This is a genomic window from Planococcus sp. RAB007_Raresut (genome assembly GCF_057369535.1).
The window spans coordinates 225,823-455,863 of record NZ_JBXYIF010000002.1 but is presented as its reverse complement, the minus strand read 5'-3'; the positions used below and the strand labels follow the sequence as shown (position 1 = coordinate 455,863).

Sequence of the window (230,041 nt, the reverse complement as noted above, 5' to 3'; positions counted from 1 at the left end):
TATAGGGTCCCACATACGGCGTCGACATGATGCCGGCCATCGATGACATGAAAATGATTTTGCCTTTTCCTTTTTCAACAAATTTCCGGGCAGCAATCTGCGCAGTTTCCAGAGTGCTGAAGACATTGACTTCAAAGAGTTCACGGAAGTTCATCATCGGCACTTCCCCGAGCGGTCCGCCTTCATTGACTGCCGCATTGGCTACAAAGATATCAAAATCATAGTCATGCATCTGCGCAAGGTCCTGTGGATTTTTTATATCCATTTTAAAGATTTCCAAATTCACATTTTCAGCTTCTGCCGCTTCCATTAATGACGTAACTTGCGGCGCTGTTTCTACCGGTGCGATAACCCGGTAGCCTTTCTTCGCCAGACCGAGCGCTGTGCCTTTAGCCAGTCCACTTCCTGCACCTGTAATAAAAATCGTTTTCGGCATGCAAAATCCCTCCTGAGTTTTTCTTTTCCTATTGGATATCTTCCCCTCAGAAATCGCATTAAACAAATAAATCCGGCGAAATGCCCTATCAGCATCTTGCCGGATTTATGGGTGGAATTCATTTACCCCAATTTTTATTATCAAATTCAGCTGCATACTTCGCATATTTCGCTAATGCATTACGCAGATCTTTTTCATTTTTGGCCAGCATCCGCTCTCTGGTCTTTTTTCGTTTAAAGCGCATGCCGTATGCCATTTGCGCTTCTTCATTAGCTTCATTCAATGCCCTGAACTCCCATGCCACATCGCTGTCGGGATCTTTTAACAGCGAAGCGAGCAAGGACGTTTTCCGGTAAAGCTCCTCAGTCGTATATCTGTCCTGATCCCTATGTAATAAGCCCACAATGATACTGGCAGGAAGCTCATCATCCACTCCCTCTGAAAGATCGGTCAGGAGCTGGAGCATTGTGCGCCGGTCACTCGCAAGCGACAGAACATAAAATACGTGGGGGATATCTTCAGTTGGGGTATCTTCAATAAATTCGTCCAGCTCTTCTATCAATTCTTTGGTCTTAAAATGGTCGATGAGGATGCCAAGTCTGTATGTTTGGTATAAAGTATAACGCTCCATGGATTAATCGCCTGCTTTTCAAAAAATTAGCTGATTCATCTAAGCATTCCAAGCAGTAATCCACTCAATTGAAATGCTTATATCCTACTTTGACTTTATCACAAATTAAAACGATTCTAACAGCGTTAAGACGCAAGATGTTAATCCAAGGCAATAAAAAAACCCATTCCATACACCGGAATGAGTAGCCGTGACAAAAGCCGCCAGTTATGAAGTTGCCATACCAAAGCTTCCCATGCGCCGTTTCACTTTAATGTAAGATGCCGCTTCCGCTATTTCATCGTGATTCAACGGCTTATTGTCGAGCAACAGATTATAATCTGCAAAATTCGTCCAATTTTGCAAATCCAAATCGATTCTCCGTTCTTCTCGATCCAGTAAATTGTCCACCGAAACTTCGAAATAATCCGCTAGACGCGCCAGGTGGCTGACAGAAATCTGTTTCTTGCCGCTTTCATATGCCCAGACTGTGCTTTTTGCAAATCCAATATCATCTGCCAGTTTCTCTGGGGATACCCCTTTTTCTTCGCGCAATGTTTTTATCTTTTTGCTTAAATCTTCCATTTTACTAATGCTCCTTCTTTGTTAAAATTCTAACTATTTAAAATATACTGTACATTAGCTATATTTACAATATCTTTATATAATATTTTTTAATGTTTTTGAATATTGTGTGAACTTTTTGGACATATATTATTCCTTGAATCCTAATAACTACAACTAAAGGTTTAAAGTTTTAAATACACACTAGTTAATACTGTTCACTTTAAAATTATATTAATAAAAAATAGTATTTAAATGATAAAATCAAACTAAATTAATAAATGTTTAATATATCCAAAATAAAAAGAAAAAAACAGCAGCTTTCGCCACTGTTTGGAATAAATGAAACTTATTAATCGTCTTTTATTTGCATGCCAAGCTGACGCGCAAACGCCAGCGCCTGGTTCGGCGAAACTGTACATCCTGCTAATTTTTCAATTGTCACCTGTATATTTTCGAACCGGTTCGTGCTGAGATCGACGCCTTTAAGATCTGTTTCAGCAAAATTAATCTCATTCATGTCGCACGACGTAAATTCCGTCTCTTTCAATTCGGCTTCATAGAAGTCCGCCTGCCGCATTGAGGAAGTGTCGAATTTCGAGAAAGTGCACAGGGAAAATCCAAAAGCTGCGTAATTGAGGACGCACTCAGTGAAAAGCGTATGCCGAACTCCCGCTTCCGCAAAATTCGTTCCCATCAGTTTGGAATTCCGGAATTCGGTGCGATGAAAGACACACCGGCTGAAGTCGGCATTGGATAGGTCGCAATTGATAAAAACAACGTCTACAAATTCGCTTCTGGGCCAGACAATATCAACAAAATTCACATTCTCGAATACTACTGTATCGATATGCAACGCGCGCTCCGCTTCAAAATCAATGGTCTCCTGGGAAATACGGCAATTTGTTATGTAATGATCGTCCATCGCTTCTTCGAACAGACTATCAGGCAGTTCCACTGGAAGCTTGGGTTCAGCTCTTTTCATTTTGCCCATTTTTTATCCTCCTAAGTTTTGGCTCTCTTTTCAATTTTAACTTCTATTGCAAATAAACCATATTTTTGTTAAGTTTACAGCAAAATTGCATAGGGAATAGCAGGAAAAAGTGAAAAAGGAGAGACAGGATGAATAATGTTAAGAATACCTTCAAGGAAGTTGTTGCAGCCATTATGCCTGTTACCATTGTAGTCATCTTTTTACAGATTGCAATTATTCGTCTGCCGATGGAGGCTTTGCTTCAATTCCTCGTTGGCGTTTTCTTTGTCAGCATCGGCTTTTTCCTGTTTTTATTGGGAGTAAACGCAGGGCTTCTCCCAATTGGAGAAATGATCGGCAAACAATTGCCTAGAACTAAGAGTGCCTGGCTGATCATCGGTACCGGTTTTCTCCTGGGGATCGTTGTAACTGTCGCAGAACCGGATTTGCGTGTGTTGGCCACTCAAATCGATGAAGTGTCCGAAGGGGCCATCAGCTCGACGATATTGATTCTTTCAGTGTCATTGGGATTGGCGATTTTCGTTGCGCTGGCCATGATCAGGACACTTTTTAATATTCCATTGCACTTCATCCTGATTGGCGGATATATCGCCGTTTTTCTATTATCTTTTTTCGTCCCCAAGGCTTTTGTGCCAATTTCGTTTGATGCCGGTGGAGTCACCACCGGGCCGATGGCAGTCCCTTTCATCCTGGCACTCGGCGTTGGTATTGCATCTTCTCTAAGACCCCGTGATTCAAAAGATGAAACAGAAGGGTTCGGCTTGATCGGTCTTGCTTCAATCGGGCCGATATTGGCAGTCATGATTCTGGGGGTGATTTTCTGATGGAAATCCATGTTTTCGAAGGATTCGGAAGTGTGCTGCAGGAAGTCGCATTCGCTCTGGTGCCCTTACTTATTTTCTTCGGAATCTTTCAGATTTTCATGTTGAAATTGCCGTTACAAAGACTCCAGCAGGTTGGCATCGGATTTATATTGACCTTTCTCGGCCTCTCATTTTTTCTGCAAGGGGTCCATGTTGGGTTTATGCCAGTCGGTGAATTGATGGGACAGTCTCTCGGCGAAGGAAATACAAAATGGTTTCTTATTCCCATCGGCTTTGTCCTTGGCTTTGCTGCGACTTTTGCGGAACCGGCTGTCAGCATTATGAATGATGAAGTCGATGAAGTCACCGGCGGTTACATTTCCGCAAGGTTAATGCTCTATACATTATCCATCGGGGTGGGCTTTTCCATAGCGTTATCGATGCTCAGGATATTGACCGGCATTTCACTTTGGTATTTTTTAATTCCCGGGTACCTGATCGTCTTAATATTGATTTTCTTATCACGCGATATTTTTATTGCCATCGCTTTCGACTCAGGCGGTGTAGCTACGGGGCCAATGACGGTCACTTTCATATCTTCCCTGGCCGTCGGAGTCGCATCTGTAACAGCCGGACGGGATCCGCTCGCTGATGGATTCGGGTTGATCGCGCTTGTGGCATTGACCCCGATCATCTCTGTGCTTATTCTGGGGCTAATCTTCAATAGGAAAGGCGGGAACAGAACCGATGAATCTTAACCATAAACTGATGATTGCGATTGTCAAAAGAGGTTATTCGCGGCCGGTCATTGCCGAAGCGAAAAAAGCCGGGGCAGACGGAGCCACCATTGTTTACGGAGAAGGAATCGGAAGAAATGAAAAGCCGACTTTCCTTGGAATGCCCGTTACTCATGAAAAAGATGTAATCTTCATCGCTGTCGATGGAGAAATTGAAGCACCTGTCGCTGAAGCTGTAAGCCGTGAAGGCAAGTTGGGGAAATCGGGGTACGGGCTTGGATTTACAGTTCATCTGAGCAAGCTGCTTGGAGTCCCCCATTTAACACATCGACCTGACGACCGGAGAAAAAAGAAAGGGGAGGAAATCATGGAAAATGCGCTGCATGAATTTCAATTGATCGTTACCATCGTCAATACTGGAGATTCCCAGAAAGTCATTAAGGCGGCAGCGGATGCCGGAGCGGAAGGCGGAACAATTTTAAGCGGCCGTGGCACCGGTGTCAATGAGCGACAGAGTTTCATGAATTTCACTATCGATCCGGAAAAAGATGTTATTTTGACTTTGGTTCCTTCCAGTTATACGGATAAAGTGGTCAATAGCATCGAACAGGCAGTCGACCTTAACGCGCCAGGCCGGGGCATCGCTTTTCTGATCGACGTGGAGAATGTATTCGGCGTCAATCACTCGTCGTTGGATTTTAAGTGAGAAAAGCGACTGTGCCCGTTAAGCTCTGAAAGGCATAAGACTGACCAGCGAAGTGGCGATTAGCCGTGCAGACTTGAAAAGCAGAAACGCCCATAATAATAAGAAAAGCGCCGCAATCTTCCTTGCGGCGCTTTTCTTATTATTTTCTGAACAAAGTAATCAGAACGATCCAGATGGGATTGCGATCCGGCTTCACGTCTTTCCGGCGGCTTTTCGTACGGCATGCTTCCACTTCCGAGCGAATGTCTTCCATTCTTTGTCTAACTGCCATTTCATCTGTACGAAACATCAGTTTTCCTCCTCATTATCAGGACTCGCAGCGCCGTTCAGAAATTGTGCCGGTTTTCCGGTCACCAGATTCGCCGGCAGCGAAATCCTGTTTTATTTTTTATTGTTTCCTTGGTATTTTCATCACCACATAAATTCTCATACAGTTCGATACACCAGGTTTTCATTGCTGCTGCGACTTCCTCTTCATAGAGCATTCTGGCTCCCCTCCTACAGTGACAATTCTCCGATATTATTGGATTCCTTAGGCTTGCTCTCTTCCTGTTTCTCTTGCTTCAGTGAAATCCTTCCCGTATTTGCCCGGACTTTCCCTTGCAGCGCGCCTTTTATTCCTGCTGAAGCCGCCTGCACCTCTCCGAAAATATCCAGTGTTTCTATCTTAGAGAGTAACGTGTCGGCAGCTACATCTTCATCGATTGCCAGAATGCCGTCGACTATCAGGTTTACCGGCTCCTGCAGAGATTCAAACTGGCTGTTGGACCAGTGCTCTTCTCCTTCAATCAAGATAAAACGATTGCTGTAAGACAGCACTTCCGTTTCCAGCCGCGCCAATTTTTCATAGATCAGATCTTCAATTTCTTCGCTGCAGACGATGAACGATTTCGAGTCGATGCGGTCGATTGAATTTTCAAGCGCCGCTCTCGGAACATCCGCTTCGAAAATAATCGGTTTTTTCGTCAGCAATTTTTCATTGCGGAAGCTCTTGATCGAACGTGAATTAATGCGGAGCACTTTCTTCAAGATCCGGTAACCGGCTGGAATCACTTCGATGACGCCATTTGGAGCAGAATCCATTTTTCGGTGAAGCAGCGCTTCCTGCTCTTCATGGACGGACACCATGCCGTTGACGGCGATTTTCTTGATTTTTGATTCGAATAAAGCCGCGTCAATATCTGTAGGTATAGTCAGCATGCCGTTGACCACCAGATGCACCGGCTCGTCCGCCGCTTCCAGAAAAGCATTGCTCAAGGTGATGCTGCCGTTTTCAAGCCGGGGCGGCGCGCCTTCATAAACTTCTATCATACGGCTGCCCTGTGAAAATTGCTGGTTCACTTGTCCAGCTAATTTAGACGGTGTATAGATTTCACCATTTACAATAATGTCGAGCAGCCCTTTCTTCAACTGGTCCGGTTGAACGTCGTGCGCGATGATCAGCATGCCGTTCAGCACCATCTTCATCGGCTGATCGATTGAATCGAGGTAGTCCTTATTGATTTCAAGCGTACCATTGTAGTAATTGAAGTCGTCCGGCACTTCGACCGTCTTTCCGATATTGCCGACATTCAGCGCCGCCAAAAGATGCGATTGGCCGCTTCTGTACAGCACCAGGCCAACGTTTCCGATCTTTTCATAAGCCTGGACACTTTGTTCTGTTGCATTCAATAAATTCAATACGCCTACATTGCCGACTGTCTGTTTCATCCTTATTCCTCCTAAAGTATGTCTCTCAATTTTTTAATCGCAAAATGCAGCTTGTACCTGACGGTCGCTGCCGGGACTTGAAGCTGGTCACCGATTTCCTTGCTGGTCATACCCAGCCAATAACGCTTGAACACGAGATCAGCCATCTCCGGAGTCAAATGCGACAGCAATTCAGTCATCTCCAGCCGGTTGACCGCCAATGCCTGCTCCGGAAAATCCATTTCTTCTTCCCATTCCGAGATTCTATGGTCTTTCCGCCTGTCATCAATCAGCCGATTCTTCATCACCCGGAAAAACCAAGCCCGCTGCTTATAGTTCGGCAGATTCACCAGCTCTTTTTCCTTGAGCGATTTTTCGAGAGCGTCCTGGATCAGATCATCAGCTTCCTGCTCGTGCCGGGAAATGGAACGGGCGAAACGGATCAGATCAGTTTTCAAGTTTTCGTACATCGTTTCAGTATCCATTCCATTCCCCGCTTTCTCATTTATTGCCTCTCTCATTAAGATAACGGATGAACAAGCGAAAGTGTTTGAAGAAATTTTAGAAAAGCGGAAACGGCCGTTAAGCTCCGACAAGCGTAAGCCACTTTGGCGAAATGGCGTCTTTCCAGCCATACAGCCAAAGTGGCTTACGACTCGAGGAGCTGGCCGTTGGAGTCTGGACAACACTCCGCTCCTTTTAAAGCTTTATCAAACTTTGAACATTTATATTTTTTAAACCTAAAAAAAAATCCGGCAAACCGTCGGAACGGCTTGCCGGACTTTCATCTGTTATTAATATTTTTCAGCCTCGTGCCCTTTTTTAGCTGCACCCTGCGCCAATTTATTTGAAGCAGGCTGCCCCATCAATTTCGGTTCAGAATCTTTCATCTGTTTCATCGCTTCCAGTTTTTCCTCAAGATTCTCACGTACACGGCGGCCATAATCTTCATCCGCCTGTGTGAAGTGCTCAATCATTTCATCCTGGATGCGAGGGTCGCAGACAGAAAGTGCATCCCCAAGGTTATTGATCAGCTCATCGCGTTCCCAGTCTTCGAAGCTGCGGTATGTTTCACCCGCTTGCCCGTAGTTATTGGTACGGTCGATCGGCGCTTTCATAAGTCTGTCGTTGTACATCGGTTCGTGATCCGGTGTATTTTCCTTATCCGCTTCCTTGAAGCCGCCCAGTACGGATGGTTCATAGTTAATGGAAGGATTCGACGGATTTTCATGCGGATTCTTGACATCCATCATGCCGCGCTGCTGGTTCGTCGCTACCCGTTTCTTCGGTGAGTTGACCGGAAGCTTTAGGTAATTTGCGCCCAAACGGTAACGCTGCGTATCTGAATAAGAGAACGTACGGCCCTGCAGCATTTTGTCGTCCGAGAAATCCAGTCCGTCGACAAGGACGCCCGTACCGAATGCCGCCTGCTCAATTTCAGCATGGAAATCAACCGGATTTCGGTTCAATACCATTTTACCGACAGGAAGGAACGGGAATTTATCCTGCGGCCATAATTTTGTATCATCCAGTGGATCGAAGTCGAGTTCCGGATGCTCATCATCGCTCATGATCTGAACGAACAGTTCCCATTCCGGATAGTCCCCTCTTTCGATTGCTTCGTATAGATCCTGTGTTGCGTGACCTACGTTCTGCGCCTGGATTTCACTGGCTTCTTTCTGTGTCAGATTGCGGATACCCTGTTTTGGTTCCCAATGATATTTGACAAGTACCGCTTCCCCTTTGTCATTGACCCATTTATAGGTATTGACGCCGGAACCTTGCATATGGCGGTAGGTTGCCGGTATACCCCAAGGCGAGAACAGGATTGTAATCATATGCGTCGCTTCAGGTGAACGCGCCACGAAATCGAACATCCGCTGTGGATCCGGAATATTCGATGCCGGGTCTGTTTTAAAAGCATGGATCATATCCGGGAATTTCATCGCATCACGGATAAAGAAGATTTTCAGGTTGTTGCCGACCAAATCCCAGTTTCCATCTTCTGTATACATCTTAACCGCAAAACCACGCGGGTCACGGTCAGTTTCCGGGGAGTGGCGCGATCCTGCCACTGTTGAAAAGCGGACCATCAACGGTGTTTGCTTGCCTTTGCCTGAAAATACTTTAGCTCTTGTATATTTTTCCACCGGCTCGTCGCCGACTGTACCATATGTTTCGAAATAACCGAAAGCTCCTGTACCTCTGGCGTGGACAATGCGTTCAGGAATTTCTTCACGGTCGAAGTGGGAAATTTTTTCTATGAAATGATAGTTTTCCAATGTAGCCGGACCACGGTTTCCGACAGTCCGTATATTCTGATTGTCTTTAACTGGATGGCCTTGACGGGTCGTCAGAGTTTCTTCGTTCTCTCCGGTTCCCATTTTCCGATGTTTCTCTTCATTGTTTTCCTTCATAATAGAATCCTCCTTCGCATACTTGTATCACCTTATATTCTTCCCATTATTAAAATTATTAAACCTCACTTTGAATGAAAAATGATTATTTGCCTGCAGATGGACAAAGAGCCGAGGATATGAAAAAATTAGGAATAGAACAACCATATGAAAGCAGGGCTGAACATGAGCATCGAGTTGAAAGAAAGAGGGAGATTTGATCCCCTGAAAGTTTTTTTGAAAGTTACGGCAGCTTATTTACTTTCTTTCTTCCCCACCTTCAAAGGTGATAAGAAAATAGTTTTGGTCGGTGGTAACCTTGGAGAGAAGTACGAGGACAATGCGGCCGTCTTCCATAAATACCTGATCGCAAATCATCAGGATAAAGTCACGGCATACTGGATGTATGATCCGAAAAAATCCTACGCACAAGACAAGCAGCTCGCCAACGCTGTCCCGCTCGGAAGTTTCCGGAACTACCGCCTTTTTTTCAAAGCCGATTATTCATTCCATGGCCATTCGCTGATGTATGACATTGCGCCATCCGTCGATAAATTCCTGTTCCTTAACCGGAAAACGATCATCACCCATGTCAGCCACGGAATCGAAGGATTCAAGAAAATATTGATCCAAAAAGAAGATGTTCCTTTATTGGCGCGGACGGATTACTTTAACTGCGCTTCAGAATATGAAAAAGATCTGAAGCTCAATCAATGGAAGATTCCGGAGAATAAACTGATCGTCACCGGATTTCCGCGTTTCGACCGTTTTCAGACAAATCAACCTGCGCCGCAAGTCCGCAAGATTTTAATGATGATGACTTGGCGTGAATGGCTCTTTGATTTGACTGAAGAGGAATTCGTCGAAAGCGATTATTTCAATAACACGCTTGGACTTGTTAGCCACGAAGGCATACGCCGACTGATTTCCGAAAACGATCTGCATATGCGCGTCGCACTGCATCCGTTCATGCGAAAATTCGAAAAGCACTTTACCGGCCTGGACCATCGGGAGAGCGGCATCGAATTCCAGGATTTCAACCATGCCTCCATTGAAAAAGCCATTGTCGAAAACGACATGCTGCTCACCGATATCACAAGCGTTTCCTGGGATTTCCTTTACCTCAATAAACCCATCATCTTCAACATGTTCGATAAAGAGGAATACCTGGCGCGCCGCGGCACTTATTTGAGCCTTGATAGGGACCTCTATGGCTACAAAGCTGATTCGCTCGAGGAAGTTTATCAATATCTCAAGAAAATTGTCGAAGAAAACATCACGACAAACGAGTGGTATCCGAAAGCACCGCTCTACATCGACTATTTCGACCAGAACAATTGCGAGCGGTTGGCGAAGCATGTAATGGGGATCTAAGAAAAGCGACGGCGCCCGTTAAGCCCCGACAAGCAAGAGATGGACCAAATGTAATTTGGGACATCTCTTTGCGACGAAGCTAGCGCAGCGATGCAGGAGCAGCATTTGTGCCACAGAGCTTGGCCGTTGGAGTCTAGACATAGAAAAGAGCGTCCGGAAAATTCTCCGGACGCTCTTTTCATTTCAATTCAAGTTCAATCGGGCAATGGTCGGATCCTAAAATATCTTTATGGATTTTCGCCTGTTTCATTTCCGGTGCCAAGCGGTCGGAAACGATGAAATAATCGATGCGCCATCCGATGTTCCGTGGCCGGCAATTGGTGCGGTACGACCACCAAGTATAAGCACCGCTCAAATCGGGATTGAAATAGCGGAACGAATCAGTGAAGCCGTTCGCCAGAAATTCGGTCATTTTCCCGCGTTCTTCCGGTGTGAATCCGGAATTTTTCAGATTCGCCTTAGGGTTCTTCAAGTCGATTTCCTGATGTGCCACATTCAAGTCACCGCACAGGATGACCGGCTTCCGGCTGTCGAGTTCCTTCACGTAATCGAGCACCGCTTCTTCCCATTCGAGACGGAAATCGAGACGCAGCAATCCGTGCTGGGAGTTCGGCGTATAGACATTCACCAAGTAAAAGTCCTCAAATTCCAGAGTGATTGCGCGCCCTTCACTTTCGTGGTTCGCATGGTTGATGCCGTACTTCACAGAAAGCGGTTCGTATTTTGAAAAAATCGCCGTCCCCGAATATCCTTTTTTCTCCGCGTAATTCCAGTAAAGATGGTAACCGGGAAGATCCATCTCAATTTGCCCTTCCTGCAATTTAATCTCCTGCAGGCAGAATATATCTGCGTCCACTGCCTCGAAAAACTCCATAAAGCCTTTTTTCACGACAGCCCGCAAACCGTTTACGTTCCACGAAATCATTTTCAATAGCCATTCTCCTCATTTCGCAATCTTTTACAAGTGTAACGGAATCATAGAGGCGGCTCAAATAATGATGTTTTATTAACCTTACGACCGAAATTATGTAAAATTTCAGTAAATATTTTCAAAAGTGATTCTTTTCCCCTGCAGTTCTTGTACAATGAAATTATCATTTACTAAGGGGAATCAGGAGATGAAAAAGTTCACGAAGACAGAGAAAAGCTGGGCGCTGTATGACTGGGGAAGTTCAGCTTATTCAATTATCATCACTACGGCCGTCTTTCCGCTCTATTATAAAGCTGCCGCGACGGACGCGGGGGTCAGTTTATCCGATTCCACCGCCTATCTCGGCTACACGATTGCCATCTTCACATTTATCCTTGCGATGATCGGTCCGATTCTTGGGACAATCGCAGATTATGAAGGAATGAAGAAGAAATTTTTCACCGCTTTCTTCCTGTTGGGTACATTTTCGACCGCGATGCTGGCGTTTGTGCCAAGCGATAACTGGCTGTTGATGCTGGTCTGCTATATCTTCGCAGCACTCGGCGCGACGGGATCCAACCTTTTCTACGATGCTTTTATCGTGGATGTCGCAACGGAAAAACGCATGAACCGTGTGTCTTCATTCGGCTACGGTCTCGGTTACATCGGTTCCACTATTCCATTTATCATCTCAATTGCCATTATTCTTTTAGCGCAAAACGGAGTGCTGCCTTTATCAGTCACCAACGCGAGCCGCGTCGCCTTTTTGATCACAGCTGTCTGGTGGGTCTGCTTCTCGATTCCGATGTTCAAAAACGTCCATCAGCGTTATTTCATCAAACGGGAGCCGAATCCGGTCGGGCAAAGTTTCAAGCGCCTCGGCAAGACATTGAAGGAAATCCGCCAATACCGCGCCATCGTGCTGTTCCTGATCGCTTACTTCTTCTATATTGACGGCGTCGGCACGATCATTGCAATGTCGACTGCATACGGAACGGATCTGGGCCTCACTTCGACCAGTCTGCTGATTGTTCTTTTCGCCACACAAGTCGTCGCTGCGCCGTTCGCGCTACTGTATGGACGGCTCGCTGACCGCTTTACCGGCAAAAAGATGCTGTATGTCGGCATCTGCGTCTACATCGTCGTCTGTATCTACGCCATGTTCATGGAAACGATCGGCGACTTCTGGGTTCTCGCAATGCTGGTCGCTTCCAGCCAGGGCGGCATCCAGGCATTGAGCCGCTCTTACTTCGGCAAGCTCGTGCCGAAAGAGAATTCCAATGAGTTCTTCGGTTTCTATAACGTCTTCGGTAAATTCGCAGCCATTATGGGACCAATCTTAGTAGCTGTCACCGCGCAATTGACCGGCGACTCCCGCTTCGGCGTCTTCAGTCTCGTCATCCTTTTCATCATCGGATTGATTGTCCTGTCGCGCGTGCCGGAACCGGAACCGCACGACTCCGTTGATGAAGTTGCTTTGGATTCTTAAATTTATTATGCACCTGCCCGTTATGGGCGGTGTATTTTTTGTGGCGTAAATTCTATTTTTGGTGCCTATACGGCGATCAAATTTTTATTTTAAATGAAAGGATGGGCACGGATCTGGTTAAGTGCTATGGTCAAAGTAAAAAGCGATATTTCTTTGCGACGAAACAGCGCTGCTATGCAAAATCAGGAGCACTATAGTGGCTTATGACCCGAAGAGCTTGGCTACTCGAATCTGGGCCACAATTCACACATTTAAAACCTTCTGTACTTTTAAAGTTCTATAATTTTTTATTCAAACCAAAAAAAGAGGGATGCCGGTGATTCGGAAAGAGCGCGAGGGATCGCGAACCAAAGAAGAGTTGGAAGTATTGCTGCGGCGTTTGCCGAAACGGCATGCCCATTACGGACAAGCCGAAAAGGATCATTACGCGGAAGTTGCCGGGCAAGCCGGCGAAGAGCGTTTTGACCATTATTACGCGGCGAGCCGGGTGACGTTTCCGCATCTGATGCTGCATAACATCAGATTGAAATCGTTCCGTATATTTCAGATGGATTCAGTGATGATTACCCGGTGGGGCGTAATTGTTTTTGAAGTGAAGAATATGAATGGCCGTATGCTTTTTAACAGCCACCCTGTCCAGATGCTGCAGATGAAAGACGACGGAACTGTCATTGGACGGAAATCGCCACTCGAACAGATGGCTGACAATGAATGGCTGCTGGAAGAGTGGCTGAGAGAGCGGGAGATGTTGTTTCCGGCGCGCTCTGTACTGGTCTTATCCTATTCCAAACAAATTGCTGAAAATGTACCGGCTTCGCAGCCCATCATTTTCTCGCACCAGCTGCCCCGGTTTCTTTACACGCTGCCGGTAGAGAAAGCCATCTTCAGTCTGGATGAAATGAAGGAGCTCGCGGACATGATGATTGCGGCGCTGGTCCATTTCGTTTCGAAGCCACTTTGTGACGATGCAAGATATCCTATCGAGGCGATGCGCCGCGGCGTCTGGTGTGCCGCATGTGACCGGATCGGCATGGTGCGGCGCTATGGAGCTTGGGTGTGCCCAGGCTGCGGCGTTTTGGATAAAAATGCTCACATCCATACGATCCGCGATTGGTTCCTGCTGACCGGCGAGCCCATGACGAACCGGCTGGGGCGGGAGATTTTGTGTGTGGATGATCATCGGCTTGTCAGCAGGCTATTAAACAGTATGGATTTGAAGAAAGAAGGGAAATTTAAAGATGCAAAATATTCACTTTGAGCGAGTTGGGAGTATTTCGGTCGAAGTTGGGAGTATTTGAAGCAAAGTTGGGAGTAAAACGGGGAAAGTTGGGAGTAAATGCACTAAAGTTGGGAGTAAATTTTATTTTCGGACATTCGCCCTGCGAATCCGAGTTTTCGCTGCACTATCTTAAAATAAAAACGAAAAAAAACAGCGCCCCCATCCGGAGGCGCCGGTTTCATCATTACTTCTTATCTTTGCCGGCAGGGTGGATGTTTACATCACCGCTGTCATTTTTTTCGACAGCTGAGCTGCCGAACTCGACGACTTCGATGCCGCCGCTTTCTTTCTTCTCTTCTTTTTCAGCTTTCTTTTCTTCTTTTTCTGCTTGCTTCACAGCTTTTTCATGTTCTTTTTTAGCTTTTTCTTCTTCTTTCGCTTCTTTTTCAACAGCTTTTTGCTGCTTCTTCAATTCTTTTTCTTCTTTCTTTTCTTCGCGCTTCGCTTTCAGCTCATCCGCTTTGCCTTTTGCTTTTTCAGTGACGCCGCTAGTTTTTTCTTTAACCTGGCCAAACTTATCTTTCACTTGATCCATTTTGCCTGGGCCAGAATCGTCTTTCGATTCAGCTTTCGCCTCTTTTTTCTCTTTCATTTCAGCGGCTTTATCTTTCACGGTTTGCTGCATATCCTTGCCGCTCTTCGGTGCCAGCATTAAACCAGCAGCTGCGCCAATCAATGCACCCGTTGCTGCTCCGGCGATAAATCCGCCGCCGCCACCTGACTTATTGTCCGATGTGATTGGAGATGGAGGCATAATTTTACCGCTGCGCACCAGACGTTCTTCGACCTCTTCAACGATTTCGAAAAGCGTGCGGCCTTTCGCTTCCACCAATGGAGCATTCATATGGAAATCAGCAAAATCCTCTTTGTCGCGAACAACGACACAATCATAGCTTGTAGCCTCGGTTTTATCCTCCAGCATTACTGCTTTATACCCCTTTTTCACTAATGCTTGCTGTACGGATGTAAACGGTTCTTCAACTGCGATTTTTACCATCAAGATCACCACTCCTTTTCCAAAAATGTCTATTACTTTATTTTCCCTAAAGAATAAAATCTAAACACGCCCCTACCCTATTGTTTGAAAATTCTTTTAAAAATGGTTGAATTTTTCTCTGAAATGAATAAAAGCCATTCCTGTAAAAGGAATGGCTTGACCGAAAATAATTATACTGTTTCTCCAGCCGCTTGCAGTTCTGCGGCTTTCAAACGTTCTCCTGTTTCAATATCAAAGAAATGGACATGCGACATATCGAAAGCCAGTGTTGCGGTGTGGCCCGCTTCAATTGTTGTGTCCGCATCAACGCGCGCGATGAATTCCTGGTTGGCATATACGGCGTAAAGGATGGTTTCCGCTCCGGTCAATTCAGACACAGTGATTTCAGCTTCGAACTCACTTGCCGGCACACCGCTGAGGTCTTCATTGTTTACATGAATATGTTCCGGACGAATTCCCAGCGCAATCGGCTTGCCGTCGTAACCAAGGTCTTTCAACAGTGCTGCCGTTTCAGGCGGAATCGCCACTGTTTTATCGTCGACGAGAAAGTTCCCGTTAGAGATTGTTCCTTCGAAGAAGTTCATGGCCGGGGATCCGATAAATCCGCCTACGAAGCGATTGGCCGGAAAATCGTAAACTTCTTTCGGCGTGCCCACCTGTTGAATGACGCCGTCTTTCATAATGACAATCCGAGTCGCCATTGTCATCGCTTCTGTCTGGTCGTGGGTTACATAAATTGTCGTCGTTTTTAGGCGCTGGTGCAATTTAGCGATTTCCGCGCGCATCTGCACACGCAATTTGGCATCCAGGTTTGATAAAGGCTCATCCATTAAGAATACTTTTGCATCCCGTACAATCGCGCGGCCGAGAGCGACACGCTGACGCTGGCCGCCTGATAATGCTTTCGGTTTCCGGTTTAGATAATCTTCAAGGCCAAGAATCTTGGCTGCCTCTTCAACACGGCGTTTGATTTCAGGCTTCTTAAACTTTCTTAATTTTAGTCCAAAAGCCATGTTTTCATAGACGGTCATATGGGGATATAAAGCATAGTTCTGAAAAACCATCGCAATATCCCGTTCTTTTGGTTCAACATCATTCATACGTTTGCCATCAATGAAGAATTCGCCTTCCGTAATTTCTTCCAATCCCGCAATCATCCGCAATGTCGTTGACTTACCGCAGCCGGATGGCCCGACAAATACGATGAACTCTTCGTCTTTTATATGAAGATTAAAATCGGTCACAGCTAAAGCGCCTTTATCATATCTTTTACCCAGATTATTGATTTTTATCTCAGCCATTTACGACTCCCCTTAACTCATTTTATTTTAATTATAGAGAGTTATTTGTAAATTACAAATCTGGGTTGGAATTGGAAGGAGAAGTGCTGTATACTTCTATTCAATAAGTAAATTGAATTTTTAGTTAATTTATTATATTTACTGACAGCGACACGGAATTTTTCAAAAAGGAACAAACATACCTATAACTTCGGAAGTCGAAGTTTTTTAGGAATTTATTTTTTATTAAATAAAAGGAGTGTTGAGCTGATGAAAAAATTGCGTATGCCCTTATTGGTACTGACAAGCACCACGTTAATGCTAAGTGCCTGTGCCGGTTTCCAGACAAATAACAGCAGCGAAGGAGAAACAAATGAAGACGGCAAAACAGTCGTCGACTTCTGGTCATTCTGGGGGTCGGAACTTAGACGGCCAGTGATAGATAAGATTGTGGCAGACTTCAACGCTTCCCAGGATGAAATCGAAGTGAAGCATACTTACAGCCCGTGGGGGGATATCTGGACTAAAGAGCTTGCGGCAATTGCTGCAGGAAATCCGCCGGATGTCGTCATCAATGATATTAACGCTACCGCAATCCGCGGACAGGAAAATCAGGCGATGAATCTTTCGGAATTCATGGATGACGATTTCTCGGATAAATTCTATCCGGAACTTTGGAATGCCACTCTTTACGAAGGGGATTCCTTTGGCATTCCGTTCAACACCGACACTCGGGTTCTCTTCTACAATAAAGATGCTTTTGAAGAAGTCGGCCTCGATCCTGAAGATCCACCGGCAACTTGGGAAGAGCTTGAAGAATACGCTGCTAAGCTCGATGTGAAAAACGGCGACGATTATGACCGACTCGGTTTTTATCCATTATGGGGCGTCGGTTATGATGTATGGCTGCTTAACGCAAATGGCGAAAACTATTTCGGCGAAGATAATAACGTCGATAATGTAAACATCAATACGGAAACAAATGTGGAAGTGCTTAATTGGCTCAATTCCTGGAGAGATCGGATTGGCGAAGATGTCGTCAATTCGTACCAGGCACAAATTGACAGCCAGCAAGGGAATCCATTCTTCAGCGGTGACCTGGCGATGCTCGTACAGCAGCCAACTTTCTATACACAAATCAGCGAGTATGCCGAAGATCTGAACTTCGGTGTCGCGCCACTGCCTGAGTACGAGCCTGGAAGCGGCCACACCAGCTGGGGCGGCGGGTTTGTCGCTGAAATACCGGAAGGATCAAGTGATCCTGAAGCGGCATGGGCATTCATAGAATATCTGACTGGCGCTGAAGCACAGGAATATTGGGCAGTTGAAAACTTTGATAATGTAGCCAATATTGAAGCCGCGGAAGCTGCAGCAGAATCCGGCGAACTGTCTGAAGAAGGACAGATGGTCTATCAGATGGCCGTCGAAAGTATGGAAAATACTTTGCTGACCCCTGCCCCCGTCGAAGCGCCAGGATTTTATAATTACATCAATCCGCATGTAGATGAATTCTTCCTTGGTTCGATGACCGCTGAAGAAGCGCTTGCACAGGCACAAGCGGATGTTGAAGATCTTATCCAGAAAAACCAGTAAACGGGGGGAAGTCCTTTGGGAAAAAAGAGATTGACCATCAGGCGTAAGGAAAGTATCTACGGCTATATTTTCATCATGCCGTTCATTGTCGGCTTCTTCGCTTTCACCGCTGGGCCATTATTGTTCTCTTTAGCCGGAAGTTTTACAGATTATAATATTACATCGAGAATGGATTTTGTCGGAGTGGAAAACTATCAATCGCTCATCGTTGATGATGGTCTTTTCAGGACTTCCCTTTGGAACACAATTTATTATGTCGCTTTTTCAGTTCCTTTGACGACACTGGGCGCCATCTTCATTTCAGCGTTATTAAACCAGGATGTGCCGGGCATCCGTGTTTTTCGGACATTGTATTATCTGCCTGCCGTGCTTTCGGGCGTTGGCGTCTATCTTCTATGGATGCAATTGCTTGAACCGGGAACGGGGATGGTGAACCTGCTCCTTGGCTGGGTCGGCATCGACGGACCCAATTGGCTCTACGATCCCGATTGGACCAAACCTTCACTTATCTTAATGAAACTTTGGAGTGTCGGCGGTTCTATGCTTCTTTACCTGGCGAGCATGCAGGGAGTATCCAAATCCCTTTACGAAGCGGCGGAAATTGACGGTGCCAGCCGGTGGCGCCAATTTGTTCATATCACCATCCCGATGATTACGCCTGTTATCTTCTTTGATGTCGTAACAAGCCTCATCGGCGGTTTCCAGATTTTCCAGGAAGCGTATATCATGTCGGGCAACGGTGAAGGCGGACCGGCCAATTCACTGCTTTTCTATAACCTCTATATGTGGAATCAGGCATTCGAAAACTTTGATATGGGATACGCCATGGCCATGTCGTGGATTCTATTCGTCATCGTTTTTGTCCTGACCCTCATCAATCTGAAACTCGCTCCCCGCTGGGTGCATTATGAAGGGGAGGAGAAATAAATGGCTAAAACAGATGACCGGACAGATTATGTAACTGACGCGGAAAAAGCTGAAAGCAAATCTGCTATAAATACGAAGCCGCGTTACTGGGAACATCGCGGCAACCGCAATAATATGTGGCGTTTGTTTAATTTCGTTCTACTCGCAGCCGGCAGCTTGTTGATCTTGTCACCGCTCTGGTGGATGTTTGCGACTTCGCTTAAAACAATGGCGGAAGTCATGTCTTATCCCCCTTCCTTCTTTCCAGAATCATGGGAATGGGCCAATTACATCAGAGCATGGCAGGCTGCGCCATTCACCACCTATACAATTAACACAATCACCATCACGACTTTTGTTGTAATCGGCAGTGTGCTTGCCAATTCCTTCATCGCTTATGGATTTGCGAAGATTCCTTTCCGCGGCAAAGGGGTCTGGTTCGCCATTGTGTTGTCGACGATGATGATTCCGGGATTTGTAACGCTTATTCCACAATACGTGCTGTTTGCAAATTTGGGCTGGGTCAATACGTACTATCCGCTGATTGTTCCGCATTTCTTCGGAAGCGCTTTTTATATTTTCCTGCTGCGGCAATTTTATATGACGATACCTACCGAATTGATTGAAGCCGCGAAAATCGAAGGCGCAAGCCATTTCTATATCTGGTGGAAGATCGGCCTTCCGTTGACGAAGCCGGCGCTTGCCACTGTAGCAATTTTTTCATTCAACGGCGCATGGAACGATTTTCTCGGTCCCCTGCTCTACTTGAATGATGAGAATCTTTATACGCTGCAACTTGGGCTTGCCGTATTCAAAGGGCAGCTCAGTACACAATGGAATTACCTGATGGCCGGATCGCTGCTTGTGCTCCTGCCCGTCATCCTGCTGTTCTTCTTCTTTCAGAAATACTTTATCCAGGGAATTAACTTGTCGTCTGGTGGGAAGTAACGAAAAGCGGTTCTTATTTTGCCTATCAAATAAAAACAGCCCCCGAAAAAATTCGGGGGCTGTTTCTTTTCGTTATGAAACTGTAGCTGGTTTTTTCTCTTTTTTGATTTGTTTGCTTCGTAATTGGCCACAAGCAGCGTCGATATCTGCGCCTTGTTCATGGCGTACGCCACAGTTGATGCCCTTTTTCTTCAATGCATCGTAGAAAGCCGCAATCGCTTCCGGTGTGCTTTGCTGATATTGATCGTGTTCGCTGACCGCGTTATACGGAATCAGGTTAACGTATGAAAGATGGCGCTTGTCTTCAAGCAGTTTCGCCAGTTGATTCGCTTCTTCCACATGGTCGTTAACGTCACGCAGCATAATGTATTCGAACGTGATGCGTCGGTTGGATTTTTCCAGGTAATAATCGATAGCCGCCATCAATTTCTCGATTGGATAGGCTTTGTTGATTTTCATGATGCGCGTACGCAATTCATTTGTTGGTGCATGGATTGAAATAGCCAAGTTGACTTGCAGGCCTTCATCCGCGTAATCATAGATTTTCGGAACGATACCACTTGTTGAAACAGTGATATGGCGAGCTCCGATGGCAAGGCCTTTTTGGGAGTTGACCACATGCAGGAAGTCCATCAAATTCGTGTAGTTATCGAACGGTTCGCCGATACCCATAACAACGATGTGGCTTACGCGCTCTTCTTTTTGCTGAGCATCGAAATGCGCCTGCACTTGCATGATCTGTTCAACGATTTCGCCCGCGTTTAAATCGCGGCTCTTTTTCAATAGTCCGCTGGCGCAGAAACTGCAGCCGATATTACAGCCGACCTGTGTCGTAACACAGACCGAGTTTCCATATTTAAAGCGCATTAGAACCGTTTCAATCAAGTTGCCATCCTGGAGACGGAAAAGGAATTTGATTGTGCCGTCTGCAGATTCCTGTTTTACCGCTTGTTCCAATGTACGGATAGCGAAATTGTCTTCCAGCAGCTGAATAACTTCCTTGCTCAGGTTGTTCATTTCAGAAAACTGCGCTACACGTTTGATATATAACCAGTCCCATACCTGTTCAGCACGGTACTTTTTCTGGCCATTTTCCAGGAACCATTCTTTTAGTTGATCTATCGTCAATCCATATATGGAATTTTTCATTATTAGAACCCTCATTTCGAATTTCACAATTGCTTATTATAATACTAAAGATCACGGTTTACAACAACTATTTTCGTTTAAACAGAAAACTCTGCTTTTTAGAAGGCTTAAAAGCCTATTCTTGCGGGTATCAGAAATTATAGAGGAGGTTTTACATATGACTTCAGTAGTCACTCATATCGGCCTGGCGGTGCCTGACCTGGACCGCGCCATCGACTGGTACAGCAAGGTATTCGGCTTCTATATACTGGCCGGCCCTTTCGAATTCGATGAAAAGAATGAAGAACTCTTCACCATGACACAGGATCTCCAGGGACCTGAAGTGAAGAAGATGCGAAATGTCCACCTGATGACCAACAGCGGTGTCGGGCTGGAGTTATTTGAGTTTCAGCAACCCGAATTCGCCGACGAAAAGCCATCGCCACACGCCGGCTTTTTCCATATTTGCCTCATTGTCGAAGATATTGTGGAAACGATTGAAAAAGTTGTGTTAAATGGCGGCAAGCAGCGCAGCAAAATCTGGAACATCAATAAAGGCAAGCCGCATTATCTCGTATATGCCGAAGATCCTTTCGGCCATATCATTGAGCTGTATACCCGCAGCACGGCCGAAGTGTATGGAAATAACTGATCAAAAGAGCCAGCTTCCTTCTATATAAAAGGGAGCTGGCTCTTTTTAAATTTAATATGAAATTAAACGAAGCCGCTCTTTTATACCAATTGCTCTTTTTCCTGCAGCATCGAACCTTTTTCAGCAAGTGCAGTATGCCAAGAGAATGCTTTCTCAAGAACATGCGGGGTTTGGCCGCCGCGTGTCAATGCTTCTTCGTAATACTCACGCATCTGCGCTTTGTAATCGGGATGGATGCAGTTTTCGATAATCACTTCGACGCGCTGGCGAGGTGCCAGGCCGCGAAGATCTGCATAGCCCTGTTCAGTTACAAGCACATCGACATCATGTTCTGTGTGGTCAACGTGCGAAACGAACGGTACGACACTCGAAATCTTGCCGCCTTTGGCGATGGACTTCGTAACGAAAATAGCTAGACGCGCATTGCGGGCAAAGTCTCCAGAACCTCCGATGCCGTTCATCATTTTTGTTCCAGACACGTGCGTCGAGTTGACGTTGCCGTAAATATCGAATTCAAGTGCCGTATTGATGGAGATCAGACCGAGGCGACGGATCAGCTCTGGATGGTTCGAAATTTCCTGTGGGCGCATGACGATTTTATCACGGTAATTTTCAAATTCACTAAAGACCTGTTTCATTTTCGGTTCGGATAATGTAATCGAACAGCAGGAAGCGAAGTCCACTTTGCCTGCGTCGATCAAGTCGAATACCGCATCCTGCAGCACTTCGGAATAGACTTCGAGGTTTTCAAATTCAGAGTCGATCATGCCGTGCAGCACGGCATTCGCAACAGAACCGATGCCGGACTGCAGCGGCGCCAGTTTTTCAGTCAGGCGGCCGGCGCGGATTTCCGAACGGAAAAATTCCAACAGATGATCAGCCATGATCTTCGTTTCCGCATCCGGCGGCACGATATTCGACGGGGAATCCTTCTGTTCCGTAAAGACGATGCCGCGGATCCTCTCCATGTCCACCGGAATGCCGATTGTTCCGATGCGGTCTTCAACAGACGTCAACGGGATCGGATCACGTTCACCTTGTTTGCCGGTATCGTAGATGTCATGCAATCCTTCGAATAATTCCGGCTGTGCCATATTGATCTCCACGATAATATTGCGCGCGTGTTTCGCGAAAACAGCCGAGTTGCCGACAGAAGTGGTCGGAATGATCATGCCGTCAGCAGTAATGGACAGTGCTTCAATGATGGCGAAATCGATCGGTTCAATAACATTGGAGCGCACCCATTCAGCTGTATGGGAAAGATGATGATCGACAAAGAACATTTCCCCCGAATTGATTTTACTGCGCATGGCAGGTTCAGCCTGGAACGGCAAACGCTTGCCAACGATTCCCGATTCCGCAAACAGGCGGTCGATATCCGAACCGAGTGAAGCACCTGTGAATACATTCACTTTAAAAGTTTCAAACTCCGCCCGCTCCACTAATGCGAAAGGCACCGCTTTCACGTCACCAGCGCGCGTAAAGCCACTAAGCCCAAGTGTCATGCCATCCTGTATCCAAGAAGCCGCTTCCTGTGGTGAAACCACACGCTCCTGAAGTTCTGCTGCTTTGATCCGGTTATTTTTATTTGTCATACCAATCACTCTCTTTCTGGAAGGTTTTTAAGGTTTAAAAATCCGTCTGCCATAAAAATAAAGCGTTTTCATTGTGATGATGGGGAATAAAGGCAGATTCCGGCGTTAATTATTAGATAATTTTAAACTATTCAGAGAGCGTCTTGAGTGATTGGTGTGCGGATTAGCAGTTATTGCGTTAAAGCAGAAAATCCCTTGCTTTAAGCAAGGGATTTTCACAGATTTATTATAATTTAAAACCCCAGCAGCTTCCTGAAATAACTCGAATAGGATTGGCTGACCGGAATGCGGCTGCCGTTGTCCATCGCGAGCACGAAGGTCGAATGGGTATCCGGATAGATTTCTTCTATATGATGGACGTTTACGATGAAAGAACGGTGGCAGCGGATGAACGTTTCCCGCGGCAGCGTATATTCGAATTCCTGGAGTGAGTTTTTATTCGTGCCCGAAAAGCCCGCCGCGTGGATATGCGTTTTCCGGTCCTTCACTTCAAGGCAGACGACGTCATCGAAAGGCACTGGCTTCCAGCCATCGGGACTTTTCACAGTCACCACTGATTTTCCTTCAGTGTATGAAGGATAGATCGCCATGACACAGCCTTGCAGCTCCCCGTTTTCTTCAAACGGCACAGCCATACCATGATAAGGAACACCGAACACTTCGCGGTCGATGAACTCGGATGCTTTCTGATTGGTCATCAGCGCTTTGTGTGCGATGGTGCCTTCTTTTACCGGGTCACCAGGTTTTATTTTTAAATCGATGCGCTTACTCGGCCTGTAATAGATATATTGTTCCGTGTCCGCCACTGCAATGGAAATCTCATCGGAGAACAATTCCCCCATGACGTCCAGCAGCGAACCAAATGTGAATTTTTCCATACAAATCCTCCTGTTCAAACTGATTGCTTCATTATAATGCATTTTGTCAATCAATGGTGCAGAAGGATGCCGGGATTATTTTTCGAGCATGCTTCCTGTCTCGGCGAGGCGCTGATACCAGGAAAAAGCTTTTTCAAGAACATGCGGGGTCTGGCCGCCGCGAGTCAGCGCTTCTTCGTAATAACTGCGCAATTGATCCCGGTACATCGGATCCGCGCAGTTTTCGATGATTAAGCCTGCGCGTTCTCTCGGAGCAAGCCCGCGAAGATCCGCGTAGCCATGCTCGGTAATCAGTACATCCACGTCATGTTCCGTATGGTCGACATGCGGAACAAAAGGTACAACACTTGAGATATTGCCCCCTTTGGCTGTCGCCTTGCTGACGAAAATCGACAGTCGTGAGTTGCGGGCAAAGTCACCGGATCCGCCGATGCCATTCATCATTTTTGTTCCGGAAACATGGGTCGAGTTAACGTTGCCGTAAATATCAAATTCCAGAGCCGTATTTACCGCAATCAAACCGAGCCGGCGGATGAGTCCCGGATGGTTGGTGATTTCCTGTGGCCTTAAAACAATTTTATCTTCATATTTTTTAAAATCCGAATAGACCTGAGCCATCTTCTCTTTGGACAGTGTAATGGCCGAACCCGAAGCGAAACGCAGTTTGTCCGCGTCGATCAAGTCAAACACCGCATCCTGTAAAACTTCCGAATACATTTCAAGGTCATGGAACTCGGAATCGATCAAACCCCGGAGAGCGGAATTGGCAACAGAGCCAACTCCCGACTGTATCGGTGCCAGCTTTTCCGTCAGCCGCCCTGCCTTGATTTCCGAACGCAGCAATGCGAGCAGATGGCTGGCGATCGCTTCTGTCTCGCTGTCCGGCGGCACGATTGTCGACGGCGAATCAATATGGTCCGTAAAGACGATCCCCCTGATTTTCTCCATGTCCACCGGTATTCCCGTCGTGCCGATGCGGTCCGCAACGTGAGTCAGCGGAATCGGATTTCGTCCTTCATGTGTGCCTGGATCATAAATATCATGCAGACGGTATAGACGCTCCGGCTGTTCTGTATTAATTTCCACGATTACATTCTTCGCATGCTGGGCAAAAATCGCCGAGTTTCCGACAGATGTCGTCGGAATGATCATTCCGTCTTTGGTAATCGAAATCGCTTCGATGATGGCAAAATCCACTGAAGGGATAACGCCGTCCCGAATCCATTCAGCTGTATGTGATAAATGGTGGTCCGTATAAAGCATTGCGCCTTCATTAATCTTTCTGCGCATCACTGGATCTGACTGAAATGGCAGCCTTTTGTTGACGATGCCGGATTGTGCAAATACAGTATCGATATTCGAACCGAGCGAAGCCCCCGTATAAACGTTCACCTTGAAGGTTTCGGAGTCCGCGCGTTTTGCCAGCGCCAACGGCACCGCTTTGGCATCCCCCGCTTGCGTGAATCCACTCAATCCAAGTGTCATGCCGTCTTGAATCCACGAAGCCGCCTCTTTGGCACTGACAACCCGTTCCTGTAATTTTGGCGCTTTGATACGATCGAATCGCTTGTCCATTTCTCCATCCCCTTTGTTCACTAAAATAAATAGCGTTAGACGGTTTACCTATACCCTAAATATCGTTGTATTAATAAATACTTCGTCAGCCCTTTTCAATTCACCTGTCCATTCACAAAATTGAAACATATTTTAAGTATTTCCCTATAACTTAGAGACACGAATTAATTCGAAATGCCTTGAAATCAAGCTTTCAGAAATTATTAGAAAATTCCTTTTATACAATAATATAATACGCTAAATTTATGATAAAAATATGAGTTTATCTCGTTGACTTTAGGGGTTATCTATCATAATATATGAAAAGTTGTCAAAACGATTAGCGTTTGTACAATAATTTTAAAGTGAAAGAAGGCTATTTTAATTGTCTAACAGCCAACGTAAAAAAATGTCCATTTTGATGATCAATATGTTTATTGCTATAGCAAGTTTTGGAATTGTTGTTCCTATTCTCCCCGCTTATCTGGTATCCATCGGACAAGGCGGCACAGCAGCCGGCCTGATGATCGCGATTTTCGCAGGTGCACAGCTTTTGTTCTCCCCACTCGGCGGCAGCTGGGCCGATAAATACGGTCCCCGCAAAGTGATTATCCTTGGTCTTGCATTACTGACGATCTCGATGCTTATGTTCTACTCGACTGATTCGATCTGGGTCATCTACGCTTCCCGCGTAGTCGGCGGTATCGGTGACGCTTTCCTTATACCGGGAGTGTTCACATATGTAGCCGGCATCACCACTGCAGCTCAGCGCGCGAAAGGGACCGGCCTTGTGACGGCATCCATGTCGCTCGGACTTGTCATTGGACCTGGATTCGGCGGATTCCTGGCCGACATCAGCTTGAAATTGCCGTTTTTGATCGCTGCAGGGGTGACATTCAGCGCGATGATTTTCTCTTTGATCATGCTGAAAGAAATTGTTCCTAACGCAGAAAGCAAAAAGCAGGCGGAAGAATTTTCAAAAGACGAGTCAATGCTTGAACAAATCGGCCGCTCCACCCGGATGCCTTACTTCATCCCATTGGTGATCATTTTCATCATGAGCTTCGGCCTCGTTGCTTATGAATCTGTCATCGGCATGTATTTGACGACGCAATACGGTTCAACTTCAGCGGATATCGCCATGATGATTACGGCTACCGGAATTGTCAGCGTAACGGTTCAATTCTTTGTGGTCGACCGTCTCGTCCGCCGTTTCGGCGAAGTGAAAACGATGATCGCTTTCTTGGGTCTCGCCACTGTCGGATTCCTGATTTCCCTGACAGCTGGAAGCTATGGCGCTTTCTTCGGCGTCTCGCTTGTGATTTTCCTGGCGATGGCTATCCTTCGTCCGGTGCTTAACATTCTAGTATCGAAAATGGCTGCCGGCGAAATCGGCTTTGCCATGGGTATGGCAACTGCATACATGAGCCTTGGCAACGTCCTCGGCCCGATTTCTGCAGGCATGCTGTTTGATGTCAACATCAACTATCCGTTCATCCTTGGCCTTGGTCTTTTGGTGGTCACTCTGTCGATTGCCATGGCTTGGCGCAAAACGAATAATGCAAAATCTGTGGCTTATACCAACGCCAATGAAACACCCGAAGCTGAACCTTTAACATAAAGGTTCAGTTTTTCATTTGAACGAGGTTCAACTAATTGACAACATCATGGAGCCGGCATAATATGTAAAATTGAGCGTGAAAAATTTATAGGTAATGAATGACAATTGAGCTTTCTCCGCTTCCTTTCCTACATATGAAATTCATGTGAAAAATAAAGCTTCAACCCGATTCTCCGTATTTAATGTTGTTGCCTGGCTATATATAGTAGAAACTCCAAACGGCAACTTCCCACAAAATAAGAAAAGAGGCACACCATGTCAGCAGATCAACGCAAAAAAATCATCATTCTCATGATCAATATGTTCATCGCCATCGCAAGTTTCGGGATCATCATCCCGATTCTCCCTTCATATCTTGAATCGATCAACCAGGGAGGAACGGCCGCCGGTCTTATGATCGCCATCTTCGCCGCTGCCCAGTTCTTTTTCTCGCCAATTGCCGGAAAATGGGCGGACCAATACGGCCGCCGGAAAATGATCATCTACGGCCTTGCCGGATTGACTCTGTCAATGTTCGTTTTCTATGCTTCCGATCTTATTTGGGTGCTTTACTTCTCCCGCATCATTGGCGGGATCGGCGCAGCAATGCTCGTGCCGGCCATTTTCGCCTATATCGCTGACATCACGACTTTCGACCAGCGCGCGAAAGGCACAAGCCTGGTTTCGGCCGCAATGTCACTCGGTATTGTTGTCGGTCCGGGAATCGGCGGGTTCCTGGCTGATTACAGCCTGAAACTTCCGTTTCTTGTATCCGCGCTTGTGTCACTTGGCGCCGTCGTCTTTTCACTTGTCCTGTTGAAAGACAGTGACGCTGAAACAGCCGACCCTGAACTTGCCATCGACATGACGCAAACGGAATCGATGCTGTCCAAGATCGCATCTTCCACGAAGAAACAGTATTTCATTCCTTTGATAATCACGCTCGTAATGAGTTTCGGTTTACTTGCCTATGAATCTGTTGTCGGCCTTTATCTGGACAATCAATTCGCTTCGACTGCCAAAGATATCGCATTCATGATTACGGCAACCGGTATTGTCAGTGTCATCGTGCAATTGTTCATCGTCGACCGTATTGTACGCCGCTTTGGTGAAGTCGCGATTCTCGTGTCTTTCCTCGGTGTTGCCGCATTAGGCTTCCTGCTGTCGCTATTCGCGAGCAGCTACGCGATGTTCTTCGGTGTTTCGCTTGTCATCTTCCTTGCGACATCGATTCTGCGTCCTGTTTTGAATACATTGATCTCCAAAATGGCTGACGGTGAAGTCGGCTTCGCAATGGGCATGAACAACGCCTATATGAGTATCGGCAATGTCGCCGGTCCACTGCTTGCGGGCATGTTGTATGACGTCAATATCATCTTCCCGTTCATCCTGGGTTTGATCATGCTGATAATCACCATCTTCATCACGCTGGCATGGCAGCGTTCACGCGCTGTCAAAACTGCAGATGTGTGAGATCTTAATAGAATAAATTGAAAGGAGAAAGAGCTTAGCCTCTTTCTCTTTTTTATTACGAAAACCCTTGACCCCTAAAGCTTTACGCATTGTATAAGTACTTGTATAATAAATATACAACTAACTTATAGAAATGTGGGTCATGCCATGTACAATATAAAAGCTGCTGCAAAGATCCTTGATATGCCTAAGGTGACGATCCGTTCATGGGAAACAAGGTATAATGCGATCACTCCAGCCCGCACAGAGTCTGGCCACCGCCTGTATTCTGACCAGAATCTGGAGGATTTGAAGTGGCTTAAAATCCAAGTTCAGGAGAACGGCATCAAAATCAGTGAAGCAGTGAAACAATTGCATGCTTCGCGCAAGAAGTTTGTGAAGACTGCCGCTGAACTGCCTCCTACCCCTGAAGCTTCCAATCAATATGATAAGCAAATCGAAGAACTTTATAATGCCGGCGCGGAAATGGATAGTGAACGATTCCAGTATTTATTGGATTTGAATTTCTCGATGTTCCATTACCGCACTGTGTTCTTTTCGATTTTGGCGCCGCTGATGGTGCGCATCGGGGAAGAATGGGAAAACGGCACGCTTACCGTGGCGCACGAACATATGCTGAGCCACATGGTACTGCAACGCTTCACTCAATTTTTCCGTATTTTCCCGACTTCCGACACCTTGCCGAAAACTTTGGCATTCTGTCCGAGCGGCGAACATCATCAGCTCGGCTTGCTCCTTTTCACTTTATTCCTCCGGGAACGGGGTTACCCAGTGGCCTACATCGGCCCCGATACGCCTCTTGAAGGCCTGCCGGAACTGGTTGGAAAACAGGATTTCAGATTGGCCTGCATGTCCATTGGCCATGAACGGCTTCTGCCTGTGGCCCACGAATATATAGACGCATTGACAGCCGTCAAACCCGAACTGCAATTTGTCATCGGCGGACGCGGTCTTGGACATCTTGAAAATACAGCAAACCAATACTATATCGGCACGACGTATGAAGACTGGGAGCAATGGCTTGAAGATGCGCAGACTTCCAGAAACTAAAACGGCCTTTTCAGACTGCCCGGTCTGAAAAGGTTTTTTATTTATTTGATATTTTTCCGTTTAGTCTTATGGTAAAATTTAGTTATCAGAATTTTCCGTATCAGGAAGGGGCTATTATGAAAAAAATCCTGAACATGAATGCCTTATATATAACCGCTGTCATTATTGCGGTCAGCGCATTTATGCTGCCGCGCGTGATTGAAGCCGTCAGCCTCCATATTCACGGCATTTCTCATATTGCCGAGCAGACTGAGGATTATTACCATATCACAGAACCCATCGAAGACGAATATTCCGTCGAACTCGATTTAACAGATCCGGAAAGCAATAAAGGAAAGGTCCTCTTTGATGACGGCGACAATACGGTATCCGTGCTGGAAGTCGTGCCGCGAGGCGAATCAGGCTTTGAAGTGATTTTCCGGTCGCGTGGATCTGAGCGCGCTGACGGGGCTGCGCTGATTTCAGGCGTAGAGCATGGATACACGGAAGACGGCTTTACGCATTCGCTTAAAGCGGAAGCTGTGGCGGCCTTCGACAACGGGGAGCCTGTCGAGTTGTCTTCCGCAAATTCCACCAGCCTCATCCACCGGGACGGAGACCAATTCAGTTTTTTAATGGATACACCTTCCGATTCTGAGGCTGCCAGTATCACTTTGAGCAATCTGCAGCTGAATTTATGGGGAGAGATTTGGTGGCATTAGGATTGCCCGGCCGTATATGAGCATAAAAAAAGACCTGCCCTTTTAGAGCAAGTCAAGGTCCTGATACGCGGACTGATAAGGTCCGTTGTCTGTCACTTCTGAATGGTAGAGTGCTTTCAAAGCGAAATTCTTTTCTAGATCCATATCCTTCATAAGTGTTTTCAGGCGCTTTTTCAGTTCCGGATTTTCACTGACAAGGGTTTCCATCTTCGATTTCGTGTATTTCATAATGCGGCCGCTCCTTTCTGTTGCTGTTGGTTTTATCCCGTATTAACGGTCAGTAAGACTCCCACCTTTCCGGGTGGGAGGCCGACTGACCGTAAAAACCCGATTGGATCAACTAACATTCATTGGGAAGCTCCCACTGAATGAATGAAGTTTCTCTTTATTGTATCACCTATAGCTCCATTTAATAAAAAAACGCACTTGCTTATCCGGCAAGTGCGTTTGTTTTTATTGGACTACATTACCCAATGACCTGGAAAATATAATTCGCGAGGAACAATGCGGCGATCACATAAAGCGCCGGTGTGACTTCGCGCCATTTGCCGAGACCGACCTTCAATAACGGATACATGATAAAGCCGATGGCGATGCCGTCAGCGATACTGTACGTAAACGGAATAAGGACGATGATCAGAAACGCCGGGATGCTCTCGCTCATATCTTTCATATCAAGGTCCTTGATGTTCTGCAGCATCAATGCGCCAATGATGATCAGGATCGGTGCAATCGCACTGTCCGGGATCAATTTGATGACGGGAATGAAAAATGCGGCGCCAAGAAACAGCAAGCCGGTCGTAATCGCCGTCAGACCTGTGCGTCCGCCAGCCGCCATGCCCGCTAAAGTTTCGACGCTGGCAACTGTCGGACTGGTCCCGAAAACCCCTGAAGCCATCGAGCCGATCGATGTCGCCTGGAATGCGCGCTTGTATTTCTCCGGACGTTCGATGAAATTGACCTGTCCGTGGACAAGGCCGATGTTCTCAAACACCAGGACCATTGTCAGCGAGAAAACCGCTACCCAGAATCCCATGGTCAGGAAACTGGTGAAACTTAAAGCACCAAATCCAGCAAATGCTTCTGAAGCGCTCATCGCCGGTTCATTCAGCCCACTAAGATCGATCATGCCAAATAAAAAGGCAATCACTGTCCCAGCCACTATCGTGATTAGGAAATTCCCCGGCACGTTGCGGATGAACAGGATGATGGCGATGACGAATGTCAAAGCTGTCGACAGCACCAGCGGGTCTGAAACCGATCCGAGTGCCAAAATCGCCCCTTCGCCATTGATGACGATTCCGCCTTTTTCAAGGCCCAGCAGCATCAGGAATAAACCAAGACCCACTGTTATCGCCTCTTTCAGCGAATGCGGCACGGCAGCGCTCAGCACTTTGGCAAAACGCGTAAACGCCACAGCGACAAAAATAGCGCCGGAAACGAACACGACCGCGAGCGCTTCCTGCCAGGTAAGGCCCATCGCCTGCACCAGCGTATACGAAAACAGCGCGTTGATGCCCATGCCCGGAATCAGCAGGATCGGAACATTGCCCCAGAATCCCATGACGAGCGCACCAAAAACAGATGCCCCGATCGTCGCGATGATGGCCGCTTCGATCGGCATGCCGGATTCCGACAGGATCAGCGAATTGACCGCGATAATATACACCACTGTGAAAAAGCCGATCAGCCCTGCCAGCAACTCGGTTTTAACCGATGTGCCATTTTCTTTAAGACCGAAAAAACGATCCATCCAATTATACATATTGAAAACCTTCTATTAAATTAGCCCTCTCCCTACCCGCTCTGCCTGAATAAATTCAGGTAAGCCAAGATAGAAGTGTAATCCAAAAACGCTGTTGCGTCAAGGGTTTGGGATTGGGGTTTGGATGGCACACGGGGTGTTGGCGAAGGCGAAATGTAATAGTCGAATTTCGGTTTCATCGCTTTTCGCGAAGGCGAAATGCGGGGTGATTGATGGTTTTGATCTAAGCGCATTTCGCGCCGCGAAATGCTATGCATTCAGTGGTTTGGGGTGGTTTTGAATTATATTTTTTTAGGAACGATTCATTCTTTCTGACAAATGCTATACTTCAATTAATAGTTGGAAAAGAGGTGTTATATGGAAAAAGAACCATTGGAATTACTCTGCACGGAAGATGCGCTCGGCTCCTTGCTTAGCCGCTTGCCGTCCACCCATTCACAGCGAAATTATCTCGAAGGGGAATTGTACCGGACTGTTGCCGGCATCAGCGGAGAAGACCGGATGCGGAAACGCTTCGTCGAATTTCTGCCGGATGAAGAATTTCATGTGCTGTGGGACGTCAGTTTGGCTATCGGTTCCTGGAAAACACAATTTGACGGCCTGCTTTTAACCGAGCGATGTGCCATCATCATCGATTCGAAGAACATCAGCGGCAGGATCCATTTTGACGAGCAGACCGGTGAATTCTATCGCTTGGACGACAGCGACGTGAAAAAAGTGATGGATGATCCCCGTATCCAGTTGAACAAGAATATCCGCTTCCTGGCGTCATGGTTCGGATTGAAAAAAATTAAACTGCCTGTCAGCGGACTTATCGTTTTCACGCCAAAAACCTGTGAATTTATTGCCAGACCCAAAAGTAAACACCTCTGTAAAGTCTATCAGATGCCTGAATATTTATTTCAAATCCTAAAGGCTTTCCCCCTTGAAGCCGAACCGCCGAAACTGCCGAAAATCAAAAAGCAGATCATCAGCGCCCATTCCCCTTATCTGAGAACCCCATTATGCGGTAAATATTATATCGAAGCGAGTGAAATCCGCCGCGGCATTCAATGTACAGAGTGCCAGAAGTACGGCATGAAACGAATAAAGAAAAGCTGGCAATGCCCCGGCTGCGGACACCGGGACCGGCAAGCGCATAAGTTTGCGCTGCGTGAATATTTTTCGCTGGTTGACACCCATATTACGAATCAGGCGTTTCGTGAGTGGTGTGGTGTGGAATCGAGTTCCGTCGCTAAGAGACTCTTGGCTCAATTTGATTTAGAAACTTCTGGAGAAAGTAAAGCTTGGAAATATAGTTTAAAAAAGAAGGAAAAGTGACACACTTTTCCTTTTTTTATGGAGATTTACGCGGAACGCCCGCAAACTTTTTTAATCGCCCGTATTTTTTTCTAATCGCCCGCATTTCCTTTTAATCGCCTGCAAAAATTTTTAATCGCCCGCAAAGTAAATTAATCGCCCGTATCCTAATTCCACCAACCTATCTCATCTCCTACCCACCCCAATAACCTAAAAAAAGAAGCTTTTCGCCGAGCGAAAAGCCTCCCATTTCCGCTTCCAGCGTCACCTAATGCAAAAAAGTCGTTTTCTGCCACCATTCCCCCATGAAATCCCACTCTTCCATCATCATTCCGCTCTTCATCGCATTTCGCCCAGCGAAATGAAAATCCATTCAACGGTTTTTGATCTGCCGCACGCTGAAATTCCCTCTCTCTCCTTCCTTTCCCGCACACAACCCCAAAAACCCTTGAACGGATGCTTTCCGCCACGGCGAAAAGCGAAAAACCGACAAACCCACTAACCCACTAACTTACGAAACCACAATTCCTACTATTCCTAACCCCAAATTCTCCCCACAAAAAAAACCACACGCAAATTGCGTGTGGCACCGTACTTTATTGATTAGAAGAACATACCAGCGATAGAGGCGCTCAGAAGTGAAGCGAGTGCTCCGGCTGCTACTGCCTTCATACCAAGTTTTGCGATTTGTGGACGACGGCTTGGCGCCATAGCACCAAGTCCCCCCAACAAAATTGCCAACGAGCTTAAGTTTGCGAATCCGCAAAGTGCAAAGCTGACAATAAGGACTGTTTTAGGCGAAAGGTCCGCCATTTCAGCAGTAAACGATACATAAGCGACAAACTCGTTCAGTACGAGTTTCTGGCCGATGAAGCTGCCTGCTTGAACAGCTTCTGCCCATGGCACACCGATTGCAAAAGCAAGCGGCGCGAAGATGAATCCAAGAATTTGCTGGATTGTCAGACCTTCAAATCCGACAATACCTCCGACAAAGCCAAGCAAACCGTTCAGCAAAGCGATAAGTGCGATGAACGCAAGAAGCATTGCTCCGACGTTCAATGCCAATTGCAAACCGTCAGACGCACCGCGTGCAGCGGCGTCAACTACGTTGGCTGATTCTTGGTCTTTTTCAAGCTTGAATTCTTTTTCTTCAATTTCCTCTTGTTCCGGAATCATGATTTTCGCCATGATCAAACCGGCCGGAGCCGCCATGAAACTTGCAGCAAGCAAATATTCAAGTGGAACGCCAAGAAGGGCGTAACCCGCAAGTGTAGAACCTGCGACCGAGGCAAGTCCGCCGGTCATAACCGCGAACAATTCGGATTTCGTCATTCCAGCAAGGAACGGACGGACAACAAGCGGTGCTTCTGTCTGGCCAACGAAAATATTCGCTGATGCGGAAATCGATTCCGCTTTACTTGTTCCAAGCAGTTTAGAGATTGCACCACCAAGGATGCGGATGATGAACTGCATGATGCCCAAATAATATAGGACTGAAATTAAAGAAGAGAAGAAGATGATGATTGTCAGCACTTGGAAAGCGAAGACAAAACCGAATCCTTCTGTGTCGGCTGCAGGACCGAATACGAAAGCGATCCCTTCACCCGCGTAACCGATTACATTATTGACTACTTCAGATAGTTTGAGTAGCGCTTGGCGGCCAAGTTCCCATTCAAGTACAATGAACGCGAAGCCGATTTGAATCGCCAGTCCACCTAAAATTGTCCGTGGCTTAATGGATTTTTTCCCGTCAGATAGAAGGAAGGCTAATCCCAGAACGACGAAAATGCCGAAGATGCCCCATAATATATTCACAACTTCACCTCATAAATAGTATTTTATCAGAAAATTAGGCTAATAAATGTCTAACTCATCCGTCGTCTGACATCTTACCAAAGCAAATCGAATAAGTAAATGTACATTGTGTTACAAAAATCGATTTCGATTATATTCCCAATCGGATGAAAATTCGCAATTGAATTGATATTTCCCGGGAAATGATTCCACTGCCGTCATCCCCGGTTTTATTCACCTTCAGTTGACGGCGCTGCTTTCTTAAGGAAAAAGGACAAGAAGACGCCGACGAGACTCAGCACTCCGGCTACGATAAAGGAGATATTCACTCCCCGGATAAGCCCTTGAACACCGTACTGTTCCGGGTCGAGCGCAGTGCTCGTCATGATTGTTACAAGCAAAGCGGTTCCGATTGAACCTGAAACCTGGCGCATCGTATTGCTCATAGCCGTGCCATGCGGAATCAGTCTTTCCGGCAGCTGGTTGAGTCCAGCGGTCGTTACCGGCATCATCACCATGGCGACGCCGAACATCCGAATGGCATGCATGATGGTTAAATAAGTAAACGAAGTTTCAGCGGTCAGTACGGTAAATTGAAATGTGCTGACCGTAACGATCAAGAGACCGATAATGGCCAGCCATTTGCCGCCGAACGCGTCGAAAATCCGGCCGGTGATCGGGTTCATGATTCCCATAATGATGGCACCCGGCAAAAGCATCAAGCCGGATTCGAGCGCCGTGAAGCCATGCATATCCTGCATATAGATCGGCAGAATTGTAGCACTTCCGATCATGGAAATAAAAACGATGACGCTCAGAATCGTTGATAAAGTGAAAATCTTGTACTTAAAAACCCGGAATTCGAGCAGCGGTTCTTTCAGACGGCCCTGCCGCTGTATGAAAAGGAACAGCGAAACCGCCCCAATGGCGATGGATAAAAGAACCGGCAAACTGCCCCAGCCGGTCGTGCCGGCACTTGAAAAGCCATAAAGGATACCGCCGAAACCGAATGTCGACAGGATAACCGAAGTGATATCCAGTTTCGGGAAAGTCTGTTTTGTGACATTCTTCAGGAAGAAATATGCAAAGATCAAATCGATCAAGGCAATCGGAATAACAATATAGAACAAGGCCCGCCACGGATATTGACCGACAATCCATCCCGATAACGTCGGTCCGATCGCCGGCGCGAAAGAAATGACAAGACCGAACAAGCCCATCGCCTGCCCTCTTTTCTCAATTGGGAAAATGACGAAGAAGATGGTTTGGGTAAGCGGCATCATGATGCCTGCTCCCGAAGCCTGTATGATTCGGCCGATCATCAAAATGGAGAATCCTGGCGCAAACGCCGCTACGATGGTTCCGATGGTGAACAGCCCCATCGCCGTCAGGAATAAAGCCCGGGTTGAAAATTTGCCGATTAAAAAAGCGGTTACCGGAATCATGACGCCGTTGACGAGCATGAAAACGGTAGTCAGCCATTGCGCCGTATTCGCGGTAATGCTCAAATCATCCATAATATGAGGCAATGCCGTGGCCAGCAAAGTCTGATTCAAGATAGCGACAAAAACGCCAGCCATCAGCACCGCAAGCAGCGGTCCTATTTTTATGTCTTTTTTATCGTGGACATCGTGCTTACTCGCCAATAGCTTCACCTCTTTTTATCAAAAATCCGCTTTTTTCAGGTTAATCCGCGTTCTATTATCCTAGTTACCCTTATCGCTTTCAACTAATCGGCATTCTAGAATTTAAAAACAGCACAGCCACTAACCGGCTGTGCTGCTGAAAGTTAGGCTTTCGCGTTTTCTTTACGGTGGCTGATGCGGTAGAACACCAAGTAAAGAGCTGGAATCATCACTAAAGTGAACAAGCTCGAGAATGCCAGTCCGGCGATGATTGTAACCGCAAGCGGTTCGAATAACGGATCGCCTGACAAAGCAACCGGAATCAACGCGACAATTGAAGTGATCGTTGTCAAAATGATCGGTTTGATGCGCGCGTAACCGGATTCCAGAATCGCTTCTTTAATGGAGAAATCGCCTGACAAACGGCGCGCTTCCACAAAGTCAATCAGCACAACCGCGTTCCGGACCACAATACCCGTCAAGGAGACAATCCCCATAACACCAAGGAAGCTTAGCGGTGTCTGTGTCAGGAACAAGCCGAGAATGGCGCCTGAAATTCCCAGATAAACTGCAATCAGTACCAGGAACGGCAAGCTGAACGATTTGAACTGGAAGGCAATGACCAGATAAACCAGCAATAACACGACTAGGAACAGAATGCCGATTTCAGCAAAGAATGCTTCCTGGTCAGAGTTTTCACCGCCTGTAGAAATTTCATACCCTTCCGTTAGGTCAGCCCTTTGAGCATCGACCACTTCCAGCATGGAAGCTTCGAAATCATCCGCACTGCCGAATGCGCGCAATGTAATCGCGCGTTCGCCATCTTCGTGCGGCACTTGTGCAATGGCTGTTGTTTCCTCTTCATCCAATAATTCATCCAGTGGAATCAGTTGCGGCGGACCTTGCTGGCCGCCTTGTCCGCTCGTTGCAGGCACGGCGAATTCCGAAAGGTCAATTTCTTCCCCTTCTTCAATCCCCGCCTGTTTCAAGACGACATTATAGAATTCATTGTCTTCATAGATTGAATAAAGCGGAATCCCCTGTGTCAAAAGCTGCAGCTGGTTCGTCACTGTGCTCAGCGCAATGCTGTTGCTTTCAAGGACGTCCGTGTTCGGCTGATATTCAATAGCCGGAACCGGATCTCCAAGGTTATCCGTAACAATATCCGCTCCATTATCAAGCATTTCTTCTTTTAATGCATCGCGCAAACTTTCAAGCTCCGCAATGTCTTCACCCATAACTGTTACTGTCACCGGTGCTCCGACTGGAGGTCCCTGGACAATCGTATCAAGGAAGATTTCAGCATCCGGATAACGCTCGCGCAATTCCGGCTCCCATTTATCGATGAAAGCGGAAGCGGAAGTATTGTCGCGATCTACGCGGATTGCTGCCTGCCCAGTATTGGAGCCTGTATTATCCATTGATGAAGCAAACAGATTCGGCAAGCCATCACCAGTGAAGATCGCTAATTCTTTAACATTTTCATCTTCTTCCACAAGTTCTTCGGTAACGTCCCTGATAAATGCGTCGGTTTCTTCAATCGGTGTACCTTCCGCTAAACGGACGTTCATCGTCACTTCTTCGCGGTCAGCTTCCGGGAAGAATTCGAACGGCGTGAACAATGCGAGCGACAATAAACCTGTCGCTATCAAGAGACCGCCAATTCCGACCCATAACGGACGTTTTAAAACGCCGCGCAATACTTTTTCCGAATAAAATACAGCCAGTTTTTCAAGCGGCTTCCCAAGGAATCCAGGTGTATCAGAAATTTTCTTCGCTTTGCGTTTTGTTTTCAAATATTGCATCATCGGCACCAATGTAATCGACAGCACAGTCGATGCGATGATTGTCGTAATCAGAATACTTGGCAGCGCCTTGATGAACGCGCCGTTTCCGCCTGACAGCAGCAATAACGGTGAAAATGTCACAACAATCGCCAAACTGGACGAGATGATGGACGGATAAACTTCACGGACGCCGTTGATTGCACCTGCACGCGGCGAATCGCCCAGTTTATAGCGCCGCTGGATATTATCGTTGACGACGATGCTGTCATCCACCAATATCCCGATGGCGATGATGAGGCCGATGACCGAAATCTGGTTCAAATCGACGCCCATATAAGGAATAGGAATCAACCCGATCAATACAGAGGCAAGCACCGTCAACGCAACGGCGAATGCGCCGAATAATGTAAGTCCCGCTGTTGTCGTAACCAGTACGGCCAACACAGCGATCAATAATGAAATATAGAGCCCGCTGAAGATTTCATTGACATTATCAGCCTGGGACTCGTATTTATCCGCCTCTACACCAGCAGGCAGGTTTTCGTTGAATTCTTCAATCACTTCTGTCACACGTTCATCAACAGACGGCACGTCCTGGCCAGTCTGGAGGAACACTGTATAGGAAATGGCTTCTGCGCCGTCATAAGTGACAATATCGGAAGTTTCCTGATCCACAGTTTCGATCGTCGCGACGTCACTTAACGGCACTGCCGCCTGGCCGACCTGCAATTGCTCCAGCTTTTCGATGCCTTCTTCCTGGCTGACCGTCAATACAAGACGCTCATTGCCATTATCATGCGTACCAAGCGACAGCGGCTGATTAGCCTGCTGCAGCGATTCAAGCACGGCAAATGGCTGAAGATTATTTTCTGCGAGCGCTTCGCTGTCCAGTTCAATCAGGATCTGCTGATCGTTGAGACCTTTGACCGTAGTGCCGGCAACGCCTGACACAGCTTCAACGTCTTCAGATAAATCGGCCAGCGCTTGCTTCATGCCATCCAGTTCCGCTCGGTCGCCGTAGAACATATATGACACCAGCGGGAAAGTCAGATCAAGTTTTTCGACGGATGTTTCCTGGGCCTGCTCCGGGAATTCGGCTGATGCGCTTTGCGCTTCCTGCTGAATCGAGTTGATCAGGGCATCCGGTTCTACACCGTCTTCGATTTCCAACGTAATAATGGAAGCAGAATTGGAAGAAATGGATTGAATGGAAGAAATGCCATCCACTTTCTGAATTTCACTTTCCAACGGTGTCGTGATTGAGCGCTCCACTTCCTCCGGTCCTGCTCCCGGCAGAATTGTCGACACCAGCACGAGGCCAGGCGGCGTTTCCGGAATTTCACGCTGGGGCAATGTCAGAAATGTATAGACGCCCACCAGCATAAAGATGAAAATCAGGAAAATAAACAATTTACTCCGCTCTAATATGTAATTCATCATATAACCTTCCTTCTGTTTTTGTATAAGTATTGTATAACTTCATCGTTCGGACTGTCCACTCCGGCTACTTGCAAAAGCTGTAAATTTTTCGAGGCGGTTATTTTCATTAACTATGTACATTAATCGTGTATACCCTCTTTATTTTAAATCAGCTGCTTTTTTCGATGAAATTGGTAAATTTGGAAATCTATTTACAAGTTTTCGATTCCATAATAAAAACCTGCCCAGCGTTGACCCTGGACAGGCTGCATAATTCAGATATTCTCGAAAAACAGGCGGATGACATCCGCACCGCCGATGAATGTTCCAAGGGAACTGCCGAGATTCGTCAAAACGACGACCAATAGGACACGCGTGACTTTATTGTCCCAGAAACCTTTGACTGTGAAAACGTCTTTGGACAGCGTTTCGAAATCACCGATATTCGGCTTTCGGATCGATGCCTGGGTCAGTCCCGAGAACCAGCCCGCCGCTACAAGCGGATTAAGCGAAGAAATCGGCGCGGCAACGAACGCCGTCAGAATGGCCAGTGGATGGCCGAATGCAATAGTGGCTCCAATTGCGGCCAATGTACCGTTCCACAGAATCCAGCTGATCGTCTGATCGATGCCGGCTGCAGGATTAGAGATAAAGGTGTAAGCGATAATTCCGATGATGATCAACGGAATTGCCCAGCCGATGATTTTCGGCCATTTGGATTTAGGCGGAACTTCCGAAAGTTTTTCAAGATCATGTTCGTTATGGATTTCTTTCGTGATTCCCGGTATATGCGCCGCACCGAGTACAGCAACGACTTTCTTGCCCGGCGCTTCTTTGATCTTCTGTGCGAGGTATTGATCGCGTTCATCGATCAACGGTGTCTTCAGACGCGGGAAGGCTTTGGTAAAATCGTCCATGACCGCGCTCAGCGTATCCTGGGATTTCATCTTCTCGAGGTCTTCTTCAGAAATTGTTTCTTTTGAGAAGATGCTGAAAAATACCGAAGACAGCAATTGAACTTTGCCCCATAGACCGATATTGCCCCAAATACGTGAAAACGTCACTTGGATATTGCGGTCGGCAAGCACCAGTTCAGCGCCAGTTTCTTTTGCCGATTCGATGCCTTGGATCATTTCCTGCCCCGGCTTGATACCGAATTGATCGGCCAAGCGGTTTTGGAAAGAAGAGATTGCCAGATTCATCAATAGGAGACTCGATTTCTTCTCTTTGATCACTTTGAAGATATCGGTTTCCTTCCATTTACTGTTTTCCGTGACCGATTGGTAGCGCTGCGCATCCAATTCGATGCAGATGGAATCCGGCTGCTCAGCGTCAACCACTTCTTTGACTTGTTCCGCGCTGCGTTTGGAAACATGGGCTGTGCCGATCAGGATCAATTCTTTATCGCCATATTGCAGGCGTGTGATATTTTCTTCTTGCATGGATTTACTTCCTTCATAGAATTTATTTCTTTTCATGAAATGCATGAAAAGACTGTCTATTCTATATAATGGATTACTGGGCGGAAAATATCAATCCTGCGCATCCGTTTTCCGTATGTTTCACAAAAGCTTCTTATAATCCGTCCGCGCTGAAGGTATCCCCTTCATCCAAGTTGCCTGCTTCAAAGCCTTTATAGAACCACTCTCGGCGCTGTTCACTCGTGCCGTGGGTGAAACTTTCCGGTACGACATAACCGCGCGATCGCATTTGGATGGTGTCGTCGCCGACTGCTGCTGCAGCCGTCAGCGCTTCTTCAAGATCGCCTTCTTCCAGATACCCCATCTCCTGGGCATGATGCGCCCAGACGCCAGATAAATAATCCGCTTGCAGTTCAAGGCGGACCTGTACTTTATTGTATTCTTCTTCGCTTAATTGATTGCGCAGCGGCTGCACTTCCTGCATCACACCGAGCAGATTCTGGACATGGTGTCCGACTTCGTGGGCGATGACATAAGCCATCGCAAAATCACCAGGTGCATTGAACTGACGCTGCAATTCACCGTAAAAATCCAAATCGATGTAGAGCTTGTAATCCGCCGGACAATAAAACGGTCCGACCGACGCGCCGGCAGTGCCGCAGGCAGACTGAACACTGTCAGTAAACAGGACCAATGTCGGCTCCTCGTATTGCATGCCTTCTTCAGCAAAGACTTCCGTCCATACTTCTTCGGTATCCGCGAGCACGACCGATACGAAATCAGCCAGTTCCTCTTCCTGTTCGGTCGCCTGGTAAGGTTCTCCTGAGCTGCTGCCGCCGGACCCATTTCCGCCCATGCCATCGAGCAGCACGCCCGGATCTCCTCCGAGAAACGTAACGATCAGGATCAGCACTATTCCGCCAAGCCCGCCGCCGACCGCCAGTCCTTTACCGCCCCCGCTGCCTCTTCTGTCTTCTACATTCGCACTGCCTCTCCGGCCTTTCCATTTCATAGGACCACACCCGTTTCTGTCTCATTTCAATTGCTTATACCCTTTTCATCAAATTGTTAAATCACCTGAGGGTTGTATCTATAAACTAAAAATTGCTCCGCAGGATCTTTATTGATTGCTGGCAGGTTGATTTCATCCAGCAATTCGAAAAGTGTATTGCGTTCCAGAAAATCCATGTATTCGCTGGAAGGATAGTAAAGAATGAGATCCATTTGCCGCGGAAAATCTTCCGCAGAACGTAAAATATTATCCACGACTTTCATAAATATTTTGACAGAAAACGGATTAAAGAAATAAAACACCGTGTCTTCCGGATGCACATCGTAATCCTGCGCCATCTTACAATGAAACCTGATGCTGTCATCGGCAAGCCGGTGCCTGCCGGCGCGGCTGTAATTTCTAAGATTCTCCTGGGCTTCTCCGCAAAAACTGGTGTTCAGTTCAATCCCAGTCGCGCGGCAGCCGAAACGGTCATGCGCATAAAAATTCAGCCGCCCTTTGCCGCAGCCGAAATCCACCAGGCCATCCTCGCTTTTTAAGGGATGGCGATTGAATAATTCCTTCAAATGCATATAGGGGGTTGGTTCGTAGCGGTTATGGTGGAGTGTAGCTTCGGATATCCACTGTGTGCCTTCGGTCGCGATATTCAAATACTGGTCGCCTTCATATTCCTGCATATCGTTCTCCCCGTTTCCGTTTGCCATAATTGCTATTCTTGCCTATCAATACCCGATTCCACTTGCAAATAACAGCGTATTTTGATAAAGTCGAGCTAATTCAATAGTTCTTGCTTCCTTTACAGCGAAGTGAGGATAGAGGCGCAATTACCATCAGTAAGCAGAACGAGGAGCACGGGCTCCCCCGACTTCTGCCGGAAGGGGTATTTGCCGAAGCGGCTGGAAGCCCCTGATTCCTGTTGCTGGTCCTGCATTTAAAAGATGTCGGACTGTCATGCGGAATTTTTCGCATGGAGGGCTATCTGACGCACAGCAACACATATGGATTGTGTTTGTGCAGCAGCAGCGGCCCTTCGCTGCTGCTTTTTTTATTGGCTCAGACAGAATGCCGCTGGATCTATTTTTAATAGCGAATGAAACTTTTAAAAAAATTGAAAAGGATGGGATACTATGAACTTCGGAAAAATCATCACGGCAATGGTCACCCCTTTTGACACAAACGGCGATATTGACTTTCCAGCCACAGAAAATCTGATCGAGCACCTGATCGCCAATGGTTCCGACGGACTCGTCGTTGCCGGCACTACCGGTGAATCGCCCACATTGACGGCAGCTGAAAAATTGGCGCTGTTTAAATTTACCGCTGAGAAAGTGAATGGCCGTATTCCCGTCATTGCCGGAACCGGTTCGAACGATACGCGTTCATCAATCACATTGACCAAGCAAGCAGAAGAATCGGGTGTCGACGGCATCATGCTGGTCACGCCTTATTACAATAAACCCGCGCAAGAAGGCTTGTTCCAGCATTTTAAAGCTATCGCTGAAGCAACCCGCCTGCCGATCATGCTTTATAACATCCCTGGCCGCAGCGCTGTCAATATGGCGCCGGAAACAATCATTCGCTTATCCGCTGTCGACAACATCGTCTCTGTCAAAGAAGCGAGCGGCAACCTTGACGCTGCGTCATTGATCATCGATGGCACCCCGGATGACTTCACTGTGTACAGCGGTGATGACGGTTTGACCCTTCCGTTGATGGCAATTGGCGCGGACGGCATTGTTTCGGTCGCTTCCCATATCATCGGCAATGAAATGCAGGAGATGGTAACAAGCTTTACGGCCGGCAACATTAAAGAAGCAGCCGCACAGCATCGCAGACTTCTGCCGATCATGAACGCCCTTTTCGCAGCGCCGAACCCTGTGCCGGTTAAAACCGCATTACAATTACTCGGTATCGAGACAGGCAAAGTGCGTTTGCCGATGATTCCGTTGAACGAAGAAGAAACTGCCACCTTACGTCAGCTTCTCGAAGCCGGCAATATTAAGGTGTCTGTATAAAACACAATAAAAAAACGCTGAAGTAATGCGCTTCAGCGTTTTTTTATGACTCTTATAGTTTTGTGAAATCAAGCTTCTCTAGCGTCTGCTTCAAGCTGCCGCCCGTTACGAGTGAACGTGTATCGACACCCAGTTGAGATAATGTGATGGCAATTTCGGAACGGATGCCTGTCAGAATCGCTTTAACACCTACCATATTGAGTGCCTGAACAATCTTGATGATTTGCTCAGCCACCATTGAATCGACTTTCACTACACCTGAAAGGTCGATAACCAATGTGGAAATCCGGAGTTTATTGGCCGCTGTCAATGTTTTTTCAAGGATGAACTGAGCACGGTCAATTTCAAGATCGCCGACCAGCGGCAAAATCGCTACTTTATCGGCAATTGGCACAACTGGGGCGGAAAGTTCGAAAAATTCCTTTCGCGCTGCAGTGAGTCTTTCCTGATATGCATCGATATAGGCGCTGCTGTAAGAATACATAGCGTGATCCAAAAGTGTATGGAAAAATTCCATCGCATCGAACAGAGTCTCCATAGGGATGTTTTGAAGTTTCCCTTCACTCCTGATCAATTTCGCCAAATGTTTACGGTATAACGAAGATTCAGCAAGAGCGGCGTCCAGCATCATATTCGCTTCAAGGAAATAGCGGCCGGTTGAAAATCCCCAGGAGTCAATGGCTTCGTAAACCTTCTTCTCATCACAGGAATTTATCAAAGAATTGCCAAGCAGTTCCACAAATCCGGCGCGGGCTTCGATGACTTGCTTGATGAATTGTTCATCCCGAATAAAATCATTTTTATCCGCATCTTTCATCACTTCTTCGTTAATCAGTTCTGCAATCAGGTATTTATCATCTATGACGCGCTGTCCCAAAACTTCATAATGTTTATCCATCAGTACCTCCATGAGCTAACATTCTATGTTATTTGAATTCATTATACCTGTAGAGTGAAGTCCCGTGTACTGCTTTCTGTATTAACTTTCAGAAGATTTTAAAGTAAAATATTGAAAGTTCAGGAAACGGATAGATATTCTGCAATTTTGCTGATGGTTTCTTCCGCATCGCTGACGTGCGGACTGTGGCCTTCAGCATCCATCAATTTGTACTCGCTGTTCTCAATCCGGCTATGTACATATTCACCGACTGATTCAGGTGCTACTGCATCATTACGGGTCTGCAAAATCAAAGTTGGCACTTTTACTTTTTCCAGGTCTTCACGGACGTCTGCCAGAAATGTGGCTTTCGCAAAATCACTCATAACTTCAGGATCGTTTGAGCAAAGCAGTTTTTCGAACTCTGCGGCAAGATTCGGACGGGAAGAATTCTGCATAACTATTGGAGACAGGAACTTAGCGAACTCATTATAATCGCCTTTGATCATCTGCAGCATGCCTTCAATATCCGCTCTTTCAAATCCCCCGTTATACCCGGGCTCATTCAAGAAGTGTGGAGACGGGCCGATCATCACCAGGTTCTTCATCAGTTCCGGACGTTCAACTGCCGCGAGAGCCCCGATCATACTGCTGACTGAATGGCCGATAAACACTATGTTTTCAAGTGATAAGGCATCGCATAATTCAAGAAGATCCTGTTTATAGCCATGCAATGTCTGGTATCTTTCTTTATCATAGGCCGATTTGTCACTCTTACCGGAACCGACATAGTCGAAAAGTACAACTCTATATTTCGTTTCGAATGCTGGCGCAATTTTATCCCATACGTATTGGTCACAGCCGAAGCCATGTGCAAACACCAGAACTTTCTGGCCCTGCCCCCCAATTTTAACGTTGTTTCTTCTAATCAATTGGGCAGCGGCTTCTTTCGTTTCAGCCATTTACGTCATCCCCCTTGCAATAAAATCACGATTTTTTATATTCAATGCTCTTTTCATACTAACAAACTTAAGACCAATCTCCTAAAATAAGAGCTTAATAATTATACAAAACAATAAAAAAACCTTGCCGCAAAGGCAAGGTCCACCATTCAAGAAGAAACCGTCACTCGATTCCGTCCAGCATTTTTTGAATTGTATAAAGCCGTATCCGCTTCGTTCAATAAATCGGAAAAAGTATTGCAGCCGGAATTGCCGGCGACACCGATGCTGACGGTAATCGGCTGATAGGACCAGTCCTTCATTTCGACGTTATGCCGTATTTTTTCCGCAACTTTTTCTGCCTCCGCTAAATCCATTTCCGGTAGCACAGCAACAAATTCTTCTCCGCCAAGACGTGCAGCAAAACCTGCCGTCCCAATGGTACTGGCCAGTACATCCGCCAATTCCTTCAAAACTACATCCCCTGCATGATGCCCGAAACGATCATTTACCCTTTTAAAGTAATCGATATCAATCATCAATAATGCAAGGCCGCTTTCTTCAATAATGTCAGGCAGGAACTCTTCCAGATAGCGGCGATTTTTCAAGCCAGTCAGCACATCCGTAATAGTCAATTCCTTCAGGCGTCCGTTCATCACATTCAATTCTTCGCGTTTGCATTCCACTTCATCCAGCAAAAATTGAAGCTGGCTGTTCGCTTCAGCTGTCGCCCGGCTTATCTGTTCCGCTTCCCGCCTGGCGTTCAATAATTCATTTTCATATTCATTTCTGATCGGTACTTGCATGAAGGCACATTCAAGGAAGTCGTTTCTTTTCTTTGTGTTCATCAACACCGGTATCGGGCCATCAGGGCCTTTCAACCTCAAAAACATTTCGCTGACGGCCCCGTGCGTGATGATTGCTGGAATGAAATACGTTTGAAAGTAGACTCTCGAAGCAATGGTCAGTAAATCATGCATATGAGTGGGAACAGCTTCCAAATGTGCCATTTCAATCATTGTCCGGTTCATCTCAATTATTTTCAATTCCTGGTCCATGACCAGATAGCCCACTGGGGCAAAATCCAATTGTTCCTCCATCAACTCAACTCCTAACCAGCCAAATACGCTTTGATGACTGCGGCCGTCTCTCCGGCATCGCTGATGTGGGGGTTATGGCCCAATGCTTTCATGACGAGCAGCCGGCTCCCCTCGATATGGTCGTGCACATACTGCCCTACCTCGAGTGGCGCTATGGCATCGAATTGGGTTTGTAAGATTAAAGTCGGCACCCGCAACTTGCCGAGTTCCGAACGCATATCTGAAGTGAAGGTCACTTCCGCAAACTGACGGGCGATTTTCGGATCATTCGAACAAAGCAATTGCTCAAAGTTTTCCGCGAGCTCCGGACGATCCTCGTTGCTCATGACAACCGGCGCTAAATATTTTGCCCATTCTTTGTAGTTCACTTCCATCATGTCCAACAGCTCATTTATATCCGTTTTGTCGAATCCGCCCTTATACCCGGGCTCATTCATGTAATATGGAGACGGCCCGATCATCACCAGCCGGCTGAACAATTCCGGACGTTCAATCGAAGCAAGCATCCCGATCATGCTGCTGACTGAATGGCCGACGAAGATGAAATTATCGTCTTCAAGTGAATCACAGATTTCCAGCAAATCCTGCTTGTATCCGTATAAGCTGCTGTAGCGTTCTTCCGAGTATGCTGTTTTATCACTTTGACCAGAGCCAACGTAATCGTATGTAATCACTTTATAATCATCTTTGAATTCATCAATGACTTCTTTCCACACCAATTGGTCACAGCCGAAACCGTGGCCAAAGATAATTGCTGTTTCCCCTTGCCCCGTAATTCTCACATTATTTCTTTTTGCAACATCCACCATGCCAGTCCACCCATTCCCTTTTGCTTCGCTTTTACTTTATAAAACTTCCAATGGGACTATCATATCAAAGAAGCCGTCCAATCCATATGGACAAATTGTATATATGTAAATGTATAACAATAAACGTGACATTAGACCCTCCCGGCAATTAACCAAGTCATTACTGAAAGAATTTTTTGCTTTTCAGGAGCTTCGCCAATGAAAAAGCCTTTCTCCTTTTAACGGAAAAAGACTTGATTGCTCTTATGAAAAAATGACAGAAGCGACAAACAGTAAGCCCAATACAAAAATGGTTAACAGCGGAATCAGAATGATGATAGCACCTTTCCATGCTGACAAGCCGTGTGCTTCCCCAACCGCTTTGCTTTGCACCACAAACGTCCAAATCGATATGACGAATAAAATGGCAGACAGTATGCCATTCAACACAAGGTCGCTTCCGGTATAGCCATCCATCGACTCTGTAAAATAACTTGTCGGCCATATGAAAATCCACAGCAATAAAACAGGGATCAGCCAAATTTGAGGGATTTGACCTGCAAGCAGAGCTCGGAACAATTCGTCGTAAGTACCTGTTCCTTTAAAAATTTTGCCGATCCATAAAGCAATGATCGCCCCGATCATATTGCCGATCGCTGCAATAAGCGGACTGAGTATCAAACTACCCAATACCAATGACCAAATTCCGAAGCTCTCATCGAAATCCGTATCCATCGCGCCAATTAGTATGGAGACGTAACCTGTCAGTACCAGCAGCAGAAAAATAAGACGGGAGTTCTGTTCTTCGATAACCTGGCGAACGGTCTGGCGCGGTTTTGTCCAGATTGCTGTAAATGGGTTCAATCGTGTGTCAGGTGTTTCTTTGGATAGATTCATAAATGGACACCTGAGATGAAGTTGTTTATTATCTCTTTCTCTCTGATCATGTAATTGTATCCCCCTTATTTTCCCATTATTTAGAATCTACTTTTAAATGTCAATAGTTTCTGAAAATAATCCATTTTTTACTAAGTTGATTTTGCGAACCGACTGTTTTCAAAGGGTTTATTTGGCATAGAAAAACCGGCCATTGACTGGCCGGCTCGTGACTTCCTTCTATATATTATTGTTTACGTGCTCTGAACGCCATAGTTGTCGTCAATGCCGCAAGCATCAAGCCAGCGAAGATCCATAGGTAAGGAATCGTTCCTGCACCTTCAGCTCCGCCAAGACCAGTGGCAGGCATTTTTTCAGGCATTTCAGCGCCGCCGAATTGTTCAGGGAACTGATCCGTGATGGCTGCTGACAATCCAGCTGCCGGCATAGTCATGTGCGCATAAGCTTCGCGCATTGAAGCGTAAGCTGCGTCGTAGTCACCAGCTACATAAGAATCGAATGAAGCAAGCAATTGGCTGACGTGTGCAGTCAAACCTTCTTCCAAAGCATCAGCCGGAACGCGTCCTTCTGTTGCTGCATCAAGCAATGCTGCCTGTTCGACGATATACCCGTCAAGATCAGCTTTCGCCTGTTCCTGAGCTTCAGCATCTCCAGCTCCAGTCGCTTTCACGTAATCAACGAAGTAGCCGATATGCGAGCCCCAGATTTCAGCGAATTGCGCTCCCGCTTCTTCACCGTATACTGATGCTACTGCTGCCGAAAGGTCATCTGCGTTGGCCATCAATGCACCAGCTGCCTGATCGAAACTAGCCGCTCCGTCAGCGCCGTCCTGCATCGCCATTACCGCAAGACCTGCGTGCTCAGTGAATGTGTAATTCAATGTTGCGCGCAAATCGATTGCTGGAGTATCAGGGTTTGTCCCATCAACCAATTCCGGGAATTGATCAGCGATTGCGATTGATAATGTTTCAGCGAACATGCTCATGTGATGGATCGCCTCACGCTCTAAAGTGTAAGCAGTTTCGAAGTCTTCTGTAGCATATGCGTCAAATGCCTTGATCAGCTGATCAACGTGCATGTCCAAGCCTTCTTGAACTGCTGCTGCCGGTAAACGTCCTTCAGTTGCTGTATCAAAGAATTCAGACTGTTTTTTCTTATACTCTTCAAGTTGAGCCAAAGCTTCATCTTTTGCCGCTTGGTCGCCTTCACCAGTCGCTACTACGTAATCAACAAAGTAACCGATATGCGAGTTCCAGATTTCCTGGAATGCCGCGCCGCCTTCTTCACCATATATAGAAGCTACTGCCGCTGTCAGGTCATCCGAGTTTGCAAGTAATGCAGCTGAAGCCTGATCGAAATCGGCTGCGCCGTCAGCGCCTTTTCTCATTGCTTCGACTGCCAGGAAAGCATGTTCCGTAAGAACAGTATCCAATTGGATGCGAAGTTCAGCCGCTGCTGTATCCGTCGCTACATCTGTTTGCGCCGATTCGTTAGTTCCGCTCGAATGTGATCCGTGGCTGTCGGCAAGTGCCGCCGTTGGTACCAACATTGCCAAGCTAAGTGGAAGTGCTACTAAAAGTTTGTTCATTTTCATTATGAATCTCTCCTTTTTCCTGTTTTATTTTTTCGTTCTGACTGTATAACGCAGGCGGGTCTTTTTTAGATCACATTTTTTTAAATAAAATCTGAAAAAGGTTTTTTCCTGAATGGAATCGTGCAGATTTAAGCTTGGAGAGATCGGGACGAAGGGGTTACGGGCGGTTAGCGGGATTTGCGGGCGATTAATTTAATTTGCGGGCGGTTAGAAAATTTTGCGGGCGATTATTCTTTTTTTCGGGCGTTCAGCGCAATCCACTCGATTTGCAGTTACAAAATTGTCCCTGCCCCATTTTCGCCCAAAGAAAAACAGCCTTTCTACTATAAGAAAGGCTGTTACATAAAAACTATTTAATGTGTCGGTAACTTAGCTTTATCACTCTTAAATATCGCCAGCTGGTCAATCAGCTTCTGGCTGCCTGTATCGAGGCCGACAACATCGACTTGATTGCCGTTCTCCCTGAACTTCAGGACGACACGGTCAACGGCGCCGACGCCGGAATCATCCCAGATATGAGCATCTGTGAAATCAACGACCACTCTTTCGTCTTTAATGTCATAGTCGAATTTCTCAAGGAAATCTTCGACAGAAGCAAAGAACAATTGGCCTTCCACCTGATAATGCGTAGCATCAAGCAATCGCTTCTGCACTTTGATCTTCGAAATCTTGGCTACGAAGAAAATAGCACTCAACAATACGCCGGCCAGCACACCCATCGATAAATCATGCGTGTAAACGACGATAGCGACCGTCGCCACCATTACAATTGCGTCCGCTTTCGGCGCTTTTCTCAAATAAGAGAAAGACTTCCAGTCGAATGTTCCGATCGATACCATAATCATGATGCCGACAAGCACCGGCATCGGAATCTGAATGACAACATCACCCAAAACAATGATCAGGAACATCAGCAAGGCACCGGCGACAAGAGCCGACAACCGGCCTCTGCCTCCGGACTTCACATTGATGATTGACTGGCCGATCATCGCACAGCCGGCCATTCCGCCAAAGAACCCGGTAACGAAGTTGGCGATACCTTGCCCGCGCGCTTCTTTATTTTTATTGCTTCCCGTATCTGTCATGTCATCGACAATGTTGGCCGTCAATAAGGTTTCGAGCAGCCCGACAACCGCCAAGGCCAAGGAATAGGGCAGGATAATCATTAAAGTTTCCAGATTAAAAGGCACATCCGGCAATAAAAACGCTGGCAACGTCTGGCTGATTGTTCCCAAGTCGCCCACAGTACGCATCTCGAAACCTGAATAGATGGCGACAGCTGTAAGCAGGACAAGTGCAATCAGCGGAGCCGGTATGGCTTTGAAGAATCTCGGTACAATATATACAATTGCCAAGGTAATGGCGACAAATACATAAGTGATGGTGTTGATGCCAAGGAAATGCGGCACTTGCGCCATGAAAATTAAGATGGCGAGCGCATTGACGAAGCCGATCATAACGGCACGCGGGATGAACTTCATAACTTTGGCGACTTTGAACACCCCGAACAAAATTTGGATGACCCCTGTCAGAATGGTCGCTGCGAGTAAATATTCCAAGCCGTGATCACGGACCAACGGCACCATCAATAACGCCATGGCGCCGGTCGCGGCTGAAATCATGCCGGGCCGTCCGCCGACAAATGCAATAATAACGGCAATACTGAATGATGCATACAAGCCAACCATCGGATCGACGCCTGCAATGATTGAAAAGGCGATGGCCTCAGGAATTAATGCAAGGGCGACGACAGTTCCTGCCAGAATGTCGCCGCGTATATTTCCGAACCATTCCTTTTTTAAAGTTTCCCCCACGATATCTTTCTCCTCTTGTTGTATAGTTTTAAGTCCTACCCCAGATTTCGGAGCCACGATTTCACAATGAGAATAGTGTATCACCAGCAATCCGAAAATGGAACCTTTTTGGTCCTTTTTTAAAAAAATAATATGTTATAATAGAAGCAATATGTTAGACGAGGAGTTTTAACCGTGCAGATTGGCTATGCGAGACCCATAGAAGGGGATATAAATTGCGACAAGCAAAAAGAGCTGTTTACTGACTTGAACTGTGATGAAACCTTCATTGAAAGCCATTCTTCCCCCAAGAAAAGAGAAGAGCTGAAAAGCGTGCTGGCACACCTTGCAACAGGAGACCGGCTGATTGTAAAAAGCTTGCATGTCCTGGCGGATTCAACGCGGCATCTGGTGGAATTGCTGGATGCGCTGGAGCAAAAGGGCTGCACCTTGTATTCGCACCGTGAACAGATTGATACAGCACCGGATAAACTGTTTACTTTCCAAAAAATTGTCCAGTGCCTTGCGGATTTTCAAAGTGATTCTATCAGTGCCAAAACAAAAGCCGGTCTTACGGTCGCCAAGGAGAAAGGCATGCACGCCGGACGTCCCAGAAAACCCGATGCCAATGTCAAAAAAGCGATTAAAATGTACGAAAGCAAAAAGTACAATTTGGCAGAGATCAAAGAACAAACGGGCATCAGTAAATCCACTTTATACCGCTATCTGGAAAACTAGAACGTCCCGACATGAAGAAAAGAGCGCCTCGGCGCTCTTTTTTTCGTTTTCTTTTATTTCACAATCAGCACAGGGCAGTTTGCTCGTTTAACTACTTTGTGGCTGACGCTGCCGAGCACCATTTCCTGCAGCGAATTCAAGCCGCGGCTGCCGATGACGAGAATGTCGAAGCTTTCCGAATTGGCATATTCCACGATAGCCGGTCCAGGAGTGCCATGCAGAATTTTTACACGGTGTTTGACATTGCCTGCGGTAATCGCTTCTTCCACCGGCTGCAATTTTTTTCTCCGCTGTAAATCCAATTCCGCTGAACTTCCACTATGCAGCACATCGTTTTTTGCATCGTCATGGTCTGCTACATAAACGATAGTAATTTGTGATTCTGCATTATTTCCCGCAATAGTGATTGCCTCTTTGGCGGCGCGAAGGGAATGGTCCGAACCGTCCACTGCCAATAATATTTTCCCGTACATCTGCCAACACCCCTTTTACCTATTAAAAGACTGGCTATAAACCCTTGTCACACTGCTTCGCCAGTTGATTTCCTAATGTCAACAGTGTACCATCAAACTTCCCAAAATTTAACCTTTATAGGAAAAATAAATTATGTGTTATGATGTAGGAAAATAACCCGAAGCAGGAGATTCTACGTTAAATCGATATGGAGGGATCGATATGTACGACAGTGGATTAGTCTTGGAAGGCGGCGGCATGAGAGGGATTTACACAGCCGGCGTACTGGAATATTTCATGGAAAAAGATCGTTATTTTCCTTATGTCATCGGCGTATCGGCCGGCGCCTGCAATGCGGCTTCGTACATCTCCAGACAGCGCGGAAGAAACAAATCGGTGATGATTGATTATGTCCGGCATCCCGATTATATTTCGCTGCGCAATCTTATGCAAAAAAGGGAATTGTTCGGCATGGATCTGATTTTTAATCAGATCCCAAACAAACTGGTTCCGTTTGATTTCCCGGCATTCCACAAGGCTAAAGAACGGTTTGTCATCGGCACGACCGATTGCGTGACAGGCGAACCGGTTTATTTCGAAAAAAATGAAAGCCCGGGTGACATCCTGTCGATTATCCGCGCTTCCAGCTCCCTCCCTTTTATGGCAAAAGCCGTTACGTATAAAGGCCATCAGCTGATGGACGGCGGGGTAGCAGATCCGATACCTTTTAAGAAGGCGCTGGCGGACGGCGTTGAAAAGCCGGTGATCGTCCTGACGAAAAGCAAAGGTTACCGCAGGAAGCCATCACGCTTTAGAAAGACGGGCCGTTATTTTTACAAAGAGTATATGGGGCTGACCCATGCACTCGAAATACGGTGGAAACTTTATAACGATCAATTGGAAGAAATCGAACGGCTTGAACGGGAAGGAAGAGTGTTCGTCATCCGTCCATCCCGAGAGATTAAAGTAAAACGGGCTGAACGTGATCCCGAGAAACTTGACCTGCTTTATCGGCAGGGCTATTCAGACGCCCAGCATGCTTTTGAAGCGATGGAAAACTGGCTGCAGGCGAAAGCTGTGGAAACCAGTTAACTCTATTAGTCTAACTTAACGTAAGAGTGGCAAAAACCCCGGTCAGCCTCCTGTTTTACAGAGGTATGCCCGGGGTTCTTTTTTATTCTGTTGCCGCAATATCAACAAGACTCTGTATGATGTCATCCATTTCTTCTTCGCGCACGGTACGGAAGTCGATGCACACTTTGTCGTCCTGGATTCTCGCAATGACAGGCGGGCGACTTCCTCTTAGACGCGCCGACAATTGCTGTGCGGGAATCGTTTTATGGCGGATGGCCGTCAAGTACGTCGGAATTTGGACTTCAGGCATCGTGCCTCCTCCAATTTGTGAGACGCCATCCAGTAAGTCCAGCCGGTAATCGCCTATGCGCGATTCCATTGCTGAGATAAAATTCTCTGCCTGCTGCTTAATGTCATTGGCAGAACGCATGATATCCCGCACGGTCGGAATTTCCATCACGGCATCGCCGCCGGCCACATAGGCTTTCAGCGTTTCTTCCAATGCGGCAAATGTCATCTTGTCGACACGCAGCACGCGAGCCAGCTGATGTTTTTTCAATTTGTTTATTAGTTCTTTATTGCCTGCAATGATGCCAGCTTGCGGACCGCCAAGCAATTTGTCGCCGCTGAAGCTGACGATATCCACGCCTGCCGCAATCACATCCCCCACATGCGGTTCGCTGCCGATGCCGTGCTTCTTGAAATTGTAGAGCGCGCCGCTCCCGAGGTCTTCATAAAAAATCACACCGTCATGGCGGCTTTTCAATGCCGCCATCTCTTCGGTTTCAACTGTTGCCGTGAAGCCCGACATGACGAAATTGCTGGTATGGACTTTCATGATCATCGCCGTTTCCTCGTTGACCGCGTTTTCATAATCGAATAAATGCGTCTTATTGGTCGTACCGACTTCACGGAGATGCGCGCCGCTTTCTTCCATTATGGAAGAAACCCGGAACGATCCGCCGATTTCAACAAGCTGACCGCGGGACACGATAACTTCTTTATGTTTTGCCAACGCGCTTAATATCAAAAACACTGCCGCAGCGTTATTGTTCACGACCATGGCTGCTTCTGCTCCTGTCGCCTGTTGGATTAGGTCTTCCAGAATGTCATGGCGCGAACCGCGCTTTCCTTCAGCGATGCGGTATTCCAGATTAGAGTAGTCACGCGCTGCCCGTGTGACATGTTCAACTGCCTTGCTGCTCAAACGCGAACGTCCGAGATTGGTATGCAGCACTGTGCCGGTTCCGTTGATGACCCGCATAAGCCGGTCTTCATTCCATTCTTCTGCTTTTTTCTCCGCATTGCTGAAAATCAGCTCCCTGAAATTTTCCTCAGAAGGCGATACAGCCGATTCTCCGTTCAGGAGACCTGCGCGAAGCACACTCAATTCCTGCTGGAGGAACTTCGTGCCCTGGTCGGCAGTCAGCTGAAAGGAATGTAAAAAATCTTCAAAACGCCTGTCTTTCTGCAATTCATGGACGGGCGGTAACTGGCGCAAATATTGCTTCATCGCAAATCCTCCATCTGCCTTGTTGGTAAGCTATTTTTCAAGTTTCCGAATGATTTTACTGATCTCCGGATATTGCCTCGTTTCCAATTTCGAGTGGATCTTTGTTCCATCCACAGTTATTTCAAATGCTCCCCCGGAACTCGGGACCAGTTCGAGCGCTGTTATTTCGTTCCGGAAATGGCTAAATAATTGTTCCGCAAAACTTGCGGCTTTGGGTGCGTAATTTCATTGCATGCAAAATTCGATTACGATTTTCATTGCCATCACACTCCCTCCGTCATTATTTGCCGGTCCAGCGGCGCTGATCTTCTTCGCGCTCGGTGATTTCCAGCGAATCAAGCAGCTCCAAAAACGGTATCAGGTATTTTCTTGATAAATCCAGTGACTCTTTCGCTTCCTTCAAGCCGAATGCCGCCGCCGTGTCCTGCTTGAGTTTCATTACCGCCCGGTCAATGGCATTTCGGTGGACCATCGCATCATCCTGCAGCCGGTAAACCTGTTTTGTTTCCAATAAATACTGCGTCAAATCTGAAATCTCATCCTTCGGCAATGGCGTGCCTTCAAAATACTGCTCCCATTTATTCACTTGGATGCCGTCCTTTTCAAGCGCCGAAATGATTCCTTCCATACGCACCTTCCATTGTTTCGGCAAATGCGGTTCGAATGTGCCGAGCGCGATAAATTGTCCGGTCTTCTTCACGTCTCCTTGATCAGCCAAAGCATTCAGGCTGTATTCAATGAAAGGCTTCGGATAGCCTGCGCTAAGCAACTGGCTCAATTCCGCCTTACTCATACCCTGCCTCATCGGATAGTCTGTATGATAAGTTTCAACACGCGCACCGATTTCCCCTTTGATCTTCGAGAAAGTTTTGGCCAGGCTGAGTTTCTGCGAACCCACTTTCAGCAAGCCGCCATTCTCCAACCCCTTGGCAATCGTTTCTTTCAGAACCGGTTCATCCAGTGAAGTTTGTTGAATCAGCTGTTGCAGATCCAACAGAATGTTTTTCGATAACGCTTCTTCAACGAGATCTTCCGGTGTTCCCTGCATCACATTTTGCAGCATTTCAATCGTTTCCGGACCGAAGCGGTATTTGCCGCCTTTTGGCTGGATCACCCATCCGCCGCCCAGTGTTTCTACCGGCGTTGGCCGCCGCAGGATAAAGCGGTCGCCGCGCCGGACGACGATTTCTTCATCGAGCCGAATCTGGCACAGCACTTCTTCTTCAGTCTGCTCCAACTCATTGCGGTCAAAAAAGACGATTTTCCCCATCACTTCCGAGGTTCCCACATGCACTTTCACCGGAGCCCGCTGCTTGAGCGGCGTGAATGTGCCACCGGTGAGATTCAATGCCACATCAATCGTGTCCGTCACGAGAAAATGGTCGGATGCTACGAGCACATCGCCGCGAAATACATCCGTCTTTTCGATGCCCCCAAGATTGATCGCCGTCCGCTGCCCAGCACGCGCTTCTTCCCGCTCTTCGTGATGAACTTGAATCTGGCGCGCTTTCACTTTCAACCCTTTCGGCAATAAAGTCAGCTGCGCCCCTTTTTGTACTGCCCCTTCATAAATCGTTCCGCGCACAACCGTACCTCGTCCCTGGACCGTAAACACTTGATCAATCGGCAAACGGAATGAACCATAAGCGTCGCGGAATTTCACCTCCTGCAGGCTATTGATGATCGTTGACTGCAATTCATCGATGCCCGTCCCCGACAAACTGTCGACCAGCATATACGGCGCTCCCTCAAAAATCGTACCTTCGAGTTGTTCCTGAATATCTTCCTGAACGAGCTCCAGCATGATTTCATCAACGCGGTCGATTTTCGTGATGGCCACAATGCACTGTTCGACACCCAGAAACTGAAGAATTTCCAGATGTTCCTCAGTTTGCGGCATGACACCTTCATCTGCCGCAATAACAAGAACCACCAGATCGATTCCAGCCACGCCGGCAATCATCTGGCGGATAAAACGTTCGTGCCCCGGCACATCGATGATGGATAATTGCGTGCCGTCTTCCGTCTGGAACGGCGCGTATCCCGGTTCAATGGAAATGCCACGCTCTTTCTCTTCCTTCAAGCGGTCCGTATCCACATTCGTCAGCGCTTTCGTCAGCGCCGTTTTGCCGTGATCGATATGCCCGGCCATGCCGATCGTGTAATAAGTCTTCTCCATAATGCTCACCGTCTTCTCTGTTTGGTCGTATCTTAACTTTAAGCTTCCGCTGGGTGTGTTTCAAGCGCAGCGTTCCAATCTCATTTCTTGCGGATCTGTGATTTTCACTATACAATTAAAATCGCTTACTGATTACGGGGTTGGATGAGTGACTGGTGTCTTCCTGGGTCTTCAAAACCCTGAGGGACCTGCGTGCCAGGTCCGGTGGGTTCGATTCCCACACGATCCCGCCAATACATAGAAGAAAAGCGGAAACGGCCGCTCAGCTCCGACAAGCGTAAGACGATTTGGCGAAATGGCGTCTTTTCAGTCATGCAGTCTCGAAAAGCGGAAGTGCCTGTTCAGCTCTGACAGGTATAAGACGAATCAGCGTAGTGGCGTCTTTTGCCACGTAGCTGATTTGACTTATATCCCGAAGAGCTAGGCACTGGAGACTAGACACGGAGTGGCTTACGACTCGAGGAGTTGGCCGTTGGAGTCTGGACATAGAAAAGCGACGGCACCCGTTAAGCTCTGAAAGGCATAAGACAAAACAGCAGAGTGGCCTTGGCCACGGCAGCTGGATTGGCTTATGACCCGAGAAGCTGGGTCGCCGGAGTCTGGACATAGAAAAGCGACGGCACCCGTTCAGCTCCGAAAGGCATAAGACGGAACAGCGTCGCGGTCTTGACCGCAGAGCTGGACCGGCTTATGACCCGAGGGGCTGGGTCGCCGGAGTCTGGACATAGAACCATTCAAATTCAGGTAAATTAAAAATTAGTAAGTAAAACTTTTAATTTGTAACAAAAGCCGCCAATTCGGCGGCTTTTTCTATAACACAAGAGACTGGCGAAAGTTTGCGTGCGATTAAAATGATTTGCGTGCGATTAAAGTCTGCTTGCGTGCGATTAATTTCATTTGCGTGCGATTAACCTCCTCTTGCGTGCGTTCCGCTAAAACCGCTAAGGTTTTATTGAAATAAAAATCAGCAAGTGGTTAAAGATGACAAATTACACTAGTTTCAGGATAATTAGATGGAGACATTTTATATCCAGCTGGTTCTTCACGCCAAACACAAAAAGGATTGAATGATCGATGAAAATAGTATTGGCCGCGCCAAATTATCCACAGCCGCGGGGCAACACCGTGACTGTGCGAAGAATTGCAGCGAATTTGGAGAAGATTGGTGTTCGGACTGAAATTGTTTCAATTACAGGAGAAAACCGCGCCAGCACTTTGCCGGATGCCGACCTGGTGCACGGCTTCCACGCCTATTATTTCCATCAGTTCCTGCAGCAGCTCGGACAAAAACCGGAGCGCTATATCATTACGATGACCGGCACCGATTTGAATGCGGATCTCTTTAATCCCGAAAAACGCCCAGCAGTTCTCAGCACGCTGGAAGGCGCAGAGGCGATTCACGTTTTTGATGAAGCTGCGAAAACCACAGTGCTGAAGGAAGCCCCGCATTTGGAAGGAAAAGTCTTCGCGATTGCGCAGGGCACCAGCGAATTTTTACAGGCGAACCCTTCACACCTAAAAAAAGAAGAAGATACTTTTTTATTCGTATTGCCGGCTGGTATCCGGAAAGTGAAGAATATCCCGTTTGCCGTCCATGCCTTCCGCGAACTTCATGAAGACCATCCGAACATTCGCCTGTGGCTGGCGGGACCGGTTCTCGAACAGACGGAAGCGGACATCGTCCTTGCTCTGGCGGAAGAGCATGCCGACTGGCTGACGTATATCGGCGAAATTCCTCACGCTGAAATGGGTGCTGTTTTCGAAAACGCGGATGTTGTGCTGAATACTTCCCATTCGGAAGGGCAGCCCGCCGCAATTTTGGAAGCGATGGGCTATGGCAAGCCGGTGCTGGTTTCCAATGTTCCCGGCAATAAAGGCATGGTTGAAAATGGAAAAACCGGGTATTTATATAATGACCAAAAGCAATTCCTTGATTACGCAGCCGAGCTGATTAATAATAACGATGCAAGGCAACGCATTGGCATGCAGGCAAAACAATATGCGGCCGATCGCCATTCCCCTTCCTTCGAAGCGGAGGCTTTGCGTAAGATTTATACTTCAATCACGCAGCAAGACAATACTTAATATAGAAAAGAGGCGGATCCTAATGACTGAAAAAGATATGGTTAAATTGACTTCTTTATCATCGAAAGGTGGTTGAGGATGCAAAATTGGTCCTGAGGACCTGGCGCAGGTTCTGCGTCATTTACCGAGAAATGCAGAAAACCCTAATTTACTGGTCGGACTGGATACAGCCGACGATGCCGGAGTTTATAAAATCAGCGAAGATGTGGCGCTTGTCCAAACTTTGGACTTCTTCACACCGATCGTCGATGATCCTTATATGTTCGGACAAATCGGTGCAGCCAACTCATTGAGCGACGTTTATGCAATGGGCGGCAAGCCGCTGACCGTCATGAATATCGTGGCGTTTCCGATCAACACATTGGATAAGAGTATCCTGGCAGACATCCTCGCCGGTGCTTCCGACAAAGTGAAGGAATCCGGCGCCACTTTGGTCGGCGGACATTCAATCGACGACCAGGAGCCGAAATTCGGCTTATCCGTTACCGGCACGATTCACCCTGACCGCATCCGCGCGAACGCAGGAGCGAAGCCTGGCGACCGCTTGATTTTGACCAAACCGATCGGCGTCGGCATCCTGACGACTGCCATCAAGCAGGATTTGCTTGAAAAAGACGATCTTGCAGAAGTGATGGAAGTTATGGCCACGCTGAATAAAAAAGCGGCTGAAGCAATGGAGAACTATACCGTCAATGCCTGCACGGATATCACCGGCTTCGGCCTTCTTGGCCACACGATGGAAATCGCGAAAGGCAGCAGCACCGGCGTCACGATCTACAACGATGAGGTCCCTGTTCTGGCGAGAGCCAAGGAGCTTGCTGAACAGAATATCATTCCAGGCGGCACGTATAAAAACCACAAATGGCTTGCGCCTGATATCGATTACGCTGACAACATCAGCAAAATCGACCAGCTCATCCTTTGTGACGCTGTAACCTCCGGCGGATTGTTGATTTCTGTTCCTGAAGCTGAAGCAGATGCATTGCAGCAGGATCTTCTAAGCAGCGGTGTTCAATCTTCGATTATCGGGGAAGTCACCGAAGACAACGCGGGGCGCATTAAAGTTATCTAATTAAAAGCGCTAAAGACTGTACAATAAAAACAAGGACTCGCAATGAGTCCTTGTTTTAAAATTACAGGCAATACGATAAGCCGTAGCGGCATCACCAAAGAATAGAGTTGATTTTGATGTGGTTTAAAAAGAGAAGTTTAATAATATACGCTTTATTGGTTGTGGCGATTTTCATCAGCATGCGGCTGACTGAGTTCGATCTGACGAAATTCCGGGATTTCCGGAACATGATCGACTTCTTGTCGCAATGGTTCCCGATGGATTTCACACGCCTGCCCGGTATGCTTGAAGATACCCTGGCCACTTTGGCGATGGCGTTTCTCGGCAGTTTTCTAGGGCTGATCATCGGTTTGCCGCTCAGTTTTCTGGCAGCGCGGAATACAGCACATTCCAAGCCGGTGTTTCATTTTTTCCGGGTTGCACTCAGCTTTGTGCGCTCTGTTCCAGAAATCGTTTTTGGTTTGATTCTCCTGACTACACTTGGGCTTGGGCCATTCCCAGCAGTACTGGCGATTACATTCCATAATATCGGCGTCATGGGCAAACTGATTTCCGAGCTGATCGAAGCGGCGGATACCGGACCACAGGAAGCGATGAAAGCGGTCGGCGCAAAACGCTGGGTCGCATCCCTCTTCAGCATTCTTCCCCAGATTTGGCCGAATGTCCTGTCCAACTTTTTCTATCGTTTCGAAGTGGCGATCCGCACTTCATTGATATTGGGATTCATCGGCGGCGGCGGTATCGGCCAGCGCCTGTTCAATGATTTCAATACGTTCAACTATTCATCTGTGTCGCTCGACGTCCTGATCATCATGGTTATGGTCATCCTCGTCGACTCGCTCGGAAGCTTTGTCCGGAATCGTGTTATCTAAAGGAGGCATGAAAATGCTTGAACTGAAAAATGTATCAGTCCGGTATCCCGGAATGAAGAAGAATGCCCTGTCCGATTTGAACTTATCTTTTGAAAAAGATGATTTCGTTTGCGTACTTGGTAAAAGCGGCGCCGGTAAATCAACATTCATCCGCTGCATCAACGGATTGCAGCAGCCGACTGAAGGGGAAATCCGTTTTGACGGCACCCCAATGTCTTTTCAAAAAGAGGAGCTGCGCCAGACCCGGCGTGAAATGGGAATGGTGTTTCAGCATTTCAACCTGATTCCCCGTATGAGCGTGCTGCAAAATGTATTGACCGGCCGCTTCGGTTACCGCTCCACATTTAAAAACCTGGTCGGCTGGTTCACATCAGAAGAGATCGAGGAAGCCAAACGCATCATCGCGGAAGTGGGATTGACCGAAATGGAAAATCGCCGTGTCGAAAATTTAAGCGGCGGCCAAAAACAGCGTGTCGGCATTGCGCGCGCGCTGGTTCAGCATCCGCGGATTCTTCTGGGCGACGAACCGGTTGCCAGCCTGGATCCCGGAACTTCGAACCGAATTTTCTCTTTATTGCAGGATATCCATAAACGATTGGGTTTATTGACGATCATCAATGTCCACGATATTGAACTTGCCAAACGCTATGCAACGCGGATTATCGCCCTGAAAGACGGCGAATTGATCTTTGACGGCAAGCCCGAAGATTTCACAAGTACGGAATATGAGGAAACCTACGAATCCGAACAACAGAACCTGTTCTTCCAGATTTGATACAATCTTCTTAAGGAGCGTGATTTTGATGAGAAAAAGTCCATGAGCAGTCAATTCGTCCAGGGTCGTGTACGACTCTCAAAATCCGGAAATCCTGGCCTCAGTTCCGAACCGGAACCCGGACAGGAAAACCGTTATTCTCACTTTTGACGATGGGCCAAGCAGAGTCTTGCCTGACATACTCGATATATTGAGTCAAACCGGGACACCCGCCGTTTTCTTCTGGCAAACACGCCTTCTGCACAAAGAACGACCGTGGAAAAGAGTGCTGGCGGAAGGTCATCAAATCGGCACCCATACCGTAAGCCACAGAAACTTGGCTGATAAAATGACGCAACAACAGCAATACGACGAACTGAAAAAGAGCGCGGACACGATCGAACGCATCACCGGCAAACCGGTGATATTCTTCCGTCCGCCTTATGGCCAGTTCAATGAAGACACCCTTCAGGCAGCCAAGCGTTTGAATCTCAAAACCGTCATGTGGCGCATCGCTTCGATCGACTGGGAGCTGAAAGACGATCCAGACCAGATTGTCGCGAATGTCGTCGACCATCTGGAAGACGGCGCCATTATTTTATTGCATGAGTTAAGCCAAACGGTCAAAGTCCTGCCGCAGCTGATTGCTGCCATTAAAGAACAGGGTTATGAGTTTGCTTTACTGGAAACCGAATAACATATGAATAGATGAAAAGCTTGCTCCCTTCAATTGGGCGCAAGCTTTTTTTTGCTTAATACACTCCTTTCGCTTACTCCCAACTTTGGCTGGAATACTCCCAACTTCCATCGGTTTACTCCCAACTTTGGCCTGAATACTCCCAACTTCTCCACTTTTACTCCCAACTTGCTCCAAACACCTTGAAATAAAAACTTTTTAGCCTGTGCGTTTCCTATTTCTGTCCAAAAAAAGCGCCGCCAGCTGACAGTCCACGAATTGCTTCGTGCGGCTGACGCTGGGGCGCTTTTCTCTTAAGACTGTGCAAATTCCTTCAACGCTTCCTCGGGCATAAAGCCGACAGACCGTTTTACTTCTTCCCCGTTTTTAACGAGCACTAAAGTCGGGATGCTCATAATGCCGAATTGCTCTGCCAACTCTGGAGCAGCGCTAACAATTACTTTATAAAAATCTACTGAATCAACCTGTTCAGCAACGTTTGAGACCACCGGTCCCAATTGGGCGCAAGGCCCTCAACCATTCGATCCAAAATTCAGGACTGCCGGTCTTTCATTGTTTTCAACAAGACTTGCATACTCTTCTGTCGTGATTGTTTTAACCATGTGACACCCTCCCTTTATCTCTATATCAATTTTTCATACCCGTTTTTCATGACGGCTATGCGTTTCATCTTTTATTCTTCGATAATGCCTTCTTTGATGGCTGCCTGTTTGATGCTTTCGTAATCTTCCGTAGTGGCTTCAGTAAAGCCTGAAGCGCCGAATGCATCCAGGATCACCTGATCTTCTATCGCAAGGAATGCTTCCTGCAATTTCCCAACCGTTTCTTCGTCGATGCTGTCGCGGACTGCCCAAGGATACTGGAACAATTCTTCTGATTCCCAAATGGTCTTGAACTGTTCACCGTCAATCTTGCCCGATTCCACCAATTGGTTGTAAATCGCACTGTCGATCGCACCGGCATCCACTTGTTTGTTTTGAACCGACAAGGCAGTGGCATCGTGAGAACTTGTATTGCGCACTGAGTTGAATTCATTTTCCTGCTGGGATTCATAAACACCGCGGTCCTGAAGTTCAATGGACGGGATCAATGAACCCGAAGTGGAGTTCGGATCACCGAACGCAAAATCGATGTCCTGCGGATTTTCCAGCAAGTCTTCAAGTGAATTCCACGGGTTATCAGCATGTGTGATGATATACGAACGGTAGAAAGGTTCTCCGTCCACCAATGAGGTGATAATCGCCTGCGCATTGCTATTGGCATTCGCGATAACGAAAGTCAATGGCCCAAGATATGCCATATCGATCTTGTCGTAATTCATCGCTTCCACCACACCGTTGTAATTCGGATAAACATCCAGTTTGACTTCACGGTCCAGCTCTTCACTCAAATACGTCTGGAGTTTATCCATCGCTTCTTCCATTTCCCCTTCTGTCTGGGCAGGAATAACGCCGATTGTAAAGGCTTCTTCAGAACTTTCAGTTGCTTGCTCTGTGTTTTCTTCTTCTTCCGCGCTTCCGCAAGCCGCCAAAACGATGGCCAGGCTCAGCAAAATTGCCGTCATCCAATATTTCTTCATCTACTGCACCTCTGCTTCTATTTTATTTCCTCATTTCATTCAAATGAAAATAAGATTGTGCTGTAGTAATTATTCAACAGACGTTCAGTACAATCAAGGAATTAGACTTGTAATAAAAACTGGGCATGCTGTTCTGCAGTTTTCTCTTACCAGACAATGACGGCAGTAAACTGCTGTAAATTCAGTCATGATGCTATTTTTCATCTTTTAAGACCAATGTGTTGACTTGAATTTCCGAAAACATTATCATAGAAAAATATTCCCGACTAAATTAATAGGAAAAGGATGTTATAAATTTGACCACTACACAAGTTCAACCTGTCAACGATACAAAAGGACCGATTGCAAGAGACTCTCTTGCCTTGAATGATCCGCAAAAAGCATTGATTGCCGGCGGAATCATTGTCGGATTTCTTTTGCTCGTCTATCTGCTCGCCACCCAGCACGTTTCCCAGGCATTGCTTCTGGGAATCGGCCTTCTGCTTGGCTACACTTTATTCCATGCGCGCTTCGGCTTCACTTCGGCATTCCGGCGCATGGCGTCTGTCGGTAATGGACAAGCGATGCGCTCCCATATGCTGATGCTCGCAGTGGCGGTGACGCTGTTCGCTCCGATTCTTGCATACGGCACGACCTTCTTCGGCGGTCCGGTTGCAGGATACGTTTCACCCGTTGGGGTCAGCCTTCTGGTTGGCGCTTTCATGTTCGGCATCGGCATGCAGCTGGGCGGCGGCTGTGCTTCCGGTACACTTTACGCGATAGGCGGCGGACGCACCGTCATGTTCGTGACGCTGATCTTCTTCATCGTCGGCGCGACAATCGGCGCTTACCACCTGCCGTTCTGGACAGAAGAAATGCCTGCGTTTGAGCCCTACTCCCTTGCCACTTCCACGGGTCTTGGCTACGGCGGCGCATGGCTTGTATCAATTATCCTCTTCGGTTTGATTGCGTGGATTACACTGATCATCGAGAAGAAACGCAAAGCGCCGAAAATGGCGCCGGTCCCTTCCGCAAAAGGCTGGAAACGAATCCTCCGCGGTTCATGGCCGTTATTTGCTGCGGCAATCGCTTTGGCGTTGCTTAACGCGCTGACATTGATGACACGCGGCACGCCTTGGGGCATCACTTCCGCTTTCGCCCTGTGGGGTTCCAAAATTGCCGGAGCATTCGGTGTAGATGTTGCGAGCTGGGGCTATTGGCAAGGCGCCAATGCGGCTTCGCTTGAAGCTTCCATTTTCGTTGACTCCACAACCGTATTGAATTTCGGCGTTATTCTTGGCGCATTCATCGCTTCCGCTGCCGGCGGCTTGTTCAAATTCACGCAAGTCACTGCAGGTAATTTCGCCGCTTCTGTAATCGGCGGATTGATGATGGGCTACGGCGCGCGTCTTGCGTTCGGCTGCAACATCGGCGCCTACTTCGGCGGCATTGCATCGTTCAGCCTGCACGGCTATATCTGGGGAATCCTGGCGCTTGCCGGCACATTCCTTGCGCTATATCTCCGGCCGCTGTTCGGGCTGTCGGTTCCAAAATCCAATGATTCTGTGTGCTGACGAAAATTATAAAATAAAGGATCGAGCGTCGAAATGCGGCGCTCGGTCCTTTTTTATTTCTATCGAATAAAACCGGACAACAACTCTTCTTAATTATCTGAAAATTAATATTTTTCTGCTCCTGAAAAGGTCTATAATAGATATGAGTAAGTTATTTAGAAATAACTTGGTATGAAACATTTGAAATCCGCAGGGAGATGAATGCATGAGGAATTGGAGAACGCATATTGAATTGATCGCCGCCATTCTGTCGGGTATTTTGATCGTCATTGCCTACATTCTGGAAACGCAATCCATCGAATTGTGGTCAGTCATCACTTATCTGGCAGCCTTTATAATCGGGGGTTACGCCAAAGCGAAATACGGCATCCGCAAGACCATCGAGAACCGGAAACCGAATGTGGAATTATTGATGGTGCTGGCTGCAATCGGCGCTTCCCTTATCGGCTACTGGACGGAAGGCGCCATCCTGATTTTCATCTTCTCTCTCAGCGGCGCGCTTGAAACTTATACCATGAATAAAAGCTGCAAGGAAGTTTCGGCATTGATGCAGATCCAGCCGGAAGAAGCGTGGCTGCTTAAAGATAGCGAAACAACCCGTGTGTCTGTCTCTTCCCTGAATCCGGGCGACCAGCTCGTCGTTAAACCAGGAGAACGCATCCCGGCGGATGGCCGTTTGCTGATCGGCCATACGGTGGTCGATGAGTCAGCCATCAGCGGTGAATCCGTGCCGGTTTCAAAAGATATAGAGGATGAATTGTTCGCCTCGACGGTTAATATGAGCGGCGCCATCACAATGGAAATGACCAAACCGAATTCCGAAACACTGGTGCAGAAAATCATCGACCTTGTGCAGTCGGCACACAGTGAAAAACCGCCTTCCCAGCAATTTGTCGAGCGCTTTGAAGGCCAATATGTAAATGTCGCTTTGATCGTCTTTATGCTTTTAATGTTTGTTCCGCATTATCTGATCGGCTGGGATTGGAACACGACTCTCTACCGCGCCATCCTCTTTCTGGTCGTCGCTTCCCCATGCGCGCTGGTCGCATCGATCATGCCGGCGACGCTGGCGGCCATTTCAAACGGCGCGAAAAGCGGGATCATCTTCAAAGGCGGCGTTCATCTTCAGAACCTTGGCGAAATCCGGGCCATCGCTTTCGACAAAACCGGCACCATCACACGCGGGCGACCGGAAGTCACTGACTTTTCCATGCGTGAAGGAATTGACGGCGACCGAATGATGGCCATCATCGCGGGCATTGAAATGCAGTCGAACCACCCGCTCGCCAAAGCGATTACCGAATTTATTCAATCAAAAGGCATTGAACCTTTGAAAAATCTGCAGATCACCGATGTGCCCGGCAATGGATTGAAGTCAGTAATTGACGGTGAAGAAATTTTGATCGGCAAACCCGACTTCGTAAACCTTCACGATGCGGAAGAGTTTCAGGGTGGTGTACTGAACCGCTGGGCCGATGAAGGAAAGACGGTGACCTTCGTCCGTGACAGCAAAGGCATCGCAGCCGCCATTTCGTTGAAAGACACCGTGCGGGAGGATGCGAAAGAGACGATTGAGAACCTGCAGAAAGCTGGCATCTATTGCATTATGCTGACCGGTGACAACAAGAAAACCGCCAAAGCCATCGCCGAAGAAAGCGGCATGGACGCCTATATCGGCAGCTGCATGCCTGGCGATAAAGTCGAAGAACTGAAAAAACTGTTGAGCGAGCATGAATTTGTTGCCATGATCGGAGACGGCATTAACGATGCGCCGGCGCTTGCCATTGCCACAACCGGCATCGCAATGGGCGAAGGCACTGATGTCGCCCTCGAAACGGCGGACGTCATCCTCATGAAAAACGATCTTTCGCGCATCGCCTATTCCATTCGGATGGCACGGAAAATGCAGCGCATCATCAAACAAAACATCGTTTTCTCAGTCAGTGTCATCATTGTGCTCCTGATCCTGAACTTCATGCAGTCCATCACAATTCCCATCGGCGTCGTCGGCCATGAAGGCAGTACGATCCTCGTCATCTTGAACGGCCTGCGTATGCTGAACCGGAATATATGAATGATGAGGGTGGCTGTTTTTTCGGTTCGGGAGGAAAATCATCATTTTAGAAGCAGATAATTAGCCCTGCGCAAGTAAATTCTAATCTGCGCAAACAAATCTCAATCTGCGCAAATAAAACTGATTCACCGCAAATAAAATCAATTCTGCGCAAACAAATTCAAAGGTCGATAATATGAACACAAATAAAACCAGTCTCGGCTCCAATCCGCCGATACTGGTTTTATTTTTATAGAATATCCATCCAAATTTTAATGGCTGTACCGAGAATCAGCAGCGCCAGGATCCATTGGAGGTATTTCGTGTTCATCTTCTGGCCAAGTTTGGCGCCAAGCGGTGCGGCGATGATACTTGCCACAATCATGACTGCCGCGGGGCCATATAGAATCTGGTCCGTGACGATCTTACCGAAAGTCGATCCGATGGACGAAATGAACGTGATGGCGAGTGAAGTCGCAATCGTCATCCGCGTCGGGATCTTCAAGACGACCAGCATGATCGGCACCAGGATGAAAGCGCCTGCGGCTCCGACGATGCCGGCTGCGATTCCGACGATGAACGCCAGTCCAGCCGCCAGCCATTTATTGAATGTCACCTGATCAAGGGGTATGTCATCGACACCTTTTTTCGGAAGGAACATCATAACAACCGCAATCGTTGCCAAAATGGCGTAAACGAAGTTGATGGCCGCTTCCGAAAGAAGCGTCGAGCCGTAGCCGCCGATGAAACTCCCGACCAGGATAGCTCCACCCATGTAGGTGATCAAGGTTTTATTCAGATAACCGCTGCCACGGTATGCCCAGACACCCGCGATGGTGGCGAAAAACACCTGGATCGCGCTGATGCCGGATACTTCATGGGCGCTGAACGCCGTGTAGCCGAGCATAACCGGAATATACAGCAGCATCGGGTATTTGATGATCGAGCCGCCGATTCCGACCATTCCGGAGATGAAGGAACCGATGAAGCCGATCAGGAAAATGATGATAATAAAATCAAAACTCATCTTGTGTCACCTCTTCCAAAAGCGAAAAGGGTATCACAGCGATACCCCCTTACAGCTCTTAGCCTTTCTTGATCCAGAATTTAAGGACGTCGCCCGCTTCTTCAATCTCTAATAGTTCGTGGCCGCCTGATTTTGCCCAGGCAGTCATATCAGCTTTTGCGCCTTTGTCAGTAGCAAGGATTTCCAGGATTTGTCCTGATTCCATGTCTTTCATTTCTTTTCTTGTTTTCACGATCGGCATTGGGCATGCCAAGCCTTTTGCGTCTAATACTTTATCTGCGTTCATCAAAATCTCTCCTTTAGGGTTTTGTTTTGTTTTGTTTTAATTCCAATAAAAATAACTTTTACTTAACGCTTCGGCGCTTAGGACAAAGCTCCCGCAATAAGCCGAAAAGCCCACTCGTCTTATTGCTTCGCTCAGTCCATGTGCGCGCCGGCGCTGAAAGAAGTCTCTAAAGATATGGAGCAAAACAGCGAAGACAAATCCTTGTAAGAGCACAACTTTAAGAACCGTGCTCCTGTCTCTGCATCGCTGACGCTAGCTTCGAGACATGAAAGAGCGTTGCATCGCTTCGCTGCTTCGTCGCAAAGACTTAGCCTCGCTAGCTTCGGCTAATGTCTTCGGAGCTTTTTTGCGGAATATCGATTACTTTGAATTACTACTTACCGAACCGCACAACGGTTTGGCCCAATTTCCATTTCACGCTGAACTTCTTCGTCAGGCGTGATTTTACCCATGTTTGTTTTGCGGATGTCCTGATAAGCGTTTGGCTGCGGCGGCAGGTTTTTCGTTACCATGTCGCGGAACTCCTGCTCATCTTCGATATTCAATCCGTGGTTTTCTTTGAAAAGGTCGCCCAGTTTTTTCGCGACGCTGCCGTCTTCATTCAACTCATCCATGATCATGAAGTGAGCCGGTAAAACGATAAGTTCATCAGCGAGTTCCGCATAGCGGCTGTAAAGCGATTCACGAAGGTCGCCTACCCAGTCTTCCGCAAGGCCTGCAAGGTCAGGGCGTCCGATGGAATCGATAAACAAGATGTCGCCTGTCATCAAGTATTGATCGTCAACGATGAATGATGTTGAACCGATTGTATGCCCCGGTGAGTATAATGCTTCGATTTCAATTTTTGCGTCGCCGATAGCAACTTCCAGTCCACCCACCAATTCCGCATAATCGAATACCACTTCTTCAGCGTCAGCCGGCGGCAAGTAATACGTTGCGCCTGTTGCTTCAGCGATTTGGCGTCCTCCAGAAATGTGGTCTGCGTGCAAGTGCGTATCGAATACGTGCTTGATCTTAGCACCTTTTTCCTGCGCGAAATCCAAGAAGATATCAGTCATGCGTGTTGCATCGATAATAGCGGCTTCACCGTCTGAGATTGCCATGTAAGAAAGGCAGCCTTTTCCGATGCGGACGAATTGATACAATTCCCCGCCATTTTTCAAATCGCCGACTTTCACTGGTTCCAGGTGTTCACTCCACGCTTTCATGCCGCCTTCAAGGTACGCCGCATCGACGCCTTCTTCATCAAGCATTTCCGCCACCATGACAGAAGATCCTTCTTTCGCGCAAACGACAAGGATGTCTCTGTCTTTCGGAAGTTCTGAAACCACTTCTTCGACACCGTCCAATAAATCAAAATAAGGTGTATTCAGATACTGAATGTTGCCGCCTTCGATTTTCCAGTCGGCGAAAGCGTCGCCGTTGCGGACATCGAGTATGAATAAAGGCTCGTTATCGATTACTTTGCGTGCCACTTCTTTTGCTGTCATTGCTTTTACAGTCAATTTAATAACCTCCTGTCTGTTCGGTTGCGCCGTCCCATAGCGTCATGCCTTCGACAGCATTTTTCACACGAGTGAATCCTTTATCCGCTAACTGTTTTGCAGCGAAATCACTGCGGTTGCCAGTGCGGCAAATGACGATCACTTCTTTTTCAGTGTCCAATTCTGCACTGCGGTTTTCCAGTTCGCCAAGCGGGATGGAAACTGCGCCTTCGATATGACCGAATGCGTATTCCGCAGGTTCACGGACATCAAGAACGATTACATCGTCGCGGTCCATTCGTTCCTTCAGTTCAGCGTTTGTCACTGTATGCGGAAATTGAACTTCTTCTTTTTCTTCCCTCTGATCCGCTTTGCGCAAGTAATGCTTCAGCACATCTCCGTCCTCGGATGAACCAAGATATTGGTTTCCGCTGCTTTTTGCCCAGGCTTTCATATCAGCCAAGGAACCTTTGTCAGTCGCTTGTACTTCGATGACCTCGCCTGGCGCCATTTCGTTCATCGCTTTTTTCGTGCGGACGATCGGCATCGGGCATGCAAGCCCTTTTGCATCCAATAATTTATCTGTTTGAATCATTCCAATTCCTCCATTTTACCCTATGGGGTATATTTTCATTTAAAAAAATTTTAGTTGCCGCTTATTCAGTCGGCCCGTCCCAATCGAGCATGCCGCCTTGCATGTTGATGACGTTGTAGCCGCGAGCTGCAAGTAGTTCTGATGCCATTCCGCTGCGTCCTCCTGAACGGCATACCATGATGTGTTCTTTCGATTTATCGATATCCTGCAAACGGAACTCGATAAGACCTAGTGGAATATTGACAGCGCCCGGAATTTTACCGGCTTTCACTTCTTCAGTTTCACGCACATCAATGATTGATGCGTCGGTATTTGTGTTCATATAATCTTGAACTTCTTTTACAGTCATTGTTTTCATTTCATAGTCCTCCTAAATATTACGGACGGTAGCTTCCCATGCCGCCCCGCACGTTGATTACATTTTCAAAACCGTTTTTGTTGAGAATTGAAGCAGCTTTACTGCTTCGCATGCCGCTTTGGCAGATGACAACCGTTTCTTTATTCTTATCAAGTTCCCCGACTCTTCCAGGCAATTCATTCAATGGAATGTTCTTGAATTCCTTGATGCGGTTTGCCTTGAACTCTCCAGGTGTCCGGACGTCGATAAATTGCTTATCTTTGCTCTTCAATTGAGATTTCAAATCGTCAGTGGAAATGGATTTCACACCTTTTGCCGGTGACATCGCACGGTAAGCGATAAAGACGATTACAGCTCCGATTAATACGACTGCCCAAGTATCCATGCTGTCCCTCTTTTCCTTCTATTAGATGAATAAATTCACTTGACCGTCTTCAGCATCTGCAAGATAAGCGGCTACGCCTGCGTAAGTAACGTCATCGAGCAATTCTTCCTGTTTCAATCCAAGAAGATCCATCGTCATCGTACAAGCTACCAGGTTGATCTCCTGTTCCTGCGCCATTTCGATCAGCTGCGGCATAGTCATGGCATTATGCTCTTTTATAACGTGTTTGATCATTTTTGGCCCCATACCCGCCATGTTCATATTGGATAACCCAAGTTTGTCCGCACCACGCGGCATCATTTTCGCAAACATTTTTTCAAGCATGTTCTTTTTCACTGCCGGCGGATTGTCTTTCCGAAGTGCATTCAATCCCCAGAATGTGTGGAAGATCGTCACTTCGTGATCATAAGCCGCTGCTCCGTTCGCAATAATGTAGGCCGCCATCGCCTTGTCGTAGTCTCCGCTGAATAATATGATGTTCGTTGATTTTTTCTGTTCCAACCTAATTCTCTCCTCTTTTACCCCCAGGGGTATTAAAAATGTTAAATAAAAAAATTCACCGGCTCCAGCAACAAAGAAATTAAATACCTGCAGGGGTATATTAACATCCGAAATGAAAGTTCGTCAACCCGAAAGTTTGACGAACTTTCTTAGCGGCTTTTCACAAGAAGGCTGACTGCGTCTTTTACGAGCTGATCTGTGCTTTCGCCTTTGCTGACGCTGTCACGCACACATTGCTCCAGGTTTTCGCTGACGATTACGCCGATTGCGCGGTCAACCGCACTTCTGACAGCAGACAATTGAGTAACCACATCGCGGCAGTCGTCGTTTTCCTCCACCATGCGAAGCACACCTTTCAGCTGGCCTTCAATCCGCTTTAAGCGGTTCTGGACTTGTTTATCGTATTCCATCTTTTCTTGCCTCCCTGTTGATCTCTTGATTCATACTATAAACCAATTATATACCCCTTAGGGTATAATTTCAAGTAATTGAACTGAGAATAAAAACGGATAATCCTCTGACCTGTGCTCAGTTTAGAACTAAAGATTTTTTCGGTCAAGGATTATCCTGTTCTTCTATTATACAGCGCAGTTATTCGGTCCAGTCTCCATTTCCTTCGCTTCTTCAAGTGGCGGATGGATTTTGCCCATATTCGTCTGCCGTATTTCTTCGTAAGCATTAGGCTGGTCTTTCAAACCTTCCGTCACCCGTTTGATGAACTTTTCTTCATCATCTATCTGCAGACCTTCATTCTCCTGATAAAGCACAGACAGTTTCCCGGAAACACTGCCGTCTTCATTCAGTTCGCTGACGTCCGCATAATGAGCCGGAAGCACAAGCAGATCATCTGCTAATTTCTTGTAGCGGCGGTACAGGGTTTCATACAGATCATCAACCCAATCTCCGGCTTTTCCGGCAAGGTCCGGACGGCCGATGGATTCAACAAACAGGATATCACCCGTCAGCAGATATTTATTGTCGACAACGAATGTTGTGCTGCCGATCGTATGCCCCGGAGAGTATACGGCTTCGATCACCGCACTGCCGACCTCCAGTTTCATACCGTCGGTTATCGGTTCGAAATCAAAAACGACTTCCTCCGCATCTTCCGGCGGCAGATAATATGTGGCGTCTGCTGAATCCGCCAGCTTTTTACCGCCTGAAATATGATCGGCATGCAAATGCGTATCGATTACATGTGTGATCTTCAAACCTTTTTCACGCGCAAACTCTTCATAGGATTCCGTCATTCGGCTGGCGTCGACAATGGCTGCTTCTCCATCGGATTCGATCAAATAAGAAAGGCAGCCTTTGCCCAGGCGCACAAACTGATAAAGGGCGCCGCCGGCCACTTCGCCGATTTTGACCGCTTCGAGCTGTTCACTCCAGGCAGCCATCCCGCCTTCGATCGAGTACACATTATCGAAACCATTTTCCTGCAGATAAGCTGCGGCTTTCTGCGAAGTATTCCCTTTTGCGCAAAGCGTATACAGCGCTTGGTCCTCCGGCAGCTCTTTCAGGTCGGAATCCCCCAACTCTTTGAAAGGTATATTGATCAATTGAACATTGTCGCCTTCAATTTTCCAGTCTTCCGATTGCTCTTGGCTGCGGACATCCAATACATAAATGGGTTCGTTCCGAAAAACCTGATGAGCCACTTTCTTAGGCGATACGGATTTTACTGTCATATACGATTCCTCCTTGCCAATGGATCATTTATTACCGTGCGGGGTATACTGTGTGCTAAAAAAATTTAGCCTAGACTGTCTTGTCGATGCAGCCGATCAATCTTTTCTCAATATCCACCGCGATTTCTTTGATCGATTCGTTATTGACCATCTGGATTAACGCGCTTGGCTTCGGCATGCCGATTTTCGTATTGCCTTCCTCTTCATAGACTACAATTTTACATGGGAGGAAATAGCCGACCATTAAATCTTCCGACAGCACGCGGTTCGCTTCCTGCGGGTTGCAGACTTCAAGTATCGTATAAGGCGTGCTGAAATCGGTCCCTTTTTCCTGAAGCTTTGCCGACAAATCGAAATTCCAGAGCACCCCGAATTTCTCATCCTTCAAGTTCGCTTCCAGATCCCGGACCGCTTCGTCCCTGCTCTTGCTTGTTTTTACTGTGTAATCAAACATTTACTTAGCTCCTCTCTTTTAAAACCCATTCTTTTGATAAAATTCCCGCAATAAGCCGGCTAAAACATTATTAATGGAAATAGCTCCTCAGTAGCCAGTCGAAATGAGGAAAATGAAAAACGCGATTCCTGCCAGGAACGCAAACTTTTGAGATGGTCATAGGGCTTTCCAAAGGTCTTTCATTTTTATTCCCTTCCTTTCATGAGAGTTGTGTGAATTTATATTTTATACCCCTCTGGGTATCTATAGCAGTAGCATATCGTGATTAATTTCTACAGACAACTGATTCGACTTGGCACACTTTGTTTTGAAAGCTTGCCGGGAAGGGAATAGAACAGGTAAAACCGATGTCGGTGGAAATGTCAGGAGTGAAGCCAAAATGAAAGAACTCGATTCTATGGAAGAAGTTAAATCTTTCAGCGAACAGCCTGGATTGCAGTTTCTCTATGTTCTAACCACCAGTTGAAGTGTCTGCCATGGTTTACTTCCTCAGGTTGAGGAAGCGATGAATGACTTCCCGGATATCCAGACCAGAATCGCCAATGCCGAGGACATCCCGGAAATTGCCGGCCATTTCTCTATTTTCACAGTGCCGGTCCTTATTTTATTCGCGGATGGAAAAGAGATGCTGAGAGAAGCCAGATTTGTGCATGTAGAAGAATTTAAAATGAAAGTCAGCAAAATATATGAAGGCTTCAACTCGTAAGTCCCATAAAAACAGCGAACGATTCTTGCGGAATCGTTCGCCTCTTTTTTGTCAGCTTTTATCCAACGCCCGGTCAACAGCCGCCAACGCATGGATTTCGGCTGTATCGAAAACCGGCACCTCCGCATCTTCCGGCTTGATCAGCAAACCGATTTCCGTACAGCCGAGGATGATTCCTTCCGCGCCTTCCGCCATCAAATCCCGGATAGCCCGTTGAAAAGTTTCACGGGAAGATTGCCGCAAGTCGCCCGCAACCAACTCTTCAAAGATGATGCGGTTAATCTCACCGCGCTGTTCACCCGGCGGCACCAGCACTTCAATGCCATGCGACTCGATGCGTGAAGTGAAAAAATCCTGTTCCATCGTATAGCGGGTTCCGAGCAAACCGACTTTCTTCAGGTTCTTTTTGCGAATTGCCGCAGCGGTTGTATCAGCGATGTGCAGCACTGGAATCGAAATCTTTTCTTCAATCTGCCCCACAACTTTATGCATCGTATTTGTACAGATGACAACAAAGTCCGCTCCTGCCTGCTCCAGTTTTTGTGCCACTTCGCTCAGCTGTTCTCCGGCTTCCTGCCACTTACCCGCTGATTGCAACCCTTCAATCCCTTCAAAATCGACACTGTACAACAGGCATTCAGCCGAATGCAAACCGCCAAGCCGGGCATTCATTTCCTTATTGATCGTCCGATAATATTCAAGCGACGATTCCCAGCTCATGCCGCCGATTAACCCGATTGTCTTCATTGTGCTTCCTCCCCGATTCCCTATATTTTATTCGAATAAAACCTTGAACAGCTTTTTATGAGCTAAGCCCCATATTTCTGGACAATCCAAGCGCTCTATCGGTAAACTGAAAAATGAGATATACAGATAAATACAATTCGAAAACCGCTTACGGAGGTTTTAATCTATGTGATTCTCCGGTCATGCTCCCGCACGCCAATTGAATTTTGAGGACAATATAAACTGTCCGCGCAAATGACTACCTAACAGACTGGAGAAATCATGATGAAACATTTAAGCCCCGATACTCAATTCGCCCTGTTTGAGGCAATGCTTGACGGCAGCCAGGTTGCGACGACCGTAACAGATCCGCAGCAGCCGGATAATCCCATTATTTACACGAACCACACCTTCGAAACATTGACCGGCTACAGCCGCGAAGAATCCATAGGCAAAAATTGCCGGTTCCTTCAAGGTGAAGACACCAATCAGAAAGCCGTTCAGCAATTAAGAAATGCCATTGCAGATAACGAAAGGACCACTGTCGTCATCCGCAATTTCAAGAAAGACGGCACCCCGTTCTGGAACCGTTTGAATATCGAGCCGATGACCGTCAACGACCATCTCTATTTCATCGGTACACAGACCGACGTTTCCACCGAAGAACGCCAGCGTTTATTGCTCATTGAAAAAGAAGATGAGATCAACCGCTTGATGCTGCCGATCCTGTCAATCCACAGTAATCTGGGAGCAGTGACGCTCGTCGGCAAGATGAACGAAGAGCGCTTTGCCGCGCTGACGGAAAAACTGAGTGAGTATGTACAAAAGAATGCGGTCCAGCATATCATCATCGACATTTCCGGTGTGATTTGGGAAGAGAACTCGCTGATCCACCGATTGCTGATGATTCAGGATGTACTCCGCTTGATGGGCGGCAAACTTTACGTAACGGGAATCAATGCGAAAACCGCCATTGAAATTTCCAGTATGCAGACGTATAGCCAATCCTTGATGACGTTCGCCACCGTGCAGCAGGCCATCGAATATTCAAGCGGCATCAGTCTGGATTCACTTGAATAGATTGCTTATTATAATAGAAGACTTTTCACCCTCCAGGAATCGATTTTCTGGAGGGTTTTTCTATATTATTCTTGTTCTTTGCCCATTGAGAAGCCTTCAAACAAACGTCCCCCGTACGGCTGTAAAACCGCGTCGGCGAGTTCGATGACTTTTTCTTTATTGCCATGGCGGTAATAATCGTCAAATGCTTCCACAAAGCGCGCCGCAAACTGTTTATCATACGCTTTCAACGAACGGACGACCCATTTCGACACGCCAATCCACCTGCCATGCGTCCGCAGCTCAAACTCGGCGATGGCTTCCGCCAATGCGCCCGCGATGAAAATGCCTTCCGCACGGTCGCTGCAGCCGATAAAGTCATCGAGCGCGTCGGTCAGAAAATAGCGCTTACTGCGTATTGTTGCAGCCGTCCATACCTGTGGACCGTTCGCCAATAGATCCTGCGCTTCCTGCTTGATGGCGTCGATTATCCCCATGTCGCGCAACACGATGCCTTCCGCCACCATGCGCGGCATCGATGGCCGTGCCCGCTCCGCGTCACTCTGGAAAAATGCCAGGTAAGACGTCAGATTATGGACGAACACTTCGACCGGCCAATCGAACGCAATCAGCGATTCCCGATAGGAAGCCGCTGCTTTGCCATCGAACACGACAATATCCAGGTCGGATGTAGCTGTAGCTTCCCCTCTTACCGCGCTGCCGGCCAATAATGCACCTTCGCAATCCGGAAAGAACTTGTCTATGAACTTTCGCGCCGCTTCGAGCGGCGCTGTTTTATGGGTTGCTTCCATCTTTTTTGTCCCCTTTTGTGTTTTAATGCGCTAATTCTCTACGACGAAATCCGCATGGCTTTGCGGATTTTGTGACTTCAGATAATGAGCTTCCGCTTTCCAGTAGCGGTTCTCGAACTTCGCCAAATTTTGTTGGACGATCGCAGCTTCCCGCTCAATGCGCTGTTGCTGCGAACTCTCTATATAAATTACATAATCGCAATACCCGCGCCATTCGCGCCTTTGCAGAAAAACACCTTCTATAATGATGATGCCGGTTTCAGGAAGCGCGACTTCCCGGCTCTCTCGCCGATCTACCTCCCCGTCGTAAAACGGCAGCGTCAGCTCGTCAGTGATTTTTAGTTGTTCAAAAAAATGCTCACGCAGCCAATCCGTTTCCCATTGCAGCTGGTAATATTCATACCACTCCTCTTCGCCGGTGCCGTAGCGCCGCTCTCTTTCCACAATGAGATCATCGAGATGAAAACTGACCGCCGCTATGTTTTTATTTTTATAATGCTCCACCAGCTTCGCGGTAAGCGTCGTCTTCCCCGACCGGCTCAGCCCATCTATGCCCAGCACAAGCCGGCCCCCGCTGTCGATTGCCGGCAGGCGCTTCGCAATTTGAGTAATCAGCTCTTCCATCTTCATCTTTCCTTTCAGCCTCTACTCTATTGTTTCGATTGAGACTGGGTGATTTCCTTTAAAGATCTTATTTGATGCGAATAAATTCTGGGGTGAGGTTGAAAAAGATATGTTTTTAACTTATTCTTCTCGTTTCAGATGATTTCTTTTTAAAACGGCTTCCCTTTTGATGGTTTCGGGTTTTATTTTCATGATATCAGAGTGATTTGGACGTGTGATTGTGGTGTAAAAAATTATATCAGCGTTCAGGAGATTATATCGGCGCTCAGGAATTTAAATCGGCGTTCAAAAAATTATATCGGCGCTCGAGAGATTATATCGGCGTTCAGGAATTTATATCAGCGTTCAGCTAATTTAACGGAAAAATCGGCGCATCACTCGCGCTAGAAACCATTAAAAAACCGGCTGCACCCGGCAGCCGGCTTTCTCTGAAATTTATATCCCCGCGCTCATCACCACTTCGCCCTGCGGCAATTCGTTGCCAGGCTGCGGTTCCAAGGTGATCGCGATCGTATCCCATTCTTCGGTGTTATTGTCGATATTGAAGTACGTTGCGCCTTCGCCGTTTGCATTAGTCGTGAATGCGCCGGCTGGAATCGGATTGTCGCCTTCGATGAGCCAGACCTGATAGACCTGGTCGCCTTCGAGTGCGGCAAGCTGTTCTGCCGTGACAACCAGATTGAGCGCGCCGTTTTCTTCTTCGATGACAGCGGCTGTCGCGCCGCCTCCAAAGCCTTCGCTCGGCTGCAAGTCAACCGACTGGAACGCCGTTTCCGGCTGAGTCGGTGGTGGCGTCGGTTCCGGCGCCGCCTGCTCAGGTTCCTGCTGCAATTGCATGAACGCATATGCGTTGCCGAGCAGTGACAGCAGCAGCACTGCGGCGATCACCGGTGTCCACCAGACCCGCTTTCTCTTGCGGTCGGTTATCGGCACTACTTTCGGAAGTTCGTCCTCTACCTGTCTGTCATCTTTAATAGTAGGACTGACTCTTTCCGTCCCTTCACCAGCTGACTCTCCCTCTTCTGCGAAAACATTCGACAGAATCCGTGATTTCATTCCCCCAGGTGGTTCTGCAGGGTCTGAAAGATAAGGGAGCTGTCCGGTTGCGTCCGCGATTTCGCGGCATTCGTCACATGTCTTCAGGTGTTCTTCAAATTGGCGAGTTTCTTCAGCGGATAATGTGCCGTTCAGATAATCGACCAGTTGATCACATAATTCGTTATTCATCGATAGCCCCCCTTTCCTGCATCCCGTGCAGTGTTTTCTTTAGTTTGCTGAGTGCCAGCCGGATCCTGCTCTTGACGGTTCCGAGTGGCAGCCCGCATAATTCGGCGATTTTTTCGTGTGTATGTCCTTTAAAATAAAACAACTGGATCATCTCCTGCTGTTCGGCTGATAATTGTGAGACCGCTGCCTGGATATGCTCTTTTTCTTCCTGCCATTCAGCCGTCTGTTCGACACTGGACTCGCCGCTCGGCATTTCGGCGACTTCATCCAGCGGCACGGTCGGTTTTTTTCGCTTCCGTATCAGATCGATTGCGGAATTCTGCGCCATCCGGAACAGCCAGGAAGTGAACTTCCCTTTGCTGTCATCGTATTCGCCGACGCCCCGCCAGATTTTGATGAACACTTCCTGCAGAGCCTCTTCCGCCAGATCGCGGTCCTGGGTCATTTTATAGAGAAACGAGAATAGGATCTTTTCGTACCGGTCATACAAATATTCCAGCGCATCTTTGTCTTTCTCACGGATGCGCGAGTAAAGCAGCGTATCGGAACTTTTATCCATCGATGTTCTCCTTCGATTCGTGTGTCATAGTCATGGTACTAGCTTACTATATCCTGTCGGATTGGAGATAGTCTCGGCCGGTTTTATTTTCGCAAGCTTATCTATCTAACGTGCAAAAGGCGGATTTAGATCAGTTTTGCAATAAATAACGTGTCCTTTCCTTATATAGTGATCGGGTTTAGAACACAGCATTCCAATTAATAAAAATAAAACGAACTTTTTCACTCAAAAACTGATCTAAATCCCAACTCCCTCCGTTATACCTGTAAGAAACAAAAAAAGAAGGAGTGTTGAGGATGAAATACGGAAAAATTTTAGCACCTATTTTAGGCGCAGCTTTATTGGTACCAAGTATGGGCATGGCAGTAAGCGCAGATGAAATGGCACCTACAGAAACGAGCGGCGTTGAGCTGCGGGCGACATTGGATTCATTATTATCCGAGCATTATGCACTGGCAGTCGATTCGATGATGAAAATCTACGATGGTGACGAAGCAGCCGAAGCAGCAATGGCGGCACTTGATGCCAACGCGGCAGACATGGAACCGGTGATCGCTTCTGTATACGGTGAAGAAGGCGGAGCCGCTTTCACCGAAATTTTTGAAACACATAATACAGGAACTGATGAATACGCGATGGCCGTGAAAGCAGGCGACGAAGCCGCACAGGAAGAAGCATTGGCTGAGATCCAGTCTTTCGTAGATGAAATGGGCGCATTCCTCGGAACTGCCACTGAAGGCAATCTTCCAGAAGACGGTGCGACTGAAGCACTTCGTGCGCATGAAGATTTTGTGCAAAACACATTTGACCTCTATGTAGACGGTGATTATGAAGCAGCTTACACATCTTATCTTGAAGGCTTCAAACAGATTTTCGGAGCCGGCGGTGCCATCAGTGGTGCAATCGCAACGCAATTCCCGGACAAATTCACCGACCCGAACACACCAGCCGGTGACTTCCGTTCGACGGTCAGCCGCATTGCAGCAGAGCATTTCGCCCTAGCGCAACTTAGCATGGCAAAAGGCTTCAACGGTGCGGAAGACTTTGACTTTGCTGACTGGGCACAGGACCAGAATACAGAAGAATTCAGTGCTGCCATCGCTTCGTTTTACGGTGACGATGCTGCCACTCAATTCGCAACGCTATGGAACAATGAACACATTTCTGTACAAAGTGATCTGGCAGCGGCACAAGCCGGCGGCAATGAAGAAGAAATCCAACAGGCGCAAACAGCGTTGATCGAAACATTTGCAGCAGAACTTGCCGCATTCCTAAGCACGGCAACTGAAGAACGTTTGCCGCAGGATGAACTGACAGCAAATATTGCAGCACATGAACAATCGGTAATCGATACATTCACGCAGTATGCAACGGGTGATTTCGAAACATCTTATGACACTTACCGTGAAGGCTACACAATTGTATTCGCAATCGGCAAAGGCTTAAGCGGCGCGATCGTTGACCAGTTCCCTGAAAAATTCGAAACAGCTGTTCCTGACAAAATGCCTGCTACCGGCCTTGGCGGTTCAGCAAACCAGTCAAACACGATGATGATCTGGGTTGCAATGAGCACGCTGATCCTATTGGCAGCTGGAACAATGACGTTTCGTCAAAGAAAGCAGCAATAACCAAACTGGAAAGGAGCATGGGCGATGAGACAATTTTGGACAATGGCAACAGCGGTCATCCTCTGCGGGGTGCTGTTCGTTATCTTGAAACCCCTTGCGGATGAACCGACATTTGAAGAAGACATCGCTCAGCTCGACCTTCCGGAAGTGACCGAAGAAGCGCCGGCTGAGCTGCTGGCTTCGGGTGAAGACATCGATAAAATCGCGGAATTCCCGATTAAACCGGCACAGCGCGAAAAGCTGCAGGAATTGCAGAAACAGCGTCAGCAAAGCATCCAGGGCATGGTTCCTGCAAGAGTGGCCATTCCTTCCATCGGTGTGGACGCGGCTATCGAAGCGACCGGCATTCTGGAGAACGGTGAAATGGGTGTACCGGAAGACATTAACCAGGTCGGCTGGTTCGAACCCGGCTTTAAAGTCGGCGCCAAAGGCCATGCGGTCCTCGCGGGACATGTCGACAGCTATACCGGACCAGCGATTTTCTATCATCTGAAGAAAGTGGAAGCAGGCGAAAAAGTAATCGTAACGGATAAAGACGGCCGTGAAATGGTCTATGAAATCCAAGAAAAAACAAGCTATGTGACAGACGAAGCGCCGATCGAGGAAATCTTCGGCCCTTCCGACAGCCGGATGATTAATTTGATCACCTGCACCGGTACTTTTAACCGGGATACAGGTTCTCATGAAGAACGCCTCGTTGTCACGGCAAAATTGATATCAGACTCGAGCGTCCAGGATAAACAGCCTGAAGCGCCGATGAATGTCACGGCAACATCATTCAATGTTTCCTGGCATGCGGTTCGCGATGACGCGATCATCGGCTACCGCGTCTACGAAGAAGATATCGAGACGGGTGAAATGACGAAGGTCGCCACTGTATCGCTGTTCGACCGCAAGAAAGTGGAAATTACAGCAGATGATGCAAAACGCTATTATGTGTCTTCTGTGGATGTCGATCTGAATGAGTCGGAGAAAACACCGGCCGAATAATGGAGCAAGGGCAGTTGGAGAAACCTTCCATTGCCCTTTTTTCTAATTTATCTAATTATTCAGAAAACCATTGACAATAAAGCCACTGATTGCTAGTTTCAATATAACCGGCTTCACGTCAGCTGGATGTGCACGAATTCAAAGGGGGAATCAGCTCATGGAAGCTCAGCAAAAAAAGATCCTGCTGCTCAGCGGCATCGCCCACATGGTCGATGTCGTCAAAACAGCCCAGAACATGGGATACTACGTCATCGTCACCGACCGCGACGCCGGATCTCCGGCCAAAAAAGCCGCTGATAAAAGCTATGAAGTCAGCACGGCCGATATCGACAGGCTCGTGGAAATCGCACAGGCCGAAAAGATCGATGGTGTCTTCAACGGTTTTGACGACGTCAATACATGGAACGCGCTGGCTCTTTGCGAGCGTCTCGGCATCCCTTATTACGCTACCTATGAACAGCTTGAAATCTGCTCCAATAAAGACCGCTTTAAAAATCATTGCCGAAATTTTGATGTGCCCGTTGTCGAAGAATACAACCTGGACAACGGGCTCACAGAAGAATTGATCGGCAGCCTGCAATTTCCCGTCATCGTCAAACCGGTCGACAGCTATGCCAGCCAGGGCATTACCGTGTGCTACGGACCGGAAGACGTAAAAGCAGGTTATGCCAAAGCACTGGAGTATTCGAAATCCGAAACAGCAATCATCGAGCCGTTCATCGATACCCCGTACGGTTTAATGATGTACTATACCGCCTATCAGGGTGATATCGTCTTGTCAGCCGTGACGGACCGCCATGTCCATAAGCATTTTGCCGAACATCCGCCGCTGCCGATCGCCGTCATGTTCCCTTCCCGCCACCGCGAACAATATCTTGCGGAAGTCGATCCGCAGGTGCGTGCCATGCTGCGCGGCATGGGCATCCAAAACGGTGTGCTTCTGATTCAGGCACTATACGATAATGGCCGCTTCTATCTTTATGAAATGGGCTTCCGCATCAGCGGTTCACAGCATTACAATATCATCGAAAAGCAGACCGGCATCAACCTGCTCGAAATGATGCTGGATCTTTCCGTCGGCAAGGACATCAGCAAATACGATACCCGCCATTTAGACGACAGCTATATCCCGCATCCTTCCTGCAACCTGCCGATCCTGATGCACAGCGGGACCATCGCGGACATCCGCGGCATGGAAGGGATTCTGGCCATGCCGGAAATCCTGACCGCTGTCGTCAACCGAAAAGCGGGCGACACGGTTGCGCCTTCAGGTTCCTATGCACAGATGTTCGGCCGATTCACCATCGTCGCCGACTCTGCCACCGAACTGAACCGGGCCATCGATGCCATCTATGACACACTCGAAATCCGCTCAACTGAAGGTGAGGATATGCTGCTGGTCCGTTTTCATCCGGAAGAAATCATCAAAGCCTGAAGGGTTTTAAATCGCTCAACCAATAAAGACCTGCCCCATTCATCAAAATGCGGGAAGGTCTTTATTGATATCAGTCATTCAGCGGACAATGCCATGTTCGAGTTCTTCCGCCAGCATTCCGGGAATTTGCATCAGTCCCTCGAAATCTTCCGGCGCGACCGGCTTCGAAAACAGGTAACCCTGGCCGATCGTGCAGCCGTGTTCGATGAGGACGTTCATCTGGTTTTCGGATTCGATCCCTTCCGCGACCAGCGTCATGTCCAGATTGAGGCCTAGATCGATGATGGCTTTCACCATGGGATTCAACTCGTCAATGTCCAATTCATCCACGAATGATTTGTCGATTTTCAAGGTATCGATCGGCAATTTCTGCAGGACATGCAAAGACGAGTAGCCTGTCCCGAAATCGTCTATGGATATTTTGATGCCCATCTGCTGCAGGCTTACAAGAATCTTTTTGCTTTCCTTGATGTTCTGCATGATGCTCTCGGTGATTTCCAGCTCCAGATAGCGGGTATCGAGCCCCGTTTTGTCCAAGACCCGCTCGACCGTCTCAAGGAATTTGCCATGCTTGAACTGCAGCACCGATACGTTGACCGAAATGTTCAGCGGCGGATAACCCGCATCCTGCCATTGCTTGTTCTGGCGGCACGCTTCTTCGAGCACCCATTCCCCGATGGCAACAATCTGCCCGGTTTCTTCAGCCACCGGTATGAATTCAACCGGCGATACCCAGCCAAGGTCCGGATGCCGCCAGCGAAGCAAGGCTTCCATACCGATGATTTTCCGTGTGCCGAGCACGACTTTCGGCTGGTAATAAAGGATAAACTGATCTCTTTGGACAGCTTTTTTCAAAGCATTTTCAATCGTCATTTTGCGTAATTTCTCCTGACTCAGCTCTGCATTGAAAAAGCTGTAGCCATTCTTGCCATTTTCTTTCGACACATACATCGCCGCGTCCGCGCTTTTCATCAAATCTTCCGGCGTATAGCCATGCTCCGGATATTTGCTGATGCCGATGCTCGGCGTGATGTTGATCTGGTATTCTTCCACATCGAGTGATTCATTGAAATTTTCCAGGAGTTTATTGGCAACAGCTTCACATTTTTCATCGGTTGCATCCAGAACGACAATGATGAACTCGTCTCCTCCGAGGCGGTACAGCAGCATATCGGGGTCCAGCGCCGCCTGCAGCCGTTCAGCCGTTTTGACGAGTACCAAATCCCCGATGTGATGGCCCATCGTATCGTTCACCACTTTGAACTGGTCGAGGTCGATCAGCAGCAGCGCCATCTGTTTAGTCGGATAATCCGCTAGGAAATGTTCGATCTCCTCATTGAAACTGCTTCGGTTGCGCAAATCCGTCAGTTGATCATGATATGCCAGGTACCTGTATTGCTCCACCAACTGGCGATTTCTCAACAGCACCTGCAGCTGGCGGCCGAGCACCATAATGAAGATGATCAGCAAACCGCTGCTGAGCCCGTTGAAGTCAAACTGATAACTATGCATGACCAGCATCAGCAGAATCAGGATGCTTACATACGGAAAAGCGGTTCCTTTATCGTTCGCTGTACTTTTCAGCTTCCATAATTCATTTCTCTTATCGGATTTGGAGTAACAGCCCGAAAAGCCGAACAGCAGCACTGCCAGCAGCCAGAGCAGGTCTACCAGATGCCCCGGCTGGTAACTTTCTTTGTAGGATACATAGACATAAAGAAAATCAGCGGCAATCTGAATAAAAAATCCAATCAGCAAAAACAGCAGCACTTCCTGTTGTCTATTCTTCCGGATCAGATAGTACAGAATGCTGACCACCAATAAAATGGTGATGTCTGCTACCGGATAAATGATGGCGGTCATCGTGATCAGCCAGGATTCCCCGGACAATTCCAGCACCGGATTGATGAGGTAATGAAAGCTGATCGAAGCGACGGTGATGATGAAAACCGCGATATTAAACAGATAGGAGTTTTCGCTGAACTCATTGCTCAATTCGCGGGTTTTGAAAATCAGTGCCACGAGGAAAATCAGGTAGGAACTGAGCCACACGACAGAAGAAAGAATCGTGGAATTCTCCGTCCCTTGGCTAAACTGGACGATCAGCCAGATCCAGTTGCCGGCTGTGTACAGAATCAGTGCCAGCTGCAACAGCAGCCAAAAAGATTTATGTTTTGTATCGGCACTGCGGTAAGCCTGGTGCAGCCAGATGAAACTGAGTGTCCCGGCGAGAATTTGCAGCACATTGGTCCCCGTTGTCACCAGCCACGGGTCTCCCTGGAATGTCAGTGTCCAGCTATAGAATAAGGCGATTGCCAATGAAAGTATTGTAATGGGAAAAAGCATCTGCTTTAACAAGGTTGTTCCCCCTAGGTGTCAGAAATTGAATGAACTGCAGACTCCGCTTAGCCAAATATGATTTCACCTGCGGAAGTGAAATTACAGCAATAACTTAGTAAAAACAGTATAACCGTTATTATGACAAAAACATAGAACTTTTATCACATTTACAATATAAGGAATTAAAGCCTAAGGACCTATTAATTTCGAGGAACGAAGAATCGATATACCCTTCGCTACGCCCGTAACATTACGTCCTTATCCTCCTTTATCGGCAAATCTCCGTAAAAATTGACTTCTTTTTTCGACATTGCTACGGTCAATATAAGCTTTTAGCGCAAAAAACGAGGTGAAGAAATGATTTTCTTACTCATCTGGCTGCTGCTGATCGGGTACGCTGTCTACATAGCTCCCGGCACAGGCGCCAACAACCCGATTTTCCCTGAACTGTTCAACGGCAATATCGGCGACATCGATCCGCTCGTCTTTGCCGTATTTAATTCGCTCGGCATTTTCCCCATGGTCTTTCTGACGATTCTTTTGCTCAACGACAAACAGCGCTGGCCTGCGTGGCCGTTCGCCCTGCTGTCATTCGGCATCGGCGCCTTTGCGCTGCTCCCGTATTACGCATTCGGCATCAAGAAATCCGACAAGAAACTGCGCACGCCGCGCTGGCTCGTCCGCTTCCTCCGCTCCCGCTTCTGGCTCATCGCCCTCATCATCATGTGGGTTGGCAATTGGCTGACGCTGCTGCAGGGATTCTCGTTCGCTGATTACGTCGATTATTTCTTCGCCTCGAGTCTCGTGTCGGTCATGACCGTCGACTGGTTCGTGCTGTACGCCCTGTCCATCTACACCGTCCACCGCTTTTATCCGGACGCCCGCTTCAAAGGATTGGCCTGGGTGCCGATCATCGGACCGGTGCTGGTGCTATTGATGAACAGAAATCTGACTGGCAATAAAAACTAGCGTTTTGAAATGGTTTTTTCTATACAAAAAGAGCGCACAGGATTTCTGTGCGCTCTTTTTCGCTTTTCGCCCGCGAAAAGCATGCATTTTGGTATTTGACCTTTGATTTTAGAATGATATTGAGTGAAATTCTTCCTTTCACCGGTGTCTTGTGCTGTTTTTCCGTTCTCGAATTCGGGATGCCGGCGTATATCAACGTTCAGCGAAATATATCAACGTTCAAGAGATTATATCAACGTTCAAAAAATTATATCGACGCTCAGGAAATTATATCAACGCTCAGAAAAATATATCAACGTTCACCTTAATCAGGGCCCTCACCCATTTTCTCCAAAACAAAAAGAGCACACAATTTCTGTGCGCTTCTTTTCATCCGAGTCCCCTTTTATCGTTTCTTCATTTATCCGTAAAACCTTGAATCGCCAGCGAAAAAACCGCTTGGCCACCCAGCACCCGTTTCCCGTCCTGATTGACAGCCGCAACTTCAAAAATCAGCCTGCCGCTTTCCTTCTCTTTGAGCTCCGCCTGCAGCGAAACGACATCGCCCAGAAACACCATGCCTTTAAAGCGGATTGAATAGGTCTCAATAAAACCTTCATCCAAATAAGGGGTGAACAGTTTCGCCAGATTCCCCATCGTCCACATGCCGTGCGCGATGATGCCCGGAAGCCCGGCGCGCTCCGCTTCCTCGTCAATCGTATGTATGGGATTGAAATCGCCGGAAGCTCCGGCATACTTAATAAGATCCAGCCGCGAGACGGGCTCCAGCCCAATTACAGGCAGCGTTTCCCCTACTTTCATCTGACCGATCCGGCTCATTTCCGCATCTCCTTCCGCGCAGCTTCATTGATGATGATCACACGTTCTTCCGAAAAGAGCAGCTCCCCCTCTTTGTCTTCCCCGTAAAGAACGACAATAAGAAAACCCATCTTCCCGAAACTGCCGGTCCGCTCATAATAATCCTTCACTTCGATCCAGCAATAGACTTCTTCCCCTATAAACAGCGGACGCGTATAGACATATTTCTGCTCGCCGTGAATCAATCCTTTCGAAGGCAAGTCGAGTCCCGGAACCGACCCGCTGTCGAAAGTGACCGGGAACGTCGGCGGCGCAATGTTTCTGCCGTAGACAGACTGTTTTCCCGCTTCTTCATCTGTGAACAGCGGCGAAGCATCCCCTATCGCTTCCGCAAACTTTTTGACCGCACTGCGTTCAATCACATTTTTTGTTTTCTCCGACCGTCTGCCAATCATCTCTTTCAGCATCCGTGCATCCCCTCTCTCAGTCCTTCGGTCCGCCCGCGACATACAATACCTGGCCGGATACAAAAGAAGAACGTTCATCCGCGAAAAACGCTACAGCATTTGCGATGTCTTCCGGCTTGCCGCTCCTGCCGACAGGAATCATCGCCACGTTCGCTTCGACAAAGCCGTCAAACGGCACACCCATGCGCTCTGCCGTCGCTTTCGTCATATCCGTTTCGATAAAGCCCGGCGCCACAGCATTCGCCGTCACACCAAACTTGCCGAGTTCAATCGCCAGTGTCTTCGTGAAGCCCTGCAGCCCCGCTTTGGCAGTCGCATAATTCGCCTGCCCTCTATTGCCCAGTGCCGAAGTGGAGGAAATATTGATGATTCTTCCGTATTTCTTGTCGATCATGTATTTCTGTACTGCACGTGTCGCATAAAACGCGCCTTTCAAATGCACGTCCATGACCGTCAGCCAGTCTTCATCCGTCATCTTAAACAGCATATTATCCCGGATGACGCCTGCATTATTCACAAGGATGTCGATGGAGCCGAAATGCTCATTCACTTCCGCCACCGCACCTTCCACCTGCTCTTTTTCCGTGACACTCGCCACTTTCGCATAAACGGAATAGCCTTTTGCCTCCAGCTCCTCTTTCGCCGCGGCCAGCGCTTCCTCGTTGATATCGATGATCGCGACATTCGCCCCTTCTTCCGCAAAGCGTTCGGCGATCTGCCTGCCGATCCCCCTGCTTCCTCCTGTCACCAATGCTGTACGTCCTTCAAAATTCTTCGTCATGCCCATTCCCCTCTCTGTGTAAATAAAACCAGTCATTCTCCGTTTAATTTTTCTGACAATTAATTACTTTTTCAATATACAGGAAGCGTTTGGGCCAGTCAATTGAGCACCCAGCCCGGCGCCCAATCAAAAAAGAACTGCCTGGCAGGCAGCCTCCAAATTACACAGCTATCCAGTTTGCCTTCCCGCTCAATCAATCAGCGTAACCCCCACAATCTCATCCAGACTCAGCCGCTCCATCCCGAACGGACTCTCATAAACCAGTTCCCGGTGCGATACATCGATACGCTCGATGACGCCGCGATGCTTGAACAGCTGCTTTTCCCGCCAGGTTTCAATCAGCACTTCGCATTTCCGCTTTAACGCGATGTCCAGTTCCTCCTGAATCAGCTGCAGATCGAACTCGTCGAGCTCCGGCCGCTTCACTTCCTCATCTTCCTTATACCATTCGCGCAGCATCTGGATATGCTCCGGCAGCATCAGCCCCTGCCATTTGATATTCCCCCGATCCTTGATATCGCCTTGCATCTTGAATTGATTGTTCATCTTCTTCATCAGAACCACCCCTTTCTAAAAATAAGAACATTTGTTCTTATTCTATACCACGTAAAAGAGGGCGGCAATCCTTTATGGCAAATAAAAGCCGGAAACAAATGCCTCAGCCGTTACTCACAGCAATTGGTCAATCAGTATGCAAAGAAAGGATTGGCAGGTTCTTCCTCTTTGGCTATACTATTCAAAATACCTTATTGAACGGAGAGACTATGAACCATTTTAAGCGTAAGTCAAAAGATAAAAACAAAAGCAGCAAAGACAATGTGTTTCTTGATTGCTTTGCTGAATTCAGCTTTACACTGTTATTCGAACTGTTGATAAGCATCATCTGGAATATCATCTTATTCATTCCCAGAGTTCTTATTCGAGCGTTGAGCAATATATTTTAACAAGACAAAAACCCTTTTCCTGATTACGGAAGAGGGTTTTCCACTGGCCCAGTCAACGACAAGTACATACCGATCAATTCTTCGGTTCGATTGCGTAATTGAAAATGCATATACTTACGGTGGTCTTCGTAGCCGTTGTAGTAAAACACATACTCTGTAAACAGATCGTCTTTCTTGCCCTTAAGTATTCGATACTGCTGTCTTTTCATATAAATTCTGGTGGTTCTCAAATCGTTTTCAGCGCATTTTATCGCTTGGTCAACCATCTGCAGGTAAGGACGTTTTAATTTAAAGGGCATCGTGTCAATCATCTCCCTGTCTTTATGCAAAATGGTGAGAACAAAAGGCAGGTAAATCATATTCTCGAAATGAACGATAAGGTCCTTCGACATTAAAGGAGTCATGTAAACCCTCCTAACATAAGAACGTTTGTTCTCATTCTATACCATATATGTACACATGGCAATCCTTTCCGCCAAATAAAAAAAGCCCCCCAGCTGAAAATGAGTGGCTTTCCATCCTTTATCTCATAAAAATCTTGGCACCAGTCGAGGGCGCGACATAAATATTCCGATGGCCTCTGCCCGTTTCAATCGTTGCAATATGCGCTTGCGGATAGCCCAGTATCTCATATTCCAGTCCTCCAAACTTCGCCGGCGTCAAACTCCAGTCGCTGTTCTTCGCAACCGGCGCCACGTCCAGCCGGTAGGTCTTCCACGTCTTCGCCGTTTCCGGCAAGTAAACATATTCCTTCATGGCGAGTTGCCGCTCGGGCACCGGTTTCTCTTTTAGAGCGGCTCCTTTCGCTTCACCCAGGTTAATGACCTGGCCGATCTGCAGAAACTTGCTGTCGACGCCCGGATTCGCCGCCTCCAGATCCGCCACCCGGATGCCATCCATATTATTCGCAATGTTCCAGAACGTATCGCCTTCCTGGATGGTATACGTCGCCGGCACCGGCTTGACCAGCGCCTGCTGGTTCAGGAATGTGAAAGCCCCTTTATAGTCGAACACACAGCACGCTTTCCAGCTGTAGCCCGGCATTTCGTGATGCGATTTATCTTCGCGGCCGACGCCGTCCGCCACCAGCGCCGCCTGCAATTCATCGATCGTCTCTTTGACGAAATCGCGCATCCGTTCATTGCGGTAATCGCCCGCCACGCAAATGCCGAGCGAATAATCGTTGGCGTTGCCGGCGTGGTACGTGCGCCGGTCAAAATCATGCGCCCAGACAATGCGCGCCCGTTTGCCGCGCGGCGTCTGCACCACGTTTTTCGGCTCGATGATGATCGCATACGCAACTCCGGGCCAGCCGTTCGCTTCTATATGATAGCTTGCAAAACTTTCGGCGTCGGACCCTGGCAAATGCGACAGCGTCAGCGAATGATGCCAGACGCGGGTGGTGATCTTCTTGCTCCGCGCGCCGTAATGCTGTTTCTTCGGCAAACGGCTGCGCATATCCACGACATTCGGCAATGCTAAAAAGTTTTTCATGACTAACCCCCTGTTTTAGTTTGACCTTGTAATGCGCTATGTGTTTTATTTCTTCCCTTTCCAGCCATGCGGCCCTTTGCACCAGCCGCCAATCACCGTGCCCATGGCAATCACCGGATTCTCGAACGTGTAATCTTCCAGTAAAAACAGCTGGTTATGCAGCGGAATCAGCAAGCCTTCCAAAACCAGCTTTTCACGCAGCTTCACGTAATTCTTCGGACATTTCGCCGAAGTCGACGCGGCAAACTTTGACCCTTTCTGCACCACAAACTGCTCGCCGGCGAAATAGCCGCTGGCATCCGCTCCCCGTCTTGAAGAGATCTTCAGAATCTTCGGCAGCACTTCCACTTCTTCCACTTCTTCCGCTTCCGCCATCAGCAGAAGCCCCGCCTCGAACGGATCCAGCGACGTTTCTTCCAGCGTCGCTCCATCCACTTCGTAAAACTGGTAAAGCTCGCCGTAATCGGGATGCGTGATCCGTTTTACAAACTGTGTTTTCGTCATTTTTTCATCTCCTTTTTTAGGCAGGATTCCCAGCAAAGGGGCCTATACTCCCTATATAGCGAATCAGGCCATAACAGGATACTTTTCTTCGAATAAAAAAAGACCGAATCACATCCGCAGAATAAAATCTGCAGATGGACTCAGTCCGTTGAAGTCTATAGGCGCCGCTTATTAAGCGATCGGCGCTTTTCGTGCTGTTTTCTGTTTGAACGTTCTGGTCGATTCGACCGCTTGCTGCCAGCCGGCGTAGAGCTCTTCGCTCTGTTCGGCAGGCATTTCACGGTTATAGGTTTTTTCAACTTGCCATTGCTTGGCGATTTCTTCTTTGTTTTGCCAGAAACCGACGGCGAGTCCAGCCAAGTAAGCCGCTCCCAATGCGGTCGTTTCCTGGATGACCGGGCGTTCCACCGGCACATCCAGGATGTCGCTCTGGAATTGCATCAGGAAATCATTCGACACGGCTCCGCCGTCCACGCGCAAAGTTTTGAGCTCGATCCCCGCATCTTTGATCATGACATCCACCACATCTTTTGTCTGGTAAGCGAGTGATTCAAGCGTCGCCCGGACAAAATGCGCTTTCGTCGTGCCGCGCGTCAAACCGAAAACCGCTCCGCGCGCATCAGTATCCCAATACGGCGTGCCGAGCCCGACGAATGCCGGCACCATATAGACGCCGTCCGTCGATTCGACTGACGTGGCGAGTCCTTCGCTTTCCGGTGCTGTTTTTAAGATTTCCAGACCGTCCCGCAGCCACTGAATCGCGGAGCCCGCGACAAAGATGCTGCCTTCCAGTGCGTATTCCACTTTGCCGTCGACGCCCCAGGCCAGCGTCGTCAGCAAGCCGTGCTCGGAAACGACGCCTTCTTCGCCCGTATTCATGAGCATGAAGCATCCCGTACCGTAAGTGTTTTTCGCCATGCCTTTATCAAAGCAGGCCTGGCCGAACAATGCCGCCTGCTGGTCACCCGCGATGCCCGCAATCGGCACGTTGTGGCCGAAGAAATGATAGTCGACGGTTTCCGCGTAGACTTCAGACGACTGGCGCACTTCCGGCAGCATGCTTTTCGGCACCGTCAGAATCTCCAGCAATTCGTCGTCCCATTCCAGATCGTAAATATTGTACATCAGCGTACGCGACGCGTTGCTGTAATCCGTGATATGCGTTTTGCCGCCTGACAATTTATAGACGAGCCACGAATCGATCGTACCGAACATCAAATCGCCGTTGTCCGCTTTTTCGCGTGCGCCTTCCACGTTGTCCAGAATCCATTTGACTTTCGTGCCGGAGAAATAAGCATCGATCAACAGCCCCGTCTTTTTGCGGAACAATTCTTCGTGACCCTGCTCTTTCAAGTCCTTGCAGATTTCACTGGTCTGGCGAGACTGCCAGACGATCGCTTTGTAGATCGGCTTACCGGTGTTGCGGTCCCAGACGACCGCTGTTTCGCGCTGGTTCGTGATGCCGATGCCGGCGATCTGGCTTGGTTCCACATCCGATTTGCGCAAGACGCCCGCCATACAAGCGAGGACAGATGTCCAGATTTCATTGGCGTCATGCTCCACCCAGCCCGGCTTCGGAAAGAATTGTTCAAATTCCTGCTGGGCCGTTTCGACGATTTCCCCTTTATGATTAAACAGCACCGCCCGTGAACTCGTGGTCCCCTGGTCGATTGACAAAATATAATCTTTGCTCATTGTGAATTCCTCCTCAAATGGATTTTTCTGCAACGCGATTGTTTTGTCTTCTTTTGTCATCTGTTAACGTGTCTTCGATTTCATTGGCTGTGGTATGGCCTTTTTTCAGTTCAGCACTGGCTGCACCGAATAAAATCACGGCCATCACTGCGCTGAGCACCCAGAACAGCACATTGTAATCGCCCGTGAACACGGCGCTGTAGAATACGGCGCCGTAAATACCGCCGAACACCGGACCGGCTACCGGAACCCAGGCATAGCTCCAGTCGGAACCGCCTTTCCCCGGAATCGGCAGCAGCGTGTGTGCGATGCGCGGGCCCAGATCCCGTGCCGGGTTGATGGCGTAGCCGGTCGTACCCCCGATCGACATCCCGATTGCGATGATCAACGCGCCGACGATCAGGGGATTCAAGCCTTCCGTAAATTCGTTCGCGCCGATGAACAATAAGCCCATCACGAGAACGGCCGTACCGATGATTTCACTCACCAAATTCGAAAACGGGCTTCTGATTGCCGGAGCTGTGGCAAAAACAGCCAATTTCGCGTCTTTGTCTTCTGTCCGGCTCCAATGCGGCAGGTAATTCAAAAAGACGATGCCGGCCCCGATGATGGCGCCGATGATCTGCGCCGCAATATAGACCGGCACTTTTGTCCACGGAAGTTCGCCGATGACCGCAAAGCCCAAAGTCACAGCGGGATTCAGATGCGCCCCTGAGAAATTGCCGACTGCATAAACGCCCATGGTGACCGCCAGCCCCCATGCAATCGTGACAACAATCCAGCCGCCGTTTTCCGCTTTCGAATCTTTCAATACCACTCCTGCTACGACACCGCCCCCGAAAATAATCAGGATCATGGTGCCGATCAATTCTGCCAAAAATTCTGACATCATTTAACACTCCTTTTCAGTTTAAAGCAAACACACTGGAACACAAAAAAATCCGCAATCAATGAGAGTTCTCCTTTAACAGAAGGACTCATTGATGTGCGAATCTCAGATCTCCAGCACAATTCTTAACTTGTTGTATATATTTTACATACAAAAGAAAGCGCTGTCAATATATGTCTGAATATTGGAGAAAAACAGCCGATTTTCCCGACTGCTTTTCTCCTGTTTTTCGCACTGTTGTCCGTTTATCCGACCGGATGCGTCGCTTCGTACAGCAACCTATCCAATTCTTTCGTGTAGCTTTGCGTTTGCTGCGTTGTCCAGCCGAAGCTTTCCGCCATATGCGCGATGGCCGCTTCTTTAAATTTATAGACAAACTGGATATCGAACAGCAAAGCACCTGTCCGGCGGACGAAAAAGTCGACTGGTTTATACGCCGCTTCGTATTCCATCGCGTAACGCAGCATCGCAAACACCAATGGATCCAGTCCTGCCTGTGCCGCTTCCTGCTGCCTGCCGGCGAATATACCCAGCACCTGGTCGACATTGGCGCCGTAACGGCTTGTCAGCATTTCCGCCGTCTTCTGGTTCAAGCCCATGGACAGCGCCTGCTGCTCCCGGTCCAGACGGAACGTTTTGAACCCTTCCGAGCCGCCGACTTCACCGCCGGAAATCGGCAGATGTTTCGTCGAAACTTTCTGGAACCGCAGCCCCTGCTCTTTTGCTAATTGCTCCGTCACCAAATCGACTATGCTTTCGCCCATTTTGCGGTAGCCGGTCAGCTTGCCGCCTGCAATGGAGATCAAGCCGGTATCCGAGATGAAGATTTCGTCCTTGCGCGAAATCTCCGAAGGATCTTTGCCTTCTTCGTGGATCAGCGGACGCAGCCCTGCCCAGCTCGATTCGATATCGTCTTCACTGATGGCCACTTCCGGGAACATGAAATCGATGGCGCGCAGCACATAATCGCGGTCTTCCCGTGTCATCGTCGGGTGGGCGATATCCGCTTTATAAACGGTATCGGTCGTCCCGACATACACTTTGCCTTCACGCGGAATGGCGAATGCCATCCGGCCGTCCGGCATATCGAAATAAATGGCCTGTTTCAGCGGAAAACGGCTGCCGTCGAAAATCAGGTGGATGCCTTTTGTCAGCTGCAGCGTTTTGCCTTTTTTCGAATGGTCTTTTTCACGCAAAGTGTCGACCCATGGCCCCGCTGCGTTGACGATCCGTTTCGCGAAAATCTCATGGACTTCGCCGTTTGTCTGGTCTTCCATGCGGATGCCAATCACTTTGCCGCCGTCATAGATGAAATCGATGACTTTCGCGTAGTTCAGCGCAAGCGCCCCTTTTTCCACCGCTTTTTTCATCACTTCAATGGTCAGGCGCGCATCGTCCGTCTTGTATTCCACATAATAGCCGCCGCCTTTTAAGCCTTCTTTCTTCAATAAAGGCTCGCGTGTCAATGTTTCTTTGCGGCTCAGCATCTTTCTGCGCTCTTCGCGTTTGACGCCCGCCAAAAAGTCATAGACGCGCAAGCCGACGTTGGTGCTCAGCGGACCGAACGTGCCGCCTTTGTAAAACGGCAGCAGCATCCATTCCGGCGTTGTCACGTGCGGGCCGTTTTCATAAACGATTTCACGTTCCTTGCCGACTTCAGCCACCATCTTCACTTCAAACTGCTTCAGGTAACGCAAACCGCCGTGCACCAATTTGGTGGAACGGCTGCTGGTGCCTGCTGCGAAATCCTGCATCTCCACCACTGCCGTCTTGACGCCCCGGACACTTGCGTCCAAGGCGATGCCGGCGCCCGTAATCCCTCCGCCGATGACCAATAAATCGAGTGGCGCGTTTTTCATGGCACCAATTGTTTCGCTGCGTTTCAAACTGGAAAATTTCATCAAAAATCTCTCCTCTTCCATATATAAGATGGTTTATTGCGTTCTGTACCTATAATCTCCACAAAAAAAGAGAGACCACGGCACAGCTGCAGAATTTCTTCTGCTGAACTGGCTTGGTCTCTCATTATCTCCGGCCTGTGATTTTAACTTGTAAGGTTGTGTTACTCCACCGGTTTGAATGTGCGCGTTGACGCCACAGCATTTTGCCAACCGGTATAAAGTTTTTCGCATTGTTCTTCCGACATCGTGCGGTTGAACGTCTTCTGGACTTGCCATTGCTTGGCGATTTCTTCTTTGTCTTTCCAGAATCCGACCGCTAACCCCGCCAAATAGGCAGCGCCGAGTGCTGTCGTTTCCTGGATGACCGGTCGTTCCACCGGCACATTCAGAATATCGCTCTGGAACTGGATCAACAGATCGTTGCCGACGGCTCCGCCGTCCACACGCAATGTTTTGAGTTCAATCCCTGCATCTTCTATCATAACATCTACGACGTCTTTTGTCTGATATGCGAGCGATTCGAGTGTCGCCCGCACAAAATGCGCTTTCGTCGTGCCGCGCGTCAAACCGAAAATCGCCCCGCGTGCATCGGTATCCCAATACGGCGTCCCGAGCCCGACGAATGCCGGCACCATATAAACGCCGTCCGTTGAGTCGACCGATGCCGCCAATGCTTCACTTTCCGGTGCGCGGTCGATCAGCTCCAGCCCGTCACGCAGCCATTGGATGGCGGAACCGGCGACGAAAATACTGCCTTCCAGCGCGTATTCCACTTTGCCGTCGACGCCCCAGGCCAATGTCGTCAGCAAGCCGTGATCCGACTGGACACCTTGTTCCCCGGTGTTCATCAGCATGAAGCATCCCGTACCGTAAGTGTTTTTCGCCATACCTTTATCGAAGCACGCCTGGCCGAATAAAGCGGCCTGCTGGTCACCGGCGATGCCGGCGATTGGCACGTTGTAGCCGAAGAAATGATAATCGATGGTTTCCGCATACACTTCAGACGACTGGCACACTTCCGGCAGCATGCTCTTCGGCACTGTCAGGATGTCGAGCAGTTCATCGTCCCATTCCAGATCGTAGATATTGTACATCAGTGTGCGCGACGCGTTGCTGTAATCCGTCACGTGTTTTTTGCCGCCGGAAAGTTTATAGACAAGCCACGAATCGATCGTGCCGAACATCAAATCACCGTTGTCCGCCTTTTCGCGTGCGCCCGGCACGTTATCAAGGATCCATTTCACTTTCGTCCCGGAGAAATAAGCATCGATCAACAGCCCCGTCTTTTTGCGGAACAGCTCTTCGTGCCCCTGCTCTTTCAAGTCCTTGCAGATATCATCCGTCTGGCGCGACTGCCAGACAATCGCTTTATAAATCGGTTTGGCCGTGTGGCGGTCCCAGACCACCGCCGTCTCGCGCTGGTTTGTGATGCCGATTCCGGCGATCTGGTCCGGCGTAATTTCCGACTTGCGGAGCACATCCGCGATACACGCCAGCACGGACGTCCAGATTTCATTGGCGTCATGTTCCACCCAACCCGGTTTCGGGAAGAATTGCTGAAACTCCTGCTGGCCCGTTTCAACGATTTCCCCTTTATGATTAAACAGTACGGCCCGTGAGCTTGTCGTACCTTGGTCGATCGATAAGATATAGTCTTTCTTCAAGTCGCTCTCCTCCAACATCTATGAAACCGCGGTTTCGTCTAATCGCCCTGCATTGCGGCGGCTTCTTCCCAGTTCTGCGCCGGCCGTCCAGAAATCTGAAAAACAGAAAAAACCCGCACCGAACGGACAAATCCCAATGAGGATTTGTCCGTACCAGTGCGGGTCTCTTCTTCTCTTGCACAGCGCTTAACTTGTCACTTTAAATTTATCAGCTTTTAAAAACGCGGTCAATAGATTGCTACCGCTGCAAATCCCACAGATCGGAATCCGACGTCGATACGGCAAGAGCCCCTCCGCTATAGGCGAGCTCCACGTCTTCCGGCGTGCGGATCAGCCCGCCGGCGATGATCGGGATGCCGGTCTTCTGATGCACTTCCTCAATCACCGACGGAATGATGCCCGGCAGCAGCTCGATATAATCCGGTTTGTTCTGGCCGATCAGCTTGATATTATGCTCCAGCGCCTGGCTGTCCAGCAAAAACAAGCGCTGAATCGTCAGCAGGTTGTTCTTCTTCGCCAGCGTGATCACATTGCCGCGCGTCGAAATGATGCCGTCCGGCTTGATCTCCCTGACCAGAAACTCAAAGCCGTAAGCATCCGTCTTCAGCCCCTGGATCAAGTCGGCATGCAAAATGACTTTCTTCCCCGCCTTTTTCGCCGTCCGCACCAGCACCTGCAGCTGCGCCAGCCGCACCTCCAGAAAAATAATATACGGATGATGGCTCTCCAGCAAACGCTCAAAATCCTTCATATTCCGCAACACGGGCAAGACGCCCTGCAACTCCGGCATTCCGTTTCCTCCTCAGATGTTCTGTGCTCTTAACTCGATAGCCTCTAAGTTTGATGATGCTACTATTTAGCGGATTAATCAAGGGGAAGGTTTCCCTAATCCAGCGAAATTCATGATTAAAATCCAGACAAAAGGGAATATAAGACAGGGCCATCCAGCCAATCAAAATACATAAGGACGTGACTTCATGAAAAAATTAATTCTGCTGTCCCTTGCAGTGCTGCTGACTTTATTCCTTGCCGCCTGCTCCGACTCTTCTACTGGAGACGGCCAAGACAAAGAAGAAGAAAACGCAGCAGCCCAGGACGGGACAACGGAGAAAGACAACGAGCAAGAAGAAACAAAAGCTTCGGAAGAAGAGAAAGAAGTAGAGAATAAAGAAGAACCGGAGCCCGAAGAGCCCTTTACAGCCTTAGAGCCGGCTGAAGGCGCAAAATCCATTCAGGAGTCGTGGCCTGAAGAAGAACTGGCCAATATGCCTGAAGCCCAAGCTTATGGAGACGAAACCGAACGAATGGTTCCTGCCGGTGAAACGCTGGTCAAAGATGGCGAGGACCTAACTGATGGACCCTTGAAAAACCATCGCCTTGTCGCCTTTTACGGACATCCCAACTCGTCCAATATGGGCATATTGGGTGAAATGGAACCGGATGCCTTCATGGCAAAACTGAAAGAACAGACACAGGCATATTCGGATGCCGACCCTGACCGGCCGGCCATCCCGATGATCGAACTGATCACCACCGTCGCCCAAAGAAGCCCGGCGACCGACGGCAAATATTATCACATGACGCCATCCGATAAAATCGATGAATATGCAAAGCTCGCCGAAGAACATGGCGCGCTGCTCATGCTCGACGTACAGCTGGGAACAGATTCTGTCCTTAACCAAGTCAAGCTGATCGAGAAATGGCTGAAGCTCCCTCACGTCCACCTCGCCATCGACACTGAATTCTCTGTGGAGGAAGGCGAAATCCCCGGCACGGTCCTGGGCCAGGTAAACGGTTCCGAAGTGCAGGAAGCGGTGGACTACCTCACGAACATGGTGGAAGAGCATGATCTGCCGGACAAAATCGTCCTCGTCCACCAGTTCATGGATGAAGCGCTGACGAATAAAGAAGCCATCCAGCCAACTGAAAATGTCGAAGTCGTCCTGAACTTTGACGGCTGGGGGCCTGCCTCCCCCAAAATTTCGAATTACCGAAGATTCGTGCGGAACGAAACTTCCCAATACGGCGGCTTTAAAATTTTCTATAAGAAAGACGAACCCATCTTAACCCCGGAAGAAGTCATAGCGCTTGATCCGAGTCCGGCGGTTGTGAATTATCAGTAGGTGAAGATGTTTGGTCTGTTGGAGTAGATTAGAAATCAGAGAATAAAAAAGCAGACTGCTAGCATGGCGGTCTGCTTTCTCATTTTAGATTTTTCAATTTATTATACAGTTATATTTTGCGTCTTAATAAATATATCAATTGAGTTTTATTTCACTATCTGCACATTTTTTGCACTGCACAACACCAATTATCTATTTACATTTCATTAATATAATTCAACTGTGCTTTTAGATTAAACCTTTTCTTTTTAACTCTTCAATTATTTTTAACTCTTCAGCGGTTGGAACTGGCGATAGCTCTTCTTGAACCGGAAAGTCAGGTTTATTTAAACCCCAATCATTTAATATAGTTAATACTTCGTCAGAAATCCGAATATCTCTTTCTCTTATTTCATTTAGTCCCCAGTCATCATTCAGGCTAGAAAGCTTAAGTAATAGTTGTACTTTTGATTGATTATAACTTTGTTGTTTCTTTTTAAAGTATCCATTACTTGCAATAATATTTAACTTTTTCTCAAAAGGAATCTTATTCCCAATATGCTCTACCAACTCTTTTACTTCTTCATCTGAATTGCTCGGAAAATAACTAGATTGCCATTTCTGAGGAAGAATATGCTCTATTTCCCACTTTTCAGGAAGAAGCTCTACTTGGCTTTGGTAAGCAACAATCTTCAGTATCATACGAACAGTATTGCGGTGTGCCATTTTAATTTTTCCCTTTAGTTCCTGTTCATCTACTGTAGCAAAATCAAATTTTGGCATAGAGGATTTAATAATTTCAGAGTTTAAGTTTAAGATTCCACGTTTTACAGCATTAATAGTTGGCGTAACTATATACCTTGCCGCCAAAACTGCGAGTAGTTTTTGGAGAAACTTTAAGAATAGTTCTTCAAAATTCTCTGTATCATGATATTCAAGGTAATAAATAATTACTGGGTACTTCCAAAATTCATTTGGATAAGAAGTTAAGCCATCAAGTACTTGTTTTATTTCAATATTTTTAGACCAGTCTTCATCTTCGATTTCTACACGATTGTTAACTACGATCCATAAGTTTAGCACCACATTCAAGTTTTCTAAAACGTCACTCTTGTATAGTTGCTCAAAATTATTCCTAGAATAGTATTTTCTTATTCCCGGTGTAGTGGTATTCCTATCATTTTCTAAGGCTCTCAAATAGTACATATAATAATAAAATAGTTTTTGAATACTTTCATTTGCATTTACAGCCTCATCATTAAGTTGTTGCCATTGTTCAATAAAAACTGCTTTTTTTTCAGTATCTAAGTGATTATAAATCTTTGCTTTAAATATATCTGCATCGGATAAAGCCAATCCTCTATCGTTCAGTGTTGAAAAGATAGTTAAAGCTGTATCTTGTGAATCTGCCGTAATTGGTAATAAAATTGCTTTGTTCAAAACGTTTCTAATGAACCAGAAAAACAACTCCGGCTCAGTAGTGGCATATTTCTCGATTAGGCCAATCAATAATTTGTAATTTAATGAATAATTATCTTTCGCACCTTCTTCAATAGTTCCATTTATAAGAATTCCAGCAAAAACTTCGTTACCTTCATCTCTCATCACCCTGGATTCAATAAGTGTTTTTTCGAAATCAACCTCAGCAGTTAATTCATCCTGTTCCCACAGTGCCGATTCAATTTGTCCTTTAAAGTTTTTTACTTCTTTTGTTTCTGTCATTGAATTAAGTTTTGAGTAAAGTGCACGGAGTAACAAAAACAAAGATGTAATGCGTTGTTGACCATCTATAATTTCCTGTTCATTATGCTCATTTTCATAAGAAACAATCGTCCCCAGAAAATATGTACTTTCACTATTATTTTCTGTGTACTCTACTAAATCCTCAAAAAGTGTTTGAATTTGTTCGTCAGTCCAAGCATACGAACGTTGATATTCAGGAATAATGAATTTATTTACTTTTCCTGTTTCCAACAATTGTTTCACACTTTGCTTGTTCACTTCGATTGTTGTAGCCATTGTCTACTCTCCCCCCTTTTTTCTCTCTCCTAGCATTTCATAAATGAATACTACAATTACAGTAGATCCCCCAGCAAACAAATTTGTTCTAATAATTTCTTTGCAGTTATTGCAAGTGCTTTCTAAATATAAATTTAGTAGCTTATATACCCTATTACTTTCCCCATCATTATCTATTATACGATTGTTTTTCAATTTCCCTTCGTATTTAATACACTTCTTTCAAAATGTTTTTGCAATCGATATTCAGCAATCTGTTTAGTCCACTCGTTCAATAATTTACTTTCTGACTGGGAGACATCCAAGTTTATTGCGAATAAATCATTATCAAAAGTAATCAATTCTGCTTTTGAATCCTCACTCCATTTTGTCATCGGCATATCTGCAATAAGATCAGCTACGCCGGTTTCATTATACACATGGAGTTTCAAAGTCTTTTTATCGTTGAAATCGCGATTTTTTCTATAGTCTTTCTCCATTAAATATTGATGGAAGTAAGGAGCTGCTTCCTGAGGAGTGATGGGCTCAAGCCAATGATCTTCACCTTTTGAAAGTATATAAGTTAGTACAACCATCTTATAACTCTTATTCATCCCCGTTCTTTCCACTTCAATCAGCCAGTCTTTGTGATTTAGCCAAACATCTTGTTCCGTTTCATCCAATTCATCTGCATATGCCAGCAGACCGAACCAGCTCTTGAACTCTTGTTTCACAATCCTCGAATCGGTATTGGCATGCAAATGGAATTCTAAGTAAGTCGGTCTTCTGCCGAATTCCCGCTTTAGCTCTCTATAAGCCAAAACCACAGCTTCTTTTCTCGGAGCCCGCTTTTTGTTCAACTCTTTCAACAGGTCGATTACCTGAATATCTAAATTGAATTCGCATGCTGAAGGAACGAGCGGTTCGATTGGATTGCTGACACCGGCTTTTCCTGTTTTATCAAACACTGTCAGTTTCAGATCAGCATTCCGATAATTCCCGATGAAGTCAATGATCACACAATGTGATTTGTCGTCCGCAATACGCAGACCTCGTCCGATTTGCTGCGTATAAACCGTCAGCGATTCAGTCGGCCGAATAAACAAGAGCGTATCGACTCTCGGAATGTCGACTCCTTCATTGAACAAATCCACAGTGAATATGACTTCAAGTTCACCTGTATCCAGCCGCGCTCGTGCCGCTTTCCGTTGATCAGGCGGCGAACCGCCATGCAGTGCAATAGCCCGAACTCCGTTCTTTCTGTAAAACTCACTCATATAAATCGCTTGTCTGACAGACGAACAAAAGACGATCGTTCTCGTTTGCTTATGCTGCTGCCAGGCTGCCAGAATCTTGCCGGCGAAATCTTCCTGGAGCTGAACCTGCATCAGTTCTTCTTCATCGTACCGGGTGCCTAACCAGCGGATAGCCGAGTAGTCAGTATCATCATAGACACCGTAATACTGAAACGGCGAAAGCCAATTCCGTTCGATGGCGTCCAGAAAGTGAATCGAAATCGCCACATTGCCATTACATAACGCATAGACATCTTTATTGTCCATGCGGTCTGGCGTTGCTGTTATACCTAACAAAAACTTAGGTTCGAAGTGATTCAGCAGCCGTTCGTAGGTTGGAGCTGCCGCATGGTGAAACTCATCCACTACAATCAAATCAAAAGCATCTGGTTCAAAACGATCCAAGTGATATTGGCTGCCCAATGTATAAATAGAAGCAAAGATAAAATCCGCATCTGTTTCTTTCTCCGAAGCGTTATAAAAAGCATTGGTTCTATCCCGGTGCACATGCTGAAACGACTGCTTCGCCTGGAACAGTATTTCTTCCCGGTGCGCAACAAATAAAACCCGCTTGAATTTCTCTGCAAAAAAAGCGGCGAGATAAGTTTTTCCGAGTCCAGTAGCTAAAACGACCATTGCCCGGCTGTACTCTTCATCCATAGCATTTTCCAAAGCTTCTAGCGCTTCCTGCTGAGCAGGTCTCGGAGATATTTCTTTAGTATATGGTGCAGGCGGATCGCTTATTTCCTGCGGCTGCGCTGGGCCTACCGTCATTTCGACTTCTTCAGCTTCGGACCATACAGGACTGATCGGTCGCTTAATATTGGCGTTCTTATGTAATTCGGTATATTCATCAAGAGTCTCACGATTCAGCGGAATTGTCTGTTCACCGTAAAAATAAGTATGAAACTGCTTTACAGCTTCTTCAAAAACTTCATTGTCCACTGAAGTCGGAGCAATCAAATTCCACTCCACTCCGCGTGTTAACGCAGAAGCGGAAAGATTTGAAGAACCTACGATCAAATGAGAATTTTCAGTTCCGCGAAACAGATAAGATTTCGGATGAAATGAAACTCCCCCGCTTTTCCAGAGACGCACTTCTGCCTCGGGCAATTGTTTCAGCAACAGTTCCAGCGCACCGGGTTGCGTAACAAATAAATAATCTCCAACCAGCAATTTAATCGGTACTTTTCGGGCAGCGGCTTCTTGAAGAAACGGTAGGATCAAGTTGATGCCGGATTTCATCGCAAAAGCCGTAATCCAGTGTATCTCAACTGCTTCTTTTGAAAGATTCTTCAAATGGCCGACAAGTTCAGAAGTAACTAATTCAAGCTTAGTCATCCTTAACCTCGATCAGGAAAATTCTTTTATTAAACCCACCACGCTTTTCGGCTTTAGCCCGGCGAACTTCTTCCAGCTGTTCAATAGTAGCGCCATGTATTTTTACAGCGGCATGTATGAGTTCAAGAATGTCAGCCAGTTCTTCAACTGCTTCTTCGTTTGTTGTTGCTTCCTGATACTCTTCGAGTTCTTCATTCATTTTTTTCTTAACTTCGACCATATATTCTTCTTTCGAGAGAACTCGAGTAGAGAATTGTTTATTGGTTTTCTCGATTACTTGAGGGATGTTGTCTCGGACGAGTTTGTTGTAAACAGGCACTTTACTTCCTCTTTTCTTAAAGTATTTTTCCACTTAATATAGGGTATACATATAAAGAACGATAAACTTTACTTCTTTAAAGCTTTTCAAATAACCTACAGAAAGGGAAAAAATAATTATTGCATTTTGTAGAACTATATAATTTCCCTTAAGTTAATAATATAAAACACAGTAATAATTCTAATATATTTTCTAATTATCTTCTCATTAATTAAAGAGTCTCTACATTGATGTTTAATACATGCTTTAATAATATTTCCAACCTCGAATTATTTATAAAATTGTGGGGTGCTATGAAATGGAGTTTAAAAATGTATCAGAAAGTCGATCCCAAAATATGAAAGCTATAAAATCTATATCAAAGTTAGAAGATCAAATTTCTAAATCATTATGGAATAAAGGCATTCGATATAGGCGAAACGTAAAAAACCTTTACGGAAAACCAGACTTTTCAATAAAAAAATATAAAATAGTTATTTTCATTGATTCCTGTTTCTGGCACGCATGTCCCATTCACGGGAACAAACCTAAAAATAATAAAATGTATTGGGAGAATAAGTTACAAAGAAACATATTAAGAGATCAAGCAGTCACCGATTTTTACAAAAGTAGAGAATGGAAAATTTTAAGAATCTGGGAACACGATTTTAAAAATGATTATGATAATACGATAAAAAAAATCGTGCATTACATTCAAGACGTAAAAAGGGCGAATAAAAATCAATGATTTATTTACATTATAGACTTATAATTCCATAAAATGTATTATTAAAACTAATAGTACAGTTTGAAAGGAGTTCCGGTGTGGAAAGACTTCATAGAGAGATTTTATTAAAATTTAATCACCTTAAAGGCGAAGTTTTAATTGGCAAAAAAAGAATTAAAGGAATGTCAAAAGGAGAAACCTTGCCGGCAGACAGCTTTGTTTCTGGGCCCCATATACTGCATGATTTAATTCGAGGGTTTTACAAACCTAAAGGCAAACCTTATGTTCTTTCATACCAAGCTACTGAATTAAATGAAAATTATGGAAGACAAATTGAATGGGACGTCACTGGAGAAACCTTTAGCAAAATTAACATGCTTCCGCCAAATAAAGAAAAAGACAATAGAAAAGTAAGTGATATTGCAGCAGCTAGGTACAATTTAGAAAATCAAATTCCCATCGGTATTTTACATCGTCAAAATAAAGGGTTAAATAAAATTTTAGGACTCGGACTAATTGTTTCAGAAAATGAAAACGGAGTATTTTTAATCGAGCCTTATGATGTTAAAAATCTACATTAAAAAGCTCCTGACGGTAATGTCAGGAGCTTTTCAGTCAGTTAATACCCGCTGTTGCCATGGGCAATACTTCTTTTTTTATATCCTCGTTTACAGGCTTCTCAACTTTTATACCTAAAGTCACTAATACGCTTTCTGCTATATGTCTCGCTAACAAAGGAGGTACTGCATTACCAATTTGCTGATATTGCTGGTCTTTACTTCCTTTAAAAATATATGAATCTTGAAAAGACTGTAGTCTTGCTGCTTCTCGAATGCTTAAAGCTCTATCTTGGCTAGGGTGAATCCACATTGACTTTCTCACATTTATTACAGTATCAGAGGCCATATTATAACTAAGTCTCTTATAGATTGTATTTTGAGTTCTTGAGTGATCACTGTAAGAAGTTTTAAGAGAATCATCTAAGTCATGAAAATTCTGGCCTTCTTTTAAAACTTTAAAACGATTTAATGCTGCATCAGTACTCTCTGTCATTACATGGTTATAAATTATTTTACCGCTAAGATTATTAAGATACTTATTCAAGTTATTATTTAACTTTATTTTATTTTTTCTTATAATTTCAGCGTTCTTCATATCAGTAGCAGGTGTTTCATATTCGAGATCTGAAATAGCATCATGAATTGTATAGTAATCACCTTTTTCGCGGAATAGAGGTTCAGGTATTGCCACTTTTGAAGTTTCCATTTTCCCTTTCATTACTCCAATTAAAATTAAACGTCTCCTAATTTGCGGAACGCCATATTCTGCCGCATTAAAAATATGCTTTTCTTCGTTAATCTCATACCCCAAGCTTTTCAGCTTTGAAATTAAAAACTCAAATACATTATATGTGAATAACTCAATACCAACATTTCCTTCAAAGGCATATAATTCACTAAAAACTATATTATTTTCAATAATTTCTTGAAATTTTCTTAGTAGTTTTTGGTTTTCTATGATCCTCTTCAAAGAAATATATAATTCATCGTAATCATTATTTTTAGCAATTAAATTATTTCCTATCACTTTTCCAAGTCTATTCCATTCAGCCTTATATAATTGATGCCAATAAACTTCGTGATAGGAATCCCAATTAATTAAATATTTCTTTAAGAGAGTGGAATTGTTCGCTTTTTGAAAAAAATCATTAACTTTATTAAAATTATTCACTTTTAATAATCTATAAATCGTATTTAATTTTGAAAAGACATCTCCGTTAAGAATATACATAGAAAGATCTGAACTTTTTTGTTCATTAAGGTTGATAATAAAAGTTTTCATATCATCAAACAGCTCTGTCTCTTCTCCAATATTTATCCTTTCTCTACTAATGTTTACGTTTAAAACATCTAATTTTTCTATGGAATCTAAAGAAGTTAAATAAAATTTATGAATTTTCGAATTCATATTTTTCACGTTTTCCATCACAAATGCAGTAGGTCGAATCTCTTCTATTGCACGAATATACTCTTTAATTAATTGGTTATTATTTGAAATAAGACTGTTTTTTTGTCTATTAGCATTTGAAAACCCTTGGCATGGCGGACCACCAATTATCACATCAACCTTTTCGTATTCTTCTTTTAAATCTCCATTAGATTTAGTGAAGCAAACTTTTGTAATATCTTCTTCTACTTCAACATTTTCATGATTAGCTCTATACGTCAGTCTTGCTGCATCATTAAGTTCTATAGCTTTTTTCACTTTAAATTGATTCGTCTGTTCAAAGCCATTACTAAGGCCACCAGCTCCAGCGAATAAGTCTAATACATTTAGCTTTCTCATCTAGTGTCACCTCTCAAAAGAGAAATCTCTTTTATTCTTTTCAATCAGATAATTATATCATCATCTTAATGGATAACACCATTTTTATTCTAAATAATCGAACGTTTGTTTTAGAGCAGAATAGAAAAAGCGATCACTTTAGGAAGCGACCGCCACATATTTAATAAGATTAAAATTTTAAACTGTCTAATACCAACATGCCTTCTTCAGAGGCTTGTTTTAGCAGTTTATACAAAATAACACTCTGTTTTTCGGACGGATAATTCATTTTTCCAGTAACCCATTTCTTCAAAATATCAAGTTGAGTATAATTAATTTCTCCACCTTTTCCATTTTTATAATAGTCATAAACTTCAGCCCAAATTTCCATTTCGGTTTTAAAAACATAGATTTGCATTTCCGCCTCAGTTACTAGTTTCTTTTCCTTTTTGTCTTGCTTCTTAATATATTTTTCCTCTTCTTTATCTAGAAGCATTTTTGCATTAAGTTTGATCGGAACCTGCAATTCTTTTACAACTTTCCAACATGCATCCTTTTTACACCATTGAGTAATATTAGCTGATCCTTCTGATGGGTTAGTAATAGAGTCATGAACTGCTTTGCTAATTGCTTCTATTGCTTTATACAAATCTTTAGGCAGCTCTTGCATCTCCCATATAAGGTGGAAATTTAAATACTTCCCTTGCTTTTCTATGATATAAGACAAGTAAGCTACAGTATAGGTCACAATTTGAGCACGAAAGGCATTTTCATACCAATTTGCATTAGATACGATTTTTTCAGTGCTTCTGAAAAGTATAACCCTTGAAACTGCATCTTTAAAAAAGCTTTCTGTGATGGCTTTGTTATCCTTCTCAATTTGTGACGTTATTTGATCTGCAAAGTATGAAAAGCTGAATTGGGCACCTTTAGATACTACTTGCGGTTTTTGCATCCAAGAGTTTTCGCTTTTAGCCAAAAATGTTTTATCTAACATTTGATTCTTAGGATTTTCAAGCTGGAACTTAGTCTTTCCTGCTTTAGTTAAATATGCTTGTTCGTTTAGATATTCTCCTCTTACCCTTTCATAGAACCAGTGTGTTCTTCTTTGGGCACCATTTGTTGCAGCCACCCATATCCTCTTCGAATAATCTTTCATTTCTATATGAAACGGACTATTAGAAAAGAAATCTGATTTGTTAACCTTATTTTGTGTATTAGCATACTCTGATATTTTTGAAACAAAAGTACCTTGATCTTCATTTTGCTTTACTACAGTCAACTTCATTTGAACTGTAATATCAGAGATGTCTCTTTTCAGATTTTTTTTCGAGGCATAAATTGCCGAAGTTGTTTGTCCTCCATTTACTATTTGCAAATTCTTAATTTTAACTATATTACCTGTTTCATCTGCTTCTACGTCAGTCGCAGTGGCTGTAATACCATTATTATAAGCAAAAAACATTTCCGGTTGATACTCTATAGTGTTTTTGATGCCTTTATTTACTTTTCCTTTAAACTGCAAAAAGGTTCTAACGTTTTGTTCGAAAAGTTTTTGCCCGTACTTTTCATATATTTCCACAAGCTGTTCTCCACTTATTACTGACAAATATGAGTTGTATGAATCAGAAGAATCCTTTATTTTCAACGAAGGCAAACAAGTTTGTACTTCAATTTCACCGCTGGCACTTTTAGATAGATAAGTTTGATAGAAATATTCAATATCAATAACTCTAAACTCCACAGGTATATCATTTATAACTTCTGATTCAATTACAGAAAGGTTTTTCGTTGCTTTTCCGTCAGAAATAAGGATAAACTTTATTTTTTCAATTTGTCCTTTTTCTAAAAACCGATTTAGATGATAGGTCATTTCATATGCTTCTGAAGTTTCTTCTAATTCATTTTGTAATCCAGTGATACATTTTTTCCAGTAACCTTTAAGTCTGTTAAACTTTGTTTTTATCTGACTTTTTGTTAATGTTTGTAATTCGTCTTCTTGAAAAAAGTGATGCACTAAAAGAGATAAAACTTGCCTCTCTTCATCATAATCATACCCATGAACTTCTATTCCTGTTTTTATATATTCAGCAGCAGTATAGTTATTCGTAAGATCTCCGATTTCAACTAATTCTTCACAACAAATTTCAAAAAAAGCTTGAGGTTTTAGAAGGCCGCGACTTTCAGATTCAGAGAGAATAGTTTGTAAGAAGTTCTCGTGAAAATCAGTAATACTAATCATAGCAACTCTTCTTTCAAAGTTTTATAGTATTCAACTTCAAATGCGGCCAACCTTGATAAATCCAATTGGTAATTGACAGTAACAATTCTTTGATCCACTTGAGATGGAATAAGCCGAGGAAAACTTTCAGAAACTTGAAAAGTCTTTCTTTTATCAACCTGAAAACTTTCTAGCTCGGGATTTAACTCCGCTATATAGCCATATTGAATTAATTTGCTCTCGAATGCTTCCAAAATTGAAGGAGCATCATAAAATAATTCAGACTTCATATCATTTATATATTCTTCTAATGTAACTCCATTTGAGGATGGAGATAGATTATAAAAGACTAAAAAGAACTTATCTTTATTGCTGCTTAATTGGCCTAGCGAGGAAATCATCGCGAATTCTCCTCTAGAAGTTTTTGAAGATTTAACTTCTATTACAGTATCATCTAACAGAAAATCTTGCTTATCTAACTCAGGTCCTGTCCAGGACTGGACAGCACCTGTAACCCCGAGTGCAGGAACTAGTATTTCTTTTAAACATAAAAGTTCTCCTAATAAACCCATTTGTTGTTCAACAGTTAAAGTTTTTCTTCCTGCCGACTTCAGCATCTGTTGCCATTTCTTTAGTCTTACATCAATCACACTCATCATTTTTTCTTCATCTGTATACTTAACTGTGACACGAATCAAATCCTCACATAAAGATCGAAACACCTCCCAGTCTTCATTGCTTTCTAAGAGTAAGAATAAATCTCCTCCATCCGACTTTAAACTTTTTGTTATAGTTATACCTTTAAGTTTTATAGCTTCTTCTTTAAAATTTGCAACACTTGCAGCGCTTATCCAAAAACCATATTTCCCATCTGTATCCCTTATCCAAAATATATTATGAGGAGTAGTCGGATTGGCTCTTCTTTGTGTCAAACGATCCATATTCTTCCATGGGTTCTCACTCTTCATCATCGAAGTCTGCCTCCTCATTCATTAATTGTTGCAGTTTAACAGTATTTACTTTATATTTAACTGGTTTTTTATGATCACTTACTCCGCCCGGAAAACTAATACCAAATGCTGCAACTTGTGAATCTTGTAAGTGATCTCCACTTTTATGGGGCTCTAATATATGTAACATCAGTAATGGCTTTTTCAAATGTGCTCTAATATCTTTCCTCTTATTTCCTATATTTTTCTTAACATCTTCTTCTAAAGCTATTTTTTCTGCAGTTCCAGAAGAAACTTGACGATGATCTATTTCAAAATAATCGTCTTTTGCGTGAAATATCCGCTTTTGCAGTGGGACAGATACACCTTCATGTTCGAAACAATTTTTACTATCACCACTATATAACGCTACATCCCAATCTAAATTAAATTCTTTCACATACTCATGAATAAAATTAATTGGCATTCGAGCATTAATACCTGTTGAATCATACGTATACGTTTTAAAATTGTGTAGGAATTCTTGAATGATAAAACGATTTACGTTTCTCCAAATATAAGATTTGCTTTTATCTGGTTTTTCAAAATTTATATTATTATTCTGCATTGTACTAATTATTGTTTTTATAGCTTGAATATTGTCATCAAGATTTGCCTGGTCTTTACTAAGCCAACTTGTTTCCTTTAATTGCCCATCCAAACTCATCTCAAAATAAACATCTTCTCCATGTTTTTGTTTGTTACGTGCAGTAACCTGAAGACCGCTGTCCGGATGTTGTCTTACCGCTAATCCAAAGTCACGCGGCGTCATTTTTCGTCTTCGCATTTCTTTTAAATCATCAATTAAGTCGTCAGTCGCTTCTATTATAGAAATAAATTTAGAAACAGTGTCAGAAGACATATAAATATAGCATAAATCCTCATAACCCATTCGGTATCCAAACCATCTTCCCATTTGCATTAAAGTGTCATAAAAGGCTGTATTTCTAAGAAAATAACTTACACTAAGACCTTCTAATGTAAAACCTCGAGACAGACTTGTTCCGCCAATTACAATTGCATTGGTAGCAACGTCATTTCTATATTGTAATGGAATTTTCGTCTTCGCATGAACCTCTCGAATAATCAATGTTTCAATTGTGTTTACCATACTGCTTAACACTTGATCCCAATTATGCTCATCTTCTTGGTGTTTATCAGCCCAAGTTTCTTTTAAGTCCCTAATATATGAGCTTTGAACATCTGCTCCATAAAGATTACCGTAAGTTATCACATCTTTTGTAAGTTTACTTACATAGTCTTCTACGTGTCCCCTTATATTCATATGCAAATTCGTAAATCGAGATGCATGTATAAGCATACTATTGTGCTTATCTCCCTGCCCACGTAGCGCCCTAATTGCTATATTGATTATGAATACTCTTACTGCTTCAATCATGCTATCTGGCAACTCTACTAAATCATGATCTTTTTTATGGTTAGAAGGAAGATAATCTCCAAAGTCATCAATTTCGATTATATGTTTTAAATTTGTTTTTAAAAAAATTTTTGTCGCACCAAAATAATTATCTGGTGCTTCCAATGCATATATAAAATCACTAGGAAATAAATCTTTCCCAGTTTCTTCAGTATCTACTTCATGATCTATAAGTATATTGGCGTAAGGGGTAGCTGTATAAGCAACGTAGGAACTTTTATTAAACAAATTAAGAAGTTCTCTAATTTTTTTATTTATAATAGTTGGATCTTCTTCTTGCTTCGTATTTATTGAAGCATAATCGGCCTCATCATCAATTAATAACATAGCATGGTCTGCAATTTGATTTTTATATTGAGATTTCAACCACTTTATAACGTTCTTTAAAGTACTTGAATTTTTTTTGATAACCAATATAACTGGAGCATTAATGTTATCAAAATTTAACCCTTGCGATAATCGGTCTGCATCTCTTTTATTGAAATCTTGATCTTCGGTCGTCAAACTAACCGGTTTTAGTTCTCTTCTTGTCCCACTTAGCTTCCCAACACCTATCGACTTCCCGGCTTTATCCCCTCCTACAAAAGAAGCGTTTATTCTTTCTTGAGTTTGATCTCGAAGATTATTCATTCCACCAGCTATTACAACTATAAATTTATACCCAGCATCAGCAGCTTTACAAAGCAATGCTGCATAGTTCCCAGTTTTCCCAGATTGTACATGCCCTACTACCATTCCATACCTGGAAAAGCTGTCAAATTCTATTGGGTTTTCTATGTTATCCATTACGATATCAGTATCCTCATTAATAGTTCTTACAACATTAGGTGGCATTGAATCCCCTAAGTAATTCTTATATCTATTCCAATAGTAGTTTTCATTATTTAACTTTTCTTTACTCGACCACCAAGTTGTATCTCTATTTTGTTGAGAAGTCCCCTGTACCAAAACACCGGCCTTCATCTCAACATTATAATGTGTTTCTAATTCTCTTATTACCCTTTCCCATTCGTTATTTTCTAAAGGCTTTAAATCTTCAACTGAAAGTAAGGTGGCTAAAGTATCCCACCCTATTTGATTAGCTGTCATTTTTAAAGTTTGTATTTCACTTTCAATTTTCCCTTCAGGTATTGTTTCATCTGTTTTGTTTAACTTACTCATTACAAAACCCTTGATAACTTGATAATTATTAATAGTCAAAACCAGTCACTCCTATAATTTATATTCCTTAAATAGTTCACTATTTAGCAGCTCTTTCAATAAATCCTGATCCAAGTCAGAAGTTTTTAATTTTGTTAAAATACCTTCAACTTCTTCTTTTGAAATCAAAGATTTTTGATTTACTTCATGAGGATTTTGTTGTAATTTAGATTGAATTGCATCTAGAGGCAAATATGCTTGAATGCCCTTTAAATAAGTATCTACTAGCTGTGCTCCTTCTTCATTAAGCTTCGACCGTATATGATTTAATAAAGGATGTTTATTATTTAAAACAAACCTAATTTCTCCATTTAACGGAGAAAGTTCCCAAAAACGATAAATATTTTTATCTTCAATTTTCCGTCCTCTACCCGTGTAGGGTCGAGAACCTCTTTCCGTAACTTGAGAAATTATCCTCTTTAAATCCCCTTTGATTTCTTCATTAGGACTTGCAGTAGATTTTTTTATGTCAATTCCCCAATACTGATCCTGATTATTTGGTATATCGATTTTAATTCTCACTAATTTATGGGCATCTATGGATTTATGTAGTTTCCACCATGTACCATGTATTAACAGTCTGTTTGCTCTATATAAATAAAATCCCTGAGATTTTGTATAGCCTTCATCGGTTGCATATCTTTCATACTCTGCTTGAGATACTTTTGAATGGTGCGGAAGAATATATGGTTGGACAATAATATCTTCGCCTTCAATTTTAATTTTTTCTGCCGGCATTTGTTGTGAAGCTGGGTGCTCCGGATTAAATGGATTAAATGGTTTTAGAGTGTTCTTATTTATACTTATTCTAAGTGGTTTTTTTCCTGGAGACTTTTCAAGGAATCTGTGAAAAACTAATGATAAGTGCTCACGAAGCTTTATTACTTCATTTGAAAAAGCCTTAGGTTCCACACCATCAATTTTTTCCCATATAACTAGAGTTCCAGATTTTTGTTGCAATAATTCTTTATATAAAGCGATTTTCTTTAATGAAGATTCTTTTGGCGTTAATAGTAACCATTTATTCTCTTTTGATATATAATCTAGATCCCATTGACGAGCGCTTATAGTACTGTCTTTTTTAGAAATAACAGTTAACTTTTTACACTGAGAAAATGATGCGGTTTTCAAACCCAATCCGTATTTTCCTAAATCTAACTTGTTTCTTTCAGAATGCGGACTTCTAGTAGCAAGCCTCATAGCTTCTACAAGTTCTTTCTTATTCATGCCCTGCCCATCGTCTAGTAGCGATAAACTCATTTCAGGGTTTGCTAAAGCCATTATTTCAATATTTTTAGCAGATGCTGTGATGCTGTTGTCTATTATATCCGCAATAGCAATCGAAAATGTATAACCCATATCCCTTAAGGAATTAATAAAGTTGCTGACATTTGGCTCAATTATTTCTGAATTCATATTAACCCTCTCTATAATATGTCATATTATTTAAAATAGTCTTAGTATATATTTTACAATATTTGCATAAATAAATATATAAACGATTTTAAAATACTAAAAAGAGAGAATAAATATATGGCTCACAGAAGATTAATAGAAATCTTCTATCGATAACTTATAATTGAACTAATTCCACATATATCTTTAAAAATTTTTGTTGCTTCCTCTTCGTTTTTTTTGTTAAGTAGCAAGTACACTTGTAAGCTGGGTTATATTTCTATATGCATTATCTTTCATCTCATATTCCCAGTAATTTTCTACCCTCATAACCCAGGAAACATAAAAGACTGCCAGCTACTAAAAAGCCGGCAGTCTTAAATTTTTTTACTTCTCTTCTCACTCTCCCCCAACCATATACCGCAGCAAATCCCCAAAAATGATCTTATCCGACAGCTTCAATTCTTCTCTCACTGTTTCCAGATAAGGTTCACAGGACTGCTCATCTATGGCCGCTCCGTTTTCTTTGGCGTAACAGACGTTATCTTTGTAGATATAATCGTCCGAGATGAAGCTGCCGTCCCGGAAAATGACGGGATGGTCGCTGTCCCGGGTGAACAGGTTATGGCCGAAGGAATAGCGGTTTTCGGTCTTGATGCCCATCAGATGGAGCAGGGTCGGGCGGATGTCGATTTCGCCGCCTTGGGTCGAGATGGTTTCGCCTTGCTGACCGGGAATGTGGATGATCAGCGGCACTTGCTTATGCTGCATCTGCGTGGTGATGGTGGCTTCCTCGCCGAGCAGCTGATTGAGTCCGGCTTCGTATTTTTCGGAAATGCCGTAATGGTCGCCGACGAGGACGAATACGGTGTCTTCGTATAGGCCTTCTTCTTTTAATTGTTCAAAAAAGGTCTCGAGTGATTTGTCCAGGTAGCGCACTGTGGTGACGTAGCGGTTCACGACGTCTTCATCCGTTGCCGCGGGGTCGATGAGCATGTCTTCTTCCTCCAGCAGGAACGGGAAATGGTTCGTCAAGGTGAGGAATTTGGCGTAATACGGTTCCGGCAGATTCTTCATATAGGCGGCGGACTGTTTGAAGAACGGAATGTCCTTCAAGCCGTAATTGACCGAATTCCCTTCGGTTACGTCGTAATCCTCTTTCGAGAAGTAACGGTCATAGCCGAGGCTTTCGTACATGACATTGCGGTTCCAGAACGTATCCACATTGCCGTGGAACGTGGCCGCATAATAATCCTCTTGTTCTTTCAGGATGTGCGGCAGGCTGTAGAAAGTGTTTTCCGGCCTTCTGACAAACACCGATCCGCTCGCCAGCGGATACAGGCTCGTGTCGATCATGAATTCCGCATCGGATGTTTTCCCCTGTGCCGTCTGGTCGTAGACTTGATCGAAATAAAAGCTGTCTTCAATCAAATCGTTCAGGAACGGCGTCACTTCTTCCCCGTTCACTTTTTGATTGATGACAAAGTCCTGCGTGGATTCGAGGCTGATCAGCACAATGTTTTTGCCTTCCGCCATCCCGTACAGATCGGTACGTCCGGGTTCTTTCTGCTGCAGGGATTCGATGGAAGCCACAGCTTCAGCTTCGGTCATCGTCAACCGCTGCAAAGGCGCTGAGATCCCGACCGCCAGATCGTAGACATGGTAATTCAGCGGTCCCAGCGACTTGACCACTTGTTCGCGGTCATAGGATTCCGAGAACAAATGAACGGATTTCACCAGCCCCAGGCCGATGGTCAACACGAGAAAAGCTGCGCCGACTGCGACATACTTCTTCCTCGTCTCTTTGGGGATCGTCAGCTCGAACCGCTGTTTCATCAGAAGCCAGCCAAGCACAAACAGATCCACGAACAGCAGAATATCCCAAAAACTCATCAATTCGACCGTGCTGGCGCTTAAGCCGCCGACGTTATCGAATTGGAACAGGATGGGTGCCGTCACGAAATCATTATAGAACCGGTAATAAAGAAGGTCGCCATAAAGAACACCGGTCCCGGCCACTGACAGCCCGAACAGGATCGCCGGCTTCACTTTGCCGCCAAAATAGAAACTGATGCCCATCACTAAAAGCAGCGCACCGATCGAACTGGTCAAGATCAGCGCAACGTCAAAAAAGGATTGGATGCTGAGGTTGAAGCCGATAAAACTGACGATGACCGTCTTCAGCCAAAGGGTGCCGGCGATCAGTAACGTAAGCTGGATGCCTGTTAAATTTTTAAATCGATTGTGCAGCATTTTCATATCAAATCAGCTCAACTTCGCTTTGTGATTATTTGCCGCCCGGGAAATACAGCGACTCGTTATGTATGTATTCGTTCTGAAAAGGTCTGGATTCGTGTAATTACTGCTCTATTTATTTTCCCTGTTTCGCACCAAACGAAACGGCAGCCGGATCATTTTGCAGAAACGGGAAACCCTACTCTAATGATAAACGTTTCGGGCACCGAAAAGTTTCGTAACCGCCATTTTTATTCGAATAAATTATGAAACTAAATATTTCCAGACAAATTTTTATTATAACCTAGTATTTGCCTTTGATTCCGTGCTATATTTTGAGTTGGAACCGGCAATACAGCGATAAGAGATCCATCAACATACATAAGAAGGAGCACGGCAATGAAAAAGAAATTGAACTATTTAATACTGCTTTTGGCAGCTGTCTTTATGGTTGGCTGCACCAACGTGGAGGAAGCGGCAGATGCAGATGTGGAAACGGCTGTCCAGGAAGAGACGGCAGCTGAAAAAGAAGAAGCTGCCGAGAAAGCGGAAGCGGAAGAGCTGGCGAAACAGCAGGAAGCCGAAGAAAAAGCCAAGGCTGAAGAACTGGCGAAAGAAAAAGAAGCGCAGGAACTGGCCGCGAAAGAGAAGGCTGAAGCGGAAGCCGCAGCCAAACAGCAGGAAGAATTGTTCGCGGGCTACGAGCTGATCGAAGTGGACGGCGGCGATTTGTCCGGCTACCGTGAAGCCAATGTCGTTGTGGACATCGGATTTGGCGACCGCGAGTACTGGGCATTCTCGAACGAACACGGCCAATTGGTGCGTGTCGTTGCAGCTGAAATCATCCTGCAGGATGACGCGAGCGAACCGGTCACAGGAGACGGCAGATATTATGCCGACGAAGCAAAAGTTCCTGGCGTCGAAAGTGACATATTAGACGAAGGCCATGTCATTGCCGATTCCCTTGGCGGCGTGGCGAATGCCTATAACATCACGCCACAGGAAAGCACGCTCAACCGGCACGGTGACCAGGCTTATATGGAAGACGTAATCCGCGACGCTGGCGGAGCGACGAATTTCGAAGCCATTATCACCTACCCGGATACAGAAACGCAGATCCCTTCCAGTTACCAGTACTCCTATACAGTAATGGGCAACGAAGTCGTTGATGAATTCGTCAATGGAAACCCTGACGAAATCAACGCATCCCTTGGCCTGACAGGCAGCGGTTCATCGGATTCAGGCAGTACGGCGACAGAAAGTGCGCCTGCCGAGTCAACCCCTGCCCCTTCAGGCGGCGACGTATCCGCAGTCGATGCAAACGGCAACGGCCAAGTGACGATTGCCGAAGCGAAAGCAGCAGGTTTCAGCATGCCGATCTACAGCGATCACTGGCTGTATCAGTATATGGATGACCGTGATGGTGATGGGATGGTTGGGGAATAAAATAATTATAGATAGAAGTGAAGACGGTGATGCTTAGGCATTGCCGTTTTTTATTTCATAACAGGTTTCCGGTCGGCTGTGCTAATATAGAAGAAATATACACAGCAGAGAGGTGAATCCAGGTGAATAAACCTAATAAACCCGTACAAAATTTATCTGCCGAGGAACGCTCTAAGATGATTCGGAAAAGTTTCGAAAAAGCAGTTAAACAAAATGGAAAAGCGTTGGAGCGATTAAGTAAAAGTTAATACTAGTCAAAAGGATCCCGAAGAAATTTTTACGGGATTCTTTTTCATTTGAAGTTGAATCTTTAATTTCATATAACAGTTTTCCGAATCCCTATGTATAATGCCCATTACCAACGACATAGGAGTGATAAGTATGAAGATGTGCAAAGTGTGCAGGAAAAAGCCGCGGGTAGAGCGCCGTGTGGACAGTGCAGGCAATGTGTTTTGTTCTGATGAGTGTTTTGAAAAGTTCGAGGATGGGCCGGATGATTTCAGCCATCCCTATATCGATGATTACGATATGCTGCGGATCGCCTATATCGACTGGATGCAGAATTATGAAGGCGATTTGCATAAGAGCGTCTATTTCGGTTATCCGAAGAAGAGCGATTTGCTGGAGTGGCTGGATGAAACGGTGGACCCGTATTGGGATTATTATGGGCTGGCGGGAAGTGACGGTGTGTTTTCTGAAGAGGTTTTCTTCTATATAAAGGAGTTGTTTGAATTGCAGGAGACGATTCGTGCGTGGCAGGTCGATGAGCGGAAGTATCGGAAGTGGCTGAAGGAGCTGTGGGCTAAGCAATTGGCTGCAAAAGCCTTGAAGGATTGAGTGCGGAATTTCCTTAATGCCTCCCTCCTTTTTCATTTATTTAGTGGTTCCAAAAGGGATTATCAGGGAATACGTCTTAAAAGGAACCTAAATAACATTGGAGAAGGAGCGATTCAGTATGGTAAATGGCAAGTATATTGAAGTGGATCCCGGGGTGGAACTATACGTGCAGGATGTCGGCAGCGGCGATCCGCTGGTGCTGATTCCCGGCTGGGTATTTTCTGCAGAAGCGTTTGCAAGTCAGGTGGAGCATTTTTCGAAAACACATCGTGTGATCGCGATTGATCCGCGGAGCCAGGGACGGTCTACGAAGTCTCTGCAGGGCAACGATTATATCACCCACGGCAAAGATGTGACGAAAGTGATCGACGAGCTTGGCTTGAAGGATGTCACCTTGCTCGGCTGGTCGTTCGGCTGTTTGACGGTATGGGAGTATATTCGTCAGAACGGAACGGACAATGTGAAAGCGGCCGTTATCGTCGATCTGTCGCCGAAGCCGCTGTCACGTGACGATGAAATTGACTGGGTCGAAGGGCCGCTCGAAGAAATAGCCGGCGCCTATACACAAAACTTACGCAATCCGGAGGGCCAGCGGGCATTCATCACCGAGTACGCCACTGAAGTCATGGTGCAGCGTGAGTTGACTGAAGATGAATTGCAGTGGATCATCGAGGAGGCGCTGGCGACGCCATATTATATCGCATCTAATCTGTTTGCCGCCGGCATGTTTTCTGATTACCGGGAAGAAGCGAAACTGTTGATTGAAAGAGTTCCGACGCTGACCTTTGCAGCCGAACACTGGGGAGAAACCGCCCGTTCGTTCATGCAGCGGATCTCTCCTGAAGCACGGGTCGAAATACTCGGCGGCCATCTGATGTTTTGGGAACACAGTGAGAAGTTCAATGAAATACTCGAACGTTTTTTGAAGAGCGATGTCTAGGCGTCGTTCTTTTTTCACGTTTAAATTCGTCCCTCTTATAATCTATTTCGCCTGACTCTACGTATTATATAGAAGAGACCGATTCCTTCTGCCCCTTCTGGTTTATCACTCCCACCTTAGGGGTAGATATTAATTGGGTATTAGTACTTATTATTCTATTTCTATTATTAGCGTATAGTCCTATAATAAGATATGGAAAACGACCTGAAGAATGAATTCAGCATCTCTGAGAAAGCGGGATTTAATATGCGTAAAAATTACAGTGTGTATATGTTCGGAGCCTTTCTGGCAACAGGGGCGTTTATTGGACTTGCTTTTGCTTCTATTATGCAATTCCTTATTACAGTGCCGGAAGAAGAATTATTCGTTCTGTATTTATTGGCGATTGGTGCCGGTTTGATAAGTGGCGCTGCTATTTTCCTAATAAATTATTCTTTTATCCGTTCGATCATCGGGCATTTTCGGGAGATCCTCGCCCGCATTCATGAAGAAGATTACAGTGCGCGCGTGAGTTTCTCGAGCCGGGATATGATCGGTTTACTGGCAGACGACGTGAATTGTGCGCTTGAACATCTGGAAGAAAAAAATGACGAAGTGCTCCACGACGAATTGACCGGCTTGCCGAATCGGCAGTTTTTAAAACAGCATTACCGGAAAAATCCAGGCTGGCTGGCTCACCACAGGACCGCTTTTCTGTTCTTTGATCTTGATAAATTCAAAGAGATCAATGATCATTACGGGCACCTATACGGAGATAGAGTGCTGGTGGAAGTTGCCGGCAGGATAAAAGCCGCGCTCGCTGAAGATGAGTTTCTGGTGCGCCTAAGCGGCGATGAATTTCTTCTGGTCGCCACTCTTACAGAAGATACCACCGGCAAAGACCTTGCCGAACAATTGATGACGCTTTTCTTTGAACCCTTTGACATCAACGGCAGCTCGCAGCAGGTACAGACCAGCATCGGCGTCAGCACCGCGCCCACAGACGGCGAGAACCTGGCCGAACTGATCCGCAAGGCCGATTTCGCGATGTACGAAGCCAAGAAACAGGAAGGGCTTTCTTATTACCTGTTTCAGCAGCTGGCTGAAGTTCAGGCGTCGGAAGTGGTTGAGCGTTGTTGAGGTAAGTGGGATTTTGGGCAAACAAAAAACCGGACCCCCAAGAGAAAATCTCTCGGGAGTCCGGTTATTTTTATTGTATTATTCAGCTGGTGTAAGGTCTTCGATTGAATCGATGTCCATGTATGAAGGGACAACAAATCCGATTTTAGCGCCTTCAAGGTTTTCACCAAGGTCCACCATGTCAGCTCCGTATGTTTCAAACTGTGAAGCGTGTGTTCCAGGCAACCATGCAGCTACCATTCCATCAGCCTGGCCTTCAGCCACTGCTGACCACATTACAGCGTTATCAAGCGGAGTCAATGTTACGTCAAAGCCTTGAGCTTCAAGTACTTGGCCGATTACAGTTGTAGAAGCGACTTCAGTGTCCCATTCTACGTATGCAAGTTCGATTTCCGTACCGTCAACAGCTTCAGTGCCTTCAGTCCATTCAGCTACGCGGTCGCTGTTTTCTTCGATCCATGCTGCTGCTGCATCTTCTACAGCTGTTCCGTTGGAAACTTCCAGCATGACACTTTCGATGTCAGCTGTTTCCCAGTAGAATTGATCCAGGATTGTGTAAGCTTCCGGATTTTCTTCTTCCAGGCCTTCGCGTACCATTGTGTTGATCGTTTCAGCATCACCGAAGACGCCATTTGGATCTTCAAGGTATTTAAGATCGTATTTCTGGAACTTCCAGTGCGGGCTCCAGCCAGTTACGATGATTGGTTCTTCGTTGTCGATTGCCGCGCCAAGTTCAGTTGCCATCGCGCCGCTTGAAGAAGTTACAACTTCCCATCCTTCAAGGCTCTCGTAGTCTTCAACAGCTTGTTCAGATGCTGCAACTACACCTGCACCAGGCTCGATGCCTGTGATCTTGTAGTCCATTTCTTCGCCGTAATTCACTTCACCAGAATCGCCGGCAGTTCCTTCGTCTGTGCTTTCTTCACTGCTGTCGTCACCACAAGCTGCAAGCAGAATCATTGGCGTTACAGCAAATGCTAAACCTAGATGTTTCCATTGTGCTTTTTTCATAATATGATCAATCTCCTTTTTCTTTAAAATTGTATGGTATTTCCTTCTACTTAAACTGAAACAATAAACTACAGTAACCGATATTCCGCAAAACAACTCCGCTTTCCTAGGGGCTCGCGCTGAGCTAACTCGGGCTCGTTACACTTCTCCCGAGTGGATCTCAGCACTTCGCTCGAACCGGAGTTGGATTTCCAACTCTGGTTCTGTCTCTGCATCGCTGCGCTAGCTTCGAGACATTGAAGTGCGTTGCTCCCTTGGGAGTCTCCGTTTTTTTGCTCCATATCTTCAGAGACTTCTATAACGTGAAGAGTCGTTTCGATACTGATACTTTAGTTCAATTTATACAAGGAAAGGTTCCAGCTGGATCAGATGTTCGTTCCTTTTTTCAAGGAGAAGCTTTGTGTGAAGCGGTCAATGATGATTGCCAGGATGACAATCCCAAGACCGGCAACAAAGCCGGTGCCGACGTCTGCGCGCTGCAGAGCCGAGAGTACTTCGCGGCCAAGTCCAGGTGCACCGATCATAGATGCGATGACGACCATGGACAAGGCAAGCATAACTGTCTGGTTGATGCCGGCCATGATAGTGGCTTTGGCCATCGGCAATTCAACCTTGAACAATTTTTGTGCGCCTGTGCTGCCGAACGCTTCGGCTGCTTCCACTAAATCTTCGGACACCTGACGGATGCCGAGGTTCGTAAACCTGACAGTCGGCGGTGTCGCGAAGATCAAGGAAGCGAAAATTCCGGGTACCATCCCGATGCTGAAGAATGCGACCGCAGGGATCAAGTAAACGAACGCGGGCATTGTCTGCATGAAATCGAGAACCGGTGTAATGATGTTCTCAGCAATTTTGCTCTTTGACATCAAGATGCCGATCGGAACACCGATGATTACTGAAAGCAAACTGGCGACAAGCACCAGGGAGAAGGACAGCATAAGCTCTTCCCACAGCCCCTGGTTCCAAACGAGCAGCAAGCCGACGATTGAGAACGCGGCAAGACCGAAGCGTTTTCCGCTGAGGAAGAACGCCAGTACTGCCACGATCAAGATGACGATGACCGGTGGCACTGCCGCCAGCATATCAGCGAAATTTTCCAGCCCGTCGCCGAATTCATTCTTGATCGGATCGAACAGGAAGGCGAAGCTGTCTGAAACTTTATCCGTAGCTTTTGACACCCATGAACCCAATGGGATTTTTTCGATGTTTTCCATAAAGTTAAGCATGTGTCAAATTCACCTCACCCTGTCCTGCAAGTGCCGAAATGACCGCGCCGCGCACGATGATTCCAAGCAATTTACCATCTTCCACAACCGTAATCGGAACCGGTGAGTTGTGGCTGATATCAAAGATTGCGTTCATCAATGTATCTTTCGTTACGCTTGGCGCATCGGTTTTCAGAATGGCCAGCAGGTTTGGCACCTCGCTGCGAAGAGCAACAACAGCGTCATCTGCTGTTACATAGCCTTTCAGATTCCGCTTGCTGTCCGTTACGTAAATGCTGGAGATGCCTTCTTTTTGCATCCGCTCGAGCGCGACCCGTGGGCCGTGTTTATCGATATTGACCGTTTCCGGACGTTTCATGATGTTATAAGCCGTCAGCACTTTCGAGCGGTCGACGTCTTCAACAAATTTCTCGACATAATCGTTGGCCGGGTTCATCAGAATTTCTTCCGGCGAACCGACTTGGACGATCGAGCCGTCTTTCATCAAAGCGATTTTATCGCCGATGCGGAGAGCTTCATCCAAATCATGCGTGATGAAGATGATGGTTTTCTTCATTGTGTCCTGAAGATCCAATAGCTCGTCCTGCATTTCTTTGCGGATCAGCGGATCAAGCGCTGAAAATGCTTCATCCATCAAAAGCACTTCCGGATCGTTGGCAAGCGCTCTTGCCAAACCGACACGCTGCTGCATCCCCCCGGATAGCTGGGATGGATACTGTTCCATATATTGACCCAGTCCGACCATCTCAAGGGAGGTGCGTGCTTTTTTGCTGCGCTCTTCTTTGGGCATTCCCTGTACTTCAAGCCCGTATTCTGCATTCTCCAAGATCGAGCGGAACGGGAAAAGTGCGAATTTCTGGAATACCATACTCATTTTCGTACGGCGCACCCGCAGAAGATCTTTTTTGTTCATCGCTGCTAAATCTTCGCCGTCCACGATTACTTGGCCTTCTGTCGGATCAATCAGGCGGTTGAGCAATCGTACCAATGTCGATTTGCCGCTGCCGGATAACCCCATGATGACGAAGATTTCGCCCGCTTCCACTTCAAAGGAAGCGCGGTTTACACCGACTGTGCTGCCTGTCTGTTTCAATATTTCTTCTTTCGTTTTGCCTTCTTCAAGCAGCTTCAAAGCTTGCTTAACGTTTTTGCCGAATACCTTTGACAGGCCTTCTACTTTAATAACTGGCATATATGCTCACACCTCTCATACCATTTTTTTGCTTCTCATGGCTTTAAGAGTTTTTCAAATCTCTTTTACCTCAATCTATTATCAGGCTGTTTTTGCCTTACCGAAAATCTTCTTTTTTCGTCAGCATTCAAACAAAAACCTATATAAATAAACTCTTTTCGTGCCAATGAACCTAAGCCGCATGTACTTAACTATACGCTTAATTACCTATGATTTCAAACCGACTGTCTAAATTTACGCCTCTCGAAAGGCTTATTTCCGACATATTCCGACAATTTAAAACGCAATTTTTTATTACTTATCAAGCTCTCGTTCCCTCAGTGACGGGGGTTGAGAAAATTGATAGAAAAATCTGATTCTTAAGGCCTACCCTTCTTTTAATTTTTTTGAAATAATTTTTTGACATGCCGTTTTTCGAACTGAATTTTAGCTTTTTTACCCCCGAATCCGGATATGTCCTCTGATATTTTCTCTCACTAAAAAGCGCATTTCCAACGGGAAAAATCCGTCGGAAATGCGCTTCTATCTTTTATCATTATGGTTTTTTTCTTTAGAGTTCCTTCTTATATAAATGTGGTACCCGGCTTGTAAAGATGGGAACCTCTTCACGGACTGTTTTCACTTTCTCCAGATCCAGTGAAATCGACAAGGTCTCTTCATCCTCTTCGCTGGCTTCGAGCAGGACGTCGCCCCATGGATCGACGGCCATTGAAACTCCGGCGAATTCCACTCCGTCGTATTCACCGACCCGGTTTGCGGAAACCACATACATCTGGTTTTCAATTGCCCGCGCCGTCTGCAAAACTTTCCAGTGCCGGGTTCTTGCCGCCGGCCATTCAGCGACGATGTGCAGAACTTGCGCGCCGTCCAGTGCGAGGCTGCGAATGATTTCCGGAAATCTGAGATCGTAACAGATGATCAAACCCATTTTGATGCCTTCCAACTCGAACACTTCCGGCACTTTTTCGCCTCCGGCAAGAAAATCGTGTTCATTCAGCATCGGCACCAGATGGACTTTGTCGTATTCATAGACCAAATCGCCGTTTCTCGCATAAACAAATGAGGAATTGTAGAACTTCCCGTCTTTCTGATTGGCAACTGAACCCCCGATGATGTTGACTTTAAAAGTCAGCGCCAATTCCTTCAGGAAGCTCTTTGTCTTCGCGCCATTGGTATCGGCGACTTTGTCCAGGGCTTTCAGCGTATAAGCGGTCGTCCACATTTCCGGCAGCACCACGATATCGGGCCGGTTCTCTTTCATTTCCGCTTCGAGCCAATGTCTGACTTTCATGCGATTCGCATCAGGATTTCCAGCTATGATGTCCATCTGGTAAATAGAGTATTTCATTTGAACCTCTCCCCACAGGCTTTATTTACACTGATCTGCAGCTGGAATATATTCTATGTATCAGTGTCTCTAGGCCAAGACACTAACAATATTATACAAAAATAAATCCTGGCATTTCAGCATGTTGTCTCAAGAATACCCAATATCTCACAGTAAAGTCCATCTTTTCAGATGACAATTACATTACAATTTCATATTACGAAGCCCGGCGGGACAATGACTCTATATTTCTACTGCAAATTCCGATGATCAGCGAACATAAACTCTTCCTTTTTTAGGCAAACGAGCTACCCATCATTTATTTTTCAAATCCTCCACCGGATTGACCAGCGTTTCAAAACCATCGATGCGGCATTCAACGACGTCTCCGTCACGGATGACGACCGCTCCCGGTGTACCTGTTGAGATGATGTCTCCCGGCAGCAGCGTCATGACTTTTGAATGGAAGGAAACAAGATGCTGCGGCTGGAAAGTCATATTCGACACCAGATTATCGCGATGGATTTCACCGTTGATGACTGTCGCCACCTTCAGGCCGAGCACATTATCCACTTCATCCGCCGTCACGAGCTGCGGACCGAAACTGAAGAAGGTGTCGAAGCTTTTCGCGCGTGTCAGGTAACGCGGATTTTTCTGCAGAATGTCTTCCGCCGTCATGTCGATGATGGTCGTGTAGCCGGCGATGACGCTGAGCGCGTCTTCTTCTTCGATGTCTTTGCAAATTTTTCCGATGACGATGCCGAGTTCCGATTCTGCTGTTGTGCGCTCGGATTGCAGCGGTACACGAATAGTTTCACCCGGTCCAATGATTGTCGTATCAGGCTTCATGAAACTGGCTGGTTCCGTACTTGGCGACACTTCACTGAGATCCGCTGCATGTTCGACGTAATTCAGTCCAATGCCCCAGATTTTGCGCGGGTGGCGGTAAAGCGGTCCGAATTCTACTTCCTGTAGTACCATTTTTTCAAGTGTTTCCATGTTCTGTGCGGCAAACCATTCTTTGAACGGCTCCAATTGTTCGAGCGGCAACAGATCAAAGAGCTGCGTCGGCCACTCTTTATTGAATTCGTTATTGATGTCTTCAACTGGAATTACACCTTTAGCTATGACGACAGCAGCCGTCTCTTTTCCATCCAGTTGTATTGTTGCTAAGCGCATATACACCAACCCTTTCGTAACGTTAGATTACAGAATAAAACCGCCGCCCCTATAAGGACGGCGGTTCCTGATTCTTTATTGTGCAGTATAGCCACCGTCCACAAGGATTGTAGCGCCGGTCATGAAATCATTTTCGCTGAGGAAAATGATGGCATGTGCGATTTCATCTGCGCGCCCTAATCGTCCGATCGGATGTTTTTCTACAAGCTGGTCATAGAATTCGGGTCCGAGTGCATCCCTGCTAACCATGCCGGATTCTACGTAGCCCGGTGCAACTGCGTTGACGCGGATATTCTTATTGGCATATTGAAGTGCCAACGATTTTGTCATCAGATTGACTGCACCTTTTGAAGCGTTATAGGCGAACGCGCCGCCTTCACCGACACTGCCGAGAATGGATGCCGTATTGATGATGACACCGCCTCCGTTATTCATCATATGGCGAATCGCATGTTTCGCACCGAAGAACACGCCATCCTGATTAATAGAGATGACTTTGTGATAGTCTTCATAGCTCAGCTCATGCGTTTCGCTCAGTGCGCCGATACCTGCATTATTAACTATAATGTCGACAGTGCCGAACGTATCGACAGCAAACTTGATCATGTTCTCGACCGATTCTTCGCTTGCCACGTCGACTTTGACGAATGCCGCTTCCCCGCTGCTTTTCAGATTTTCAGCTTCCTTTTTGCCGCCTTCTTCGTTGAAGTCGGCAATCACCACTTTCGCGCCTTTCGCCAAATACGCTTTTGCTGCGGCAAGCCCGATTCCTGAAGCACCGCCTGTCACCACTGCCACTTTCCCTGCCAAATCCATGTACGTGCCCTCCTTTATAATGATGGTTCACTCTTATATTATCTAAATAGTAAGTTTATTCATATCAAAAACACTTCTTTCTTCCAATTCACCTGGCGCTCCTTTTTTACTGCACAATAAAACCCCGAGTGAAACCCATTTTTCAATAGGGCTTCACTCGGGGTCTTTGCAGATTTCATTTATAAAAAGTTTTTAATGTTTATTGCCAAATCAGTCCTTCATCACCAATTTAAAGCCCATCTGCTCGATCGCGATTTTCAGCGTCGCTTCCATCCTTTCGCCTTTCAGCGAATGGGCGAAATGCGGCACGTTCAAAGCGATGGAAGGCGTGATTCCCGTGATGACTGGTGTGACGCCCATGATTTTCAAGGTTTTCACCAAATCCAATAAAGGCTGCTCAATCTGCGGATCGATTTCAGTGATTCCTGAAAAATCAATGATCAGAATATCCAGTCCCCGTCCGGCTTTATTGACTACATCATCAATCATCTGCTTGGCGCGGGTAAGGGTGATGTGGCCGATGATCGGCAGAATGGAGATATCATCTGTCAGCGGCACAAGCGGCGAGGAAAGTTTCTGGATTTCCTTCTTGGCCGTCTCCAACTCCAGGATATACGTCAGGAGCGAAGACATCATCTCGAACATTTCCTGGTCTTCCGGCGTAAAGTCATAGGGATGCTTATCCAATCCGCAAATCGTGCCGTAAACTTTGCCGTTTTCATAATAAATCGGGATGCCCATGAATGAACCATTATCAAAATCAGATGCGATGTCCAGCGTTTGAGCATCTGCATCCTTGGAAATATCATCTATCTTAAGCACATTCTGCCCGTGCTGGATCGACAGGTTGCAAAAAGTCTGGTTCAAAGGCGACTCGCTTCCTTCTTCGACCAATTCTTCGTTTCTATTGAAAGCTTTCGTAATGGTATTGGTTTCTCCATCATTTTGCGCGATGAACAGAGTATTGATGTTCATCCGGCCGCTTAACATCTTGACCACCTGATTGGCTGCCTCATTGAAATTCTCAAATTGACGGGACGGGCCCGCAGTTGACTGTGTCATCGTATTCCTCCAATTTCGGGAGTGCGCCTGATATATTGCTACACTTTTACTTATTATAATTTTTCGACATCAACTATAATGATACCCGCTAATAGTAAAGTATAACCTTTGTATACCTTTAATGCTCAACACCGATACCGAGTTTGGACAGATTTTTTTACAACGGACGGTTCTGGCTTGCCACCGCTACGGCAATCGGTGTTTGCCCCTCCGTCAATTCAAGGATCAGCTTCACCGTTTCCGGATTATGGAGCAATTCAGCAAGAACGCCCGCCACATCATCCCGCGAAACTTCTCCGTACGGAATGGCCAGTCCGAGTTCAACTGCTCCTGTCCCGGGCTCATCTGTCAGCGTGCCCGGCCGAAGAATCGTCCAGTCGAGTGAGGATTTCGCCAGCTCGACATCTGCCTGCCGCTTCACCTTCATATAGAATTCGAAGCTTTCCGGCATGCCCATGCCACGCCCCGCATCCGGAAATGCCGACACCAGCAGGAAGCGTTTGACTCCCGCCTCTTCCGCCGCCGCGATCATTTTGCTGAGGCCGTCGCCATCGATTGCCTGGGTTAAATCCGTACCCGCTCCGCCAGCTCCCGCAGTGAACACGACTGCGTCCATGCCTTTCAGCAAAGACGCATATTCAGCTGCATCCGTTTCGATCAAATCAGCCATCACCGTTTTCATCCCCAGCTTCTCCAGCTCTTCAGCCTGCTCTTCCTTGCGAATAAAACCAAAGGCTTCATCTCCACAGTCTGCAAGCATCTGCCCCAGACGTTTCCCGACTTTTCCGTTTGCTCCAATAATTGCTGTTTTCATAGCGCACTCTCCTCTTTTTCATTAATTTACTGAATGTGTTTATTCGAATGTTCCCTATTCTAATCACACGGAAATTTTCAAGTCAAAAGAAAGAGCTTTGTGGCTGGTGGGATACTTATGGTCAAGTGCTTCTCCTTTTGTAGCATTTGCAGCCATTTTATAGTAGGTTTTATTTACATTGAAATTCTCCAGGAAAAGGACAAAAACGACATTATTGAAGGAGCGCGATTTAGACATGACCCTCATCAAATGCACATCCAAACACCTGCCTGACCTCCAGGCAATCAGTCGGGAGACATTCACCGAAACCTTCAAGGAACAGAATTCGCTCGAACATTTGAATGCCTATTTGGAAAAAGCTTATAATCAGGAGCAACTGGCGCTTGAACTGGCAAACCCCGAATCGAAATTCTATTTCGTCTGCAGCGACGATGAAGTCGCAGGTTACCTGAAGATCAACGTCGGTGAAACGCAGTCGGAAAAGATGGGCTATGATTCGCTTGAAGTCGAGCGCATTTACGTAAAGAAGAAATTCCACAAGCAAGGGCTTGGCAAGTTATTGCTGGAGAAAGCTTTCGAAATCGCGGCAGAACTGGGGAAACATAAAGTGTGGCTCGGTGTTTGGGAAGAAAACGAAAATGCCATTGCCTTCTATAAGAAGAAAGGATTTGTCCAAACTGGCGCACATCCCTTCTACATGGGCGACGATAAACAAATCGATTTGATCATGACGAAAACACTTTGATGCTTTTATTCTGAAAGGCGGGCTATTATGTATGTTCCAAAGTTTTATAAAATTACAGATGTGGATGAGATTCAGGAATTTGTGCAGCACCATTCGTTCGGAACGCTTGTGACGACGAGAAAAGGCAGGCCCATCGCGACCCACCTGCCGCTGCAGCTGGCGAAGGAAAACGAAGACTATTATATAACCGGGCACATGGCGTACGGGAACCCGCAATGGCGAACTTTTGAAGCCGGTGAAGAAGCGCTGATCATGTTCCAGGGTCCGCATTCCTATATCTCTTCTTCCTGGTACGAGCAGGAAAACGTTCCGACATGGAATTACCAGGCGGTCCATATATACGGCGCCGCCCAAATCCTGGACGGAGAAGAATTGAAGCGGGACCTGACGAAGCTGATGGGAAAATACGAAGAGCACCGAGCGGATCCTGTGCTGTGGGACAAGCTGTCCCCTTCTCTATTGGATACCGAAATGAAAGGCATCGTCGGCTTCAAGGTCAAAGTGAACGACATCCAAGCCGCTTATAAGATGAGCCAGAACCGCAGCGACACGGATTATCAGAATATCATCGAACAGCTGCGCAATGAAGGCAACGCGGATTCCAGCCGGATGGCGGATGCGATGGAAAAAAGAATGGAAGAGCGTTGAGCTTCTGATTAAATAGAAAAGCTGTCCTGTTGAACTTTCTCAACAGGACAGCTTTTTTACTTGGACACTTTTTAATTTTTTTCTTCTTTATCATTCACTTCTGCAGATATGACAAGCACCAGGAATGTAGTCACGATAAGAGCGATGGCCATGACGAGCATTGAATTTCCTCCTCAATATTTGACGTATGGCTATCTTCATCTTCAAATTTTCACGGTTTTTTCATATTTAAGCAATTTAGACTAAAAAATTATATATTTTCTAAGGAATATACCAATTTATTGTGTATACTTTAATTAAATAAATATTTTAAATATTTCTTTAATTTCATTCTATAGGTTTTCAACTGTATTATCCATCCTTTTTATCCTTTTCAGGAATTAAGTTTTCATCATCTAACGAAAGTCTTTGAAAGGAGGAATTCCAAAATGAAGAATGCTCCGAGAGAGAATAATAAGAACCGGAATCATAGTGATTCCGCGGAAACTTCATTGAAAGGCACCTTTACGTCCGTTCTGATCATCGCTGTTTTCATGCTTGTGTCCTGGTTCAGCGTCTTCATCTTGTTTTTGGAGCGCAATTAAGAGCCTTCTATTACAGAAATCGGAGAGGAGATTCAATCTATGCATATCCATCGTTATGAAAAGCTATGGCTGATCATCGGTTCCATTATTCTGTTCATCTTCCTGGGCATTGTCGCGGTTCAAACGTTCTTCCTGGATATGGGACCGCCCAGCCACGCTGAAATGATCGATCCCCAAAGCGTCCGGGAATCAGAGATTTTCGCAGACACGGAGCTGAAAGAAATCGGCGATAACGAATACGAAATTGCCATCATCGCGGAAATGTTCGCGTTCCAGCCAGGAGATCTGGAAATCCCAGCAGGAGCAACTGTCCATTTTACCTTGGCTTCCCCCGATGTCACGCACGGTTTTAAAATCACCGACACCAACGTGAATGTCATGGTGGTGCCCGGCCATATCTCGAAAGTCAGTCACACGTTCGACGAACCGGGTGAATACCTGATTCTCTGCAACGAATACTGCGGCCTCGGACATGAGTTTATGGCGAGCACGATTATCGTCCAATAAAAAAGAAAGAAGGGGAAATAATGGCTCATATCAATGAAGCACCGATTCTCCATAAAGGAGTGGCAGTGAATGACGCGGCGGCTACTGGCATCACCAGCCGGGATATCCGCTTATCCGCCGCCAATTTATCCATCGCCTTTATTGCCTTGATGGTCGGCGGAATTGCAGGCCTCCTGCAGGGGTTGGTCCGAAGCGGCTTTTTGGAACTCCCTTCCTGGATCAGCTATTACGCACTGCTGACGGCGCACGGGGTGATGTTCATCCTGGTGCTGACTTCGTTTTTCAGCATCGGTTATTTATACGCCGGCACTTCCCGGGTGCTTGGCGGACTGGCCGATAAAACGATCGCCTTCGGCTGGGCCGGTTTTGCGCTCATGTCCGTCGGTACGGTCATGGCCGCTTTCTTCATCCTGACCGGCAACGCCAATGTACTGTATACATTCTATACGCCAATGCAGGCACATCCCTGGTTTTACGTCGGACTGGCGCTGATTGTCGTCGGCATTCTGCTGAACTGCGTCGGCATGTTCATCACATACCAAAGCTGGAGAAAACGGAATCCCGGAAAATTGACGCCGCTGTTCGCCTTTTTCGCAAATGCCGTCTTTGTATTATGGGTTTTCGCTTCCCTGTTCATCGCGGTGTTTGTTGTCGGCATGGTCATTCCGTGGGCATTCGGCTGGGTACCGACCATTGACCCGATGATGGGGCGCACCTTGTTCTGGGCTTTCGGCCACACCCTGGTAAACATTTGGATGCTGACAGCTATCTCGGCCTGGTATGTCTCCATGCCGAAAATCATCGGCGGGAAAGTCTTCAGTGATTCGCTGGCCCGGGTCGCAGTCGTCATTCTTGTGGTGGCCAACGTCCCAGGCGGCTTCCACCACCAGATTCTCGATCCCGGCTTGTCCGTGGAACTGAAGTTCCTGCACGTCATTCAGACGTTCATGATCATCTTCCCATCACTCATGACCGCTTTCGCGATGCTTGCGACAATGGAACGCGCCGGAAGAGCGAAAGGCGTGCGCAGCTTATTGGGCTGGTGGAAGACGCTTCCCTGGTCTGATGCCCGCTTCTTCGCATTGATCGTCGCGATGTTCGCGTTCATTCCCGCTGGGCTCGGCGGCATCATCAACGCCAGCAACCAGATCAACCAGGTGGTCCATAATTCCATCTGGGTCACCGGCCATCTGCATTTAACGGTCGGCACTACGGTCATGCTGACGTTTTTCGGAATTTCCTACTGGCTCATCCCTTATTTGAGTGGCCGGAGGATGACACAGACCATCAATCGCCTTGCGGTTATACAAACTATCGTCTGGGCAGGCGGCATGCTGCTCATGTCCGGCGCGATGCACATCAACGGTTTGCTCGGCAGTCCACGCCGCACTGCCAATACGACTTATAACGGCAGCAGCGCTGCTGCCGACTGGGCAATGTACGAAACGCTGATGGCCATGGGCGGCGTCATCCTTGTAATCGGTATGGCTTTGCTGCTCTATATCTGGGCGCAATTGGCGTTCTTCGCACCCAAAGGAGATGCTGACTTCCCAATCGGCGAAGATTACAGCCCTTCCGATGCTTCGCCTCTGTTCATGGATCGCTGGTCGATTTGGGTCGCACTTGCGACAGTTTCGATTGCCATCGCCTATGTGATTCCGCTGATCGACTTTGCATCCGGCATGAATCCGGGTTCACCGCCGTTTTTGATGCCTTAAGTCTATTTTGAAATGAATGCAAAAAAGAGCGGGCACCTTCATGTGCCCGCTCCTTTTGCTGTTACAGCGCTTCGGAATTTTGCGTTTTGGATTTTTCTACTCTGATCAAGCCTTCAATAATTTTGCATTTATGGCTACGATCACTGTACTCAAACTCATGAAAACAGCTCCAATTGCCGGACTGACCACAATTCCCCATGGCGCTAAAACTCCTGCAGCCAATGGAATGGCGAAAATATTATAGCCGGTTGCCCACCATAAATTCTGGACCATTTTCCGGTAGGTTTTTTTCGAAAGGTCGATCAATGCCACCACATCGTTCGGATTGCTCCTTACGAGGACCACATCCGCGGTTTCCATCGCTACATCCGTTCCAGCTCCGATTGCAATACCAAGGTCAGCTGTGGCAAGTGCCGGAGCATCATTCACACCATCTCCGGTCATCGCCACCCTCCAGCCTTTCTGTTTAATCGCCTTTATTTGATTGGCTTTATCATCCGGCAGCACTTCCGCATACACTTCATCGATCCCTACTTGCTTCGCTACCCAATTCGCGACTTTCCTGTTATCACCCGTCAGCATTATTGAATGGATCCCTTTTTCTTTTAATGCGGCCACAGCTTCCTTCGCTGTCTCACGGACAATATCAGCGAGAGCGATCATTCCGGCCAGTTCATCTTCCACAAGAACGAACACTACCGTTTTTCCTTCTTCAGAAAGTTCATCGAAGTGACTCCGATTGTAATTTAATCCGCTGCTGTTTACATAGCCGGGGCTGACCACATTCACTTTCTGCCCTCCGACTCTGCCTTGTATTCCTTTACCGGTTATCGATTCAAAATCACTCACTCTTCCAATTTCCACTTCTTTTTCTTTAGCGGATTTCACAATGCCTGCAGCAATCGGATGTTCTGAATTCTGTTCTATTGCAGCTGCTAACTGCAATAATTCTGCATTTGTATAGCCCTCTTCGGGAACAATGTCCGTTACACCAAATTCACCTTTCGTCAAAGTGCCGGTTTTATCAAATACAACGGCATCCAAGTTCCGAGCCCCTTCAAAGTCTGCCCGGTTCCGGATTAACAGACCCTGCTTTGCCGAAATTGAAGTTGAAACTGCGACCACCAACGGAGCAGCTAAACCAAGTGCATGCGGACAAGTAATGACCATTACCGTCACCATCCGCTCAATGGCGATATCAAATGCATAACCCAGTGCCAGCCAAGCAAATAAGGTAATAAACCCTGCGGCCAACGCCAGATAAAATAACCATTTAGCTGCGCGATTTGTTAAATCCTGTGTGCGTGACTTCGACTCCTGTGCTTCTTTTACCATCGTGATGACTTGGGATAAATAAGACTCTTCACCGGTCTTCTCCACTTCAACAGTCAACGATCCCTCTTTATTCACTGAACCTCCGATTACTTTATCACCTTCCACTTTATCAATCGGAATGGATTCCCCTGTCAGCATCGATTCATCGATTGTGGAATTCCCATCTACAATCATTCCATCCACCGGAATTTTTTCGCCGGGCTTCACCAAAACCCAATCCTTATTCCGGATTTCAGACAAAGGAACATCATGGACTTGATTGTGTTCATCTAATTTATGCGCTTCGTTCGGCATCAACTTCACCAATTGTTCCAATGCATTTGATGCGCCCATGATGGATCGCATTTCGATCCAATGTCCCAATAGCATGATGACCACTAGAGTCGCCAGCTCCCAATATAGCTGGTTGCCGTCCCAGCCGAATACGACCACAGTGCTGTAACCATAAGCGATGGAAATCGCCAGGGCGATCAATGTCATCATGCCTGGGTTCCGCTCTTTAAGTTCTGCTATTCCTCCCGTTAAAAACGGCCAGCCCCCATAGAAGAATACTCCGGTTGATAAGGCGAACAAGATATACATATCATTTTCAAAACGCCAGTCGACGCCCAGGAAATGTTGGATCATCGGTGATAATGCCAGAATCGGAATGGTCAAGATCAAGGAAATGAAAAACCGTTTCTTGAAATCCTCTACCATGTCACCGTGTCCGTGATGGCCTTGATGCTCATTATGTCCATGGTCAGAATGCATCTGTTCTTCCTGTATGGTGGTTTCGTCCTGATGATTTTCGGAGTGATGGTGTTCTTCATGTTTTGCCATGGGAAGCCTCCTCTCAAATACTTTTTTAATTTTCCGATATATTCTTTTATATTATAGAAACAAACTATCGAGAAATTGTCGAGAAGCTCGTCCGAATGTCGCATATTCCAAGTAATAAAAGCACGGCGGAAAAGTTTCTCCGCCGTGCTTCTACTATTATTCTGCTTCATTGGTCCATTTATAGCCGATTCCCCAAACCGTGATGAAATGGTCATCGATCGGAAATCCTGATTGCCTGATTTTTTCGCGGACATTCCGCACATGCGAATCGATGGTGCGCCCTTCCGTCTCAGAGTCATAGCCCCAAATCAATTGAATCAGCTGCTCCCTCGTAAATACTTTATTGTTATTCTTCATCAGATGGCCGATCATCAGGAATTCCTTGGGCGTCAGCTTAATGGATTCTTTGAGGTAACTAAGTTCAAACTGCTCTTCTTCCCAAAGCAATCCATTCACTTCAATGGTGTTTTTCGGCGTTCTTCTGCGCAATAATGCTTTCATGCGGGCCAGCAATTCTTCTTCATTAAAAGGTTTTGTGATGTAATCATCTGCTCCAAGATTCAAGCCTCTTATGATATCCTCCTGCTGTTCCCTGGCCGTAAGCATAATGATCGGAACATCTGAAAACGTTCGGATTTCACGGCATAATTCCCAGCCATCCATTTCCGGCATCATAATATCCAGTAACACAAGGTCAAATTGTTCCTTTTCCAGATATTCGAGGGCTTCCTGTGCTCCCATTGCTTTTTTGCAGAGATATTGATGCGGCTGCAAATATAATGCTAATAAATCCAGCATTCGCTTTTCATCGTCAATCAGCAGTACCTTCTTCAATCGATTCACCTCTTTTCAACTCAATCCTAACGGTCGTCCCTTTTCCTTTTTCGCTGTTTATCGTTATTTGCCCCCCGTGTGATTCGACGATTTCTTTTGCAATCGCCAATCCCAGCCCACTTCCACCAAACTGTCTCGATCTGGATTTATCTACCCGATAGAGACGTTCAAATACAAAAGGAAGATCTTTTTCAGGTATGCCTTCTCCTTCATCACTCACACTCATCCAAACTGTCTTTTCGTTACCTCCTCCAGCTAATGTGACTGTCGTACCTTCCGGCGAGTGCTTCCTGGCATTGTCCAATATATTCAGGAGCACTTGCTGAAATCGTTCCGGATCTATAAAAGCTATCAGATTTTGATCACATTGAATGGATAACTTAATTTTCTTTTCATCGAAAGCCGGATGGATCAGCGCAACGACGGATTGGAAGAGCATATTCAAAGAAAATTCCTCTTTTTTTATTTCAAACTGGTTATGATCCAACTGGGCCAGTTCAAATAATTGATGGATTAATGCCGTCAAATGAGCAGTTTCTTCCCGAATGATAGTAATGTATTGTGCCTTTTCTTCATCGGAAGCGGATGGCCGGCTTGCAATATCAGCATATCCTTTGATATAGGTAAGCGGCGTCCGCAGCTCATGGGCAATATCCGCTAAAAATTCATTGCGTTCATTTCTTAAGCGGTCCAAGTCAGTTGATAAAGTAGTGATTGCATAGGCCAGTTCACCCAGCTCATCATTGCGTTCAATATTGAGCTTAACCTGGTTATTCCCGCTCTTTAGTTGTTCTGTGGCTTCCTTCATTCGGATCAGCGGCAATGTGATGAACCGAGACAACAGAAAAATTGTAATGATTGTCAATCCGATTGCCATCAGACCCACGGCGAGGAATTGATTTCTTAAATGCCCCACCATCTGTTTAATATTGTTCGTTTCCGCAAACATAAAGACGTGGCCGCGATGTTCACCGTCAATCGTAATTGGACTGTCAGTCGCGATGAATTCTTTTTCGTTCCATCTCTCTTCGACTATTTCCCCTTGGTGCATCGCTCCGTCAAAATCGGTATGCTCCAAAACAGCTTCCATTTCGGGTTTAATCGAATCCGAATGAATCAATTCATTGCCATCTTCGTCGGTTATGATGACGATGAAATCTGATGCGGATTCCATCAGAGCGACATGTTCGAGGGTTGCCGGTTCAAAACTGCCGGCTAACACCTCACTGTGTGTGTTGCCCCGTGCGAGCAGATTCGTCATGACCTCATCTACCCGTTCATTGACGAAGGCCACATACAAAGTCAAAAACAAAACTGACTCAATAATTATGATGAATACAAAAAACAGTAATCCGACTTTTAATGCAAGGCGATTTAGCATGGCGTCCCTCTTTTTAACTCAATTAGTATTTCCGGTCTGCAGCTTTTTATTTCCCATAGTATACTTCATCGGCCCTGTCATTGCCGCAAAGCTTCCAAAGCAGCTTACTATCTCCTAGTTTATCGAAAAAGTTTCGAGTTTTTGTGCAGTTTCTTCCATAAAGTACAGGGCAGGTCTTCTATAACCCAAATAATTATTTCAATGTTTTTGAAATGTCATGGTTCCTGCACAATTTATGCATTCTTTTTGGATAAGGTAAGAAAAGAAAAACAAAGAAAGAGGGATTTTATATGCACAAAAATAAATGGACAATCGGACTCCTGTCTTTCCTGGCAGCACTGACGTTAAGCGCATGCAATACGGGAAATGATATGCCTGATCAACCAATGGACATGGATCCTGTAAACGAGGACAGCATGAACCAGGATTCCGGACACATGGACATGAACCACTCCAGTTCAGGAGACCTTCCTGATGGATTGGACAATGCCCAAAACCCTTTATACGAGGTCGGCAGCCAAGCGATTATCAACTCTGATCACATGGAAGGGATGAAAGGCGCTGAAGCTACGATTGTCGGGGCTTACGATACAGTAGTCTATGCTGTCACTTATACCCCCGCCAATGGCGGCGATCCGGTTTCGAACCACAAATGGGTGATTCATGAAGAACTTGAAAACCCCGGAAGCGAGCCATTGGAGCCTGGTGATGAAGTGATTCTTGAGGCCGATCACATGCAAGGAATGGACGGTGTTACGGCCATTATCGATTCTGCCGAGGAAACGACCGTTTACATGATCGATTTCAATACGACAACTGGCGGCGATAAGGTGACCAATCACAAATGGGTGACTGAAGAGGAACTTTCAGCGAATTAAGGACTTTAAACGATATGGGGCAACCACTGGTTCTTAATTGAACCGGTGGTTTTTCGTTTCTAACAGTCATCCTTTTTTCATTAGAGTAATTATGCATTTTCTATGGAGTTTATCTCAACCTTTAAATGGTATACAAGTAATGAAGGGGCTTATTCATGCTGGCCTGACATATAAACTATGACGAAAGGAGAAGGTTTTATGAACAGTTATTTAAAGTTCGGAATCATGATTCTAACTTCGACTTTTCTGATGTATTGGCTGATGTTTTTAAATGTTTTCCAATTCGAACACGTCACGTACAGTGAAACCCGAATCTATATGGCGTTGATCATGGGTTCCGTAATGGCCATTGTCATGCTGCTATTCATGTGGCCAATGTATAAGAATAAAAAGGTCAACTCCATTATCTTAGCCGCTAGTGCTGTAGTATTCGCGCTTTCACTTTGGCTGGTCCGCAGCCAGGTATTAATCGAGGATACGGGTTGGATGAAAGCGATGATTCCTCATCATTCCATCGCTATCCTGACCAGTGAACGAGCTGATATTTCTGATCCCGAGGTCAGAAAACTCGCAGATGAGATTATCAAAACACAGCGTGAAGAAATTGCCAAAATGAAAGAATTAATAGAAAAACTCGAGAACGAGGAATGATTAAACAGAAAAAGGAAGTCCCGAAGCGATATCTATTCGCATTTGGACTTCCTTTTTGTTTATGTATAATTAGCCCTTACTTCTTATCCCTTATTTCTTCCAAGAGCTCAACCACTCGTTTATTCTGTTCGCCGAGCGAGTCCAGTTTCTTCTCGATTGTGCTTGAAGAAATCCAAACTATGCCAATTAATATAAATCCGATAATAAAGTCCATTCTCCGCCTCCTGGTTCTGCCAATTTAAACTTTGCAATCCCTATGTCTCACTGTTCAAACTCGATTTCCCCCTGCACCACTTCCACATCATCTTTCGCTGCAATGAAATCTTTTACTTCCTGGACGGATTCATCATCCATCCGGAGCGTCGCATTTTTATGCGGATGCAAGCTCTGCAGATAGCCTTCCCCATCTTCCGTGACCCATAGATGATAGGTCCGATTTTCTTCATTTTCCATCAGGAACTCCATTGAGAGTACGGGCCTGGTAGTGATGATCTTGCCCTCGTCCATTTCCTCCGCAGAATTGACTGCTTCTGTAAAAATAGCGAGTCCGTTGCTTTCATCCAAGTATTCTTGTTCAATCAGCTCTTCCGAACCTTCTTTTTCCCAATAATCCATCCGCACATTTTCCGCTTCTTCAATAACGACCGATGAGCAGGCCGAACAAAAAAGCAGCATCAGAATCGGCGACCATTTAGCAATCCTCATTTCAGCACCCCTCTTTCTCCAGAAACATGATTCTCTTCGTGAATTAACTGTCTATTTCAAGTCTACCTGAAAAATACCTGAAAATGTAAATCATTATTTATTTTTCAATTTTAAATATGAAAATGACAAGGTTTTTGTCATACAAAAAAACGCCCGCAAATGTCCGAAGACTTTTGCGGACGTTCTTTCATTGTCCGAAGATATTAGTTTTTATTGATTACCTGCGCACCGTCCGGGCCCGCTAAAATGACTTTATCGGTCATATCGATAAACAGGCCGGTTTCGACGACGCCAAGCAGCAGCTTGAGTTCGTTATGGAGCGCATGCGGATCTTCGATCGTTCCGAAGGCGCAGTCGAGGATGTAATTGCCGTTGTTCGACACGAACACTTCGCCATCCCGCTCCCGCAGCACCGGCTTAGCGCCGAGCGCGGCGATTTTGTCAGCCGTTCGCTGCCAAGCAAATTGGAGAACTTCGACCGGCAACGGGAAGTTCCCGAGTTGGCCGACCATTTTCGACTGGTCAGCGATGATGATGACTTGCTTGGCATGTGCGTTGACGAGCTTCTCGCGGACGAGCGAGCCGCCGCCGCCTTTGGTGAGCTGGAAATCCGGATCGATTTCATCCGCTCCATCAATCGCCAGATCGAGTGTTTCGACTTCCGAGAAATCCGTCAGCGGAATGCCGAATTCCTTCGCCCATTCCGCTGTCCTGAGTGACGACGGGATGCCTTTGATGTTGAGGCCCTGATCGACGAGTTCGCCGAGGCGCTTCAGCAGCCAATAGACGGTCGTGCCGGAACCAAGACCAAGCACCATGCCGTCTTCCACGTATTCCACTGCCTGTTCAGCTGCGGCTTTTTTGTAAAGGTCCTGATTCTCTGTCATCCGAAACGCCTCCTTAGCCCTGGCTCAAATAGGAAATGACGTCCGCCATCGCTTCTTCTGCATCTTCACCGACTGTGCGGATAGTGAGTTCATCGCCATTGCGCAATTGCAGCGTAATCAGGCCAAGGAAACTTTTCAGGTTGATTTCGTAAGGCGTGCCGTTAACTGATTTCTTCAGGTAAATCTCCGACTGGTATTTCTGTGTCGCTTTACTGACTTCGACGATGGTCGTCTTGTCCGAAATATTAACGGTAATGTCTTTCGATACGCTTTTCTCCATGAAAATTCCTCCTTTATTGGTTACAGCTTGTCTTCCAATTTCACTTTCTCTTTCACGGCTTTATTGACGAGATAGGTCGGATAATAACCCGACAGCACGTCGGCCACGTTTTCAGCCGTCTTGCGCTTGAGTTCCGTTTCCGCTTCAACAGAATAAAAAGCGGAATGCGGGTTCAGAATGACATTGTCCATTGCCAGAAGCGGGTTGTCGGCGGCAATCGGCTCTGTTTCAAGCACATCAAGGCCGGCGCCGGCAATCGTTCCTGCCTGCAGCGCTTCGATCAGTGCCTGTTCATCGATGATCGGCCCGCGGGCCGTGTTGATGATAAATGCTTCTTTTTTCATCATAGCGAATTCTTTCGTGCTTATCATCTTTTCCGTATGCGCATTGAGCGGCACATGGACAGAAAGGTAATCCGAGCGCTTGCATAATTCTTCGAGCGTCACGAGTTCGACGTTTTGCGCGGCAGCGACTTCCGGTGCCACGAATGGGTCGTAGGCGATGACGTTCAGATCGAATGCCTTCGCTTTTCTCGCTACGGTCTGCGGGATGTTGCCGAAACCGACAAGGCCGAGCGTCTTCCCTTGCAGACGGTAAATCGGCACTGCGACTTTAAAATCCCAGATGCCATTTTTCACCGAGTTATTGAGAAGCGTCACTTTGCGCGCCAATGACAGCAGCAATGCCACCGCATGGTTCGAGACTTCATCCAGGCAATAGTCAGTGACGTTGCCGACGATGATGCCTTTTTCTGTCGCAGCATCGACGTCGATTGTGTTAAAGCCAACGCCGTAGCGTGAAATGACTTTGCAGTTATCGAGCTGTTCGATGACTTTGCGCGTGATCGGCGCATACTGGTTGATCAGTGCATCAGCGTCTTTGCAGGCGGCGATGACGTCGTCTTCCGTTTTGCATTGTTCGAAAGTCAGTTTGATGCCAAGCTTATCCAGAACGGCTTCTTCCGGTGCGAATGTGCTGTATTCGTAGTCGGTGACGACCACTTTGAATGGACTCATGGGGGGTCTCTCCTTTAAATTTACTTTTACCACTCAGCGATGGAGCCGTCTTTATGGCGCCATACCGGGTTTTTCCAGTTGTGGCCGATTTTCGCCTGTTCGCGGACGAAGTCTTCATTGATGGAAATGCCAAGACCTGCGTTTTGCAGCATGTCGACATAGCCGTCTTTGTACTCGAAGACCGTTTTGTCGTTCAGGTAATCGAGCAGATCGCTGCCCTGGTTGTAATGGATGCCGAGGCTCTGTTCCTGGATGAAGACGTTATGCGACGTGGCGTCGACCTGCAGGCAGGACGCCAAAGCGATCGGGCCGAGCGGGCAATGCGGCGCAACCGCCACATCATAAGCTTCCGCCATTGCGAAGATCTTCTTGCATTCCGTGATTCCGCCTGCGTGCGACAGATCCGGTTGGATGATGTCGACGTAGCCGTCAGACAGGATTTTCTTGAAATCCCATTTCGAGAACATGCGCTCACCTGTCGCAATCGGAATATTGGTGATATGCGCGATTTCACGCAGGGCTTCATTGTTTTCCGGCAAGACCGGCTCTTCGATGAACATCGGACGGAATTGCTCAAGCTCTTTAACGAGGATTTTCGCCATCGGTTTATGTACACGGCCATGGAAATCGATGCCGATGCCGACATATTTGCCGACCGCATCCCGGACTGCCGCAATGCGTTCAACCGCCTGATCGACTTTTTCGTAGGAATCGATGTACTGCAACTCTTCCGTACCGTTCATCTTCACAGCGCTGAATCCGGCTTCGACAGCCGCTTTTGCCGCAGTGCCGACTTCGTTAGGCCGGTCACCGCCAATCCACGAGTAGACGCGGACCGAATCACGGACTGCTCCACCCATCAATTCTGAAATCGGTGCATTATGATATTTCCCTTTGATATCCCACAGTGCTTGGTCAATGCCGGCAATCGCGCTCATCAAAATCGGGCCTCCGCGGTAAAAACCTGAGCGGTACATGGTCTGCCACAAATCTTCGATGCGGCGCGGATCTTTGCCGATCAGGTAATCTGCGAGTTCATGGACAGCAGCTTCGACTGTAGCGGCGCGGCCTTCAACGACCGGCTCTCCCCAGCCGACAATGCCTTCGTCGGTTTCGATTTTCAGGAACAGCCATCTCGGCGGAACGATAAATGTTTCCAGCTTCGTGATTTTCACAATAAAACCCTCGTTTCTTTTTTATGATCTTTATGTCCGGTTTTTCGCTTTTCGCGTGCGAAAAGCATCCGTTTGTCTTTTGATTTTGGTTTTTGCAGAGATTTTTATGGAAATAAAACCTGATTCTTCTTATATTCAGCTTGTTGCGCTGGTTTCTTTGTCTATTATTTCGATGATTTATCGGATATCGGCGTTCGGGAGATTATATCAGCGCTCAGGAAATTAAATCGGCGTTCAGCGATTTATATCGGCGTTCAGGAAATTATATCAGCGATCAGCGAGATATATCGGCGTTCGCCGATTTTCTGCCAATAAGACTCCAATAACACTGACGCAGGGTCATTCTCCACTTCGCTCAACGCCAAAAAACGCCGGATTTAACTCCGAGCGTTTTTAATTTTCCCGATAAACTGACGGGACAGGTCCGTCAACACTTCGTAGCGTTCTTCAGCAATCGCTTTGCTGTCGACGAGTGAGCCGCCAGCTCCGACTGCCACGGCACCATTTCGGATGAACGTTTCGACATTATCCAATGAAACGCCGCCCGTCGGCATCATCGGAATGTGGCCGAGCGGCCCTTGCAGATCTTTGATATAAGCTTCCCCGAGTGCGGCACCCGGAAAGATTTTCAAGAGGTCGGCGCCTGCGGAATAAGCGTTGACGATTTCAGTCGGCGTCATGACGCCTGGAATGGAGATGCGGCCGTAGCGGTTCGCCATTTGGATGGTTTCGATGTCGAAGCTCGGGCAGAAGATGAAATCCGACCCGGCATCAATCGCCATTTTGGCGGATGGCGCATCGAGGACGGTACCTGCGCCGACAAGGACGCGATCACCGAATTTCTCTTTCAGGTCGCGGATCATGCCGAGTGCGCCAGGAGTGTCCAGTGTGATTTCAAGGGCACCCGTGCCGCCTTCGACAAGCGCTTCCGCGATTTGGTGGATCTGTGATTGTTTGGGTTTACGGATGACTGCGATGAGTCCTGATTCTTTTAGGCGAATAAGGTCTTCCCATTTTTTCATGGCTGCTTCCTCCTCGGTTTAGCGTTTAACGTCGCGGTTGGCGCCGGCTGGTTTCATGAAGCGTTCGACTGCTTCGAATGTTGGCAAGCCTTCAATGTCCCCGCTGACGCCTACGACCATTGCGCCGATTGCGTTAGCGCGTCGGACCGCCTGTGCCAGTGGCTCTTCGCGCAGCAGGCCGCTGATGACACCTGCGGCAAAACCGTCTCCGGCGCCGACAGGATCGACGATGCGGTCTGCCGGAAATCCTTCTATATAAGCTTTCTCCTCACCCGCATGCAGGTAAGCCCCTTTATCGCCCAGTTTGATGACGATGATTTTTTCATTGTCACCATCAGCGAGCGCTTCTGCCACTGTTTCAACATCCGTTTCGCCGGTCATCAGCTGGCCTTCATCAAGTCCAGGCAAGATGACATCTGCGCTTGCGGCGATTTCATTGAATGTCTTCTTCGCCTCTTCAGCGCTCCACAATTTCAGGCGCAGGTTCGGGTCAAAAACGATTTTCGTGCCGTTGCGTTTCGCGATATCGATTGCTTCCATGACAGTGGCAAGCGCCGACTCGCTTAGCGCTGGCGTGATACCGCTGATATGCAGGATGCGCGCGGACGCGATTGCGCCGGCATCCAGTTCCTCCGGCTGCATCAGGCTCGCGGCAGATCCTTTCCGGTAATAATAGACGTTCATGTCTTCCGGTGATAATTGTTCTTTGAACAGGAGGCCAGTCGGCGCTTCATCCGTCAGCAGACAGGACGAAACGTCGACGCCTTCTCCGCGTATACTTTTCAATACAAAACGCCCGAATGGGTCGTTGCCGAGTTTGCTGAACCACGTAACGGAATGGCCAAGTCTTGTGAGGCCAATCGCGACATTCGATTCCGCTCCCCCGATTTTCTTTGGAAACTGATGGATGTATTCGAGCGGCAGCATCTGCTCAGGCTGGAACAGCACCATCGTTTCGCCGAATGTAAACACTTCTGATTTCTCCAATTAAGACACAACCTTCTCTAACGTAATTCCCGGTTTCATTACTCCGGAATGAAGAACATCGTGATAGCCGGAACGAATGTCAGGAATAATAATGTGATGATCATTGAAAGAACGAATGGCAAGACGGCGCGGGACAGCGATTCGATCGATACGCCGGAAATTCCGGATGCGACGAATAAGTTGACTCCGACCGGTGGTGTGAAGAAACCGATTGCCAGGTTGACGACCATCAAGATACCGAAATGCACCGGATCATAACCGATTTGAACCGCAATCGGAAGCAAAATCGGCGTCAGGATGATGATGGCAGCAAGTGTATCCATGAACATGCCGACGACCAGCAATAGCAGCATGATCAACAGGATGATCACGTATTGATTTGTTGAAACCGACAGCATGGCGTCGGCAATTTGGACCGGCACCTGTTCGATTGTCAAAAGACGTCCAAAAGCGTTTGCCGTTCCGACGATGATCAGCACAGTCGCTGTCGTCAATGCGGAATCGATGATGACTTTCGGCAGATCGCGGATTTTCAATGCGCGGTATAGGACCATCGCTGCGAATAAACCATAGACGACTGCAATAACAGCAGCTTCTGTCGGCGTGAAGTAACCGCCGTAAATACCGCCAAGGATGATGATGGGAATAAGCAATGCCCATTTCGCTTCCCAGAAAGCGATACCGATTTTTTTGAATGAGGTCTTTTCTTCCAGACCCTTATAGCCTTTTCTTTTCGAATAGAAGTAAGCCCAGGCGATCATTGACAAACCGACAAGGATTCCGGGAACGATACCGGCGATGAAAAGATCACCGATTGATACGCTGCCTGTTACTCCGTAGATGACCATTGGAATACTCGGCGGGATGATAACACCGATCGATCCGGCTGCCGCTACAGTAGCCGTTGCGAATTTAATGTCATAACCCTGGCGCACCATTGCAGGAATCATGATTCCGCCGATTGCCGCAACTGTTGCGGGGCCGGATCCGGAAATGGCTGCGAAAAACATACACGTGATGATTGTTGCAATGGCGAAGCCGCCGGTTCTATTGCCGACTAGCGCATTCGCTACATTGAAGAGGCGTTCGGATATGCCTCCCTTGCCCATGATTTCACCGGCAAGGATGAAGAACGGAACCGCCATCAACGGGAACGAATCGACAGATGTGATCAATTCCTTCGCAAGGAATTCGACCGGCAGACTGCCTGTATACATAATTGTGATAAGTGTTGATAAGCCGATTGCGATACCAATTGGCACCGTCAGGATCAGCAAAAGCGCAAAGCTGCCAAATAACACTGCAATAGTCATTCTATAAACCTCCTAGATGTTTCATTCCGGGCTTACCCTAGTTTTTCGACTTTCTTATCCTGGTTCATTTCATGCTTTAACGCTTTGATGTGTTTCACGAGATTCTGCACCAGACGGATCAGCGTCAAGCCCATGCCGATCGGCGTTGCAAGGTAGATAAGTCCCATCGGAATCTGGTTGGCCGGAGATTTCTGGCCGAATGCCAGCAGCTGGCTCGCTATATCGTAGCCATAGCGGATAACGAAAATGGCGAAAGCGATGAACAGCAGATTAGCGATGATCGTCAAAATGATTTTGCCTTTGTTTTTAAGCACCAATAACAGGACATCCACTTTGATGTGCCGGTCTTTTTTGACGCCGTAGCTGATGCCGATATAGACCAGCCAGATAAAGCTGTAGCGCGCCAGTTCTTCAGTCCAGGACAAAGAACTGTCGAGTTGTCTCATGACCACTTGCAGGAAAATGACCGCTACCATGATCGTGGAAAAAAGCACCAATAACACTTCTTCGATATGCCGGTCTAACCAATGTATGATTTTCATGTCGGTCTCCTTTATCAATAAGTTTTATGTGTATACAAGGGGAGTTATCAGATGTAAATTCCATAACCTGAAAAGCAAGAAAACGGCTTTGAGGAAATATTCCTCCCCAAAGCCGTTGCCTATTTATTATTCTGCCAATTCTGCTTCAGCTTCTGCGACAGCGTCGTAGACTTCCTGAACAGTTTCTTTACCGATTTTTTCTGCGTACTCATCAAGGACAGGCTGAACGATTTTAACCATTTCAGCACGCGCTTCTGGAGTTACGTCATTGTAGTTCATGCCTTCAGCTTTCAATTCGTCAGCATATTCAGCAACAGCTTCACGGTTAAGTTCACGGTTAAGTGCGCCGGCTTCAACAGCTGCTTCTGTTACAATTGTTTGCTGCTCTTCAGTCAAACCATCAAAGAATTCCTTGCTCATCAAGAATACGAATGGGCTGTAGATATGGTGTGTTGTAGAAACGTAATCCTGCACTTCGTAGAAACCTTGCAGGTAGATTGTCGGGATCGGGTTTTCCTGACCATCGACAGTACCTTGCTGCATTGCTGTAAACAATTCACCGAATGCCATTGGCGTCGGGTTAGCTCCAAGTGCTTTGAAAGCGTCAAGGTGCAGATCGTTTTCCATTGTACGCAATTTCAAACCTTCGAAATCACTTGCAGATTCGATTGCGCGTTCGCTGTTTGTTACATCACGGAATCCATTTTCCCAGTAAGCAAGGCCTACAAGGTTCTGGTCTTCCAATTTATCAAGGAATTTCTGTCCAACTTCGCCGTCCAATACTTTATCCGCTACTTGCTCGTTCGGGAACAGGAACGGGAAATCAAATACGCTGTATTCAGGTACAAAGTTAGCGATTGGTGCTGTTGAAGGAATTGTTACTTCCTGTGAACCAAGCTGCAGCGCTTCAGTCATTGCGCGGTCATCGCCCAATTGGCTGCTGTGGTAAGTTTCAACTTTGATCGCGCCGTCAGTTTTCTCTTCAACAATTTTTTTCCATTCCAATAATGCCAGGTATTGCGGGTGTGAATCGTTAAGGCCGATACCAGCGCGGATTGTTTTTGTTTCGCCTGATCCTTCGCCTTCGCTTGCCGAACCTTCAGATGCTTCGTCGTTTCCGCCTCCGCATGCTGCAAGAACCAATACCATCATTGCCAATACGAATAAAGAAAAAATCTTTCTCATGTCAGTCTCCCCTTTTTCATGTTTTATTTGGTGTGAAATTTGTAAATGATTTTATGTGGTGAAGCGTGTGTAACCGAATTATTTTTTGACGACTGCGTGGCCGCCGAATTCATTGCGGAGCGCTGCTACGACTTTACCGGTGAAGGTATCGTCTTCCTGTGAACGGTAGCGCATCAGCAGTGACATCGTGATGACCGGAGCCGGCACCTGAAGATCAAGCGCGGTTTCAACCGTCCATTTCCCTTCACCCGAAGAGTTCATGACGCCGCGGATCTCTTCCAGTTTCGGATCTTTCGAAAATGCGCTTTCGACCAATTCCATCAGCCATGAGCGGATGACGGAACCGTTGTTCCAGACTTTCGCCACGCCTTCCAGGTCGTAATCGTAGTCGCTCTTCTCGAGGATATCGAAGCCTTCAGCCATCGCCTGCATCATCCCGTACTCGATGCCGTTATGAATCATCTTAAGGAAATGTCCGCTGCCGAGTTCGCCGGTATAGAAATAACCGTTTTCGACAGAAACGCTCTTGATGACCGGTTCGATGATTTTGAACGCTTCCGGGTCTCCGCCGATCATTGTGCAGATTCCTTCACGCGCGCCGGAAACACCGCCGCTTGTTCCGCAATCCATGAAGTGGATGCCTTTTTCTTTCAGGCTTTCACCGAGTCTCACCGATTCTTTATAATTGGAGTTGCCTCCATCGATGATGATGTCGCCTTCGTCAAGAAGCGGTTTTAATGTCGCAATGACATTTTCCGTAATCTCGCCGTGCGGCACCAGCATCATCAAAACGCGGGGTTTTTCTAATTGTTGAACGACTTCTTCGAGTGAATATGCGCCAATCGCGCCATCAGCCGCGATTTTGTCAACTTGCTCACTGTTTGCATCGTGCGCCACTACCTGATGGCCATTGTCCATCATGTTCAACGCCAGGTTGTAGCCCATCTTGCCGACGCCTATCATTGCTAACTTCATGCTTGTAACCCCTTTCTTTCCACTTCAGAAAACATTCGGCGCCCGTCAAACTTTATCGTATGCCGCTGTCCATTTCAAGAAGTATTTTATTATTTTTTTGCTGTTTTAGTGATTTATCTTCCGAGCCAGCCACCGTCCACCGGAATGGTGATGCCGTGGAGATAATCGGAAGCAGCGGAAGCGAGAAAAATGGCGGCCCCTTGCATATCCTCAGGTTTGCCCCAGCGTCCCGCCGGAATGCGTTCAAGGATTTGGCGGTTGCGCGTTTCGTCAGCCAGCAATGCCGTATTCATCTCCGTATCCATATAGCCCGGAGCGATGGCATTGACGTTGACGCCGCGATGCGCCCATTCATTGGCCAGCGATTTCGTAAACTGGATCACGGCTCCTTTGCTCGCCGCGTAAGCAGGAACCCGAAGGCCGCCCTGGTAAGAAAGCAGCGAAGCCAGATTGATGATCTTGCCTCTGCCGTTTTCCAGCATATGCGCCCCGAATGTCTGGCACATGAAGAATGCCGCATTGGCGTTGACGTCCATTACAAAATCCCAGTCCTGCTTAGGGAAATCGGTCGAATCATGCCGCTTTTGAACACCGGCATTGTTGATGAGGATGTCGATGCTGCCAGTCAATTCCTTGCAGCGCTCCAGCAATTCGCCGTATTGTTCAAAATTCAGCAAGTCGAATTCCACTTTCGCCGCTTTCACGCCGAGTTTTCGGATTTCATCCAGCACCGCTTCATCGATGGTTCTTGCAACAACGACAATATCCGCTCCTGCTCTCGCCAATCCCAGTGAAATTTCTTTCCCGAGCCCCCGGTTGCCGCCGGTGATCACCGCGGTTTTTCCTGTCAGATCAAAAAGTGATTGATTGATAATCGAACCCCCGCTTTCTGCCGTCGGCTTGACGGTGTGTGTTGAATCGTCCAATGCCAACATATATTACGGAAATAAATTCCGTGTTGCTATCCAGTTAATAATGCGTTTACCCCGCGAAATTATGTGGGTAATTTCGTTTGAAAGAAGAGAATGTAAACCCTTCCATAAACTTTATTATAAAGCGTACGGAAATTATTTCAACCATTATTTTAAATTATCGAAAAATGTTTTATCTAAATGCGATGTCACTTACGGAATTTAGTTCCATAAGACTGGTTCACTGGTAGGAGGAGTTGCAGCTTTTAGGGAAAGTTGACATGCTATCGGAGATAGGAAACTGCCAAGTGGGTTGGCTGGAGTTATAGATGTGGGTGAAATACGTTGAATGATCATAGAATCGTTTGAGTGATCATAGAATCGTTTGAGTGATCATAGAATCGTTTGAGTGATCATAGAATCATTTGAGTGATCATAGAATCGTTTGAGTAATCATAGAATCGTTTGAGTGATCATAGAAATTTTTCTAGCCTTCCACTGATTAAATTTTCACTTCCTTTTAGCTAAAAACAAAAAGCGGCAGGCTTTTCGTAGACGAAAAGCCTGCCGCTTCATTTTTTCTTCAGATCATTTCCACCCGCAGCCAGCCACGGACGCTATTGATGAACCAAACAGCATCATAATCTTCAAGTTCATCTCTGCGGATGACTTTTTCCTTAAGTTCTCCTGCATCCAACAGCTGCTGTCGGAAAGTCCCCGGCAATAATCCGCAGCTCACGGGCGGCGTGAAAAACTCTCCATCTTTTTCGACTGCCAGATTGCCGATCGCAAATTCCGTGAGTTCCTGTCTTTCATTCCATAATAATACCGAAAAAGCATCCGCCGGCATTGTTTCCGCGGCTTGTTCATAAACTTGGCGGTACGTGGTTTTATGAAAAAGAAATGGATTCCCGCTGTCGATGGCGGCGTCAGCCAGACTGCAATACACCGGCTCAGTGATTGTCGCCGTTTCCTGCGCCTCCAGATTGAACTCGCCTGTGCGGCTGAGCAATAGCCGTACTTTGAAGGTCCCCTGCGGAAATTCCTTTGCAAGTTTGGAAATGCTTGTGATTATCGCCGCTTCATCCACTGGGAAATTAAAATAAGCAGCCGAGTCGAGCAAACGCTTCATATGATAAGACTGCAAAGGGTACATTCCGTTCTCGAGCTTCAGCGATTCAAGCAGCTCGAACTCTGGCCTGCGCGTTGTCAGCACTTCTGCTTTCGTCTGCAGTTCTTTGAATTCGCCTTCCGAAGTCGAATCCCAAGTCACTCCCCCGCCGACGCCGTAACGCGCGCGATTCGTTTCCTTGTCAACAACCACTGTGCGGATCGGCACACTGAACACCGCATCTTTAGCTGGCGTTATGTATCCGATAGCCCCGCAATATACTTCCCTCGGTGTCGACTCGAGTGCCGCGATCGTCTCCATCGTGCTGATTTTCGGTGCGCCGGTGATTGACCCGCAAGGAAATAAAGCCTTGAACCAGTCCATCATCGTTAAATCCGGAGTAAGCTCCGCCGTGATTGTCGACGTCATCTGGTGGACGGTCGGATACGTTTCCACTTCAAACAGTTTGTCGACTTTGACCGATCCTCTCTTGGCAAGACGGCTCATATCATTTCGAAGCAAGTCCACGATCATCAGGTTCTCTGCCCGCTCTTTTTCAGAAGCCCGCAGTTCGGCAATGCGCGTCTTGTCTTCATCAAGTGTGCGGCCTCTTGGTGCCGTGCCTTTCATCGGCTTGGTTGTCAGCTTGCCGTTCTTTACTTTGAAGAAAAGTTCAGGTGAGGCAGACAGGATGCTGTAATCGCCGATATTGAGATAAGCGCCATAGCCTGCCTGTTGATTGCGCGCCAGCTGGCGGTAAAAAGCAAAATCACTGCCACTGAAATCCGCATGCAGCCGCTCGGTGTAATTGACTTGGTAAGTATGTCCTTCAGCAATCGCGTTTTTAATGTTGGCAATGCCGTTTTGGTAATGCGCTGGCGAGCCGGCGAGTTTCCAGTCGCCAACTGAGTAGGGTTCAGAATCGGATACACTGTCTTTCCTAACGTCAGGGTTCTTATAAATCCCAAACCATAATAACGGCAGTGAAGCGATTCCGCGGGTTTTCATTTCAGGATGAAAAGCCGGTGCCGCTTCGTACGAGACAAATCCGGCGGCGTAAAAGCCCTGCTCTGTGGCCTGATCGATTTCTTCTATAATAGAAGGAACTTCTGAGAGCACACTCGTTTGCAAAATCCGCACCGGCTCTGAAAATGCGAGCGGTTCGATGTTTCCCTGCTCGTTTTGAAACTCAAAAAGAAGATAGGGTTTCTTCATCTGCCGCATCTCCTTTCTGCGCTGACTTCCAGGCTTTCGCTTGCTCGCAGGCGTTTTTCAGCATCTGAAAGCCATCTAGCGTCATGATGGATTCGGGGTGAAATTGAATGCCGGTTATGGGCAATTCACGATGGCGCACGGCCATCACAGCACCGTCACTTGTCCGTGCAGTGATTTCCAGGCAGTCCGGCATCGACCCTGCTTGAGCTTCCAATGAATGATATCGGGTAATTTGTGTCGGCGAATGGATGCCTTTGAACAACCCTCTCCTATCGTGAGTCATCTCGAACACTTTGCCATGGACGGGCTGGCTGCCTTTGACAATGGCACCCCCAAAATATTCGACAATCGCCTGATGGCCGAGGCAGACACCTAAAATCGACATTTTGCATCTCAGCTTTTCAAGCACTTCGCGGCTGGCCCCTTCCATTGAAGGACGGCCGGGACCAGGCGACAGGACGATGAGGTCCGGAGCCAGTTTGTCGATTTCTTCTGCCTTGATTTCGGCATTCTGAAAAACCCGCACTTCGGGGTCCAGCTGTTCAAAATAATGCACAAGATTATATGTGAATGAATCGTAATTATCGATAATAAGAATCATGGAAAACACCTCTTCAATAAGGTTGTCAGGCTGTTTCATTATACGTGTTTCACCGGATAATTGAAAAGCGGACTTCTGCCCAAATATCAGATTGTATCTGAACTGCAAGAAGCCATGGAAAGGATTCAAGGCCAGCTTGCGTTTATCGGCGATTTTTTGGGATTTATCGGCGATTTTCGGAGGTTTATCGGCGATTTTTTTACGTTTATCAGCGATTTTTCATGGTTTATCGGCGATTTTTTTGCTTTTATCGGCGATTCCTTAAAATCCACAAGCCACACTCAAGCCCCGTTAATTCTTCAAGCCGGGATTCTTCTTCATTCCTTCCCATAGATCCGTTTGTTCAATCTGGCGCGCCAATTGCAGCAGCAGATGCTCCTGCCCTTTGCCCGCCATCACCTGCACACCCAGCGGCAGACCGTTTTCCGTAACATGGACCGGAATCGATACCGCCGGCTGGCCTGTTAAATTGGCAAGTTGCGTATACGGCGTATAAGTCAGGCTCGGCAGGAACATATCGTAGATGATCTGCTGCTGAGCCGCCATCGTCGAAGCCTGTTCCCAACTGCTGAGCAATCCTTCGCGCGATTCCCGGCTATGCGTCAGTTCGCCGACTTTCGGCGCCGGAAAGGCCGTTGCGGGAGTCAGATAGAAGTCATAGCTTTCATGCAGCACGGCCATCTTCGCTGCAGCCGCATCCCATGAAGCGAGACTCGCTGAGTAATCGGCAGCCGACACTTTCAATCCCGCCTGGCTCAGCAGCCACGATTCGATTTCCATATCCACCGCTGTCAGTTCCCGGCCCGCACCTTTTTCCAGATTGCGTACGAGCAGTGCCATTTCTCCGCTGTTCATCAAGTAATAATCCCGCATCAACCCGATACCATCGATGCCATTGCCCTTTTCTTCAACGTGATGCCCTTGCTGTTCGAGCCACTTCGCTGTTTTCATTACCGCTTGGCGCGCATCTGCCGAAACCGGCGTACCAACCGGTGAGTCGATTGAAAAAGCGATTCTTAACGGCCGCTGAAAATCCTTTTCCATTTCTTCGCTGTATTTCCCGGGAAATAAAGGCGTGTGAAAAGCGGCTGCCGGCTGCACTGTCTGCAATAAATCCAGCATGGCCGCACTGTCGCGGATTGATTTCGTCAACACGAAATCGATGGATGCTCCTTGCCATTGCCGCCCCGCACCGGGTCCGACGGGCATGCGTCCGCGCGTCGGCTTTAATCCGAACAGTCCTGTAAAAGAAGCCGGAATGCGGATCGACCCTCCTCCGTCACTTGCTCCGGCAATCGGCACAATACCGGAAGCGACCGCGGCAGCTGAGCCGCCGCTTGACCCGCCCGGGGAATGATCCGGATTCCACGGGTTGCGGCTCGGACCATAAAGTTCCGGTTCGCTGATATTTTTCAATCCGAATTCCGGTGTATTCGTATGTCCCACAAACGTAAAACCGGCACTTCTGAGTTTCGCCGTTAAATGAGAATCCTGGGCAGCTTTCATTTCTTTCAGTAATTTCGAGCCGGCCGTCAGCCCTTCCCCTTTCAACGCCTGTGAAATATTTTTCAAAGCCATCGGGACGCCGGAAAACCCTCCGTCGGCCAGCCCATCCAGCGATTGTTCCGCCAGCTCCCTGCGTGTTGCGGTGAAAGCATTCAGCGCCGGCTCCACCTGCTCCAGCCGTTTAAAGCTGAGTTCCAGCAATTCCGCAGCACTTACTTCTTTATTCTTCAAGGAAGCGGCCATTCCGACCGCATCCAATTGCATATAATCCTTTAAGTTCATTGCGATTCCCCTTCTGTTTCAAATTTCGTTTCATGTACAAAAAGTATATCATCTATTTTTTTCCATCACATATGTCGGTAATAGGAAGAGGGTTTATTATTCTTTGTATAATATTAAAATTTTATGATTTAGGCATTGACTTTTAGTTTTACATCACTACAATTGATATTGAGAATCATTTTCATTTAAAATAAAAGGAGAGAAATTATTCATGAAAAAGCTTTTATTTCTTGTCATTGCACTATCAGCTCTGATCCTTGCTGCATGTGGCGGCCAGGCGAAAGAAGAGGAAACAGACAGCAAAACTGCTACTGAGGCAACAGACAGCAAGGAAGTTAATCTTTATACAGCACGTCATTACGACGTCGACGATGAATTATACGCAAAATTCGAAGAAGAAACGGGCATTAAAGTGAATCTCATCAAAGGCGAAGCCGATGAATTGCTTGAGCGCATCAAGCGTGAAGGCGACGCGACACAGGCAGATCTGTTCCTGACAGCTGACGCCGGCCGTCTGCACCGCGCAAAAACAGATGAATTACTGCAGCCGGTTTCAAGCGACCTGCTGGATGAGCAAGTTCCTGAAAACTTCCAGGACAACGACCAGATGTGGTATGGCCTGACGAAACGTGCACGTGTCATCCTGTATGATAAAGAAACAGTAAAACCTGAAGATCTTTCCACTTATGAAGCTTTGACTGAAGAGCAATGGAACGGCCGCGTGCTGATCCGCAGCTCTGAAAACGTTTATAATCAATCCCTGTTGGCATCGTTCATCGAAATCAACGGTGAAGAACAAGCTAAAGAATGGGCAGCAGGCATGGTCAATAACTTTGCGCGTGACCCTGAAGGCGGAGACCGCGACCAGGCGAAAGCCATCGCTGCAGGTATTGGCGATGTGGCAATCATGAACACGTACTACTTCGGCCAGATGCTGAATTCCGAAGATCCTGAAGAAGTGAAAGTTGCTGAAGGCCTTGGCGTCTTCTTCCCGAACCAGGACACAACCGGCACACACGTCAATGTCAGCGGCGCTGGTGTTGTCAAAGCAGCGAAAAACAAGGATAATGCAGTGAAGCTGCTTGAATTCCTTTCCGCTCCGGAAGCTCAGGAAACTTTCGCTTCCGCCAACTATGAGTATCCGGTCAACCCGAATGTTGAACCGAGCGAATTATTGGCATCATGGGGTGATTTCAAAGAACAGGATATCCCGTTATCCGTTCTTGGCGACAACAATTCTAAAGCCATCCTGATCTTCAATGAAGTCGGCTGGAAATAAAGAAAAGCGGAAACGGCCGTTCAGCTCCGATAAGCGTAAGACGATTTGGCGAAATGGCGTCTTTTCAGCCATGCAGCCAAAGTGGCTTACGACTCGAGGGGCTGGCCGTTGGAGTCTGGACACGAATAGACTCATACAAAGAAACTTCAAACTTTTAATAATTTGATTTTCTTATCCATTAAAGAAAAGCGCAAGCCCTTGCTGCAACTACAATTGCAGCAGGGGATTTCTTGCGATTGGAAAGAGGTGCCAGAAACGTGCAACACAGATTCGCAAATATAAATGCCTGGACAGTCGGCGCGGTGATCATCATCATCCTGCTGTTCCTGCCGAACCTGACGATTGTATCCGGTCTGTTCACCCCTTCCAACGAAAATTGGGAGCATATGAAAGAATTTGTGCTATGGGGCTTTGTAAAAAACTCGTTGATCCTGACTGCCGCAACGGCCTTTTTCACCATCATGATTGGTTTGAGCCTGGCATGGCTCATCGCACAATATGATTTCCCGATGCGCCGTTTCCTGAAATGGGCGCTGATTCTGCCGCTCTCCATCCCTCCGTTCATCGGTGCCTATACCTATCACGGCATGCTGAGCCATACGGGAATCATTCAAACGACATTGCGCGATACGTTTGGTGTCGCTCTTAATCCGGCGTTTTTCGATATCATGAATCTGCCCGGTGCGATTTTCATTTATACGATGTTCTTGTTTCCTTATGTATATTCAATTACGCAAGTTTACCTGTCCCAGCAATCCGCTTCGTTGATCGAGAGCACACGCATCCTCGGCAAAGGGCCATGGAAGACTTTCTTTCAGGTCGTGCTGCCGATTTCGCGGATTTCCATCATTGCGGGAGCCAGCCTGGTCGTTCTGGAAGTACTGAATGACTATGGTGTGGTAAAATATTATGGTGTTCAGACTTTTACAACCGCTATTTTTCAAACCTGGTTCGGACTCGGTGATATCGAATCATCGATCAAACTTGCGGCATCGCTGATGGGCTTTGTCATTTTGATCCTGATGATTGAGAAACTTCTCCGGGGCCGGCGCCAATACAGTTATTCAACTACAAAGGTCCGCCCGCTTCCGCTGATTTCATTACCAGGCTGGAAAGCGGCTGCGGCGACAGGATACGGCTTCATCATCCTGTCACTGGCCTTTTTTATACCGGTCGCTCAATTGATTGACTGGACCGTCCTCACCTTCGGCACCATTCCGATGGGTGAATTTATGAGTTACGTGAAAAATTCCGTTTTCGTTGCCGGACTCAGCGCGAGCTTGATCATCATTTTCGCACTGATTGTCGGCAACTTCGCCCGCATGGTGCGCGGCCGCCTCGGCAAATTGCTGCCCCGGTTGACGGTTCTTGGCTATTCGATACCCGGTGCCGTCATCGCCGTCGCAGTGGTCACCGCCTTTATTGGGCTGGACCGCTTCCTGGCACCGGTTTACGTATGGGCCGGCTTCAGCACGACGCTTGTCCTGAGTGTCAGCATCGTATTGCTCGTAACAGCTTACATTATCCGGTTCTTTGCCATCGGCTATAATTCCATCGAAACGGGATATGATAAAATCGGCACCAATTTCCGGGACGCTTCACGCACCCTCGGGCTCGGCGTCACGAAAACATTCTTTAAAGTCGATATGCCGATGATGAAAGGCGCGATCATCAGCGGCTTTATCCTGGTATTCATCGATGTTTTAAAAGAAATTCCGTTGACGCTCATTTTGCGTCCGTTCAATTTCGATACACTTTCCACCAAAGCTTTTCAATACGCAAGTGATGAAAAAATCATGGAAGCTTCACAGGCTTCCTTGCTGATTGTCGGTATTAGTGCCCTGGCCATTGTTTTCTTTTATAAGTTCCTTGAAAGGGAGTTGGATTAGCATGTTTGTGGCGATCGAAGATGTCTGTTTTTCGTACTCAAATGCAGAAACCAAAGCACTGGATAATTTCACACTGAAGATTGAAAAAGGGGAAGTCATCTCCATCCTCGGACGCAGCGGCAGCGGAAAAAGCACGGTGCTGCGCTTATTGGCGGGCCTCGAAAAACCTGAAAAGGGGCGGCTCGTCATCCAGGATGAAATACTTTTTGACAATAAAACCTTCCTGCAGCCTGAAAAACGCGGCATCGGCATGGTATTCCAGGATTACGCACTTTTCCCTCATCTGACCGTTGCCGAGAACATCCTGTTTGGCTTGTTCCGAATGAAAAAAGCAGAGAAGAAAAAACGCCTCCAGGAAGTCTTGGAGCTAGTGGAATTACAGGATTTCGGAAAACGCTACCCGCATCAATTGAGCGGCGGCCAACAGCAGCGTGTCGCCATTGCGCGCGCCGTTGCACCGAATCCTCACCTTATCCTGCTGGATGAACCGTTCAGCAACCTCGACGCGGAACTTCAAGGTAAAATCCGCGAAGATCTGCGCGATATCCTGAAAAAAGCGAATATCACATCGATTTTTGTTACACACGATGAAAAAGATGCCCATATTCTCGCCGACCGCATCGTCCGTTTAAAAGATGGGCGCATCGATTTTGTCGGACGCCCTTGCGATATGCTCGATACCTATCGCCAGCCGGGCATGCAACAGCCATCGACAGAAGGTTTTGTCGAGAAGAATCTGATCGGCATTAACTGAAAAAATCCCCGTTGCTCGATTGAAGAGCGGCGGGGATTTTTTCGGCGTCTTTCGGATGCACGAATAACACCATGAAAGCCTGATAATTATTAAGTTGAGCATAAACCTGCTATTTGCGCGCATAACCGTCCGTTTCCCGCGCATAACTATGCCTGTCCCGCGCATAAAAGTCTGTTTCCCGCGCATAACAGTCAGAAAACACTCCCTAAAATAGCGGTTTGGAAATCTCCAGACCGCTTTTTCCATCTTTTCTCCGTTTTTTTGATTATAAAATCGGCGAAACCAGCTTCGCGATGTCCTGTTTCCCTTTCTCAAGCCAAGTTTGATTCTTGAAAGTCTCTTCCGTTAATTCGACTGACAGCTTCTTGTCCTGGAAGAAGGTGTCCGCCATATTGCGACTGGCTTCCACGTCGTAGACGAACGCGTTCAATTCGAAATTCAATGCGAAACTGCGAATATCCATATTCGCAGAGCCGACCGTATACGCTTTTTCGTCCACAATCAGCGTCTTCGCATGCAGGAATCCATTCTTGTAGCTGTACACTTTCACCCCGTCCGGCAGCAGCTCCCGCACGAAAGACAGCGTCGCCGAATGCACAAACATATGGTCCGCCATGTGCGGAATCATGATTTGAACATCGACTCCTCCGAGAGACGCCGTCTTCAGCGCGTCCATTATGGATTTATCCGGAATAAAATAGGGCGTCTGCAGATAGATCGATTCGCGTGCATGATGAATCATCTTCAAAAATCCATTTTTAATGTCTTCATGCGTTTCCAGTGGACCGCTTGCAACAATCTGCATAGGCACCCCTTCTTTATTGTCCAGCTTCGGAAAATAGTTTTCGGCGTACTTCATCGGGTATTTGGCGGCCGCCTGATTCCAGTCGATGAAAAAGCGGTTTTGCAGCGAATGGACAATCTCCCCTTCGACGCGGAGATGCGTGTCCCGCCAGTAGCCGAACTCTTTTTTCCTGCCTATATATTCATCGCCCACATTAAAGCCGCCGATATAACCGACCTTTCCGTCCACCACCACCAACTTTCGGTGATTCCGGTGGTTCAGCCTCGGATTGATGCTCGACAAAATCGCGGGCAGAAACGCTGCTGCCCTTCCGCCGGCTCTATTCAACTCCTCGAAGAAATCTTTCGGCAGACTTCTGGATCCGAGGTCATCATAGAGGAACAGGACTTTTACCCCCTGCTGTGCTTTTTCCGTCAATAAAGCCAGCAGCCGCTTGCCGATATCATCGTCTTTCATAATGAAATACTGCAAGTGGATATGATTTTGCGCCTGCCTTATGTCATTGAATAAAGCTTCAAATTTGTTTGCTCCATCGTTATAAATGATAATATCCGTGGCTGTCGACAATGGGGCTTCCGTCCGGATCATATTCATCTGGACAATATCTTTCATTTCCTCGGCAACAAGCGAAGAAATTGCTGATTCCCCTGATTTTATTTCTTTCAGCTGCTGGTCCACCATCGCTTCAAAATCATCATTTTCGTAGGCAGCCGGCCGTTTTAGACGATCTCTCCGCAACGGTTTTCCGAATAACAGGTAAAGGATGAAGCCCAGAATCGGGATGAAAAAGAGGATCAGGATCCAGGCCCATGCGGAAGAAGCTGTTTTGCGTTCAAAAAACAAGATGAAAAACGCCAGCACTATATTCAAGATAATAAACAAGTTACTTAATGTACTGATCCATTCGAATGAAATCTGAATCCCTCCTCCAGTTCCGGCTTTTGTTTATAAAACATACTTATTTAATCCATACCCGCCGAACTTGTATTTAAAAAGTAAAAAACCAACCGCATTTTGCGGTTGGCTTGTTCAGTCTTCCTCTTCTTCGTCTTCTTCGCCTTCTTTCGGCTCTTCTTCCGGAATAATTTCTTCTTCGCCTTCTTCCGGCGTTACATCGATATCTTCGTCGTTATTCTGTTCGTTTTCTGCATCACCACAGGCAGCCAGCATACCGACAGAAAGAAATGCGGCCGCAACGAGTTTTGCCCATTTGGCTTGTGCCATCTGAATTCCTCCTTTTCTGATCGGTTGTTCTATGCTATACCTTTACCCTCTGTGGTTGGGTTAAACACATTTTGAAGGCAGACTGTCGCCAGGTGAATTATTCTTCGCTTTCTGCCAATCTGCTGGAACGGGTGATTTGAAAAATATTTTTTCCTTCCATCTTGTTTAAATAGCCGGTCAAATCCAACGATGCGCTATCAAGCTCCACTTGCTCAGAATCGAAAATCCCGCTCGGCAATTCCATATCAAAACGGATCGTCTTACCAGCTTCAATATTATAGAGCCGGTTGTCGACCTCGAATGGATTACCGCTGTTGCCGTTCTCGATTTTAATCGGATGGCTCATCCGAAAAACACCATCGATGATGTCATGCTCTGTTCCATTTACCAACTCAATGGTATAAACCCGGTTCACTTCATCCACTTGCTGCTCTTCAACAATCTCAAACTCGATGCCTTCCAAGTCCTGGACGGTATAAGCCATTTCACCATTCGCCGGCGCCATATAATCGGTATCGGATCCCGCTTCCAATAAGCCGGAATCCGTTGCATATATGAATCCGAGAAACAGGAACAACACTGCTGCCGATGCGAACACCGTCCAATACATAGGCTGGACACGCCGGGCTGCAGGTTTAACGTCTTTTGTCTTCTGGCGGATCGCCATTTTTTCTTCCTGTGAAAAACGGACGTTGTCAGTGGCCACCCGTTTTAATTTTGCTGAAATGTCACGGTCAAACCCTTCCATTGCCGACACCCCCTTCAAGTTTTGCCTGCAGCGCCTTCTTGCCCCGCAGCAGCCGGGATTTCACGGTGTTCAACTTGATTTCCAGTACATCCGCAATCTCCTGCATCGTCATTTCCTGATAATAATAAAGGATAAGAACTTCTTTATACTTGCCTGGCAGCGCTGCAATTTGCGCCGCCACTTCTTTGGCATCTTCTTCGCCGATCAATTCCTCTTCAGCGGAGCTGCTTCCTTTCAGGAGTTTCACGGCTGGCTTGTAAATCAGATTCCGAATGCTCCAAAGCCGGTGATAATCTTTGCATTTATTGATGGTCATGCGGATCAGCCAGGTTTTATAGCTCGCTTCATGACGGAACCCCGACAGGTTCTTGAAAGCGCTGATAAAAACTTCCTGAATGATGTCTTCACATTCCGCCTGGTCCTGCACATATAAAAACGCAATCCGCTTGAGTTCTGAGCCATACTGCTGCATCAGATCTTCGAGTACTGCATGTTCATCGGCAGTCGCCTGCCATGCTTCCCTATTCGCCGTTTCCATGCGCTAATGCAACTCCCTTCAAAGATTAGACGGGCGCCGAAACCGTTTTGACCCCTAACTTTTTATAATAAATGAAAAAATGGCTCCGCAATTGCGGAGCCTTTGGAATGATGTAAAAGTCACTGTTTCAATTACTCCAGGCGGCTGCCTGTTTTCTCAGACGACCGTAGTACGCCCATATGCGGAAGATGAATGTGCCGAATATCAGTACTGCCAGAAGCATCATGCCGCTGCTGTTCCATAAAAACCTATCCTGAATTGTATCTGCACTGATCATAATGTTGATGATGAAATAAATATAGAAAGCAACAAGCGGCGAGAACATGGCCGTATAAGTCAGCGCAATCCTTTTTGCGTGTTTAAGGCGGCTGCTTTGATCGCTGTACAGTTGCGGCCGCTCTTCGGTTTCACCGTAAGTTTTGCTCCAGATCGTCCACTTCTCCATATTCGAAAACGAAGTGAACTCTTCATGCCATCCCGCTTCCCGGTGGATGGCAAAATAACTCTCGGTCGGCCCTCGCTGATAATCTATACTGTATGCAATCCGGCGGGGCTCACCTTTAACGAAGTGGAAGATGGTACCGATTTTATTGACCCGGTAAAGGTTCAAACCGCGCTGTTCCATCGACTCCAGCCATTGTTCCATTTTATCGGGCGAATACATCCAGCTGAATTTCACTTTCGTCACCCAGCGCCCGGCCTTCTTCAATTCCTTTTCACTCTGCTGATCGATTTCATCGACTGGCCAGAATCCATCTGTCGTTCCATCAAGTTCCTTATTCGTCCCGGTGATTTTGGCGATCGAATAAATTCCGAGAACCATAATTCCCAACAGGATCGCGAAGAAGATAAATGTCAGGATCCACAACGGACTTTCCACTATATCAATGCTGCCGTCCTGTCTGTAGGAAGAAGCGAGCATTGAGATATTCGCCATCAGCATACCGGCGACATAAAACGAAGTTCCGTAAAAAATGTATGTAATCATGCGGTTATGCTTAATGATCCCCTCACGAATCGGTGATGTTTTAATAGCATTTTCGGGCTGCTCATTAAAAGTGAATTCCCAGTTGCCTGCGGTTCCAGCCTTTTCCCAGCCTTCCGCCTGCAGCGTTTTCGGCAATACGGATGAACTCATCTTGTTATAGGCTATGCGGTACACGCGAGTCGCCGGTTCCTGCTCTTGAAAATGGAAGCAGCGCGTCCAGCGGTTCAGCTTGGTAAAGATCAACCCTTGTGCCGCCATCTCTCCCAGCCAGTCTTCTGTTTGCTTCACATCATAACTCCAGAATGGCCTGTAAATTTTCTTCATCCGAATTCCCCCTCGAACGCAATTGCATTTCGATGCACTTCTTTAATCCTCGTTATTTCCGCTTTCATCAATTCTTTGCCGGCATCCGTGATCTCATAGACGGTCTTCCGCTGTTCATCAGCGAACACCGTGATCACGCCGTCTTTCTGCATCTTGGTCAACGTGCCGTACACCGTACCCGAGCCAAGCACCAGGCGGCCGGCTGTGATGTCTTCCACATGCTTGACGATGCCGTAGCCATGCCGCGGCTCTGTTAATGACAATAAAATATAGAAAGCCGTCTCGGTCATCGGCACATATTTCTTCAGCATTTTCTGGATTTCCACGGGCAGCCCTCTTTTTCACTATGTCATGCCTTGACTATATCACGACGTGACATAAAAAGGTATATTTATTTTCTGATGGAATGTGCGAGGCTTGTCGGGGTTTTACGTTTATCGGCGATTTCTGAGGATTTATCAGCGATTTTACCCTGTTTATCGGCGATTTTTTTGGGTTTATCGGCGATTTTCAGACGTTTATCGGCGATTTTTTCTAATTTATCGGCGATTCTCTATAAATCCGTCAAAAAAACGCAAAGCGACTCCACTTTCAAGTCGCTTTGCGTTTTCTCTTTTCATCAGCTTCCACCAGTCGCCTGACTACTGCTTCGACAAACTTTTCACACCGCACCAGATCTTGTTCCTGCGGCATCAGTTCGATTTTCAGCGTCGCGGCCAAACTAGTGTGAACATACAGCATGTCACGGAAGCGGTTGACCGCTCCGCAGAATTCCGCAAAGAAGCTGTCCCCTGTCCCGAACACGGCCGTCACCAGTTCGGGACGCCGCAATTCTTCAAAGGCTTCAAACAGCTCCTGCATTTCTGCCGGAATTTCTCCGCTTCCCCATGTATACGTGCCGACGATAACTATATCGTAACGTCCGAGTTTATTTATATCGAAATGACCGATCTCATAGACGTCTGGCAAAAATCCTGCAGCCCGGAAGCGTTCCGTCAAAACTTCAGCCACCGCCCCGGTATTGCCGGTGACCGATGCATAGACGAGAGCGATTTTCTGATTACAATTCATCAAACCCATTGGATTGGGACACTTTCGAATACGTGCGCGATTTCTGTTCGAAGAAATCCGATTTCGTGCCGTTCATCATGTCATCGCCGAATACCTGAATCCATGGCATTGGATTGCTGCGCTCTTCGTAGAGGTTTTTCATGCCCAGCTGACGAAGTCGTTTATTCGCAAGATATTCGACATAATCACCGAATTCGTCCAGGTCGAGACCTTCGATATCCCCCAGGATATACTCCGCCCATTCCTTTTCAAGTTGCACCGCCTGATCTACTGTCCCGTAAATATAGTCGATGTTCTTTTCATTGTTCAGCTCAGGATTCTCCGTCAATAAAATGCGCACAAACTGACCGATGAAGTAAGCATGCTGCATCTCGTCGCGCTGGATATAGCTGATCATCGTGCTCGTCTTCAGCATCTTCTGCTGGCGCGCCAGGTGATAGAAGAACGCAAAGCCGGCATAGAAATAAATCCCCTCGAGATTAATCGAGTTGATGCCCAGCTGAAATAAAGTCTGCGGCGTCGGGTTCTGGCGGAATTCTTCGTAAGCATCAAGAATCAAATCATTGCGCTTCCGCACGACCGGATCGCTTTTCGCCTGGTCAAAGCGCGCATTCTGTTCCGCGACCGATACAAGCGAACTCAATATATAGGAATACGATTCGTTGTGTACCGCCTCCTGCTGGGAGATGACCGCAAAAATCGCTTTGAAACTTGAGTCGGTCACGTAATCCATCGCCATCGTCATCGTCGGTGTCTGCAAGGAATCGAGCGATGCCAACTGCGTATTGATCCGGAGGAAAACGTCCCGCTCCGTATCCGTCAGATGATCCCATTGTTTAATGTCGTCCTGCATATTGATTTCCTGTGCTTTCCAGAAATTCGACAAGAGCGTCTGGTACAGATCGTACATTTGAGGATAGGCAATATCGTTCCAGTTCAATAAACCGGAAGATCTGCCGTTCAGGATGCCTGTCGATTTATTTGGATGCTCCGGATTGAGTAATTTGATCTTTGTTAAAGGTGTATCGATTGCCATTTGAAGTCCCCCTTAGCTTTGGCACGCTTCGCATTCTTCAATTTCTGCCTGCGAAGTGCTGCGTACGTAATAAGTCGTTTTCAATCCCTGCTGCCATGCTTCCAGGTGAAGCTCCAGCAATTCCTTCGCTTTCACCGTATGCGGCACATACAGATTGAAGCTGATTGCCTGATCGATATGGCGCTGTCTAGCGGCGTTTTGGCGGATGCTCCATTTCTGATCCAGTACGTGTCGCGCGCGGCGGTAATAATCATACGTGTTATGATCCAAGTCCGGCGCTGTCACTTTAAATTTGAAGTTCTTCTTCTCTTCCGCATATTCCACGGCGTAGAGCGGATCGATGCCGTCTGTAGAGCCGCCGATTTTCGCGGTCGACGAGTTCGGTGCAACGGCCATCATCCAACCGTTACGCACGCCGTTCTCTGCAATTTCCTGTTGCAGCTCCTGCCATTTCTCACCTTCATAGCCCTTGCGGCTGAAGTATTCGCCCGTCTGCCATTCCGAACCGGCAAATTCACTATAGCTGCCTTTTTCTTTCGCCAGTTCCATCGACGAGCGGATGGCGTGATAAGCAAATTCTTCGTATAGCTTATCTGCATATGCCACAGCTTCTTCCGTCTCCCAATGGATTCCTTCGAGTGCCAGCAAATGGTGCCAACCGTACGAACCCAAACCAACGGCGCGGTATTTTTTATTCGTGGCATCGGCCTGCCCTACAGAAATCGTGTTCAAGTCGATGACATTATCAAGCATGCGCATCTGAATCGGCACCAAGCGCTCCAACACATCCGCTTTCACCGCACGCGGCAAATTGATCGACGACAGGTTGCAGACCACGAAATCGCCCGGTTTGCGCACCATCACCAGATTTCCGTCTTTGTCGGTGAATTCTTTAACGATTGTCGTCGCCGACATGTTTTGAGTGATTTCGCTGCACAAATTACTGCAATAAATTGATGTCAATCCACGTCCACGCAGATGCTTGTTCGGATTCTGGCGGTTGACTTCGTCGCGGTAGAACATATACGGTGTACCGGTTTCAAGCTGTGACACCATAATGCGGGCCATGATATCCATTGCCCGGTATGTCTTTCTCGGCAATAAAGGATTAGCGACCGCTTCTTCATATTTTTCGGTGAAGTAGGCACGGTCGGTGTCATCATAGAAATCTTCCAGACCAAGTGCGTTGCCGTTCGTATCCTTCCAGCCCATCACTTGCTTGACCTGATGCGGACAGAACGTATTCCATTCGCCAATGCTGCGGCCGGTGTCATCCGTTTCCTGCAATTTCTCCATAAACAGATCCGGAATCGACACGCCGGTGAAAATATCGTGCGCTTTGCGGCGCTCATCTCCATTATTCGTTTTCAAATCCAGGAAGCCGTTCATGATGTCTTTATGGAAAACGTCCAGATATACCGCCACCGCTCCCTGACGCTGTCCGAGCTGATCGACGCTGACCGCCGTATCGTTCACCAGGCGGATCCACGGAATGACACCAGAGGAATTGCCTTTGAATTTCTTGATGTCCGATCCGAGTGCACGCACTTTGCCGTAATAAATGCCGAGTCCGCCGCCATCTTTGCTGAGTCGCGCAATATCCCAGTTGTTCAAATAGATGCCGTCCAGCGAATCATCCACTGTGTCGATAAAGCAGGAAGACAATTGCCCGAAGCTTTTGCCTGCATTGGATAAAGTCGGCGTCGCCACCGTCATATACAGATTGCTCATTGCCCAGTATGCTTCCCGCACAAGCTCGGTCCGCTTCACTGCCGGCTCATTCTGCATCAGCGCCATGGCGATGACCAAAAAGCGTTCCTGCGGCAATTCGTGTAAATTGCCTTCGTAATCTTTCGCCAGGTAACGGTCCGCTAACAGGAACAAGCCGATGTAATTAAACAGCAAATCGCGTTCCGGCTCGATGACTGCACCCAGTTCCCTGATTTCCGCTTCGGAATAAGCTGCCAGCAACTCATTCGAATAAATACCGATGCGTGAGAGTTTTTCAACAAGGCGATAAAAATCACCGTATTTCTCCTGTTCTTCATAACCGCGGCTTGTTGCCGCCTGCCGGTAAAGATCGCTGCAATAAAGTTCCGCTGCCAGGAATGTCCATTTCGGTTCATCCATCGAAATGCGGTTCAGCGCATAAAGCATGGATTGTTCCGTATCGACCTTGCCATCCAGCTCGCCGATTTTATTGCGCAACGCTGTAGTATCGAGACCATGCAACCGCTCTGCACGTTCCAATGCTTTTTCGACTGCATCCATTTCTGTTGAGATTCCCATTTTCATATCAGACCAGCTCCTTCGCGAATTCGTTCAGTTTCATGCGGCGTTCTTTCCGTGCCTGTGCACTTTTGAAAAGATTCTTTTCTTTGTCTGTTTCAGGAATGACTCCTGGAACAGGTGTCGGCTTGCCGTTTTCGTCAACTGCGACCATTGTAAGAATAGCGGTTGTCGTCAGCGTCCGGCCGCGCGTTTCAATATCCTGGCATTCCGCTTTCACATACACTTCCATCGAAGTCCGGCCGGTTGAAATGACCACGCCTTCCAAGATCAGTACATTCCCTATTCTTGCCGATGACAGGAAATTGACCGTATCAATCGATGCCGTCACCACGACTTTGCCGCTGTGCTTCATCGCCGTGATCGCTGCGATTTCATCAATATAGGCGAGCACCGTTCCGCCAAAAATGGTGCCCATGTGATTCGTATCCGGCGGCAGCACCAGCCTCGTTTGGATTGTCCGAGATATGCCTGCTGAAATCTGTTGCTCCATTGAATCCATCATCCCTTCGAATAAAACACAAACACAGAAAAACCCATCTTCTCCGAAGAGAGGATGGGTTGGATAAACGCAGCATTAAAGGGAAGTCACGAAGGCAAAAGACACCGCTTCCTGTTAAGACCATCGTTACACCCCCCAGCTCCCGGAGAAGGCAATTAACATATAACGAAGGCAGGTCTCCTGGCTTGTGCGTCATCCTCTGCTATGGCCTTCCCATCTTTCGACAGTGGTTTCCATAGTTCGTCAGCACTTACAGTTGCGGGTACAGCTCCGGATTTTCACCGGCTTCCCTATTAAGCCTTTTCAGGCACCTTTGTTATCGGTTTTTACTATATATTGTGTTTTCATATGTATTATACACTAAATATTGTATTTCTAAACTATATCTTAGCCAAGCTTTTTTGGCAACAGGAGATTTTTCTTTTTCAGACTTAATCCACTCTCTCGATTATAGCAATCCAAATCAAATATGAAAGGGGGAAAATGATTATCTGAAAATAGCAATTATCAGATAGATTTCATTTCTATTACTGTGGTCTTATATACTTTATTTCAAATTTAATTATGCTATGATAAGAAACTGATGTTTGAGTATTAAATTTACATACTGTTGCTGTATTACGGAACAAATCTTTAACTGGAGATGCAATTTTAAGATGAAACAATTCGCCACCAACAACTTCCACTATGGCTGGATTATCGTCGCGATTGCGGCGTTATCGCAGTTCTTCTCAGGCCCCGGACAAACTTATTCAAATTCAATTTTCATCGATTACTATATACAGGACTTTGGCTGGAGCCGTTCGACAGTATCCGGAATTTATTCAGGCGCGACGCTCGCGGCTGGTTTTTTGCTGTTTTTCGTGGGACGCCTGATTGACCGCAATGGTTCCCGGAAAATGGCCGTGATCGTTTCGGTTTTACTGGCGGTTGCCTGCCTGTTCAATAGTTTCGTCACCAGCATGCTGATGCTGTTCATCGGTTTCTTTTTCATCCGCTTATTGGGCCAGGGCTCAATGGCGTTGATTTCGAATTCATTGATTCCGCAATGGTTTGTGAAAAAGAGAGGGCGCGCGCTCAGCATCGCTGCAATCGGCGGACTGGTCAGTTCGGCGGCGTTTCCACTGCTCAATGTCTGGCTGATCGAAGCGTTTGGCTGGCGCATGTCCTGGATGGTGCTTGGCGCGATCATCATTGTGCTGTTCACACCGCTCGCCCTTTTCCTGATTCGGAATTCTCCTGAAGATGTCGGTTTGCTGCCGGATAACGGAGCTGCGGAAAAAGCGGATAAAAAGAAAAAGCCGGTCGAAGAAGTCAGCTGGTCTGTCAGCGAAGCTTCCAAAACACGCGCTTTTTGGCTTCTGCTCATCTGTGCCGCCATTCCCGGTATTGTGAACACCGGATTGACGTTTCACCTGGTGTCTATTTTCAAGGAAAATTCGCTGTCACTTGAAGCCGCTGCAGGCATCCTGAGTTTAACGGCGCTGATTGGTCTGCCAGTCACCTTCCTGACGGGCTTGCTGCTCGATAAAGTGAAAGTGCAGTATATGCTGGTGCTGGTGTTTGCCGGCGAAATCGTTTCGCTCCTGCTGCTGCAAAATGCGAACTTCATGGCGGCTGCCGTTATCTTTGGTCTGGTATGGGGCATCAGTATGGGGATGGAACGCATCGTCATGGCAGTGGTCTGGCCAAACTATTTCGGGCGCAAACACATCGGCAGCATCAGCGGCATTTCGATGGCGATGATCGTCACCGGTTCGGCGCTCGGCCCGTTGCCGCTCGGCATTGCTTTCGACGTATTCGGCGGCTACGCGGAAATTCTATGGGCATTGATGCTATTTCCGGCAATTGGCATGGCGTCTGCTTTGATGGCGAATCCGCCGGTCAAAGCAACGGCAAAAGAAAAGATGGCTACATTACCTGCACCACAAACTGCTAAGCAAGTACCGCTTCCAAGCGAATAAAACAGGAGAATTCTCAATTGAGAACGCTCCTGTTTTTTGTTTCCAGTTTTCTGGTACATTGAAGATAGAATTATCAAAAAATGGAGGTGTCCAAAAATGACGTGGTTTTTCGTAATGGTATTCGGCATGATTGGGTTCGCAGGTTTTATTGATTGGAGAAGAAAACGGAATAATAACACAGCGCTGAAGTCGATCAATTCACATGCAAAGCCGGGTGAAAGTTCTAATTATACTGCAGGCTCAAGCGACAATTCCTATAGTGGCGGACAGTGACTCTCCAACTTGTAATTATTAAAAACTCAGTAAGACGGGCGCCGCAAACTATCCAGATTGCGCATCGCTTTTTCTGTGCCGAGCGCAACACAGTCCATCGGATTTTCCGCAAGTATGACCGGCACCTTGATTTCTTCAGCCATCTTCTTGTCTAGCCCATGCAAAAGAGACCCGCCGCCGGTGAGGACAATCCCCCGGTCGTGGAGATCTGCTGCCAGTTCGGGTGGCGTGACTTCCAGTGTGCGCCGCACGCCGTCGATAATGCCTGCCACTGTTTCTTCCAGTGCTTTTTCTACATCCAGCCCCGTGATTTCAATCGTTTTCGGCCGGCCGGTCATCAGGTCATTCCCGCCGATTTCCATTATTTCTTCACGTTTTCCATCCGTCAGTCCATAAGCCGTCCCCAGACGGATTTTCAATTGTTCTGCTGTCCGGGAACCAATCTTCAATTCGTAGTTTTTCAGGATATACTCTGCCACTACACGATCCATCGCCTGCCCCGCATTCTTCAGGGACTGGCTGACAGCAATGCCATTTGACGAAATGACCGCCATTTCTGTAGTTCCTCCGCCGATATCCACCACCATCAGGCCTTCAGGTTCCCACACAGGCAGATTGGCTCCAATGGCCGCCGCTAAAGGCTCTTCTATCGTCAGTGTTTCTCGGGCACCCACCCTTTTGGCCGCTTCGATGATCGCCCGTTTCTCGACCGAGGTAATGCCGATTGGCACACTGATGACAAAGATTTTCCGCTTTAAATTCCCGACGGTTTTGGTGACTTCCTTCAAAAAGCGGGCAATCATCACAATGGCTTTTTCGTGATCCGCAATCACGCCCCAGCGCATCGGATAGCTGACTTTAATGCCGCCGGAAGTGCGTCCGTTCATTTCATAAGCGTCCCTTCCGACAGCTATCACTTCACCATTTCCGCCATCCACCGCCACCATCGACGGCTCCCGCATAATAATTCCTTTGTTTTGAAGCACTAATAAGGTGTTGGCGGTACCAAGATCGATTCCCACCTCTCTTATACCAAAGTTCAACATACGGTTTCGTCCCTTCCATTGCTATCTAGTGGAGTCATGCTGTGAGCGCCGGGCCCAGTCAATGGCGCTTGAAAGTCGGCTTGTCCTGTTCTTCCATCGCATAGTCAATTTCCTTCAATTTCCGCCGGCAGCTGTGAACCAGGTTCTTTGCCGATTCGCGCAATGAAAAATAATGCTGCCGAATATGTGATTCATTTTCCATATTGATCGGAATTTTAATGATTTTTGCGTACTCCTCGGTCCACCGGCTGAAGTAGCGAAGCATTTCTTTCGAACGGTACTTTTCGCTTTTCAACTCTTCCTTCAGCTCTTTTTTATCATGAAGCAGCGTATCCTTGTCCCGCCGCAATAATTGAACTTCCCGCTTCAGCACCTGAATCTCCCATAAGGCATTTTTGGCAATTTCCTGCTCATGCCCACTCAGTCTTTCAGTAAATTCAGTAAAGGCTCTTTCCCTATAAAAATGATTAGTTGAAGTTTCTGTGTTTTTCATGAAGTCCCCTTCCTTCTCGATTATGCCGTCAATAAGGTTGGCTGTTTCCATTTATTCCGTAAGCAATGTTTCCATCGGAACGCCGAAAAAGGCTGCCAGACGTTCGGCGTGATCTTCCGAAATTTGTTTGGTGCCGTTTTCGTATGCCCATATCGCGCTGGTTGCGACGCCGATTTGCTGGGCAAGTTCTTTGGAAGACATTCCTTTGGCTTTCCTCAAGTCACGCAATCCACTGAGCGCATTCACCATCTTCCATGACCTCTTTTCCATATATTTTAGTTGGACAGTTTCCCCGATTGTGGCCGGTTATGCCTGGTGCAAGCCGATTATGCCATTGCGGCGATAGATGAATTGTTTGTCTTCCAGGGTTTTCAACACCCGCGTCAAGGCTGCATGCGACATATTCAAATCTGTAGTGATTTCTTTTATCGTTTTAAATAAAACACCTTCCGACGAGCAGTTATTCAGGAAATAAATCATGAATACCTCCCCGTTTCTTATACTTTTATCGTCCTGTCCCGCGAAGCATTGCCGTGATTTCTTCAGCAGATCTTTTTCTTCCATTCTTAAGTTGCCATATACTGCAGATTTACCAACCACAACTAGCACCTCCTATAAACTTACAAATATATATTTCTTCTTACATATTTACCCTCCATTTAAACCCCTAATCATATTTTTAATAGATTTATCAGAAAATAATATTTGTAACACGAAATACTTTTTATCATTCGTTTCCGCGTGCTCCCCGAAGCCTTTTGTAATACGATTCCACAGAAAAACCGCCCGTGAAGTCATGACTTCAGGACGGCAATGTTACGGTTCAATTTAATATAGTGGAATGGTTTTTTTGGAAATTTTCCATTAAATCCATCGCTTTTTGGCGGGAATTTTTATCGAATACCGGCGCAAAAAGATCTGCAAAACCATGTTCTCCAGGTAAACTCACCGCTTCAATGGAACCGTCGGCAACTTCAGCTATAAAATCAGTTACATTGAATGATTTTTCACGCTCGCCATAAATCAGGAGCACTGGACAAAGCGGCGTAATTTCCCGGTAGTCCCGGATTCTTGATCCATAAAATGCTGTTACGCTGGCAATATGGTCCAATTGACTGCAAAGCCAGGCGACAGTCGCCCCGACACTGAATCCGACAATATGTATTTCATCGTAATCTTTTGCCTCTTCAGCAAGCAGCTTTTTTACCTGTTCAAAAGCAGAGTCGAATCCGACAGCATCCATAAAGTTTCGATAGGCCCTTTCGCTTTGATCATATGAAAACGGCGGATATCTGTCAATTAGATCGGGTACTAAAACATCGAACCCTTGCTCCGCGAATGAAGCCGCAGCCAATTCCATGTGATCATTTATTCCATAGATTTCATGCAGGACAAGCACAAGCGCCCGGTTTCCATGTTTTATTGCCAGCAATTTCCCCACTCCTTAAAAATTCATATTCAACATTAAGCCCAGATACACGCTTACGATAAAACCGAATCCAAAGATGAATGACAGCCATAAAGGCATCTTTTTAAAGAAGCTCATGATCATCAGGCCGATTGCCAGCGCACCGATCAATAACAGCAGGATGCCGTTAAGCGAGAAGACAAATTCCGGTGTGATCGGCAAGTATTGTTCACCGATCAGGCTTTCGAGTAGCGAGGCCGTCCCTTCCGTCAAAAATGTATTGTTGACGTTATGCGGCGGCGCCAGCTTGCTCATGACAGCGGTAGAAAGAAAAACCAGTCCCAGCATGAAAGTTTCGAGCTTCAAAAGATTGCGCGAAGGTTCTTTCGCTTTATTGCCAAAGCCGTTAAGGAAAGCCGCCACCAATAAAGGCAGGATGCTCAAGTGCTTCAACAGCAGCATCTGGCCATAAGGCAGCACCCAGGAAGCCGCATAGTCAGCGGGTTTTGAAAACAGCAGCCAGACAGCGACACCGCTCACCAGGATAATGGCCATCAGGCTGAATGCGAACGGTGTAAACCATTTCAGGAAGCTGCGCCAATTAGTAAGTGCCGGTGCACCCCAGGCAACCAGGATCAACACCCCTGCCCACAGCGTCAGCGATAAAAAATGGATCGTGTGGCTGAACAGGCCGGGCAGAAAATCGAGCGATGCGGCATGGCTGCCGAATCCCATATTGAGGACGGACAACAGGAACCAGAATGCCTGAATGTATTTCGAGCTATTGACGGCTGTTGCGCCGAACCAGAAAAATGAAAGAAAAATGCTGAACGCGAAACTTTGGCCGACCTGGAATTCGGTGATTGCTGTCCAGACTGCGGAGCCGAAACTGGCATTATTCAGCAACAAGCCGAGCAATTGGATTGCCGGAGCCGCCGACAAAAAAGGAATGGATGCAATTCCAAGCAGGACCGCTGAGTTTCTAATCGAAATTTTCGGCTTCCGGTGCTCGGGAACAAATTGCAGAACCAGCATGCCGGCCAAAAATGACATGACCAGGTAAAGCAGAAAATCAGAAAGGACGGTGAACAGGATCATTTTCTTCTGGCCATCACGAAGAATGCAGCTGCTGCGATTGCCAAAATGGCGATGATCAGAATGGTCACCCAAGGCGTTTCCGCTTTTGCAGGCTCAACAGCTGATGCAGAATCTTCATCGGCTGACTGCTCGCTTGAAGAAACATCCGCTTCGTCTGTTTGCTCTGTTGTTTCAGCTGCTTCTTCTGAAGCCGTTTCTTCTGCAGCTTCTTCGGTTGTTGTTTCTTCTTCAGCTGCCGCTTCAGTTTCTTCCGCTGCGATAGTGAATGTTAAAGTACCCGTAATTTCATGGCTGTCCTGGCTGATTGCGCTCCAGTCGACCGTGTAGGCGCCGTTTGGAAGTTCCTCCGCCAATTGGCCCGTCAATTCCATTTCGGAAAAAATGATGTCGGCAACTTCAACCGTGTTGCCCGCTTCATCTTTGATTGTCATATCCCCCTGCTGGATTGGCGACTCGAACAGGAATTGGATTTCTTCCGGCGATCCTTCAAGTGTCGCGCCTTCCGCTGGTGTGGAAGAAGATAACCCTGAATGTGCGTGTGCCGTGACCGGCAAGAATAATAATAGAATTGCGATTGCTATAAATTTTTTCATGATGTTCTCCTTCTATCCGTTTAGACTTTTGAATATTACTGACCTTCTAATAGTATGTGATTTTGATGCGCTACAATCTTTCATGATGTTAAATTTGTGTGAATAAAACCATAAGTGACGGCTGCGAACTACCGTATCAGCAACGAAATGCCGTATGCGCCGAATATCAGGGAAGTCACCAGCGCGAGATAGCCATCCACGCTTTTCCAGCTTTTTGCGAATTCTTCCCATGTGGTCAAGAATGCTGAGGCCGATGCCGCCAGCATCACATATGGAAGGAACCGCTCGCTGCCGGTCCATAACCAGTAAATCACCCCTGCCAATAAAATGATGATCAGGATAATTCGAATTGTCTTCATTTGCTGCCTCCTCATCTGCTGAATCCGCTGGAATGCGGTGATTTGTGTGGAGCGAATGCTGAACGTTGATATAATTTTTTGAACGGAGATATAATTTTCTGAACGTCGATATAATCGCTGGAGCGTTGATATATTTTCCTGAACGTTGATATAATCCCCTGCACCCCTGTTTGACAGAGAAAATGCTTCCTCCTACTCTACCATTAAAAGAAAATGACACAATGCATGCTTTTCGCAGGCGAAAAGCGATTAAAACCCTCAAAAACCCGTTAATTTTCTCGGTGTCATTCTTCTTTTCTCTGCCTGAATTCTCCAGGTGAAGCCGACTGGTAAGATTCTGAGTCGTTTACAAGAAATCGGGCTTCTTCCTCGATCATAGCTATATAACGTTGTTTAGTGAAAGGTTGGATCACTTTTTTAATCTTTTTCAAACTTCCTTTTGCCTTTACCGTGTTGCGGTCCACATCGACTGTTACGGATAAATACACTTCGCCTTCGTATTTCAAGATTGCGGTCACTTGTTTCTTTATTTTATCGACCTCGATGTACTCGGGCACCACTTTCATCTGGGCAAATTCCGTCCATCCGCCATTCGGCTTCCTAGTAATGTAGAAACGAAGGCGGGAGACCCCGTCAGCCAATGGGTTTGTTAAAACTCTTCTATAGAATTTTTTCATTCACTGCCGCTCCCCCTGTTCGTTACATTGCATGCATTTTACCATAAATGGAAATGTGCTTGTTTAGTTGCCGGGTTTTATTCCACGTTCCGCTTGGTGCTCTAACTCCTGAACAATCCCTGGAATTTCATCCAGGCCGTTGATGATGAAGTGAGCATCAGCATCTTCCCACTGAACATTCCTTTTCCAGACACTTGTCATCCCCGCGCCCGCGGCAGCTGCAACATCGTTCGCTGGATGGTCCCCGACGAAGACTGCCTGCTCCGCTTGTACGCCGAGACGGTCCAGCGCTCGTTCAAATATCCGTTTATCGGGTTTACGCAATCCTTCCTTTTCAGAAATCAGAATGACATCAAAATACTGCGCTATCCCGAGAGCCTCGATATTGCCTGCCTGAAATTCTGTACGGCCGTTCGTGATCATCCCGAGCAGGATATTGTGGGCTTTCAGCTCCCTAAGCATCGAAATCAGGTGTGGAAAAGGAACACACTGTGCGGCGAAGTGCGCCAAATAATCTTCCAGCAATTGTTGCTTGGACATACCCTTAATATTGAATTCTTCGACCAGCTGCTCATATACCTTGTCTTTCCAGACATATCCGTGCTTATCCAGCTTGATAAATCTTTGAATATAGTCTGATTGGTTAATATGACCTAGTTCTCTAATGAATCGGTTATGCTGGTCATAAACGAAGTTTTCCACTGATTTATCGCGGTCCAGCAAGGTTCCATCTAAATCAAAAATGACTGCTTTTATCATGTTTATAAAGACCTCCACTCCCCAAATTAACCTGCACTGGTATAAATAATACAGTATTTTGGAACTTTTTTGAAATTAGAGCCTTTAGCCCTATATTACCTTCAGGATTTACCTATTATAATTTTCTGGATATCACAATTTTGTTAGATGGGGGAAAGAGATGAAAAAATTATTGGTTTTATTGATGGCAGTAATATTGGTGGTTTCCGCTTTACCTGCTTCAACTTTTGCGATTGCAAAAGACGATCCTGAGTTTGAGAAATTCCTTAAAGAAATCAACTGGTCCAAAAAGAGTTATATAAATTACCTGATGGAGAAAAATTGGTCCCTGGATGATTTCGGTGATGTATCTGAACTCGGAACCCCATTGACTGAAGAAGGCGTTCAGACTGTTATGGAAGACTTCGAATTGACTCGTGAAGAATTGAACGAGTTGCTTGTGGAGTTTGGTGATATTGAAGAAGGCGAAGATGTACTGGATGGAACTTACCTCATCTTCAATGAAGAATTGTACTTCTTTACAGAATACTATTTGACTGCAGATTTCGGTTTGATTGATGAAGATGGTGAGGAATTCCAGGAATTCCTTAAAGGCATCAACTGGACGAAAGAAGATTACCTGGCTTACCTTGACAGCAAAGATTGGGGCTTGGAGTATTTCTCCGATGTTTCCGAATTAGGGACGCCATTATCTGAAGAAGGCGTACAGAAAGTAATGAAAGATTTCGATTTGACGCGTGAAGAGCTGAATGCATTGCTTGTTGAATTCGGTGATATCGAAGAAGGCCAGGATGTATTGGACAGCCATATGTATATCATTTTCAATGAAGATCTTTATTTCTATGTGGAATGGTACTTGGATGAAGAAAACTATATCGACCTTAACGATATGGACATCTTTACAGAAGTCGGTCTTACTGAAGAAGAATTGAACCGCCTGTTTGAACACTTTATGACATTGAACTTTGAAGATGAAGCATTCTTAGATGAATTGGATGCTCTGCTACAGCGTTTGGATGCTGTTCCATATTTCGAGAGTGCAGATGACCTGGACGCTGAAGAAATCGCGATTCTATTGGACATCTTCGATGACATGATGAACTTGTTTGAAGTTGAAACAAAGTATTACCTGACTGACGGAAAAGAAAAAACTGCACTTACATTGACTGCATTGTTGGCTTTGGAAACGACTAACGGCAAAGATTTACTGATTGAAATCTTCGATCGTGAAGGAACTTTCCTTGCCGATATGGTTTTGACAGCTGAAATGTTCGGCTCTGAAATCATTAAAGAAACAGGCAAAGATCTTGAAGTAGTTGAAGAAGTGATTGCAGCTCCTAAAAAAGAAGTGAAAAAAGAAGTGAAGTCCGTTAAAAAAGATACAAAAGCTGTACAAACAACTAAAGGCGGTAAACTTCCGAAAACTGCCACTGATTATGTCAGCAACACATTGGTTGGATTGGCGTTCGTATTGATCGGATTCCTGCTTTTCCGCCGCATGAAAACTGTGAGCAACTGATTGATGAGAACTAAAAGCACCAAAGGGGCCGGCCGAAAAAAGTTCATTTTGTCGGCCTTGGCTTTATCAATGATTGCATTCGGTCTATGGTTCAGCGGCACTAACGCCGCCTCTTTCCTTAAGGGCTATCTGCTTTTTAAAACCGGTCAGGTGAGTGAAGTGGAAGTCAGTGCCAAGACGGCGCCTTCTGCAGAAACGATCAGCCTTCCGGAAGAAGATGTTGACGATGAAGATGAAGTTCTTTATCCGGTGCGTCCTGAAAAAGGGGAGAATATCGGCGATCTCATGATTCCGAAAATCGGTGCGACATTACCCATTTTCCACGGCACTGATGAAGATGAGCTGCTGAAAGGCGTCGGCCATTTTGCCGACAGTGTATTGCCGGGGGAAAACGACAATACGGTTCTTTCAGGCCATATGGATACGGTGTTCCGCGAATTGGGTGAAGTCGGCAAAGGCGACCTGCTGATTGTCGAAACATCGGCTGGGAAGTTTACCTATAAAGTGAGAAAAACCCGGATTGTGGACGCGGATGACCGCACGGTGATTGTGCCGAAACCAAAAGCTACGCTGACGGTTTCGACATGCTACCCGTTCGATTTCATCGGTTCTGATGCGCCCGAACGCTTCATCTTGATCGCTGATTTGATTTCGAAGGAATAAAACCGGGCGTCGTTGGATTTATCGGCGATTTTTTGGGGTTTATCGGCGATTTTTGATGGTTTATCGGCGATTTTTGACCGTTTATCAGCGATTTTTTGGAGTTTATCAGCGATTTTTCGAGGTTTATCAGCGATTCTCCCATTTCTAAGGCAAAAGCGCCTCACTGCATCCATTGCAGTGAGGCGCTTTTTTATTACTTCACTTTCTCGCTTTCAAAACACTCAAGTATTGCTCCCACGGACCCACATCTTGCCTGTATCTTTCAGCCATGACGCGGGTAATTTGCGAAATATGCGTCAGGTCATGCACGACCCATGTAGAGAGCAGCTCCCTTAAAGTGACGAGCCGAATTCAGGATGCATCCCACGCAAATCCAGATCTTCCTCGGGATCCACCAGTTCTTTCAGCTTCTCCAGGTTAGCCATCCGTATTTCCCTGAATGCCCCCAGCTTCCGTTCAATAGTAGTGTCAGCTGCTGTTTCCAGATGAGCAAACCGGTCGAACGGCGGAAAGGTCTGGCTTTCACCTTGCTGGAGCAGTGTTTCAATATGGGGAATCCAGTTGCTTATCTCCGCTTCAATCAAGTGGGCAATCACTTCTTCCGCATTCCAGGTTCCTTCACCTTCATTGCAGTGGATCCATCCCTCCGGCAGGCCGGAAAGAAACGCCTCCAGGCTGGCCGGTGTCCGCGCCAGCAATTGAATAGCTTCTTCAAAGCGAAAATTCATACAGGCACCCTCCTCCAATCTGCATTGCATCCTTATACAGCTGTATGATGAAATAACGAAAGCATCCTGTGGAAAAAGAACAGATTGTTTCCTCTTTACTTATCCACAGTGGATATTCGACATAAAAAAGAATATCCCTTTATCCACAAATCTGTTTTTGTGGATAAAAGGATATAAGAGAATCACTGATCATCTGCTTCCAGATCTGATTGTTCTTCATTTGGCAAATCATTTTCTTCTTCGTTTTTTGGCTGCGGATTTGGAGCAGCTTGTACTATTTCGCCTGGCGTTTTGCCGACATAGGATTTCAATAAGTCCCCGATATCGATGCCCGTCATTTCCTTCAATGGCTCCTGCATATCGACCATCGTTTTGGTGACACTGCGGCCGAATGAAGGAATCCCTTGGCCATTGCCGGAATCGATGATTTTCACTGAATCGATATTGTTCAATGGCGCAGCGACTTTTTCTGCGAATACAGGCAGCATGTCGATCAATTTCTCTGTGATGATGATATCGCCGTGCTGTTCCATCGCTTCAGCGAGCAATTTGCGTGATTCGGCTTCCGCTTTTCCTCGTTCACGGATAACTTCCGCTTCCGCAGCACCTTCATCGCGGCGGATTTTCGCTTTCGCTTCCCCGCTGATGACCTCTTTGCGGGCTTCTGCTTCTGCAGCACGTGTGGTTTCGTAATATGTAGCATCCGCTTTGGTTTTTCGTACTTTGCTTTCCTCTTCTTCCAATGTAACGGCGCGTTCCCGCTCCATGAATTTCAGGTTCAGTTCTTCGTCCTGTATTTCTTTTGCAAGTTTCACTTTTTCCAGTTCATAGGATTGCTCGGATTTTGCCCGGGCCCGTTCAGTTTCTTCTTTGAACGCGGCATCTTTGATGTCTTTCTCTTTACGCGATTCAGCAATTGAAATTTGGCGTTTGTATTCTTCTTCTTTTGCTTCCTGGTCAGTGCGCGCCCGCTGGATCCGAGTTTCGCGGTCTGTTTCCGCTTCGGCTATTTCAGCCCGCTTGCGGACTTCGGCGATTCGCGGCCGACCAAGGTTTTCCAGGTAGCCGTTCGTCTCGTCCGCATCCCGCAGATCCGTCAAACCAAGGGACGTGATTTTAAAGCCCATTAAATCCAATTGTTTTTGGGCAACTTCCTGGACGTCGAGATTGAATTTCTCCCGGTCTCCATTAATGTCTTCAACTGTCATTTTCGACAGGATCGCCCGCAGGTTACTGCCGAGCACCTCGATAATTTCCGTTTCGATTTCATTTTGCTCTTTGCCCAGGAACTGCTCAGCATAATTTGCGATGCCGTTTAACGTATCCGCCACTTTCACCATGGCTACGGCATCCGCCACAATGGGCACCCCGGCAATTGTGTAGACGCGCGGTGTCGAAAGCTTCAATTGGAATGAAGTCAGATTGACCGGTGTGGAAGTCTGGAACCGGCGCAGACGGTAACCGCCGCCCCGGATGATTTTCATGGATCTTCCTTCTTCGTCCGTGAATATATTCGTATCTTTTTCAGGATCCCCGAGTTTCGGTCCTGTAATGATCAATGCTTCGTTTGATTTGGCTGTGCGGTAACGGAATCTAACCCAGAAAAAGTATCCGATTCCAGCCAGAACTGCGACGATCAGCACCGCAATCCCCAGTGTGGCGTATCCGATTGATTCTAACATTCGTGCATCTCCCCTTTAAATAGATTTTTATTCAAACTGCCTACTATTTAATACGGAGAGAATTGCAAAACGTTTCAGTTAATTTGGAATTTAAGGTTAATCTTGCCCAAAATTAATATACTTCCTTTGTCCAAATGAGCATTTTAAACGATTTTAATGCTTTCTGGGTTTATTTTCCTACGACAAGTATTTTCGGACTATTCAAAAATTTAATTAATGAAAGCCAGCTTTAATGTCGCATTACTATATAACCCTTTTTAAGAATTTGGCAGAAAACTTAGTTTATTCGATATACAAACTAAATAGTCATTGCTATAATCAGTTTGAGTTTACATAGCGATATCCTATTTTATTCATGAAAGCGCTTTCTATATTTTGCGGTGTGAGCTTAAAACTGGAGAATGGAGGTAGGATTGGAGATTTCAGAAAACCTTTTTCAAAAATTCGCTTTTAAAAGGAGAGAAAGAAATGTTGAAAGTTCTACGTAAACCCATGATTACCGGCTTAACTTTAGCCCTCTTGTTACCTGCAGGATTAAACAGTTCCGCAAATGCTGAAGATTCCCTTAAGGCGTTGGACGTGGATTCAATTGCAGAGCGTTACGCGGATTCCTTCGATATCGGTGCTGCCGTTGAGCCATTTCAGCTTGAAGGCGAAAGTGGTGAAGTATTGAAGCACCATTACAACAGTATTGTGGCTGAAAATGTCATGAAACCGATTTCGATCCAGCCTGAAGAAGGTAAATTTAATTTTGAAGAAGCCGATAAGATCGTCAAGTTCGCAAAAGAAAATAACATGGAAGTTCGCTTTCATACACTAATTTGGCATAGCCAAGTACCCGAATGGTTCTTCTTAGATGAAAACGGAAAACCGATGGTCGATGAAACTGATGCAAAACAGCGTGAGAAAAACAAAAAGATTGTCCTAAAACGTGTGGAAAAGCACGTGAAGGAAATTGTTAAACGCTATAAACATGATGTCGATTCGTGGGATGTAGTCAATGAAACCATTGATGATGGCGGTGGCCTTCGTGAATCACAGTGGTACCAACTGACAGGGACCGACTATATCAAAGTCGCTTTTGAGACTGCCAGACGATTTGCTGACAAAGACGCAAAACTTTATATCAACGATTACAATACCGAAGTAGAACCTAAACGGACGGATTTATATAATCTCGTCAAAGATTTATTGGCAGATGGCGTACCGATTGACGGCGTCGGCCATCAGGGACATATCCAAATAGGCTGGCCTTCCCTTCAGGAAACTGAGGATTCGATCAATATGTTCGCGAGCCTTGGATTGGACAATCAAATCACGGAATTGGACATCAGTCTATACGGCTGGCCGCCAAGACCGGCTTATCCGACTTACGACGACATTCCTGAAGAACGTTTCCAAGCACAGGCAGAGCGCTATAATGACATATTTGAACTATATGAAAAACTGGACGACAAAATCAGCAGTGTCACGTTCTGGGGCATCGCCGATAATCACACTTGGCTGAATGATCGTGCCGAAGAATACAATGACGGCGTCGGTGTGGACGCGCCATTTGTTTTCGGCCTTGATTACGAGGTGAAACCGGCTTACTGGGCGATTATGGATTAATGAAAAACAGCTCGAAACAGCACCTCCGTTGTATCCAACAACGGAGGTGCTGTTTTTTTCTATGACCTCGTTTCATAGCCTGTTATCTCCAGCCATTCATACCACGCTTTTAAATAGAGATCCAAATCAGCAGGATGGTGTTTGCAGCATAAGGCGATTCTGAGATACAAGCCGATGAGCAAGAGCTCGTATATTTCGGACGGTTTTTCGTCCAACCAGTTGGTCGCATAATCAAAAGTCTCTTTTGTTAAATCATCAGCCGTTGAACAAAACGCATAGACCAAATCATAAATTGGAACTCCAATAACAGGAGCAGGATCAATAACGCCTGTCAGCTGTCCATCATTGAATATGAAATTATGAAATCCGCAGTCCCCATGCAATAAATAAGCTTCGGCATTCGGTTCAATCTTTTCGACGAGGCCAGCAATCAATTGATGAGCAGCGGGGCCAAGTGAAGAGCCAATGATTTTATGCGCATAGCTTATTTCATTTCTTAAAAAATCCTGCCAGGAAGCTGACGGCGAATCCAACCAGCCCCAATCCGAATCAGAAGGGAATTTAACATATTGATTGAGAAGACCTTCCACCAGATTTTTCAAAATTTCTTTTTTGCTGCTTCCATTATAATTAGTCGATCCACTTATGAATGAATAAACGATATAAGTTTTGGATGGTGCAACATAAAGGAGCTTTGGCAGCAATCCCACCTCATCATATGTATCCAGGAATAAAGCTTCCGGTCCGGTAACTTCTGGCCCATTCAGCTTCAGCACATATTTTGAGTCGTTTACTTTCAAAAGATAGAGCTCACTGACGGTTCCGCCGCTCAATTTTTTATATTCTGATGGTTCGGCAGGTATTACATTTTGTTTAATAAGTTCTGAGATTATCTTTTTAATCGGTGTATCCATCCCTATTATCCTCCTCACTCTTTAAAGATCTTCTCTCCCGCCAAGACACTGAATAAATTCGAGTCGCGCCAACCGCCTTTCAGCAGAATGTGATCCCGCATCCTGCCTTCAAAGCGCATGCCCAGCTTTTCCAATACTTTGCGTGAGCCGTCATTCCCGGGAGCGCAAGTCGCGTAAATGCGGTGAAGGTGCAGTTCGTTGAAACCAAAACCGATTATTAGAGCCGCAGCTTCTGTCGCCACTCCTTTGCCCCAATGATTCGGATTGACGATATAGCCGATTTCCCCTGATTTATTCGCGGCACTCCTGATATTGAGTTCCACAGCACCTATCAATTCGTCCTGTTCTTTTAAAACGATAGCGAAGATGTAACGGGTTCTCGAAGTTTTCCTCGAATCCGCTAATGCTTCCTCCATAAATGCCTTCGTTTCTTCTATCGTATTTGGTCCCCATGGCTGATTCCTGCTGACTTGTTCCAGCGATGCGTATTTGTGGACTGCACTCCAATCGTCTTCCTGGAATTCACGCAAATAAAGCCGGTCAGTTTCCATTTCCTCCATTAAAGTCACCCCATTTAAATAAACTTATATTTCAGCCAGACAATCCCGAATACTCTTTTGCAGCCCTGACATTTCCGGCAAGTCCTCAATTTGAAGGTAAAAACTCTTCAGGAAACCCTTGGCATTGGCGATTAAAAACCAGTAATTCTCTTCTTCCAGCTGCGCTTTTCGCTTTTCCATATCTGCAGGCAATTCCTGCAGCAAGCTTTCAACAGTTTGAAAGTCCAATCCCTTTTTCAGCATTTCCACAATCGGGTTGAGTATTCGTTCTTCTTCATCATGGATGTAGACTGTGTCGGAAACAAAAGCCTTTTTCCAAAGCGGAGTCAAAAGTTCCGCAAACATTTTCGGGTCTGCGAAACGACTTTTAGCCAACTCATCGAAAACATCCGCTGCGTGGGCAATGCTGTGTGCCCAGCCTTTCCCATCGACAAATCCTCTCAAATCCTTTTCGGCGTTCATATAGACAATCATTTTCTTTTTCACTTCGTTTATTTTTTCTTCACACAGAAAGTTCGATTCATTATCGCTGTAAAGGACAACGGCAATCAACAGCGTTGTGAAAGCCCTCGTAAAAACCGAATCTGCTCCTTCTTCCCCGATGCCTTTGAACACCATATCGCCAGTTAAGCACGTATCAAGCAATTCCTTCAGCAAGCTGTCGTCCAATTTCTTTTCCATCGCCAACTTGCAGAATGTCCCGTAGATATATGCGTCTCGCAGCGTGCTGTCCGTTGAACCGATATGCTCGAGCATCGACGCGATGAGCACTTTTTCTTCTTCCCACTCTCTTTCACCAGATTGGATTTCTCCCAGAAGTTCTTTAAGTTCATGTGCTGTCAATAAAACAGGGTGTTCCGTTTTATTCATATGAATCCTCTTTTCCTCACGCATTTATATACTTAAAATCCTGACCAGCAGCCGGTTCATTTCCTCGGCGCTTTGCTTGAAATCCTGGCGGTGCCACTCGATTGCGAGACCCAGAATTGCGTTGGCCTGATAGGCGCTCACCATCGAAATGTCGATGTCGATCCCGTTAAGATAATGTTCGCTGACATCGTCCCTGATCAGGGACTGCACATGATCGAAGAGCAGGTAATAATAGGACAGCGGGACGGACTTCGAGAAAACGATCCGGTAGAAGGTTTCGTACTTTTCAATGTGATGAAAAATACGGATCGTAGCTGGATTGACGTCTTTCGACAGCAGGTTCTGCACATATTTATAGGGTTCCTGATACGAATCGGCCAAGTCTTTCATGATGGTTTTGAAATATTCCTCGAACAGATTTTCAACCTGGCCGTAATGCGCATAAAACGTCCCCCGGTTGACCTTTGCCAGCTGGCACAATTCCGTGACGGAAATCGAATTCAAACTCTTTTGTTCCAATAAATGCATAAGTGCGTTCCGCAAAGCGTCTTTTGTCTTGAATACCCGCAAGTCTGTTTTCATTTTTCCACCTCTTAGCGAACAGATTTTGTTATTTTGTGCGTTAATGAACATTTAAGACTTTTTTGTTTATTGAATGTTCTTACTTCAAGGGATTATAATTTTATTGTACACTTGTTCATTAAATATGAGGAGGTTTTATTGATGAGATTAGAAGGTAAAGTTGCGGTAGTTACTGGAGCTGCGTCCGGAATGGGTAAGGCGATTGCGGAATTGTATGCGGCTGAAGGCGCGAAAGTGGTTGTTGCGGATATGAATCTGGACGGCGCTGAAGCAGTGGTACAAGGCATTTCATCGAACGGCGGAACAGCCAAAGCGGTGAAAGTGAACGTCATGAGCCAAGAAGATATCGACAACATGATTGATACAGCAGTAAATGAATTTGGCACATTGGACATCCTGGTCAACAATGCCGGCATCATGGACGGCTTCGAGCCAGTCGGCGAGATCACAGATGAAAAATGGGACATGATTTTTGATGTAAATACGAAAGGCGTCATGCGCGCTACTCGTAAAGCGATTCCGATTTTCCTTGAAAAAGGCAAAGGCGTCATCGTCAACACAGCTTCAACAGGCGGATTGAACGGTGCTCACGCAGGTGCTGCATACGGCGCTTCGAAACACGCTGTTGTCGGATTGACGAAAAACACTGGTTACATGTACGCAAACTCAGGCATCCGCTGCAACGCAATCGCACCGGGTGCAGTAGAAACCAACATTTCTTCTACAATGAAGAATGTAAGCCAATTCGGCGCTGGCCGTCTGCAAGCCGTGCAGGGTGTCATCCCGCGCATCGGTAAACCAGAAGAACTTGCTCAAGTAGCATTGTTCCTGGCTTCAGACGAAGCAAGCTTCGTAAACGGCACAGTCATAACAGCTGATGCTGGTTGGACTTCTGCTTTTTAATTAGAAAAGCGACGGCGAGAGATAGCCCAAACTTGTTTGGGCCTATCTCTTGCGACGAAGCAGCGATGCAGAGACTGGAGCATCCGAAGTTAGATACAGAAAAAATGTTAATTGCCAGTCCCGCTTGAGTGCGGAACTGGCATTTTTTTGGACAATTTTTGTGTCCGGATAGTATTTTTTGAATGCGGATAGTATTTTGGAGGTTCCGGATAGTATTTTCGTTTTCCGGATAGTATTTCAGCTGTTCCGGATAGTAAATCCATTTTTCTGGAAAAAGCACAAGAAATTTTCCGTGAAAACAGGCAACCGGAAGTTAAATCGATCGGCCTCTCTCCTAGTTCAAAGAACAACAGCGGATGTTTTTCGCTGCGCGAAAAACTCCAATGATTTTAAGGAAGCCTTAGCGGCCGCTAAGGCTTTTTCATTTTAGGGGTTTGGTTTTGATATTTAGGGTGGGGCGGGAATGGTCAAGTGTGACCGGAATATGTATAAGTCACCTCTCATATCGGGCCAGCGCAAATAAATTTAGATCTGCGCAAATAAACCGATGCAGTCCCCTTCATCCCCACTTTAAGCAAGAAATTCCGCCTATTCTTTCTTACTCAGCTTCCTTCAACTTCTTCTCAACCATGACGAGCCGGTCATTCAGTTCGTCGATGCGCTTTTGCAGTACTATTGCGTTTTCCTTTTCCAGTCCCAGTCGTTTATTCGCTGCTTCTTTATCGCGCTTGAAAGCTTTAATGATGAAAAAGATAAGGATTGCCGGAATGCCAAGTATTAGAATCGTCGCAACAATATCCCCGAAATTTATGTAAAGTGCATCATTCATTTTCTTTTCCCCTTTAATTTTATTGTCCCAACTCCAAAAAGAATTCCCTCGCCTCTTCCGGCATTTCCTCCACATCGAGAACTTTCAATTTTTCGGTTCCGGGCGATGTCATAATTACATACGTCTGCTGGTTATATTCAAAGAGTGTCACTTGTTTTATCGTATCCGGATTATTTTCTTGAATAAAGTCGAATTCTTCTTGTGTAAAATTATTTTCATAGCCTTCCAACACCTGTTTTTGAGCTTCTTCGAAATCGTCAGCGAAACGCAATTCCTGATACATTTCAAGTGAATTTTTAGGCGTCAGAAAATAGAAATAGTATATGATTCCGCCGAGAGTTATCGCCATCAAAAGAAAGAAAGCGATATTGTCTTTTGCTGTTTTTTTCTTTTCATTTTTCACTTAGCCTCTTCCACCACCTTATTTCAAATGAACTTATGTATCTGTAAAAGCAGTTAATAAATTCCAGCATATCTCTGTATTTATTATAACAATGATATTCAAATTTCCTTATACCTTTTCAAGCTCATCATAAATATTTATCTGAAATAAAAAGGAAAAGCTCAATTGCTTAGCTTTTCCTGGCGTAATTTGCTAATCGCCCATAAAGAATTTTAATCGCCCGCATTTTATTTTAAACGCCCGCAAAATTTTTTAATCGCCCGCAAAATTTTTTAATCGCCCGCAAATGGATTTAATCGCCCGCATTCTGATTTAACCGCCCGCAAATTAGCACACTGCTATTTACGTCACTCCCCAAAGCCGCCGAAAATCAAAAAGAAGCTTTTCGCTGAGCGAAAAGCCTCTAATTCATTCAAAACTTCAATAATTATCTGTAATTCCACCTAAAACAATCGAACAAGAAGCCTATTCCCTTACCTTTGCTCCGCCATCTCCAAATTCTTATGGATCGTCACCTGATGCGGAAATGGAATTTCGATGCCGTTTGCATCCAGCGCTTCCTTGATGGCTTTGCGCAATTGGCGTTCGACCGCCCATTGCTCGCCGTTCTTCGCTTTGGCGATGATGCGCAGCGTGACATCGGATGCGCCAAAACCTTGGACGCCGATGACATCGGGGCCTTCCACTATTGTTTCATTTTCCAAAATGACATTTTCACATGCCGCCTGGATGACCGCAATCGCTTTGTCTATGTCTGCATCGTAAGACACGCCGATATCGACAAGTGCGCGCATATTGCCGCGCGAGTGGTTGCTGACAGTTGTGATATCGCGGTTCGGAATGTAATTCAGTGTCCCGTCAAAGCTGCGGATCTGTGTCGTCCGCAAACCGACCGCCTCAACAATGCCGTCGATGCTTCCCACCGTTACGTAATCGTTGACGTCAATCTGCTTCTCCAATAGTAAAAAGAAGCCGGTGACGACGTCGCTGACGAGTCCCTGAGCTCCGAACCCAATCGCTAATCCGACAATCCCCGCTCCGGCAATCAAACTCGCGACAGACAAGCCAAATATGCTGAAAATCGTAGCTACGAGGATAAAAATCAACACATAGCCGAAAACATTTTCCGTTAAGCTTTGCAGCGTCAGAGCACGGCCTTTTGTAACGTCGCCTTTGTTCAAAAGTTTACCGAAAAAGCGCCCGATCACTTTATTGCCGATTGCCTTCACGATAAAGAATGCAATCACGATTCCAACTATTTGAGCTGCAGTTAATCCCGCGCTAACCAACAGCGCTTCCCAGTCTATATTCTTATAATCAAACAAAATATCAATCCTTTCATTTCTTTAGGCAATCCCGTGAAACTAGATTCCACTTGGTTCCTCTTTTAATTCCATGTTCCTTTATAACATAAATCGCAGAGGCATTTCATTCTAAATAAAAGCGAAATTCATAAACCGCTCCCGCCAATTCAGTATAGAATCAGTGAGAACGGTTTTATCTTTACTTTCCTATTCAAATTTAACTTTACGCTGGACGAACCATTGTTTAAATTGATTGCCTAAGCCGTCCGGCACGTCCTGAATCGAACTGACGTGAATCGGCTTCGCGCGGTTCGTGAATCCGAGACTGCGAACACCGAAAGCGCGCTGCAGCTTGGACTGGCTCACTTCAATTTCCTGGATCCGCTCGCGACGTGTGATAAAGGTCGTCGTCGTAAACCCGCCCGTCCGGATCTGAATCGAATCGCCTTCCATCGCATAACGTGTGAACAGGTAATCGAACAAGCGGCTGACGAGGCTGATCACGAAAAGAACACCTGCCACCCATAGGAGCGAAGGCCTGAAGAACCATAGAGCGACGCCGGCGATGACCGTCACGTAATACGGACGCAGCAGCTTCAGCCAAATCGTGTTGCGGGGCAGGCGCGTCAAATTGTCCTGCACCGTATACTGCGGCAACAGCTCGTTCAGTAATTTATAAGCCTCTTTTGTCTTCATAAAAGGATAAAGTGAATTGGTCGCAACTTCGTCGCCAATACTGAGGGCTTCCGCGCTGATCAGCTTGACCTCGACGATGCCCCAGATGCGCTTCATGAATGGCTGCTCAATTTGGATCGCCTGGACTTTATTGCGCTGGATGGAAAATGTATGGACCTGTCCCACGCCCCGTGTAATGTAAATGCGTTCACGGTCCGCTTCAATCCGGTAATTACCGTAACGGATCGTGGTGATCACATACCCGATGACCGAAGAAATGAGTATGGCGACAATGAACAGCGGAGCTAGCAGCCATAAATGATCCGCAAAATAAAGGACCGCGTTTTCCGCATCGTCTTCCAGCGAGAAAAACTCATCGATTTGAAAATACACCGTCAGCAAAATCGGGAAGATGGCGAGAAAGCTCAGCGATGTGAATGCGGCGCGCAATGTATCCTTTTTCGTTGAACGGAAGTATTCCAGGCGCTGCGACTTCTCTGGCCGTACCGGCAATGAAGCATCCGATTCTCCTTCTTCTGATACAAACGCCGGTGTTTCTGCAGAAGTCCCTTTTTCAATAGTTTCTACTATCGCATCCGCTTCCTGCCTTTTCAAAACTGGAAAGCGTACCGATGCCTCGTCGTTGGACGTGCCCGTTTCAAGCGTCAGAGACGTTAACTTGAACCAATTATGTATGAATGTTGTCGACGTCTTTTTGTTCTGGACCCGGTCGAACGTGATGGTCCGCACTTTCTTGACGAATATACCTTCACGCAAGGTGATGGATTTCTGGTCAAATTCGTAAGTATGGAGCCACCAGGACAAAAAGATTTTTCCGATTGTAAACGCGGCGGCGGCTAAAAATGCAATTTTCGCCCAGAAAATCCACCCTGACGTAACGTCAAAATTGAATATGAACAGGAATAAGATAAAGAAAAAACTATTGCGAAGGAATTCGAACAGCTCCACAAGCAGATAGGCTGGATGATAGCGTTTGGCTTCTTGAGAATTATTCAAAAGAATCATCTTCCTTCACATTGGCATACGAAGCGATCAGCGAACGCAGCTTCAACGCTTCCTCCTCCGGAATGGCCGGAATCTTATGGCTGGAAGCAGTCGTTCCGATATTCAGTGAATACAAGCCCGCTTTTCTAAGAAATGGCCCTTGGTCAGTCGTCACGTACTCGATTTTCGCCATCGGAATGATTTTATGTTCGACATTCCAGCGGCCGTGCTTCAATTGGATGAAGTTCTCATCCACATCATAGCGCCAGGTGCGCTGTATAAAAACCGGCTCGATCAAGATACTGAAAATCGCCGACAGGGCCGTTATGCCAATCAGTACATACAGCGTGATATTGACCCAGTTATACCAGTCCCAGTATTGGCTCGCTGCAAGCAACGCGCCAAATCCCAATAAGAAAGACCCGTGGCCGATGGTATTTGTTGTTCGCCAGATTTGCACGATCTTCGTTGAAATATGCCTTTCCGGCTCCTTTAATGTATATTCCATTCTTTTCACCTCATCTTTATTACGGTTCTGCGCCATTTAAGTTTCGAAAAATTAAGCGCCTCCGAGGTTTGGACTGACGGCCCCATTATTTTTCTGCGATAAATAGTTCCCCTTTATGTTCTGCAGCGTCCACCGAAATCGTTTCCCCGTTCTGCAGCTGCACGTCCGCTGTCTCTTCTGTATACGTTTCATCAATAAAGACAAACACACGTCCCTCAGCTTCAGCTGACACGAAATCTCCGTTTTTGGATTCCTGTAAATCATTCCAGCTATACCCTGCCTGTGAATATTCGTAGACAGCGATTGATGGATTGCCGTCTATCAGCAGGGCGAAAACCGTCAGCTCACCATCGATCCATTCGTCCTGTTTTGTGATTTCGATCCTTTTACTATCGAGTGAATAATCGTCATGGTAGCTTAAAGCGAGATTCTTCCATAAGTCCTGCTGTGACGGAAAGCTGCCGTCTTCCCAGTAGCTTGTCTGGATGACCTCACCGTCATCTTCCACATGCAATGTCACACCGAAATCAGGCGTTAGTTTATCATTGATGTCAAACGTACCAACATAATAGCCAGGTTCATACCGCTCTGGCCTTACTGTAAATTGCCGGTCCGGGTAATTGCTGTCCAGATAATCAATGATTTCTTCATACTTTGCGGCATGGGTATTTGCTTTTAAAGTCGGAAGGTAGAAATAATAGCCCATATATCCGGTGATCAACACAGCGGTTATCAGCATGGCCCATTTTTTCCGCTGTCTGAATATGTACCAGGCGGCGGCGATTATAAGCAGCAATACTATTCCGAGCAGAAGGAAGTCTATCAATTCACTTGGTTTCATGGACGCCACCTTTTCGATTTCAATTTTATGTAAATAGTCTTTCCTCGATGATACTCTAAACTGAACTTTCTTAATAGGAGGTGTGATAAATAATAAAAAAGCTCAAAAAAGATGAATTTTTAAAGCAGGAGTTAGTTCGGCGCTTATTCACCCTTACTCTCAACAGAAATTCTCTCGCCCACTAATTCAGCCGCTTCTTCATCTTTCACCCACACTCTTACCTCGTCGCCTTGTTCGATTTCTATGAATTCCGTTCTGACGCCAACAATTTCGGTATCATTCCCCATAAATATTTCATAAATCGGATACTCGGCCTCCGGATCGCCTTCGCAAGGACACAGCATAAAACTTGTTTCATCAACACTCACAACAAGTCCTTGGTAGTTGCTGGAGTCGAAGGGATTACAGCCAGCTAATAAAAGTATTACGCCCAAAATGACTGCACGTTTCCCCATCTAATTCTCCCCCTTTATTTCATTCGCCATCAATTCCGTCAATCTTACCTTCTCTTGAGGCGTCACCGTATAAATCGTATGCGTATCTTCCGGATCCATCAGCGAAGCCGTTTCCCCTTCGCTGCCAAGCCAAAGATTCAAATAACGCTTTTCTCCATCTTTCATGACCACTTTCAGATAAAATTCCGGATCACTCATATTTACGATGCCCGGCTCTTTTTCTGCACTTGAAAAAAGAGCGCGAAAAATCTCCAGTTCATCCGTTTCGATATAAACAACAGGCTCTACTCCTTTTACTGCAGACAGCTCGACTTTTGTGATTTCGCCTTCTGCTAATAGTTCTTCTTTAAGTTCAATCTTCACTTCTTCAGCTTCGACCGCTTCTTTTTCGGGCTGGCACGTGAAGAGAAAAATCATTATTAATGGCAATAAAAGCAGTAGTATAGCTCTTTTCATTTACGCCGCCTCCTCTATTCCTTATTATTCCCAGTAGACGGTTATAATTTTGTTTAAGTTACACATTTCTTTTTCAACAAAGTTTAGTTGCCAAACTCACTTTTCTTCGCAAAAAAGCCCCCTGGAATCAGATGGCTTGGAGCGATTCGTCGAATTTATGGGCTCTTGAAAAGGGGGAAATCGAATGGCGGAAGGATTTGCGTGCGTTTAGCTCTCGCTTGCATGCGATTAAAATTTTTTATGCGCGGTTAGTAAAATTTGCGCGCGATTAGAAGTTTTTATGCGCGATTAAAAAAAGATATGCGCGTTCAGCAATTTTCCCTGCCAAAACTCAAAACTCCACATAAAACGGATGCTCTTCTTCATTCAAACAAAACTCTATTCTTTCCCGGAAGTTTTTCCACGTCACCATTTCCAGCCCTTCGCTTAGCGGAAAGAATTCCACTTCCAGACTTTCTGAAGATGTTGTCGGAGTGCCCCCAATCGGCTTCGCCAAAAACAACGTGTTGCAGATGGACCCTTCGACATTTTGGAATACACCGCAAAACTTCACGATTTCAACATCAATGCCCGACTCTTCCTTCGTTTCCCGGATTGCCGCATCTTTCAGCGATTCCCTTTCTTCAACTTGCCCGCCCGGCATTTCCCATCCTCTGCGCGGACCTTTGATCAACAAGATTTCACCTTCGTCATTCAACACAACCGCAGCTGCTGAGACGATATGCTTCGGTGGTGTGTAGAGTGTTTGAGTGCTCTGTTCTTTAGATATCATGGCAATTCCCCCGTTCGAATCACTTCTATATTTTATTGACTTCAAATAACCTATATTGTTTCCAGTACTTATTTCAGCCTGTAAACTTCTCATCAGACTCTAACCATCGATACAATCAACCTGAAGATTTCAGAATTTCTCCAATCCCAACTAGTTTTCAAATGGCACGGTTGTTGTTATGCCACTTTGGACAATCACTAAATTCTCCAGCTCGCTGGACTTCTCTTTATCAATTTCAATAACGAACGTTCTTGGAGTGGCATCAGCCGTACATGCACGATCCGGTTCTATTAATGGTACCTGCATTACAATATCATTGAACCATTCAATATTTCCTACCTCTAAAGCACACGAACCAGACTCATGAACTCCTATGAAAAGGACATCTTTTCCTTCAAAATCCACATTCGGCATCTCTCCCCCAAATCCGTAAAAGTCCCAGGCTTTCTCAAACTGAGACTGATCTACAGCCCTTCTAGCCATAAATTGAAATTGGGGCGTTGTCTCTCTCTCAAATGCACTCTCGTAAAAATCTGAAGGCAGCGTCTTTTCACTCGCTATGACACTTTCAGTATTATTTGCGCCACTGCTGCATCCGCCTAAAAATAATGACATGAGCGATAGACTAATAAGAAATGGTTTGTAGAATTTCATCGGTCATCTATACCTCCTCTTAAGTGGCCTACGCTCTTTCGACATTCACGTATCAAAAAGCTCACCATTCAACGCATCCACATACCTCTTCGCCGACCGCTGCACCGCCGCGCCTGCATCTTCCTGTACAATCCGGTGAAAAGCATCATACATTCGATTAAACGAAATTCCTTCCAATTGCTTAGCCATCCTCTCAACAATCGCTGCAGGCAGCGGAATGAAGTTCGGGTAGCTGTACATAAAAGTCACCCACTGGCGATCTGCCACTACTCGGATGATATCTCCCGTCAGCAATATTCCTTTCCCTTCACTGCCCGCTTTCCATTCTGCTACAGCCGCGCCTTTGAAATGGCCGCCTACACGGTGCAAAATGATGTCTTCCGATAGTTCGAGCGATTCGCCAGACCAAAAAATGATCCTGTCACTCGGTCTCGTCACCCATTTCTTATCGTCTTCATGGATATAAATCGATGCATCAAAGGCTTCCGCCCATTCCACCTGCGTCGAATAATAATGCGGATGCGACAGCGCGATGGCGTCGATGCCGCCGAGCTTCTTTATTTCCCCGATCGTCTTCGGATCGATATACGTGATACAGTCCCACAATAAATTAAAATTCTTTCCCTGCACCAGATAAGCCGTCTGCCCAATAGCAAAATTCGGCGAAGTGGAAATGTTATAAAGCCCTGCTTCTTCCGGTACAATCTCATTTTTATATTTTTCTGCCTGGATCATCTCTTCCAGTGTGGTCCAAGCTTGTCCACTCGGACTAACATATTGCCGCTCTTCGTTGCAAATCGTGCAAGTATCCAGCTCTTTCGCTGACTTTTCCGCTTGCACCCCACAAGTCGTGCAGATGAAATTTTTCATTTCCTTCATCCTCTTTCCTCTTCGTTCTCTATGTATATGAAAATTTTTAATTTTGAGTTAGTTGAACTTCCCAGTAATCAGTATATCCTAAATATCCCATTTTGAATTCATCCATTGGTCCAGTTTGTTCGTGAGTAGGCAGATTTTTTCATCTAAATAAAGGCCGAATGATCATAGAACCCCGAAAACTGCTCATAGAATCATTTGAGTGATCATAGAACCTCAAAAACCGCTCATAGATATCCGCTGTACACAAAAAAGAAGAAACCCGCTTCCGAGCTTCTTCTTGTGGAATATTTTCTGGTGATTTTGTGTATGATCAGCTTTTTATTTCTTTTGTTCCGCATTCAATCTATTGATCAATTGGACCGCCTCATCGATATGGCTCACAGTAAATATTTGAATTCCGAGGTTTTCTGCCTCTTTAACCTGATCCGCTTCTTTACCATTTTCACTCGGAATGATCATGAAAGGAAATCCTTCTTTTTCAGCAATCAGCAGTTTTTCTTTCACCATCCCTATGCCACTGACTTCACCTTGTTTGTTTATTGCTCCCGTTACACCAAAGTCCACATAATTCATGAGTTTATTTTGCTCAATCAAACCTGTCAGCGCCAACCCTAATCCTGCGCTGTCACCCGAAATATCTTCGCTTTCAAGAAACTGCTCGACACCGGCTGTTTCCTGACGCAGATAACTCCTTACATTTTTCGCCATAACAGAAACCTCGTCATTTTGGACACCAACTAACTGCAGGAAGATATCGTTTCTGCTGTGATACCGGGTTTTATTGTCCACTTCGTCTATTTGAAAAAGTTCCTGATCCCCTCTTTCAAAGTTCTTGATCAGCCATTCTTTACTTTCTGCATGACTGAAATAAATTGTTCCGACGCCCATCAAATGTATGCCTGAATTGTCAGCAGCCTGAACCGGCTCTTCGTGGATCAGTGTCCGGTACTTCATCTGTTCAAATTGTAAAAGGAAGAAATCAAAGATGAAAAGGATCCCCACCAATAACACTATCAAACTTACTTTCCCGGATTTCCCCTTTGTGTGGCGATAACGGAAGAGGAAAATCCACGAAATCATTAATGTTAGAAATAATGCCCCTGCTACTATGTATGCGTTTATGAAACCGAAATAGAAAGCCGAACTTAAAAGGCTGTAAAAAAAGATTAAAACAGCAATTGCCAGCAGAAAACGCGAACCCCTTTTTTCATCCTTCATTCCACGCCCATCCTTTTTAATAAAATGCAGAAATTTCCGTCACTTTGTTTCATACTGATTATACCATTTAATAACAATTGAACTTTGTGTTGTGAAAAAAATTTTTGAGGGCATTCAAGATTTAATTTTTCAGAGAAAAATTTCCTAAATTCTGCGCCAAATTAAAAAGGACTGCCTTCCCGGCAGCCCCATAGTGAATATTCTTTTTAATTGTTCTCCCCGTCTTTGTTCGTTCTATTGCTCAGGAAAATAAAAATGCAGCTCATTAAAAAATAATAGATAGCGATGATGGACAGTGTATCAGTTATAACCTCAAAAACGTTATAGCTTCTGATCACTATTTTCCATAAAAATGAGCTGAATAGAAAAAGGATCGGGAACAAGATAAAGAGGCCATTAAAATATAATTTAGTCATTCTATTCATCATTTCTCAGACGTGGCTCCTCCTAACCTTTCGGCTAATTATTGTGTACGGACTAATCATAACAGTTCTGCATATGCGAATTGAGCTGGAAAAGGATGAGTGATCATAGAACAGTGAAAAGTGATCATAGAATCCAAAAAGTGATCATAGAACCCCGAAAACTGATCATAGAATCCAATAAGTGATCATAGAACCCCGAAAACTGATCATAGAATCCAATAAGTGATCATAGAACCCCGAAAACTGCTCATAGAAATTTGCCACACCCAATAAAAGGACGAAACCCAGCATTTGGGTTTCTTCTCGACTCCTCCCGAATCAAGAAAGCATTTCAAATGAGCGATAATCATCATTTCCGCAAAGAGATGCTTCCATTTATGGATAAAATCAGATCCAGTCCCACCCATTCTCACGAATAAAGTGAACTTCCTCCTGATAATGTTCAACATGCCCTTCAGCCAGCATCACCTGAAAAGCAGAATCACCCTCGCCGGCTTTTCTTTCGATTGTTTTACATAAACCTTCTAAGCGAAGAATGACCATTTCTAATAAATTTTCCGCTACTTTCTCACCGTATGCTTCAAAAAATATTTTTATCCTTTGTTTTGTCGGCTCGGCATCCTTTAAAGGGTCGTAATAAACTTTTCCCTCTCCAGTTTCCGTAAGCTTGTATCTGCTTAGTGGAGCGCAGGTGTACAGTGTATAGGCGATATCCCAGAGCCTCGGCCCTGGTCCAGCCACATCAAAGTCTATGATGCCCACTGGTTTCTCCTCATTAAAGATAATATTGTAGATAGCGAAATCATTATGGCATAGCACTTCAAACTGTGGCGGGGTAAAGTCGACCGGCTGCCAAGTATCGTCAAATGGAAAATCAATCACGGCCTCGTGATAAAGCCGCAGCATCTTGCCAATTTCTTTTAAGCTATCATCTGACAACATGTATTTTTTCAATGGATAATTTCCTGCTTCTCCTTCGATAAACGTCAAAATTTCTCTATCTTTATCATCAATCCCCAAGAATTTTGGCGCGTAATGATAGCTTTTTTTCTCCAAGTGATTCAGTAGCTGATGAATTTTATGGCTCTCCAGCTTCAATTCCCGCCTTACAGTCTTTCCTAACCGGTAAACGTCAGAGATATTTCCGCCGACCAGCTTTTCTTCACCATTACCGTCTTCCATCCGATTCCTCCGTCCCCAATAAATTTTAATTACTTAACCACAAATACCGCACAAATCTCATCTTCTCACCATTCATTTCAAATTCACCTTCACTTATCCCCATGTGGATAAATCCATTCTTCTCCAAAACTAGTTGAGACGACTTATTCACAGTCGTCGTTTTTGCATGAATCTGTTTCAAATGAGATTCAGTGGATAAAAGGAGGGACAAAGCGTTGCTTCCGATGCCCTTGCCGCCATAATTTTCGCCAAGCCGGAAACCAACTTCTGCCGTGCCCGCTGCCGCATCAATATCAACCAAATTAATCCGTCCGGCAATATTTCCGTCAGGATCTTTTATCAAATAAAACCGGCAAACGCCTCGCTCCTGCTCTTCCAAAAGTTCTCGATGCCTGTCTAAAAAAACCGCCCACTGGTAATAATCGTCCCCTCGGCCAGGCACCATCTTCTCAAAGAAACGTCGGTTTACCCTTTCAAACTCCAACAATTCTTCTGCATCATCCTCCTTCAGCAAGCTCAGTGAAATATTCATCACTTACCGACTCCCTTGCCGATTCGAAGTATGAAAATCACAGGTTTTCACATGATCATCCACTATGCCGATCGCCTGCAGAAACGAATAAGTTGTAACCGGTCCGACGAATTTAAAGCCGCGCTTTTTCAGTTCTTTGCTGATTTGCACGGACAAAGGAGACTCAGCAGGCATTTGCGCACTGTCTTCCCACTGATTGATGACCGGTTCGCCTTCTATAAAGCTCCACAGGAATTCAGCCAAACTCCCAAACTCTTCCTGCACTCTCAAAGCTGCCTGCGCATTGCTGCAGACCGATTGCAACTTCGCAAAATGCTTGATGACATTGTAATTCTCTTTTATTGACTCCAGATCCGAATCGCTCAACCCTGCGCAATACGCAATGTCGAAATTTTTAAAAGCCGCCTGGTACGCGTCTCTTTTAGACAAGACGATACTCCACGACAGCCCCGCTTGCGCGCCTTCCAAGTTCAGCAATTCAAATATATAGCGGTCGTCCCGGGTTGGCCTGCACCATTCCTCGTCGTGGTATGCCTGCATCATTTCGCTGCTGCCCGGCCATGAACATTGTTCCATCTGTGAGCCACCTCTTTCGTTCTATTGAATTTACTTTACCATTCTTAAAGAGATTACTGCGTGCCCTATTTAAAATAAAACGGATGTAACCCATCGATTGAAACTTTCAAAAATACACATCTAAAACTATAGATTTTTAAGATTTTTCGCTTTTCGCCTGCGAAAAGCAGCCATTTGTCTTTTGATCTTCACTTTTGGGGGGATATCAATCGCAATAAAGCGGCTTTTTCCCATCGCACCTTTGCCTGTTTGTTGTATATCAACGTTCAGCGAATTATATCAACGCTCAGGAGATTATATCTACGTTCAGGAGAATATATCTACGTTCAAAAAATTATATCTACGTTCAGGAGAATATATCGACGTTCGGCAATTTTCCCGATCTTTTCTACTCAAATTAAAAAAGGAGAAACTTTTAAAAGTTCCTCCCCCAAAAAGCTGTTCCAAGCTAAGTCACCCTAAAACGTATTCTTACTCCGGATCTCCTGCTCATGCTTCAAAAGCCATTCTTTTCTCGTCAACGTTCCTGCATAACCCGTCAGTTTTCCGTTCGTACCAATTACACGGTGGCACGGCACAATGATCGTCAGCTTGTTTTTGCTGTTGGCATTTCCCACTGCGCGCACCGCTTTTTCGCTTCCGACTTTCACGGCAATGTCCCGGTAGGAAGCGGTTTCTGCATAGCCGACAGTCGTCAAAGCAGACCAGACTTTGCCTTGGAATTCCGTTCCTTCGGAAATATAGGGCACGGTGAAATCCATGCGCTCACCTTTGAAGTATTCGTCCAACTCCTGCAGGCAATCGTTTAAAACCTGCGGCGTGTCCGGTTGCGGCTGGTGCAGGACCTCTTCGCGTTCTGTGAATAAAACCGACAGGATCTCTTGTTCTGTACCTACTACTTCCATGACGCCGATCGGTGATTCATAATCCACTTGATATAACTTACTCATATAAACTCCTCCAAAGATAGAAAGTGGCGTATGCCTCCCACCCTTTCCAATTTTCCGCATAGCGCTCGATTTCCGCTATTGACGGTTTCTTCTCCAACTCCAGTTGATATTTCAGCGCGTTGTGCAAACCGACGTCGGCAATCGGAAAAGCCGAGGTGAAGCCAAGGCATTTCATCATGACATAATTAGCGGACCAGGGGCCGATCCCTCTGATCGCGACCAGTTCTTTTTCCACAGTCTGCGCATCTTTTCCATCTGTGAAATTTTCCTTCACCAGATTTCCTTTCGCCATTTCAGCTGCAATGCCGATGATGTATTCCGCTTTTCGCACCGAATACTGCATAGGCGTCAAATCACTTACCTTAAGCTCCGAAATTTCTTCGCAGGAAGGGAACGTCCAGTAAATTTCGCCTTCGTAAACTAATGATTTTCCGTAAGCTTCGACAAACCGTTTTTTCAAAGTATAGGCGAAAGTCAGATTAATCTGCTGGCCCGTGATTGCCCAAGCCATCGCTTCAAATAAATCGGGAAAACCGAGGATTCTCAGACCGAAATGACGCTTAACAATCGGCTGTAAAATCGGATCATCCGCCGCCATTCCGTAAAATGGCACCAAATCCGTCTTTAAGTCAAACCAGGCCCAAACATATTCAGCAGCTGCCCGCTGCCCTGCTTCAGAAGGTTTGCCGTTTAAAAATTCAACCCGTAAATGCTGCGCCGCATGCGTAACGCCAATTAATATCAGTTCTCCCTGATGGTCGATGAGCTTTATGATTTGATCATTCTGTATTCGGTGAAGGTTTTCCTGGAGCGACCGATTGAGAAAGACCAAGCATTCATCGAAACTAAACTCAACGGGCGTAGGAACTCTCACGTAACTGCTGTTTGTGTTCGGAATCATTTCCCAGCTCCTTCGTCATTTTCCGGTAATCGCTTGGTGAAAGGTTTTTAGAGCGCCGGAACGCTTTATAAAAGTGCGAGGTGCTTTGGAAACCTGCTGCGTAGCAAATCTCCAGATTCGTATTTTCAGTATGCTTCAGCAAATGTGCAGCTTTGTCCACGCGGATTTTCTCCAGGAACGATCGGGGTGTCTCTCCCGTTTCCTGCTTAAAAATGCGGTCGAGATACGAAGGACTCAAGCCGGCATGTGAAGCGATTTCTTCAAGGTTCAATTTGCGATTATGATAAGCCAACAGCAAGTCGATCACTCTCCGCACTACTTCAACGTTAGGTGAGTGTTCCGTTTCCGGCTGACATCTTTTGCACGCCCGGTACCCACGGCTCTCCGCTTCCTGAATCGTTGTATAGAATTCCACATTCACCTTCTTCGGCTTCCTTGAACGGCACGAAGGTCTGCAATAGATCTTCGTTGTTTTCACCGCTGTATAGAACAGCCCATCGTATTTCCGGTCGCAGGCCATGATTTTCTCCCACATTTCTTCAAACGTAAAATTTATTTCGGCAGTCATCCTCCACACTCCCTTCCCACGAATTTTCCGCTCTTAAATCTTATCTCCATTGTAACCAATAACAGCCAATACTTCTGCTTTCATTCTATCAATCATCGCCAGAAATTTTCGTCCTCGATTTTGCACTTATGCTCGCTCAAAGGAAAATTTTATTCATATGAAAAAAGCTAAAAAAGTATTTTCTAAATTTAAAGCGGTGCCGTTTATTCCAATGTATAATTAGGTCAATCAACTATTCCGAACCTTTCATCGAAGGAGGCGAGTCCTATTCTTACTCAATTTCCCATCATCGATTTTCTGCTTTTGCTTCTATTGAATTTGGGCGTTGGCGCGATAGGTTTTTTTCCCAGCTTCCTGGTGACTGGACTAAATATCAATTCTTTCGGCATTACGCTCGGCACAGTGCTTTCGCTATCCGGAGAAATTTTCGGTGCGATTGCCGGATTTTACCTTTACCGTTTCGGATTCAAAAGGATGGATCCAGCATGGCTGAAGAATCGGTTCTGGACTCGGATCCAGAAATCTTCTGTCAGCCAGGTGTTTTGGACAATCATTTTGCTTCGCCTGATTCCTTTTGTTCCGTCTGGACTGGTGACCGCAGGCGCTTCTTTGACGCCAATTTCCGGTCCTTTGTTTATGGCTGCCAGCACAATCGGAAAAATTCCTGCCGTTTTTATTGAAGTAGCGGTCGTGTATGGCTTGATCCGTACCATCCCTGTCAGTTACCAGTACAGTTTAGCCATCATGATTCTTGTCATACTGCTGCTGATCTGGACTAACAATAAAAGAAAAATTCAGCTGTAATCTTTCAACTTACCCAATAATGGAGCTGTTACCTTGAAAACGTCCCATAAACTTATAAGATTCGGATTGCTGTTTGCGCTGTCCTTTTTCATTATCGGCTTCAGTCCATCGTCACTCGGAACTTCGCTCAAAAAAATCATGGCGGATGGCTTTGTGCTGGAATCATCGGAGCAAAGTACGTCTCCGAAGGCTTTTCTGCTGACGAATTCCAGAAACGGGCAGCCGCTTGAAAGTTATCTGATGTACATCGTCGATACCAGCACCAGTGCATTGGTCGACGTATTAAAATCGGATGAAGCCGGTAAAATGAACGCAGAAGCCTTGGCGGATGGAAAAGAATATCAGCTCAGAATCGTACGTGCGGATACAGATTCAGGCGCCGTGAAACTGGCTGAAGAAAGTCTTTATACTCATCAACCGGATTCGTTGCCAACCTCAATTGAAACTTATGTTGAACGCGAAGCGGTTCATATAGATGTACCGGTTCTGATGCAGGATCCGGAACTTCCCAATGGCTGTGAAATTACGACCTTAACTTCCGTCTTGAACCATTACCGCCTCAAAGTTTCCAAAACGACCATGGCTGATGATTACTTGCCAAAGTCTCCTTTTACAATTAAAAACGGTAAACGGTTTGGACCAGATCCGCACCAGGCGTATGCCGGTGACCCGCGACTAGCCAACGGCGGCTGGTACGTTTTCGCCGAGCCAATCGTACAAGCGTCCAAAGGAATCGTCGCTTCCAAGAGCAGCCGATTGATCACGGAAAACGTCAGCGGCAGCACCCAGGAAGAAATCCTTTCCTATACCGATCGAAATATTCCGGTCATCGTCTGGGTCACACTGGACCTATCTCCGCCTGTCACTTCCGGCGGCTGGTACATCAAAGGCACCAATGACTTCCACCCTTCTTTCAGCAATCTCCATAGCGTAGTACTGGACGGCTGGGAAGGTGGCCAGGTCTACGTAATGGACCCTCTTAAAGGACGGGTGAGTTATGATGAAACAACATTTTTCGCCAGTTACGAAGCAATGGGAAGCCAGGCTGTCATTGTCAGAAGGTAGTGTCAGCAAACCTCATGAAATAAAACACCTGTGAAACGACAGACACCATCAGCGTGTCTTCATTTCACAGGTGTTTTTATCCTTAATTATAAAATGCTATTTCCAGACAACCAATAGATCAATCACTTCTGTATCTTCACAATCCTCCAGCTGATAATCGGTTCTTTCAGCTGTTTCTGTCTTCGCTATTTCAGAACAAACCGCCTCGCTTATGCCACCCGAACCATAGGAATCCCTTGAACTGTTCATGGTGGATTTGAATACTGTTCCATCAAATTGAAGATCTCGTGAAATCGGATTCCCTTCTGTCGTGAATTGGATGATCTGGATGTGATCCGGTTCTTTTTCATCAGCATGTTCTAAAAATGTCTGGAACCGATCCAAGTTTTTCACTTCGCCGGAACTGCCGCTCTCAATCACATCAGCGGTCGGAAGCGGGGAAAATGCATTTTCGCTTGGCTGCGGTTTAGTAATTTGCGGGGAATCCTCATTCACCCGATTGTCCTGGCATCCTGAAAGAATCAAACCACCTGTTAAGATTATCGACGCCAACCGCTCCATAACATCCACCCCTTTGTAACAATGAGACCATAGTTTGGGCTCAAAAGTTACAGCAGAGTTTACTATCCATTTAAATAATATTCATGAAAATAAAAAAAACACGCTTGCAATATATTAATGCAGCGTTCTAAACAATTCATATTTAAATAGGCTTACCATATTTTTTCAATTTACATTCCAGAATAAATTAATATATTTTTTAACTCTTCGATTTCCTGAATGGATTGTTGAATATCCTCTTCTAAAACATGGGTATGGTGCTGTTCTTTCACATTATCAAAAAATAACTTACTTTTTGTAAGGGAAGCTATCTTAAAGGAAAGCAATTCACGTATCTCCATGACTTCGAAAAAAGTTTGTATATGTGTCATAGAAATTCTCCTTTATTATTTTGAAATTATTCATACCTATTAGTCTACCCCGCTCAGAAAAATTTAAACTTTTTTCGATAAATATATTAATAATTTGACTCAATTGATTTGGTATTCGTTCTTTCTTGAAAAATCCGCTTCAATAAACTCTCTTATTATCGGCATATCCGGCGGACTGATATTTAGAGACTTTCAAGGCAAGCCCCAGCAACCATTGTCTTTTCTCAACTGCAATAAAATCCGATTGCTCTTGTCTAAAAGAATTACACTGGCTCCGGCCATGACCAAAGGGCGTGTGCCCACGATTTTCTTAAATCTGCTATATATCCCATTTGAACACCTCTATTAAAAAGTTATGAACTTATTTCCTACTCATTCCAGCTATTTAGACTTCTTTCGTTTGCATATAGCATGCAGCTGCATATTAATACTAGCCCTGACAATAAACCCATGTGTAAAAACGGGGAAGACTTTTTACCAAAAGCGACTTCCTTTGGAAAATCATCCGCATTTTTCCAAGCCGCTTCAAAATCCGGTTCGTAATTTCTGGTTTGGATCATGCCTCTTGAAAGTGTAATCACGCTGTAAATACCATAAAGAGTCGTTACGCCGGCCAAAGACTGCAGTAGAATTTTCACCGCCCTTTTCTCCCTTCATTTATAATCTGACTATCCGCAAAATACTTCCTGATTATGTACTCTGACTTCTCAACTAAATTAGAAGGGAGACTTTTTAGAGAAAAGTACTTCAATTTCGTGCTTTCTCCATCATTAATAGACAACTCGCCGCTTGCAGTTGAAGTTGTATAAACTGCAGTCACACCAAATATCTCATCTCCGTTAGGATATTGATGGCATTCTTTTTCTCCTGAAAGGATTTCTATAAACTTTAAGTCTGCAGCTTCTAATCCTGTCTCTTCAAAGAGTTCTCGCAAGGCCGTTTCTTCCAAACTTTCACCATACTCCATCACTCCGCCAGGAAAGCCCCATTCTTTTATATCAGCTCGCTGTTGGAGTAATATCTCTCCATTTTCGTTAAATACAGCAACCATCGCACCGGCAACCATGAGCGCTTGAGTTCCGATCATTTTCCGCATTTCTTTTATATAATTCCCCATTTGCTGCCCCTCTCCGCTTACAGCCTAAAATAAGCCGCTTACCTTCAATTCGTTTTAATCCACCTTTTTCTTTAATCGTTAAGCCAACTATCAAAAGGGTTTATTACCTTCCAGCCTTTTCCTTCAAAGAGTTTCGCAAGCATCCATACATGATCGCCGCCAACCAGTAAAAGAACTCTTTCTTCTGGTTTTCCTACGATGTCAAAAACATTTTTCACAATCATTAACTCTCTCTCAATCCACTTGCTTAAAAAAGTATGGCCTATATTCTGTCCATTATGTACTACTGAAAGAAATGATAGATACATTTTTTCCAACTCAGCATTTTTTTCTTTATTATTCAGTTCCTGATAAGATTCTATTAATGAAACGCCGGAACTAATAGAAGGGGTGCTGTAATTTTCGATTACTCGTAAAACAGCCGGATGGTCTGTTTGAATCGATTGATTAAGTATAATCATCTCTTCCTGAGTTAAGTGACCACTCCAGTTGATTGCAAAAATTTCCTCATGATTTAATTGACCGGCTAACCTGAATCCTATCTGTTCAATTTCATTCATTGAATATTCTTCAGTACTCTTGATGTATTCTAAATTCAATTCCTCTTGCGCACTTTTCTCCCATTCCACAGCAACCTTTGAAGGTTTTAATTCCGCCAGTAAATCAACCAATTCCAGTATTTCCAGTTCCTTATTCAGTAAAGCATCCTCATGTTGAACAAAATGATATGTCCCTACTAATATTATTTCCGGTATTGATTCCATTACACTTATCTCCTTTTTTCTGCTCCAAATATTTCTTGCTTCTCTTAAGCGTATTTATTGTTTACAACCAACAACTGCATCCCCGAATACCCGAACATCTTCCAGATAATCATACCCCGCCGGCGAGCCAAAACTGTTGAAAGCTCTGACAGCCACCAGGTTATATTTAGGATTCACAAGGAGTGTGACCCCTGTGTAACCCAATATTTGAAACGAACCTTCAGGAACTGCTTCCCCAATTTCGGTCTGTTTAGCAGGCAGGTCTTTCACAAACCATAAAAAGCCGTTCTGCGGCAAATCAGCATCCATCATTTTCGGACTTTGAAGTGCAGTAGCCATCTCGATGATTTCACTTGGAACAATCTGTTCACCCGCTATGCGTCCCTTATTCAAATGAAGTTCTCCCCATTTGGCTAATTCCCTTACAGAAACGTACATATTCCGTTCATTGCCAGAAACACTTATACCGTTATACCAGCTTGAATCGTCCGGATCCCTTATCACATCCACCAGATTTTCGTTCATTTTTGCATGCCAGCCGGTTTCGGTAAAATTCAGCTTGCTGAAGACTTGCTCCTTCAGAATTTCTGCGATACTCTTTCCAGTAGCATTTTCAATGACACGGGTTAGGGTATCTATGCCGATTCCCCGGTATGCCCAACTTTCTCCCGGCGAGAACTCCTTATGGATTTTGTCGTCACTATTTTTCAATCCATGTGTATGAGTTAAGAGATGACGAATGGTTACTCCCTTGAAAATTTCAGGCTCGTCCATCGGAACATACTCGGCAACAAAATTATCGATCGATCGGATAAATCCACAATGAACAGCATATGCGGCGGCAAAACCGATATAGCACTTTCTTACTGAAGCAATGTGAAATTGAGTCGTTTCCTGCACTTTTTTCGCATTTTCTTCCTTCGAATGCGTGCCCCAATATTCTTCCACCACGATTTCGCCGTCCTGCATGATCAAAAGCGCAGAACCTGTGCAGTCTACAATGCTCGCTGTATTTTTGACGTGATTGATTACCGGTGCAAAAGATACATCGCTTTTTATCTCGATTTGCATAATACACCCAATTTCTTTAAATTTTAAAATCTCTCTGCAAAGGAAAAAAGCTCCTTTTCGCTTAATCTTCTTTTATTATCCTAGTTTAACAGGAAGTCTGAGCTCTTCTGCTTTCTTCTATATAAGACAGAAAATCTCTTTTACAAAATACATTTAAAATGCAAGGCTGCTTCTCCTTTTTCTCCAACGCCTTGTGCTCTTCCGGGAATTCCGATTCTACATGGAGGCGAATGAACGGCAGTTTTTCCTGTGCTTTTTGAGAACGCGTATTCACCGCTCTTGCCCCAGCAAAAACATAATCCAGATCCAGTTCTTCAAATGCAATCTGCAGAATGGCCAGCTTGGAAGCTTCGTTAAAGCCTTGACCCCAATATTCATAGCCAATCCATGTACCGATGTGGCAAGACTTCTTTTGGTGATCAATAAACATTAAATCAGTAAGACCGACCAGCCTGTCATTTTCATCGAGGATGACCCGCGGAACGGTCTTGCCCATTTTTTCTTCCGCCAGCACCCTTTGGATAAATTTTTTTGTATCTTCCACGTTTCCATCCGGCAACCCCAGCGCGTCTTTCACTTGAGGAACTGAAGAAAGTCTATAAATCTCATCACAATATTCTTCCCGATGGTTCACCAACTTGATCCTTTTCATCTTCCCCACTCCATTCCATTGCTCAAATGTCTTCCTAAAAATAAAAAGCTTCACTTTAAACAAAGGGACCCCTGGAGGTGGTACCACCCTTATTTAAAGCAAAGCTTTACTCTCTAAATGGATAACGGGATAAACCGCTGCATTTTTCAACACAGGTTATGAAAGGCAGGTTCGATAAACGTCCTTTGGATATCTCACAGCTTTCGATATCTTCTCTGAGAAAGTCATGTTTAACTACTAGTCCTTAAAATTTCCAATAATTCGGTAATTAGATTCTATCCAGATTAATTGAAATAACAGAATAAGTCAATAAACTTTCTTTCAATTGTGAAATTAATCCTGAGACTTTAAAATCCGGTCATTCACAAAAGCTTTGATAAAAAATAATTCATTTTCATTAGGCTCCCTATTGTTGTCTGACTTGAAATTTTCTTCAGCTTTTTGAAGTGATAAAGACTTCACCGCTGCGCTCGCTGCAATCAGCTCTTTCCAATAAAGATCCATCTCCTCTAAATCGCAAATGGATTCATGGCCAAGAACGAACCATTCAGCATCGTATTTTTGAATGTCCCGGATCATGGGCATTAAAAGGGATTGATCAAAATGAAATAAGTCATTTGTCGTTTTGCCGTATGCACAGTCACCCAAAAAGAGTACTTTTCCGTCAGGAATATAGACGATGGTTGAGTCGGTTGTATGTGTACTTTCAACTGTTTCAATGACACATTTTTTATTCCCTAAATCGATAACTAATGATTTATTAAATATTAAGTCTGGAGTTCTCAACTTAAAATTATCCCTATCAGGTATATCTTCTTGCAGAATCTCCATACAATGGGGACTCATCTGTTTATCCGACACACGCTTTTGAAGCGAATGGTCATCGAAAGAGAAATTTAGCCATTTCTGTAATAGTTCGTTTGTTTGATGGTTGAGGATAATCTTTGCATCAAATTCATTCATCCCCATAAAATGATCCCAATGCGCATGTGTAATGACTGTGTATTCAACCGGTGGCACATCCAGCTTTTCGATTTCCTGTAAGAATTCTTGACCATGTCGCGGGGAATTGCCTGCATCAATTATAAGACTGGAATGGTCGCCGCTAACCAGCCCCAGTGCTGGCCGCTCCGTATCTTCGTGATTGGATAAATAGTAAGTTTTGTCACTGATTTTATTTAACATTTTCTCTCTCCTCTATATCGGATATTTATTCATTGAAAGAGAAAATCCACTTTTATATTTCATGATTTCCTCAGATTAGCTTTTCACCATTGTCGTCTACCTCCTTAATCTGTTCGAAGCAGTATTCTGTATAGAATTTGCACAAAGCTTTTATTCACTGATTTATTTCATGCCTATGGTTTCGCCCACATCATATAAACATTCCCCGCCAAATACCGCTCTTCTCTGATAACCTGCAGCTTTGAACTTTTAACCAGCCCACTGATATCGCGATTCGCGTGGCAGCCCACCATTTTCACCGCCAGCGGATCCAGGGATTTCTGCAGCCACGCCAGTGGTTTATTGGAACTGATGCCGTGCTCCAGCAACAGTATTTTCCCTTCCGGCCTGCACCATTTATGAAATTTGTTTAACACGTCGAGCGGGTTTTGATAACCGCATAAAGTTCCGGACGAAACGATTACATCGAAACTGTTTTCAGGAAAATCAATCGTCTCCACATCTTCCTGGATGAGTGTGGTTTTGAACGGGTACTCTTTTGCAGCCTGCCTTGCCCTTTTCAGCATTTCTCCGCTGAAGTCCACTCCGGTCAATTCCACTTCCCTGTTGTATAAAGGGAAATTGAGCCCCACTCCGATTCCGACCTCCAATACTTCGCCTTGTATATCTGAAAAAATTTTTTGCCGGTATTTGAAGGTCTTATCATGTGTCCGGAGTTTGTTGTATTTACTCGCTTGTTTATCGAACTTTTTCGGTAAGGAATTCCGCATTTTGCTCTGCTCCTTTATATAGAAAAATTTCGTGGCCAATAAACGCCGGAAACACCGATGCAAATTCAGCTCCAGCTTATCGACTCCATTATAACCGAAATTATCAGACTTTTTCAGGAATATTTTTCTTGCCACTCTTCTCCGTTTGAGTGATGATAAATGGGACATGTGTCCTTTTCGCGCCATTTTTCTCCCTGTAAATTAGGAGTATAGAAAGGTGCGTGCATTTTATGAAAGGGATTATATTTGCGCTGCTCGGCGGATTCTTTCTGACATTCCAGAGTGTGGCCAACGCAACGATCAGCAGTCAGATCGGTTCATGGCAAGCTGCTGCAATGACTCAATTGACCGGCTTTGTGCTGGCAATTTTCATCGTACTGATCATCAGGGACCGGTCATATCGCCAGCTTACACAAGTTTCGCCTCTATACGCGTCCGGCGGCATGCTGGCAGCGATTGTGCTGTTCAGCAATATGACCGCGGTCCATATAATGGGTGTAACGCTGACCATCGCCATTTTCCTGATTGCCCAGCTGGTTCTGGCAATTGTCATCGATGGCAAAGGCTGGTTTGATATGTCTCAGAAGAGAATCGGGAAGACTCAAATTTTCGGCGTGCTGATGATGATAGCAGGCGTCATTATTTTGAAATTATAGGAGTGGAGAAAGATGGACAGGCGCATTGCGGATTACCTTCAGCAGTTTGAACTTTGGGATCTATTCCCGGAGCATGTTCAGGAAGAGATGTTTGTCGCCAGCTACAGCAGCGGTGAACGCTTATTTTCACAAAGTGACGAAGCGGACACGCTGTATCTGCTGGTCAAAGGAAAATTGAAAATTTCCATACTGTCCCCTGAAGGAAAACGGCTGATTCTGGCATTCAAGTCACAATTCGATATCGTAGGCGATGTTGAATACGTAAGAGAATGTCCGTTCATCAATACGGTGGAGGCCGTAACAGATATTGTGGTCATCGGCATATCATACGATGCACTGCGCAAACATATGGCGGATAACGCGGCGTGGCTGCAATTTTTACTCCAGACCATCACGACGAAGTTTGAAACAAAAACGCGGGCGATGAACTTCAACCTGCTGTATACAGTCGATGTCCGCGCGGCAAGTTACCTGCTGTCGATGACCCCGACCCAGCCGATGCTTGAATCCACTTCGCTCATCGATATGGCGGATTTGATCGGCACCAGCTACCGCCATTTAAACCGGGTCCTCCAGCAATTTGAAAGAGCTGGATGGATTGTGAAGAAACGCGGCAAAATCACTTTGCTCGACCGCGATGCCCTTTTGGAGCAGGCGGGACAAAATATATACGAATAGGAGGGATCCAAATGGCTCTCGGAATCTTTTTGGCAATTATCGGCGGAGCGTTTGTCTCCATCCAGAATACGTTTAACGCAAATGTGAAAAAGCGCGTCAGTGTCTGGACGACCACGGCACTTGTACTGTTACTCGGTTTTGCAGCTTCATTCGTTGCCGGCCTTGCCTTCGAGGGAACCGGATTATTCAGCTTCCAGGCTGAACCCTGGTTCTGGTTCAGCGGCATCGTCGGAGTCGGCGTTGTGGCTTGCGTCACACAAGGCGTCCAGATTCTCGGACCCAGCCGCGCCATCTCGCTCGTCATGGTCTCCCAGATTTTCTTCGGCCTGATGTGGGATACGCTCGGCTGGTTCGGGCTCGAGCAGGTGCCATTCACCTGGCAATCGCTGATTGGCGTGCTGATGATCAGCGGCGGCGTGCTGCTGTTCCAGCTGGGACCTAAATTGGAACAGAAACCTTTTGTGAAATTGAATCCTGAAACGATGGAAGCGAATGATTAACCATACATCAAAGAACCCGGTGAGCCTCAAAAAACAGGCTTGCCGGGTTCTTTTGCCTGATCGGACCGGGACTGCTGAATTTATTGAAGGTAATGAAGTGAAAAACGTGTATCCCGAATAAAGCAAAGAAAATCGGGTAATCATTTAGGTAGACTGAAGAATATATGAGGAGGATTGCAGATGAAGATAAAAGCAGCCGTTACCCATGGTTTAGCAGAAGACTTTAAACTTGAGGAAGTGGAGCTGAACGAACCGAAAGCCAATGAGGTGCTGGTCAAAATTGTGGCATCCGGTGTTTGCCATACGGATGCTGTAGCCAGGGATATGGGCTTGTCGCCGTTCCCGGCAGTGCTTGGACATGAAGGTTCGGGAATAGTTGAAAAAGTAGGGGCTGGAGTCACCACAATCCAAGCAGGCGACCATGTCGTACTGTCTTTCGCTTATTGCGGCCACTGCGAAAATTGTTTGACTGGGCATCCGACAGTTTGCCTGAACTTCAATGATCTGAATTTTGGCGGCAAAATGCAGGACGGAACAAACCGTCTCCACCGCGACGATCAAGCTGTTTCCACCTTTTTCGGCCAGTCATCTTTCGGGACTTTCGCGGTCACCAATGAAAGAAACGTCGTCAAGGTCGACCCGGAAGTGGATTTGGCACTGCTCGGTCCGCTTGGCTGCGGTATACAGACTGGCGCGGGCACCGTATTGAACCGGTTCAAGCCGGAATTCGGTTCTTCCATCGCTGTTTACGGCAGCGGTGCGGTCGGGCTTAGCGCTGTTATGGCAGCAAAAATTGCTGGCTGCATTAATATTATTGCTGTCGATATCCACGACAGCCGACTCGAGCTGGCCAAAGAGCTTGGAGCGACGCATACGCTGAACGGTAAAAATGTCGACGTCGTTGAAGAAGTCAAAAAAATCACCAACGGCGGTACCCATTATGCAGTTGAAACCACTGGAGTGCCACCAGTCGTGAAGCAAGCCATTCATGCACTTCGCCCGCTTGGTTCATGCGCCATTGTCGGCGTGACACCTGAAATCACTTTCGATGTCCACAATGACATCATGGCAGAAGGCAAAACGGTGATGGGCGTTATCGAAGGAGATTCGATCCCGCAAGTGTTCATCCCCCAGCTGGTGGATTATTACAAGCGCGGCATGTTCCCATTCGATAAGCTGACTAAAGTCTATGATTTCGAGCAAATCAACGAAGCATTCGAGGATTCCAAAGAAGGCACAACTATTAAGCCGATTGTAAAAATCGGCGAGTAGCTGAAGCCTCTTCAAAAAGACTGCCGGCAAACTCTGATTATCCGAGTTTGCCGGCAGTCTTTTATTTTTTTATATGGACCTATCATTCCACAAATCTCATTCCATCCAACGGCCAAAAAACAAAACTGGCGCTGCCCATAATTTCTTCCGTCGGCACCAAACCGATAATCCGGCTGTCCGTACTGTTTTCCCGGTTATCACCCAATACAAAAACATAGCCTTCCGGAATTTCATCGATTTCAAGCAGTTCTTCCAGTGTAAAATCATTCGTCAAACTGCCGTCGCTTTTCTGCTCTTTCAGAGCTGACAAATAAGGCTCTTCCTGAGCTTCTCCGTTTATAAGCAGCTCATCATTTTCAAAAGCTATGTGATCCCCTGGCAGCCCGATTATCCGTTTTATATAATCTTCTTCTTCGGAAGCATGGAAAACGACTATGTCATATCGCTCCGGCTCTCCCAGGCTATAACCGATTTTGTTAACAATTACCCGTTCGCCATCTTCAAGGGTCGGCATCATCGACTCCCCGTCAACCAGAACCGGTTCAAACAGGAAAAGCCGGATGCCTCCAACTACGATCACGGCGATTATAATCGCTTTTGCCCACTCCCAAATTTCGTTTTTCCCTTTTTTGTCTTGTTTCACCTTTAATCACCTTCTCCGGAATTTGCGAATCAATAAAATGATTTCGTTCTAACCTGAATAATAACCCTTTCCCTTTTTTATTCAACTTAAGTCCTTAAAAACCTTTTTCCAAGAAAATTTACAGGCGGAATTTCAAAACCAAAAGAAGCGGCACCCGGTAAGGCACCGCATCCTGCTATTCTTCCGCCAATGCTTTCGATTCCCCGTTGCCCGCCAGCGACAGCCAAGTGACGAATACGAGCATGACCGCCGCGCCGCCTAGCTGGACAGGTTCCAAAAACTGGCCAAACCAGAGGGCTGAGATGATCATCGCTGTCAGTGGCTCAAAAGCGGATAAGATGCTCGCCTCCACGGGCAGGATGAAACGCATGCTGCTCAGGAACAGGACGAATGCCAGTGTGCCGATAATGATGACAGCCAAGATTCCAAGAGAGACGCCCGGTTGCGCCAAAAGCGGCCAGTCCTCCGATTTGAAAACAGGATTGACGAGCCCCAGGAAAATGCCGCCGAACAGCATGGACCATCCGACGATCAACAGGACGCCCCACTCTTCCATGAGCCTGCCAGGATAAAGCGTATAGAAAGCGAAAGCCAAGCCGACCATCACTCCCCAAAAGAGCGCTATCCCGCTGATTGCCAGCTCATCCACCCTGCCGTTTGTCAGCAGCAGAAAGAGTCCCGCCATGGTACCAATCATCCCGATGAGTTGGTATTTTGGCGGAAATTTCTTATGCCTCAGCGAAATGAAGAGAATGAGATAAACCGGCGCCAGGAATTGAAACAAAGTCGCAACTACTGCATTGCTCGTTTCAATAGAAGAAACGAAACTGAATTGCACCCCCAGCATGCCCAGCACAGAAAAAATCAGCAGCTGGCGCACCCATATGCCGCCATGAAAAACTGAAAGGATTTTGACTCTCTTCAATTTCAGAAAAACAAGCAGCAATATCCCCGCAATGATCAGCCGGAGAGTCAAAAGAAACGAGACGGACAGTCCATAAGTTTCAAAAAGCCATTCCATCAGCGGTCCTGTCGCTCCCCATAACGCAGCTCCGCTTAAAATCATCGCAATTCCTTTTACACGGTTCATCAGGCTCCCCCTTTCACTAAAGTGGCATCGAAAATTTACATATCATTTAACTATTCATGTTAACAGATTGCATTTACTTTTTAGCGGAAATTATCGCTTCTTCAGTAAAATTTGAGTTCAGGCCGATGCACCTGCTTAAAATCCAGACTTCACAATATGGCAAACCCCTTAAATACTTTCCGGGATTTATAAAAGAAACACTATCTTACGGTTGCTCAATCAATTAAACTTTGATATAGATGGAAAATAATAACTTTACCTATTGGCCTATACATAAGAAAAAATCAAAAATAAATTTTTATTAAAAGCTGCCTTTACAGCCGTATTAAACGGTTTTGGATGTGCCGGGAGGAGAATAATAATGGAGAATTACTATATTGAAAATATAGACCAGAATTTTTTAGCCTCTGTCGCTCTTTTAGATGTAATTAAAGATCCGGTTTTTTTGATGAAAAAAGACCAGGATTCATTCAAATATGTTTACGCAAATCCAGCTGCCTTAACTATATTGACGATGCGGGAGATCAAGGGCCGCCAGATTGAAGAGGTCCTGCCGCCGGAACTCTGTCAGCAATTGATGAGGTATTATCTGAAGGCGCAGTCCACTCGGAAATCCGTTGACTTTACCGAAAGATTTCAGACTGAAAACGGTGAATTCATCGGTGAAACGATGCTGAATCCGATAATTGGCGAAGAGGGTGAATGCATTTATTTCCTGGCGATTGTCCGGGACGTTACGGAAAGGGAGCGCAAGAAACAGGATCTTCTGGATACGCAAAGAGAGATGGAGATTGAGCGTAAAAGATTGAGCTCGCTCGTTAATAATAATGCAAATCCAGTATTTGAGTTTGACCAGCAGAAAAATTTCACCACCATCAATAAGATGGTTTCGGAAGCTACCGGTTTCCGCAAAGAAGAATTGCTCGGCACGTCTATTCTGTCTTTAGTCGCTGACCATTGCCTGGAAGAGACACGGCTGAACTTTGAAAAGGCGCTGGCAGGACAAGCCATCGATTTCGAGACCAGCATCTATACAAAGGAACAGCGGATGGCGACATTTCAGATGAATACGATACCCATCGTTATTGAAGAAAAAGTGATCGGCGTCTACGCCATCGCCAAAGCGATCACCAAGCAAAAAGAAACGGAACGCCTTTTACAGGAAAGTGAACAGCGCTATAAGTCTTTATTTGAAAACCATCCCCATGGAATAATGACCTTTGACCGGGAAGGGAATTTATTGAGCATAAACAAGCGGATAGAATCCATCACAGGCCATGAATTGACCGAACTCGCAGGCCAGTTATACCTGTCGATTATTCTGGACAAAGAGGCAGAAAAAGTACGCTATCATTTCTTCAAAGCGATTCTTGAAAAACAGCCTGCAGAGTACGAATTGGCATTCCGCCATAAAAACGGCCGGCTGATTGACTTGCAGGTAATAAATATTCCCATCATTGTAAATGGCCAATTGGTCGGCATCCATGGCATCATCACGGATATCACTGAAATCAACCGGGCCCGGAAAGTTTTGAATGAAACGAAAAAAGAACTTGAAGTATTCTGGGAAAACTCGACTGACCCCATTTTTTACATAGATACAAAAGGCGATATTCTGAAAGTGAATCCTGCTTTTGAGAAAACATTCGGCTTCACGGAAGAAGAAATGGTCACCGGCAAGGGCACCATTATTCCACCGCACATGCGCCATGACCAAATCGACATCGTAAAAAGAATCCTGAACGGCGAAACCGTCAATTCACATGACACCATCCGCCTGACGAAAACCGGAAAACCGCTGAATATCATTTCTTCGTATTCACCGGTAAGAAACGCGGAAAAAGAAATTATCGGTGCCACAATTAATTATAAAGATGTAACAGAGCTTAAGATGGCTGAGAAAGAATTGCTGAAAAGCCAGGAGAAATATAAAACCATAACGGAAAGCACGTTTGATATCGTAACGATGATCAATCTTGACGGGGTGATTGAATATGTATCCCCTGCCTATGAAACCATATCGGGTTATTCCGCCGATGATTGCATCGGAAAGTCCCTTATGACAAATATACATCCGGAAGACGCAGCTGATTTGACTGAAAGTATTTCTTCCTTACTTGAAGGTGGCAGTCCAGCCACGATCGAAGTTCGTTTCATGCACCGGGAAGGCCATTATATCTGGATGGAAGTGTCGCCTACTCCCGTTTTGGAAAATGGCGAAGTGAAACAGGTGTTTACCATATCAAGGGATATCACGGAACGAAGAAGGCTCCAGGAAAAAATTGAAAGAATGGCTTTTTACGACCATCTGACCGGCATACCAAACCGCCGGACTTTTGATGACCAGCTGGAAAAAGCTTTTAAACTAACAAAACCGACCGGCAAAAAAACTGCCATCCTCATGCTGGATGGGCAAAAATTCAAGCAAATAAACGATCGATACGGCCATGATGCCGGTGATGCTGTCATTAAGGAAATGGCGCTGCGGTTACAATCCTGTGTTCACCCGACAGGAACGGCCGCCCGTTTAGGCGGAGACGAAATGGGCGTTATCCTGCCTGCAATCGACTCACTCGAAGCAGCCGTAGACATGGCAAAAAAAATACTGGATTCGTACGAAACGCCGTTGCGTTTCAATGGCGTCGACATCAAAATAGGAGCCGGCATCGGCATCTCCCTGTACCCCGACCATTCCATCGATGAAAAGCAGCTGATCAAGTTCGCTGATCTTGCTTTATATGAAGCGAAGAAAATGGGACGGGACATGTATAAGGTTTATGAGCCGGATCGTATGTGATTTCGCAATGAAAATAAAATGACAGCGATTTGAAAAGCCCGGAAGAAGACCTTTTATGGTTTCTTCCAGACTTTTTTTATTTTCTGTGTATTAACTCCCTGATCAAATCGGAAGTTCTTTCAGCCGGTAATCCAATTTCTTCTCGAAATCGCTGTGTATTGGTAACTCCGAAGATAAATCAGCTGAAATTAACACGGTCCGGGTTCAGCGAAACGAAGTGGAACATCCAGCAATCCGACTTTTCAGTTCCGATCTCATGATTATTCAAGCATACCCGATTCATGCCATCCAGCCCATCATTGCCACAGCAGCCGTTCAACCTGCTTGGGTTCGAATGGTAGCCCGAATTGATCAGATCTTTAATATTTACGACAATCGCACCGTCCAATTCCAAATCCGCTTTTTTATCATCGATCAGATAATAGCCTTGCGGAATATAGTCCTGCCCGTCGTCTGTATTTAGCAGCGTCATATCTTTCAGTTCCGTCAACTCTTTTGAAATTTCCACTCTGCAGGTGCTGCAAGCCAGTTTCATGGGGATTCTCCTCCTTTTCAAAATTATCCTCGGCCGTTTTTAGTCCTTCCTCTATCATAAAGCGCTCTCTCTTTCTGCCGGGAACCGGTCGATTGAAGTCCCGCTGCCGCTGGTTGCAAATTCAACTGCCTGCCCTGCCGTCTGAGGCGGCAAGGACGGTGAAGCAAAGTGGTAATAACCCCAGAGCAATGCGAAAGCCACAAACGGCGTGATGAAAAGTGCTTTATTCCCTTTGTCTTCCCGCCACCTTTTCAGCAGCCATTTATCGATGACTCCAAAAAGCATCGCCACGAGAATTCCAGCGATGATAAAGCTCCAGAAAGGGAAAATCAGTCCGATTGCCGACCCGAAAAAACCGAGTATCAGTACATATAACCAGTCCGCCCGTTCAAACCATTTCCGCTGTAATTTCTCGGCGACAAAAGATACGGCATTTCCATAGATCAGCACAAAGAATCCGATATAGAAAAAGTATATCAATGTCATGGCATAGAATTCAGTTCCCTGATAGTAAACAGTTTCATCGGCCACAGCGATATTCCAACTGCACCACGCCATCGAAAATACAAACGTGGCCAGGAAAGTGGCCGCCAGTTTGCGCGCAACTCGTCTCCCTCTGCTCTCCCTCATCCTCGACTCCCACTTTCCGCAAGCAAGCCCATCTCACATCATTATGTACCTAATATTAATACGTTTGAAAAATCTGAAAGTTCCTTGTTTTGATTCGCATCAGCCCTATAAAATAAAAGAAGAGGCTTTTTACAAGCCTCCTCTCTCCCACTATGATTGTCGAGATTATTCCAGTCACTTCCACCATTCCGAAAGCGGATCAGGCGACTCGCCGTCCATCGGAACCGTTTCGCCGATCTGCGGAGCGATGAGGTCAACTTCCTGTTCCGCTGCCGCCTGTATTGCCCGCTCTATCGGTTCCGTCCAGCTGTGGCGCGCAAGTGTAAATCCACCCCAATGCGTCAGCATCATCTGCTCGGCCTGCAAATCGATGCTCGCCTGTACGGATTCTTCCGGGATCATATGGGACTCCCGCCAGCGCTCATCATATTGCGCGCCTTCTATCAAAGCGATATCGAACGGTCCGAATCGGTCGCCGATTTTCTTGAAATGCGTGTCGTATCCGCCGTCTCCACTAACGAAGAACCGTGTTTGTTCCCCCAGAATGACCCATCCGCCCCACAGTGTCGAGCCCTGGTTCAGGAGGCCTCTGCCTGAGAAATGTTTGGCGGGCGTCAATGCGACGTCCAACCCCTCGAACTCGATTTCGTCCCACCAATTCATTTCCGTAATATCCTCTTCCGCAACACCCCATCCGACCAGGTGATTGCCGACACCATGCGGCACAACGAAGTGGGCGACTTTGTCCTTCAGCCTTTTTATGGATTCATAATCCAGATGGTCGTAATGATCATGCGTGATGAAAACCGCATCGATCGGCGGCATTTCATCTATAAGATACAGTAAATCTTCGGTGTAGCGTTTTGGCCCGATGAATGAAACCGGCGAAGCCGTTGAGCCAAGCATGGGATCTATAAGAACTTTCTTGTTGTCGACGCTGACAATAAAAGCGGAATGGCCAAGCCACGTCAGACTGTCTTCTTCGCTGTTGATGCTGTCCCAATCAATTTCAGCAACAGGCAACTGTTCAGGTGGCCTTCTTTCTTCAGAAGCCGCAATCGCGGAGACCCGTTCAACGCCGGTATCCAGCTCCTCCGATGGCTGAAAGACGAATTTGCCGTCCGCGTAATTATCGAATGTCCCATAAAATTCTTTTTGTTCCGTGCTCGGATTGCTGCCAAAAGTCGGCGATAGATTAACGAACAAGAAGATTCCTGCTGCCAATACAGCAACCAGGATCAAGAGATATTTCAGGATTTTCTTGATCACTTTCCATTTTCTCTTGGGTGCGTCTTGCTGCTCTTTGTAATTCGACATCTGATCCCTCGCCTTGCCGCTTTATTTAAATTGCTTAAATGATGACTTTAAACTTAGTTTCAGTATACCGATATTTTTGGCTGGTCAGGGCAGAAAAGTGATTGCAGATTTGTGATTCAGTAAGTTACGCTTAAGTCACTTATTCATTATTAACTTGAATATAAGGAGGGAAGTACGTGATTTTCAAGAAGCAAGCCGAATTGGGCGATCGCAATGGGGTCTCCTATTTGAACGGCAAAGTGCAATTTCAAGGCGTATCTTTGAATGTGTACAGCTATCTGATTGACGGCGTCCTGATCGATACCGGCGCCCGGTCGCTGCATAAATTTTTTGAAGCCTTTATTGATGGAGCTGATTTTGACCAGGTTATGCTTACCCATTATCACGAAGATCATACAGGTTGTGCCGCGTATATTGAAAAGAATAAAGATTTGCCAATCTATTTAAATCAAAAAACGATCGCCTCTTGTGCGCAGCCTGCGGATTATCCGCTGTATCGGAAACTTTTTTGGGGCAAAAGGAAGCCGTTTCACGCCAGAGCCATGCCTGAAACGTTTCAATCCCGAACTGCCGCTTGGGACGTAATCGATACGCCAGGGCATGCCCATGACCATAAAGCTTTTTTAAACCGTGATACCGGCCAATTGTTTACCGGTGATTTATTCGTGAACGAACGCACGAAAGTCGTGCTGGCGGAAGAGAATATTCCAGATATCATCAAATCGCTGGACCGGGTTTTGAAATACGATTTTCAGGATGTGTTTTGCAGCCACGCGGGATTTGTGAGGAACGGGCGCAGCGCGTTGGAACGGAAAAAGGATAATCTGCTGTCGCTGCAGCAGCAGGTCCATGAATTACAAAAAGAAGGCGATAACGCTGAAGCTATCCGTAATAAGCTGTTTCCTCAAAAGTACCCGATCATCAAATTTTCCAGCGGTGAATGGGATTCCCTGCACATCGTGACATCGATCATGCGTGAAGCGCAATAAAAACTGCGGATGCTGCGGGGAGACAGAAACAGAAAATCACGGGTGGCGGTAATCGTATTTTCCACCGGGAACATCAATGATTATCCCATTAATGCTGACTGTGTCGGAATCCTGCCACTGCACGGTGCTGTCTTCCATCTCGTATTGCCAGTAAATATTTCTCGGTTTCTTTTTACTGTCATTGAAATGGAGCACACCTAATACGGCATAGTTGACCGTTGCTCCGCCGTTATTTAAATAGGTTTTTACTGTATATTCTCCATCCGGCGATACTTCTTCCGCCAGCAGCTCTCCCGGTTCAATCCGGTCTATGTCGTAAAACGCCCAATTGATGACAAAGCCTGAAAGGGCAGCAACTACTGTCAGGAAGATTGTTATCGCAGTTAAAACAGGATGTCTTTTTATAAACGCTTTAACGCTTTTGAACATACGCACTCTCCTTACGCCGTCTATCGCCGGACTTCAAAAATCCCTTAAATGAATGACATCGCTTTCTTTAATTCTTCATCGTCCAGTTATGTATTACACATAAAAAAGAGCTTGGAAATGTAACTCCAAGTTCTTTTTCATGAAGTCCGTCACTTAACGGACCAATATTTTCATTCTATTAAAACATTCCGCCTTGGTGGTTATTCTGTCCAGCCTGTCGCCGAGCATCCGCTTCAGCTGAATTCTGATTCAAGGTCTTTTCCTGTTTGCTTAAGTTATATTTCTTTTTAGTCACAATATCCACGACAAAACTGATGATAAGTATAGCCGCTAAAGTTCCCCAAAAAACCCACATCATCCAGTGCATAGATTTACACCCCTCTCCGTTTTAGGCATTGCCTTCAGTTCCCATCACCCTTTATATACTATTATACGTTATATACCCGTTATTAGTTTCAATAATTATTAAATTCTGAATTTATTTCCATTTTAAGTCTATACTTTGTGATAAAAGAGCCGAACCAAAGAGTTTCTAAGGAAAAAACGAATAATTCATCGCGATACCGCAAGCACTATCACGTATTTGAAAGATCCGAAAAAATACAATGCCTCAGGCGGGGCAAAATTTCCGCGTGACGTCTATGCAGGAACTGTCGTTAAGGAAGTTTGAAGAAATGAAAACGTCCGTGAGTGTCTTCATGCACTTTACGGACGTTCAACTTTTTCCATATACAATTACAAACGGTTATTTCTGCTTCAGCTTCAACGGAATCCAAATCTCAGAAACGTAATCCTCGCTGTAAGGATCTCCCGCCGGATAGACTTCAAGCTCTGCGGTTCCGGCATTTTCGTATTGATTGGACGGGAACCATTCCGAGAAAATCTGCTTCCAAACTTTTGGCATGGCATCGGGCATCGCGCCGCGCACTTCGAAGACACCCCATTTGGAAGCCGGCACTTCCAGCTGCAATAGACCCTCCGGCACCGGCTGCGTACTTTCGGCTGCAATCCAGTAATCCATCGTAGTTCCGTCCTCAAAGTTGGTACAGATGCCGAGCAAGCCATTAATTTCTCCTGCTTGCAGCTTCGCAATCTCGTCGCTTGTGCCGTCCTGATTCATTTCCATCCACATTTCCGGAATACCGCTCAAATTCTCTCCACCCTGCAGCGAAAATTCCCGCTTCACGCCAATCGCCTGAAAACTTTCTTTTTCCACAATTCGATACTTCATCGGATCTGCCCCTTTCAGATTCACCTGGATCGCCAGGCGGTTAAAAGATTGCAGCTCTCCCAAATTCTTTCTGGCTTCGCTCGGTGTAACACCATGCTGCCGCCGGAACGCCTTGGAAAAAGCTTCGGGAGTGTCATAGCCATATTTATAGGCGATATCGATGATTTTTTGGTCCGTGGCCGACAGCTCCTGCGCCGCCAAAGTCAGCCGCCTTCTGCGCAAATACTCAGCGACCGAACAATCCGTCAAGATCGCAAACGTCCGCTGGAAATGAAAAACCGAAGAATTTGCCTCCTTTGCAATCTCCTCGATTGTCATCGGTTCCTCCATATGCGCTTCCATCCAATCAATGGCGCGCTGCAGCGATTCCACCCATCCCATAGCCCTCACTCCTTAATCTGATCTTAGCAAGCAATCCGGTCCGAATCCTGTCCGTTTGTGCTGAGTGTGGACAGGTCTAAAACTTTGTACATTTCTAATGATTGGTTTCTATTTCTACTATTTGTCTAGAAGTTCCTTTATTGCAAAGTAAAATAGACAAATCTCCATGCCAATCAAAGAATGTTGTAGCAATCAGAATACTCTGATATAGTTACACCAAGAAACATTCGGAATCATGGAAGTAAGGAGGTATAAGACAGTGGAAAAATTGCGCATGCACTCTTCAAATTAAAAATTTGAGGAGGAAGAAGAGATGGAATATGTATTCAAAGAAGAAAAACAAATTGATAAAGACGCGTTAAAATCGCTTTACGAAGATGTGGAGTGGTTCGCCTATACAAAAGATCTGGACCAGTTAGCTGAGGCGTTGACTCATTCGTTGTACGTTCTGTCAGTTTGGGACAACGATGAATTGATTGGCTTGATCCGTGTAGTCGGCGATGGCCTGACCATCATCTATATTCAGGACATCCTTGTACTGAACAGCCGGCAGAACCAAGGAATCGCCAGCGAATTGATGCGCCGCGTGCTCGACAAATACCGAGATGTCCGGCAGAAAGTCCTGCTTACGGAAGAATCCGCCGACGTCCGCCATTTCTATGAAAAGAATGGCTTCCAGTCCTGCGACCAGGGGAATTTGGTGGCTTTTGCCAAGCTTGGGTGAGCAGATAACGTCTTCATAAAACAAATACCGGTGCAGATGATTGCCATCTGCACCGGTATTTGTTTTGGATTGGTTTTTCGCTTTTCGCCTGCGAAAAGCATCCATTTTTCTTTTGATCTTTGGTTTTTGGGTGGGATTTAGCTGTGAGTATGGAATTTGACGCGGAGACGCACTCTTTCAACTGCACTTTTTCAATCTGAAAGACAGCGGAATTCGCTTATCCGCGGCTGCGGCTTGTTTATACGCGCCTATGAGGGTTTTATCCGCGCCTAATTGATGTTTATCCGCGCTTGCCAAGCATTTATCCGCGCTTGCAGCCCTTTTATCCGCGCCTATCGCTTTTTCACAAAAAAAAGACGCCCCCCTCTCACCTGCCAAACTCAAAATCCATCTTCTCCACAAACTGCCTCTCACCAACCGACTTGATGACAATATCAAAATTCTCGCTGTAAGGATGCATGAAAACCTCGTACTGAATCCGCCGTTCGTTATGCGAAAACTTCAGGTAATCCAATTTTGTCCCTCTTTCCGTCACATCGCGCGAAGATCTCCTCATTAGTTCCGTTTCGCCATCTGTATAGAAGTAAATCTTCAGATCGAACAGCTCCGGGTCAATAAAAGCCGCACTCATTCCCTCGACAATCGTCAATTGATTTTCCGAAGAAATCAATGTCCGCTCCATATAATGAACATCGATCGTATAGAAATCCAACCCTTCCCGCGCCATCCGCACATCCCGCTCCAAAGCGCCCAAATGATGCGCCGCAGGATGGCAGGCGGTCATTTTAAAGCGGTGATGCTCGTTTTCATATGTATAGTCGATTGCAGCCAGCTTCCGAATATCCGAACTGACTATATAAGGATCCGTGTTGAGGCAGTTCACTTCTTTATTGCCAAGCCGCTTCAGCAATTCCTGTGTGAAATGCGACTTTCCCGCTGCTCCATGCCCAGATACGCCGATCACAAGCCTGTCGTTTTTTGAAGCTATCCAGTTTACGATCGCGTCTATTAATTTTTCCATATGCCCCTCCCTTATACTTAGCCGTTGATTTTATTTTGCTGAATCAATAAAACCTGAGATTAAACTGTGACACTAAAAATTTATATATACATTTCTAAAAAAAGGAAATATTCTATAGGAAAGTAAGTGTTGCTTGTGAACTTAATACCTTATATGATCGGAGAGCCAAATCATGCATCCCACTACCGTAATTGAAATCGGACTCGTGTCAGCATTGGTGGTTTTATTGAGTGGAGCCGCTTTTTTATTGAAGAAAACGTATCGGAAGTTCGTCTGGATCGTGGTGGGCGCAATCACGCTCAGTTCACTTGCCTATTATTCTACGCGGCCATTTATAGTCGAAAGCCAGCAGGCGGCTGCCGTTGAAAAATTGGACAGTTATTTGACTGACAAATATAGAGATGAAACATGGGTGATTACAGATACAGACGCGCATGAATTGCAGAAAATCATCAAGTTGCATGTCATTTTCGATAGGGAACCTTCCATCGTATATGAATATGAAGTTGCAGAAGAGACGATTGAGCAGCTTAGTTTTTGGAATTTGCATACAGGCGTGACTGGCGGAGAGTTGCTGAAAACGGGTTTGGAGATGGAACACGTTGAGTGATGGGTCGATATTAAGTTAACCTCTCTCACTGAAAATATAATAAACCCCTTTATAGACTTATGGTTATTACAACAACCAATGAAAAAATGGCCGCTAATATTGCATCGTGTTTTACACTATTATTTAATGTCGGCATCCACTCGATCTTGCCGGTCAGGCTTACAAGTCTTGCAATATTAAAAAAGATAATGAAATAACTAAAGAACATTCCTATCAAATAATCACCTCAAATCACTTTTCAGTTGTTCGATATTTTCCCACCCATAAGCTATCTCAGTTAATACTTTACCAGAGACAGTTAAAGTTTTGCGGTCGACTTCTTTGCCCCCCATCTTCTCATAGAAAGCGCGCGAAGGATTTTCTTCCAGCACCCAGACGAGCATGGAGTTCTGACCATTCGCTTTTAAATGTTGGACCACTCTTTTCATCAGCGATTATGCTGCTCAGAATTACCGAAACCTTAGGT

226 protein-coding genes, 1 tRNA gene, 3 pseudogenes, 2 riboswitches and 1 other annotated feature (1 of these 233 cut by a window edge) are annotated in these 230,041 nt (G+C 46.1%); of the genes and pseudogenes, 66 read left to right on the top strand and 164 right to left on the bottom strand.

Annotated features, from left to right (window positions below; all coding sequences use genetic code 11):
• The 4 genes from AC2Q9J_RS06215 to AC2Q9J_RS06200 form a co-directional block, all read right to left on the bottom strand.
• Positions 1–436, bottom strand: partial view of an SDR family oxidoreductase gene (locus tag AC2Q9J_RS06215; RefSeq protein ID WP_499038135.1) — the 5' portion only. Its footprint begins 350 nt before the window's first position; only the first 436 of its 786 coding nucleotides appear in the window; the start codon lies at positions 434–436; the stop codon falls past the left edge of the window.
• Between the two features lie 118 nt (positions 437–554).
• Positions 555–1,067, bottom strand: coding sequence for a hypothetical protein (locus AC2Q9J_RS06210; RefSeq protein WP_499038133.1), 513 nt, complete (start codon positions 1,065–1,067; stop codon positions 555–557).
• A 207-nt stretch (positions 1,068–1,274) separates the two neighbouring features.
• Entirely contained in the window at positions 1,275–1,631 is a 357-nt protein-coding gene (locus AC2Q9J_RS06205) for a helix-turn-helix domain-containing protein (RefSeq protein ID WP_499038131.1), read from the bottom strand.
• A 331-nt stretch (positions 1,632–1,962) separates the two neighbouring features.
• Positions 1,963–2,604, bottom strand: a complete 642-nt coding sequence (locus tag AC2Q9J_RS06200) for a pentapeptide repeat-containing protein (RefSeq protein ID WP_499038129.1) — start codon at positions 2,602–2,604, stop codon at positions 1,963–1,965.
• A gap of 128 nt (positions 2,605–2,732) precedes the next feature.
• On the opposite strand from AC2Q9J_RS06200, the gene AC2Q9J_RS06195 reads away from it, so the two are divergent.
• Genes AC2Q9J_RS06195 through AC2Q9J_RS06185 form a run of 3 tightly spaced genes read left to right on the top strand, consistent with a single transcriptional unit; the run spans position 2,733 to position 4,850 of the window.
• Positions 2,733–3,428, top strand: coding sequence for a DUF1538 domain-containing protein (locus AC2Q9J_RS06195; RefSeq protein WP_499038126.1), 696 nt, complete (start codon positions 2,733–2,735; stop codon positions 3,426–3,428).
• Positions 3,428–4,165: a DUF1538 domain-containing protein gene (locus AC2Q9J_RS06190; protein WP_499038124.1), complete on the top strand. Its 738-nt coding sequence runs from the start codon at positions 3,428–3,430 to the stop codon at positions 4,163–4,165. The genes AC2Q9J_RS06195 and AC2Q9J_RS06190 overlap by 1 nt, the downstream gene beginning before the upstream one ends.
• The gene (locus tag AC2Q9J_RS06185; RefSeq protein ID WP_499038122.1) at positions 4,155–4,850 is read left to right on the top strand and encodes a P-II family nitrogen regulator; all 696 of its coding nucleotides are present in this window, start codon (positions 4,155–4,157) and stop codon (positions 4,848–4,850) included. The genes AC2Q9J_RS06190 and AC2Q9J_RS06185 overlap by 11 nt, the downstream gene beginning before the upstream one ends.
• A 139-nt stretch (positions 4,851–4,989) precedes the next feature.
• On the opposite strand, the gene AC2Q9J_RS06180 is transcribed toward AC2Q9J_RS06185, so the two are convergent.
• From AC2Q9J_RS06180 to AC2Q9J_RS06160, 5 genes are all read right to left on the bottom strand, one after another.
• Entirely contained in the window at positions 4,990–5,139 is a 150-nt protein-coding gene (locus AC2Q9J_RS06180) for a hypothetical protein (protein WP_499038120.1), read from the bottom strand.
• A 61-nt stretch (positions 5,140–5,200) separates the two neighbouring features.
• A complete protein-coding gene (locus AC2Q9J_RS06175; protein ID WP_499038118.1) occupies positions 5,201–5,335 on the bottom strand; it encodes a hypothetical protein in 135 nt (44 codons plus the stop codon).
• A gap of 13 nt (positions 5,336–5,348) precedes the next feature.
• On the bottom strand, positions 5,349–6,560 hold the full coding sequence (locus tag AC2Q9J_RS06170) for a hypothetical protein (RefSeq protein WP_499038116.1): 1,212 nt from the start codon (positions 6,558–6,560) through the stop codon (positions 5,349–5,351).
• A gap of 11 nt (positions 6,561–6,571) precedes the next feature.
• Positions 6,572–7,060: an RNA polymerase sigma factor gene (locus AC2Q9J_RS06165; protein ID WP_499038278.1), complete on the bottom strand. Its 489-nt coding sequence runs from the start codon at positions 7,058–7,060 to the stop codon at positions 6,572–6,574.
• 273 nt (positions 7,061–7,333) lie between these two features.
• Positions 7,334–8,956: a catalase gene (locus AC2Q9J_RS06160; protein WP_499038115.1), complete on the bottom strand. Its 1,623-nt coding sequence runs from the start codon at positions 8,954–8,956 to the stop codon at positions 7,334–7,336.
• 165 nt (positions 8,957–9,121) lie between these two features.
• Here AC2Q9J_RS06160 and AC2Q9J_RS06155 point away from each other — a divergent pair, with 165 nt between their 5' ends.
• Positions 9,122–10,309, top strand: a complete 1,188-nt coding sequence (locus AC2Q9J_RS06155; protein ID WP_499038113.1) for a CDP-glycerol glycerophosphotransferase family protein — start codon at positions 9,122–9,124, stop codon at positions 10,307–10,309.
• A gap of 178 nt (positions 10,310–10,487) precedes the next feature.
• On the opposite strand, the gene AC2Q9J_RS06150 is transcribed toward AC2Q9J_RS06155, so the two are convergent.
• Entirely contained in the window at positions 10,488–11,240 is a 753-nt protein-coding gene (locus AC2Q9J_RS06150) for an exodeoxyribonuclease III (protein WP_499038111.1), read from the bottom strand.
• 187 nt (positions 11,241–11,427) lie between these two features.
• Here AC2Q9J_RS06150 and AC2Q9J_RS06145 point away from each other — a divergent pair, with 187 nt between their 5' ends.
• Together AC2Q9J_RS06145 and AC2Q9J_RS06140 are read left to right on the top strand one after the other, a co-directional pair.
• Complete coding sequence (locus AC2Q9J_RS06145) at positions 11,428–12,708, top strand: MFS transporter (RefSeq protein WP_499038109.1); 1,281 nt, start codon at positions 11,428–11,430, stop codon at positions 12,706–12,708.
• 316 nt (positions 12,709–13,024) lie between these two features.
• Positions 13,025–13,966, top strand: coding sequence for a nuclease-related domain-containing protein (locus AC2Q9J_RS06140; RefSeq protein WP_499038107.1), 942 nt, complete (start codon positions 13,025–13,027; stop codon positions 13,964–13,966).
• Between the two features lie 205 nt (positions 13,967–14,171).
• Here the strand turns inward: AC2Q9J_RS06140 and AC2Q9J_RS06135 are convergent, their stop codons facing one another.
• The gene (locus tag AC2Q9J_RS06135) at positions 14,172–14,984 is read right to left on the bottom strand and encodes a YkuS family protein (protein WP_499038276.1); all 813 of its coding nucleotides are present in this window, start codon (positions 14,982–14,984) and stop codon (positions 14,172–14,174) included.
• A gap of 170 nt (positions 14,985–15,154) precedes the next feature.
• Complete coding sequence (locus tag AC2Q9J_RS06130; RefSeq protein ID WP_499038105.1) at positions 15,155–16,285, bottom strand: ABC transporter ATP-binding protein; 1,131 nt, start codon at positions 16,283–16,285, stop codon at positions 15,155–15,157.
• 249 nt (positions 16,286–16,534) lie between these two features.
• Here AC2Q9J_RS06130 and AC2Q9J_RS06125 point away from each other — a divergent pair, with 249 nt between their 5' ends.
• The 3 genes from AC2Q9J_RS06125 to AC2Q9J_RS06115 all read left to right on the top strand — a co-directional run bounded on the left by AC2Q9J_RS06125 (position 16,535) and on the right by AC2Q9J_RS06115 (position 19,711).
• Positions 16,535–17,857: an ABC transporter substrate-binding protein gene (locus AC2Q9J_RS06125; RefSeq protein ID WP_499038103.1), complete on the top strand. Its 1,323-nt coding sequence runs from the start codon at positions 16,535–16,537 to the stop codon at positions 17,855–17,857.
• Between the two features lie 15 nt (positions 17,858–17,872).
• Complete coding sequence (locus AC2Q9J_RS06120; protein WP_499038101.1) at positions 17,873–18,784, top strand: carbohydrate ABC transporter permease; 912 nt, start codon at positions 17,873–17,875, stop codon at positions 18,782–18,784.
• 114 nt (positions 18,785–18,898) lie between these two features.
• Positions 18,899–19,711 (top strand): carbohydrate ABC transporter permease, encoded by an 813-nt coding sequence (locus AC2Q9J_RS06115; RefSeq protein ID WP_499038274.1) that lies wholly within the window; start codon positions 18,899–18,901, stop codon positions 19,709–19,711.
• A gap of 72 nt (positions 19,712–19,783) precedes the next feature.
• On the opposite strand, the gene rlmN is transcribed toward AC2Q9J_RS06115, so the two are convergent.
• Positions 19,784–20,860: a dual-specificity RNA methyltransferase RlmN gene (rlmN, locus tag AC2Q9J_RS06110; protein ID WP_499038099.1), complete on the bottom strand. Its 1,077-nt coding sequence runs from the start codon at positions 20,858–20,860 to the stop codon at positions 19,784–19,786.
• 157 nt (positions 20,861–21,017) lie between these two features.
• On the opposite strand from rlmN, the gene AC2Q9J_RS06105 reads away from it, so the two are divergent.
• Positions 21,018–21,491, top strand: coding sequence for a VOC family protein (locus tag AC2Q9J_RS06105; RefSeq protein WP_499038097.1), 474 nt, complete (start codon positions 21,018–21,020; stop codon positions 21,489–21,491).
• Between the two features lie 80 nt (positions 21,492–21,571).
• Here the strand turns inward: AC2Q9J_RS06105 and scpC (AC2Q9J_RS06100) are convergent, their stop codons facing one another.
• The 3 genes from scpC (AC2Q9J_RS06100) to scpC (AC2Q9J_RS06090) form a co-directional block, all read right to left on the bottom strand.
• Complete coding sequence (gene scpC / locus AC2Q9J_RS06100; RefSeq protein ID WP_499038095.1) at positions 21,572–23,086, bottom strand: succinyl-CoA:acetate CoA-transferase ScpC; 1,515 nt, start codon at positions 23,084–23,086, stop codon at positions 21,572–21,574.
• Between the two features lie 233 nt (positions 23,087–23,319).
• Positions 23,320–23,964 carry a LytTR family DNA-binding domain-containing protein gene (locus tag AC2Q9J_RS06095; protein WP_499038093.1) on the bottom strand — a complete coding sequence of 215 codons (645 nt, stop codon included), beginning with the start codon at positions 23,962–23,964 and terminating at the stop codon, positions 23,320–23,322.
• Between the two features lie 75 nt (positions 23,965–24,039).
• Positions 24,040–25,539 carry a succinyl-CoA:acetate CoA-transferase ScpC gene (gene scpC, locus AC2Q9J_RS06090; protein WP_499038091.1) on the bottom strand — a complete coding sequence of 500 codons (1,500 nt, stop codon included), beginning with the start codon at positions 25,537–25,539 and terminating at the stop codon, positions 24,040–24,042.
• Positions 25,540–25,903: 364 nt separating this feature from the next.
• On the opposite strand from scpC (AC2Q9J_RS06090), the gene AC2Q9J_RS06085 reads away from it, so the two are divergent.
• The 4 genes from AC2Q9J_RS06085 to AC2Q9J_RS06070 all read left to right on the top strand — a co-directional run bounded on the left by AC2Q9J_RS06085 (position 25,904) and on the right by AC2Q9J_RS06070 (position 30,342).
• Positions 25,904–27,139 (top strand): MFS transporter, encoded by a 1,236-nt coding sequence (locus AC2Q9J_RS06085; protein ID WP_499038089.1) that lies wholly within the window; start codon positions 25,904–25,906, stop codon positions 27,137–27,139.
• A 255-nt stretch (positions 27,140–27,394) separates the two neighbouring features.
• Positions 27,395–28,591, top strand: a complete 1,197-nt coding sequence (locus tag AC2Q9J_RS06080) for an MFS transporter (RefSeq protein WP_499038087.1) — start codon at positions 27,395–27,397, stop codon at positions 28,589–28,591.
• 147 nt (positions 28,592–28,738) lie between these two features.
• On the top strand, positions 28,739–29,641 hold the full coding sequence (locus tag AC2Q9J_RS06075) for a MerR family transcriptional regulator (RefSeq protein WP_499038085.1): 903 nt from the start codon (positions 28,739–28,741) through the stop codon (positions 29,639–29,641).
• Between the two features lie 116 nt (positions 29,642–29,757).
• Complete coding sequence (locus AC2Q9J_RS06070) at positions 29,758–30,342, top strand: hypothetical protein (protein WP_499038084.1); 585 nt, start codon at positions 29,758–29,760, stop codon at positions 30,340–30,342.
• Positions 30,343–30,384: 42 nt separating this feature from the next.
• Here the strand turns inward: AC2Q9J_RS06070 and AC2Q9J_RS06065 are convergent, their stop codons facing one another.
• Both AC2Q9J_RS06065 and AC2Q9J_RS06060 read right to left on the bottom strand, forming a co-directional pair.
• Positions 30,385–30,570: a hypothetical protein gene (locus AC2Q9J_RS06065; protein ID WP_084243877.1), complete on the bottom strand. Its 186-nt coding sequence runs from the start codon at positions 30,568–30,570 to the stop codon at positions 30,385–30,387.
• A 238-nt stretch (positions 30,571–30,808) separates the two neighbouring features.
• On the bottom strand, positions 30,809–32,107 hold the full coding sequence (locus AC2Q9J_RS06060) for an NCS2 family permease (protein ID WP_499038082.1): 1,299 nt from the start codon (positions 32,105–32,107) through the stop codon (positions 30,809–30,811).
• 357 nt (positions 32,108–32,464) lie between these two features.
• Here AC2Q9J_RS06060 and AC2Q9J_RS06055 point away from each other — a divergent pair, with 357 nt between their 5' ends.
• Complete coding sequence (locus AC2Q9J_RS06055; protein WP_499038080.1) at positions 32,465–33,427, top strand: nuclease-related domain-containing protein; 963 nt, start codon at positions 32,465–32,467, stop codon at positions 33,425–33,427.
• Positions 33,428–34,009: 582 nt separating this feature from the next.
• On the opposite strand, the gene AC2Q9J_RS06050 is transcribed toward AC2Q9J_RS06055, so the two are convergent.
• From AC2Q9J_RS06050 to AC2Q9J_RS06025, 6 genes are all read right to left on the bottom strand, one after another.
• Positions 34,010–35,221, bottom strand: a complete 1,212-nt coding sequence (locus AC2Q9J_RS06050) for a NupC/NupG family nucleoside CNT transporter (RefSeq protein WP_499038078.1) — start codon at positions 35,219–35,221, stop codon at positions 34,010–34,012.
• Positions 35,222–35,430: 209 nt separating this feature from the next.
• Positions 35,431–36,780 (bottom strand): MDR family MFS transporter, encoded by a 1,350-nt coding sequence (locus AC2Q9J_RS06045; protein WP_499038272.1) that lies wholly within the window; start codon positions 36,778–36,780, stop codon positions 35,431–35,433.
• A gap of 209 nt (positions 36,781–36,989) precedes the next feature.
• Positions 36,990–40,049, bottom strand: a complete 3,060-nt coding sequence (locus AC2Q9J_RS06040; RefSeq protein WP_499038076.1) for an efflux RND transporter permease subunit — start codon at positions 40,047–40,049, stop codon at positions 36,990–36,992.
• 257 nt (positions 40,050–40,306) lie between these two features.
• Entirely contained in the window at positions 40,307–41,473 is a 1,167-nt protein-coding gene (locus AC2Q9J_RS06035) for a TraB/GumN family protein (RefSeq protein WP_499038075.1), read from the bottom strand.
• Between the two features lie 133 nt (positions 41,474–41,606).
• Entirely contained in the window at positions 41,607–42,464 is an 858-nt protein-coding gene (gene ypfJ, locus AC2Q9J_RS06030; protein WP_499038073.1) for a KPN_02809 family neutral zinc metallopeptidase, read from the bottom strand.
• 56 nt (positions 42,465–42,520) lie between these two features.
• Positions 42,521–43,141 carry an SAM-dependent methyltransferase gene (locus AC2Q9J_RS06025; protein ID WP_499038270.1) on the bottom strand — a complete coding sequence of 207 codons (621 nt, stop codon included), beginning with the start codon at positions 43,139–43,141 and terminating at the stop codon, positions 42,521–42,523.
• A 128-nt stretch (positions 43,142–43,269) separates the two neighbouring features.
• Positions 43,270–43,450, top strand: a riboswitch (Lysine riboswitch).
• A gap of 141 nt (positions 43,451–43,591) precedes the next feature.
• On the opposite strand from AC2Q9J_RS06025, the gene dapA reads away from it, so the two are divergent.
• Positions 43,592–44,479, top strand: coding sequence for a 4-hydroxy-tetrahydrodipicolinate synthase (gene dapA, locus AC2Q9J_RS06020; protein WP_499038071.1), 888 nt, complete (start codon positions 43,592–43,594; stop codon positions 44,477–44,479).
• A 52-nt stretch (positions 44,480–44,531) separates the two neighbouring features.
• On the opposite strand, the gene AC2Q9J_RS06015 is transcribed toward dapA, so the two are convergent.
• The 7 genes from AC2Q9J_RS06015 to AC2Q9J_RS05985 form a co-directional block, all read right to left on the bottom strand.
• Positions 44,532–45,377, bottom strand: coding sequence for an STAS domain-containing protein (locus AC2Q9J_RS06015; protein ID WP_499038069.1), 846 nt, complete (start codon positions 45,375–45,377; stop codon positions 44,532–44,534).
• Between the two features lie 119 nt (positions 45,378–45,496).
• Positions 45,497–46,318, bottom strand: a complete 822-nt coding sequence (locus tag AC2Q9J_RS06010; RefSeq protein ID WP_499038067.1) for an alpha/beta fold hydrolase — start codon at positions 46,316–46,318, stop codon at positions 45,497–45,499.
• A gap of 149 nt (positions 46,319–46,467) precedes the next feature.
• Complete coding sequence (locus tag AC2Q9J_RS06005; protein ID WP_499038065.1) at positions 46,468–47,397, bottom strand: GGDEF domain-containing protein; 930 nt, start codon at positions 47,395–47,397, stop codon at positions 46,468–46,470.
• An 11-nt stretch (positions 47,398–47,408) separates the two neighbouring features.
• Positions 47,409–48,206, bottom strand: a complete 798-nt coding sequence (locus tag AC2Q9J_RS06000; RefSeq protein ID WP_499038063.1) for an alpha/beta fold hydrolase — start codon at positions 48,204–48,206, stop codon at positions 47,409–47,411.
• Positions 48,207–48,449: 243 nt separating this feature from the next.
• Positions 48,450–49,082, bottom strand: a complete 633-nt coding sequence (locus AC2Q9J_RS05995) for a Yip1 family protein (protein WP_499038061.1) — start codon at positions 49,080–49,082, stop codon at positions 48,450–48,452.
• A gap of 226 nt (positions 49,083–49,308) precedes the next feature.
• Positions 49,309–50,676 carry a copper amine oxidase gene (locus tag AC2Q9J_RS05990; protein WP_499038059.1) on the bottom strand — a complete coding sequence of 456 codons (1,368 nt, stop codon included), beginning with the start codon at positions 50,674–50,676 and terminating at the stop codon, positions 49,309–49,311.
• Positions 50,677–51,029: 353 nt separating this feature from the next.
• The gene (locus AC2Q9J_RS05985) at positions 51,030–52,490 is read right to left on the bottom strand and encodes a SulP family inorganic anion transporter (protein ID WP_499038057.1); all 1,461 of its coding nucleotides are present in this window, start codon (positions 52,488–52,490) and stop codon (positions 51,030–51,032) included.
• Between the two features lie 174 nt (positions 52,491–52,664).
• On the opposite strand from AC2Q9J_RS05985, the gene AC2Q9J_RS05980 reads away from it, so the two are divergent.
• Entirely contained in the window at positions 52,665–53,207 is a 543-nt protein-coding gene (locus tag AC2Q9J_RS05980; RefSeq protein ID WP_499038056.1) for a recombinase family protein, read from the top strand.
• Positions 53,208–53,260: 53 nt separating this feature from the next.
• On the opposite strand, the gene AC2Q9J_RS05975 is transcribed toward AC2Q9J_RS05980, so the two are convergent.
• Complete coding sequence (locus AC2Q9J_RS05975) at positions 53,261–53,680, bottom strand: universal stress protein (RefSeq protein WP_499038054.1); 420 nt, start codon at positions 53,678–53,680, stop codon at positions 53,261–53,263.
• 202 nt (positions 53,681–53,882) lie between these two features.
• Here AC2Q9J_RS05975 and AC2Q9J_RS05970 point away from each other — a divergent pair, with 202 nt between their 5' ends.
• On the top strand, positions 53,883–54,752 hold the full coding sequence (locus AC2Q9J_RS05970) for a patatin-like phospholipase family protein (protein ID WP_499038052.1): 870 nt from the start codon (positions 53,883–53,885) through the stop codon (positions 54,750–54,752).
• An 82-nt stretch (positions 54,753–54,834) separates the two neighbouring features.
• Here the strand turns inward: AC2Q9J_RS05970 and selA are convergent, their stop codons facing one another.
• The 3 genes and pseudogenes from selA to selB form a co-directional block, all read right to left on the bottom strand.
• The gene (gene selA, locus AC2Q9J_RS05965) at positions 54,835–56,247 is read right to left on the bottom strand and encodes an L-seryl-tRNA(Sec) selenium transferase (protein WP_499038050.1); all 1,413 of its coding nucleotides are present in this window, start codon (positions 56,245–56,247) and stop codon (positions 54,835–54,837) included.
• Positions 56,248–56,277: 30 nt separating this feature from the next.
• Positions 56,278–56,460, bottom strand: a pseudogene (locus AC2Q9J_RS05960) (Rdx family protein); the annotation flags it as partial.
• A 67-nt stretch (positions 56,461–56,527) separates the two neighbouring features.
• Positions 56,528–58,426 carry a selenocysteine-specific translation elongation factor gene (gene selB / locus AC2Q9J_RS05955; RefSeq protein WP_499038048.1) on the bottom strand — a complete coding sequence of 633 codons (1,899 nt, stop codon included), beginning with the start codon at positions 58,424–58,426 and terminating at the stop codon, positions 56,528–56,530.
• A 136-nt stretch (positions 58,427–58,562) separates the two neighbouring features.
• Here selB and AC2Q9J_RS05950 point away from each other — a divergent pair.
• From AC2Q9J_RS05950 to AC2Q9J_RS05925, 6 genes are all read left to right on the top strand, one after another.
• Positions 58,563–58,659, top strand: a tRNA-Sec gene (locus tag AC2Q9J_RS05950).
• Positions 58,660–59,500: 841 nt separating this feature from the next.
• On the top strand, positions 59,501–60,511 hold the full coding sequence (locus AC2Q9J_RS05945; protein ID WP_499038046.1) for a glycosyltransferase: 1,011 nt from the start codon (positions 59,501–59,503) through the stop codon (positions 60,509–60,511).
• A 22-nt stretch (positions 60,512–60,533) separates the two neighbouring features.
• Positions 60,534–61,583 carry a selenide, water dikinase SelD gene (gene selD, locus AC2Q9J_RS05940; RefSeq protein ID WP_499038044.1) on the top strand — a complete coding sequence of 350 codons (1,050 nt, stop codon included), beginning with the start codon at positions 60,534–60,536 and terminating at the stop codon, positions 61,581–61,583.
• Positions 61,584–61,699: 116 nt separating this feature from the next.
• Positions 61,700–62,455, top strand: a complete 756-nt coding sequence (gene phnE, locus AC2Q9J_RS05935) for a phosphonate ABC transporter, permease protein PhnE (protein ID WP_121635391.1) — start codon at positions 61,700–61,702, stop codon at positions 62,453–62,455.
• A 13-nt stretch (positions 62,456–62,468) separates the two neighbouring features.
• Positions 62,469–63,230 (top strand): phosphonate ABC transporter ATP-binding protein, encoded by a 762-nt coding sequence (gene phnC, locus AC2Q9J_RS05930; RefSeq protein WP_499038042.1) that lies wholly within the window; start codon positions 62,469–62,471, stop codon positions 63,228–63,230.
• A gap of 67 nt (positions 63,231–63,297) precedes the next feature.
• Positions 63,298–63,906, top strand: a complete 609-nt coding sequence (locus AC2Q9J_RS05925; RefSeq protein ID WP_499038040.1) for a polysaccharide deacetylase family protein — start codon at positions 63,298–63,300, stop codon at positions 63,904–63,906.
• A gap of 293 nt (positions 63,907–64,199) precedes the next feature.
• Here AC2Q9J_RS05925 and AC2Q9J_RS05920 read toward each other — a convergent pair.
• Both AC2Q9J_RS05920 and phnD read right to left on the bottom strand, forming a co-directional pair.
• Positions 64,200–64,406: pseudogene (locus AC2Q9J_RS05920) on the bottom strand (thioredoxin domain-containing protein); the annotation flags it as partial.
• Between the two features lie 173 nt (positions 64,407–64,579).
• Positions 64,580–65,485: a phosphate/phosphite/phosphonate ABC transporter substrate-binding protein gene (phnD, locus tag AC2Q9J_RS05915; protein WP_499038039.1), complete on the bottom strand. Its 906-nt coding sequence runs from the start codon at positions 65,483–65,485 to the stop codon at positions 64,580–64,582.
• A 296-nt stretch (positions 65,486–65,781) separates the two neighbouring features.
• Here phnD and AC2Q9J_RS05910 point away from each other — a divergent pair, with 296 nt between their 5' ends.
• Complete coding sequence (locus AC2Q9J_RS05910) at positions 65,782–67,038, top strand: YeeE/YedE family protein (RefSeq protein WP_499038037.1); 1,257 nt, start codon at positions 65,782–65,784, stop codon at positions 67,036–67,038.
• A 205-nt stretch (positions 67,039–67,243) separates the two neighbouring features.
• On the top strand, positions 67,244–69,112 hold the full coding sequence (locus AC2Q9J_RS05905) for a heavy metal translocating P-type ATPase (RefSeq protein WP_499038035.1): 1,869 nt from the start codon (positions 67,244–67,246) through the stop codon (positions 69,110–69,112).
• Between the two features lie 229 nt (positions 69,113–69,341).
• On the opposite strand, the gene AC2Q9J_RS05900 is transcribed toward AC2Q9J_RS05905, so the two are convergent.
• From AC2Q9J_RS05900 to AC2Q9J_RS05855, 10 genes are all read right to left on the bottom strand, one after another.
• A complete protein-coding gene (locus AC2Q9J_RS05900) occupies positions 69,342–70,118 on the bottom strand; it encodes a sulfite exporter TauE/SafE family protein (protein WP_499038033.1) in 777 nt (258 codons plus the stop codon).
• A gap of 58 nt (positions 70,119–70,176) precedes the next feature.
• A complete protein-coding gene (locus AC2Q9J_RS05895) occupies positions 70,177–70,404 on the bottom strand; it encodes a sulfurtransferase TusA family protein (RefSeq protein WP_084243844.1) in 228 nt (75 codons plus the stop codon).
• 377 nt (positions 70,405–70,781) lie between these two features.
• Positions 70,782–71,909 (bottom strand): MBL fold metallo-hydrolase, encoded by a 1,128-nt coding sequence (locus AC2Q9J_RS05890; RefSeq protein ID WP_499038030.1) that lies wholly within the window; start codon positions 71,907–71,909, stop codon positions 70,782–70,784.
• 1 nt (position 71,910) lies between these two features.
• A complete protein-coding gene (locus AC2Q9J_RS05885) occupies positions 71,911–72,483 on the bottom strand; it encodes a sulfurtransferase TusA family protein (RefSeq protein WP_499038029.1) in 573 nt (190 codons plus the stop codon).
• A 61-nt stretch (positions 72,484–72,544) separates the two neighbouring features.
• On the bottom strand, positions 72,545–72,841 hold the full coding sequence (locus AC2Q9J_RS05880; RefSeq protein ID WP_499038027.1) for a rhodanese-like domain-containing protein: 297 nt from the start codon (positions 72,839–72,841) through the stop codon (positions 72,545–72,547).
• 19 nt (positions 72,842–72,860) lie between these two features.
• The gene (locus AC2Q9J_RS05875) at positions 72,861–73,226 is read right to left on the bottom strand and encodes a rhodanese-like domain-containing protein (RefSeq protein ID WP_499038026.1); all 366 of its coding nucleotides are present in this window, start codon (positions 73,224–73,226) and stop codon (positions 72,861–72,863) included.
• 21 nt (positions 73,227–73,247) lie between these two features.
• The gene (locus AC2Q9J_RS05870; protein ID WP_499038025.1) at positions 73,248–73,727 is read right to left on the bottom strand and encodes a DsrE/DsrF/DrsH-like family protein; all 480 of its coding nucleotides are present in this window, start codon (positions 73,725–73,727) and stop codon (positions 73,248–73,250) included.
• A 149-nt stretch (positions 73,728–73,876) separates the two neighbouring features.
• The gene (locus tag AC2Q9J_RS05865) at positions 73,877–74,137 is read right to left on the bottom strand and encodes a metal-sensitive transcriptional regulator (protein ID WP_210018142.1); all 261 of its coding nucleotides are present in this window, start codon (positions 74,135–74,137) and stop codon (positions 73,877–73,879) included.
• 168 nt (positions 74,138–74,305) lie between these two features.
• Positions 74,306–75,415 carry an MBL fold metallo-hydrolase gene (locus AC2Q9J_RS05860; RefSeq protein WP_499038022.1) on the bottom strand — a complete coding sequence of 370 codons (1,110 nt, stop codon included), beginning with the start codon at positions 75,413–75,415 and terminating at the stop codon, positions 74,306–74,308.
• 70 nt (positions 75,416–75,485) lie between these two features.
• A complete protein-coding gene (locus tag AC2Q9J_RS05855) occupies positions 75,486–75,869 on the bottom strand; it encodes a DUF302 domain-containing protein (RefSeq protein WP_499038020.1) in 384 nt (127 codons plus the stop codon).
• Positions 75,870–76,374: 505 nt separating this feature from the next.
• Between AC2Q9J_RS05855 and AC2Q9J_RS05850 the strand changes: the two genes are divergently transcribed.
• Positions 76,375–76,575, top strand: a complete 201-nt coding sequence (locus tag AC2Q9J_RS05850) for a YbbN family protein (RefSeq protein WP_499038018.1) — start codon at positions 76,375–76,377, stop codon at positions 76,573–76,575.
• 51 nt (positions 76,576–76,626) lie between these two features.
• Here the strand turns inward: AC2Q9J_RS05850 and AC2Q9J_RS05845 are convergent, their stop codons facing one another.
• Positions 76,627–77,322, bottom strand: a complete 696-nt coding sequence (locus tag AC2Q9J_RS05845) for an aspartate/glutamate racemase family protein (protein WP_499038016.1) — start codon at positions 77,320–77,322, stop codon at positions 76,627–76,629.
• A gap of 264 nt (positions 77,323–77,586) precedes the next feature.
• On the opposite strand from AC2Q9J_RS05845, the gene ytvA reads away from it, so the two are divergent.
• Positions 77,587–78,381: a YtvA family blue-light photoreceptor gene (ytvA, locus tag AC2Q9J_RS05840; protein WP_499038014.1), complete on the top strand. Its 795-nt coding sequence runs from the start codon at positions 77,587–77,589 to the stop codon at positions 78,379–78,381.
• Between the two features lie 65 nt (positions 78,382–78,446).
• Here the strand turns inward: ytvA and AC2Q9J_RS05835 are convergent, their stop codons facing one another.
• The 4 genes from AC2Q9J_RS05835 to AC2Q9J_RS05820 form a co-directional block, all read right to left on the bottom strand.
• Positions 78,447–79,172 carry a nucleotidyltransferase domain-containing protein gene (locus AC2Q9J_RS05835; RefSeq protein ID WP_499038012.1) on the bottom strand — a complete coding sequence of 242 codons (726 nt, stop codon included), beginning with the start codon at positions 79,170–79,172 and terminating at the stop codon, positions 78,447–78,449.
• A gap of 30 nt (positions 79,173–79,202) precedes the next feature.
• Positions 79,203–79,796 carry a kinase gene (locus AC2Q9J_RS05830; RefSeq protein WP_499038010.1) on the bottom strand — a complete coding sequence of 198 codons (594 nt, stop codon included), beginning with the start codon at positions 79,794–79,796 and terminating at the stop codon, positions 79,203–79,205.
• Positions 79,797–80,231: 435 nt separating this feature from the next.
• Positions 80,232–81,023: an anti-sigma factor gene (locus tag AC2Q9J_RS05825; RefSeq protein WP_499038008.1), complete on the bottom strand. Its 792-nt coding sequence runs from the start codon at positions 81,021–81,023 to the stop codon at positions 80,232–80,234.
• A complete protein-coding gene (locus AC2Q9J_RS05820) occupies positions 81,016–81,582 on the bottom strand; it encodes an RNA polymerase sigma factor (RefSeq protein WP_499038006.1) in 567 nt (188 codons plus the stop codon). The genes AC2Q9J_RS05825 and AC2Q9J_RS05820 overlap by 8 nt, the downstream gene beginning before the upstream one ends.
• Positions 81,583–81,878: 296 nt before the next feature.
• Between AC2Q9J_RS05820 and AC2Q9J_RS05815 the strand changes: the two genes are divergently transcribed.
• The 3 genes from AC2Q9J_RS05815 (at position 81,879) to AC2Q9J_RS05805 (ending at position 85,635) form a co-directional block, all read left to right on the top strand.
• Positions 81,879–83,210 carry a hypothetical protein gene (locus AC2Q9J_RS05815; protein WP_499038004.1) on the top strand — a complete coding sequence of 444 codons (1,332 nt, stop codon included), beginning with the start codon at positions 81,879–81,881 and terminating at the stop codon, positions 83,208–83,210.
• A 24-nt stretch (positions 83,211–83,234) separates the two neighbouring features.
• Positions 83,235–84,200 carry a class F sortase gene (locus AC2Q9J_RS05810; protein WP_101802236.1) on the top strand — a complete coding sequence of 322 codons (966 nt, stop codon included), beginning with the start codon at positions 83,235–83,237 and terminating at the stop codon, positions 84,198–84,200.
• A gap of 157 nt (positions 84,201–84,357) precedes the next feature.
• Positions 84,358–85,635 (top strand): ATP-grasp domain-containing protein, encoded by a 1,278-nt coding sequence (locus AC2Q9J_RS05805; RefSeq protein WP_499038002.1) that lies wholly within the window; start codon positions 84,358–84,360, stop codon positions 85,633–85,635.
• Between the two features lie 78 nt (positions 85,636–85,713).
• Here the strand turns inward: AC2Q9J_RS05805 and AC2Q9J_RS05800 are convergent, their stop codons facing one another.
• A complete protein-coding gene (locus AC2Q9J_RS05800; RefSeq protein WP_499038001.1) occupies positions 85,714–87,993 on the bottom strand; it encodes a putative bifunctional diguanylate cyclase/phosphodiesterase in 2,280 nt (759 codons plus the stop codon).
• A 339-nt stretch (positions 87,994–88,332) separates the two neighbouring features.
• Here AC2Q9J_RS05800 and AC2Q9J_RS05795 point away from each other — a divergent pair, with 339 nt between their 5' ends.
• Complete coding sequence (locus AC2Q9J_RS05795; protein ID WP_499037999.1) at positions 88,333–88,944, top strand: hypothetical protein; 612 nt, start codon at positions 88,333–88,335, stop codon at positions 88,942–88,944.
• A 396-nt stretch (positions 88,945–89,340) separates the two neighbouring features.
• Here the strand turns inward: AC2Q9J_RS05795 and AC2Q9J_RS05790 are convergent, their stop codons facing one another.
• The 4 genes from AC2Q9J_RS05790 to AC2Q9J_RS05775 all read right to left on the bottom strand — a co-directional run bounded on the left by AC2Q9J_RS05790 (position 89,341) and on the right by AC2Q9J_RS05775 (position 91,545).
• Complete coding sequence (locus AC2Q9J_RS05790; protein ID WP_499037997.1) at positions 89,341–89,763, bottom strand: MaoC/PaaZ C-terminal domain-containing protein; 423 nt, start codon at positions 89,761–89,763, stop codon at positions 89,341–89,343.
• Positions 89,760–90,209 carry a MaoC family dehydratase N-terminal domain-containing protein gene (locus tag AC2Q9J_RS05785; protein ID WP_499037995.1) on the bottom strand — a complete coding sequence of 150 codons (450 nt, stop codon included), beginning with the start codon at positions 90,207–90,209 and terminating at the stop codon, positions 89,760–89,762. The genes AC2Q9J_RS05790 and AC2Q9J_RS05785 overlap by 4 nt, the downstream gene beginning before the upstream one ends.
• A 16-nt stretch (positions 90,210–90,225) precedes the next feature.
• A complete protein-coding gene (fabG, locus tag AC2Q9J_RS05780) occupies positions 90,226–90,990 on the bottom strand; it encodes a 3-oxoacyl-ACP reductase FabG (protein ID WP_499037994.1) in 765 nt (254 codons plus the stop codon).
• 189 nt (positions 90,991–91,179) lie between these two features.
• Positions 91,180–91,545: a YolD-like family protein gene (locus AC2Q9J_RS05775; RefSeq protein ID WP_472483670.1), complete on the bottom strand. Its 366-nt coding sequence runs from the start codon at positions 91,543–91,545 to the stop codon at positions 91,180–91,182.
• Between the two features lie 74 nt (positions 91,546–91,619).
• On the opposite strand from AC2Q9J_RS05775, the gene AC2Q9J_RS05770 reads away from it, so the two are divergent.
• Complete coding sequence (locus tag AC2Q9J_RS05770; RefSeq protein WP_499037993.1) at positions 91,620–91,934, top strand: hypothetical protein; 315 nt, start codon at positions 91,620–91,622, stop codon at positions 91,932–91,934.
• Between the two features lie 23 nt (positions 91,935–91,957).
• Here the strand turns inward: AC2Q9J_RS05770 and AC2Q9J_RS05765 are convergent, their stop codons facing one another.
• The 8 genes from AC2Q9J_RS05765 to AC2Q9J_RS05730 form a co-directional block, all read right to left on the bottom strand.
• Complete coding sequence (locus AC2Q9J_RS05765; protein WP_101802229.1) at positions 91,958–92,338, bottom strand: YhjD family protein; 381 nt, start codon at positions 92,336–92,338, stop codon at positions 91,958–91,960.
• Between the two features lie 118 nt (positions 92,339–92,456).
• On the bottom strand, positions 92,457–93,392 hold the full coding sequence (locus AC2Q9J_RS05760; RefSeq protein ID WP_499038268.1) for a LysM peptidoglycan-binding domain-containing protein: 936 nt from the start codon (positions 93,390–93,392) through the stop codon (positions 92,457–92,459).
• An 81-nt stretch (positions 93,393–93,473) separates the two neighbouring features.
• Positions 93,474–93,932 (bottom strand): DUF4357 domain-containing protein, encoded by a 459-nt coding sequence (locus AC2Q9J_RS05755; protein ID WP_499037991.1) that lies wholly within the window; start codon positions 93,930–93,932, stop codon positions 93,474–93,476.
• 171 nt (positions 93,933–94,103) lie between these two features.
• Positions 94,104–95,627, bottom strand: coding sequence for a glycerol kinase (glpK, locus tag AC2Q9J_RS05750; RefSeq protein WP_499037990.1), 1,524 nt, complete (start codon positions 95,625–95,627; stop codon positions 94,104–94,106).
• Between the two features lie 13 nt (positions 95,628–95,640).
• Complete coding sequence (locus AC2Q9J_RS05745; protein WP_499037988.1) at positions 95,641–96,516, bottom strand: MIP/aquaporin family protein; 876 nt, start codon at positions 96,514–96,516, stop codon at positions 95,641–95,643.
• A 245-nt stretch (positions 96,517–96,761) separates the two neighbouring features.
• Entirely contained in the window at positions 96,762–98,417 is a 1,656-nt protein-coding gene (locus AC2Q9J_RS05740) for a glycerol-3-phosphate dehydrogenase/oxidase (RefSeq protein WP_499037986.1), read from the bottom strand.
• Positions 98,418–98,578: 161 nt separating this feature from the next.
• The gene (glpK, locus tag AC2Q9J_RS05735) at positions 98,579–100,099 is read right to left on the bottom strand and encodes a glycerol kinase GlpK (protein WP_499037985.1); all 1,521 of its coding nucleotides are present in this window, start codon (positions 100,097–100,099) and stop codon (positions 98,579–98,581) included.
• 220 nt (positions 100,100–100,319) lie between these two features.
• Positions 100,320–100,871 carry a glycerol-3-phosphate responsive antiterminator gene (locus AC2Q9J_RS05730; protein ID WP_101802224.1) on the bottom strand — a complete coding sequence of 184 codons (552 nt, stop codon included), beginning with the start codon at positions 100,869–100,871 and terminating at the stop codon, positions 100,320–100,322.
• A gap of 187 nt (positions 100,872–101,058) precedes the next feature.
• Between AC2Q9J_RS05730 and AC2Q9J_RS05725 the strand changes: the two genes are divergently transcribed.
• Positions 101,059–102,204: a hypothetical protein gene (locus AC2Q9J_RS05725; protein WP_499037983.1), complete on the top strand. Its 1,146-nt coding sequence runs from the start codon at positions 101,059–101,061 to the stop codon at positions 102,202–102,204.
• A gap of 228 nt (positions 102,205–102,432) precedes the next feature.
• Here the strand turns inward: AC2Q9J_RS05725 and AC2Q9J_RS05720 are convergent, their stop codons facing one another.
• The 3 genes from AC2Q9J_RS05720 to AC2Q9J_RS05710 form a co-directional block, all read right to left on the bottom strand.
• Positions 102,433–104,202 carry a DUF262 domain-containing protein gene (locus AC2Q9J_RS05720; protein ID WP_499037981.1) on the bottom strand — a complete coding sequence of 590 codons (1,770 nt, stop codon included), beginning with the start codon at positions 104,200–104,202 and terminating at the stop codon, positions 102,433–102,435.
• Between the two features lie 191 nt (positions 104,203–104,393).
• Entirely contained in the window at positions 104,394–106,817 is a 2,424-nt protein-coding gene (locus AC2Q9J_RS05715; protein ID WP_499037979.1) for a DEAD/DEAH box helicase family protein, read from the bottom strand.
• Positions 106,810–107,136 (bottom strand): nucleoside triphosphate pyrophosphohydrolase, encoded by a 327-nt coding sequence (locus AC2Q9J_RS05710; RefSeq protein WP_499037977.1) that lies wholly within the window; start codon positions 107,134–107,136, stop codon positions 106,810–106,812. The genes AC2Q9J_RS05715 and AC2Q9J_RS05710 overlap by 8 nt, the downstream gene beginning before the upstream one ends.
• Positions 107,137–107,434: 298 nt before the next feature.
• Here AC2Q9J_RS05710 and AC2Q9J_RS05705 point away from each other — a divergent pair, with 298 nt between their 5' ends.
• Both AC2Q9J_RS05705 and AC2Q9J_RS05700 read left to right on the top strand, forming a co-directional pair.
• On the top strand, positions 107,435–107,863 hold the full coding sequence (locus AC2Q9J_RS05705) for a very short patch repair endonuclease (protein WP_499037975.1): 429 nt from the start codon (positions 107,435–107,437) through the stop codon (positions 107,861–107,863).
• 77 nt (positions 107,864–107,940) lie between these two features.
• On the top strand, positions 107,941–108,423 hold the full coding sequence (locus AC2Q9J_RS05700; protein ID WP_499037973.1) for a hypothetical protein: 483 nt from the start codon (positions 107,941–107,943) through the stop codon (positions 108,421–108,423).
• A 34-nt stretch (positions 108,424–108,457) separates the two neighbouring features.
• Here AC2Q9J_RS05700 and AC2Q9J_RS05695 read toward each other — a convergent pair whose 3' ends face one another.
• From AC2Q9J_RS05695 to AC2Q9J_RS05670, 6 genes are all read right to left on the bottom strand, one after another.
• Positions 108,458–110,188 (bottom strand): DNA cytosine methyltransferase, encoded by a 1,731-nt coding sequence (locus tag AC2Q9J_RS05695; RefSeq protein ID WP_499037971.1) that lies wholly within the window; start codon positions 110,186–110,188, stop codon positions 108,458–108,460.
• 169 nt (positions 110,189–110,357) lie between these two features.
• Complete coding sequence (locus AC2Q9J_RS05690; protein ID WP_499037969.1) at positions 110,358–112,409, bottom strand: AIPR family protein; 2,052 nt, start codon at positions 112,407–112,409, stop codon at positions 110,358–110,360.
• On the bottom strand, positions 112,406–113,359 hold the full coding sequence (locus AC2Q9J_RS05685; protein WP_499037967.1) for a PD-(D/E)XK motif protein: 954 nt from the start codon (positions 113,357–113,359) through the stop codon (positions 112,406–112,408). The genes AC2Q9J_RS05690 and AC2Q9J_RS05685 overlap by 4 nt, the downstream gene beginning before the upstream one ends.
• Positions 113,346–116,015, bottom strand: coding sequence for a Z1 domain-containing protein (locus AC2Q9J_RS05680; RefSeq protein WP_499037965.1), 2,670 nt, complete (start codon positions 116,013–116,015; stop codon positions 113,346–113,348). The genes AC2Q9J_RS05685 and AC2Q9J_RS05680 overlap by 14 nt, the downstream gene beginning before the upstream one ends.
• 12 nt (positions 116,016–116,027) lie before the next feature.
• Positions 116,028–117,431: an ATP-binding protein gene (locus tag AC2Q9J_RS05675; RefSeq protein WP_499037963.1), complete on the bottom strand. Its 1,404-nt coding sequence runs from the start codon at positions 117,429–117,431 to the stop codon at positions 116,028–116,030.
• 378 nt (positions 117,432–117,809) lie between these two features.
• Positions 117,810–119,669 (bottom strand): LTA synthase family protein, encoded by a 1,860-nt coding sequence (locus AC2Q9J_RS05670; RefSeq protein WP_499037962.1) that lies wholly within the window; start codon positions 119,667–119,669, stop codon positions 117,810–117,812.
• Positions 119,670–120,044: 375 nt separating this feature from the next.
• Between AC2Q9J_RS05670 and AC2Q9J_RS05665 the strand changes: the two genes are divergently transcribed.
• From AC2Q9J_RS05665 to AC2Q9J_RS05650, 4 genes are all read left to right on the top strand, one after another.
• Positions 120,045–121,091, top strand: coding sequence for a DNA/RNA non-specific endonuclease (locus AC2Q9J_RS05665; RefSeq protein ID WP_499037960.1), 1,047 nt, complete (start codon positions 120,045–120,047; stop codon positions 121,089–121,091).
• Positions 121,092–121,472: 381 nt separating this feature from the next.
• Positions 121,473–121,928, top strand: a complete 456-nt coding sequence (locus AC2Q9J_RS05660) for a hypothetical protein (protein WP_499037959.1) — start codon at positions 121,473–121,475, stop codon at positions 121,926–121,928.
• Between the two features lie 118 nt (positions 121,929–122,046).
• The gene (locus AC2Q9J_RS05655) at positions 122,047–122,868 is read left to right on the top strand and encodes an alpha/beta fold hydrolase (RefSeq protein ID WP_499037957.1); all 822 of its coding nucleotides are present in this window, start codon (positions 122,047–122,049) and stop codon (positions 122,866–122,868) included.
• 246 nt (positions 122,869–123,114) lie between these two features.
• On the top strand, positions 123,115–123,987 hold the full coding sequence (locus AC2Q9J_RS05650) for a GGDEF domain-containing protein (RefSeq protein WP_499037955.1): 873 nt from the start codon (positions 123,115–123,117) through the stop codon (positions 123,985–123,987).
• Positions 123,988–124,065: 78 nt separating this feature from the next.
• Here the strand turns inward: AC2Q9J_RS05650 and AC2Q9J_RS05645 are convergent, their stop codons facing one another.
• The 8 genes from AC2Q9J_RS05645 to AC2Q9J_RS05610 form a co-directional block, all read right to left on the bottom strand.
• Entirely contained in the window at positions 124,066–124,998 is a 933-nt protein-coding gene (locus tag AC2Q9J_RS05645; protein ID WP_499037953.1) for a glycine betaine ABC transporter substrate-binding protein, read from the bottom strand.
• 365 nt (positions 124,999–125,363) lie between these two features.
• Positions 125,364–126,224 (bottom strand): ABC transporter permease, encoded by an 861-nt coding sequence (locus tag AC2Q9J_RS05640; protein WP_499037951.1) that lies wholly within the window; start codon positions 126,222–126,224, stop codon positions 125,364–125,366.
• Positions 126,217–127,416, bottom strand: coding sequence for a quaternary amine ABC transporter ATP-binding protein (locus tag AC2Q9J_RS05635; protein WP_499037949.1), 1,200 nt, complete (start codon positions 127,414–127,416; stop codon positions 126,217–126,219). Before AC2Q9J_RS05635 ends, AC2Q9J_RS05640 begins: the two co-directional genes overlap by 8 nt.
• 550 nt (positions 127,417–127,966) lie before the next feature.
• Entirely contained in the window at positions 127,967–128,764 is a 798-nt protein-coding gene (locus AC2Q9J_RS05630) for a carbon-nitrogen family hydrolase (protein WP_499037947.1), read from the bottom strand.
• 294 nt (positions 128,765–129,058) lie between these two features.
• Positions 129,059–129,922 (bottom strand): fumarylacetoacetate hydrolase family protein, encoded by an 864-nt coding sequence (locus AC2Q9J_RS05625; RefSeq protein WP_499037945.1) that lies wholly within the window; start codon positions 129,920–129,922, stop codon positions 129,059–129,061.
• 75 nt (positions 129,923–129,997) lie between these two features.
• Positions 129,998–130,738 (bottom strand): SDR family NAD(P)-dependent oxidoreductase, encoded by a 741-nt coding sequence (locus tag AC2Q9J_RS05620; RefSeq protein WP_499037943.1) that lies wholly within the window; start codon positions 130,736–130,738, stop codon positions 129,998–130,000.
• Positions 130,739–130,948: 210 nt separating this feature from the next.
• The gene (locus AC2Q9J_RS05615; protein ID WP_499037942.1) at positions 130,949–131,800 is read right to left on the bottom strand and encodes a GAF domain-containing protein; all 852 of its coding nucleotides are present in this window, start codon (positions 131,798–131,800) and stop codon (positions 130,949–130,951) included.
• Between the two features lie 157 nt (positions 131,801–131,957).
• The gene (locus tag AC2Q9J_RS05610) at positions 131,958–132,614 is read right to left on the bottom strand and encodes an SDR family oxidoreductase (RefSeq protein ID WP_499037940.1); all 657 of its coding nucleotides are present in this window, start codon (positions 132,612–132,614) and stop codon (positions 131,958–131,960) included.
• 235 nt (positions 132,615–132,849) lie between these two features.
• Here AC2Q9J_RS05610 and paiA point away from each other — a divergent pair, with 235 nt between their 5' ends.
• The 5 genes from paiA to AC2Q9J_RS05585 all read left to right on the top strand — a co-directional run bounded on the left by paiA (position 132,850) and on the right by AC2Q9J_RS05585 (position 136,816).
• Positions 132,850–133,359 carry a spermidine/spermine N(1)-acetyltransferase gene (paiA, locus tag AC2Q9J_RS05605; protein WP_499037938.1) on the top strand — a complete coding sequence of 170 codons (510 nt, stop codon included), beginning with the start codon at positions 132,850–132,852 and terminating at the stop codon, positions 133,357–133,359.
• Positions 133,360–133,386: 27 nt separating this feature from the next.
• Positions 133,387–134,007: an FMN-binding negative transcriptional regulator gene (locus AC2Q9J_RS05600; RefSeq protein ID WP_499037936.1), complete on the top strand. Its 621-nt coding sequence runs from the start codon at positions 133,387–133,389 to the stop codon at positions 134,005–134,007.
• A gap of 428 nt (positions 134,008–134,435) precedes the next feature.
• Positions 134,436–134,591 carry a cytochrome c oxidase subunit 2A gene (locus AC2Q9J_RS05595; protein WP_499037934.1) on the top strand — a complete coding sequence of 52 codons (156 nt, stop codon included), beginning with the start codon at positions 134,436–134,438 and terminating at the stop codon, positions 134,589–134,591.
• A gap of 39 nt (positions 134,592–134,630) precedes the next feature.
• On the top strand, positions 134,631–135,098 hold the full coding sequence (locus AC2Q9J_RS05590) for a cytochrome c oxidase subunit II (RefSeq protein ID WP_499037932.1): 468 nt from the start codon (positions 134,631–134,633) through the stop codon (positions 135,096–135,098).
• A 20-nt stretch (positions 135,099–135,118) separates the two neighbouring features.
• Complete coding sequence (locus tag AC2Q9J_RS05585; RefSeq protein ID WP_499037930.1) at positions 135,119–136,816, top strand: cbb3-type cytochrome c oxidase subunit I; 1,698 nt, start codon at positions 135,119–135,121, stop codon at positions 136,814–136,816.
• Positions 136,817–136,921: 105 nt separating this feature from the next.
• Here the strand turns inward: AC2Q9J_RS05585 and AC2Q9J_RS05580 are convergent, their stop codons facing one another.
• The 3 genes from AC2Q9J_RS05580 to AC2Q9J_RS05570 form a co-directional block, all read right to left on the bottom strand.
• Entirely contained in the window at positions 136,922–138,973 is a 2,052-nt protein-coding gene (locus AC2Q9J_RS05580) for a heavy metal translocating P-type ATPase (RefSeq protein WP_499037928.1), read from the bottom strand.
• Between the two features lie 156 nt (positions 138,974–139,129).
• A complete protein-coding gene (locus tag AC2Q9J_RS05575) occupies positions 139,130–139,807 on the bottom strand; it encodes a response regulator transcription factor (protein WP_499037926.1) in 678 nt (225 codons plus the stop codon).
• Positions 139,785–141,188 (bottom strand): sensor histidine kinase, encoded by a 1,404-nt coding sequence (locus tag AC2Q9J_RS05570; RefSeq protein WP_499037924.1) that lies wholly within the window; start codon positions 141,186–141,188, stop codon positions 139,785–139,787. The genes AC2Q9J_RS05575 and AC2Q9J_RS05570 overlap by 23 nt, the downstream gene beginning before the upstream one ends.
• Positions 141,189–141,478: 290 nt before the next feature.
• Between AC2Q9J_RS05570 and AC2Q9J_RS05565 the strand changes: the two genes are divergently transcribed.
• Positions 141,479–142,066 carry a YdhK family protein gene (locus tag AC2Q9J_RS05565; RefSeq protein ID WP_499037922.1) on the top strand — a complete coding sequence of 196 codons (588 nt, stop codon included), beginning with the start codon at positions 141,479–141,481 and terminating at the stop codon, positions 142,064–142,066.
• A 198-nt stretch (positions 142,067–142,264) separates the two neighbouring features.
• Positions 142,265–142,717 (top strand): DUF305 domain-containing protein, encoded by a 453-nt coding sequence (locus AC2Q9J_RS05560; protein WP_499037920.1) that lies wholly within the window; start codon positions 142,265–142,267, stop codon positions 142,715–142,717.
• Between the two features lie 76 nt (positions 142,718–142,793).
• Here the strand turns inward: AC2Q9J_RS05560 and AC2Q9J_RS05555 are convergent, their stop codons facing one another.
• The 16 genes from AC2Q9J_RS05555 to AC2Q9J_RS05480 all read right to left on the bottom strand — a co-directional run bounded on the left by AC2Q9J_RS05555 (position 142,794) and on the right by AC2Q9J_RS05480 (position 158,430).
• Positions 142,794–142,931: a hypothetical protein gene (locus AC2Q9J_RS05555; RefSeq protein ID WP_499037918.1), complete on the bottom strand. Its 138-nt coding sequence runs from the start codon at positions 142,929–142,931 to the stop codon at positions 142,794–142,796.
• Between the two features lie 47 nt (positions 142,932–142,978).
• Positions 142,979–143,422 (bottom strand): YhfM domain-containing protein, encoded by a 444-nt coding sequence (locus tag AC2Q9J_RS05550; protein ID WP_499037916.1) that lies wholly within the window; start codon positions 143,420–143,422, stop codon positions 142,979–142,981.
• A gap of 203 nt (positions 143,423–143,625) precedes the next feature.
• Positions 143,626–144,309, bottom strand: coding sequence for a ribose-5-phosphate isomerase RpiA (rpiA, locus tag AC2Q9J_RS05545; protein ID WP_499037914.1), 684 nt, complete (start codon positions 144,307–144,309; stop codon positions 143,626–143,628).
• Between the two features lie 13 nt (positions 144,310–144,322).
• Positions 144,323–144,589: an HPr family phosphocarrier protein gene (locus AC2Q9J_RS05540; RefSeq protein WP_499037912.1), complete on the bottom strand. Its 267-nt coding sequence runs from the start codon at positions 144,587–144,589 to the stop codon at positions 144,323–144,325.
• Positions 144,590–144,609: 20 nt separating this feature from the next.
• On the bottom strand, positions 144,610–145,605 hold the full coding sequence (locus tag AC2Q9J_RS05535) for a C-terminal binding protein (protein WP_499037910.1): 996 nt from the start codon (positions 145,603–145,605) through the stop codon (positions 144,610–144,612).
• A gap of 26 nt (positions 145,606–145,631) precedes the next feature.
• Complete coding sequence (dgoD, locus tag AC2Q9J_RS05530; protein WP_499037908.1) at positions 145,632–146,780, bottom strand: galactonate dehydratase; 1,149 nt, start codon at positions 146,778–146,780, stop codon at positions 145,632–145,634.
• Positions 146,781–147,157: 377 nt separating this feature from the next.
• Entirely contained in the window at positions 147,158–147,802 is a 645-nt protein-coding gene (locus AC2Q9J_RS05525) for a bifunctional 4-hydroxy-2-oxoglutarate aldolase/2-dehydro-3-deoxy-phosphogluconate aldolase (protein WP_499037906.1), read from the bottom strand.
• 18 nt (positions 147,803–147,820) lie between these two features.
• The gene (locus AC2Q9J_RS05520) at positions 147,821–148,789 is read right to left on the bottom strand and encodes a sugar kinase (protein WP_499037903.1); all 969 of its coding nucleotides are present in this window, start codon (positions 148,787–148,789) and stop codon (positions 147,821–147,823) included.
• Between the two features lie 38 nt (positions 148,790–148,827).
• A complete protein-coding gene (locus AC2Q9J_RS05515; RefSeq protein ID WP_499037901.1) occupies positions 148,828–150,102 on the bottom strand; it encodes a TRAP transporter large permease in 1,275 nt (424 codons plus the stop codon).
• 32 nt (positions 150,103–150,134) lie between these two features.
• On the bottom strand, positions 150,135–150,644 hold the full coding sequence (locus AC2Q9J_RS05510) for a TRAP transporter small permease (RefSeq protein WP_499037899.1): 510 nt from the start codon (positions 150,642–150,644) through the stop codon (positions 150,135–150,137).
• 126 nt (positions 150,645–150,770) lie between these two features.
• Entirely contained in the window at positions 150,771–151,829 is a 1,059-nt protein-coding gene (locus tag AC2Q9J_RS05505) for a TRAP transporter substrate-binding protein (RefSeq protein WP_499037897.1), read from the bottom strand.
• A 78-nt stretch (positions 151,830–151,907) separates the two neighbouring features.
• Complete coding sequence (gnd, locus tag AC2Q9J_RS05500; protein ID WP_372868705.1) at positions 151,908–152,804, bottom strand: phosphogluconate dehydrogenase (NAD(+)-dependent, decarboxylating); 897 nt, start codon at positions 152,802–152,804, stop codon at positions 151,908–151,910.
• Positions 152,805–152,917: 113 nt separating this feature from the next.
• On the bottom strand, positions 152,918–153,676 hold the full coding sequence (gene kduD, locus AC2Q9J_RS05495) for a 2-dehydro-3-deoxy-D-gluconate 5-dehydrogenase KduD (protein ID WP_084243751.1): 759 nt from the start codon (positions 153,674–153,676) through the stop codon (positions 152,918–152,920).
• Between the two features lie 622 nt (positions 153,677–154,298).
• A complete protein-coding gene (pabB, locus tag AC2Q9J_RS05490) occupies positions 154,299–156,041 on the bottom strand; it encodes an aminodeoxychorismate synthase component I (RefSeq protein WP_499037894.1) in 1,743 nt (580 codons plus the stop codon).
• Positions 156,016–156,642 (bottom strand): anthranilate synthase component II, encoded by a 627-nt coding sequence (locus AC2Q9J_RS05485; RefSeq protein ID WP_499037893.1) that lies wholly within the window; start codon positions 156,640–156,642, stop codon positions 156,016–156,018. Before AC2Q9J_RS05485 ends, pabB begins: the two co-directional genes overlap by 26 nt.
• Positions 156,643–156,933: 291 nt before the next feature.
• The gene (locus AC2Q9J_RS05480; protein ID WP_499037891.1) at positions 156,934–158,430 is read right to left on the bottom strand and encodes an amidase; all 1,497 of its coding nucleotides are present in this window, start codon (positions 158,428–158,430) and stop codon (positions 156,934–156,936) included.
• Between the two features lie 211 nt (positions 158,431–158,641).
• Here AC2Q9J_RS05480 and AC2Q9J_RS05475 point away from each other — a divergent pair, with 211 nt between their 5' ends.
• The 3 genes from AC2Q9J_RS05475 (at position 158,642) to AC2Q9J_RS05465 (ending at position 162,352) form a co-directional block, all read left to right on the top strand.
• Complete coding sequence (locus AC2Q9J_RS05475; protein ID WP_499037890.1) at positions 158,642–159,709, top strand: Fe(3+) ABC transporter substrate-binding protein; 1,068 nt, start codon at positions 158,642–158,644, stop codon at positions 159,707–159,709.
• A 257-nt stretch (positions 159,710–159,966) separates the two neighbouring features.
• The gene (locus AC2Q9J_RS05470; protein WP_499037889.1) at positions 159,967–161,598 is read left to right on the top strand and encodes an ABC transporter permease; all 1,632 of its coding nucleotides are present in this window, start codon (positions 159,967–159,969) and stop codon (positions 161,596–161,598) included.
• A gap of 1 nt (position 161,599) precedes the next feature.
• Complete coding sequence (locus AC2Q9J_RS05465) at positions 161,600–162,352, top strand: ABC transporter ATP-binding protein (protein ID WP_499037887.1); 753 nt, start codon at positions 161,600–161,602, stop codon at positions 162,350–162,352.
• A gap of 265 nt (positions 162,353–162,617) precedes the next feature.
• On the opposite strand, the gene cls is transcribed toward AC2Q9J_RS05465, so the two are convergent.
• From cls to AC2Q9J_RS05415, 10 genes are all read right to left on the bottom strand, one after another.
• On the bottom strand, positions 162,618–164,057 hold the full coding sequence (gene cls, locus AC2Q9J_RS05460) for a cardiolipin synthase (RefSeq protein WP_282019616.1): 1,440 nt from the start codon (positions 164,055–164,057) through the stop codon (positions 162,618–162,620).
• 129 nt (positions 164,058–164,186) lie between these two features.
• A complete protein-coding gene (locus AC2Q9J_RS05455) occupies positions 164,187–164,381 on the bottom strand; it encodes a hypothetical protein (protein WP_499037886.1) in 195 nt (64 codons plus the stop codon).
• A gap of 97 nt (positions 164,382–164,478) precedes the next feature.
• On the bottom strand, positions 164,479–165,129 hold the full coding sequence (locus AC2Q9J_RS05450; RefSeq protein WP_101801252.1) for a hypothetical protein: 651 nt from the start codon (positions 165,127–165,129) through the stop codon (positions 164,479–164,481).
• A complete protein-coding gene (locus tag AC2Q9J_RS05445) occupies positions 165,116–165,667 on the bottom strand; it encodes a sigma-70 family RNA polymerase sigma factor (protein WP_341201295.1) in 552 nt (183 codons plus the stop codon). The genes AC2Q9J_RS05450 and AC2Q9J_RS05445 overlap by 14 nt, the downstream gene beginning before the upstream one ends.
• 127 nt (positions 165,668–165,794) lie before the next feature.
• Positions 165,795–166,979, bottom strand: coding sequence for a DUF2812 domain-containing protein (locus AC2Q9J_RS05440; protein WP_499037883.1), 1,185 nt, complete (start codon positions 166,977–166,979; stop codon positions 165,795–165,797).
• A complete protein-coding gene (locus AC2Q9J_RS05435; protein WP_179135723.1) occupies positions 166,976–167,305 on the bottom strand; it encodes a PadR family transcriptional regulator in 330 nt (109 codons plus the stop codon). Before AC2Q9J_RS05435 ends, AC2Q9J_RS05440 begins: the two co-directional genes overlap by 4 nt.
• A 265-nt stretch (positions 167,306–167,570) precedes the next feature.
• Positions 167,571–168,059 (bottom strand): NADPH-dependent FMN reductase family protein, encoded by a 489-nt coding sequence (locus AC2Q9J_RS05430; protein WP_499037882.1) that lies wholly within the window; start codon positions 168,057–168,059, stop codon positions 167,571–167,573.
• On the bottom strand, positions 168,040–169,086 hold the full coding sequence (locus AC2Q9J_RS05425) for a ribonucleotide-diphosphate reductase subunit beta (protein ID WP_499037881.1): 1,047 nt from the start codon (positions 169,084–169,086) through the stop codon (positions 168,040–168,042). Before AC2Q9J_RS05425 ends, AC2Q9J_RS05430 begins: the two co-directional genes overlap by 20 nt.
• A gap of 12 nt (positions 169,087–169,098) precedes the next feature.
• Positions 169,099–171,381, bottom strand: a complete 2,283-nt coding sequence (locus AC2Q9J_RS05420) for a ribonucleoside-diphosphate reductase subunit alpha (protein ID WP_499037880.1) — start codon at positions 171,379–171,381, stop codon at positions 169,099–169,101.
• A 1-nt stretch (position 171,382) separates the two neighbouring features.
• Positions 171,383–171,868: an acyl-CoA thioesterase gene (locus tag AC2Q9J_RS05415; protein ID WP_101801336.1), complete on the bottom strand. Its 486-nt coding sequence runs from the start codon at positions 171,866–171,868 to the stop codon at positions 171,383–171,385.
• 162 nt (positions 171,869–172,030) lie between these two features.
• A riboswitch (cobalamin riboswitch) is annotated at positions 172,031–172,207 on the bottom strand.
• A 326-nt stretch (positions 172,208–172,533) separates the two neighbouring features.
• Between AC2Q9J_RS05415 and AC2Q9J_RS05410 the strand changes: the two genes are divergently transcribed.
• A complete protein-coding gene (locus AC2Q9J_RS05410; protein ID WP_499037878.1) occupies positions 172,534–173,841 on the top strand; it encodes an MFS transporter in 1,308 nt (435 codons plus the stop codon).
• A 96-nt stretch (positions 173,842–173,937) separates the two neighbouring features.
• Positions 173,938–174,114 carry a hypothetical protein gene (locus tag AC2Q9J_RS05405; RefSeq protein WP_281863485.1) on the top strand — a complete coding sequence of 59 codons (177 nt, stop codon included), beginning with the start codon at positions 173,938–173,940 and terminating at the stop codon, positions 174,112–174,114.
• 26 nt (positions 174,115–174,140) lie between these two features.
• On the opposite strand, the gene AC2Q9J_RS05400 is transcribed toward AC2Q9J_RS05405, so the two are convergent.
• The 10 genes from AC2Q9J_RS05400 to AC2Q9J_RS05355 form a co-directional block, all read right to left on the bottom strand.
• A complete protein-coding gene (locus AC2Q9J_RS05400; protein WP_084243734.1) occupies positions 174,141–175,160 on the bottom strand; it encodes a rod shape-determining protein in 1,020 nt (339 codons plus the stop codon).
• Between the two features lie 58 nt (positions 175,161–175,218).
• Complete coding sequence (locus AC2Q9J_RS05395; protein ID WP_145990696.1) at positions 175,219–175,653, bottom strand: hypothetical protein; 435 nt, start codon at positions 175,651–175,653, stop codon at positions 175,219–175,221.
• 51 nt (positions 175,654–175,704) lie between these two features.
• On the bottom strand, positions 175,705–175,902 hold the full coding sequence (locus tag AC2Q9J_RS05390; RefSeq protein WP_158241144.1) for a helix-turn-helix domain-containing protein: 198 nt from the start codon (positions 175,900–175,902) through the stop codon (positions 175,705–175,707).
• 57 nt (positions 175,903–175,959) lie between these two features.
• Positions 175,960–176,253 carry a MarR family transcriptional regulator gene (locus tag AC2Q9J_RS05385; RefSeq protein ID WP_233208513.1) on the bottom strand — a complete coding sequence of 98 codons (294 nt, stop codon included), beginning with the start codon at positions 176,251–176,253 and terminating at the stop codon, positions 175,960–175,962.
• Positions 176,254–176,476: 223 nt separating this feature from the next.
• A complete protein-coding gene (locus tag AC2Q9J_RS05380; RefSeq protein ID WP_499037875.1) occupies positions 176,477–177,085 on the bottom strand; it encodes a dienelactone hydrolase family protein in 609 nt (202 codons plus the stop codon).
• A 12-nt stretch (positions 177,086–177,097) separates the two neighbouring features.
• Positions 177,098–178,231 (bottom strand): CopD family protein, encoded by a 1,134-nt coding sequence (locus tag AC2Q9J_RS05375; RefSeq protein WP_499037873.1) that lies wholly within the window; start codon positions 178,229–178,231, stop codon positions 177,098–177,100.
• Positions 178,156–178,752 (bottom strand): copper resistance CopC family protein, encoded by a 597-nt coding sequence (locus tag AC2Q9J_RS05370; protein ID WP_499037871.1) that lies wholly within the window; start codon positions 178,750–178,752, stop codon positions 178,156–178,158. The genes AC2Q9J_RS05375 and AC2Q9J_RS05370 overlap by 76 nt, the downstream gene beginning before the upstream one ends.
• 128 nt (positions 178,753–178,880) lie before the next feature.
• Positions 178,881–179,111: a hypothetical protein gene (locus tag AC2Q9J_RS05365; protein ID WP_372869061.1), complete on the bottom strand. Its 231-nt coding sequence runs from the start codon at positions 179,109–179,111 to the stop codon at positions 178,881–178,883.
• Positions 179,112–179,395: 284 nt separating this feature from the next.
• Complete coding sequence (locus tag AC2Q9J_RS05360; RefSeq protein WP_499037868.1) at positions 179,396–179,788, bottom strand: hypothetical protein; 393 nt, start codon at positions 179,786–179,788, stop codon at positions 179,396–179,398.
• Positions 179,789–179,851: 63 nt separating this feature from the next.
• Complete coding sequence (locus AC2Q9J_RS05355; RefSeq protein ID WP_499037866.1) at positions 179,852–180,547, bottom strand: HAD family hydrolase; 696 nt, start codon at positions 180,545–180,547, stop codon at positions 179,852–179,854.
• A gap of 160 nt (positions 180,548–180,707) precedes the next feature.
• Here AC2Q9J_RS05355 and AC2Q9J_RS05350 point away from each other — a divergent pair, with 160 nt between their 5' ends.
• Entirely contained in the window at positions 180,708–182,066 is a 1,359-nt protein-coding gene (locus AC2Q9J_RS05350) for a processed acidic surface protein (protein WP_499037864.1), read from the top strand.
• A gap of 3 nt (positions 182,067–182,069) precedes the next feature.
• Positions 182,070–182,729 (top strand): class D sortase, LPxTATN-specific, encoded by a 660-nt coding sequence (srtD, locus tag AC2Q9J_RS05345; RefSeq protein WP_499037861.1) that lies wholly within the window; start codon positions 182,070–182,072, stop codon positions 182,727–182,729.
• Between the two features lie 198 nt (positions 182,730–182,927).
• Here the strand turns inward: srtD and AC2Q9J_RS05340 are convergent.
• Positions 182,928–183,457, bottom strand: a pseudogene (locus tag AC2Q9J_RS05340) (DinB family protein).
• 182 nt (positions 183,458–183,639) lie between these two features.
• Complete coding sequence (locus AC2Q9J_RS05335; protein WP_499037860.1) at positions 183,640–185,139, bottom strand: flotillin family protein; 1,500 nt, start codon at positions 185,137–185,139, stop codon at positions 183,640–183,642.
• Between the two features lie 468 nt (positions 185,140–185,607).
• Here AC2Q9J_RS05335 and AC2Q9J_RS05330 point away from each other — a divergent pair, with 468 nt between their 5' ends.
• On the top strand, positions 185,608–186,750 hold the full coding sequence (locus tag AC2Q9J_RS05330; RefSeq protein ID WP_499037858.1) for an endo-1,4-beta-xylanase: 1,143 nt from the start codon (positions 185,608–185,610) through the stop codon (positions 186,748–186,750).
• Positions 186,751–186,809: 59 nt separating this feature from the next.
• Here the strand turns inward: AC2Q9J_RS05330 and AC2Q9J_RS05325 are convergent, their stop codons facing one another.
• Genes AC2Q9J_RS05325 through AC2Q9J_RS05310 form a run of 4 tightly spaced genes read right to left on the bottom strand, consistent with a single transcriptional unit; the run spans position 186,810 to position 189,676 of the window.
• Entirely contained in the window at positions 186,810–187,664 is an 855-nt protein-coding gene (locus AC2Q9J_RS05325) for an aminoglycoside phosphotransferase family protein (RefSeq protein WP_499037856.1), read from the bottom strand.
• Between the two features lie 14 nt (positions 187,665–187,678).
• Positions 187,679–188,224: a GNAT family N-acetyltransferase gene (locus tag AC2Q9J_RS05320; RefSeq protein WP_499037854.1), complete on the bottom strand. Its 546-nt coding sequence runs from the start codon at positions 188,222–188,224 to the stop codon at positions 187,679–187,681.
• Between the two features lie 24 nt (positions 188,225–188,248).
• Entirely contained in the window at positions 188,249–189,094 is an 846-nt protein-coding gene (locus AC2Q9J_RS05315) for a DUF2785 domain-containing protein (protein WP_499037852.1), read from the bottom strand.
• A gap of 24 nt (positions 189,095–189,118) precedes the next feature.
• Complete coding sequence (locus tag AC2Q9J_RS05310; protein WP_499037850.1) at positions 189,119–189,676, bottom strand: TetR/AcrR family transcriptional regulator; 558 nt, start codon at positions 189,674–189,676, stop codon at positions 189,119–189,121.
• 141 nt (positions 189,677–189,817) lie between these two features.
• Between AC2Q9J_RS05310 and AC2Q9J_RS05305 the strand changes: the two genes are divergently transcribed.
• On the top strand, positions 189,818–190,579 hold the full coding sequence (locus tag AC2Q9J_RS05305) for an SDR family oxidoreductase (protein WP_499037849.1): 762 nt from the start codon (positions 189,818–189,820) through the stop codon (positions 190,577–190,579).
• 598 nt (positions 190,580–191,177) lie between these two features.
• Here AC2Q9J_RS05305 and AC2Q9J_RS05300 read toward each other — a convergent pair.
• The 18 genes from AC2Q9J_RS05300 to AC2Q9J_RS05215 form a co-directional block, all read right to left on the bottom strand.
• Complete coding sequence (locus tag AC2Q9J_RS05300; protein WP_499037848.1) at positions 191,178–191,408, bottom strand: hypothetical protein; 231 nt, start codon at positions 191,406–191,408, stop codon at positions 191,178–191,180.
• A 19-nt stretch (positions 191,409–191,427) separates the two neighbouring features.
• Entirely contained in the window at positions 191,428–191,811 is a 384-nt protein-coding gene (locus AC2Q9J_RS05295; protein WP_499037846.1) for a hypothetical protein, read from the bottom strand.
• Positions 191,812–192,284: 473 nt separating this feature from the next.
• Positions 192,285–193,136 (bottom strand): mechanosensitive ion channel family protein, encoded by an 852-nt coding sequence (locus tag AC2Q9J_RS05290; RefSeq protein WP_499037844.1) that lies wholly within the window; start codon positions 193,134–193,136, stop codon positions 192,285–192,287.
• A gap of 186 nt (positions 193,137–193,322) precedes the next feature.
• Positions 193,323–194,807 (bottom strand): PH domain-containing protein, encoded by a 1,485-nt coding sequence (locus AC2Q9J_RS05285; protein ID WP_499037843.1) that lies wholly within the window; start codon positions 194,805–194,807, stop codon positions 193,323–193,325.
• Complete coding sequence (locus tag AC2Q9J_RS05280; RefSeq protein ID WP_499037841.1) at positions 194,800–195,303, bottom strand: PH domain-containing protein; 504 nt, start codon at positions 195,301–195,303, stop codon at positions 194,800–194,802. The genes AC2Q9J_RS05285 and AC2Q9J_RS05280 overlap by 8 nt, the downstream gene beginning before the upstream one ends.
• An 85-nt stretch (positions 195,304–195,388) precedes the next feature.
• A complete protein-coding gene (locus tag AC2Q9J_RS05275) occupies positions 195,389–196,144 on the bottom strand; it encodes a hypothetical protein (RefSeq protein WP_499037839.1) in 756 nt (251 codons plus the stop codon).
• A gap of 143 nt (positions 196,145–196,287) precedes the next feature.
• Positions 196,288–196,599: a hypothetical protein gene (locus tag AC2Q9J_RS05270; protein ID WP_499037837.1), complete on the bottom strand. Its 312-nt coding sequence runs from the start codon at positions 196,597–196,599 to the stop codon at positions 196,288–196,290.
• Positions 196,600–197,055, bottom strand: coding sequence for a YhfM domain-containing protein (locus tag AC2Q9J_RS05265; protein WP_499037835.1), 456 nt, complete (start codon positions 197,053–197,055; stop codon positions 196,600–196,602). It lies immediately after the preceding gene.
• Between the two features lie 331 nt (positions 197,056–197,386).
• On the bottom strand, positions 197,387–197,827 hold the full coding sequence (locus tag AC2Q9J_RS05260) for an NUDIX hydrolase (RefSeq protein ID WP_499037833.1): 441 nt from the start codon (positions 197,825–197,827) through the stop codon (positions 197,387–197,389).
• A 150-nt stretch (positions 197,828–197,977) separates the two neighbouring features.
• On the bottom strand, positions 197,978–198,481 hold the full coding sequence (locus tag AC2Q9J_RS05255) for a hypothetical protein (protein ID WP_499037831.1): 504 nt from the start codon (positions 198,479–198,481) through the stop codon (positions 197,978–197,980).
• A 45-nt stretch (positions 198,482–198,526) separates the two neighbouring features.
• Positions 198,527–199,351: a hypothetical protein gene (locus AC2Q9J_RS05250; RefSeq protein WP_499038266.1), complete on the bottom strand. Its 825-nt coding sequence runs from the start codon at positions 199,349–199,351 to the stop codon at positions 198,527–198,529.
• Positions 199,352–199,678: 327 nt separating this feature from the next.
• Positions 199,679–200,578, bottom strand: coding sequence for a S16 family serine protease (locus AC2Q9J_RS05245; protein WP_499037829.1), 900 nt, complete (start codon positions 200,576–200,578; stop codon positions 199,679–199,681).
• Positions 200,579–201,390: 812 nt separating this feature from the next.
• Positions 201,391–202,185 (bottom strand): phosphotransferase, encoded by a 795-nt coding sequence (locus tag AC2Q9J_RS05240; RefSeq protein WP_499037827.1) that lies wholly within the window; start codon positions 202,183–202,185, stop codon positions 201,391–201,393.
• 25 nt (positions 202,186–202,210) lie between these two features.
• Positions 202,211–202,717: a GNAT family N-acetyltransferase gene (locus tag AC2Q9J_RS05235; RefSeq protein ID WP_499037825.1), complete on the bottom strand. Its 507-nt coding sequence runs from the start codon at positions 202,715–202,717 to the stop codon at positions 202,211–202,213.
• 3 nt (positions 202,718–202,720) lie between these two features.
• Positions 202,721–203,293, bottom strand: a complete 573-nt coding sequence (locus AC2Q9J_RS05230) for a DNA-3-methyladenine glycosylase I (RefSeq protein WP_499037823.1) — start codon at positions 203,291–203,293, stop codon at positions 202,721–202,723.
• Between the two features lie 458 nt (positions 203,294–203,751).
• Positions 203,752–204,243, bottom strand: a complete 492-nt coding sequence (locus tag AC2Q9J_RS05225) for a methylated-DNA--[protein]-cysteine S-methyltransferase (RefSeq protein ID WP_499037822.1) — start codon at positions 204,241–204,243, stop codon at positions 203,752–203,754.
• On the bottom strand, positions 204,236–205,144 hold the full coding sequence (locus AC2Q9J_RS05220; RefSeq protein ID WP_499037820.1) for a DNA-3-methyladenine glycosylase 2: 909 nt from the start codon (positions 205,142–205,144) through the stop codon (positions 204,236–204,238). Before AC2Q9J_RS05220 ends, AC2Q9J_RS05225 begins: the two co-directional genes overlap by 8 nt.
• Positions 205,095–205,712: a bifunctional transcriptional activator/DNA repair enzyme AdaA gene (locus AC2Q9J_RS05215; protein WP_499037818.1), complete on the bottom strand. Its 618-nt coding sequence runs from the start codon at positions 205,710–205,712 to the stop codon at positions 205,095–205,097. Before AC2Q9J_RS05215 ends, AC2Q9J_RS05220 begins: the two co-directional genes overlap by 50 nt.
• 303 nt (positions 205,713–206,015) lie before the next feature.
• Between AC2Q9J_RS05215 and AC2Q9J_RS05210 the strand changes: the two genes are divergently transcribed.
• Entirely contained in the window at positions 206,016–206,516 is a 501-nt protein-coding gene (locus AC2Q9J_RS05210; RefSeq protein ID WP_499037816.1) for a TVP38/TMEM64 family protein, read from the top strand.
• Positions 206,517–206,549: 33 nt separating this feature from the next.
• Entirely contained in the window at positions 206,550–207,581 is a 1,032-nt protein-coding gene (locus AC2Q9J_RS05205; RefSeq protein ID WP_499037814.1) for a C39 family peptidase, read from the top strand.
• 96 nt (positions 207,582–207,677) lie between these two features.
• Here AC2Q9J_RS05205 and AC2Q9J_RS05200 read toward each other — a convergent pair whose 3' ends face one another.
• The 9 genes from AC2Q9J_RS05200 to AC2Q9J_RS05160 form a co-directional block, all read right to left on the bottom strand.
• Positions 207,678–208,142 (bottom strand): DUF4362 domain-containing protein, encoded by a 465-nt coding sequence (locus AC2Q9J_RS05200; protein WP_499037812.1) that lies wholly within the window; start codon positions 208,140–208,142, stop codon positions 207,678–207,680.
• Positions 208,143–208,312: 170 nt separating this feature from the next.
• Entirely contained in the window at positions 208,313–208,513 is a 201-nt protein-coding gene (locus tag AC2Q9J_RS05195; protein ID WP_499037811.1) for a spore coat protein, read from the bottom strand.
• Between the two features lie 368 nt (positions 208,514–208,881).
• Positions 208,882–209,151 carry a hypothetical protein gene (locus tag AC2Q9J_RS05190; protein ID WP_499037809.1) on the bottom strand — a complete coding sequence of 90 codons (270 nt, stop codon included), beginning with the start codon at positions 209,149–209,151 and terminating at the stop codon, positions 208,882–208,884.
• Complete coding sequence (locus tag AC2Q9J_RS05185) at positions 209,148–209,630, bottom strand: NUDIX hydrolase (protein ID WP_499037807.1); 483 nt, start codon at positions 209,628–209,630, stop codon at positions 209,148–209,150. The genes AC2Q9J_RS05190 and AC2Q9J_RS05185 overlap by 4 nt, the downstream gene beginning before the upstream one ends.
• 71 nt (positions 209,631–209,701) lie before the next feature.
• On the bottom strand, positions 209,702–210,394 hold the full coding sequence (locus tag AC2Q9J_RS05180; RefSeq protein ID WP_499037805.1) for a DUF5694 domain-containing protein: 693 nt from the start codon (positions 210,392–210,394) through the stop codon (positions 209,702–209,704).
• Positions 210,395–210,448: 54 nt separating this feature from the next.
• Positions 210,449–211,465: a serine hydrolase domain-containing protein gene (locus AC2Q9J_RS05175; RefSeq protein ID WP_499037804.1), complete on the bottom strand. Its 1,017-nt coding sequence runs from the start codon at positions 211,463–211,465 to the stop codon at positions 210,449–210,451.
• 85 nt (positions 211,466–211,550) lie between these two features.
• Positions 211,551–212,117 carry a GNAT family N-acetyltransferase gene (locus tag AC2Q9J_RS05170; protein WP_499037802.1) on the bottom strand — a complete coding sequence of 189 codons (567 nt, stop codon included), beginning with the start codon at positions 212,115–212,117 and terminating at the stop codon, positions 211,551–211,553.
• A 60-nt stretch (positions 212,118–212,177) separates the two neighbouring features.
• Positions 212,178–212,377 (bottom strand) — a binding site (T-box leader).
• 73 nt (positions 212,378–212,450) lie between these two features.
• On the bottom strand, positions 212,451–213,302 hold the full coding sequence (locus tag AC2Q9J_RS05165; RefSeq protein WP_499037800.1) for an MBL fold metallo-hydrolase: 852 nt from the start codon (positions 213,300–213,302) through the stop codon (positions 212,451–212,453).
• 173 nt (positions 213,303–213,475) lie between these two features.
• Positions 213,476–214,072: a class I SAM-dependent methyltransferase gene (locus tag AC2Q9J_RS05160; RefSeq protein ID WP_499037798.1), complete on the bottom strand. Its 597-nt coding sequence runs from the start codon at positions 214,070–214,072 to the stop codon at positions 213,476–213,478.
• A 230-nt stretch (positions 214,073–214,302) separates the two neighbouring features.
• Between AC2Q9J_RS05160 and AC2Q9J_RS05155 the strand changes: the two genes are divergently transcribed.
• The 4 genes from AC2Q9J_RS05155 to AC2Q9J_RS05140 all read left to right on the top strand — a co-directional run bounded on the left by AC2Q9J_RS05155 (position 214,303) and on the right by AC2Q9J_RS05140 (position 217,178).
• Positions 214,303–214,728: a DMT family transporter gene (locus tag AC2Q9J_RS05155; protein WP_499037796.1), complete on the top strand. Its 426-nt coding sequence runs from the start codon at positions 214,303–214,305 to the stop codon at positions 214,726–214,728.
• Between the two features lie 12 nt (positions 214,729–214,740).
• A complete protein-coding gene (locus tag AC2Q9J_RS05150) occupies positions 214,741–215,406 on the top strand; it encodes a Crp/Fnr family transcriptional regulator (RefSeq protein WP_499037794.1) in 666 nt (221 codons plus the stop codon).
• Positions 215,407–215,417: 11 nt separating this feature from the next.
• Positions 215,418–215,906: a DMT family transporter gene (locus AC2Q9J_RS05145; RefSeq protein WP_499037793.1), complete on the top strand. Its 489-nt coding sequence runs from the start codon at positions 215,418–215,420 to the stop codon at positions 215,904–215,906.
• A gap of 180 nt (positions 215,907–216,086) precedes the next feature.
• The gene (locus AC2Q9J_RS05140) at positions 216,087–217,178 is read left to right on the top strand and encodes an NAD(P)-dependent alcohol dehydrogenase (protein ID WP_499037791.1); all 1,092 of its coding nucleotides are present in this window, start codon (positions 216,087–216,089) and stop codon (positions 217,176–217,178) included.
• Between the two features lie 82 nt (positions 217,179–217,260).
• On the opposite strand, the gene lepB is transcribed toward AC2Q9J_RS05140, so the two are convergent.
• Together lepB and AC2Q9J_RS05130 are read right to left on the bottom strand one after the other, a co-directional pair.
• A complete protein-coding gene (gene lepB / locus AC2Q9J_RS05135) occupies positions 217,261–217,821 on the bottom strand; it encodes a signal peptidase I (RefSeq protein ID WP_499037789.1) in 561 nt (186 codons plus the stop codon).
• Between the two features lie 175 nt (positions 217,822–217,996).
• Complete coding sequence (locus AC2Q9J_RS05130; protein ID WP_499037788.1) at positions 217,997–218,911, bottom strand: DMT family transporter; 915 nt, start codon at positions 218,909–218,911, stop codon at positions 217,997–217,999.
• Between the two features lie 361 nt (positions 218,912–219,272).
• Between AC2Q9J_RS05130 and AC2Q9J_RS05125 the strand changes: the two genes are divergently transcribed.
• Positions 219,273–221,708 carry a PAS domain S-box protein gene (locus AC2Q9J_RS05125; protein ID WP_499037786.1) on the top strand — a complete coding sequence of 812 codons (2,436 nt, stop codon included), beginning with the start codon at positions 219,273–219,275 and terminating at the stop codon, positions 221,706–221,708.
• A gap of 178 nt (positions 221,709–221,886) precedes the next feature.
• Here AC2Q9J_RS05125 and AC2Q9J_RS05120 read toward each other — a convergent pair whose 3' ends face one another.
• From AC2Q9J_RS05120 to AC2Q9J_RS05110, 3 genes are all read right to left on the bottom strand, one after another.
• A complete protein-coding gene (locus AC2Q9J_RS05120; protein ID WP_499037785.1) occupies positions 221,887–222,243 on the bottom strand; it encodes a hypothetical protein in 357 nt (118 codons plus the stop codon).
• A 54-nt stretch (positions 222,244–222,297) separates the two neighbouring features.
• Positions 222,298–222,873 (bottom strand): hypothetical protein, encoded by a 576-nt coding sequence (locus AC2Q9J_RS05115; RefSeq protein ID WP_499037783.1) that lies wholly within the window; start codon positions 222,871–222,873, stop codon positions 222,298–222,300.
• 174 nt (positions 222,874–223,047) lie between these two features.
• The gene (locus AC2Q9J_RS05110) at positions 223,048–224,127 is read right to left on the bottom strand and encodes an MBL fold metallo-hydrolase (protein ID WP_499038264.1); all 1,080 of its coding nucleotides are present in this window, start codon (positions 224,125–224,127) and stop codon (positions 223,048–223,050) included.
• A 239-nt stretch (positions 224,128–224,366) separates the two neighbouring features.
• Here AC2Q9J_RS05110 and AC2Q9J_RS05105 point away from each other — a divergent pair, with 239 nt between their 5' ends.
• Positions 224,367–225,179, top strand: a complete 813-nt coding sequence (locus tag AC2Q9J_RS05105) for an MBL fold metallo-hydrolase (RefSeq protein WP_499037781.1) — start codon at positions 224,367–224,369, stop codon at positions 225,177–225,179.
• Positions 225,180–225,215: 36 nt separating this feature from the next.
• Here AC2Q9J_RS05105 and AC2Q9J_RS05100 read toward each other — a convergent pair whose 3' ends face one another.
• The 3 genes from AC2Q9J_RS05100 to AC2Q9J_RS05090 all read right to left on the bottom strand — a co-directional run bounded on the left by AC2Q9J_RS05100 (position 225,216) and on the right by AC2Q9J_RS05090 (position 227,220).
• Positions 225,216–225,608: a DUF5412 family protein gene (locus tag AC2Q9J_RS05100; protein WP_499037779.1), complete on the bottom strand. Its 393-nt coding sequence runs from the start codon at positions 225,606–225,608 to the stop codon at positions 225,216–225,218.
• A gap of 178 nt (positions 225,609–225,786) precedes the next feature.
• Positions 225,787–225,975, bottom strand: a complete 189-nt coding sequence (locus AC2Q9J_RS05095) for a hypothetical protein (RefSeq protein ID WP_499037778.1) — start codon at positions 225,973–225,975, stop codon at positions 225,787–225,789.
• Between the two features lie 378 nt (positions 225,976–226,353).
• On the bottom strand, positions 226,354–227,220 hold the full coding sequence (locus AC2Q9J_RS05090) for a GyrI-like domain-containing protein (RefSeq protein ID WP_499037776.1): 867 nt from the start codon (positions 227,218–227,220) through the stop codon (positions 226,354–226,356).
• Between the two features lie 313 nt (positions 227,221–227,533).
• Here AC2Q9J_RS05090 and AC2Q9J_RS05085 point away from each other — a divergent pair, with 313 nt between their 5' ends.
• The gene (locus AC2Q9J_RS05085; RefSeq protein WP_499037774.1) at positions 227,534–227,944 is read left to right on the top strand and encodes a GNAT family N-acetyltransferase; all 411 of its coding nucleotides are present in this window, start codon (positions 227,534–227,536) and stop codon (positions 227,942–227,944) included.
• A gap of 367 nt (positions 227,945–228,311) precedes the next feature.
• Here the strand turns inward: AC2Q9J_RS05085 and AC2Q9J_RS05080 are convergent, their stop codons facing one another.
• On the bottom strand, positions 228,312–228,965 hold the full coding sequence (locus AC2Q9J_RS05080; RefSeq protein WP_499037771.1) for a uridine kinase family protein: 654 nt from the start codon (positions 228,963–228,965) through the stop codon (positions 228,312–228,314).
• A gap of 172 nt (positions 228,966–229,137) precedes the next feature.
• Between AC2Q9J_RS05080 and AC2Q9J_RS05075 the strand changes: the two genes are divergently transcribed.
• Positions 229,138–229,575, top strand: coding sequence for a hypothetical protein (locus AC2Q9J_RS05075; RefSeq protein WP_499037769.1), 438 nt, complete (start codon positions 229,138–229,140; stop codon positions 229,573–229,575).
• 221 nt (positions 229,576–229,796) lie between these two features.
• Here the strand turns inward: AC2Q9J_RS05075 and AC2Q9J_RS05070 are convergent, their stop codons facing one another.
• Positions 229,797–230,003: a GNAT family N-acetyltransferase gene (locus tag AC2Q9J_RS05070; protein ID WP_499037767.1), complete on the bottom strand. Its 207-nt coding sequence runs from the start codon at positions 230,001–230,003 to the stop codon at positions 229,797–229,799.
• Between the last annotated feature and the right edge of the window lie 38 nt (positions 230,004–230,041).

Excerpts from the sequence above, each read along its gene's own strand:
- AC2Q9J_RS06210 (WP_499038133.1), bottom strand. The coding sequence starts at position 1,067 with ATGGAGCGTTATACTTTATACCAAACATACAGACTTGGCATCCTCATC.
- AC2Q9J_RS06205 (WP_499038131.1), bottom strand. The coding sequence starts at position 1,631 with ATGGAAGATTTAAGCAAAAAGATAAAAACATTGCGCGAAGAAAAAGGG.
- AC2Q9J_RS06200 (WP_499038129.1), bottom strand. The coding sequence starts at position 2,604 with ATGGGCAAAATGAAAAGAGCTGAACCCAAGCTTCCAGTGGAACTGCCT.
- AC2Q9J_RS06195 (WP_499038126.1), top strand. The coding sequence starts at position 2,733 with ATGAATAATGTTAAGAATACCTTCAAGGAAGTTGTTGCAGCCATTATG.
- AC2Q9J_RS06190 (WP_499038124.1), top strand. The coding sequence starts at position 3,428 with ATGGAAATCCATGTTTTCGAAGGATTCGGAAGTGTGCTGCAGGAAGTC.
- AC2Q9J_RS06185 (WP_499038122.1), top strand. The coding sequence starts at position 4,155 with ATGAATCTTAACCATAAACTGATGATTGCGATTGTCAAAAGAGGTTAT.
- AC2Q9J_RS06180 (WP_499038120.1), bottom strand. The coding sequence starts at position 5,139 with ATGTTTCGTACAGATGAAATGGCAGTTAGACAAAGAATGGAAGACATT.
- AC2Q9J_RS06175 (WP_499038118.1), bottom strand. The coding sequence starts at position 5,335 with ATGCTCTATGAAGAGGAAGTCGCAGCAGCAATGAAAACCTGGTGTATC.
- AC2Q9J_RS06170 (WP_499038116.1), bottom strand. The coding sequence starts at position 6,560 with ATGAAACAGACAGTCGGCAATGTAGGCGTATTGAATTTATTGAATGCA.
- AC2Q9J_RS06165 (WP_499038278.1), bottom strand. The coding sequence starts at position 7,060 with ATGAGAGAGGCAATAAATGAGAAAGCGGGGAATGGAATGGATACTGAA.
- AC2Q9J_RS06160 (WP_499038115.1), bottom strand. The coding sequence starts at position 8,956 with ATGAAGGAAAACAATGAAGAGAAACATCGGAAAATGGGAACCGGAGAG.
- AC2Q9J_RS06155 (WP_499038113.1), top strand. The coding sequence starts at position 9,122 with ATGAGCATCGAGTTGAAAGAAAGAGGGAGATTTGATCCCCTGAAAGTT.
- AC2Q9J_RS06145 (WP_499038109.1), top strand. The coding sequence starts at position 11,428 with ATGAAAAAGTTCACGAAGACAGAGAAAAGCTGGGCGCTGTATGACTGG.
- AC2Q9J_RS06135 (WP_499038276.1), bottom strand. The coding sequence starts at position 14,984 with ATGGTAAAAATCGCAGTTGAAGAACCGTTTACATCCGTACAGCAAGCA.
- AC2Q9J_RS06130 (WP_499038105.1), bottom strand. The coding sequence starts at position 16,285 with ATGGCTGAGATAAAAATCAATAATCTGGGTAAAAGATATGATAAAGGC.
- AC2Q9J_RS06125 (WP_499038103.1), top strand. The coding sequence starts at position 16,535 with ATGAAAAAATTGCGTATGCCCTTATTGGTACTGACAAGCACCACGTTA.
- AC2Q9J_RS06115 (WP_499038274.1), top strand. The coding sequence starts at position 18,899 with ATGTGGCGTTTGTTTAATTTCGTTCTACTCGCAGCCGGCAGCTTGTTG.
- rlmN (WP_499038099.1), bottom strand. The coding sequence starts at position 20,860 with ATGAAAAATTCCATATATGGATTGACGATAGATCAACTAAAAGAATGG.
- AC2Q9J_RS06105 (WP_499038097.1), top strand. The coding sequence starts at position 21,018 with ATGACTTCAGTAGTCACTCATATCGGCCTGGCGGTGCCTGACCTGGAC.
- scpC (WP_499038095.1), bottom strand. The coding sequence starts at position 23,086 with ATGACAAATAAAAATAACCGGATCAAAGCAGCAGAACTTCAGGAGCGT.
- AC2Q9J_RS06095 (WP_499038093.1), bottom strand. The coding sequence starts at position 23,964 with ATGGAAAAATTCACATTTGGTTCGCTGCTGGACGTCATGGGGGAATTG.
- scpC (WP_499038091.1), bottom strand. The coding sequence starts at position 25,539 with ATGGACAAGCGATTCGATCGTATCAAAGCGCCAAAATTACAGGAACGG.
- AC2Q9J_RS06080 (WP_499038087.1), top strand. The coding sequence starts at position 27,395 with ATGTCAGCAGATCAACGCAAAAAAATCATCATTCTCATGATCAATATG.
- AC2Q9J_RS06075 (WP_499038085.1), top strand. The coding sequence starts at position 28,739 with ATGTACAATATAAAAGCTGCTGCAAAGATCCTTGATATGCCTAAGGTG.
- AC2Q9J_RS06070 (WP_499038084.1), top strand. The coding sequence starts at position 29,758 with ATGAAAAAAATCCTGAACATGAATGCCTTATATATAACCGCTGTCATT.
- AC2Q9J_RS06065 (WP_084243877.1), bottom strand. The coding sequence starts at position 30,570 with ATGAAATACACGAAATCGAAGATGGAAACCCTTGTCAGTGAAAATCCG.
- AC2Q9J_RS06060 (WP_499038082.1), bottom strand. The coding sequence starts at position 32,107 with ATGTATAATTGGATGGATCGTTTTTTCGGTCTTAAAGAAAATGGCACA.
- AC2Q9J_RS06055 (WP_499038080.1), top strand. The coding sequence starts at position 32,465 with ATGGAAAAAGAACCATTGGAATTACTCTGCACGGAAGATGCGCTCGGC.
- AC2Q9J_RS06045 (WP_499038272.1), bottom strand. The coding sequence starts at position 36,780 with ATGGCTGGCGTTTTTGTCGCTATCTTGAATCAGACTTTGCTGGCCACG.
- AC2Q9J_RS06040 (WP_499038076.1), bottom strand. The coding sequence starts at position 40,049 with ATGAATTACATATTAGAGCGGAGTAAATTGTTTATTTTCCTGATTTTC.
- AC2Q9J_RS06035 (WP_499038075.1), bottom strand. The coding sequence starts at position 41,473 with ATGCAAGAAGAAAATATCACACGCCTGCAATATGGCGATAAAGAATTG.
- ypfJ (WP_499038073.1), bottom strand. The coding sequence starts at position 42,464 with ATGAAATGGAAAGGCCGGAGAGGCAGTGCGAATGTAGAAGACAGAAGA.
- AC2Q9J_RS06025 (WP_499038270.1), bottom strand. The coding sequence starts at position 43,141 with ATGCAGGAATATGAAGGCGACCAGTATTTGAATATCGCGACCGAAGGC.
- dapA (WP_499038071.1), top strand. The coding sequence starts at position 43,592 with ATGAACTTCGGAAAAATCATCACGGCAATGGTCACCCCTTTTGACACA.
- AC2Q9J_RS06015 (WP_499038069.1), bottom strand. The coding sequence starts at position 45,377 with ATGGATAAACATTATGAAGTTTTGGGACAGCGCGTCATAGATGATAAA.
- AC2Q9J_RS06010 (WP_499038067.1), bottom strand. The coding sequence starts at position 46,318 with ATGGCTGAAACGAAAGAAGCCGCTGCCCAATTGATTAGAAGAAACAAC.
- AC2Q9J_RS06005 (WP_499038065.1), bottom strand. The coding sequence starts at position 47,397 with ATGGAGGAACAATTGGATTTTGCCCCAGTGGGCTATCTGGTCATGGAC.
- AC2Q9J_RS06000 (WP_499038063.1), bottom strand. The coding sequence starts at position 48,206 with ATGGTGGATGTTGCAAAAAGAAATAATGTGAGAATTACGGGGCAAGGG.
- AC2Q9J_RS05995 (WP_499038061.1), bottom strand. The coding sequence starts at position 49,082 with ATGAATCTATCCAAAGAAACACCTGACACACGATTGAACCCATTTACA.
- AC2Q9J_RS05990 (WP_499038059.1), bottom strand. The coding sequence starts at position 50,676 with ATGAAAATGAACAAACTTTTAGTAGCACTTCCACTTAGCTTGGCAATG.
- AC2Q9J_RS05975 (WP_499038054.1), bottom strand. The coding sequence starts at position 53,680 with ATGTACGGGAAAATATTATTGGCAGTGGACGGTTCGGACCATTCCCTT.
- AC2Q9J_RS05970 (WP_499038052.1), top strand. The coding sequence starts at position 53,883 with ATGTACGACAGTGGATTAGTCTTGGAAGGCGGCGGCATGAGAGGGATT.
- selA (WP_499038050.1), bottom strand. The coding sequence starts at position 56,247 with ATGAAGCAATATTTGCGCCAGTTACCGCCCGTCCATGAATTGCAGAAA.
- selB (WP_499038048.1), bottom strand. The coding sequence starts at position 58,426 with ATGGAGAAGACTTATTACACGATCGGCATGGCCGGGCATATCGATCAC.
- AC2Q9J_RS05945 (WP_499038046.1), top strand. The coding sequence starts at position 59,501 with ATGAAAATAGTATTGGCCGCGCCAAATTATCCACAGCCGCGGGGCAAC.
- phnE (WP_121635391.1), top strand. The coding sequence starts at position 61,700 with ATGTGGTTTAAAAAGAGAAGTTTAATAATATACGCTTTATTGGTTGTG.
- phnC (WP_499038042.1), top strand. The coding sequence starts at position 62,469 with ATGCTTGAACTGAAAAATGTATCAGTCCGGTATCCCGGAATGAAGAAG.
- phnD (WP_499038039.1), bottom strand. The coding sequence starts at position 65,485 with ATGAAGAAATATTGGATGACGGCAATTTTGCTGAGCCTGGCCATCGTT.
- AC2Q9J_RS05905 (WP_499038035.1), top strand. The coding sequence starts at position 67,244 with ATGAGGAATTGGAGAACGCATATTGAATTGATCGCCGCCATTCTGTCG.
- AC2Q9J_RS05900 (WP_499038033.1), bottom strand. The coding sequence starts at position 70,118 with ATGAGTTTTGATTTTATTATCATCATTTTCCTGATCGGCTTCATCGGT.
- AC2Q9J_RS05895 (WP_084243844.1), bottom strand. The coding sequence starts at position 70,404 with ATGAACGCAGATAAAGTATTAGACGCAAAAGGCTTGGCATGCCCAATG.
- AC2Q9J_RS05885 (WP_499038029.1), bottom strand. The coding sequence starts at position 72,483 with ATGATTCAAACAGATAAATTATTGGATGCAAAAGGGCTTGCATGCCCG.
- AC2Q9J_RS05880 (WP_499038027.1), bottom strand. The coding sequence starts at position 72,841 with ATGAAAACAATGACTGTAAAAGAAGTTCAAGATTATATGAACACAAAT.
- AC2Q9J_RS05875 (WP_499038026.1), bottom strand. The coding sequence starts at position 73,226 with ATGGATACTTGGGCAGTCGTATTAATCGGAGCTGTAATCGTCTTTATC.
- AC2Q9J_RS05865 (WP_210018142.1), bottom strand. The coding sequence starts at position 74,137 with ATGGAATACGATAAACAAGTCCAGAACCGCTTAAAGCGGATTGAAGGC.
- AC2Q9J_RS05860 (WP_499038022.1), bottom strand. The coding sequence starts at position 75,415 with ATGACAGTAAAATCCGTATCGCCTAAGAAAGTGGCTCATCAGGTTTTT.
- AC2Q9J_RS05855 (WP_499038020.1), bottom strand. The coding sequence starts at position 75,869 with ATGTTTGATTACACAGTAAAAACAAGCAAGAGCAGGGACGAAGCGGTC.
- AC2Q9J_RS05850 (WP_499038018.1), top strand. The coding sequence starts at position 76,375 with ATGAATGACTTCCCGGATATCCAGACCAGAATCGCCAATGCCGAGGAC.
- AC2Q9J_RS05845 (WP_499038016.1), bottom strand. The coding sequence starts at position 77,322 with ATGAAGACAATCGGGTTAATCGGCGGCATGAGCTGGGAATCGTCGCTT.
- ytvA (WP_499038014.1), top strand. The coding sequence starts at position 77,587 with ATGAAACATTTAAGCCCCGATACTCAATTCGCCCTGTTTGAGGCAATG.
- AC2Q9J_RS05835 (WP_499038012.1), bottom strand. The coding sequence starts at position 79,172 with ATGGAAGCAACCCATAAAACAGCGCCGCTCGAAGCGGCGCGAAAGTTC.
- AC2Q9J_RS05830 (WP_499038010.1), bottom strand. The coding sequence starts at position 79,796 with ATGGAAGAGCTGATTACTCAAATTGCGAAGCGCCTGCCGGCAATCGAC.
- AC2Q9J_RS05825 (WP_499038008.1), bottom strand. The coding sequence starts at position 81,023 with ATGAATAACGAATTATGTGATCAACTGGTCGATTATCTGAACGGCACA.
- AC2Q9J_RS05820 (WP_499038006.1), bottom strand. The coding sequence starts at position 81,582 with ATGGATAAAAGTTCCGATACGCTGCTTTACTCGCGCATCCGTGAGAAA.
- AC2Q9J_RS05815 (WP_499038004.1), top strand. The coding sequence starts at position 81,879 with ATGAAATACGGAAAAATTTTAGCACCTATTTTAGGCGCAGCTTTATTG.
- AC2Q9J_RS05810 (WP_101802236.1), top strand. The coding sequence starts at position 83,235 with ATGAGACAATTTTGGACAATGGCAACAGCGGTCATCCTCTGCGGGGTG.
- AC2Q9J_RS05805 (WP_499038002.1), top strand. The coding sequence starts at position 84,358 with ATGGAAGCTCAGCAAAAAAAGATCCTGCTGCTCAGCGGCATCGCCCAC.
- AC2Q9J_RS05795 (WP_499037999.1), top strand. The coding sequence starts at position 88,333 with ATGATTTTCTTACTCATCTGGCTGCTGCTGATCGGGTACGCTGTCTAC.
- AC2Q9J_RS05790 (WP_499037997.1), bottom strand. The coding sequence starts at position 89,763 with ATGAGCCGGATCGGTCAGATGAAAGTAGGGGAAACGCTGCCTGTAATT.
- AC2Q9J_RS05785 (WP_499037995.1), bottom strand. The coding sequence starts at position 90,209 with ATGCTGAAAGAGATGATTGGCAGACGGTCGGAGAAAACAAAAAATGTG.
- fabG (WP_499037994.1), bottom strand. The coding sequence starts at position 90,990 with ATGACGAAGAATTTTGAAGGACGTACAGCATTGGTGACAGGAGGAAGC.
- AC2Q9J_RS05775 (WP_472483670.1), bottom strand. The coding sequence starts at position 91,545 with ATGAAGAAGATGAACAATCAATTCAAGATGCAAGGCGATATCAAGGAT.
- AC2Q9J_RS05770 (WP_499037993.1), top strand. The coding sequence starts at position 91,620 with ATGGCAAATAAAAGCCGGAAACAAATGCCTCAGCCGTTACTCACAGCA.
- AC2Q9J_RS05765 (WP_101802229.1), bottom strand. The coding sequence starts at position 92,338 with ATGACTCCTTTAATGTCGAAGGACCTTATCGTTCATTTCGAGAATATG.
- AC2Q9J_RS05760 (WP_499038268.1), bottom strand. The coding sequence starts at position 93,392 with ATGCGCAGCCGTTTGCCGAAGAAACAGCATTACGGCGCGCGGAGCAAG.
- AC2Q9J_RS05755 (WP_499037991.1), bottom strand. The coding sequence starts at position 93,932 with ATGACGAAAACACAGTTTGTAAAACGGATCACGCATCCCGATTACGGC.
- glpK (WP_499037990.1), bottom strand. The coding sequence starts at position 95,627 with ATGAGCAAAGATTATATTTTGTCAATCGACCAGGGGACCACGAGTTCA.
- AC2Q9J_RS05745 (WP_499037988.1), bottom strand. The coding sequence starts at position 96,516 with ATGTCAGAATTTTTGGCAGAATTGATCGGCACCATGATCCTGATTATT.
- AC2Q9J_RS05740 (WP_499037986.1), bottom strand. The coding sequence starts at position 98,417 with ATGAAATTTTCCAGTTTGAAACGCAGCGAAACAATTGGTGCCATGAAA.
- glpK (WP_499037985.1), bottom strand. The coding sequence starts at position 100,099 with ATGTTGGAGGAGAGCGACTTGAAGAAAGACTATATCTTATCGATCGAC.
- AC2Q9J_RS05730 (WP_101802224.1), bottom strand. The coding sequence starts at position 100,871 with ATGCCGGAGTTGCAGGGCGTCTTGCCCGTGTTGCGGAATATGAAGGAT.
- AC2Q9J_RS05725 (WP_499037983.1), top strand. The coding sequence starts at position 101,059 with ATGAAAAAATTAATTCTGCTGTCCCTTGCAGTGCTGCTGACTTTATTC.
- AC2Q9J_RS05720 (WP_499037981.1), bottom strand. The coding sequence starts at position 104,202 with ATGGCTACAACAATCGAAGTGAACAAGCAAAGTGTGAAACAATTGTTG.
- AC2Q9J_RS05715 (WP_499037979.1), bottom strand. The coding sequence starts at position 106,817 with ATGACTAAGCTTGAATTAGTTACTTCTGAACTTGTCGGCCATTTGAAG.
- AC2Q9J_RS05705 (WP_499037975.1), top strand. The coding sequence starts at position 107,435 with ATGGAGTTTAAAAATGTATCAGAAAGTCGATCCCAAAATATGAAAGCT.
- AC2Q9J_RS05695 (WP_499037971.1), bottom strand. The coding sequence starts at position 110,188 with ATGAGAAAGCTAAATGTATTAGACTTATTCGCTGGAGCTGGTGGCCTT.
- AC2Q9J_RS05690 (WP_499037969.1), bottom strand. The coding sequence starts at position 112,409 with ATGATTAGTATTACTGATTTTCACGAGAACTTCTTACAAACTATTCTC.
- AC2Q9J_RS05685 (WP_499037967.1), bottom strand. The coding sequence starts at position 113,359 with ATGATGAAGAGTGAGAACCCATGGAAGAATATGGATCGTTTGACACAA.
- AC2Q9J_RS05675 (WP_499037963.1), bottom strand. The coding sequence starts at position 117,431 with ATGAATTCAGAAATAATTGAGCCAAATGTCAGCAACTTTATTAATTCC.
- AC2Q9J_RS05670 (WP_499037962.1), bottom strand. The coding sequence starts at position 119,669 with ATGAAAATGCTGCACAATCGATTTAAAAATTTAACAGGCATCCAGCTT.
- AC2Q9J_RS05665 (WP_499037960.1), top strand. The coding sequence starts at position 120,045 with ATGAAAAAGAAATTGAACTATTTAATACTGCTTTTGGCAGCTGTCTTT.
- AC2Q9J_RS05660 (WP_499037959.1), top strand. The coding sequence starts at position 121,473 with ATGAAGATGTGCAAAGTGTGCAGGAAAAAGCCGCGGGTAGAGCGCCGT.
- AC2Q9J_RS05655 (WP_499037957.1), top strand. The coding sequence starts at position 122,047 with ATGGTAAATGGCAAGTATATTGAAGTGGATCCCGGGGTGGAACTATAC.
- AC2Q9J_RS05650 (WP_499037955.1), top strand. The coding sequence starts at position 123,115 with ATGCGTAAAAATTACAGTGTGTATATGTTCGGAGCCTTTCTGGCAACA.
- AC2Q9J_RS05645 (WP_499037953.1), bottom strand. The coding sequence starts at position 124,998 with ATGAAAAAAGCACAATGGAAACATCTAGGTTTAGCATTTGCTGTAACG.
- AC2Q9J_RS05640 (WP_499037951.1), bottom strand. The coding sequence starts at position 126,224 with ATGCTTAACTTTATGGAAAACATCGAAAAAATCCCATTGGGTTCATGG.
- AC2Q9J_RS05635 (WP_499037949.1), bottom strand. The coding sequence starts at position 127,416 with ATGCCAGTTATTAAAGTAGAAGGCCTGTCAAAGGTATTCGGCAAAAAC.
- AC2Q9J_RS05630 (WP_499037947.1), bottom strand. The coding sequence starts at position 128,764 with ATGAAATACTCTATTTACCAGATGGACATCATAGCTGGAAATCCTGAT.
- AC2Q9J_RS05625 (WP_499037945.1), bottom strand. The coding sequence starts at position 129,922 with ATGCGCTTAGCAACAATACAACTGGATGGAAAAGAGACGGCTGCTGTC.
- AC2Q9J_RS05620 (WP_499037943.1), bottom strand. The coding sequence starts at position 130,738 with ATGGATTTGGCAGGGAAAGTGGCAGTGGTGACAGGCGGTGCTTCAGGA.
- AC2Q9J_RS05615 (WP_499037942.1), bottom strand. The coding sequence starts at position 131,800 with ATGACACAGTCAACTGCGGGCCCGTCCCGTCAATTTGAGAATTTCAAT.
- AC2Q9J_RS05610 (WP_499037940.1), bottom strand. The coding sequence starts at position 132,614 with ATGAAAACAGCAATTATTGGAGCAAACGGAAAAGTCGGGAAACGTCTG.
- paiA (WP_499037938.1), top strand. The coding sequence starts at position 132,850 with ATGACCCTCATCAAATGCACATCCAAACACCTGCCTGACCTCCAGGCA.
- AC2Q9J_RS05600 (WP_499037936.1), top strand. The coding sequence starts at position 133,387 with ATGTATGTTCCAAAGTTTTATAAAATTACAGATGTGGATGAGATTCAG.
- AC2Q9J_RS05595 (WP_499037934.1), top strand. The coding sequence starts at position 134,436 with ATGAAGAATGCTCCGAGAGAGAATAATAAGAACCGGAATCATAGTGAT.
- AC2Q9J_RS05590 (WP_499037932.1), top strand. The coding sequence starts at position 134,631 with ATGCATATCCATCGTTATGAAAAGCTATGGCTGATCATCGGTTCCATT.
- AC2Q9J_RS05585 (WP_499037930.1), top strand. The coding sequence starts at position 135,119 with ATGGCTCATATCAATGAAGCACCGATTCTCCATAAAGGAGTGGCAGTG.
- AC2Q9J_RS05580 (WP_499037928.1), bottom strand. The coding sequence starts at position 138,973 with ATGGCAAAACATGAAGAACACCATCACTCCGAAAATCATCAGGACGAA.
- AC2Q9J_RS05570 (WP_499037924.1), bottom strand. The coding sequence starts at position 141,188 with ATGCTAAATCGCCTTGCATTAAAAGTCGGATTACTGTTTTTTGTATTC.
- AC2Q9J_RS05565 (WP_499037922.1), top strand. The coding sequence starts at position 141,479 with ATGCACAAAAATAAATGGACAATCGGACTCCTGTCTTTCCTGGCAGCA.
- AC2Q9J_RS05560 (WP_499037920.1), top strand. The coding sequence starts at position 142,265 with ATGAACAGTTATTTAAAGTTCGGAATCATGATTCTAACTTCGACTTTT.
- AC2Q9J_RS05555 (WP_499037918.1), bottom strand. The coding sequence starts at position 142,931 with ATGGACTTTATTATCGGATTTATATTAATTGGCATAGTTTGGATTTCT.
- AC2Q9J_RS05550 (WP_499037916.1), bottom strand. The coding sequence starts at position 143,422 with ATGAGGATTGCTAAATGGTCGCCGATTCTGATGCTGCTTTTTTGTTCG.
- rpiA (WP_499037914.1), bottom strand. The coding sequence starts at position 144,309 with ATGACAGAGAATCAGGACCTTTACAAAAAAGCCGCAGCTGAACAGGCA.
- AC2Q9J_RS05540 (WP_499037912.1), bottom strand. The coding sequence starts at position 144,589 with ATGGAGAAAAGCGTATCGAAAGACATTACCGTTAATATTTCGGACAAG.
- AC2Q9J_RS05535 (WP_499037910.1), bottom strand. The coding sequence starts at position 145,605 with ATGAGTCCATTCAAAGTGGTCGTCACCGACTACGAATACAGCACATTC.
- AC2Q9J_RS05525 (WP_499037906.1), bottom strand. The coding sequence starts at position 147,802 with ATGAAAAAATGGGAAGACCTTATTCGCCTAAAAGAATCAGGACTCATC.
- AC2Q9J_RS05515 (WP_499037901.1), bottom strand. The coding sequence starts at position 150,102 with ATGACTATTGCAGTGTTATTTGGCAGCTTTGCGCTTTTGCTGATCCTG.
- AC2Q9J_RS05510 (WP_499037899.1), bottom strand. The coding sequence starts at position 150,644 with ATGAAAATCATACATTGGTTAGACCGGCATATCGAAGAAGTGTTATTG.
- AC2Q9J_RS05505 (WP_499037897.1), bottom strand. The coding sequence starts at position 151,829 with ATGAGAAAGATTTTTTCTTTATTCGTATTGGCAATGATGGTATTGGTT.
- gnd (WP_372868705.1), bottom strand. The coding sequence starts at position 152,804 with ATGAAGTTAGCAATGATAGGCGTCGGCAAGATGGGCTACAACCTGGCG.
- pabB (WP_499037894.1), bottom strand. The coding sequence starts at position 156,041 with ATGAAGAAACCCTATCTTCTTTTTGAGTTTCAAAACGAGCAGGGAAAC.
- AC2Q9J_RS05485 (WP_499037893.1), bottom strand. The coding sequence starts at position 156,642 with ATGATTCTTATTATCGATAATTACGATTCATTCACATATAATCTTGTG.
- AC2Q9J_RS05480 (WP_499037891.1), bottom strand. The coding sequence starts at position 158,430 with ATGAACTTAAAGGATTATATGCAATTGGATGCGGTCGGAATGGCCGCT.
- AC2Q9J_RS05475 (WP_499037890.1), top strand. The coding sequence starts at position 158,642 with ATGAAAAAGCTTTTATTTCTTGTCATTGCACTATCAGCTCTGATCCTT.
- AC2Q9J_RS05465 (WP_499037887.1), top strand. The coding sequence starts at position 161,600 with ATGTTTGTGGCGATCGAAGATGTCTGTTTTTCGTACTCAAATGCAGAA.
- AC2Q9J_RS05455 (WP_499037886.1), bottom strand. The coding sequence starts at position 164,381 with ATGGCACAAGCCAAATGGGCAAAACTCGTTGCGGCCGCATTTCTTTCT.
- AC2Q9J_RS05450 (WP_101801252.1), bottom strand. The coding sequence starts at position 165,129 with ATGGAAGGGTTTGACCGTGACATTTCAGCAAAATTAAAACGGGTGGCC.
- AC2Q9J_RS05445 (WP_341201295.1), bottom strand. The coding sequence starts at position 165,667 with ATGGAAACGGCGAATAGGGAAGCATGGCAGGCGACTGCCGATGAACAT.
- AC2Q9J_RS05440 (WP_499037883.1), bottom strand. The coding sequence starts at position 166,979 with ATGAAGAAAATTTACAGGCCATTCTGGAGTTATGATGTGAAGCAAACA.
- AC2Q9J_RS05430 (WP_499037882.1), bottom strand. The coding sequence starts at position 168,059 with ATGGGTTTGATGAATTGTAATCAGAAAATCGCTCTCGTCTATGCATCG.
- AC2Q9J_RS05425 (WP_499037881.1), bottom strand. The coding sequence starts at position 169,086 with ATGGCAATCGATACACCTTTAACAAAGATCAAATTACTCAATCCGGAG.
- AC2Q9J_RS05420 (WP_499037880.1), bottom strand. The coding sequence starts at position 171,381 with ATGAAAATGGGAATCTCAACAGAAATGGATGCAGTCGAAAAAGCATTG.
- AC2Q9J_RS05415 (WP_101801336.1), bottom strand. The coding sequence starts at position 171,868 with ATGGAGCAACAGATTTCAGCAGGCATATCTCGGACAATCCAAACGAGG.
- AC2Q9J_RS05410 (WP_499037878.1), top strand. The coding sequence starts at position 172,534 with ATGAAACAATTCGCCACCAACAACTTCCACTATGGCTGGATTATCGTC.
- AC2Q9J_RS05405 (WP_281863485.1), top strand. The coding sequence starts at position 173,938 with ATGACGTGGTTTTTCGTAATGGTATTCGGCATGATTGGGTTCGCAGGT.
- AC2Q9J_RS05400 (WP_084243734.1), bottom strand. The coding sequence starts at position 175,160 with ATGTTGAACTTTGGTATAAGAGAGGTGGGAATCGATCTTGGTACCGCC.
- AC2Q9J_RS05395 (WP_145990696.1), bottom strand. The coding sequence starts at position 175,653 with ATGAAAAACACAGAAACTTCAACTAATCATTTTTATAGGGAAAGAGCC.
- AC2Q9J_RS05390 (WP_158241144.1), bottom strand. The coding sequence starts at position 175,902 with ATGGTGAATGCGCTCAGTGGATTGCGTGACTTGAGGAAAGCCAAAGGA.
- AC2Q9J_RS05370 (WP_499037871.1), bottom strand. The coding sequence starts at position 178,752 with ATGAAAAAATTTATAGCAATCGCAATTCTATTATTATTCTTGCCGGTC.
- AC2Q9J_RS05365 (WP_372869061.1), bottom strand. The coding sequence starts at position 179,111 with ATGAAGACAATTCGAATTATCCTGATCATCATTTTATTGGCAGGGGTG.
- AC2Q9J_RS05360 (WP_499037868.1), bottom strand. The coding sequence starts at position 179,788 with ATGAAAAAATTCTATAGAAGAGTTTTAACAAACCCATTGGCTGACGGG.
- AC2Q9J_RS05355 (WP_499037866.1), bottom strand. The coding sequence starts at position 180,547 with ATGATAAAAGCAGTCATTTTTGATTTAGATGGAACCTTGCTGGACCGC.
- AC2Q9J_RS05350 (WP_499037864.1), top strand. The coding sequence starts at position 180,708 with ATGAAAAAATTATTGGTTTTATTGATGGCAGTAATATTGGTGGTTTCC.
- srtD (WP_499037861.1), top strand. The coding sequence starts at position 182,070 with ATGAGAACTAAAAGCACCAAAGGGGCCGGCCGAAAAAAGTTCATTTTG.
- AC2Q9J_RS05335 (WP_499037860.1), bottom strand. The coding sequence starts at position 185,139 with ATGTTAGAATCAATCGGATACGCCACACTGGGGATTGCGGTGCTGATC.
- AC2Q9J_RS05330 (WP_499037858.1), top strand. The coding sequence starts at position 185,608 with ATGTTGAAAGTTCTACGTAAACCCATGATTACCGGCTTAACTTTAGCC.
- AC2Q9J_RS05325 (WP_499037856.1), bottom strand. The coding sequence starts at position 187,664 with ATGGATACACCGATTAAAAAGATAATCTCAGAACTTATTAAACAAAAT.
- AC2Q9J_RS05320 (WP_499037854.1), bottom strand. The coding sequence starts at position 188,224 with ATGGAGGAAATGGAAACTGACCGGCTTTATTTGCGTGAATTCCAGGAA.
- AC2Q9J_RS05315 (WP_499037852.1), bottom strand. The coding sequence starts at position 189,094 with ATGAATAAAACGGAACACCCTGTTTTATTGACAGCACATGAACTTAAA.
- AC2Q9J_RS05310 (WP_499037850.1), bottom strand. The coding sequence starts at position 189,676 with ATGAAAACAGACTTGCGGGTATTCAAGACAAAAGACGCTTTGCGGAAC.
- AC2Q9J_RS05305 (WP_499037849.1), top strand. The coding sequence starts at position 189,818 with ATGAGATTAGAAGGTAAAGTTGCGGTAGTTACTGGAGCTGCGTCCGGA.
- AC2Q9J_RS05300 (WP_499037848.1), bottom strand. The coding sequence starts at position 191,408 with ATGAATGATGCACTTTACATAAATTTCGGGGATATTGTTGCGACGATT.
- AC2Q9J_RS05280 (WP_499037841.1), bottom strand. The coding sequence starts at position 195,303 with ATGGAATATACATTAAAGGAGCCGGAAAGGCATATTTCAACGAAGATC.
- AC2Q9J_RS05275 (WP_499037839.1), bottom strand. The coding sequence starts at position 196,144 with ATGAAACCAAGTGAATTGATAGACTTCCTTCTGCTCGGAATAGTATTG.
- AC2Q9J_RS05270 (WP_499037837.1), bottom strand. The coding sequence starts at position 196,599 with ATGGGGAAACGTGCAGTCATTTTGGGCGTAATACTTTTATTAGCTGGC.
- AC2Q9J_RS05265 (WP_499037835.1), bottom strand. The coding sequence starts at position 197,055 with ATGAAAAGAGCTATACTACTGCTTTTATTGCCATTAATAATGATTTTT.
- AC2Q9J_RS05260 (WP_499037833.1), bottom strand. The coding sequence starts at position 197,827 with ATGATATCTAAAGAACAGAGCACTCAAACACTCTACACACCACCGAAG.
- AC2Q9J_RS05255 (WP_499037831.1), bottom strand. The coding sequence starts at position 198,481 with ATGAAATTCTACAAACCATTTCTTATTAGTCTATCGCTCATGTCATTA.
- AC2Q9J_RS05250 (WP_499038266.1), bottom strand. The coding sequence starts at position 199,351 with ATGAAAAATTTCATCTGCACGACTTGTGGGGTGCAAGCGGAAAAGTCA.
- AC2Q9J_RS05245 (WP_499037829.1), bottom strand. The coding sequence starts at position 200,578 with ATGAAGGATGAAAAAAGGGGTTCGCGTTTTCTGCTGGCAATTGCTGTT.
- AC2Q9J_RS05240 (WP_499037827.1), bottom strand. The coding sequence starts at position 202,185 with ATGGAAGACGGTAATGGTGAAGAAAAGCTGGTCGGCGGAAATATCTCT.
- AC2Q9J_RS05235 (WP_499037825.1), bottom strand. The coding sequence starts at position 202,717 with ATGAATATTTCACTGAGCTTGCTGAAGGAGGATGATGCAGAAGAATTG.
- AC2Q9J_RS05230 (WP_499037823.1), bottom strand. The coding sequence starts at position 203,293 with ATGGAACAATGTTCATGGCCGGGCAGCAGCGAAATGATGCAGGCATAC.
- AC2Q9J_RS05225 (WP_499037822.1), bottom strand. The coding sequence starts at position 204,243 with ATGAGTAAGTTATATCAAGTGGATTATGAATCACCGATCGGCGTCATG.
- AC2Q9J_RS05220 (WP_499037820.1), bottom strand. The coding sequence starts at position 205,144 with ATGATTCCGAACACAAACAGCAGTTACGTGAGAGTTCCTACGCCCGTT.
- AC2Q9J_RS05215 (WP_499037818.1), bottom strand. The coding sequence starts at position 205,712 with ATGACTGCCGAAATAAATTTTACGTTTGAAGAAATGTGGGAGAAAATC.
- AC2Q9J_RS05200 (WP_499037812.1), bottom strand. The coding sequence starts at position 208,142 with ATGGAGCGGTTGGCGTCGATAATCTTAACAGGTGGTTTGATTCTTTCA.
- AC2Q9J_RS05195 (WP_499037811.1), bottom strand. The coding sequence starts at position 208,513 with ATGACACATATACAAACTTTTTTCGAAGTCATGGAGATACGTGAATTG.
- AC2Q9J_RS05185 (WP_499037807.1), bottom strand. The coding sequence starts at position 209,630 with ATGGGGAATTATATAAAAGAAATGCGGAAAATGATCGGAACTCAAGCG.
- AC2Q9J_RS05180 (WP_499037805.1), bottom strand. The coding sequence starts at position 210,394 with ATGGAATCAATACCGGAAATAATATTAGTAGGGACATATCATTTTGTT.
- AC2Q9J_RS05175 (WP_499037804.1), bottom strand. The coding sequence starts at position 211,465 with ATGCAAATCGAGATAAAAAGCGATGTATCTTTTGCACCGGTAATCAAT.
- AC2Q9J_RS05170 (WP_499037802.1), bottom strand. The coding sequence starts at position 212,117 with ATGAAAAGGATCAAGTTGGTGAACCATCGGGAAGAATATTGTGATGAG.
- AC2Q9J_RS05165 (WP_499037800.1), bottom strand. The coding sequence starts at position 213,302 with ATGTTAAATAAAATCAGTGACAAAACTTACTATTTATCCAATCACGAA.
- AC2Q9J_RS05160 (WP_499037798.1), bottom strand. The coding sequence starts at position 214,072 with ATGCGGAATTCCTTACCGAAAAAGTTCGATAAACAAGCGAGTAAATAC.
- AC2Q9J_RS05155 (WP_499037796.1), top strand. The coding sequence starts at position 214,303 with ATGAAAGGGATTATATTTGCGCTGCTCGGCGGATTCTTTCTGACATTC.
- AC2Q9J_RS05150 (WP_499037794.1), top strand. The coding sequence starts at position 214,741 with ATGGACAGGCGCATTGCGGATTACCTTCAGCAGTTTGAACTTTGGGAT.
- AC2Q9J_RS05145 (WP_499037793.1), top strand. The coding sequence starts at position 215,418 with ATGGCTCTCGGAATCTTTTTGGCAATTATCGGCGGAGCGTTTGTCTCC.
- AC2Q9J_RS05140 (WP_499037791.1), top strand. The coding sequence starts at position 216,087 with ATGAAGATAAAAGCAGCCGTTACCCATGGTTTAGCAGAAGACTTTAAA.
- AC2Q9J_RS05130 (WP_499037788.1), bottom strand. The coding sequence starts at position 218,911 with ATGAACCGTGTAAAAGGAATTGCGATGATTTTAAGCGGAGCTGCGTTA.
- AC2Q9J_RS05125 (WP_499037786.1), top strand. The coding sequence starts at position 219,273 with ATGGAGAATTACTATATTGAAAATATAGACCAGAATTTTTTAGCCTCT.
- AC2Q9J_RS05120 (WP_499037785.1), bottom strand. The coding sequence starts at position 222,243 with ATGAAACTGGCTTGCAGCACCTGCAGAGTGGAAATTTCAAAAGAGTTG.
- AC2Q9J_RS05115 (WP_499037783.1), bottom strand. The coding sequence starts at position 222,873 with ATGAGGGAGAGCAGAGGGAGACGAGTTGCGCGCAAACTGGCGGCCACT.
- AC2Q9J_RS05100 (WP_499037779.1), bottom strand. The coding sequence starts at position 225,608 with ATGTTCAAAAGCGTTAAAGCGTTTATAAAAAGACATCCTGTTTTAACT.
- AC2Q9J_RS05095 (WP_499037778.1), bottom strand. The coding sequence starts at position 225,975 with ATGCACTGGATGATGTGGGTTTTTTGGGGAACTTTAGCGGCTATACTT.
- AC2Q9J_RS05090 (WP_499037776.1), bottom strand. The coding sequence starts at position 227,220 with ATGGGATGGGTGGAATCGCTGCAGCGCGCCATTGATTGGATGGAAGCG.
- AC2Q9J_RS05085 (WP_499037774.1), top strand. The coding sequence starts at position 227,534 with ATGGAATATGTATTCAAAGAAGAAAAACAAATTGATAAAGACGCGTTA.
- AC2Q9J_RS05080 (WP_499037771.1), bottom strand. The coding sequence starts at position 228,965 with ATGGAAAAATTAATAGACGCGATCGTAAACTGGATAGCTTCAAAAAAC.
- AC2Q9J_RS05075 (WP_499037769.1), top strand. The coding sequence starts at position 229,138 with ATGCATCCCACTACCGTAATTGAAATCGGACTCGTGTCAGCATTGGTG.
- AC2Q9J_RS05070 (WP_499037767.1), bottom strand. The coding sequence starts at position 230,003 with ATGAAAAGAGTGGTCCAACATTTAAAAGCGAATGGTCAGAACTCCATG.